The following is a 230,686-nucleotide window of genomic DNA, read 5'->3' as shown; positions in this document are numbered from 1 at the left end:
GCGCTTCTAGCCTACGGCCGCAATAGCGGCCGTTTTCTTGTCGGCGGGTCTACGCAAAGCACGACGGTCAACGCGCCCAGATACCGACCCTGCCTGCGAATCCTTCGCACGGTAGCCCTAACGAATTCGCAACGAGATCTGCACGCATCTCGTTGAGATGCTTGCTTGCCGCTCAATCAAACAAACGCCGTTCAGCGGCGTTCGACCAATTCTTGGAGTGAAAACCAGATGAAACGATACTGTGCCGAGTTCCTTGGTACCTTTTGGCTCGTACTGGGCGGCTGCGGCAGTGCAGTCCTTGCCGCAGCCTTTCCGAACGTCGGCATTGGCCTACTCGGCGTCTCGCTTGCCTTTGGCTTGACGGTGCTCACCATGGCATTTGCCATTGGTCACATCTCGGGCTGTCATCTAAATCCAGCAGTCTCGATCGGTCTGTGGGCCGGTGGTCGTTTTCCAACCAAGGAACTGGCTCCGTATGTCGCCGCGCAGGTGCTCGGTGGTATCGCAGCGGGTGGTGTGCTGTACTTCATCGCCAGCGGCTCACCGGGATTTGGTGTCGCAAGCGGCTTTGCGTCCAATGGATACGGGCAGCATTCACCTGGTGGCTATTCCTTGGGCGCAGCGTTCCTGACAGAAGTCGTGATGACCGCGTTCTTCTTGCTGGTCATTCTTGGAGCGACGAGCAAGCAAGCGCCATCTGGGTTCGCGCCGATTGCCATCGGGCTCGCGCTCACCCTGATTCACCTCATCAGCATCCCGGTGACCAATACGTCGGTGAACCCGGCTCGCAGCACCGCGGTTGCGATCTTTGTGGGCGACTGGGCAATTGCCCAACTCTGGGTCTTCTGGGCAGCCCCTATCACTGGTGCCTTGATAGGCGCGATGCTCTATCGCCTTATCGGCGCGAACGAATACTGATCCACAAGTATCGCTTGCCTGCGGAACTCTCTGCGGCAGGCGGGCTGAACTTAGGCAACCGGGACCACAAGTCGCTTGCAATAGCGACACCCGCACCCCTACGTTGCGTCCACAAAATACTTAGAGCGGTCTCAACTCAACACGCATATTCATGTCGGATGTCACCACGTTACCCGTCAAGCTCTCACTCGCTCAACTCAAGGCCTTCTCAGCTACGCTGACCCCGGGTTCGCTGTTGCAAAACGCGACAATGCAGGTCATTGCGGAATGTGAACAGCAAACGCAGGTGCACGCCCGTTGCGTCGAGCAACGGCACCTAGCCCGCTCCCGCCAATGGGACTAAGAAGAACAATGATCTGGATAGCAAGGTCTACGTAGATACCCCATCGATACACATGCTCCACCTTGCCTCACGCTACGAGGCTCGACTACCAAATAGTTGAATTGGTCAGATGGCCACAGTGGCGCATAGTCGGCAATGCACTCACACCAAATTCATTAACAAGATTTATCCGCTGGCCTAATCGACTAGGCGATACATTTTGCTCGTTGCCGTGTGGGGGTCACGGCAACGCTAGTCTGTGTGAGGATCGCCCGCGCCGAGGCCGGAAATATCGGCGCATCCTCCGGTTCAGGGGGATGTCGAAGCGAACAGCACGAGAGCTAATACAAGGAATGGGCACGCTCCACTTCATGGTCACTAAGCCCCCTAACCCGCAACAAGGGTTCGACTTCCTCTTCCACGCCAATTCCACCCGATACCAGGTTAAACATGGACCGCCCCGCAACCGCCAACGAACTGCGCATTATCGACACGCTCTATGACAGGTTCACAGGTAACGAACGCGTAGAAAAGTTGCGCAAGTACCTTGCCGCACTGAGTCAACGTAGCAGGTGGGGCGACATCGACTCACATGCAGTCCTGACGCACGCTTCACAGCGTCTCGCCAGGGCACGGATGGAGCAGAAAGACTGACGTACGCTCAGGTCACAAAGGAACTGATGGCCCGGAATCGCAAGCCTCGTAAAGCCTATCGCGCAAACCTCGCCTCGCGACCTCTGTTTGTGAGATCGCAACCGTGGCGCTTGGACGCGGCATTCTCTCCTCTCGAAGCCATCCTGCTTCAAGTAGAGCGCGATGGGACATTGGAAGTCTCCGACTCTGGAACGCTTGCGTATTTCATGGCAGCCCACGGAAAGACCTATGAGGTGGTGTCCCTGCTGGACGGCTACGCAGCCATCTTCGACGTTGCCCGGTCACACGATGCGAAGTGCCCTGATTCCGAGCCGTTGGCACGGGCTGCAGCCCAACTTGCAGCCCACGAGATTGGCCAACGGGACATTGCAGATGCCCGCCGCTGCTTGGCGGAATTGCGCGCCTACGTGGCTACTCTCTCGACCCAGGCGATAAGTGCACTCGTAACCACGGCGGAAATCAAGTTCCGACTGGAGGCGCTTGATAAGGCCGCCCAGCCCGCGCCTTGACCAATTGAGTTACCTGCAAGTACGGACGACCGCATGCAACTGGCCCCGTGACCTGCACCACAGAACTTCTACTCGAGGCGATCTGCTATGCCTGCGCCGGCTGACTCGACATGGATTTTTGTGGTGTGTCTGCATTATTTGCAACCAAAACTCCTAGCTTGGCTTTGGCGGCCCAGCGATATCCGCGGCCCCGCACTGTCTGGATAGAGTCTTCGCATGAAGTGCCAACCAAGGCCAGACGTAGGCTGCGCACACAGACATCCACAGTCCGCTCGCCCAAGAACATCGCTCCCCATACGCGATTAAGCAGCTGGAGGCGCGAGTACGCTCGCTCCGGGTGAGCAACCAGAAAAAGCAGCAGGCGGAACTCGAGTGGCTTCAGCAAGATTGCACGACGGCCTTCCTTGAGCTCGGCCGTCAGACTCTGCGTAAACGGATCGAGCCTCAAGCCATTGACATGCAATGCCTCGAAATTTCGATGGTGCACTTGGCGCCGCAGCAAAGCACGAATACGAGCTTGCAGCTCATCCGCGTCGCACGGCTGAACGACATAGTCATCGGCGCCGGCATCAAGCGCCTCTGCCACGGTAGATGTACCGCCGGCGCCCGCTAAAACGATAATCGGTAAGTCACACGTGTGCGCATCGGTGCGCAAGGCCTGCAACATGTGGCATGCCACCTGCTCGTTCCGCGGCCACTCCATCAGGAGTAAGTCGGGCGAAAACCCCAGCAAAATCTCAGACAATTCCACCAAGCTGCTGGCGCGCTGGACATGATATCCACATGCCCGTAGGGATGACGACAGGTTCTCGCTTTCTCGCGAATCCCGCTCGGTCAGAAGAATTAGAGTCTTCACTTGTAGAACCTGCTGCGCTCGGATCACGGGAAAGCGGTCTCAGGTGAAGTCTGGCAGCGGGACGACTTGGGAACCGCCTCACTTCCCTAACGACTCTGGTCCCCCGATGCTTGCCCATTGCGACACACCGCCCCGCGGGGATTGGAAGGCAGCAGCCCTCTACTTTCCGCGTTTGAGAAAGGCGGAGACAGCGAGCGTCTGCACGCTCGCCTATGCCTCGTTAGAACTGATGGGTGGCGCTCACTGAGCCGCCATAACCGCCGCGTGTATCGGCCGTTGCCGCGCCCTTGAGGATCCAGCGGCTGTCTTGCGTGACATACGAACCGCCGGCTGCGATGGCGCTTTGACCGCGATACGTGCCCAAGCCGGCTGAAATTGCTGCATGCCCCGGAAGGAATGCCTGGCCCAGGCCGGCCACCGCCAGCGCAGCGGCAGAACCGCCAGCAGCGTCCCTGCGCGCGTGGGAAACAGCTTGGTCGGTGTAGTCGCGAGCCTGTTGAACGCTTGCCTGCGACGCAGCGTTCAATTGCGACACGTTGACGGCATCCGTACCTGCCGTACCAGCAGCAACGTTCGTGATTTGACGCTCAGCACCGGCGATGCCTACCGACACGGAATTGTCTCGGCTTGCCACCGAGCCCGGACCGACAGCGACGGCGTTGCTACCTGAGGCCGTCGGTGAGGAAGCACCTGCAGTATTGTTGATCGCAATCCTGTTGTCGGTATAGGAATTCGCGCCGGAAAGCGTCTGCGCAGCCGTTCCCTTCAACTGACCCACATTGACTGCATCCGTATTTGCTGTACCAGCAGCAACGTTCGCAATTTGGCGTTCCGCACCGACGGCGCCAACGGAAACGGAATTGTCTCGGTTTGCCAGCGATCCCGGACCGATTGCGACGGAGTTATTGCCCGAGGCCGTCGGCGCGGGTGCTCCCGAGGTATTGTTGACCACAATCCGGTTGTCGGTATAGGACGTCGCGCTGGACAGCGTCTGTGCAGCCATACCGGTCAACTGGCCTACGTTCACTGCGTCAGTAGTCGAACTGCCTGCGGCAACATTGGTGACCTTCCGATCGTTTCCCGCGGAACCAACAGAAACCTCTCCGACCGAGCTCTGCGCGGCAGTCAAGCCAGGCGCAACGTAGTTGGTCTGGGCCCCTACGGACGTTGTGGAATCCGCGCCGATCGCAACACTATTGGCAGCAGACGCGGAGGCTCGCGCACCAATGGCCGTACTGTTGGTCTGCGAAGCTGTTGACCCAATCCCGAGCGCGGCCGCGCCCGCACCGGACGCCGTGCTACCAAAGCCATTTGCTACGGCCCCCGTTCCGGATGCAACACTCGATGTACCAATACCAATACTGCCTGCACCAGACGCCGTGCTGAACTGGCCCACCGCGGTGGCAAAGCCATTGCTTGCGGTACTGGCCTGACCAAGGGCACTGGAGCCAAATCCTGTTGCAGCAGCGTTCATGCCGACCGCTGTAGCGGCGGTGTTGGTAGCACCACTACCCGCGCCGACAGCCGTCGAATTCAACGCGGATGCCGTGCTCGATGTGCCGAGTGCTGTGGAGTTGGTATCGGTTGCCCATGCGGACGTACCTGCGGCAAACGACTGGGAACCACTCGCGTTTGTCCCGTAACCTACAGCTAGGGAGTCTGCGCCGGTTGCACTTGGCGCAGCAAAGGCGGACGTATTGTTCGCGGCTACTTGCTGAGCATATGCCGCATTGCCCCAGATGGCGGAAACCAAAGTGGCGATGGAAACCGCCAGGCCCTTTTTCCTCAGGACACAAAGGCGCGAATCGGAAGATAAATTCATTACTCAAAGAGAAGGAATAGCGGACAGATTTAACTGAGCCGCACGACTAGAGATATTTCGCACAAAGTCTTTCGTTAGAAAGACCAATAAACTCTATGCTCAATACAATGGTCACCGATCCGTCTTTAAATTCACAATTCAAATTGTGCAAATTCGATTCAGCAAAACCAGCACCAGGCCCTTCTTCACCCTGGCGCGATCACCAATCTTTCCTTCTCTTGATCTTGCGACTTACCGCACGGGTCGCCGCAGCAGGTCTTCCACCAGCGCGGTATAGGTACGCACAAGTTGCCCGTTATCCGGCAGATGGCGAGCGATCAAGCTGCGTTGACGCTCTCGATAGTGGGAGGCATGAGCGTCGTGCGTATCGAGCACCTCAATAACGCGACGCGCGCCCTCCTCCACGTCATTCCCGTGATAGAAGTACCCGAGGTCCGGACATAGCGTCGCGTTGTGGACCAGCGGGTAGCCCTGCCAACATACTTCGAGATAGAAGTAGTTGAGCGGGTTTTCCCACTGATGGGAAATCACAATGTCTGTCTGCTCGGCGAGGAAAACCGGTGTTTCGTGCCGACCAAGGAATACCGCCTTATGGTCGCGCACGATGTCGAGTTGGTTCATCAGCGCGATGAATTCCTTGCTATTGCGTGCGATCTGTTCCGCGTTCGTCACCTGCAGCAGCGCAATGGCGTCGGGGCGCTTCCGGTACGCCAACTCTGCGATCATTGCCGGATAGAGACAAAACTTGACGACATTGATATTGGGCTCCATCACGCTGAGCAACCGCGGCCGTGAACGAAGCCGATACTCCCCACCATTGGGCAGTGTCTTTGTCCGCTCTTCAAGGAACACTGGGCTCCAGACAAAGGGGATGACGCGGCCGCGCTGACGCCGTAGCACCTCAAAATAGGGCTGACTGATGTTCGCCACCTGCGGGATAAGCCAGATGTCGTCGTAGCGCTGATTGACGAACAAGTTTTCTCCCCACGCGGGCTTGCCGAACAGCACAGATTCCATCGCGTGCACATACTCGAAACCGCAGCAGTACGAGACAAGGCGAGTGCCGCGCTCTTTCAGATAGGCAGTTTGTACTTGACTGATCTGCCCACCCAGTTCGATCAACACGTCGAGCTGGTCCTTGGCCTGTTCAAAGCCGACCGTCGGCCAGCGCTCCAGATCCCAGGGCAGCGCGTCAGTGATGGGGATTGCCGTTGTGTTGACCAAGACCGCGCTCTGCACATTCGGACAGTTCCGCAGTGCCTCCGCCAGATAAACCGCGTTCTGCTTGATACCGTTGTTCCAGAGCGTTTCGGCAGGATGATGAAGGCCGATGGTGATGCCGATTCGTACGCCGCTCATGCCAAGCCCTCCTGCTCCTGAGTGACGTTCGTCCCGAGCCGTGACCGGCTCATGCGAACGCTCTGCTGACTTTGATCACGCTTCATCTCATTTCCCCGTGGTCTGTGATTTTGTGGAGAACTTCACATATCGACGAATGACCATGCAACCCGGGGGCGCATCGATGAGCGACACGGAGGAACCCGGATCCTTGGCCTCGGTGTACACCGTCATATGGGCAAGCAATTGGGTCGCGTGGTAGCCAGCAAGCTCCTGCCGGGCTACCGTCGCACATGCGAAAGGCGCCACGGAGATCCGCTCGGCGAGAACGGAGCACGATCCGTCCGATTCTGGTACGGCGCTCACCGACATGGCCGCACCCGAATCCTGGTAATCAAGGCCAATCAACGAAAACGCCGAGCTTGCTCCCCCTGCACGCTTGCGGTCCCAGTCGAGCAGAACATCATTGTTGTTCGTGCCTTGAATTCCCAACGCTGAAAGAGAACTCATTGCGTTCAGGCATTGCTTGATACCGGCACTTGCAGCCGCAAGCGCCAGCGTATTTGCCTGCCCGCGGGTGGGTGGTGCCAACACGCCTTGAGCAAGCGCTTGCTGCGCCGCCAGCATCCATACCAGGGCCATCAGCTGCGTCAGGATTGATACACGCTTCATGGGTGCGACCTTATTGCTGCGAATACAGTGCGCGGAGCGCATCGGTATAGATGCGGACGTTGATTTCGCTTTCCGGATCGAGGGTGTGCAGGAATGCCTTGGCCGTGTCGCGATATGCCACCAGGTTGGCATCGTGCTCAGCAAAGGCCCGCAGCAAAGCCTGCCCGCCCTCCTCGCAGTCGAAGTCGTGGTAGCGATAACCGCAGTCGCCAATGAGGTGGGAGTTGTGGATCAGCGGATAGCCGCCGTACAGCGCCTCGTAGTAGACGTAGTTCTGGCCGTTCTCCCAGTGATGGCACATGACGGCATCGACATCGGCAGAAACAACCTGGTAGAACGGAAAGCGTCCCTCAAACGAAGACAGCCCATGCTTGACAATATCCAGGCTGCGCGCGAAGTTGTTGAAGGTGACGTGCTCCTTCAAGTGGAACGTGTTGTAGGCCCACACACGCTCGAGCAGATCCGGATTGGCTCGGTGTGCTGCCTCACAGCAAAGGAGCGGAATGAAGCTCGTCTTCACCATGCAAATGTTCGGCTCGAAAATGCCCACACGCCAACGCCGGCGACCAGGCTCATAGCCGAAGCGCCGCCCTTCCGGCAACCTGGCAGCCTCTTTTTCCAGGACGATCGGGCTCCACAGGTGTGGCATCAGCCGCACCGGGCTGCGAAATGCGCTGCCGTAATACGGCATGCATGTCGTCTCGTACTCGGGAAGCGTCCACACTTCGTGGTACGGCGCGCCCGAAACCAGCAACCCGTTCGGCTTACCGAAGATCATCCGCTCAATGTCGATGACATAGTCGTTACCGACTCGCATCGAGACAACCTTTCCACCGCGCTCACGAAATGCGATGACCCAGTCGCGGTTTAGCTGTGCGCTCATCTCGATCATGACGTCGAGGGTGGACGCTGCCGTCTCCATGTCGATCAGGGGTACAGGCGAATCCGCGAGGAAGGCTCCTGCATCTTCGGGCTTACCGTCGCCGCCCCCAGCGACCAAGTAGGTCTCGCTGACAATCGGCGAGCGCATAAGCAGCATGACCAAAAAAATGCAGTTCTGGTAGATGCCGTTTTCCCATAGCGACTGCTGACCTTTACGAACGTAAATCGAAACGCCAACGCGCAGTTTTTCGGGAGTGTTACGGGTGGAGGTTTGCATGTTCATCAGCGTCCGGACGTTCCAGCAAAGTCGGTATGTGCGCAAAGCTGTTGCAGGCGCTCCGCGTACGCCGCCATATTGACGGGCTTGAAAGGGTTCACGGCATCAAACACCGCCCGCGACTTGGCGCGATAGTCACTGAGCCCAAGATGGTGTGTGGATGCGGCATGCAGCAATTGCGCTGCACCTTCCTTCGCCTCGAAGCCCGGGTAGTAGTACCCAGCACCGAATGATTGCAGCCACGGCGAGTTGTGGATCAGAGGATAGTCGCCGTAGAGCGTATCCATGTAGCTGTAGTTCTGGTCATTTCCCCACTGATGCGAAATGACCGCATCTGCGTGCTGCGCCATGAACCCCACGATGTCGTGCCGGCCATGGAATGTCGCCTTGTGCTGGCGCACCAGATCCAATGAGTTAGCCAGATACAGCATGGTGGGATGGTCTTTTAGATGAAGCGTGTTCAACACATGCATTGCCCGAATGGCTTGCTGGTTGGAACGGTAGGCCTCATCGCAGACCAGCATCGGAATGCTCGACGTCTTGACCACCGAAATGTTGGGCTCAAACATGGCTACGCGCAGGCCATCGCCATTGCCCGAATAGCCGTAGCGCAGTCCGTGAGCCTCGACTTCACGCATGCGCTGCCCCAAGAACCGCGGGTGCCAGATGTACGGCACCTCATGTACCGCACAACGATGCAGCGTGCGCATCATGGGCGCCAGGCCCGCATCCTTGGGCAGCAGCCAAACCTCGTCACAGCGGTCGTAGCGTGACGCGAAACTCGGCTTGTTGAAAATTGCCGGCTCAGCCAAACCGACATATGGCTGACCGCAGCAGTGATAGACCACCTTCTTCCCGCGCGCGCGCATCAGATCGAGCCACTCCCCATCGAGCGCTCCGGCCATCTCGATGATGACGTCAACCTCGTCGCTAGCCTCGCGTGCAGTCATCAACCGCAAATTCTTTGCCGTCAGGGTGACCTGCGGCGGCATCGCGCGCTGGTTCCCGACATCGATGAGGACAACGCCGCTAACGAAAGGTAGCTGCTGGAAGAGTTCAGCCAGAAAGATCACGTTCTGACCGAGACCGTTTTGCCAGATGTTCTGGCCCTCATGGGTGATGACGGAGATTCCTATACGCATTTGTTGTTCACCGTGCAAAAAAAGGATCCTGCGCGTGAGCGCAGGACCCAACCAATGGTGCTTACCGGGGGGATAGCACCTAACGATTCAATTACCAGGAATAGCCCACACCAGCGTTGACCAATACCCGGTTACCGGTGGTGGCACTGGCACCAATCTTCACGATGGTGTTCGTGTTCACCCGTGCGCTTCCGCCGATTGCCAGAGCCGTGTAGCCACCATAGGTGCCGACACCCGCCCCCAGCTGGAACGTCTTGCCAGGTTCAACTTGCGGCAAACCTGCAAGCGCCCCCGCCATGGCGACACCGGAGTAAGCAGCCCGCGCAACGTTGTTGACGTTCTGCTGCACCGACTGCAGCTGCGAAACGTTGACAGCGTCGGTCGGGTTCACACCAGCCGCCACGTTCGTGATGCGGCGCTCATTGCCCACAGAACCCACCGAGACGGTGTTGTCCTGATTCGCAATGGACCCGGCACCCAACGCCACCGCGTTGTTTCCGGTTGCCGTAGCACCCGCACCCAACGCAACGGAGTTGTTACCTGCAGCCAACGAGTTGTAGCCAACAGCCACCGTCGGATCGCCGGTTGCCTGCGCGTTGTAGCCGATGGCAACTGCACCCATCTGCGAGGCAACAGCGCGGAAGCCGACTGCCGTGGTGTTCTCTGCCGTGGCCCTTGAGTTGGAGCCGTAGGCCGTTGCACCGTTTTGCGTGGCAGCCGAGCACAAGCCCGTACCGGTGGAGTCAACACCACCAATCGAGCTGCAAGTCGACGGATTGACGGTGCTGACGTTCGTGCCGGAAGGCCCTTGTGTCTGCGCGTTGCCAGTCGCCGGATCCACACCACCGATCAGGGTCACGCCAACACCACCACCGCCGGACTGCGCTGCCTGGGACGCGGACGTCCACGAGTTCATCGCCGACGAGATGACGGAAACGGTGCTGTTGGTCGTGCTCAGACCCGTGGACAGCGAACTGATGCCAGTCGAAGTCGATGTCGACAGACTCGTCAGGTTGCTGTTGGTCGTCGACAGACCCGTCGACAGCGAGCTGATGCCAGTCGACGTCGATGTCGACAGACTCGTCAGGTTGCTATTGGTGGTCGACAGACCCGTGGACAGCGAGCGGATGCCAGTCGAGGTCGAAGTCGACAGACTTGTCAGATTGCTGTTCGTGGTCGACAGACCCGTGGACAGCGAGCTGATGCCAGTCGACAGCGAACCGACTGCGGTCGACGTCGAGGTCGAGAGCGAGCTCAGTTGGCTGTAGTTCACGGCGTCCGTCGGGGTCGCGCCGGCAGCCACGTTGGTCAGCGTGACCGGCGTGGTAGCGCCCGCCCCACCCAGCGTCACCGACGTGTGACCCGGATTGTCGTACTGCACGGCGTTCGCCACACCGGTCGACAGCGAGTTGATCGCGGTTGACGTGGAGGTCGACAGGCTCGTCAGGTTGCTGTTGGTGGTCGACAGCCCCGTGGACAGCGAGCTGATGCCCGTCGACGCGGACGTCGACAACGAGACCAGATTGCTGTTCACGGTCGACAGCCCCGTGGACAGCGAGCTGATGCCCGTCGAAGCCGACGTCGACAGACTCGTCAGGTTGCTGTTTGTCGTCGACAGACCAGTCGAGAGTGATGCAACAGCCGTCGACGTGGAAGTCGACAAGCTCACCACATTGCTGTTGGTGGTCGACAGACCCGTGGACAGCGAGTTGACGCCGCTTTGTGCCGTGCTGATGCCGGTCGACGTGGAAGTCGACAAGCTCGTCACCGTGCTGTTTGTCGTACTCAACCCAGTCGACAGCGAGCTAATCCCGGTCGATGCCGAGGTCGACAGCGACGCCACGTTGCTATTGGTGGTCGACAGACCCGTGGACAGCGACGTCACGTTGCTGTTGGTCGTGCTCAGACCCGTCGAGAGCGAGCTGATACCCGTCGAGGCCGAGGTGGACAACGAGGCCACATTGCTATTCGTCGTCGACACCGCGGTCGACAGCGAACCAATGCCGGTCGATGCACTCGTCGAGAGGCTGGCCACATTGCTATCCGTGGTCGACAGTGCCGTCGACAGCGAGGTCACACCGGTCGACGTGGTGGTCGACAGCGAGCTGAGCTGGCTGTAGTTCACAGCATCGGTCGGGTTTACGCCCGCCGCCACGTTGGTCAGCGTGACCGGCGTGGTAGCGCCCACCCCACCCAGCGTCACCGACGTGTGAGCGGCGTTGTCGTACTGGACGGAATTGGCCACGCCGGTCGACAGCGAGTTGATCGCGGTCGACGTCGCCGTGGACAGACTCGTCAGGTTGCTGTTGGTGGTCGAAAGCCCCGTGGACAGCGACCCGATGCCGGTCGATGCGGATGTCGAGAGGCTAGCCACATTGCTGTCGGTCGTCGACAGTGCCGTCGACAGCGAGCTCACGCCCGTCGAAGCCGAGGTCGAGAGCGACGCCACATTGCTATCCGTGGTCGACAGGGCTGTGGAAAGCGACGCCGTGCTGTTGCCCGAGTTCGCAACCGCAGTCGACAACGAGCTGAAGCCAGTCGAAGTCGCCGTGGACAGGCTCGTCAGGTTGCTGTTCGTGGTCGAAAGCCCCGTTGACAGCGACGTCACACCACTCTGCGCGGTGCTGATCCCAGTCGACGCGGACGTCGACAGGCTCGTCAAGCTGCTGTTGGTGGTCGATACGGCGGTCAACAACGAATTGACACCGCTTTGCGCCGTGCTGAGACCGGTCGACGTGGAGGTCGAGAGGCTCGTCACGTTGCTGTCGGTGGTCGACAGCGCTGTGGAAAGCGAGCTGATACCAGTCGACGTAGTGGTCGACAGCGAGCTGAGCTGGCTGTAGTTCACTGCGTCAGTGGGATTGGCACCCGCTGCCACGTTGGTCAACGTAACCGGGGTCGTTGCACCCACACCGCCCAGCGTTACTGACGTGTGACCCGCATTGTCGTACTGCACCGCGTTCGCCACGCCCGTCGACAGCGAATTGATCGCGGTCGAGGTCGAGGTCGACAGACTGGTCACGGTGCTGTTCGTGGTCGAAAGACCCGTGGACAGCGAGCTGATGCCCGTCGACGCGGACGTCGACAACGACACCAGATTGCTATCCGTCGTCGACAGAGCCGTGGACAGCGAGTTCACGCCGCTTTGCGCCGTGCTGAGACCCGTCGACGTGGAGGTCGAAAGGCTCGTCACATTGCTGTCGGTGGTCGACAGTGCGGTGGACAGCGAGTTGATACCGGTCGACGTGGAGGTCGACAGGTTTGCCAAGTTGCTATCGGTCGTGGACAGTGCCGTGGAAAGCGACGTCGCGCTGTTGCCCGAATTCGCAACGGCAGTCGACAACGAGCTGAAGCCAGTCGACGTCGCCGTGGACAGACTCGTCAGGTTGCTGTTCGTGGTCAACAGACCCGTGGACAGCGACCCGATGCCGGTCGATGCGGAAGTCGAGAGGCTAGCCACATTGCTGTCGGTGGTGGACAGCGCAGTGGACAGCGACGTCACGCTGCTGTTGGTCGTGCTCAGGCCAGTCGAGAGCGAGCTGATGCCCGTGGACGCCGACGTCGACAAGCTCACCAGGCCACTGTTCGTGGTCGACAGGCCCGTCGACAAGGAATCCACACCACTCTGTGCGGTGCTGATACCGGTCGAGGCCGACGTCGAGAGGCTCGTCACGTTGCTGTCGGTGGTCGACAGCGCCGTCGACAGCGAGCTGATGCCGGTCGACGTGGTGGTCGACAGCGAGCTGAGCTGGCTGTAGTTCACCGCATCGGTCGGATTCGCACCTGCTGCCACGTTGGTCAGCGTCACCGGCGTCGTCGCGCCCACGCCACCCAGTGTCACCGAGGTGTGGCCCGGGTTGTCGTACTGCACCGAGTTAGCGACGCCAGTCGACAGCGAATTGACTGCAGTCGACGTGGAAGTCGACAGGTTTGCCACATTGCTATCCGTGGTCGACAGTGCCGTGGACAGCGACGTCGTGCTGTTGCCCGAATTCGCAACCGCGGTCGACAACGAGTTGAGGCTGCTCGAAGTCGTGGTGGACAGGCTTGTCAGGTTGCTGTTGGTGCTGCTCAACCCGGTGGACAGCGAACCGATGCCGGACGACGCGGAGGTCGACAAGCTCGTGAGATTGCTATTCGTGGTCGAAAGACCCGTGGACAGCGAATCAACCGACATCGAAGTCGAAGTCGACAGACTCGTTAGTGCACTGTTGGTCGTCGACAAACCGGTCGACAGTGAGTCGACGCCGCTCTGCGCCGTGCTGATCCCCGTCGACGCCGAGGTCGAAAGGCTCGTCAGGCTACTGTTGGTCGTCGATACGGCAGTCGACAGCGAATTGACACCACTTTGTGCGGTACTGATGCCAGTCGATGCCGAGGTGGACAGACTCGTCACATTGCTGTTCGTCGTCGACAGACCAGTGGACAGCGAATCGGCCGACGTCGAAGCCGAAGTCGACAGACTCGTGAGCGCACTGTTGGTCGTCGACAGGCCGGTCGACAGCGAATTGACGCCACTTTGTGCCGTGCTGATACCCGTGGAGGCCGACGTCGAAAGACTCGTCACGTTGCTGTCGGTGGTCGACAGCGCCGTCGACAGCGAGCTGATACCAGTCGACGTAGCGGTCGACAGCGAGCTCAGCTGGCTATAGTTCACCGCATCGGTCGGGTTCACACCTGCGGCCACGTTGGTCAGCGTCACCGGCGTCGTCGCGCCAACGCCGCCCAGCGTCACCGAGGTGTGACCCGGGTTGTCGTACTGCACCGAGTTGGCCACACCCGTCGACAGCGAATTGACTGCAGTCGACGTGGAGGTCGACAGGTTCGTCACATTGCTGTTCGTGGTCGACAGTGCCGTCGAAAGTGACGTCGTGCTGCTACCCGAATTCGCAACCGCAGTCGACAACGAGTTGAGGCTGCTCGAAGTCGCGGTCGACAGACTTGACACACTGCTGTTGGTGCTGCTCAACCCCGTGGACAACGAAGCAACCCCGGTCGACGCCGAGGTCGACAAGCTCACCAGGCCACTGTTCGTGGTCGACAACCCCGTCGACAGCGAGTCGACACCGCTTTGTACCGTGCTGATACCGGTCGATGCCGAGGTCGACAGGCTCGTCAGATTGCTGTTGGTGGTCGACAGACCGGTCGACAGCGAGTCGACGCCACTTTGTGCAGTGCTGATGCCAGTCGACGCCGAGGTGGACAGGCTCGTCAGATTGCTGTTTGTCGTCGACAGACCGGTCGACAGCGAGTCGACGCCACTTTGTGCCGTGCTGATACCCGTGGAGGCCGACGTCGAAAGACTCGTCACGTTGCTGTCGGTGGTCGACAGCGCCGTCGACAGCGAGCTGATACCAGTCGACGTAGCGGTCGACAGCGAGCTCAGCTGGCTATAGTTCACCGCATCGGTCGGGTTCACACCTGCGGCCACGTTGGTCAGCGTCACCGGCGTCGTCGCGCCAACGCCGCCCAGCGTCACCGAGGTGTGACCCGGGTTGTCGTACTGCACCGAGTTGGCCACACCCGTCGACAGCGAATTGACTGCAGTCGACGTGGAGGTCGACAGGTTCGTCACATTGCTGTTCGTGGTCGACAGTGCCGTCGAAAGTGACGTCGTGCTGCTACCCGAATTCGCAACCGCAGTCGACAACGAGTTGAGGCTGCTCGAAGTCGTGGTGGACAGGCTTGTCAGGTTGCTGTTGGTGGTCGACAGCCCCGTAGACAGCGACCCGATGCCGGTCGATGCGGAAGTCGAGAGGCTCGCCACATTGCTGTTCGTCGTCGACAGACCCGTGGACAGCGAATCGGCCGACGTCGAAGCCGAAGTCGACAGACTCGTGAGCGCACTGTTGGTCGTCGACAACCCCGTCGACAGCGAATTGACACCACTTTGTGCAGTACTGATGCCAGTCGACGCGGAGGTCGACAGGCTCGTCAGACTGCTGTTCGTGGTCGACAACCCCGTCGACAGCGAGTCGACGCCACTTTGTGCCGTGCTGATCCCCGTGGATGCGGACGTCGACAGGCTCGTCAGGCTGCTGTTCGTCGTCGACAGACCGGTCGATAGCGAGTCGACGCCGCTTTGCGCCGTGCTGATCCCAGTCGAGGCGGACGTGGACAGACTCGTCAGGCTGCTATTGGTGGTCGACAAGCCGGTCGATAGCGAGTCGACGCCGCTTTGTGCAGTGCTGATACCGGTCGATGCCGAGGTGGACAGCGAGCTCACGCCCGTGGACAGCGAAGCTTCGACAGTCGAAGTGGACGTCGACAGGCTGGTCAGGCTGCTGCTGGCAGTCGACAGCCCTGTGGACGTCGACGTGGACAACGAGTTGAGGCTGCTGGTTGTCGACGCGAGAGACGTCGACAGCGAGTTCACGCCACTCTGCGCCGTACTGATCCCGCTCGACGTGGAGGTGGAGAGGCTCGTCAGGCTGCTGTTGGCCGAACTCAGCCCGGTCGACAGGGAGCTGATGCCAGTCGACGCCGAAGTCGACAGGCTGCTGACGTTGCTATCCGTGGTTGAAAGCGCGGTGGACAGCGAACTAACCCCGGTCGACGTGGAGGTCGACAGAGAGCTCAGCTGGCTGTAGTTCACCGCATCCGTGGGGTTCGAGCCGGCGGCCACGTTGGTCAGCGTGACCGGGGTCGTTGCACCTACCCCACCCAACGTCACAGACGTATGGCTCGGGTCATCGTACTGAACGGAATTCGCCACGCCTGTCGACAGCGAAGTGATCGCGGTCGACGCCGATGTGGAGAGGTTCGTCAGGTTGCTGTTCGTGCTGCTCAACCCCGTGGACAACGAACTGATGCCTGTCGAAGTCGACGTCGACAAGCTCGTCACTCGGCTGTTGGTCGTCGAGAGTCCAGTAGACAGCGAATTCACGCCGCTTTGTGCGGTGCTGATACCGGTCGATGCGGACGTCGACAGGCTGGTCAGGCTGCTGTTGGTGGTCGACAACCCCGTCGACAGCGAACTCACACCCGTGGACAACGAACTCACGCCAGTCGACAGCGAGCTCACACCTGTGGACAGCGAGCCTACCGCTGTCGAAGTGGAAGTCGACAGGCTGGTCAGACTGCTGGTGGCAGTGGACAGCCCCGTGGACGTAGACGTGGACAGTGACGTGAGACTGCTATTTGCCGATGACAGAGACGTCGACAGCGAGTTCACACCACTTTGAGCGGTACTGATCCCGCTCGACGTCGACGTGGAGAGACTCGTCAGGCTGCTATTGGTGGTCGACAGCGCCGTCGACAGGGAACTGACGCCGGTCGAAGCCGAGGTCGACAGCGTAAAGAGTTGGCCACCGTTAACCGCTTGGGTGCCCCCCGACACAACCGATCCTGGAGCAACGCCCGACAGCAACACGCCAGTGCCGACGACGTTGCTCATTGTCAGCACCTGTCCTGCCGTCCCCCCAACGCGGAATTGAACCTGCCCCGTGTCACCGTTGACTTCCATCTGGGTTCCGCCGACGCCGAGCATGGCGAAGTTGTTCGACCCAGAAGTCCCAGAAATTGGCGTGGCACCGTTCGTAACCGCAGCGGCACAGTCCGTGCTCCCCGATGCGCTGCCCGCAGATCCGTAAATCCACGTTCCCCCGGTGCTATTTGAGACACAAAGTCCCTCCCAAACCGCCAACGCGTCACCTGAATGGAACGTTGCCATCAGGCTCATAGTGGCGAGAGAAATCAGCCGCCATGCTGGGAAGGCACCCGTTGACGCGGTACGGCCTGACACAACGGTCGTCGCGCTAGCGTTGGCGCCCTTTCCAACACTTGTCGTGATCTCACTCACCACCACCCAGCAATTTTTTATCTTGCTGAAGATAACTCTATATGCCTTGTTCATCTTGTATCCCTCTACCGACTAGAACATCAAACAACGTACGAATGCCATCCCTGTCGGATGAGGCACTCTCGCTGGAATGATGGTCTGTACAGAACAAGGCATGAATGCAAATATTGTTAATTAAGAAGATTTAACAAGCCAACCAATTACACCAACAACTTAATATCGACTTCTATTTTTTAATATTTAACAAGCCAATTAATCCAGATCGACGTAAACTGAGCTCTACCCCTCGGAGAGAAACGCTCCCATGTGGCTCTCCTTAAAAGCCAAGTGTCTGTCCCGTTGACACTTGGCTTTCTTTTTTCCATGGAGTGAGCGGGGATCATTTGAGGCGAACCGAGGCTAGCGCAGTCACCGTGCACGCCATAGGCGCATGCCCGGCGCCAGGCCGCGCCACGTGCATCACCTCACAGCAACATGCCCGCGCTCGCAGTTCAGAGCCCAGGTCAGCGCCGCCGATGCCGATAACGGCGGAGCAAACAGATATCCTTGCGCCAAATCGGAACCGACTTCGCGCGCTATCTCGCGGTCCTCTTCCGTCTCAACACCCTCTACGACGGACCTGACACCGAGGCGCCGCGCCAAAGCGGTACACGACTCAAGCAGCGCGCGCGTTTGCAGGCGTTGTTCGCTACCGAGCAAAAAGCGCCGATCCACCTTGAGCTCTGTCAATGGCAGCATGTCCACCCGCTCGAGGGAGGCATAGCCCGTTCCGAAATCGTCGATCGACAGGCCAAAGCCATGGAGCCGCAGCCGATGGCCGGCTGCCGCCAGCAAACACAGGCTTTCTTCAGCAACCGATTCGCTTTCCGTCACTTCGATGACGAACTGCTCGGGCTTCATGTCCAGAGCGGCGATGGCCCGCTGCAAGAACGGCACAAAGTCCAACTCAATCAGCGTGCGCGCAGAGACGTTCAACGACATCGAAAACGGTTGACGAAGTCGCTGCGTCAACCAGGCAGCATCCTCCAACAGCCGTACGATCAGTTGCCGTTCCGCCCCCACGCGGACGAGTGCGTCAAAGAAGTACGCCGGGCCACGAATGACACCGGGCGCGGAATGCCATCTCGCCAAGAGTTCAAACCCGGCAAGCGTGTTTTTTGCCACATCGATTTGGGGCTGGAAGAAGGCGCAAAACTGCCCGCCCTCCAGCGCCATGTAGACCTGGCTATCGCGCAGCTTGTTGGCTGCATTGATCGGCTCGGAGGTGGCCCGTCGGTGTGGTTGCGTGGGTATCGCGGCAAGCCACGTGCGCAATGCAGCCGATGACCAAGGGCAAGCGATCGCCGGCAAGGTCGTCATACCCAGCGATTGCGCGAACTGATTGCCGGACTCCACCATGCCGTCGGTGGGTTCGCCAATGAAGCCCAACAACGGAGGTGAGCCGCTGGCAGAGAGCAGGCCGACAACATCAAAGGCATCGTGCCCTGAGATTCGCGGTGCGCACAGCACAACATCCGCACGCGCCCTCGCCAGGATGGCGAGCGCCGCCACAACGGAATCCGCCTGCACGATCTCACTCGTGCAAAGCGAATCAAGCATCGCCGCCAACGCCTCGCGTCGGCCGATGTTGTCGTCCACCAGGAGCATGGTGTGTTGCGGTTCCATACGCTCTGGTGGTGCTGCAATTTCCCGTACCGCGGCAATCTTAATCATTGTGCTATTTCCGCTCGATTGGTTTGGCATCGGCCCACTGAGTTGAGACTCAAAGGGGCAAGACTGCCAAGTCGAGCGTTTTTATAGTTGCACCGGAATTGGCCTGATTGATAAGCGCTCCTGCATTTTTTCTTGCAGCAGCCACCTCGTCATTCAGAACGTCTTTCCCGTGCTTTTATGGGGAATTGGATAGCTGATCTTCACAATGCCGACAGCCATCAAATTTTCATGCACTCGTGCCGAGTTCTATGCGTTGCTCGGCTGTATTCATGGTCACTGATAGAGGACCATCGTCGCAATTTAAGTTTTGCAAACTCCCTAGCCAACGGAGCCAAAAGCAACTACCTCGTCACCCTAACCGAGACTTAACAAGATTTAATCGCGTCCTCTCTCAAGGTCGCGCCGTTGGTTGCCGATCAAGCTCCGGTAGTGGCCCGCACATTGAGCAACACCACCCCAGGCCTTCGTGCCGCGCGATTTGCAAACGCCCGCTGCTATCGGAGCCAGACACAGCTTCAAGGACGCGGGAGAAACTCCTCCCAGTTGTGGGGTGCAACCACGTTGACGGCCACGGTGGAGTCGAAACCTTCGAATCCCTGCTCGTCGATCGCACGCAGTCCAACGGTATAGGCGCCTGATGCTAGGTCTCCGATCACCACTTGCGGCTGGTCGACCACCAAGCTGCGCCACTGCTGCGATCCGGCCCGCTCTGGCCGGATATCGATGCGATAGCGTGCTGCGCCGCCAACCGGATCAAATGCAACGGCGAATCCGCCGGGGAGCTGCGTCACTTTGATCGCAGCCGCGCTGGGTGCTGCGAGTAGCTTTTTCGGAGACAACAACGTTCCATCGGGTGTAGCGGCAACGCCAAGACCCGGCGATAGCGTTGCGGTGGCTGCAGGCGCCCCGAAGTCCACCGTCCCTTCCAAAACCTCCCCACGCATGCCCTTGCCATCGGTCTCCACTCGGTAACGCGTTCCGCGTACGCCCGTGGTGACGTAACGGGTCCGAATTTCGAACCGCCCCACTCCATTGCCGCGCGGGGCCACGGTCTGTTCCACCGCACCCTTGTCGATGTGGATCACCGAATCCGTCAGTCCCGTGTTCCGGAACCTACGCAGGTTTGCCAACTGCACTCGAGAGTTGGGCGACAGAGACAATCGCGAACCGTCACCCAGCTCCAGGATGGCCCATCCCGCTGGCCCAGTCTCCAGGACATCCCCTTCGCTGAATGCGCCATCAGTGACGGCCTTGCCCCCCTTTTGCAGCCCGCCCATCGAGACTTGCACCACGCGCGCACGATCCGGGTCTTCAGGAATCCAGCGCAAGGGGATACGTACGACACCACCAACCGGCAAGTGAAACGGATCCTTGATCTGGTTCTCAGCCTGAAGACTTCGCCATTGCTCCCAGCTTGTCAGATAGGTCTGCGCAATGCCGATGAGTGTGTCGCCGGGCTCGACGATGTAGATGAAATCTTTCCCGACTGCACCTGCCGGCTTGGCGTACGCCTTCCCGCCAAGAGACAACGCCAAGACCGAAAACACTAGCGCTACCGCGCGAAGCCGGACCGGAAAATAGCCTCCGGAAAAACCAACTTTCTCGGCCGCGCCAATTCGCACAAACGGAGTCTTCACCACTGTCTTGAACATCATTGATCCCCCACCTAGTTGCAGCGACACGCACTGCCCATCCAATCTTTTCCGGAACTCCCCTACCTCGCATCCCAATCATGGAACGCGATTTGGAGAGATCAAGAACACCCTGGGGGAGTTAAGAAGATTTAACGCCCATGCCAGGTATGACTCGTCGAATCCTCGCCTCAACGAACGGCGTCGTAGCAACCATCACGTAGACAGGCGCGCTGCCGCAATGGGCTCCGATGCATCAACTTGAGCCTCATCCAAACAAGGCAGAAGCACCGTGAAGGTGCTGCCGGCTCCTGGCTCACTGGAAACCGAAATCGTTCCGCCGTGGCGCTCAATCACAGTCTTCACGAACACCAGACCCAACCCGCACCCCGGCTCATCCGGAATGCCCGGCGTGCGTATGCGCTCGAAAGACCGGAAAAGTCGAGTCCGATTTTCAGGAGCAATTCCACAGCCCTCATCGCTGACAGACAGCTTCCACTTGTCTTCCGCTCGCTCCAAAACGAGTCGGACAGTCGTTCCTCGTGGACTGAACTTGACGGCGTTACTAAGCAAGTTGGCCACTGCGCGGCTGAGCATGGTTCGCTCCCCCTCCACGAAGGCGTGTTCGCTGTGGATGTCTCGCTTGACCTGGATATTCTTCGCGTTGGCGCTCGCCCAAATTTCATCGCAGGCGTCTGCGACGACCTCTGCGAAGCTCACGATCTCTGGCTCGTACACTGCGGATTCGGCCCGCGCCAGATGGATGAAGTCGTCCGCCAGCGTCAACGTCTTGCGTGCGTGTCCAGCAACCCTGTCAAGAAACTGGTCCTGCGGTATCGCTGTCGATGAATGCCGCTGTAGCTCTACCAACGCCAACGTGCTGGTCTGAGGCAGCCGCATATCGTGAGAGACGAATCTGAACGCCTCTTCGCGCCTACGTTCGGCCTGTCGCACAGCAGAGATATCGACGATGATGACGGCCCATGCCGCCACCCTGCCGGACGCGCTACGCAAATGCGCGACCTTGAGCAGCATGTCCCGCTCCAGGCGATCGACAATCTCCATGGAGAACGGCGTTGCAGCACTCGCCCCGCCTCTCTCATTCTCTTTTTTGGCAGCGGTATTCGCGGGCTCGAATATCGTCGAAAGACCGAGGAGTTCAGGCGGTGTGTCAAACGCGTGTGCCAGCAGCGCGGGCAGAGAAGCATCAACAAGCCTCATTGACTGCTCTCGGCTGTGCGTCGCCGCAAAGAGCCTCTGTGCCGGTTGATTGGCAAACAACACCTTGCCCTCGCGATCACACACCAGCGCGGCGTCCGGCAAGCTATCGAGCGCGTCCGTGAGGAATTGACGCAGGTTCTTGAGCCGCAAGATCGCGTGAGACAGCTCTACCATGTGGCGATCGAGGACGTCGGTCACCGTCTTCGCGTGTACCGAGTTCACCTCAATGCCGTCGGGGAAAACGTGGTCTTCGGTGTTGAGCCGAGACAGCTCTTTGGTCAGATAGCGCAGCGCCACTTCGAGACGCCACCAACCCCAAAGCGGGTAGGCCGCGACAAGCCCTGTCAACGCCGCCGCGGGCGCGACCCAGATCTGGAAGGCATGCACAAGCAGGAAGCTTCCGCCAAGGGTCATTCCCACCAGACCAACGAGCCAGAGGAGCACGACGCGCGGTGTCAGAAGAACGAGCCCGGCATAGAGCAAAGCGACTGGAATGATCGACAGCAACGCGGCCAGCAGCGGGCCAACGAAGCGGATTTCTGTGTCGTGCCGGATGTTGTTCAACACGTTGGCGATGAGCTCGACTCCGCTCATGCCTGCACTGCCGGAAGAGAACGGCGTCAGGTAGATGTCCCGCATTCCAGACGCCGTCGCACCAACGATGACGTACTTATCCCGGAACAGGCCTGGCGGCACGGCGCCACGTAGCACGTCAAAGTACGACACGGACGGAAATGTGCCCGCCGGCCCCGCGTAGCGGACCTGCATACGGTGATCGGCTTGGCGTGCAGAGCCATTGGGTACCGCGGAACCACGCCGCACCAGAGAGCGGCCTGGCAAACGCGCCGGCGCCTCGCCGCCAGCTCGCAACATTGCCAAAGCGAAATGGGGCCATCTGCTGTCGCCGCCCTTCTCCTCCAGCGCGACACTTCGAGCAACGCCATCCGTATCCAACTGAAGGTCGATATGCCCAAGCTCGGCCTGGAATGACTCCAGCGGACGGCGTACAACAACGCCGTCAAACGTGGCTTCTGGAACGACCGGCAAGACGACCCGCTTACTGCGCTCGATGGCTTCGGCAAGGCGCTTGTCGTCCGCTGGATTTCTTTCGTCTGCGTCGACGAGGATGACGTCCAGCCCGATAGCGCGCGCACCGGCATCAGTCAATTTATCGATGAGCGCGGCATGCACAGAACGTCGCCATGGCCAACGGCCGATGTGCTGGAGACTCTTGTCGTCGATCTCCACAATGATGACGTCGCTCGGCACGCTAGGCGTGTCTAGTGACAGCGCTGCATCGTAAAGCGCGTAATCGACCCTACCTAGGCCGTTGAAATGACCTAAGTACGCCACCAAAAGGACGAGCACAACCGGTAGGCTTTGCCAGCCCACAGTGGTGCGCCTGAATGCGCTGATCAGTTTCCCCAAAATATTCCCCGATCGTTCTGACGATCATCTTTCTTTTATTTTTTTACGCTCTGCTCCCCAGAGCGTTACATCACGACCAGACGGTGCAGGCCGCTACGTCTTACTACACTGCCTCTTCGTGCAGCTGTTCCAACCGATAACCGTGTGTGTATACGGGCCAGAGTCGCACTCCGTTCTCCGGCCCCAAAGCAAGCTTCGTACGTACGCGCGACAGATGCGTATCAAGCGTTCTGGAGTTCCCCGCAACAAAGCGACCCCAGATTGCTTCGATGATGTAGTCACGGGAGATAACCTGGCCCTCGCTAGAAAATAGCAACAGCGCCAAGTCCATTTCCTTGTGCGTTAGTTCGATCTCCACGCCATCGCGCAAGATGCGCCTCGCCTGCGGCATGACGACATACTTCCCGATCGTCAGCACCGGATCGGCAGCTGGGCTGGAACTAGCACGGCGAAGCAGTGCCCGCACGCGAGCCGACAGCTCGCCACGGCGAATCGGCTTGATCATGTAGTCGTCAGCTCCGGCCACCAGACCGCTGACGATGTCTTCTTCCAGCGATCGACTGGTTAGAAACAGGATCGGCACGTGTTTGTCCACACTGCGGCGCACCCACTTCACAACTTCGTAGCCGGAAATGTCCGGCAGTTGCCAATCCAGAACCAGCAGATCGAATTTCTCCTTGCGAAGCGCGCGCATCAGCGCAGCACCTTCCGAAAACGATTCACAGCTATGACCGTCGGCCTGCAGAACAAGCCGAATTAAATCCGCTTGCGCTGCATCATCTTCCAATGAGGCAATCTTCATATCTAATCCAGCTCTTCAATTTCTAGTTCTTGCTGAAGAAGATTGTGAGCAACAACCTAACAAATTAACACCCATTTAACAAAATTCAACGGCGTGCCCTATTGCCAAATCAATTAGACACGGTCGTTCCGCTTGGCAAAGCGAATGCAATCGCCCCAAGCAGATTCATACCCCTCGTTCGCGGGGATTCTTTTTTTATTCAGCGGCGACTTTTTCGATACGCCGATCTGGAACGAGCCACATGGCAGCGATTCCGAGATAGAGGGCCAGCGCTAACCATGTGCTGATGAACGCAGAGCCAATAGCGACAAGATATAGAGCCATCGAAACATGGCCCTTCATGTCTCTACCAAGTGCTTTCGCCAGAGGTGATTCCTTGCCATGCAGACGAACCAGCGTGCGCGCAAGCGCTACATAGGCAATGCTGCACATGAGGAGCACGACGCCGTATAAGGCAACCGGTAACCCTTGAAGGGAGTTCTCACCGAGCCATCCCGTAGCAAGCGGGACGAGCGATAGCCAAAACAGGAAGTGCAGGTTTGCCCACAGTGTTGCGCCGTTGACCCGCTGGGACACGTGCAACATGTGGTGATGGTTACTCCAGTAGATGCCGACAAACACATAGCTGAGCGCATAGCTCAAAAAGACCGGCATCAAGTGGAGGAGCGCCGCGACGCTGGTCTCGTGCGGCACCTTCATCTCCAACACCATGATCGTGATGATGATGGCAATGACGCCATCACTGAACGCTTCCAACCTCCCCTTTCCCATCGGCTTCTTTCCGTTGACGTGGCAAGCGCCAGCCTTATTTCTTGCTCAAGTCTTTGTATGCCGCGGGCACGTTGAGCCCGGAGTGAACCCACCCAAAGAGCGTATAGCCTGCAAATTCGGGCATGGTGACTTGCTGCACTGTCTGCTCAAGTGTCAGCCCGTGGTCGATGGCACCCTGCACGCGGCTACGCACCGCAGATAGGTAATCGATATGCCACTGCAGATCGTCCCGTGTCATCGCAACGCCGTGACCAGGAATGATGCGCGCGTCAGCAGGCAGAAACGCATGAACTCGCTTGAGCGTTTCCAGCGTCTCAACGAGCTTGCCATCCAGCAGCCAGGGCAGCGCCGGCTTGGGCGCAACGACCGCGTTGCCAGCCCACAAGGTCTTCGATTGCGGCTCCCAGACAAACAAGTCACCGCCGGTCTGTGCGAATCCGAAATCGATGATGTTGACCTTTTTTCCGCCCAGGTCGATCGAAATCTTGCCGCCAGGCGGAACCAAGATGTCAGCAGGCCGCACCTTGATCTGCTCGATGCCGCGCCCCTCACCGAAGTTCTTCACCATGAATGACTTGTCGTCCTCCAGGTGATGCTCGATGTATTCCTCGGTGTGTTCGTGCTGGATGATTTTGGTCGACGACGGCATGTACATGTTGCCGTACGAGTGATCACCGTGCGAACTCGTATTCACGGCAAAGGCAATCGGCCGATCAGTGACCCTTTTTGCAAGCGCCTGGACCTGCCCGTTCAAGCGCTTGTTGAGCATGGTCTCCACCATCAACGCGCTGCGGGTACCGACGATCAGCCCACCACTGGTCGCGGCCGCGCCGCCAGCCGCATTCAGTTGCCGTGCGTCCTTCGAGTAGAAAGCAAAGACACCGTCAGCGAGTCGCTCCTCGACCATTGCCACCTTGTTGCCGTCCCAAATCGGTTCGGCACTCCATCCACGGGCTGCCGACATCAGGAACAGAATGGCTATCGTGACCTTCGATCTGGTCTTCAAAATGGATCCCCCAAAAGCGTCCGTTGGACGGCGTCAAGTGAGGGACTAGCGTATCATTTGCCCAACCGCAAATACATTGCAAAACCATGCAAGAGCAGTTTGCAAATTCGCAAGCACTCGACGATCTCAACATACTGAGATTGATTGCGGCCATCCACGAAACGGGGTCGCTCTCGGGAGCCGCGAAACGCCTGGGCGTCAATCACGCCACCGCGTTTCGGCGAATCACGGCCATCGAGGCGCAGCTCGGCGTACGTCTGTTTGAACGCCAGCGAGGTTGCTACACAGCGACGCCCGCCGGCGAGGAGTTGGCAAAGGCCGGGGCAGCGATCGAGGATGTTGCCCTGGCAACTCTCAGGCGAGTCGCAGGCCAGGATCTCCGGCCCAGTGGTGTCGTCCGCATCGCGACGACGGAGAGCTTCACCAACACTCTTCTGCCGCCGATTCTGCGAATTTGCCGAGCGACCTATCCAGAGATCCGCTTGGAGGTTACGTGCTCCAACGTGATGCACGATCTGTCCAAAGGCGAGGCCGACATTGCCATCCGACCGGCGCAACGCGTTCCCGAAAACCTGATCGGGAAGATGATTGCGAGCCTGGCTTTCGCTGTTTATGCGGCGAGCTGCTATATGGAAGGGCGACGGGGTGCATGCTTGGACACCCTCGACTGGATCGCGCTCGAAACCGACCAAAGCCAGCATCGCGTGCTAACCCGATTGGGCACGATACAACCGCCCGAGCGAATCGCGTACGTTCTAAGTTCATTTATCGGCGTACGGGCTGCCTGTGTGAGCGGCCTCGGCCTGGGCGTATTGCCGTGTTTCCTCGGCGACAGTCACCCCGAACTCGAAAGGGTCGTGGCTTTGCCGGAGGATTACTATTCCCAGGTGTGGCTTCTCGTCCACCCGGACCTGTATAGGGTAGCGAGAGTCCGTGCGGTGTTCACCGTACTGCACGAGGCGCTGATGAAGGAAGCCGCGTTGCTCGCTGGCATGTGCCCGAGGTGCACGGCGCCTAAGTCCGCATCTCCTGAGAGCAGCGAGCGCTGCTGACACCAATAGTTGTTCGGTGGTCTGGCCCCAGATCGGCAAGATCTGAGCACGATGCGCTGCTTGCCATGTCAGTCAACTCTCAGCGCTACCGCCACCAACAGATAACCCACTCGTCAGCCGGTGCCCACCAAATAGGGTGCGTTGGTTAGAGCCTACAGCCGCCACCCCAGATCTTTGAGCTTGACTGGGTGTCGCCAGATCGCCAAACCTGCCCGGTCAATTGCCGTCTTTACCAGAGGAAAGGCGGCTTGGATTTCGGGCCTTCTGGCCCAATCCTCCAAGTCATCGATTCTGTAGGTGTAGAAGACCGTCAGCTCCTCATCACCACCGAACGCAATCGGCCCCTCCCACCGCACAATCTTGACCAGCGATTGACGCCCCCAGCACAAGTCGGCTTCCTTGGCCGTCTTAGAGGAAAACGGCCGCTGGTACTTCCTCTCGCGAACGAATGGTTTAGCTGCGTCCGTGAGCAAATAGCGCCTGACGCCACTCCAGTTGCGAGACTGCTGCGTGGAAGCAGGTTCCATGTTGATGCTTGTCACGAGACCGATCGCCTCCAGAGCAACCATCTGCTTCGCGCTTCGCGACATGCGCCCCACTCGAAGTTCTCTCTCCGGTACATCGAAGGGGTATTCACGATAGCTGCCGAGGCACAGACGCCCGTCGTGCTCAAGATATCGAGACAACTCTGCTCGTAAGTCCTGCTCCCGAACTTCACGCCTATTGCCGCATGCTACGAGTAGCGTTGTCGCCACCATGACGACAACAATGAAGCGGAGATATGACGCGCATACACCTGCAAGACATGACCTACAGCACAACTTCATGATGTTGCAGCGCGTACGGACCGAAGAACCCGACTAGGCCTCAAAACTTGCACGACCGATCCATACCTCACCGCCAAATGAGGGGCCGTCGTCGGCTGGCCTCTAGTTTGTCTGCCGCCTGTCGGGAGCACACTTTGTTGTCAAGCGCAGCCCCTTCTGAGTAGGCCTTGTCATCCGCATAGCAGAAGGCGACGGGATCCCTCTTCCGCTCCGACTGCAGGGCCTTTTGTTGGGCTTGCAACCGATGCAGCTGTGCGTTGACCTCTTCCAGCCGCACGCCTGCGTGTTGGCTCTGATTGGCATCCACCGGGACTTTACCTTGAGCATGCGCATCAGCGGCACCACAGACCGAAACCGCCAAGGAGAACACCGCGAGCGCGGTGGAAAGGAGCGTTTTTTTAAGATTGCTGAGCATAGATGACTTCTGTCCACAGAACTGCGTATGCGCCCGAGGGCTTCTCCAACTGGCGCATAACTGTGATTGGTCGAAGCGTACAGTGGCAACGCAATGCGTCGAAGTTAAATTGCCCTAATTAACAAGATTTATGGGCACCACTCGGGCCCTTCATGACCGCCTTGTTGTCCCCAGTCAATTGGCACTCCGATGTCCATCTTGGGGATAGCTCGCTAAGCGAGTTCCGGTCGCCACCACTGGACCAATTGCTCGAACTGCTGGCCATAGCCGAAGACATCTGGATAACACTGGCAGCGAACGGCCAGCGCAAATACGACCGCGACATCGTCAGCAATTTCGGCATCAAGCTCCCAAGCAGCGCTTGGTGCAAAGCTGCCGCACCGAGCCGGATTCCACCAGGCGAGTAGAAAGTCCGCCACCACATGGCCTTGCCGGGTTTTCGACTGTGCGTGCACCAGCAAGCGCTCCAACGCAGCGCGCTCGTCATTCGTTATCGACAAAGTCTGGTTGACCATCGTGCCCCCCCCCTTTTATGCGCACCCTTGAGTGCGACATCACTCGAGTGAGTGCCCCGCCGCACTTGATTCGGTTCTCCCAACGGCAAAGGCCCGCCCGAACCAGATTAGATGCCGGCGCGCCTCCCGTCTTATCACCCATGCAAGCAACGCGACCAGGCCCAACTCAATGAGCCACTTGAACGACGCGCAGCTATACCAGGTCTCGACGGAGCGAAGCGGCACCACACCGGTCTCAGGGTTGACTTGACGTATCGCAATGCTGGTCAGCACGCTCCACCAGCACGGCCACAACAGAGCGAGGGAGATACAACCGACGATGTTGGTTGGACAGCTTGAAATAAGCTGGAAGGCTATCGCCAAGAAGAAGACGAGCAAGCTCGCAAATACAGCGAAAACGATAGTCGTGAAGCTCGCACCGACTGAGGAGAAAAGCCAGCAAAGACAACCGAGACACAGCACGCCGCCGGAGAACAAGCGAAGCGTCGCAACAGCGCCGGATTGATGATGATTCTGCATGAGATACCGGGGCGCGATGCGCTCCTTAGCTGGCCGCAAGTCCACAGCTGTCTGATTATTTGCCGGGGCTGCGGTAGATCGTCCTACGCACTGTGCAAGCGCCTCACCTACCGCTCTTCAGCCCATGGAAACGGTGAGTCAGATTGCGCTTGTGGAAGCGCTTTCCAGCTCAAGTCGAGATTTCTTCCGGCAGGGCCGGCCAGCCTTAGCGCTCGTCCCACCACGCACACGATCCTTACCCGGCCCGTATGCGGCTCTTAACTTGCACCATTCAGGACGCACATCTGACACCTCGACAAAGTCGTCGAAGTATCGAAAACCGAGCACTGTCAGTGCCCGCTCAATGTCCAGCAGGGTCTCGTGGTCGATCGCGGCGCCACTCAAGATCAATTGATCATCGTCATCCAATGGTTCGGATCTGCCGGCGACGTCCAGAAAGTCCTCCATGGACATCCCGCGCTCGATGAGAGCATTCCGTCGAATTACCAAGCCATCTGCATTAGCGATTTCCATTATCTCTTCCTTTACATCAGCCGCCGACTCACACAGCAACATTTCGCAATGACGGCGCCAATCCACCAAAGATGTTCGGTCAACCAGCGGATGGATTCATCGATGCTTAAATGGACCATTAATAGGATCGTAAAGAAAAAAATGCGGGAGGGATGACACCATACCAACGATTTTGCAATCTCTCACACGGAACGCTGGGATCTCGACCGATATTTCGTGCGGAGGTGGAAATCAAGAGCGCGCTTTCTTAAGAATATTTAACCAGCACTCCACCCTGCTCTCCACCCAACCAAGGGGGTTCCCGTCAGCGCACTGACCGGTCGAGCTGCGTACGCCGCTATGCCGGATGTTGCCTCAGCAGCCATCCCAGCCGCCACGGCTAGGGGCGACGGAGTAGCCGCAAGAGGAACAACAGGACAACAGCACCGATTGTTGCCGTGACGATCGAGCCGAACCAACCATGGCTGAACGAAACACCAAGTACGCCAGACAGCCACCCGCCGATAAACGCGCCGACGATGCCAATAACGATGTCCATGAGCAGCCCGAAACCACCTCCTCGGACCAAAAACCCAGCAATCCATCCGGCAACCGCACCGATTACGATCCACGCGACCAATCCATGTTCCATGGTCGGTTCTCCACTAAGTTCTGTTTAAAAAGGCGGGCCGCATTGGACTGTGTGCCAACACAATGATCCGACTCAGCCCTTATTGCCAAAAAAATCCCGACCAACATGATGCTGGCCGGGTTCACTCGACACGCTAGATTGGCGCCCCCGGGGGGTGAGCGCCAACGGAAGGAATCGTAACGAATCTGGGGGAAAAACCGATAAAAAATGTTGCAAATTCAAATTATCGCAACCCAACGCCCCATACAACTGGTGCTTGAACAGGCTTTGGGACGTCCTTTCAGGAGCCAGGAATCGCCCTCATCGCACGTCTCTTGGCAACCCGATGTGGATCGAACCGTTCGTGTTGTGGTGCACGGCGTCGGCATGACCTTTCGATTCGAACCACGCGATGGCCCGCAACTCAGTTGGGTTGACTCCCTAGTAGGCGCCCGCCTGCTCAAAGCAATCGGCCGCCGCGTACATACATCACATCAGCGGGCCAGCGCTGCTACCTCTGCAGCACTCAACGCGCCCGCTTGCACGCGGAAGTCCTGAATGCGGCCGTTGAACGACGGATGCGACCAATTGCGGCCCAGGAAGGTGACCTGGTCGCCAACCTGGCGCGGCGAGAGCACGATGTCGTCGGACTTCGCTGCCTCGGTACCGTCGACATACAGGCGGCAGGTGTTGCCCTGCAGCGTGACCGCCACGTGGACCCAGCGGCGAATCGGCATGGCCCACGGCGCCTCCACAGCCTGCGCGTCGTTGCCTGTCGCGCCGAAGATGGCGAAACGCAGCCCGCCTGAGCCAGACTGCGGCGCGATGGCCATGGCTGCGTTTGCATCCAGCCCCGCGAAGAACATGCAACTGTCCCAGTGCAGTCCGTTGGCGTAAGCCCAAAAAGACACGCTGAAGTCGTCGAGATCGCTAAATATGCCCGACGGCAGCTGCAGGCCGGCCTTCACGCCGTCAAACACGATGGCCTTGTCATTGCGGCGCCCGTCACCCCAGGTGGCACCGTCCAGCAGCTTGCCTTCCACCAAGGTTGTGGTGCCAAGGGCGGTCAGCAGTGCGCCGACCGTGCCGGTGCCGTTCGGGTCGTTCAGCGGCAGCGACAAGCGCTGCTCGCCAGGCACAGCGATGCGGGCCACGTTGGAGCCCTCACTGGGCGCACCCCCGCCTTGGGCCGTGACCTGGTAGAACCAGACGCCGTTGGGCGGTATATCGCTGTAGGTGAGCACCTCGCTGGCCGAGACGGTGCCCAACAGGTTGAAGGGGCCGTTGGCCTGGCTTGCGCGCTTGACCGCATACGAGGTCGCGCCGACGCTGCCCCACCACGACAGCACGACACGGTTGCCGCGCAGGTGTGCTGTGAGGCCGGACGGCGGCTTCATCGGCCCGGCATAGTCCGGCAGGCGATGGATCAGCGTCGGCCACCAGACGTCGTCGCTGCTGCCGCCGTACTTCGGTTCGCGCAACTTCACGTTGCGCGCGACGTTGGGCGCCGCCAGACCCATGCGGTTGACGTAGTGGTTGTAGATGGGCTCCCAGCAGTTGCGGTCTTGGTTGCCGTAGGCCACTTCCGTCCACCGACTCGTGTGTGGCGCCGTTGGGTTCTGCTCGGGCGCATAGGGCAGCGGGTAATTCTTGCCGTTCTCGTCGAGCAGGTTCGAGCGCGCCACGTACTCTGCGGCTGCCAGGAAGCGGTTGTTGTACATCCCGTAGAGATCGTCGCCCTGGTTCCACGCGATCTCCAGCAGGTCGCCGCCCAGCGACATGCCCAGCGTGGAGTGGCCCTGGTCGCGGCCGCTCTCTTCCCACTGTCCGAAATGGCCCGGGTGCATGAAGTACACACCATGTCCGAGGGCGCCGTTGCCGAAGTTGCGGAGCTTGCCGCGGTTGTTGCCCGCGAAGCAATCGTAGGCCAGGCGGTACAGATCGGGCTTGTCGCAGAACACGCCGATGGCCATGGCGCCCACCATCGAGGCCATGTCCCAGTTGGCATGCGAGCCGATGCGCCCGTCGCTGAGGAACCACGACGAGACCGGGGCGAAAACGTTTAGCAGCATGTCCTGGAAACGCTTCAGGTTCTCCGGCGCCCACCCGGAGTAGGTGCGCAGGACTTCGCCGATCTGGGCCAACTGGTGGCCCTGTATGCCGGCCAGGATGATGAAGGTGTGATCGTCATGAGCGGTCGAGCCGGGCGGCACCGTTCCGACCGCTTTCAGGGTGTTCGCCCACGCGTCCAGGAACTCCACGGCCTTGTCGGCATAGCGGTTGTCCTGCGGGTCAGACAGCTTCCACCGCAGGACCAGGGTCCAGGCGTGCCAGATGTCGCCGTACAACGCGTACTTGGTACTGTCGGCCCGGTAGACGGCGGGCTGCGGATTGGGCTTGGCGTTCAAGGAGGCGTTGGGCTCGGCGCACAGCTTGTTCCACCAGCCCGTCCATGGCTGCTGGCCGGACTTGATGAGCGCGCGAATGCGGGTGAAGTCGTCTTCGGTGGCCAGCAGCCCTGGGTGGCGGAAGACGCCACTCACGTAAGCCGTTTCGGGCGCCGGCGCCGGAATGGGTGCAGGGATCGGCGCCGTCGGTGCCAGTGCGACCGGCGGTTCGGAGGCCGCTTGGCCTCCACCGGCTCCAGCCTTCCCCTGGCCTTGCCCCCGCGCGGAGCCGTCATCCACACCCACGCCGCACCCGGGCAGCAGCGGCAACATGGGGAACAGCCCTAGGCCCAACGACAATGCTCGACGTACAGGATTCGGCAACTCCTGGGATTTGGCGTGCTCTACGGACTTTTTCGACATCTTATTGACCCGACTGTCTCATTTGAATGGCGCAACCATAGGTCGCTACGAGTGCTGACCTGGTGTCCCTGGTCCACGCACATGGCCGGGCTACAAAAAATGCGCTACCCCGCCCGACGGCGGACTCCCGCCGCCCTGCGCCCGCAATGTAAGGCTCGGCCTGCAATCGGTTGAATTTAAATCTTGTTAATTCGCCAATTTGGCATCCCCATCACTCGCGATAGTGATGGCGTTACGTACGCTGGGGCGTGTAGCAGCTTCCCATCGGAGCGGTGAAGAGCGCATGTGCAGTCCGGACAGGTGCATTGGGTAGTAGCCATGGGTATCGGCGCGGAATTTCACCCTTTCCTCCCCGGTGACATCGACAATCGTCGTCGAGCCCTACTCTGCTCAATTGAGCTCACGCCATGCGGCGAGCAGCTTGTATAGCAAATAGCCAAGCGTCTATGCCTCCACACGCCGCCACAAACAGCCAACTGCGGCGAGAACCCTGTTAGGCCTCCTTGAGATGTGATGATCCTTAGACATACAACTCAACGCACGGCCCCGAACACCTTGCTTATGATTGCGCTACCGCTGCCCACCGGGTCTGCCCGCAGGGCTTTTTCCTGCTCGCCAATCGCTTGGTACAACCGATTGACCGCCTCCTGCGCAACGTAACGATCGAGACTCGCCTCGTCATTGCGTAGCAAGCCGAACTGGGCCGCCTGCCCAGCGTAGTTGTTGTAAGTTTGTGCCAACCCGACCTTGGCGGTAGCCTTGCTCACGATGGGTGCGAATTGCTGAACCAGTTGGGCAGAGGTCTTGCGCCGGAAATACTCCGTGGCTGCTTCATCGCCTCCCGTCAGAATGCCCTTGGCGTCGGCAATGCTCATATCCTTGACTGCCGACACCAGCAATGTCTTCGCTTGCGGAACGGCGGTTTCGGCCGCGCGATTCATCGCCAACTCCAGCGCATCAGCCTGGTCACCTCTGCCGACCATACGCATCACGTTGGCCACCTTATCTAGCGTCGGCGGCAACGGGATGCGCCATTGCTTGTTGCCATAAAGACCGTCGGTACGGCCAAGAGCGGCAACCGCAGTGTCAACGCCGCGAGAAAGCGCCGCTTTGAGGCCCTGGCCAACTTCACCGGCACTGAGCGCATCAACAGCCGCACCGCCAGAGTTTGTTTTTGGCTGTTGCAGTACCGCGCCCACTTGGTTTTGCAGGTTGCCAAGGTCGAAGGCGTGTGCCGGAACGACGATGAGAGTGAGCAATGGCAGGAAAATGGCAGCGCAGCGTTTATGAGTAGGAAACATGGTCTCTCGTAAATTCGTGAGGCCGACATAGCGGCCGTTTGATCGTGTCCGGGTTGATCTCAGATACCCTCGTGGTTTCAAGGTGGCGGGTGTTTTCGTTCGGTATCGCTTGTTGCAGCTAACGGCGGCTCAGCCATTTCAGGCTGTCGACCAATCGCCGTCATCCACAATCACGAAAACGCACTCATTCTCATTGATCACCCTCATCCAGCAACTCGCGGACTGGCATCCCCGCACTCCAAACAGGCACAAACGGCCGAATCACTGCGCTCTGCGCGACCTCCACCACAACGCGAAACTGCGCTGCATTACCCAAGGCCACGCGGCCGTCATCAATGTGGACGTTGCCGCATGCGCACGCTGACATCCGCGAGCCCACAGACGCCAGAGTGCCGCCGCATTGCAAGCAGGCATAGCGAATTGTCTCCCCGCAGGGAAACCACAGCGGCTCGCTCTCGGCCCGCGACCGTACCTTTGGCGTCGTCATTGCCTTATTGCACCACCTTCGCAGTTTTAAGCAGGCCACCCGCCACCTGCGCCGTCGCACGTTCCCGCTCTGCCGATTCCAACCCCTGCTTGATGGCCAGTTTCACGGTGTCATAGGTCGGCACCTGCGTCGGACGCACTGCGTCCATCTTGACGATGAAACGCTGATTGCCCGCTTCCACTGGAGCAGCGCTCACTGCGCCGGGCGACAGCGCGGCGATTTCGCGCGCCACGGGCAGCGGGATGTTCTGCGTCTTGCCCTCCTCCACCGGCACCTTGAAACTCACCCAATTCACTTCACCACCACGTGCCTTATTCGGTGCTGTGCTGTACTGCTGGGCGAGCATGGCAAAATCGGCGCCCTGCTTCAGTTGCGTGATGACTTGCGTAGCGGCCGCGTCGTCATCGACTTGAATCACACGTGGCTTGTATTCCTTGTCGCCGAGGCTGGCCACAATCGCGTCATAGCGCGCCTTGACCTCAGCGTCGGTCACGGGCGCGGGCTTGACGTTGTCCTTGAGCCAGGCCTGCGTGATAGCGACGTCGTGCGCTTCCTTGACAGCCTGCTTCACTGCCGGCAGCTTCTCGTATGCGAGGTTCTTCGCTGCCTGCTGGCGGAACAGCTCACGCGCGACCAGTTGCTGCTTGAGCGCCAGAACCTCATTCGGATTAAGGGCTAACCCACTTTGCGCAACGGCACGATCCAGTTGCGCCTGCGTGATCTGTGTTCCGTTGACGGTAGCGATAACGCCCGGTGGCAGTCCATCAGCCCACACAACAGGCGCGGTCAAGATAGTCAAGGAGACAGCAATGGTTTTGGCGGCTCGGTTCATCATGAGTCAATTCCTGCGATAGGCGCGCACCATGCACTAGGCGGGCGCCAAGTTTGAAATATGGGTGGGCGGGTCTTGGCTGGTGTAGCGCCCTTGGCGAGGGCTACTTCATTAGATTTTTCACGAACCCTGTTCGATGATGGATCCTATCTCTCCCCTCGATCTGCGCGGCCAGAGCGGTGGCGCATCACCAGCGATACCTGACACTCGCAAGCCCGGACCATCCCGAACTGGACCCCGACAGGTGCTGCCTGCCGGCTTCCATCGTCAACGCCAGTCCCGTGACGTTGCCGAACCCCACCGAGCCACCAAGCACGACTTGGTAGCCGCTGCGGCGGGCGGGGGCGGCATCGGCGGTGATGCTGCCGCCATCTTTGCTGGCGGTGATGGACAGATCGCTGCCGAAGGTTTCCAGGCGTGCGACGCGGCCATAGATTTCGTGCGAGCCCAGGCTGTTGGTGCCCGTGTGCTTGAGCGTGACGCCGGCATTCACTATGCCGAAGGTCTTGCGGTTCAGGTCGGTGGTGACGCTGGCAGACGTCACGCGCTGGTCGCCGAACATGACCCCCGCCACGGCGGCGGTGGACGGCTCCAGGCTTACGCCATGGCCGAGGTCGAACGGCCAGCCGGCGGCGAGTGTGCTGCCGAGCGTTTTGACGTTGAACTTGCCGCTGGTGTTGGTGCCTTCCAGGTCGGTGGCGTTGTAGGTGTTGCGCAGCGTCGCGCCGCTGATGCCGCCGGTCACATACGGGCCGCTGTTGGCCTGCAGCGTGGCGTTGACACCGACCGACGTCATGTTGATCGTACCCGAGCCGCGCGTGTAGCCGACGTTGGCATTGGCCTGCGTGATGCTGGCGCCCACGCGTACGGTGCTCCTGTCGTCTTGATAGACGCGGCGGTCCGCCCCGAGGCTCAACGACGTGACGCTCTCGCTGGTCTGGCGTCCATAGCTGACGTCGGCCGTGTCGCGGCTGGCCATGGGGGTGAGCCAGACGCTGCCTTCGCCATTGCCGGCTTGCTGGGGCGTGTTGATGCCGGTGGTGCCGCTGGTGCCGCCGGTGCCAGTCGTGCCAGCGAGGGCGGACGTGCGCAGCAGCAGGTTGCGCATGGCCACCACCGACTCAGACGCGGTCAACACGGCTTCGGCCGGGCGAATGCCGGAAGACGTTGCCAACCCGGTAGAAAGCGTGGGCACCGTCGGCGTGCCTGGGCTCGTCTGGTTGTTCGGATTCGTCGGGCTCGTCGCGCCCGGGCTACCGCCGGTGCCCGTCGATGAGCCATCACTGCCAGCAATCTGGATGCCGGTCAGCAGCACCTTGTTGCCGTCGCTCGATACCGCCACCTGCGGCGTGTAGGTGAACGACACCAACGCGTTCTCATACGTACTCGTCCACGCGCCGGGCGTGCCGCTCACAGCGGCGAGCTTGGCGGCACCACCGGCGGCGGCGCTGGCATCAACAAGGGTGATGGGCGCTGCGGCGTTGAACGTCTTGCCGGTCTTGACCGTGTTGGCGTTCACCCAAGAGGTGTCTTGCAGCACCGGGTCGTAGGCGATCTTGATGTTCTGCGTGCCCGCTGCCGAGAAGTTGCTGATGCCCGAGCCGAACACCACCTTGTCTGCGGCGCCGTTGCGCACATCGCTCAGCAGCGTGAAGGTGGCGCCGTCCTTGAGGTTGACGCTGGCGCCGCCAGCCGCGCTGCTGTCGATGGTGACGGTGCGCAGGTTGTACGCGGGGATGCTGCCCGGCGCGAACGTGCCCCAACTGCGCGACAGATCGATGCCGCCACCGGAGGCCAGCGTCAAGCCACCGGCACCGAAATCGTTGCTGGTGTTGCCGGTGCCGGTGCCGGTGGGGACCCACGTGGCGCCGTTGGAGAAGTTCAGCGTTGTGGCGCCGGCCACGTAGTTGGTGGTGTCGGTGGTCAGGCCGGTATTGCTGTACGGGACGATGTTGCCTTTGAAGTACGAGTCCGCCGTGTTCAAGACGACGTTCGTGCTGCCCGTGTTGCTGCTGGCCACGTAGTTGGCGGTGGTGATATCGCCGTCCAACGTCACCTTGCCGGCGCCCGCTGCGTTGATGTCCAACGTGGCATTCACGCCGTTGGCGGCGGCGTTGGCAATGGCAAAGGCGGCGCCCGTGCCGGTGGCGGATGCCTTGACCTGCGCGCCGCCCGCCATGGTGATGCTGCCCCCGTTCTGGTTGATGCCGAACACGTTGCACGTGGTGCAGGTGGACGCCACGTTCAGGGCCACCGTGTCACTGGCGGACGAGAAATTCATCACGCCCGTGTTGTCGATGCCAAAGGCCGTGGTGGCGGCGTTCACCGTGGCATTGACGCCCTTGCGGAACGTCATGCTGGAGCCTGTGCCGTAATGGGCTTGAATGGCGGTCGGCAGGCCGAACGGGGTGTAGCCGCCCGTGTTGACCACGTGGATATCGAGGTTGCCGCCCACCGTGAACCGGGCCGTGCGGTGCGTGTTGGCCACGCCCATTGCCGAGCGCGGGCCTGTTGCCGTGACGGACATGTCCCCGCTGACGTTGAGCACACCCTGGTTGCGGATGCCGAACACGGTCAACCCGTTCGAGGTGGCCGACAGGTCGAGGTTGCCGTTGATGGTGAGCCGCGTGTTGATGTTGTCGTTGTAGATGCCGTGGACGTTGTCGCTCGGATGCTCGCCAAGGGAATCGATCTTGACGTTGCCGTTGAAGGTGACGTTGCCGGCGCCACCGCCGGAGTTGTAGATGCCGTCGTTGTCCGTGCCGTGGCCCCGCACGGTGATCGTGGTGTCGCCGTTGAAGGTGACGTTGCCTCGGTTGATCCACAGCCCGCGCGAATAGCCCGGCGTGCTGGTCGAGATGGTGGTGTTGCCGTTGAATGTGGCGGTACTGTTGGTGATGTAGACGCCTTCGATCTCGCTATTGGCGTTGTCCGTGCGGGCGTTGACGTTGGTGTTGCCGTTGATGGTCAGGTGGCTGCCATTCTCGACATCGATGCCGTGCACGATGCCAAAGTCCGTCACCCCGGTGCGAGTGGCCGAGACCCCCAGCGTGCCGGTGCCGTTGCTGCCCACCTGCAATACCACCGGCGTGGTCACGCCAACCAGGTTCACGGCCTGGAGGTTGGCGAGCTGGTTGGTCGATGCCGAAATGGTGTCGCCACTCTGCAGCCCATACACCAAGCTGCCGGCGGCATTGGTGGAGGTGGAATAGGCCGTATCGGCGGTGCTGCTTCCGGTGATGGGCGTGGTGTAGTCCGTCGCCAGGGCAAAGCGCGCCGGGGCCGCGGTGGCGATGGCCGCGCACACCGACATGGAAATCGCCGAACGTCGCAGCCCTTGGCGCTTGGCAGACAGCCGGCGAACATCTGCGGGACGCATGACGAGCGGGCGGTTGCGCTGTTGCGTGCTGACCGGCCGGTACTGGAGCAACTGGCCGCCAAAGTGGGTGCGCAGTTTCTCGGGGTTCCGGTCAAAGAACATCATCTGGCCGTGGCGCTGTTCGTACGGCCCGGTCGGTGCGCAGCCGGGGCGGACCATCAACCGAAAGCGGTCCGCCGGCATCGGCAGCGACGCGTAGATTTCGCGCCCTTGCTTTGTCACCCCCACCACGTTGAGCAGCCCCCGGCCGGCGCGCCGCAGTAGCCAGCGCACCGGTGCATCGGCTGCGGGGGCGTTCAGGCGATAAGGGCGCAACCGGATGGCCGACGGTGCCTGGTCGAGCGCCGCCATCAACGAAAGGCAATCGCTCAGCGAGTACCGCAGCAAGATCCAACCGGCAGTCGCCTGCTTGGCATGCGCGTCGCGAGCGCGCAGCCCGATCACCAGATGTTGGATGGGCTCGCCTGCCGCTTGCCGCACGGGCTGGGATGACCCGCCGGGCAGTATGCCTCGCACGGCATTGAAGACGGTTCGATAACACTTGGCGTTCATGAGGTTGTTCTTGCTTGAAATGCAGACGACAACGGCCTACCGCACGGACGGATCGGGGCCGGAACGCAGGCAAAGAAGGGAGCGACGAATGCACCGGCGGTGCACTTAAAGCGGCGGGCTATCCGTTCTGGATGGTGCGGCGGTGAAGATCAGCGCGGGACGCCAACATGGGACGCGCGGAACGACAGGTCCAGCGAAGTGGAGATGCGCGAAGGCGCGCCGGATATTGACTCATTGGAAAGCACTCCTGCCCCGATTGAATAAACGAGCCCCCGGCCGGCGTTGCCCCGTCTGTTGCAGGGCAATTCGCCATTTTGTGTGATTTATGTGGCTGGATGATACTGCGAGGCCGCACGATTTCAGCTCAATCAAATCCTCAAATATCGTTAAATCTCGGCAAATCATCTTGTTAAATTTCCATAAATCTGGCGACGGCATTTGGCCGCCCCAAACATGTTCTTACAGCTGTCCAACCTCCTGACGGCCGGAAACGAGGATCGGAACGATGCCCTGGCCCGCCCACCAGTAGAAGCAGCCAGAGATTCGGTTGCCCCTCCGCCTCATCACCTGCGCGCTTCCTCCAATCAAAAAATTTTCGGCCACATATCACGAAACTGAGTACGGCAGACGACTGTCGCTCCGCTAGCACAATGGTGTGCCGGCGTCATGCAAGGAGTCCGGTGATGCTTCCTATCTCTCCCCTCGAATACCTCGCCGCGTTCGCGATTGCTTTCGTCGGCGGCGCGCTGTTGGCGGTCTGTGCCTTCATCGGCAAGTTCCTACGGGAGACCACTGCATATGCATGACGGTCGCTCGTTCGAATCATTCGATGAAGACCAGACACGGCAATCGCATACATACCGACCAGACGCTGAGGCGTTCTTTCACTCGCGTATCGGCACCACGGGCGCTATCCATCCGTGCCCGCGATGCCAATCCCTGCGGACGGAACCGCGCCATGTCGCAAGGCGGATTGGCGGCGCCCTCGGCGCGGCGGCAGGCGTGACCAGCGGGATGGCAGTAGCCTTGTCCGGTGCGGAAGCCGGTGCGATAGTCGGCCTAATAGCCGGCCCCATTGGTTCAGCATGCGGTTGCATCGCCGGCGCCATTCTCGCGGGGTTCGTTGCCGGAGCCGCCGGCTGTGCTACAGGTGCGGCCTGTGGCACAGCCATCGACCATGCGGTGCTAAACAATTGGCACTGCTTCGACTGCGGCTTGGCTTTCAGCGTCCCGTTGGGCTGATCGCCCCCCGTCTTTCCTTCCCTGTTTCCTCTCGACAATCAGCTCGGCCTCGCGCCGGGCTTTATGCGTTCCTCTTTTGAAAAAGGAGTTCTCGTGCATCTCGTTTCCTCAATGGCCTACACCGGCGAGCGGCCGTGGCACGGCCTCGGTAACCAGCTCACGTCAAATCAGCCCATCGAAGTGTGGAGTGAGCGGGCGGGCATGAATTGGCAAATCGAATCGTCCGAAGTCCGCTTCGTGTCGGGCACGGCCGGTTCCACACTTGGCTCGATCCACGCCTTCCCCGAACAGAAAGTGCTCTACCGTTCTGACACTAAAGCCCCCTTGGCCGTCGTTTCGGCGCGATTCAACGTAGTGCAGCCCCGAGATGTACTCGAGTTTTATCGCGACTTGGTCGGCATTAACGGCTACGAGCTCGAAACCGCAGGGGTCTTGAAAAATGGGAAGAAACTTTGGGCACTCGCTAAAACCGGGCAATCGACCACGCTAAAGGGGCGCGACGAAGTGAACGGCTATCTGCTGCTCGCCACCGCCTGCGACGGCACACTCGCGACAACTGCGGTTCACACGTCCATTCGTGTGGTTTGCGCGAATACGCTGCAAATCGCCCTCGCCGACAGCGCCGGCGCCGTAAAAATCAGCCACCGCTCGCAATTCGACGCAGCCGCCGTCAAGCGTCAACTCGGCGTTGCCGTGTCCAGCTGGGATTCGTTCATGGTCCGCATGAAAGCCTTGTCGGAGTGCAAGGTCACCGACGCCATGGCGGAGAAGTTCCTGCGTCGCGTGCTTACCAATTCTCCGTCGGCGACCCCGGACCGCTGCGCGATTACCGGCAATGAGCGCGCTATCAAGGCAGTGGGCGAGTTGTACACCGGGCGTGGCATGGGAGCGCAATTGCCCTCCGCATCTGGCACAGCGTTTGGCTTGCTTAACGCCGTGACCGAATACGTTGACCACAGACGATCCGCACGCAGCGGTGACAACCGCAGGGACTCGGCCTGGTTCGGCCAAGGGGCGGCCATCAAGCAGAAGGCTTGGGATGAAGCACTACGGCTCGTGGTGTAGCTGCTCCGCACCACTCCTCTCTTATCTCAAATCTCCGGCCCGGTCGAGTTTGCTCACCGGGCCGCTTTTTCTTTTGGAGATTGCATGAGTGCCATCGAACCCATTCGGCCTAAACCTCGGCGCGCTCCATTGAAGCTGATCAAGACAACCGAGCTGTCCCGCACCGATTGGTTGGAAGTCCGCAAGACTGGCATCGGCGGATCGGACGCCGCTGCTGCGGTCGGCCTCAATCCGTACAAAAGCCAACTCGAACTGTGGCTAGAGAAGACCGGCCGTGATGCCGACCTGCCCAAGCCTGACACCAACGATACGGCGGAACCCGTCTACTGGGGCACCTTGTTGGAACCCATTGTGGCGGCGGCTTACACCCAGCAGACTGGGCGCCGCGTGCGCAAGGTCAACGCGGTGCTGCGGCACCCGACGATTCCGTTCATGCTCGCCAACCTGGATCGCGAAGTTGTCGGTGTGCCCGACGTGCACATCCTGGAGTGCAAGACAGCAGGCGAGTTTGGTTCGCGTCATTGGCAGGACGGCGTGCCCGACTATGTGGTGCTTCAAGTGCAGCACCAACTGGCCGTCACCGGCAAGCAGGCTGCGGACGTCGCTGTGCTGCTGTGTGGCCAGCAGTTGGCAGTTCACCGCATCGAACGCGACGACGAACTCATCTCCCGACTGATCTCGCTTGAAGCGCAGTTCTGGCACTACGTCAAAACCGACACACCACCACCGGGAGACGGCTCCAAATCCGCCGATCGGGCACTCCGCTGCCTGTACCCGAAGGACAGCGGCGGCACGGTGGATTTCTCAGGAGACCGTCAGTTGTCCGGAGCATTTGCCGATCTGGTTGCCGTCCGTGAACAGATCGAATCGCTGGAAGTGGAGGCAGCGAAGTTCAAGCAGACGATCCAGTACGCCATGGGCGACGCCTCGCGGGCGCTGTTCGATACCGGGGAAGTGACCTTCCGGCGCGGCAAGGACGGCACGACTACCGACCTAGAACAGCTGCTGGCTGACCACCCGCATCTTGCTCAGCAGTACGCCATCCCCAAAGCTGGCTCGCGCCGCTTTCTCATCTACCCCTGATTTCAGGAGCCATTCCCATGCTCAAAGGACTCGCCATTACGCCGCCCATCATCGGTCGTGTGAGCATCGGCCGTGTCGTAGAACGAAACGGCAAGCGCCGACCGGAGAAGGACGATCAATTTACGCTCACTACCCAGGTGCAGAACCGTGGCGAATGGGTGCTTCACCCATTGAACGAATCACTACGCAAAGCAGGTGGCGCCGGCAAGCTGCGATCGATCCCGGTGCGGATGCTCTTCAACGATCCCAACCTGAATCTGCGTGCCGAATACACATTGTTCGACCGGGAGACCGGACGACCCGTCTGCGTCGGCAACGGCGAGCGGTGTAAGCGCGTGGACGGAGGCGAGATTGCGATCTTGCCCTGCCCGTCGCCAGAAGGTTGCCAGTTCGGCGGTCCTAGCGGCTGTAAGCCATTTGGTCGGCTCAACGTCATCGTGGGCGACGAGGACGAGATGGGCTCGTTCATCTTGCGGACGACGTCGTGGAACTCGATTCGGACGTTGGCGGCACGATTGCACTACTTCGGCGCCGTATCCGGCAACCTGCTCGCCTGCCTGCCCCTGGAATTGAAACTCAGAGGCAAAAGTACCGCGCGGAGCTTTCGCTCGGCGATCTACTACGTGGACGTGAGTGTTCGGGCGGGCAAGTCGCTGGAGGACGCAATCACGGAAGCGCGAGAGCTGGACGCACGACGCAAGTCTGTCGGGTTCGACCAGGCGGCCCTGGACGCGACTGCCAAGATTGGCTTTGCCAACGGCACTTTCGAGGACAGTTCTGAAGAAGCTGCAGCAGTTGTGGAAGAGTTCTATCCTGAGGCGGACAACCCCGCCCCCGGCACTCCAGACGAGGCGGACGCCGCCAATGCTCCCACGCTGCGCGACAAGCTGGACCGCAAGGCAACGTTGCCGAGCAGTACGTCGGCTTGATCAGGGTGTCCTGCTGGGCACAACGGTATGCCCGTTATGAACCGTCATGCACCCACGCTTGTGTCCGAAAGTCGGGAGGCAGAAACAGAGAGCCGACCGCCAGTCGGCGAAGCGGTCACGCCGTTGCCGGCAGCGCGATTGCACGATGCCGACATGACGAGGCTCGTGCAGGCAATCGGTGCAGGACAGATTCGCCCCACCGTCGCCGATATCCGCCTCCTGTAAGCAGGCGCGTGGGTGGCATTGCGCAGGCAGTTCATCGTGCTCGACTCAACCGAGGACATACAAGCCGGGCAACGGCCCCGGCTCTCTTCCTTCCTTTTGCCCGACACAAGCACATGTCCATGCCAGAACTTATAACCAACATCGAACTCGTTTGCGAGTTGACGGATTTCTCACGCTACGGAGCACTGGCGCAGACGTTCGTCATTGACGCGCTGTCCAAGCGGTCCGACAAGATCGCAGAAATACCCCTGACGCGCTGCACAAAGTGTTCGATGGCAATCCGTTGACGTTGCCGATGCTTGGCAGGGTATCGCGCGTGAGATCAAGGAGAAGCTCAATGCCTACTTCACACAAGAGTGACAGACCCTCACCCGCCACAACAAGCGGCAAAACACAGTCATAAGCCGGGCTTCACGCCCGGCTTTCTTCTTTCCTTAACCACCATCCAACCAGTCGGCTGGAGGCTCATGGACACATCCACTGACCTTGTCAAAAGCCTCTCCATCACCAATCTCGCCAACCAGCGCGCCGCCACCGTCGAGCGCATCCGCATGGCACTCGACCTTCTCGCCGAAGCCGAACAGCTGGCGCGGGCCGCTCACCTCGGTTTTCCCCGGCTGGTGCTCGACGACAGCTATGCGCATCGAAGCTCGGTCACGGTGACAGGCGAATACGCGAAACGTGCCGAGGCGGAACAAGCGATCCTGCACACCATCGATGCCCAAGGGTGGAACTACTTGCTGAGTGAGTCCGGTCTGCGCACCTTCATGGATGCCCGCGCCCGCGCGCAATGGCACCAGCAGATTGCCGACGGCGAGGTTCCAGAACTCACGGCTGCCAACATCGAAGCGACGTTCATCGCTCTTCACGGTGCCCGTGGCGATATGTTTGAACGCGGCGTACTTGAGTGCTTCCGCCGGCTGTCGTGGGACTACAAGAGCAACCGGCCTTTCAAGTTCGGTAAGCGGATCATCCTGAAGTCGCTCTTCAGTTACGGGTCCCTCAATCACCACGGCACAAATGAGCTGGACGATCTGATGCGCGTGTTTCACGTGCTCGACGGCAAACCGGAAGCGGATCACCGTGCAGGCATTTACTACCTGATCAGCCAAGCACGGCAACAACGACAAACCGAGGCCGAGAACGACTATCTGTACCTGCGCTGGTTCAAGAACGGCAACGGTCACTTGACGTTCAAGCGCCCGGATCTGGTGGAAAAGATCAACCTCATCCTCGCCAAGCACTACCCGAACGCGCTCGCCTCGCAAGCGCGGTAGTCCGCTGGCGCATTCGGCGTCCAGCGTCTTTCCCTTCTATTTCAGCGATATCGCATCAGGCTCCGCCGGAGATCTGCGCTCGCCCATTTTCAAGAGAACTTCATTGACGGAACCGCCCGTACCTACGAATGCCCCTCGCCTGCGGCTTGGCCAGCTTCTGGCAACACCGGCCGCGACCGCCACTTTGGCTGCGGCTGGCGTGTCGGTCTTCACGCTGCTTAACCGGCACGCCCGAGGCGATTGGGGAGACATCTCCGAGGAAGACCATGAGCAAAACAACCTGGCGGCCATTGCCGGTCAGCGCGTGCTGTCCAGCTACTTGCTACCCACCGGGCAGAAGATCCGGATCTTGACGGAATGGGACAGGTCTGTGACGACAGTGCTACTGCCTGATGATTGCTGATCGTCAGCGCGGCAGCGCCGACATTGGTGTGTCCAGAAGCATGTCGATGAAGGCATGCGGGTCGGCTTCCAGCACGCGCAGGAAGTCAAGCAGTTCGACCACATCCAGGCGGCGGGCGCCGCTCTCGACCTTGGACACAAAGGCCTGCGGTCGGCCGATTCGATCGGCAACGTCCTGCTGCAGCCAACCGCGCTGCTTGCGCAGTTCGGTGAGCAGCGTCGAAATCCGCTGATAGCGAGGGTCGTGGATCGGATGAGACATGCCCTGCATTCTAGATACACATACGAGATATCCTGTATCCGTATACGGTATATTTAAGGAATGTCTTATGCCTCAGCTGATTTGGGTATCCAGCATGGTCGCGACAGCGTTCGGCATCGCGCTCGACATGCGCAGGTTGCGAGTCCATTGCGTCGGTTTGCCGGCTTCGGGATGGGCCTTCGTATCCGCGTGCATTGGACCGGTTGCGGGTGCGGCGTATCTGCTCCAACGCCGAGGGGCGCGGCGGGCGCTGATCAGTGCCGCCTGGGAACTTGTCGGGGATGCGAAGCAACCAGTGCACGTGCGCCGCGAACGCCTGATTGCGCTTAAGCACAGCGGCGTGCTGGGCGTACCGATCTTCCGGGCGTGCCTGGCTGTGCTGGACGCAGAAACGACAGGTTCTCTGGATGGGATAGCCGAGGAGGACACCAGCCGCTCGATGTAGGGGAACCGCGCCACGACCGACAGCCACCACACATCCACAGAAATGCCCGTCCGGCTCCCTTTCCGCGACGGGCAGGCATTCCACGCAACAAGGGGTCACCAAATTGAACATCTCTCAAACGGATACGCTCATGCGCACTCTTATCGTCGCCATTGCTCTCGCCCTCTCGGCTTCCAGCGCTTTCGCTGTCTCGACTTGCGACACCATGCCCACCAAAAACCAACGCAGCGATTGTTGGTCAAGTTTGATCGGTAGCGAAATGCAGGGCGCTGATGAATACGTCTTGGCAGTACAGGAATCACGCAAGGTTCCTGCATCGGTGAAACGCATGGTGGAAGCAAAACGCCAAACCATCGCATCGGAGGCGAATCGTCAGTGCAAGAAGGACGAACTCGGCTATCCGGAGAACGCGTGTTACCTGGAGCACATCCAGAAATTCAAGGATTTCACTTACAAGGAAACGTCGAAGTACGGTGTTCGCGACCAGCGGCTGGATTGAAGCGCGCTATCTGTCCTCATTCAATGAAACAACATCATGCGCAAATTTCTCTCCGCTGCCGCCATTCTTACCCTCTCGACGTTCGCCATCCAAGCCCACGCCCAATTCCGCGCGAGCGATTACTGCAACATGAAGCGCAGTCCGTACGAGCGCGAACAATGCATCGAATACGGTGCACGCGGCAGTATGCTGCGTGTGAAAGGCAACACCCAGCGTCTGCTGGACTCCAGCCGTGTTCCCGAGTCGGAAAAGCAGAGCATCTTGAAGTCCCACAAGAAGTGGGCCAGTCAGCTTGAGAGCAAGTGTTCGGATAACGCGTGCTACTGGAACATGGCGAGCGAACGCAACAGCGAGATCGAACGGTTGATGGCGAAGTACGGACTCAATCCGATCTAAGTCTCTGGAGTCAGCCGGTCGGAAAAGGTCTTTGCGGTCGGCCTTGGATCATCGACAGTCGGCTTCAGCAGCGAGCCGTCATAGAGGGAGTGGTGCCGGCCGGCACCACTCCCTCTTTCACCGGATTTCATTTTTTTTGCCGACGGATGCCAGTCGGTCCGTTGGGCGATCCCGCACGTATGCACAGCAGTGCCCATTTCCAAGGTTTGCTGGTTGCAGCGTGTCTGATCGGCTGCGCTGTCTTTGCTATCGCGCTCTGTATCAGGGTGCTGCCAAAGCCTGCCGGAGAGCCTTCTGGCGTCGGAACAGACCGATCTCAAACGAAGCAACAACCCGGTGCTGGGCTGGGTCGTATTGGCCTGCATCATTATCGTCGTGGGACATTTGATCGCTTACTACATGCTCGGTCCACGACCCGTCTGCTAGGTGCAGTTGCCTCAGGCGGCACGTGCGAAAAGTACAATGCCCGCTCGAAGTTCTTCACGAGGCAGATGTGCAAAAGCAGTACCCACGGCTGTTCGTCACGCTTTGCGTGGCGGTATTAACCTCCCATTCGGCATACGCGCGAACCAGCAAGGGCGGCGTCGAGCATGCCGACGGCGCATATGCCGCTGTAGCGCCCACCGAGCGCGCACGGCCCAATCCCAGGTTCACCCCCGGCGCTGTTGATCCGCGCGTTACGCAGGCCAACATCCGCGAGACGATTTGCGTGCGCGGCTACACCAAGACCGTGCGTCCACCACAGCAACTTACGCGTGAACTCAAGGTGCGGCAGATCCGGCTGTACGGCTATGACGACAAGCGGCTGCGGGACTATGAGGAAGACCATCTCGTAGCGCTGGAGATCGGTGGCTCACCGGAGAGTGCAAAGAACCTCTGGCCACAGCCGCGGCACGTGGTCGGCAACTGGGGCAGTCTGGCCAAGGATAAGCTGGAGAACCGGCTGCACTCGCTGGTGTGTCGCCGTAAGATTCCCCTGGTACTTGCCCAGCGGGAGATGGCGCACGACTGGATCGCGGCCTATAAACGCTACGTCGGCCCCAAGCCACCGGCTTACCGCTAGACGTTACTGTTGATACATGGGCTGTCTTGGAGCAAGTGCCACGTGCGCCTTGCAGGCGTTCACCAGTGGAGCAGGAAAAGGAATGGCAACAGCGCGTGCTGGTACGAGAGGAGAAGCGCTGCGATTGCTCGCCGCAGGGGCGGTTGCGGTGATTGAACTGGACTACGAAACCGGCTGGCAGGATGCTGTCGAGTTGGGCCGGATGGGTCAGAAGGTCGGAATCCGCGTGGAGTTTCGTAGCCAGGAGAACATCGCTGTCCAATCACTGATCGCTTTAATGGTTGGACTCTCACGCCCGAAGCAGACGTTTCGCCAGCGCAATCTGTACTGCCAGTTCGATCTGGACGCCTTGCCTGCAGGTGAACTCGCGAAACTGGAAGCCAAGGCTGCTGCGTTGGGTGACTACATCCTTGCAGGCCATCTGCTTTGCGACGTGCACGGCCGCTGGACTGGATAGCGCTCAACCAACGTAGGCGGTGCCTCGAGTCCAGTGACAGCAACACGTTGGGGATATTCATTCACCCAGAGGGGCTGCTTTACCCGAGCAGATCACCCTGTGTGGGTGTCACGGTTGTTGCCGCCTTGGTGGGCCTGCATGATGGCTTGAGGCGGCCGACGCGTCTGAACGCGCGGGAAACGGTGTTCAGCTCCTGCCTGATCGCACGCGCCTCGATTGGCGTCAGCAGTTCGGCGGCGGCGGCGATAGCTACGTGCAACTCAGTAAGACGAAGCAATGCCTCGTCCCGTGGCGAAGCAGTGGCGCCCTGTTTGAGCATCGCCCCCCCAAAAAAGGTTCATCGCGAAATTCCGGGGAACGCTCGGGACAAACGTCGGCGGTTGACCAGCAACGGTCAGCCCTTTGAAGGCCGTGGATTGCCGACTAAAAAGCCCTCAGTTAGCGCTCCAGGAAGCTAGACGCGGAGGCATGTCACGGGCTGTCTCAATGGCCTCGCAAATAGCTTGGCGATGCTGAATGAAGTTCCGAAGCGTTGTATTCAACAGACTGAGGAGCGCATCGCTCGAGACCGTATCTAGCCCCGCAGCCCTCTGTCTTTCTACTCGGCCTTGCTGAACCGCAATGAGGTAGACGGCGTTGCGCAGATGGTCGTTGGCGCTACGAAGGTGTGCTTCTTCGTCGGCGAGCGTTAGCATGGGAACTCCCGAAGCGGCCTCGGCCGGAGCAGCTCTGCAGCGATGCGTAGGGCCATTATGCGCCTACGGTGCTGGCGCGGGTTCATCACGATGCGACGGAGCGGCGGCGCGTCATTAGACGGTTGCGCGTCCCACCCAGGCTGAGCCAGGGGCACAGCAGCGGCGCCCCAGCGTCGTTTCATGGACGCCCCTTTTTCGACGGTAAGCAGCGTCCACGGAAATCCACGAAGAACCAAAAAAAGGGCTTCACTCGCATTCTCCATCAAGGCAAGCAACACAACCGCAACGGTTGTGATTCGGTATCACCTAACGCAGACGGACTACCTCGCGCAGCGTGTCAACTGTAAACGGATGTTGCATTTACCACGCTCCTGATCTTGTCGAAAAGTTATCGATCGATTACTTTGATCACAAAAAAGACGTTCGCATAGTGTTGACACCAAGTTGGTGCAGGACCCCACTTTGCGCCGCACTTTTTCGTCCATTGGGCACTTCTACTGACGGGGCGGTAGACATGAATACGACGGCTACGGCAGCCAGATCAAACGTTTGGCGCGGAACGCGACCTTGTATCGATCGACTTTCGTTTCGCCCGGCTGCCGCGGCGCAGAACGCGCGGTCGTCGCGGTGGGTGAACGGCTACGGCCGCTTCGCAACATTCGACCCACTGCCTCACGCGCTGAAGGCGCCTTACCAAAACGGTCACGCCCCACTGCCGGCAACGGGACCACAGTGTCATCGCATTCCCGACCGCACTGAGCAGAAGGCGGGCAAGCCAGCTCAACCGAGCCGTTGATCCGCCCCAACCTCTCAATTTTTCTCATACGCGCTCCGAAAGTCGTACCGACCTTCAAGCTCGTCTCAATTCGCCTGTATTCCCGTCGGCATGCAGGATGGTTTTTCGAATCGGTCTCTAAAGGTGAGTCCAAATGAATCACGTGTTCCGCATTATCTGGTCCAAGGCGCTGGGTACCTGGGTCGTTGCTTCGGAGGTGACCGCTGGGCGCGGCAAAAGCAGCGGGGAGAAGCGCCGATCGCGTGCGCTGCTGGCTGGCGTCAGCGTGGGCGCGATGGTCATGTGCGGCTGGTCAGCGTCGGCCAGCGCGCAGGTTTGGAAGGGCACGACCAGCACCGACTGGACGGTCGGCACCAACTGGTCAACGGGCACAGCGCCGAGCGGCACCGGCACGGTGACGATCAACACAAACTCGCCGAATCCGGCTGTGCTAGGTGTGTCCGGCGCGGCCAGTTCGACGATCGGCAACCTGCAGATGGGGATGGCTGCAGGTACGAGCGCGCTCACGATTCAGAACGGCAGCACGCTGTCATCCAGTGTTGCGACGGGCTCCAACTTCGTTGGCGGTGCCAATGGCGCCAATGCCACCATGACGGTCACCGGCACGGGAACGTCCTGGTCCACGGCGGCAGGCATCATCGTCGGCGGGGCCACGACCAGTACGGGCGTGTTGAACATTGCCAACGGGGCCACCGTCAGCACGGGAGGGACTCTGAGTCTTGGTCAAGGGGGTGTCGGCGGTACGGGCGTATTGAACCTTACGGGTGGCAGTACGCTCACCTCTGCGATCGGAACGCTGTTTGCCGTTGGCGGCTCAAATACCACGGCCAACATTTCGGGCGCCGGATCCAGGTGGAATGTGAATGGAGTCCTCACGGTGGGCAGAGGTCAGGGCGGCAGCGGTGGCGGCAGTGGCACGCTGAACGTGACAAGCGGTGCCGTGGTAGCAACAACCGGTGCGGTCTCGATTGGGGGAAACAACCTCAGCGGCGCCGGAACCGGTGTCGCCACCGTCACTGGAGCAGGCTCGCAACTGAACACCAGCGCGGCGCTCAACATCGGCGCGTGGGGCAGCGGCACGCTGACGGTTTCCAACGGTGCGACGGCGTCCGCCAATACGGTGGCAATGACCGCTGGTGCGGCCTCAACGGCCACGCTCAACGTATCTAGCGGCAGCACCCTTTCCACGGGGGCGCTGACAGCCGGTCCAGGCACGTCGCAGGCGAACTTCGACAACGCCACACTGCGTGCCACCGCCAGCAACACGGCGTTTATCAGCGGCTTTACAGGCACCGGCCTCAACATCGCTGCAGGCGGGCTCACACTGGACACCGGCGCCTTCAGTGTCACCGCCGCATCGCCGTTCAGCGGCGCCGGCACGCTCACCAAGATCGGCACCGGCACGGCGGTATTCACCGGCAACAATGTCTACACGGGTGGCACGACGATTTCGGCCGGCACGCTGCAACTCGGCAACGGTGGTACGTCAGGCAGCATCGCCGGCAACGTGACGAACAACGGCACGCTGGCCTTCGATCGCTCCGACACCCTCAGCTATGCCGGGCAGATTTCGGGCAGCGGGGCGGTCAACCAGATCGGCGCCGGCACGACGGTCTTGAGCGGCACCAACAGCTACACGGGTGGCACGTCTATCACCGCCGGTACGCTGCAGGTCTCGGCCGACGCCAACCTTGGCAACGCCAGCGGCGGGCTTACAGTCAACGGCGGCACGCTCAGCAACACCGCCGCCTTCACGTCGGCACGCGCCGTCACGCTGGGCACGAACGGCGGCACGTTCGACACGCAAGCGAACCTGACGCTGTCCGGCACGGTCGGCGGCGTCGGTGCATTGACCAAGACGGACACCGGCACGCTCACGCTGACTGGCACCAACGCCTATGCCGGCGGTACGTTCCTCAACGGCGGCACCGTTGCCGTATCGAACGACGCCAACCTCGGCAACACCAGCGGCGCGCTGACCTTCAACGGCGGCATGCTGCAGAACACCGCAAACGTTGCCTCCGCCCGGGCCGTCACGCTCAATGCAGGCGGCGGGACATTCCAGACCACCGGCAACCTGACGCTGTCGGGTGCGATCGGCGGTGCGGGCGCGCTCACCAAAACCGATGCCGGCACCTTGCTGTTGACCGGCAACAACGGCTACACGGGCGGCACGACGATCGCCGCCGGCACGCTGCAGCTCGGCAACGGCGGCACGAGCGGTTCCATCACAGGTGACGTCACAAACAACGGCGCACTCGTGTTCAACCGGTCTGACAGCGTGACGTTTGGAGGCACGATTTCGGGCAGCGGCAGCCTTACGCAGGCGGGCTCCGGCACCACGGTGCTGAGCGGCACCAACGCGTACACCGGCGCCACCACGGTACAGGCTGGCACGCTGCTGGTGGATGGCAATCAATCCGGCGCAACGGGGCTGACCTCGGTGCAGAGCGGCGCCACGCTGGGCGGCACCGGCACGCTGGGCGGCAACGTGACCATCGCGAGCGGCGGCACGTTGAGCCCTGGCAATGCCGGCGCAGTCGGCGCGCTGACCGTCAACGGCAACCTGACGTTGAACAACGGCGCGGCGCTGAACTATCAATTCGGACAAGCCAACACGCCGGGCGGTGCGCTCAACGATCTGACCACCGTCAACGGCAACCTTACGCTGGCGGGCACGCTCAACGTCAGCACGTCCCCGGGCGGCACGTTTGGCCCGGGTGTGTACCGCATCTTCAGCTACGGCGGTACGCTGACCAACAACGGCCTTGCCATCGGCACGGCGCCGGCCGGCACGTACTACGTGCAGACTTCGGTGGCCAACCAGGTGAACCTCGTCAACAGCACCGGCCTCACGCTCAGCTTCTGGGATGGCGCAGCGGGCGCGAAGGACAACGGCGCCGTCAACGGCGGCAATGGCACCTGGCAGAACACGGCCGGCAATGACAACTGGGCCGACAGCACCGGCACGATCAATGCCCCGTACACCAACGGCACGTTCGCCGTGTTCCAGGGGACGCCGGGCACGGTCACAGTCGACAACAGCCTCGGCAATGTCACCACGTCGGGCATGCAGTTCGCCTCGGATGGGTACACGGTCACGGGCAATGCGCTGACGCTGACGGGCGCATCGAACATCATCCGCGTCGGCGACGGAACGTCTGCAGGCGCGGGCATGACGGCTACGATCAATGCGCCGCTGGCTGGTACCGGCGGGGTGCAGAAGACCGACCTCGGCACGCTGGTGCTGGGCGGCAACAACACCTACACCGGTGGCACGACCGTTTCGGCCGGCACGTTGCGCGTCTCCAGCGATGCGAACCTCGGTGCCACATCCGGCGGCCTGACCATCGGCGACGGCACGCTGCAAACCACGGCCAGCATGACGAGCGCCCGCAGCGTGGCCCTGACTGGTGCTGCGGCGGTGCAGACCGACCCGGGTACGACGCTGACGTTGGCGGGCACGGTCACTGGCGCCGGCAGCCTCACCAAGGCAGGCACGGGCACGTTGCTGCTACAGGGTGCCGACACGCATACCGGCGACACGCACGTTAGCGCCGGTATCTTGAAGGCTGGAGCAGCGCAGGCATTCAGTGCTGCGTCGGCTTATACCGTGGACAACGGCGCCACGCTCGATCTGAACGGCTTCCAGCAGACGCTCAAGACGCTGACCAACGCAGGCACCGTTAGCGTGAACGGCACCGGCACGGCATTGACCGTGGCCGGCAACTACATCGGCAATGGTGGCACCGTGCAACTGCGCTCGGCCCTGGGCGGAGATAGTTCAGTCACCGACCGCCTGGTCGTGCAAGGCGATACCGCCGGCAGCACCACGCTCAAGGTATCGAGTGTGGGTGGCGCAGGTGCGCAGACGGTCAACGGCATCAAAGTGGTCGACGTCGCCGGGCAGTCGAACGGCACCTTCACGCTGCAAGGCGACTACACCTTCAAGGGCCAGCAAGCCGTGATCGGTGGTGCTTACGCGTACACGCTGCAGAAGAACGGCATCTCGACGCCCACCGATGGCGACTGGTACTTGCGCTCCAGCCTGGTGAATCCGGCATCTGGCCCTGTGTCGTCGCCGGCCCCGACCGGACCGCTCTATCAACCGGGCGTGCCGCTCTACGAAGCCTATTCCCAAGTCTTGCTGGCCATGAACGACCTGCCGACATTGCAGCAGCGCGTCGGCAGCCGTTACTGGAGCGAGCCGGCCAAGGCCGGTGATGCCGATGCCGGCGGCGACGAGGCGGCCGTACGGCCGGGTGCAGGCTGGGCGCATATCGAAGGGCGGCATCTAGCGGTCAACTCGACGCATTCGAGCACGGGCACGCAATGGGACCTCGACCAAGTCAAGACGCAGGCTGGGCTCGATACGCTGCTGACCGAGAATCCCTCGGGGCGCCTCTTTGCCGGCATCGGCACGCAGTACAGTCACGGCCGGGCGGGCATCAACTCGTTCTTCGGTAACGGCACGATCAGCGTGGATGGCTACAGCTTGAGCGGATCGGCCACGTGGTCCGGCAACAATGGGTTCTATGTCGACGGGCAAGCGCAGGCGACCTGGTACGACAGCAACCTGACTTCGGACACGATCGGCCGACGCATGGCGAGCGACAACGAGGGCTTTGGCCGCGCGTTCAGCATTGAGTCGGGCCAGCGGTTGGCGTTGAACGAAGCGTGGTCGATTACTCCCCAGGCGCAGCTCGTGTATTCGTCGGTGAGCTTTGACGACTTCACCGACCCGTTCGGTGCCCATGTCGTACGAGACAAGTCGGACAGCCTGACGAGCCGCCTGGGTGTCGCGTTGGACTACAACACCACGTGGCGCGATGCGGCCGGACATGCCACGCGCGCGAACGTCTATGGGCTCACGAACCTGTACTACGACTTCCGTGGCGGCACGACGGTCAACGTGAGCGACACGCTGTTCTCGGCCCGAACAGATCGCCTATGGGCTGGCGTCGGGATAGGTGGTGCTGTGACATGGAACGACGACCGCGTTGGTGTGTATGGGCAGTTGCTGGTCCGCAGTAGCCTGCAAGGCTCCGGCAGCGGCCACGACTATCGAGCGAGCGTGGGTGCTCGTGTGCGGTGGTGACCATCAAGCTTGACTGGCGCCCGGGGCTACAAACCTAAGCTCTCCAGGAGGAAAACAGGCATTTCTGATCCCATTCGAGCACGGGGATAGCCGCTCTCCGCGGCACCCCGATGCGGAACGATGGTTCGGCTTGAGTGGCGTAGCAATGAAAAAGGTGCCGCGTAAGTACTCAGAGTGGAGCGGCCGAGCGCCATCTCGGCCCCATTGCGGAGTCCATGCAGGCGCACGTTCCGTTGCGTGGCAACGATGCCTCGCTCGATAATCGGCATAAAAAAAGGGAGCCACGGCTCCCTTTGGTTTCTCATGCTTTACCCCCATTCAGGGCGGCGTCCTTGACCTTCTTCAAGGCCCGCACCTTGACGCGCACCGTCGCCGGCTTGGCTTCAAACCACTGCTCCTGCCCAGTGAAGGGATTCTTTCCAAAGCGTCGCTTGGTCGCCGGAACCTTCACGGACATCACCTTGAAGAGGCCGGGCAGTGTGAATTCACCGGCGCCCTTCTTGTGCAGCGCTCCCACGATGGTGTTCTCCAGATGGAGCAGCACCGCCTTCACCGCCTTGGCCTCAACTTGGGCTTGTTCCGCCAGATGGCTCACGAGGCTGGACTTGGTGAAGGTGTCCTTCAACGGCTTGACGGACACTGCAGCGGCAGTTGCCTTCTTTGCCGGTGCGGCTTTCTTCGGGGCAGCCTTCTTTGCTGCGGTCTTAGCTTTGGTTGCCATAGAAAAATTGGTGTTGGATGAACAGGCTATTCAGGTTCAGCGTACTGCAGCGTGCAATACGCTGCGCAAGCATAGCAAATCCGAGATGACTAGCCGATCAGAAACTTGTCGCGGTTTTTGCCAATCCATGCGGGCGCGCGGCCGCGCCCCGTCCATGTGGCACCAGTCTTCGGATCACGGTACTTCGGCGCAACAGTCTTCTTCTTGCCTGCGCCGCTGCGCTTGGTTGAGAAGCCAATGTCTTCTGCGGTCAGACCATACTCTTCTACGATCTGGCGGGCCTGCTGAATCACCGTTTCAAGCTCTTTGACGCGGGCGCTTTCAAGTTGCTCTTCGAGCTTTGCCTTTTGTGCCAGCAGTTCCTTGTATGTCGCCATGTCAGATCCCTCGATAGTGTTTTGGAGATCGAATCATAGCGGAATACGGTTAATTCTCATTAATCTGTTCGCGCTGCAAATGAACGGCCCCACAAGGTGCGGGGCCGCTCATTGACAACTGCGTTTGCCGGAGCGCTACAACGCAGCCCTCTATCCCGGTGGCGCTCGCGCTCAGCCCATCTTCACAAAGGAGAGATAGCCCTGCAAGCGCAGAGGGACTTGATTGGACGAGCCCAGAATCTTTGAGAAGCCAAGCCATACTGGATCGACACCCCATCGCGCCACGCCGCTAAACGAGATGTAGCCAAGCACACCCGCCGTGTTGGTGCTTGAGAGGGGCAAGTCTGGGAGACGCTGCACGGCGTACTGATAAACGCCCGGGTAATCGCAAGCCTGACCGGTTGCGACCGTCATCTGGGCCGGCAACTGATACGTGTCAGCACTGTCGGCGATGATTTTCGCGCCACAGCACACCAGGTAGGTGCCGGCGGCCAGGTTGGCGCTTCCATCATCGTTGACCGAAAGCTGAAAGCCACTCAAAGCGTTGGTGCCGATACCGAGATTGACCTGATACCAACTGCCTCTATCGACCCCACGGCCGTCGCTCGCTTGCATGCTGTGGCCGAGTTCGACGATGAGCGCCGGCAATGTCGAGTGTGCGACGACGCTGGTCAATTGGCTGCCATCCACCGCTGGAAGCCTGGCTTGCGCGTCCAATGCGACGACGTCGCCTGGCGCCGTTCCGATCATGGATTTCGGCATCGCCGCATCGGCAGTCGCTTGCGCGTTTGCGGCCATCTGGGCGATATCTGGCAACTGACTGACCGCGGCATCAAGCGCAGCTTTGGACACCAGCACTGTGTCCGTCAAGTTCGGAAATGGAGAGGTCATGGAGTTCCTCTGATGTGAAAAGCGAAACGTTCATTTGATGGTGCTCAGCCGACAATGAGATATGGCAAGAACAGCACCGGATCACGCGGGCTCGGTCTGAATTCCGCGCCGCGACAACGCTGGCTTCCTTCAGTAGCCGCCGATCCCCAGGGAGGCAGCCATGGCAACTCGAGGAAGTGCAGCCCGTCGAATTTCGTTACACCGCGCATGACCACGGTACCTCGACCGTTGAAGTCAGGAACATCTAACCAACTGAAGTCCTGCCAAAAGCTAGCCCTGCACCGAAGTTAGTACCGTCCAAAAATGGAGATTCCCGGCATGCATACAACTACTTCAATGAGATGCTCGATGTATCAGACGGTGTCGCCGATGTTTGGAAAGGCGCGAAGGATCATCCTCCGCAACCGCGACATAAGTTTGGAATCCGAAAACGAGATCTACCCTGAGTAGCCGGGTCATTTTTCGAAAAATTCCACAACTATCCGGAATCCAATTCTTGCCGGCAATTTAAATCTTGAAAATTTTTTGGTTCATCGTAGCCTCGGCCGTCATCAGGCAAAATATTCTTGCCGCCAATATGGCTCCGCGCCGGGTGTCGTCGGCCGTGCCAAACATCCAGGCGCGTTACCACACGGCACACCCTTGGATTGTTCAAATGGCGCCTTCTCGAATAGCCTGGGCGACGCAGAGACAAGACCTAACTGCGTGGTCTTCGTCAGCCCTGAGCGGGCCTTTGTAGAGAAGACTAGTGGTGTGCCTTGCCGGCAATGTCCAGTCCCTAGCGACAGAAACTTGGCGCTACACGTGATGCCGGTCTAAGACACCAGCCACACAATCCTGAATCACCGACACATCAACGCTTGACTCGATCACGACGGCAAGTGTCGACATTCCTTAATGCACGTAGTCGATATCCCAACCCGTGGCCGCCAACGCCTCGAGCGTTTTAGGATCCACCCGAGACTCGTTGGCCGCTATACACAGGAACTGCGTTGGTCTCGACATCGCCACATAAAGGTTCCGCATCTGCGCTTTCTGTGTGGCGGTGAGTTTGTCGAACTTCTTGCCGATGCCTGCGATGAATGGGAGCGCGAGCTGCATGTCGAAGCGGCGGCTTGTACCGCCGTATGACTCCAGTACTAGCGAAGCGATGTGTGTTTCCCCTTTCATGCTGGCGACGGTTCCCAAGCGGTACTCCAGTTCACGACCAAAATACTCTATGGCGCAAACCGTCGGCGACTCACCGTCTGCTGGCTCTTCTATCGGGGGTTTGCTGAAGAGATCGAGATTAGCGAACGCGTCCGACGTCATGTTCTGCGGAAGAAGAGGCGCCAAATATGCATACATCTTTGTTGCAAGCTCAGCTTTCGCCTCGGGGGAGATGAATGATGGAGGGCTCAACGTCAACTCGCGAATGAGTTCCTGCAGGCGCACCGTATCGCCATGCTGCTCCCTCACCTCACGGAGTAGAGTGCGCCCGTCGCGCAGCCCATCCGCCACTGAGGCTTTTGTGGCTCGCAGAGCGAGCAGTATTCCTCGACGAACATCGTTGGCGCGTTCAGCCAACGTGGGCTGCTGGCGCGCACCGGGCTGGCCCTGGAGAAGAACCTGCAGCTCGTCCTTAGACGACGACTGGTGCGCTCGGTCGAAAGCAGGCCAGTAGTCGCCCATGTGGCGGCCGGGCTCCACCTTTCCTTCTCCACTTCTACGAGCGCACATCGCTCGGACAAGGCAATTCGCCAACGCGCTCTGATCGAAGCGCTCGACAACGAGTTCGCCGAATCGGTAAGCCACGCGATTGATGTTGGTCGTCTTGTAGAGCAACAGAACCGGGCTACACGGGTCGTCTGCCTCCCCTACAACAGGTAGCTGGCTAACGCGAACGCTAGCTACAGCCGCTGCGATACGTTCACCGAAGCGTTTGCTAGTACTGATGGTGCCATGGTCTGGCCGAGGAAATGTTGCTCTCGACGCGTCCGGGTCTCCAGAAATGATTTTCTGATCGATGTCACCGAAGCGTTGAACGACTGCCCGATTATCGAAGAGCCTATTCAGGATATCTTCCTGCTCCCAGGATGTATCTTGCATCTCATCAATGAAGACCATGGGGAAACGTCGGTGAACAACGTCGAAGAGATGCGGATGCCTGGCTAGGGAAAGTTCCGCGTACGCGAACATGTCTCGGTGTCGAAAGACCCCTTCATTTGCTAGCAGGCTCTTCAATGCGACCATCTGGCTATAACTGCGGGTGTCTGCGCCGGGCAGCATGCCGCCTTCGGATACAACGTCCAGCGTCGCGCTCTTGAAGAACAGTGTAGTGATTAGATCCTCCGCGTTTGGCTGGTTCCCTAGCCAAGCGCGTAGCACAGGGTATCGACTGCTCATTGCCAGTGACCACGCTCGCTTAGCAAAGGCACTGTCGTCAATCACATCGACCTTGAGTCCCTGATGGCGCAGTGCAGCCAATGCCAAAAACTGATTGACAAACCCATGAATAGTCCCGATGAAGTGCGGGTAGACTAAAAGCCTGGAGCCATCCGCCGACTCGGCGAGCCGACGCGTGATTTCTTCGCGCGCAACATTCGTATGGCTCAAGATGCAAATGCCTTTGTAGGTATGAGGCCACTTTTTGGCAAGCAACAGAAGCTTGGCAGCAAGCAGAGAAGTCTTTCCGCTGCCCGGGACCGCATTAAAATCCTTGGAACCGTTCTCAAGCAGAGCGGCTTGTCGCTCTGCGTCGTCGAAACATAGGTCGGGAACAAGCTGTGCCAGATGCCGCAGGTCATTTGATTCGAGGAAAACTGATGTCATGCAGTTGCTCCTGCGTCTGCCTCAGTTCCCACAGGACCTCCGGGGGTGGTCGGTGCGCCAGGGGCGCCCGAGAGCGGCACATGAGTAGCTGCGACTGGCGCGGGTGGCGGCGTAGTCAGATGATCAAGCGCGTCCTGCAGGTACTGAGGCAGCTTCTTAAAGAGAGTATCGCCCTTGCCATAGTCGCCAGACGCGAGCAACTCGGCTACGTACTGCGCGGCGATGGCCTTCGACGCCTTCTTTTCGTACAGAGGCTGATAGATGATGGAAGCTAGTTTCTCAGTCGTGTGCTTTGCTGATTGAAGAGTCTTCCACGATGCTTGTGCTGCAGTCTTGGCAAGCTTCTCATCTTCATCGCTCAGCTTTTCGCCCTTGCTCTCTGCCATTTCTGCAAGGGAGATGGCGATGTACATCACCTCAGCACAACCGCTGAGCGCGAGATCGTATTCCAGCGTCCAGCGGTCCGAAACGCAGACGATGGTCTTGCCTCCCTGAGCGCGATTCTTCTTGCGTTGAACGAGGTCGGCAATGCCTTGCGCATCGTAATCGGCCTCAAATCGCTTTCCCTTCTTTGGCTTTTCAACGTAGGTGTTCGCGATGTCCGGAACGATGTCGCGGTCTGTAAGGCAGACGACCGGGACCGGGTACTCGGGATTCGGATTCTGACGTTGCAAGATGCGCGCGTAGTGGTAGAGGCCGGTATGCCCGACATTGACGATGGAGACGCCGTGTTTTGAAAATGACCGGCCGCAAGCGTCCGCGAGCGTCGGCAGCAGGATAGCTTCGGCCGGCCCCTCGACCATCATCACGCCTCGAGCGAAGAACAAGTTGGCTTTGGTAGCATCGATGAAACGTCGCAAGAAGGAATAATCGGTCTTCTGCAGCTTGGTGTATCCAGACGACAGAGGATACGTCTGCCCCCTGTGCACCATTGTCATCGTCTCGATATCGGCGCTCGAAACCAGTGATGGGCTGTGTGTTGTCATCACAACCTGAACGCGCCGCTCTCCGTCTGCTAGTTCCCTGGAATGCTGCTTGAGGAGGTCCATGACCCTGTCCTGAAGCTGCGGATGCAAATGCGCCTCTGGTTCTTCAACCAATAACAGCGCGAGTTCGTCGCCATCCCGAAGCAGGACCAGCTCGGTGGCCATAAAAAGCGCGTTGTTGTAGCCCAGGCCTCGAACGCAGCGTTCGTCGGGATCGATCGAGCCACTTGGCAAAAGCGACAACTCAAACTTTTCAAGGATGGGCGTCAGAGACAAATCCGGCGCGATTCGAATCCTCGATTCCAACTGGTCGCCCGTGAACGAGAATTCACCAAGGTAATTCTTATTGATATCGTCCTGCACACCCTTGATGACCTTGTGCTCGCCAAGATGGTGCTGAGCGAAGGCCATCAGCCCGACCAAGTTCTCGGGTACCGTTGTGGGAGCAATTTTTGAGAAATCGTTGACTTCCTGCCCGGCAATGTCGTTATGAGCAGCGAGGATTTGCGAGAGGCGAGACTGACGCCCTGGCCTCAACTCAGCTTCAGCATCGCGAAGTGGGCGCAGGTAGGTTGCCCGGATAAGCTCTCGGACCGCATAGCCAATCTCGGGGCCGGATCCGTCCTTTCCCGAACGCACGATGATGTTGACACGGGCACGCTTCGTGGCCTGTGCGGGAAAAAATTTGGCGTGGAGGTGGACGATGAGCGAGCAGGTATCACCCTCCTCAAGAGTGAGCCATTCGAGAACGGCGCCTTCCTGCTCCTTGGACAGGCCACTCAGCGTAGCCTCAATGAACAGGCTCTGGGCCCTGATCGAACCGTGAATATTGAAGTCTTGCTCATAGAGCCGAACACTCTCGTAGCTCGTAGTGAGCAAAACTTGGCGGATTGCGTTGACGATTCCGGTCTTCCCAGCATCATTCTCGCCCACCAAGATGTTCAGGCCCGGGTTCAGCTCCCAGTCTAGCTCGGGCGCAGTAGTACCGTCGCCAAATGCACGGAAGTTACGCGCTCGGATACGTTTTAGATACATGCTCACTCCCCCATTAAATACGTCGGTCGGTGCTAGCCTTGATCCCAGAGGCCGCTCAATGCGACTAAGGAGTCAGTGTTCCTAGATTGAGTAGCCCGACCGTCTCAAATACCCGGCCATCTATTTCGCGAAATCTTGACGACATTGCTTTAACTACAACCGTAGACCTTTTGCGACCCTAGTGCACCTATGGAAAAATCAGCCTGCGCCCATCACTCGACAGTCCGCGGCACCCGGGCGATCTGTGCCTTCAAAGAAAGCGTGAGATTCAACTTATGCGTCGTGAAGTCGGAAAAGCGGTACTTCCCGGCTTCGCGTGCTGGCGCGCGTTTGCCAGACTTCACCTTCCACACACCCAGGACAACGATTTCGGCTTCCTCTTCAATCTCGTCGAACCACTCGGCCTGATCCGCCCAGATGCTGGCCTCGACGCTGAGTCCATGAGTCTCATCGGCTGCATCGGCACTGTATTTCGGAACGTGGAGGTTGAGGACGTTCGTCAGCCGGCCGTCAATGACAGGACTTCGCTTTGATTTGACGACACCGTGCAGAGCAATGGGATGCTTGACCGTCTGTAACGACACCGCCCGAAAGGCCTCCATGTATCGCTCCGTTTCGAAATAGAACGACGACCACGGCACCACGGTATTGCCTTCGAACACCAACTCCAGATACTGAGAGATGCTGCCGTCATCATCACAGGCAGCGCGCAACAGCAGGACCTTCTTCGCCGAATTGATGTACGCCGGCAAACTGCCTGACTTGCGTTGATAAACCGTTCCGCTCGGATTCTTGCCACTACCGTTTTGTACTGGCGTTGGCATCTGAGGCAACTTGAGCGCATCCGCCACCATCATCAGCCGCAATCGGTATTTCCCATTGCGCAGGCTCTCGATCAATCCGTCAGACTGCGTAACCAGCTTCTTCACATTTTGCTCGACCGCATGCGGACAGTTGTCTGCATGCTCACCGTTTTGCAGCAGCCGGAAATACGCTGGCACCTTGATCGACTTGTTGTGGCGCTCGCAGCTGTAAGCGCTTTGGTACGTGACACTCGTCGCGCAGTGCTTGCATCGCAACGGCTCACGTCCCTTACCTTTCACATAATCGTCGGCCTGCCATTCGTTACCGTCGGCGTCCCACGCCACTGCCATCTTGATACCCATCGATTCTCCTGCCGTCACTGAGATCAAAAACCATTCTACTCGGACGGAGGGCGTCTCCGCTCGCACAGACCATTAACGCGTACGAGCGGCAGAATGATATTGATTATCAAATCATCCACCTCCATCAAGCGAGCGCACCGGCTTCGTGCCCCCCCCATCGACAGCAGCACCGCCGCGGGACTGATAACTCCTTGCGAACACCAGCTGTCTATGCGTTATGGGATAGCGAATAATAAATCGCATGCGGACGCTATAGATTTCAACACCATTTATATTTTACTTTCCCGTATATGTTATGCAGAGTAGTAATTCCGGAAAGTGGTAGAAATGCATCGATGAGCAAGGAGCACGACGGAGGATATAGGGACGCGCACTTAACCTTTCTCTATTATTTGCATCAAAACCACTCTGAATACCCTACCCGCAAGCGGCTAGAGAGGTCCTCTGGCTCTTTTATTCATATTCAAGAAAGGGTAGTAACACCATGGCGAGCTTCCATCATTGCATCAAGAGCGGTAAGAAAGGTACAGCCGCGAATCACGCTGCCTACATCACCCGACAAGGCAAACACAGCCAGCGTAAGGATCTAGTTTGCACAGGGCACGGCAACATGCCGACATGGGCAGAAGACAACCCAGCTCTGTTCTGGAAAGCCGGTGACAAGCACGAACGTGCCAACGGCGCCGTCTATCGGGAACACGAAATTGCGCTCCCGTCTGAACTAACGCTCGAGCAACAAATGGAACTGATTCGCGAGTTGATCCCAGCGATGGTCGGGGACAAGCCGCACCAGTTTGCAGTGCACGCACCCCGCTCAGCACTCGAAGGGAAAATCAACGCGCACCTTCACGTAATGTTCTCCGATCGCATGCGAGATGGCATCGAGCGATCGCCGGAGCAGACGTTCAGCCGGTACAACGCTAAGCAACCGGAACGGGGTGGATGCAAGAAGGACAGTGGAGGCAAGAACAGGATAGTGCTCAGGGATGAAGTCATCAAAACGCGTAAGACTTGTGCGGAACTGCAGAACGCGGCACTCGCAAAAGCCGGGCACGCCACCAGGGTTGATCACCGCTCACTGAGGGAGCAAGGCATTGATCGTGTAGCAGAGCGTCATCTCGGCCCAACGCGTATCCAAACGATGTCAAACGAAGATAAGACAATGTACGTAGCAAACCGAGAGCGGATGGACACACGTCAACAGTCAATCACCGCGCATCAGCACTCATTGCACTCAACGCCGTTGGGCGACATCTCGACTAAACAGGGGAAAAACAGGCGTCAGCCAGTGGCATCAGACTCACGGCACAGTGGTGTCTGACCGGTAAATCTGGAGGGGGTGATGGATGTTTTGCTCCTCGCCCGCCTATGGGACTTCAGAGCCATTGCAAGACCATAGCCAGAGAGGCGCAGCAGATATGCGCAGACGGCAAGGGAACGCTGAGACCCGATGATGCACCCTGCCCGGCCATCTCCGAACTTGCTTCCCACTCCCGTCTCGCGACGGGAAATCAACCTCAGCCATTTCGGTATGCCGGCCCGTGACAAAAAGCTGCTCTCCGGCAAGCAAGCCGCAACCGTGGCTGCTTTCAGCTTTGAGGGGATGCCCTAGCGGAGGTTGGGCACTGCTATTCCGCTATTGATAGCAAAATAGCACCCAGTTTGAGGTACCAATAACCCTACCGGCCGCCGCGACGGCGTAACCGCCAGCCTCCGCCGCACACTCCTGCGTCCGCTACCGAGGTTCCAATCCCCGAGGCTTCCTCGACTGCCAGACTTACCTAGGGCGCCCCACTGCAGCAAAAAAGTGAAGTTGCCCGGTTCGCGCTGCTCAGAACCGTCCCGACGGACTGACAGTGTTCCTTGGGGTGACATGACCGCTCAAACGCCCATAATTAGGAGGCAACGTGCTGAATAGCAGTGCACGGCTTTGACACCGTGCAGTGACGCCAAGACGCGCTTGGCAGCCGCCTTCAGCACAATTGAGCGACCCGGAACTCAGATCTGCCCAAGCGACGCAAAGTAGTTCGGATTAAGCGTGATGTACTTCGTGCGCCCGATACCTTCACTGATTTCGATACGCCTCATCGAAACTAAGATCTCGATGGCTGCATCCAGACGCCTCTTCTGCCGCAGCGGTCCATATTGCAACATTACGTTCTTGCGCACCGAGAAAAAGCCTTTGCACCACACATCGCGGTGCAGTCTGCGCTCAAGCTCCTGCGCATCGGCCTGTACCTGATCAATGAGTGACTGCGGTGCGAAGATCCGTTTGAATTCATGCATATGCCACTCCACGAGTGACATCGCTGCCCTCATCGTCTCGATCGAGATTTCGCCCACGTCACCAGCCACCACTTGTTCGACGTCCAGCCCATAGCAGTGCAACAGTGCCGCGACACGTGCAACGATCTCCATCATCTTGGACGAGAAATCCCGGATATCCGAAAGGTAGGCTGTCTCGCCCAGTTGCCCCTCGACCCAGTTTGCTCCATCACGCCAGAAACCTTTCGCGTCCGGACTGCAGTGCAGCGTCGTGCGCTGCGTGTTCCCCATCTCGACACGGCGTTTTTGCTCATCAAGCAACCTGCGCCCCCGCTCGTGAAACTTGGGCAGCTCCCGCCAGACTTGATCGGTGCTGTAGAGAAACCGATGGCCTTGTGTGGATTCGGGCTGTGCCACGAGATATCGCGCCCAGTGGCCCGAGCCGCGCGTGATGCGGCCGTGCCGCGCTTCGTATGCTTGCAGCACGGCCTCTTGCACCATGAAAGAGATGGTCACGCGCGGATTACGCACGACCAGATGTTCGCCATTAGCACGATCGACAGACAATGATTGCACCCCACTCCAGCAATCGTTGAGCATCTCGACCTGCGAGAGCGCTCCGCCCTTCGTGAGAATGCCCCCCTCGGCCGCCATGAATGCAATGGACTCGCCGCCGCCATCAAGGGCTTCCATCATCGACTTGGACGTGATGTTGCCGCGCAGAATCCTGCGCCGGCGCGGCTTTACGGGTTTGGTCAGTGCATGCGCCTCAAGTTGAGCCTGAACGACGTCGACCTCCTCTCCCTGCGCGATAAGTTTGCGGATCCTGTGGTGGTATCCGGTTTCAATCGCTGTCCAAGTCCGCGCCTTGATCTTGTAGTCGGCAAGCGCAGCGGTATATGCCTGCTCCCCAATCAAGTCAAATTCGTGGATGGCTGCCGAAAGGAGATTGTCCACCGCGGACTTTCTCTCCCCCGACTCAGCGATCACGAGTGCATTGATGGAGACCGGACACACCTTGCCGATTGGCAGACAGACATCAAGGATACCTTGTAGAGAAGCCGACATGACCCCGAGCGCGGACAAGGCAACCATGGCTACTGGCGCTTGCGTGTGGTGTATTACTTCGTTGATGGTCCCGAGCACCGAGCCAGGAAAGCTGAGTGTGGGATACAGCGTGAGGATCGGCATCAGAGCCGCCTCCTGTGGACGCATGCGCAGCGGCACTATGTGATGTTGTTTCATTTGCATTGGATCGAAAGAATGAACTGAGGAGGTGGCCAGCGACGCAAACCTAGCCAAACGACCAGGCTCCTCACGCCGAGTCATCCCATGGTGTGCAATCGCTGGCGACAACGCGCTAATTACGCGATCGGCTCGCCGCCCGGGTCTTCTTGCTGGGAAGGTGCGTCGGTCCCGCCCGACTGACCGGACCCGATACGCTCATCTGCATGGTCGCCCTGCACAGCAGTGACAGTCTGTGGCCCACCGCAAATCGATCCACACTCCTTGCATCGGAAGCCGCTACCTTCTGCCCCACGATTCTTGCGCTCCTGCTCAAGCATCTTGTTGAACGTATTGACCGACAACTGCAGCCCGATGCTGCACAGATGTGCGATCAGTCTTTTTGCTGGCGTACCGCGCCCGAGTGCCCGCTCGATGACGACATACAGTTGTTTGAAATGTTCGCGCTTTTGCTGTTGTGCACTCGTACCCAGCGCATCAATGCTCGCAATCTGCTCGTCCAGAGACATGCTGCCGTCGATAACGATACTCATTTCGTATCTCCCGAAGCGACATCGTGGGGGAAGCGGACTGCCGTGAAGTGACGCCATGGGCCCGGCAGCATTTGAGGGATGATTTCCATGTGGATTGCTAGTGGTGTTCATGGCGATCCGCCGAAGCCGGAATGACATCGACTTGCCACGCCGAGACAGTGCCCGGACGAAGCCTTCTGATACAGGGGACTTTTTTTAAGGACGGCTTAGCGAGCCGATATGGCTGATGTCGCCGAGCCTTTTGAGGCTCGTAATGTGTGGCGAGTTTGACCGCACATCGTTGTGATATCCGTGTGGATCGCGTTGAAACCCGTTTCAATCCGCCCGAGAATATCGTCCTACGATCCGGCCAACGTGAATCGATCCCTCCTTGCCAGCCACTTCGGACACGCTAGATAAAAAAATGGCAGCGCCGAAGCGCTGCCACTGATGCTGCCGTCGTGACATGGCCGAGATCCGACGAGGTTAGCCCCCTACTCCTGCCTGTACCGCGCGCAAGCAACTTGCCTTTGCCAAGCCCAGAAAGCGTGCGAGTTCCTGCGCGATTACGGCGGTATCTTGCAAGGCCGCTAGGCTGCCGACTTTCGCCAACAGAACACAGCGAAGCGCCATCCTTTGCTCGAATAGGCTCAGATAGTTACTCATCGCCGCCTGAAACCACTCCAGTCGAACGCTCCAGATCTGAGTGTGCTCTTCAAGGAGCTCTGCATCCTTGTGTGGCTTCAATAGCGACGCTAGAAGGCTTCCACCCTGGTTCTTCTGACCAAACCAGTACGGCTTGTGATTCGTCCGCTGGGGCTGGACGTGCATCTCGACATAGACAGCGCAAAAGGCCGCGACCCACTGCCGGAACGTCAAGGTGAGATGCGCCTCGCTAGGCACCTGTCCGTGCTCGAACATATTCACGCGCGCCAGCAGTCGGTCGGCATACTTTGCGGTTTCGTCGAAGTCCTTTGGCTTGATCTCAGAATCGATGGCGCGGCCGATGATTTCTCGGAGCTCGGTGGCATATCGATTCGCAAGGGGGTTGGCAAGCCGAAGCGGAATGCGGCCTTCCACGAATTCAACAGCACTGTCACCTTCCATCGTCGAGAGTAAATGTCGCATTTCGGCATCCACCGGTACCACGTTAAGCTCGCTTCCACCCAGGCCCAAGATGAGAGGATAGATCTCGGCGAAATGCCTGAATTCGAGACTACTGATGTGGATGTAGAGCGCTTCGTCAAGCCGACATGCGCGCGACTCCGGCCGACGATGTTGGAACGATGCAAGATCGTCGACCATCGTGGCATATAAGGACAATGCACGCTGGTGAACATTGCCCAAAGAAAGGGCGATTACACGCTTGACGTTGTCCTCCACTGATTGAACAGCCTTCAGCAAGGAGTCAGCGGTGATATCGATCTCCGCCCTCCGGCTCGCACTCAATTCGACTCCAAGGTATGCCCTTAGATCGGCGACAAGCCATGTGGACGCTTCATTTTTGCTGTTCGGATATGCCTCGCGGTATTCCATCCCAACCTTTCGAGACCCCTCTGGCGCAGCCAACAATCCAAAAATTGACTGCTTTTCTCTGTCGCGCATGAGCCGATAGAGCAGCTTGATGACCTTGAGCGTCACCAGCTTATCCACCTTGGCGAAGACCTCAGTTTTCTGACCGGTCATCTTCAGAATGCCAGCCTTGATCGTCTTAAAAGCATCAATGCCGTCTTGCTGGTAATCCTTCGCAGATTGATCTTCGGACTCTATCTCGCCAAGCAGTTCATCATAGGTTTGCGCCTCCCCTGGCACGGCGAGTGAACTTCCGAGATCGAACTTGCCGGCAAATAGTTGAGACCGATGCTCATCCTCCATCAGCTCATACAGCAGTACCGACAGCACCGTCCGGCGGGATCCACGTCTCAAGATCGAGTCATTGCGCGCCCTCGAAAATGCCGGGGAAAAAATGAACTCGTAAGACAGTGGTTCTACCCCGTGCTTCGCACGTAAGAATTCCACAATCGCTGTGCTCATCATGGCCGGCTAGGTAGTTACGAGCAACGCATCTATTTGGTGCCTGGTTAGGCACCGCCGCCGCTCAAGAGTTTTTTGACGTCTGCCACCGGCCACAGCAGTCGGCGATTTGGGAGCTTTGTCGGTCTGATACCGAGATAGGCGCCATCCAGAGAGTGACGCTTGCGGATCGATTGCGGATCAATCGCTAGGATGGCGGCCAACTCTTCCGTAGATACGTGGTCCCTATTTGTAGGGACCGGCATCGGAACACGTGGCGCAGCGTGTCCCACCGGCTTCGGTGTCGGAGGACTTACCGCTGAACCGCTGGACACGTGCCCTGCGATAGCGTGGATTGTGTTGAGCGCATCCGCCACGTGAGCCGCATATTCGACAACCGCGAGTGGAATCAGATCCGGCTGATCTGTTTGCGCTTCGCCGCCGCTAATGACATCAAACATCAAACGCATCCATTCCGTGTCGATATCAGAATCCACGCACCACTGAATGAAATCACAAGGTTCAAGCCGGGTCGGCGCGGTGCTACCCTTCTCCACACAGCCTTCGCAGTGCCACTCCCATGTCCTCATGATGTCACCAGCCTTGATCATTCGATCAACGACATCCCCCTCATACGGCCGATCATCGAGGCCACGCGCCGTACGAGGAAGCTCCTTGCAACCCGACGGCGGGCGCAGGCCAGACACAATCAGGGCGCCCTCTGCCGGCGTCCAGGTTGGACGGTCAAGGCATTCTTTCAATACAGCATAAAGCTGCCTTGCGGCAGCGATGCGCTCTGGAAGCGCTCTTGCTTCTGACATGACTCCGTTCCCCTGCGACGCGACGCCGATCTTGTTAGCGGATTCTATCGCGTGCCCGTTGATGGTCAGGCGGCAGACGAAGTCTCAAATGAGATACCACCCTGCTCCAGCAACCATGCCTCTATCCGATCGTGCCACAAGCGGAGCAGATCCAGAGGACGGCGGCGGTAATGTTTCTCCGCGATCGCCGATGGCTTGTGCCCTTGGACTTGAGCGACGACGCCGACCGGCACCTCCACCCATTCGGCCAACGTGCCAAACGAACGGCGAAGGCCATGCAACGTAATGTGCGGCAATTCAGCTTCCGCAAGCGCCTTGTTGTGTGCGATCCGCGGTTCCGCAAGCCTGCCATCGGCGGACGTCTTGCTCGCGAAGACCCACGGTGACGGCGCCCATTCCTCACCCTTCCCCGCAAGACGAACGGCTTGGCGCTTGTTGGGGGGCGTCTCGTTCAGTTGCTTCAGGCCCATCAATAGCGTTGCCAAATATGGCGTCAGCGGTATGGTTCGCCCGCCGGTTCCCTCGACCTTGTCGTTCATCGTCAGGCTACGCCAGCGAAAGTCCACATCTTCCCAGCGTAGAGCTGCCAATTCCTCGCGGCGAGCTCCCGTAATCAATAGCCCTTGCAGGTAAGTCGCGATCACCGGATTGACGATGCTGCGAACGGCGGCAAACCATGACGGCAACTGTTCACGCTGGAGGCAGTCGCTCTTGGGTTTCGTACGCGGCACAGCTTCTCGAACGGACTTGGAGCCATAAGCACTCGTCGGAACAACGCCCGAGTACTCAGCGCGATCATCACACCAGCGAATAAACGCACGTAGCTTCCGATACGCCTGTTCAGTGTTAGTGGGACGTTCCTTTGCCTCCGATGCGAGCCAATCTGCAACCTTTGCCGCAGTGAGCTCGGATAGCTTAAGTGCCATCAGCGGTGCAAGGGGCCCCGCTTTCGTTTTACCCGCTCCACGTCGCTTTGCTTCCCCACCCAGCTGAGACAAGTTCAGGTGATCCCGATAGTGGCGCTCCCCCCATTTACCCCGACTCGCTGCCAAATACTCCAGCCAAGCCTCCGCCAGTGAAGCGTCTTGCTTGCGCTGCGCCAATTGCCTAGCCTCATGAGCAACGCGCTGCTCAACCCTAACTTCGCGCGGATCTTTTCCGTCGTCGACCAACGTTTTCAAGCGACTGGCTTCGGTACGTGCACGCCCAAGGTCCCATGCCCGAGCATCTCCGATCGTCAGCCTGATCGTCTTGCCGTACAAGCGTGACTCAAACACATAAGCACGCGCGCCTGCGGCGGTTACGCGAAGGCCGAACCCCGGTGTCTTGGCATCCCAAAAAATGGTCTGCGACTTTCCTGGTTCGCATTCGAAACTCCCGACCCTGGCCGCTGTGAAGTTCTGCTTTTCCACCGATTCCCCGTGTAGGCACCATGTAGGCAAATCCTAGGGGAATCCATCCATCTCGGTCAATAAAAAATCTTCGCAAGAAACACGCAAATCCACTGTTTATAAGGGTTTACAGTACCCTCGCGGATGTTGATCCATGTCAGTCAATCTTCAGTCTTTCGGCCTTCTAAGCCGACGGTCGGGGGTTCGAATCCCTCTGGGCAGGCCAACTTCCAGAATGTTTTTCAGGTAAGCGCACGCAAACTTCCCGATGCCTACTACGGGCCATGTACGGGCCATGTACGGGCCATGTACGGATCGAGCACCCACCCCGGGGAATGCGTATCAACGCGACGAATTCACCGGTGAGGTCGAATACCTAGCTCCCGCCCCCTCCCTTTGGCAGGATGTGAGCGGCATCGAATGAGTTTGACGTTCACAGGCCCAAAGCCCCCCCCGCAACCCAGATGAAGACCAACGATCCTCACTGGGGTCAGGGAACGACGCGGACACACGAGAACACGGAAGCAGGCACATAGAGCCGACGTGGTATCCAATCCATACCGGCCATACATTCTTAGTGGTATACCCTCTTTCTCTTATTTTGACACCATCTCAAATATGACCTAGATTATTGACACCCTGACATTTAATTCCAAGGAGACACCGTGGCAGACGCAGATAAAGCAGCGGTCACCGCCGGGATGCGTGGCGCGTCCTGGGATGGCCGACTCATGGCACGCCCCTATCAAATGGTGCCGTATGCGCTTGGCACGGCAGACGGTCAGCGCACACTCGGTTTTCTGTTCACCGTAACTGGGCAGGAAAAGACCGTCGTGTCGATCATGCACCCACGTGAGATGGCTATCACGCACTACCTCGTCCCGTCTGTGCTGGATGCTGGCTGCGCGTGCTGGGTGCAGGGGCCACGGTCCATTGGCAACGACCTGCGCCTTGAGCATGAAATCGCGCTGCTCGATGTGGCGGCAGGCATGTCGCACCTGCGGGATCTTGGCTACGAGCGCATCGTGCTGCTCGGCAACTCTGGCGGCGCCGGCCTCTACACGCTCTACAACCAGCAAGCACTGACGCCGCGCGAAATGCGGATTGCCAGAACCCCGGCAGGACGCCCCACCAACCTGGGTGAAGTTCACATGCCAATCGTCAACGGGTTGATCATGGTTTCACCGCACCCTGGTCAAGGCAAGTTGTTGATGAGTGGTATTGACCCCTCGGTCATGGACGAAAGCGATCCGATGCAGAGCGACGCTTCGCTCGACCCGTTCTCAAGCGCGAACGGCTTCGATGCCGAACGCGGCTGCGGACGTTACGCTCCAGAATTCGTCACGCGCTACCGAGCTGCCCAGGAGCATCGAGTCTCCCGTATCGACGCCCATGCACGCTCCCTACTGCAGCGCAAACACGAAGCGCGGCAGCGCGTGAAGGCCGGCACGGCCACCGAACTGGACCGCAGGGTGGCCGCACACGCCCCCATCTTCAACGTGTGGCGCACAGATGCAGACCTGCGTTCCTGGGACACCAGTCTCGACCCGTCCGACCGCAAGACGGGATCGCTGTGGGGCAAGGACCCGTTTGTTTCGAACTGGGGTAGCGTCGGCTTCGGCCGGGTGGTGACCCCCGAATCGTGGCTGTCCACATGGTCAGGGCTGTCATCCAACGCGTCGCTGGACAAAACGCTGTCCAGCATCTGCCAACCGACGCTGTTGATTGAATACACCGGCGACCAGTGCACGTTCCCCACGGACATCCGCACGATCTACGACCAGATTGCAAGCGCTGACAAGCGTCACATCCGCGTGCGCGGCAACCACCACGGCATGGCATTGAGCCGTGACGAGGAGCCCGGCCAGCGTGTTGCAGGGCGCCATATCGTCGAGTGGCTGCGCGAGACGATGTGCTGACTCCAGCGACGGCGGGCGCCGCTCCTCGCAAGTCAGCCCCCGCGCCACACCATCACGACAGGTAGACACATGCAGCAAACAGATTCTGTGCGCCCTTCCCGACTGCTTGAGGGAGTGCGCTATCCCGATGAAGACCGTCTGCGGCGCTATGTTGCCGAGGGTGTCTTGACCGATGAAACGCTTGCCGGCGCGTTTCGCGCGGCGTTCCGCACCCACGCTGACCGAACCGCGCTGGTTGGCCCCGAAGGCAGTTATACGTACGCTGCTCTGGACGAAGCCACCGACCGGCTCGGCGCCGCGCTGCTGGCGCTCGGCATGCGTCCGCTGGACAGTGCGATCTTCCAATGCGGCAACAGCAACGAGCTGCTGCTGACGTTCTTCGCCTGCCTGAAGGCCGGCATCATTCCCCTGTGCTCGCTCCAAGCGTTCCGCAAACTGGAGATCGGCTATCTCGGCAACTTGTGTGGCGCACGCCTGCATGTCGTACAGGGTGACGATCCCAAGTTCGACGATGTCGAGTTCGCCGAGTCGATGCAAGCCGAGGTCAGCAGTCTCGAATTTGTCCTGCAGGCGCGCGGCGAACGCCGAGGTCGCGCCGTGCTGCTGGCCGATTTGATCCGTGACATGCCGCTCGACGCGGCACGCAAGCATCTGGATGCGGTTCGGCACGAGCCCTTCCAGGTTGCGGTCTTCCAGCTCTCGGGCGGCACCACGGGCGTGCCAAAGATCATCCCGCGCTTTCAGAACGAGTACCTCTACAACATGCGTGCCGTGGCCGCATGGAACAGGTACACGGTGGACGACGTGCTGTTCTTCCCCACTCCGTACATGCACAACCTGAACATGGGTTGTTTCTTTGGCCCGCTTCTGCTGACCGGCGCAACGGTGACGGTGTCGCCTGACCTGAGCGAGGCCAACCTGCAAGGTCTAGTACGCGACTACGCGCCGACCTGGTTTGGTGTGGCTGGGCCAATCCTGATGCGGATCGCACCGGAACTGGCCAAGGCTGATGCGAACGCCAAGGCGCGCCGCAACTTCATTGCACCGAAGAATGGCGCGAACCTTGAGCGCCTGACGGGCTCGCCCGCACTGCACATCTTCGGCATGACTGAGGGCACCATCATGTTCACGCAGCCCGAGGACCCTCAAGAAATCCGTGAGAGTTCGATAGGGAGACCAGTGTCCGCGTACGACGAAGTCAAGATCGTGCACCCGGGTACAGAAGACCTGGTCGCCGACGGTGAGATCGGCGAGGCCCTGTTTCGCGGGCCGTACACCATCCGGGGTTATTACAAGTCAGAGAAAGAAGACGCTCAACGTTTTACGCCGGACGGCTTCTACCGCTCCGGCGACCTGATGCGTTCGCGCATTGTGCAAGGCAAGCGCTACTACTTCTTCTGCGGCCGCATCAAGGATGTGGTGGATCGCGGCGGAGAAAAGATCAATGCCGAGGAGCTGGAGAACGTCATCAATCAACACCCCCAGGTGCTCGCCTGTGCGGTGGTCGGCATGCCTGACAAGGTGTACGGCGAGCGGGTCTGCGCTTTCGTGATTCCGAAAGCTGGCGGCACTCAACTGACGCTGCCGACGCTGACCGCGTTTCTGGCAGAAGCCGGTCTGGCCAAGTTCAAGTGGCCGGAGCGCCTGGAAGTGATCGCCGAATTCCCCCTGACAGCCTCCGGCAAGCTCAGCAAGGTGTTGCTGCGCGACCGGATTACCCAGACGCTGGCCGCCGAAGTCGCCGCCCCTGTCGCTGCCCAAGCACCTGAAGGAAACTGACATGACCGAAACCTCCCTCTCCGTCGCAGCCTCAACACTCGAGCTGCACGGCGTGCACCACACCGCGCGACCGACCTGGAAACTCGCCGAAACCGTGCACTTCTACCGCGACCAGCTTGGCCTGCCGTTGGTACACGCCATTTCCGCCAAGGGCTGGGGGCCGGATGGGCATGCCGACTTCCTGCACTTCTTCTTCGACAGCGGCCTAGGCAGCACGATCGCGTTCTTCTATTACATCGGCACCGAGCGGCCCGACTGGTTGACCGTGCGCGAGCACTACCAGGATCGCGCCACCCACACGGCGTGGCAGGTACGGGACGAGACTGAACTGCTCGCCTGGCGCCAGCGCGTGGAAGCCGCTGGTATTCCGGTGCGGTACCAGATCCGCCACGAGGTCATCGAGTCGATCTATTTCAACGACCCGAATGGCTACCCGATTGAGATCACCTGGCAGATACGCCCGTTCAGCGACGCAGACAAAGCGGACGCAACGCACACCATCGAATCTGCCATTGAACTCGAACGGGCACGGGATCAAGGTGCCGCCTTCACGTCCATCGAGCCCGTATGGCAACGCAAGGCAACTCGCCTTGAAGCGCAGCCGATGGCACCGGGCAAAGCGTCGGTCTACGTGCTCGACGTGCCGGAGTTCGCAGCACTGGCTGATGCGGCCAACAAGAACGATGGCTGTACCGTCACCCGGCTTGGCAACGGCTATTTGCGCATCGACGGCAACCCCGATCTGCGCTTTGGGCGCAAGGCGCTGGGGTTCAAGCCAGCGGTCTGGTATGGCGCGCTGACCGGCGGCTTTTGCGGGACGATCCAGCAGTTCGATATGGACGCCCTGGTGATCACGGCGGGAGATGTTGCATGAGAGTCGCCATCATCGGAGGCGGGCCGTCGGGCCTGTTCCTCTCCATCCTCCTGAAGGAGCGCATGGCCAATGTCAACATCGACATCTTCGAACAGAACGCCGAAGATGCGACATTCGGCTTTGGCGTGGTGTTGGCAGACACCGGTCTGTCGAACCTGCGCGCGGTCTCACCGACCGTGGTTGACCAGCTGGCGCACGCCATGCGCTTCAACCACCAGCACTCGGTTGTCTGTCACGAACACCCCATCACGATGAAGCGGCCTGGGGCCGGTGGAGGCGCCATCCCGCGCATCCGCTTGCTATCGATTCTGCAGGCCAGGGCACGCGAGCTGGGTGTGCGCATCACGTTCAACAAGCGCATCGACGATTTTTCGGCCATTGATGCTGATCTGATTGTCGGCGCCGACGGCGTCAACTCCCGCCTGCGCAACGCCCAAGAGACCGAGTTCGGCACCACACGGCGTTCGCTGACGAATCACTTCGCGTGGTATGGCGTCGAGAAGCCCTTCGAAGCGCCAGCGCTGGTGTTCCGCAAGCGCAAGGGGGGGTACTTCGTCGCGCACTACTACCCCTACTCAGACACGATGAGCACGTTCGTGGCCGAGTGCGACCACCAGACATGGCTGGACTTTGGCATGGAGACCATGCCTGACGACGAGCGCAAGGCCCTATTCGAAACCGTGTTTGCACCCGAACTTGGTGGCTACAGCCTCATCTCGAACAACTCGGTGTGGCGCCAGTTTCCGGTCATCATCAACAAGAACTGGCACGTCGGCAACAAGGTGTTGATTGGCGACGCGCTGACCAGCGCGCATTTTTCGATCGGCTCAGGCACCCGCATTGCCATGGAGGACGCCATGGCGCTGGCCGATGCCATCGTCGCGCATCCGGACGACGTGCCGGCAGCATTGCAGCAGTACGACGCCGAGCGCCGCCCACAGAAGGCCAAGCTGATCAGCGCCTCCGAAGCGTCCTACATGTGGTACGAGCGCATTCGAGAGTGGATGGAGCTGCCAACGCCACATGAGTTCGTCTTCCGCTTCATGACGCGTACGGGTCGCGTGAATCTGGAGCGCCTGAAGAAGCAGTTTCCGGAGCTGATCGCGGAGCTGTCCGCGGGCGGCGTGCCAGAGCTGGCCGAGGAAAAGCCGTGATGAAAGCGACCGAATACGTGCTCAGCGAACGCCCCTTCGTCGTCCGACGCACCGTTCGCTGGGGCGACTGCGACCCGGCAGGTGTGGTCTATACCGGGCGCTTCACGGATTACCTGCTCGGCGCGGTCGGACTCTTCACCGCCCACATTGCTGGAGGGCGCCACCTGGGCAAAGCCTATGGCGTCGGTCTTCCATGCAAGGCGATGCGATTCGAATTCATCGGCACGCTCTGGCCCGACGACGTGATCGACATCACTTGTGCGATTGAAGCCATCCGCACGCGCTCGTTCGACATCCGCTGCCTCGCGCGGCGTCCCGACGGTGGGCCGATATTCGACGCGATGTTCTCGCCGATTTGCGTGCGTCTGGACGAGCGCATCGGCACACCGATTCCGGAGCCGCTGCGGGCAGCGCTCACCTCGCATATGGCAAGCGCGGCAGCGCATTGAACCCCTGTATTGAACCCCATTCCCTCCCCAATCATGCGTTACAGAATTGGACAGATTGTTCCGAGCTCCAACATCACGATGGAAACCGAAGTCCCCGCGATCTTCGCGGGGCGCATGCGTGAGCATCCTGAGCGTTTTTCCTTTCATTCCAGCCGGGTGCGGATGCATCGTGTCGTCGCCGAAGAACTGGAGCGGATGAACCGCGACATGGGGCGCTGCGCGCTGGAACTTGCGGACGCGCGCGTCAACGTCATGAGCACCGCGTGCCTGGTGGCCACCATGTGCATGGGGAAGGGCTACCACCGCAAGGCGATCAACGAGCTGAACGCGGCGCTAGAAGGTGCGCCCTACCAACCCGAAATCATGACCTCTGCCGGTGCGCTGGTTGAGGAACTGAAAGACTTCGGCGCGCGCAAGATCTCGCTGCTCGCCCCGTACAGCGATGATCTGACACGCACCGTGGTGGCCTATATCGAAGACGAAGGCATCGAGGTCAAGGACGTCATCAACTTTTCCATCCTCGACAACCTGGCCGTCGGTGAGCGAGACCCGATGCAGTTGCTCGAAGACGTCAAGCGGCTGGACGTGGGTGGCGTCAACACCGTCGTCCTATCCGCCTGTGTGCAGATGCCATCGTTCCCGGCCGTTGAGCACGCACAGATGGCACTGGGCATTCCGGTGACGTCAACGGCTGTCTGCACGGCACGCCAGATGATGCGTCGGCTAGGCATTGCAGCAGTGGCGCCGGGTGCCGGCGCTTACCTGGGCAGCCAGGCTGGACTCAACTGACGCACGATTCGCTTCCGATACGAGCCGCTCGAAGAAGTGGCTTCGATAACCAAGGAGACAACCCATGCAGCGCCCCAATGATGTCTTGCCGCCCGCCGGCAAGTGGATTTATATCGCCGTCGTTTTCGGTGCCGCGCTAGGTATGCTGGTCGGCTACGCGCCCTTGTTCAACGCCACTGCGGGCGTATTTGCTCGACCGCTTGCGGCTGAGTTCGGGTGGGGACGGTCGGAGGCCTCGCTTTCCTATGCGGCCTCCATGTTTGGCCTGGCGGTCGTCAGCCCGCTAATCGGCTCGCTTATGGACCGCTTCGGAATCCGGCGCGTCATTGCCATCTCCGCCGTGATGTTCGGTCTGGCCACGGCAGCCACGGCACTGCAGGATGGCAGTAAGACGCTGTGGGTTGCCCTCTCGATTGTCATTGGCGTATCCGGCGCTGCCACCTCGGTGTTGGGCTATCTCTCGGTGCTGCCTCAATGGTTTGACCGTCGCTTGGGCCTGGCCTTGGGGATCGCCATGTGCGGACTCGGTGCCGGCACGGTGCTGATGCCCATGACGGCCCAGTATCTTGTCACCACATACGGATGGCGCACTGCCTACGCGGTGCTGGGTGGCGGAACAATTGTCTTCTCGCTCGCAGCGTGCGGACTGCTGCACGAGCGTCAACGCCCAGCGCATCGCACGGCGGCCAAAGCGGCACAGAGCACGGAAGGCGTTGCACTCAGCTCAGCAGTACGCAGTTACAAGCTTTGGGCAATCTGGCTGGTGTTCGTGCTCGCATCCGCTTCGACACTCTCGTTGGGACCGCACCTGCCGGCCATGTTCGCTGATCGCGGCTTCAGTACAGCGGAGGCAGCCCGCAGTGCGTCGACCGTCGGTATTGGGCTGTTGATTGGACGACTTGCGACAGGCATTCTGGTTGACCGTATTCATGCGCCATTTGTCGCTTGTACGTTCTTCTTCGGTGGCGCGATTGGCATCTTTTTGCTGCGCGGCACGGCCGACTACAACACGCTGCTGATAGCGACGGCTCTTGTTGGCCTGACAATCGGTGCCGAGGGCGATCTGATCTCGTATCTCGTTCGCTCGTACTTTGGCTTGCGCTCTTTCGGCACCTTGTTCGGTATCGCGTTCTCCGGCTACGGATTTGGCGCGGTCGTCGGCCCGATTGGTCTCGGTGCCTGGTTTGATCGATACGGCAACTACGATGTGCCGCTGATGGTAATGCCATGCATGTTGCTTGTAGCGGGCCTGCTGACGCTGTCACTGGGAAGGTACCGCCGGCCCGGTATTCAAGAAAGTACGGGCGCTGCCGTGGCAGCTTCAGCGTAAATGCACCGGTCGCACGAGCAGGTAGAATTGTGACGGTCGCAATTTAGCGAGCAATCCCGCCGGCCACTATCGCCTTCGCCTATGCCAACCGTTCGCAAGTCCGTTGCCGTTGCCGAGAAACCCAAACGTGCTCCTCGCGGGCGGGGACGTCCGCCCAAGAGCGACTCGCCCATTGGAGCCGAGCCGATGCTCAGCCGGGTTGCCATTCTGCAGCATGCGATCGAGCTGACGAAGACGATGCCACTGGACCAGATTTCGATGGTCCAGTTGTCCAAGGACTTTGGCGTAGCGCCTGGATTGATTCACTACTACCTGGGTGGTCGGGACAAACTGGTTTCTGGGGTTCTGAACGCGTACTACCGGATGCGCATGACGCGCACCACCGGTCTGACAGGTGACTGGCGAAGCGACGTCGAACGCATTGCGCGGAATAGCTTTGAGGTTGCAGTGGAGAACCCCGGCATCAGCCTCTATGTCGCATCTCACAATCGCTATCGCCTGTTCCAGGATGTCGAGCCCGGCGAGACCGATTACGGGATGGAGTTCTTCAACCTGATGACCTCCGCCATCATGCAAGGTGGCTTCACTGCGGACCAGGTCGCGCTCGCCTACCACTTGATCGCGCAGTATCTGGTGTCGACAAGCATGGCGGAAGCCGGTCGCCAGTTGCCTGCGTACCACCAAGCCTTCATAGAGGAAAAGCTTGGGGGAGCTTCAGCCAAGCAATACCCGGGGGCGCACTTCGTCAGCAAGGCGTTCTCGCGGCTGTCGTCGGAAACCTCGTTCGAGGAAGGCCTGCGCATCACGCTCGATGGTGTCGAGGCGTGGCGACAGGAGCCGCGCCAAATCAAGAAGAGCAAGGCAAAGACAGTCTAGGTGCATTCAATGGCCACGCGCTGCATGCGCGTGGCGCACAGCCCATTGCTCTAATGGTAAGCACTTATTTGACACCATGGCAATTTAACTAAAATCAATAATTGAGTGCATATCAAAAAACACACGGAGGAGACAAGGAATGAGATTCAAACGAGTTGCCGCGGCTGCAATGCTCACGTGTTCGGGGGCCGCTTGGTCTCAGTCGAGCGTGACCCTGTACGGCGTCGTGGATGCCAGTATCGAGTTCGCGAATCATGTGGGCGCGGTCCCGACAGCTGCCAATGCTTTCAACCCCGGCGCAGGAAACCAGGTTGTCCGGTTGAATTCAGGCGGTTTGTCTGGGTCGCGCTGGGGCATTCGTGGGGTTGAGGATCTCGGCTCAGGCCTGCAAGGGCTATTCGTTCTCGAAAACGGATTCAACGAAGACACCGGCACGATGCAACAAAGCGGGCGCCTCTTCGGCCGGCAGGCGTTCGTTGGGGTCAAGAGCTCTCAATATGGACAATTGACGCTAGGCCGGCAGTACACGTCGCTGTTCGACAGCATCGCCAACTTTGTTCCGGCGTACTTCGCAACGCAGTACGAGCCGATCGTGGTACTGAGCGGCGCCAATTTCCGAGAGGACAACACCGTCAAGTACACAGGAAATTTTGGTCCGGTGACAACGATCGCGCATTGGTCATTCGGCACTGGTCTGGCGTTACCACAGGTCGCCCCTAACGGGACGGCGATTGGCGGCAACGGCGAGGTGCCCGGCCAGTTCCGCCGCGATAGTGCCTATGGCGCCTCTGTCAGTTACATGAGCGGGCCGCTCGCAGCCGCTGTGGCTTACGACCAGTTCAATCCGACTATTGGAACCGGCAGCGGAACCTTCAAGAAAGCCGTCGTGGCCGTTAGCTACGACTTTGGCCCGGCTCGCATCATGGGTGGCTACCGCTGGGGACAAAACAAGAACCCGACCGGCGCTGAGGTTGGCCGTGATGACTACTACTGGGTTGGCGGCATCTATCAGGTCACGCCGGCGTTCAGCACCACACTGGAGTTTGCGTACGACAACCTCAAGAATGCCTATGGCAGCACGAGCGTGCCGAATCCGTGGCAGATCAACCTGATTGCAGACTACAACCTCTCCAAGCGGACGGACGTTTATATCTCGACGGCGTACGCGAAGCACTCTGGATTGATGCTCGATACAGCGTCGATTGGGTTCGCCAACAGCTTGGCACTGGGCAACAGTTACTCGTTGGGCAACGGGCAGACTTCCATGGTGGGCGTCTCCGTCGGAGTCCGCCATAAGTTCTGACCCATTGTCCGTCCGTCACGGGCGTTGGCTCCGCTCCATGAAGCGATTGCCGTCTCCCGAAAAGACTTCATCGTAGTAAGCGGTCTCTTGTTGTGTCTCCACCCTTGGGATTTGTGGCCACGCCACAACCCAAGGGTTTTTTTCCAGGTGGGATTGCGCAGCAGCGCCTTCTGCTCTGACGACCATCGAATCTGGCCCATCAAGAACTAGACTGTCATCCAGCCGCGTGCTCCAAACCGCCAAGGCGTGCTGCGCGGGTTCTGATGCGCGTCTACGCGGGCTCCGCTTGCGCGAATGCCCGCGCGGTCGCTCTCGCTACGAGCGAATCCTCCGCAACAGCAAGCGGTTGTATCGGAGCAAAAGCGATTCGGCTGACGTCCTTCTCAGGCACTCCAAGTGCATTCAGTAGCGTTGCGACAACCCTCTCAGGGTGATCCTCCGCTGCCTCGTTCGCCATCAAGCGTGCGATGGTGGCCAGCGCCAGACCACTGATGAGATCGAGCGCAATCTCGATCGGAATCCGGCGAAACCGCCCCGTGGCGAAGCCTTCTTCAAGGTGCTGCGGCAAGTATTCGTAGATCAGGTTGTTCGGCGTCGCGAGATGGATGCCGGTCTGAACGATAAAGCGTGCAAACAGCGGAAATGCCCTGGCCTTGTACAGATACAGGCGCACGCCCGTGGCAATTCGCTCTGCGGGGTCCGCATACTTTTTCACCTCGGCTTCGATCAGGCTGATGAGCTCGTTGCTCAGCTCCTCAGCCACAGCTACGAGCAACTCTTCATTGGTGCGGAAGTAGTTGTAGAACGTGCCCTGTGACACGCCCGCAGCGGCGATGACGTCTTGGATCACGCTCGCTCCCACGCCCTTTTCCGCAAAGACGGCTAACGCACTTTCCACCAGGCGAGCATGCATACGCTCACGGCGCTCGGCGGCTACACGGCTGCGATGGTCTGGCTTGGCGGCGGCTGTCATGGGGCGATTTCCGATGGTCGTTTGCGAAATTCTAAGCCCAACCTAGGGAAAACGAGAATCTTGTCATAATGACACATATCTCAGTATGATGATTCGCAACTCGATCAAGGAGTCCATCGATGAATCTTGCTGACCTCCCAGTTCCTCTGACGACCCATACCGTGCGCGCGGGCGGCAAGGACATCTTCTATGCGGAGGCCGGCACGGGCGCACCGCTGTTCATGCTGCATGGCGGCGGGCCGGGCGCATCCGGTGTGCCGAACTACGAGCGCAATATCGCGGAGCTTGCACGTCACTTCCGGGTGATCGTGCCGGACATGCCCGGGTATGGGCGTTCCACTAAGGGGCTGAGCCGTACCGATCCGTTTGGCGACTGTGCCCGCGCCATGCTGGCGTTGATGGACGTATTGAAGATTCGACGCGCCTGCGTAGTGGGCAACTCGCTGGGCGGCGCATGTGCATTGCGCATGGCTCTGGACCAGCCCACGCGCGTGGCGGGCTTGGTGCTGATGGGCCCGGGGGGGATCGACACCACACGCGGCCTGCCGACTGCCGGCCTGAAATGCCTGCTGGACTACTACAGCGGGAAAGGCCCGACCAAAGACAAGCTCAGCACCTTCATTCGGCAATACCTCGTCTACGAGGGGGGCCGCATTCCCGAATCGGTGATTGACCAGCGCTACCAGGCCAGCCTCGACCCTGAAGTGGTGGCGCAGCCCCCATTGGTCCGGCCAAAAGGGATTCCCAAATTCCGGCTCATCGACTTCACGCGCGACCCGCGTCTGCTGAAGTTGCAGACACCCACGCTCGTGCTTTGGGGTACGGAAGACCTCGTCAACCGCCCGAGTGGTGCGCAATCGCTGCAGCGCCGGATGCCGAACTGCGACGTATATCTGTTCAGCCGCACCGGCCACTGGGTGCAGTGGGAGCGCGCGGAAGAATTCAACGCTGTTGTGACGGCTTTCACCCGCAAGCAGATGGAGCCCCAGCATGGCTGACATGACGTCCATCATTGTTGTCGGTGCCGGCCCGGTAGGCATGTGCGCTGCGCTTGAGGCAGCGAGCCGAGGAATCGACGTCACCGTCATCGAGGCCAAGTCGGCCGACAAACCGGCCGATGCCAAGTGCAACACCGTGGCATCCCGAACGCTGGAGATTCTGCGTCGTTTTGGCATTGCAGACGAAGTGCGCGCGGCGGGGCTGCCTGACGACTACGCAACGGATGTCATCTATTCCACGAGCCTCACGGGGCCGGAGCTCACGCGCATCCCACTGCCGTCACGCAGCGAGCGTGCGTTGGAGCCGTTTCCCAAGGGCTTTCCCGACGCGCATTGGCGCACGCCGGAACCCTTTGTGCGCGTCAGCCAGTTGTACTCGAACCCGGTCATCGCCCGTCGGATGCATGCCACGCCGGGCATCACCGTACGTTACGACACCGAGGTGCTCGGCTACACGCAGGATGCCGATGGCGTAGACGTCAAGGCCCGAACCCAGGACGGGGCCGAGATCAGCTTGCGCGCAAAGTACGTCATTGCGGCCGATGGGGGACGCAGCGCCATCCGCCAGACTATGGGCGTGCGACTGCAAGGCGATGCGGAACTGGCGCACATGCGTTCGACGCTGATTCGCGCGCCGGGCTTGCGCAAGCTGTTCGATGGCCGCCGCACCGCATGGATGAGCTGGATCGTGAATGACAAGGTGCGCGGCGTGGTCGTGGCAATCGACGGCACCGACACCTGGCTGCTGCATCGCTCGTTACCGGAAGGGCAGCGCAACTTTGAAACGCTGGATCTGCACCAGTCCATTCGCGACTTGCTCGGTGTCGATGCCACGTTCCCTTACGACGTCATACATCACGAAGACTGGGTGGGCCGCCGTCTTGTGGCATCGCAGTTTCGTGACCGGCGTGTCTTTCTCGCGGGAGACGCTGCACATCTCTGGGTGCCATTCGCGGGCTATGGCATGAATGCCGGCATTGCCGACGGCGTCAACATCGCCTGGCTACTGGCCAATGTGCTGCAGGGCTGGGCCGACGCGGCCATGCTGGACGCGTACGAGGCAGAACGGCAGCCCATCACAGAACAGGTATCTCGGCATGCCATGGAGAGCATGCTCAAGACCATTGAAACCCTGGGTAAAGGCACCGCACCCAAGGCGCTTTCTTCCCGCTACAACCCTGCCGGCATCGCCATGCGCAAGGTCATGGGGGCCAAACTCTACAAGCTCAATGTGCCCCAGTTCGCCCCTGAAGGGCTGAACTTTGGCTACTACTACGAGCGCTCTCCGATCGTTGCGTACGACGGCGAGAAGGCGCCTGAGTACACCATGGGCAGCATCACGCCATCGACGGTGCCGGGTTGCCGCATGCCGCATTTCTGGATTGCGCCCGATGTCTCGGTCTACGACAAGCTCGGTCAGGCGTACACCCTGCTGCGCTTTGATCCGTCGGTGAACGTGGAGGCGCTTTTTGCGGCGGCCTCGGACAGCCACATGCCGCTCGAAATGGTGGACGTGCACTATCCCGCCAATGACCCGGCGTTCCGACACGCGCTACTCATCGTTCGGCAAGATCAACACGTCGCGTGGCGTGGCAATACAGTTCCAGCCAACCCCGCCGCGCTGATCGACCTGCTTTGCGGCAGGCGTGCCGATCGGGCGACGACGCGGCAGCGCAGCGAGCAGGAGGATCTGTTCGCATGAACACGACATTGTTTGGCCGCATTCGGCTGGGATACGTCCTCATCGAGTCCGCCCGGACCGACGCCTGGAAGCAGTTCGCCGCCGACGGACTCGGGCTGCACGTGGACCACACCGGCCCCGGCGAATTGGCCATGCGCCTGGACGATCGGGCGCGTCGCCTGATCGTGCGGTACGGCGACGCCGAAGACGTGGTCGCCCTCGGCTGGGAAGTTGACGACGACGAAACGCTCGGCCGGGCCCTGGTGAGGCTGCGCGAGCATGGCCTGGCGCCCAGGCTGCATCGCGGCAGCGAAGCGGCACTGCGCGGCGTGGCGGAATACTGGTCTTGCGTGGGACCGAAGCGTCAATCCATCGAGCTCTTCACGGCGCCCACCACGACGGAGCAGCCGCTGACGATGAAAGCGAGCGGGTTTCTGACGGGGGACGCCGGCATGGGCCACGTCGCCATCACAACCCGCGCCCCCGAGGCCATGCAGCAATTCTGGGAACGCATCTTCGACGCGCGTGTGTCCGACCGCATTGAAGACCGGCTGGGCGGCGTCAACATGGATTTCACGTTCTTGCGATTGAACGAACGCCATCACTCGGTGGCAATCGCGGCGACACGCGGCGTGCGGATGGACCCGCTGCGCACGAGCATCCATCACCTGAATCTGCAGACAGCAAGCCTGGATGACGTGGTCGAAGGCTATCGCCGTTGCCGCGCGCTCGGCTATCCGATTGCCAATGCGATCGGACAGCACCCGAACGACCGCGAGCTTTCCTTCTACGTCGAGACCCCTTCCGGCTTCGAAATCGAACTCGGCTGGAACCCGATCGTCATCACCGAAGACGCCGAGCGCAGCTGGACGCAGGCGACCTATCGCGGCATCAGCCTGTGGGGGCATTTTCCGGAAAACCTGACGCTGGGGATGTCCCTGCGCCGCGCTGGCCGTGGGCTGTTATCGCTCGCTCGCCATGAGTTCACCGTGGAGAGCGCCTCATGAGCCGCATTGCAGACGTCGATGTTGTCATCGCCGGGCTGGGACCGACCGGCCTCGTGCTCGCCCACACCCTCGGCATGCGCGGCGTGAACGTGCTCGTACTGGAGCGAGAGCCGGCGTTCTACGGCAACGCCCGCGCGGTCTATACCGACGGCGAATGCATGCGCATCTTCCAGTCCATCGGCATGGCGGATCGTCTATTGAGCGACATGCTTGAAGATGTGCCCGTGCAGATGATGCTGGCGGATGGCACGTGCCTAGCCGCCATGTTCAATCCCGACCGGCGGCACGGTTGGGCACTGAGCCAATTCTTCTATCAGCCGTTCCTCGAGACCACGCTGGCCGAAGGCTTGTCGAACTACTCAAATGTCCAGATTCTGCGTGGACGAGAGGTCGTCGGATTCGAACAGGATGCGGAAGGCGTAAACGTGCGCCACGTAGCCTGCGCAGGCACCGGCTACGGCAACGGTGCACCGTCAGCGAACCCAGGCAACGCGCCGATTGGCGAAGCCATCGTCCGTGGACGCTACCTTGTGGGTGCAGACGGCGGCCGCAGCGTCGTGCGTTCGCTGCTCGGCATCAAGATGTCTGGCCGCTCGTTTCCCGAGCCATGGCTGGTGGTCGACATCAAAGCCAAGGACGGACTGGAAGGCCTGCGGCACGTGCCCTACTTCGCATTCGTGGCCGACCCGACGTGCCCGACCGTGAACTGCGTACAGCCGCAAGGGCACCACCGGTTCGAATTCATGCTGGCGCCCGGGCAAACCAAGGAATACATGGAGGACCCGGCCACCGTCCGGCACTACCTGTCCAAATATGTCGATGTCGATCGCTTCGACATCCTGCGCAGGCTGGTCTATACGTTCAACGCACTGGTGGCCGATCGGTGGCGCGACCGGCGGGTGTTCCTGGCAGGGGACGCCGCCCACATGACCCCGCAGTTCATCGGACAGGGCATGAATGCCGGCGTGCGCGATGCCCACAACCTGGGCTGGAAGCTCCATGCGGTACTCAATGGCACGGCCTCCGATCGTCTGCTGGACACCTACGAGACCGAGCGGCGTCCGCATGTCACCGCAATGATTCGCGAGGCTGTGCGACTAAAGGATTTCGTTTCGGTCTCCAACCCGTGGATCGCGGCGTTACGCAACGGGCTCGCCCGCGTGGTCTTGCGGCTCCCGGTGATCGGGGCGTTCATCCTGCGCGCGGACTTCATCCCCAAGCCGGTCTATCGACGCGGTGCTTATCTCGGTTTGCGGCGTCGCCGCCGTTCTGGCCCAGAAGGCGCCCTGATGCCGCAGCCTGTGGTCCGCACATCGGATGGCTACCGATGTCGGCTGGACGATGTACTCACTGGCGACTTCGTCCTATTGGGTGCGGACACCGACCCGCGTGCTTCTCTCGACGCCGACCGCCGAGCGTGGTGCGACCGCAGCGGCGTGCAGTTTGCCGTCATGTACCCCTGGGGCGGTCGCCCCTATGGCGATGTTGCTCAGTGCTGGCCGAAGGATTTGGTCGAGCTTGAAGACGTTTCCGGCGCGTGGTTTGACTGGCTCAAGTCAGGCGGTGCGCGCAAACGCAGCGTCGTCGTTCTGAGGCCAGACCGCTTCGTCTTTGCCGTGGTACCGGCCGCAAAACTCGCCGCCGCCATTGACCAGCTTCAGCTCGCATTGGGCACGGTAGAAGCAGCAACGCAAACGGCCCGCACATCTGAGACCCGCCCGCTCGATTCATCTCGCTGCATTCCAACCAAGGAGGCCGCTTGAACGCGACCGAAGATATCCAGCGCGCAGCCGTAAGCCTGCGCGAAGCACGCACCACCCGTATCCCCATTCCGCCGGTTTCCGCATCGCACCCCGTATCGGGGCTTGCAGCGGCGTATGCCGTGGCAGAACTGAACACGCAGGCTCGGTTGGATGCCGGCCACCGTATTGTCGGCAAGAAGATCGGGCTCACATCGAAAGCGGTCCAACAGCAACTCGGCGTCGACCAGCCCGACTTTGGCGTGCTCTTCGACGACATGGAATTCCTGGATGGCGCCGAGATTCCGACTGCGCGCCTGATTCAACCCAAGGTAGAGGCGGAAGTTGCGTTCGTGGTCGGGCGCGATCTGTCCACGGCAGCGCCCACCTACGGCGAATTCCTGAACTGCCTGGCCTATGCACTGCCCGCGCTGGAGATCGTGGACAGCGCCATCGCCGATTGGAAAATCACCCTCTTTGACACCGTGGCTGACAACGCCTCCTCAGGCGCGTATGTGCTGGGCGATCAACCGGTGGCGATTGGCACGCTCGCGCTGGCAGACCTGGGCATGGTCATGACCCGCGACGGCGACACGGTATCGGTCGGCACGGGCTCTGCATGTCTGGGGCACCCGCTTCGCGCCGCCTATTGGCTGGCCCGCACGATGGCTGAGCGCGGCCAAGGTCTGCACGCTGGCGAGGTGATCCTGTCGGGCGCCCTTGGGCCCATGGTGGCCGTGAAGCCGGGCGACCTCATTCAGGCGCGCATTGCGGCATTGGGCACCGTCAGTTGCCGCATGGCCTGAGCGAGAGCGACATGACATCACGCAAATGGAAGGCTGCGATCATCGGCAGCGGCAATATCGGCACGGATCTCATGATCAAGATCCTACACCACGGCAACCATCTTGAAATGGCCGCCATGGTCGGCATCGACGCCGCCTCCGACGGTCTGGCGCGCGCGGCGCGGCTCGGGATTGCTACGACGCACGAAGGCGTCGAGGGCCTGACAAGGTTGTCTCACTTTGACAATATCGACGTCGTTTTTGACGCCACGTCGGCAGCAGCGCACGCACACAACGCCGCGTTTCTGGGCAGCCTGCGCCCGCAGATCCGCATGATCGACCTCACCCCGGCTGCCATCGGCCCGTACTGCATTCCGGTGGTCAATGGCGATGCTCACCTGGCCGCCACAAACGTCAACATGGTCACGTGCGGCGGACAGGCCACCATTCCCATGGTGGCGGCGGTCTCGCGTGTGGCTAAGGTGCACTACGCAGAAATCGTCGCCAGCATCGCTAGCAAGAGTGCAGGCCCCGGCACCCGGGCCAACATCGATGAATTTACCGAGACGACATCGAGGGCCATCGAGCAAGTCGGCGGTGCTGCAAAGGGTAAGGCCATCATTGTTTTGAATCCGGCTGAACCGCCGCTCATCATGCGCGACACCGTCTACACATTGAGCGCAATGGCCGATGAAGATGCCATCGAGACGTCGATTGAACAGACCGTGCAGGCCGTTCAGGAATATGTGCCCGGCTATCGGCTCAAGCAACGCGTTCAGTTTGATCGCATCTCGCCAGAACAGCCGCTGCGCATTCCAGGCGTGGGCGCCCACATGAGCGGCCTGAAGACGAGCATCTTCCTGGAAGTCGAGGGCGCAGCACACTACCTGCCCGCCTATGCTGGGAACCTGGACATCATGACCAGCGCCGCGCTGCGTACCGCGGAGAAGATGGCCCGGCACACCCTTGCGGTAGCAGCGGCATGAAGGACGAGTTCATGAACAAGAAGCTCTACATCTCTGATGTCACGCTGCGCGATGGCAGCCATGCGATCCGACATCAATACAGCGTTGAACAAGCTAAGACGATTGCCGCGGCGCTGGATGCCGCCGGTGTTGATTCCATCGAAGTCGCCCACGGCGACGGACTGCAAGGCGGCAGCTTCAACTATGGCTTCGGAGCGCATACCGACATTGAATGGATCGAGGCCGTAGCCAGTGTCACACGTCGCGCAAAGATTGCCACACTGCTGCTGCCCGGCATTGGCACTGTGCACGACCTGAAGGCGGCGTACGAGGCCGGCGCGCGCATCGTGCGCGTGGCAACGCATTGCACAGAGGCCGATATTTCGCGCCAGCACATCGAGTACGCACGGCACCTGGGCATGGAAGCCGTCGGCTTTCTGATGATGAGCCATCTGACGACGCCCGTTGAACTGGCGCAGCAGGCCAAGAAGATGGAAAGCTACGGTGCGACGTGCTGCTATGTGGTCGATTCTGGCGGCGCCTTGACCATGAATGCCGTGCGAGAGCGCTTCAGAGCATTCAAGGACACCCTCAAGCCGGAAACCGAAACCGGCATGCACGCGCATCACAACCTGAGTCTGGGTGTCGCCAACAGCATCGTCGCGGTGGAAGAAGGCTGCGACCGTATCGACGCCAGCCTTGCCGGCATGGGCGCTGGCGCAGGCAACGCGCCGCTCGAAGTCTTTATTGCCGCTGCTGAACGCATGGGTTGGCAACACGGATGCGACCTGTACCAGCTCATGGACGCCGCCGACGACATTGTCCGTCCCTTGCAGGATCGCCCCGTGCGGGTGGATCGGGAGACACTGGCGCTGGGTTACGCCGGTGTGTACAGCAGCTTCTTGCGCCACTCCGAAGCGGCTGCGGCGAAGTACGGCCTGAAAACGGTCGATATCCTGGTGGAGTTGGGGCGACGCCGGATGGTCGGCGGGCAGGAAGACATGATCGTCGACGTCGCGCTCGACTTGCTGCGACAGGCGTCTCACTGAGTCTTGGTTGGAGGTCCCATGGGAACGTCATCACCGCCCGGCGCCGGCCGAAACAACGCTGCTGCAGCCGTTTCCGCGCCGCAGCCGAGAAGCGAAACACCACCACAGGGGTGGATCGACGTCCACCACCACCTGTTCCCGCCCGCGTACAAGGCCGAGAACGCACGCCGCGGGATCACCGAAGAAGCAGGCGCACGCATTCCGGATTGGACACCCCAACACTCCATCGACGTGATGGACGCAAATGGTATCCAGACGAGCCTCCTGTCGCTGTCAGCGCCCGGTGTGTACTTTGACGACAAGCGCGCGGCCATCGACCTCGCGCGATCCTGCAACGACTATGGCGCCGAGCTGACGCAACAACACCCGGGGCGCTTTGGGCACTTTGCCGCGCTGCCGATGCCGTTCACGCAGGAGGCATGCCGCGAAGCCGTGTATGCACTGGACACGCTTGGCGCCGATGGCATTGTGCTGCTGGGCAGCGTGGACGGCCGCTTCCTGGGCGACCCCGCCTATGACGAGCTGATGGCTGAGCTAGACCGTCGGCAAGCCATCGTCTTCGTGCATCCCAATCTGCATCCCTCCAGCAAGACACTGGATGTTGTGGCGCCCGGATTCGTGCTGGAGTTTCTATGCGACACAAGCCGCGCGGCGCTCAACCTGATCTTGCGCGGTGTGACGGAACGGTATCCGCACATTCGCTGGATACTGGCGCACGCCGGCGGCTTCCTGCCTTATGTTGCGTGGCGTGCGTCGCTGCTGAATGCCATACCTAGCTTTCAGGACGCGATCCCGCAAGGGCTGCTCACCTATCTGCGCCGCTTTTATTTCGACACGGCGCTCTCCCCTTCCCCGATGGCCCTGGCGGCGCTGGGCGAACTGGTGGAACCGGACCACATCCTCTTCGGCAGCGATTTTCCATACGCGCCGGCGGCGGTGACCTCGCTTCAGGTGCAGACGCTCCAGCGCAACGTCGTGGATAAAGCCGTGCTCAGCGGTATTGAGAGAGGCCATGCACTCCGCCTGTTTCCGAAGTACGCGCAGCCGGATGAAGCGGTCGCCCCTGCGGCCATTCACGATGGCACGCCACTCGCGGCGAAAGCCCGCAAGCTCATGGTTAAGCCCGTCGGAATGTTCGCGGAATGGTTGCGCGATCGCTGAACAAACACAGAGCAAGCTGACCGCTTTCAGCTCCGCCATCCGCGGCTAGCCAGCCGCATCTTTCCTTGATTTGCCTTGAATTGCGCCATTGGCAGCGCAGGGCATCGCTTTGCCTTTTTTTGCCGTACCCATGACAACACAAAACAGGAGACATCGATGTTCAGCCGCACCCAAGCCATTCTTACCGCCGCCGCAATCGGCACGTTATCAGCCAGCGCACACGCCGCCGAGGGGTTTCAATTGCGCTACAACATTGCAGGCAGCATAGGCGGCGAAATGTTCAGCCCGCCCGACAGGACCGGCTTCGCAATGGGGCTCGCCGCCACCTACATCGACGTCAACAAGGTCACCGGTGATGACGGCAACGTGCTGACCAAAGCCATCCCCGGTGGGACGGTACTGCTGCCGGCTCCGGTTCCGTCGGCCCTATATCCGCGCTACGCCGCCAACACGGCGCAGGTTGACGGCACGGGCACGTTCAAGCTCTGGAATCTCGCGCTCGGCTATGTGACCACGGACAGCTATGGCGACGGCCGGTTCGCCTTCGGTGCCGTCGTTCCCTATGGCACCAAGACGCAGACATTCCACGCAAACGCGACAACGCCAGCACTGCAATGGAGCCCGCTGGTACCGCCCAGCATCCAGAGTGCTGCCAACGCGCAGTTTGGCGCTGCATACCAGGCGGGCCTGGCATCGCAGGCGGCGAGCGAAACCGGCGAAGTTTCAGGCTTCGGCGACGTCGAGCTCCAGGCCGGCTGGCTTTACACCTCCGAGCGCCTGCGCGTCCTGGCCGGCGCATCACTGGTGCTACCAACCGGAAAATACGACGCGAACCCCGGCCCCGACATCGGCTACGGCAACTTCTACACCTTCCGTCCGGCGGTGCAAGCGAGCTATCTGCCGACCGACAACACCGCGGTGGCCGTCAAGCTGACCTGGGGCATCAACACGAGAAACCGCGACAACGACGTGCGCAGCGGCAACTGGATCGGCGTGGAAAACGCACTGGCCTACAAGAGCGCGATTGGCGTGTTCGGGCTGCACACCGTCTTCGTGCAGCAATACCAGAGCGATTCGAACAACCCGTGGGGCACCAGCCGTTATCGCACGGTCAATGCCGGCGGTTTCTTCACGACGAAGGTGCCTGGTATCGACGCGGCGGTCACGCTCCAATACATGCGGACAGTCGCGTCACACAACGCCAAGGCCGGGAACTTCACGCAGATTCGGATCATCAAGGTGTTCTGACGCCGACGCCAAGCATCGCGCCCCGAGACTGCCAAGCCATACGTCATCGACGGGCGCGGTGCCCCGGCGTGAGAACGCTCACCCGAATCACCACGCCCCTACCATCCGCTCAATAGTTGTAGTCCATGCCCCGGCCCGACATGATCACCCGGCCGTAGACGGTGGTGTCAGCCACGATCCTCGACACGCCGCCGTACCGGTGCGCATCGTCATCGATGCGGGTCCAGTTCGCCCCCTTGTCGTCGGAGCGATACACGGCGTCCTTGCCGTTGATCGTTCCCACCAGGTAGACGGCCGCTGTGTAAGCAGCGCCCGTCGCAGGCACACCCAAGGCTACCTTGATGGCGCCATGTACGTTGGTGGGTTCCGAGCCCACCGTTGCCATACCGGTCAACTTCGTCCACGTGATTCCAGAATCGACGGAATGCCAGAGATTGTTCGCGTCGGCCAGCCAGATATCTCCCTCGGCAAACGGGTTGACCGCCAAGTCCGTGACATTGAAGCCGTTGGGCGCCCAGGTTTGTGAACTGGCGCTGAAGGTGTGCCCGCCGTCGATTGAGTAGTGGAACTTGCCGGAGTTGGAGGGGTACCACCAATTGCCGCCATGCTCATACGCGTAGACCTTGAGCGGATTCTTCCGGTCAGCCGCCATGTGATAGGCCACCGCGGGAGCCGGCAGGTTGGTGGCAGTCCACGTGGAGCCACTATCGGTGGTGTAGTACGGCACCGCACCGGCAATTGCCCAGATCACGTTCGAGCCGTCCGCCGTCACCGCCACGCTGGATTGGTCTCCCGAGTGGGTCGCTGCCACCGTCGGCACGCTCGCAAAGGTTGTCCAGCTAACGCCGGAGTCGGTCGAATATGCTCCCTTGGATGTACCGAACGTTCCAACTGCAGCGATGTAGGCTGGATGATTCCAGGCCATGTCAATGCCCGTTCCGTTGCCGTCCCGCCCCAGGGGTGCCGATGCGCCGAGGTTCGGAGATCGCGTCGCCGCCGCTGTCAACGACGTGTGGACGTACAGGCCGGTGTCACCCTGCCCGCTGGCGAGTACATAGGACGCACCCGGCGGCGGTGCCACCATCGCGAGGTTGATCATCTCCTCGATCCCGTTCACGTCGAAAGTCCAGTGCGGTGTCGATGTGGAAAACGCATCGCTCGTCGACCATACGCCGCCGCCGGTCACGTAAGACACGTGATTGGGATTGAAGGGATCGATCTGCAGGTCATCCGTCCAGCCCCAATACTGTGGCGAGGAAGCCCCCGTCGTACCGGATGCGTCGTGAAAGTTGTGGGTTCCGTTCAGGTCGCCTGACCTGCCGAACTCCGTCCAGGTCTGCCCGCCATCGGCCGAGCGCATGGCAACCTGCACCCATGCTGCGTCGCCCCATGTGCCGGATACGCCAAACGCAATCTTCGTCGTCGCACCGCTGCCCTGCACCGAAACGCCACCAATGCCGCCGTAGTACTGGCCCTCGCCTGAGGCGATCAGCTTGGTCCACGTCGAGCCGCCGTCAAACTTGTAAAGGAGCGATGGCGTACCGCTACCTGGGCCCGAGCCGGTCGTGAACGGCACGTAAAGCACGCCGTCAGCCGCGCGGGCCAGATGCGGAATATGTAGCTGGTTGCTCGCGATGGCGCTAGTCACCGCAGCCGGAAGCGAGACGCCAGACCACGTCGCGCCGCCATCGGTCGATTTGTAGAGGTAGGAGCCAAGCCCCGCGAGGCTCTTGTAGTCAGGCGCCACACCTACGTAGATCGTTGAGGTGGCGTTGCCGGTGGGCGTAAAGCCTGTGGTCGGAACGGTGGCGTCCAGCACGACAAACTCGACCCCGATGGGGCTCCCCTGGTTGGCGTTGGAGATATCGGTTGAGGTCATCACGTAAGACGACAGCGAGCTCATCTGGCTCCAATGGATGCCGGAGTCCGTGCTTTTCCAAAGCCCTGCAGTGCGGGAGGCGTAGAACATCGTCGAAGGGCGATTAGGGTCAACCACCAGCCGTTCGCCGATCGCCCTGCCCTGGTTGTTCGACCCGACGGGAAAAGGCAGCGTCACGTAGTTCCACGTGTTGCCCTGATTGGACGAGTAATAGAAACGCCCGTTTCCGGACGAAACGTACATGCCCGTCGTCATGTAGACCGCATTGGCATTCGACGGATCCACGGCCAAGCTCTCGGCGCCCTCGTATCCGCCGTCGAGGCGACTGAAACCGTCGGTCATGGCAGCCCAGTTGGAGGTGCTGTTGTCCCAGCGATAGGCACCTGCAACGTCCGTTCTCGCATAACGCAGGTTGACCACGGTCGGGTGGTAGATCACCCCCGGCACGTACCCGCCGCCGCCCATCTTGACATTGGTCCAGCCCGTGGAAGGCGCCACAGACGCCGTGGAACCGGGCGTACCAGGACCAGGACTGGTAGCCCCCGGCGTACCGGGAGTGCTGCCCGTCCCACCCGACGAAGGCGCGCCGGTGTCAGTAGACCCGGCTGGCACCGTTCCCGTGGATGAGGTGCTACCCGACTCGCCACCTCCACCGCAAGAGATGAGCAGCAACGACGCCACTACAACGCAGAATTTCCTTTGAATCACAATTTCCCCCCGACTGAATTTGAAGACTTATAGAAGCCAAACGTTTTCTCAAATCACTCCGTATGACGTCAGTTCCTGGTCATCGCCAACAATGCAACGCATGCCGCCAACTCGCCCTCCGCGTACTTCTTGTGGGCCTCGGTAATCGCATTGCAATGACCTGTCAGCTCCTTCGCTATCTAGTAGGCCTGGCTTCGCTCGCGGACATGTGCAGTTGCCTGCCCGTTTGCAGAATGCGAGGATTAGCATAGTTGAAAACGAGTATATTGTCATGATGACATATATGTCATTTTGTGATTGTGGCAAACAGGACAGCAAGCCTTCTAACCGAACCGCCCCAAGAGCAAGGAGACAAGCATGTCCACTGGACATTCGTCACTCGCACCGCCCGCAGCCTGTTTCCGGATGTTGACAAAGCCACCGACGAACCGACCGCCGCCCTGCTGCCCCAGCTCATGCAGACGCACGAAAAGACCGCGTGGATGCTGCGCTCGTTGCTGGTGTAGTGCACCCGGCCGGAGCGACAAAATGGCGCCCCGCCTCTAATGGTTTCGTTGTGCCCCGCCGGCGCGCAAATTCCACCTCTCTCCCAGCCATATGCAGTTGCAAAAAATGGAGGCGGCCCTCCCAGAGACTCGTTGCACTTCGCATTTCGAGATCACTCCGGGCGCTCTCCCTTATTGCGTGAATGTCGCTCCGCAGGAGGGCGCAACCACCGATCCAGGAACGCTCGGAGCCGCTGCGCTACATCTGCCAGCCCTGCCTCGGCGGGCCTCAAAAGTCCAAGGTCGTTTCGGATATGCGCCCGGCAGCCAATGCCAGCCTTCGGCCAGGGCCTGCTTGTTGGTAGATGTGCGCCCTGCTCTATCGCGGCCTCAAAGCTCCGCGCCCATCTTTCAGCAGCGGCTTTCGTGGTGAAGATCTTGCTCAGGAGCGGATGCCCCTTTTTGCGGACTTGTGCCCGCTATGCGCCATCGCGCTTTGTGAACGTCGCCATGCTCGGTCTCGGTAGACCGATGCTGTGTTCTCACTGCGCCAAAATTGCACCAAAACGCCGCTCAGTTGGATAGAAGCCGCGCCAGCAAAGGCGCGGCGACCAGATGCTGAGGCCCTTCTAAGCCGACGGTCGGGGGTTCGAATCCCTCTGGGCAGGCCAACAATCCTTATGGATCAATGGCTTAGAGAATCACCACATCGGAGTGGTTTCTGAAAACTGCGCTCGCAGTGTGCCATAGGTGCACCAAGGAAAGTACCCGCAAGCCCCGCCCCAGGCCACTCTACAGCCCTCCCCGCTCCGCCCACTGCACCAAAGGCAGCGGCGGCCATTGGCGGGAGGAACATCGGTGACATAAGCTGCCCAAACGCCCGCAATGGGCGCAGACAATTCGCACTGAGGAACGGAGCAGTACAGCACCCAGTACCTGTGCATCCACATAGAGGATGACGGGTATGGGCACGATCATCGAGAGGTACACAAAGCACGGCGAAGTCCGGTTCCAGGCAAAGATTCGCCGCACCGGCGTCCCGATTGTCTCCAGGGTGTTCCCTTCCCGAGAAGAAGCAGAGGCTTGGCTACAGGCCACCGAGCCAGAGCTACAGGCTCGCTCCCGGCAAGCTGCTCGCACACAAGCCCAGGCGAAATTGATAGCCAAGTTCAAGGAGCAGCCGCGCATCGTTGCCGACCTACTCCACCGGCACATTCAAGAGGAAACCGTCCGCAAGAAGGGGCGGTGGCTGAGGTCAGCTCTAGCGTACCCCCCATCCAGCGCAGCCAGAAACTGCACCAATGTCGACCGCTCGCACAGCCAGCGCGAACAGTCCGTCCGACGAAAATGGCCCACCGCAAATGCGATATGGGCGTGTGACCTGCACTTCCAACTCAATCGAACGGCGGCCACACAGTAGTGCATGCCACCAACGCTCCTTAAAACGTCGTGTATGAATGAGTTTGTCTGCTGCGTTCATAAGCGGATCAGGCTGATGGTGCCGACTTCGCCTTGAATAGGGTGTAGCCCATCAGCGCCAGCATAGGAAGGAAGCCGATAATCGTGAGCGCCGCCCCCACGAAAACATAGGGCGATGTCCGCCCGACGACTCCGGCTCGTCTCATGTTGAGGTTGCATAGGAACGCCAACACCACAGCGGTGTAGAACACGCCAGCGGAAGCGATGTGCTCCTGTTGCTCAAACGCGCGAAGCTGGAATACAAGAAGCAGCATCAACATTGCGGCCCATAGGTATCTCTTAGCCATACGCAATTGGCGCTCGACCTCGCTTGCTGTCCCAGGATCAGTTACCGAGGCTCGCTCATTACCGGCCGCTCCTGCGTTAACAGCACGAACTCCCTCTTGAGGAACCTGCGAGGTTGTTCCGTGTTCGTCCCTGTTCCCATCCAAGCCTGTTTTATCCAATTCGCCCCCCCTGACCATGTTCTGCTAGCGCAAGGCCGCCAGCACAAAAACAGCATTGTTGGTCGCATGCAGCAGAATTGGTGCAGCAAGACCATTGGTTCTCCGCGCCATCCAGCCGGCTAAGAGGGCAAGTACGAAGAAGAAGGTCATGTGATCGGCATCCCAATGCATAGCCGAAAACAGTGCCGACTGCCAGAAATTTGCCCAACCGAAGCTGATATGCCGGGAAAGTCCGCCCAGCAAGCAACCACGGAACACCACCTCTTCGCACACAGGAACCAGTACAGCGACCAAAAGCAACGCTAGCGGCAAGCCGCCCATTGCATTCGCACCCATGACGATGGCATTCACCCACGTGGCTCGCAGGCCCGTTGGGGCAGCAAACGGGCCTGCGAGCCGACTACGCACGAACAGAAACAGAATGAGTCCTAGCACGCAGACGCCAATCAAAATCCAGGCCTCTACCCGGTCCCCCCGGCTACCCAACCACTCACGCCACGAGAAGCGTGCCGCAACCCACAGCAAGCCAACTGCCGATAAGCACAGCGTCCAGATTTCGGCCTTTACGATCTGATGCTTCTGCTCAGCCGAGAGGACACCTGCGCCAATGAAGGCGTCTGAGCTCACACCGAAGCGAAACATCGGCACCAGTAGTAACGCCCCAATAAAGACGGCGAACCCAAACCAGGCATGGCGCAAACCGATGCGCTCAAACAGGGGCACGGATGGCTTGCCCAACCGGGTTCGTACCGTGCCACGATAGTGCGTCGGAAAACACAAGATTCCTGGCACGAGCGCTAAAAGCAATGCATAGCTCAGCGGGAACGTCAGCAATGTCAGTAGATCAGCCCGGAAAATCATCTTGGGGTCCAGGACAAGCATGTGCGCATATGCGTATCCAAGCTTCTGCATTGGTTCCGACTTAGCCAGCCCCGTAAGCAGGACGTCCGCCAACGCGCCTGAGTCACGGGCGCCTATCGCAACATCCAACCGCAACTGCCGCATCTCCGACGTTTCGTTTGCACGAGGCAGTGTTCTGTCGTTTAGTGCCCTCTGCGCACCGGCAAGATCGCCCGCCGACCGCAACACTTTTGCGGTCGTATACGCGTCGATCTTCAACCCTGCCATTTGAGCCCGACGAAGTTCGTCACGCGCTGCCGCTGCCGGCAGAACTTCCAGCGCCGTTTTGATGCGCACGGTTTCCTGCCAGACGTTCTGCGGCAGAGGCGCGACTCCAAGTAGCCTGGTCGCGTATTCGACTTCCCCGTTCTTCGCCAAGTGGCGTATGGCAGTCCCCAGTCGATCGCTTCGGGGATCGAGTTGCACGGCGAGAACGGCCTGCTGACCGGATTGCTGTTCATCCTGCGTGATGCCGTAGGCCTTAGACAATGCCGCGTGCAATCGCGCCCGCTGGGCGGGCGTCCACGCACTCGCGCGCGCCAACAGAAGTTGTCCATAGGAGACGGCGGCCTTGCCGTATCTGTGTTCCAGTGAGAACAGGGACGCCTCCGGGTCGGCAGCGTACTGCGCTTCAAGCCCGGTCTGGCAGGCGTCGAAGTCCTTTGAAGCGGCATCGCTCCAGGAGGAGTCCTCCGCCCATGCAAACCGCTGGATGAATGTACATTGCGCGATCGCGAGCGAGGCGTCGCGCGGAGATTCCCGCAGTGCCTGACGATACGCGGACAACATCTCCTCATAACCCTGACGCTCAAGGTTTTGTACCTGTGCAACGGCCAAGTCGGGAGAACGAAGTATCTCAACCTTTGTGAGCGCGCTTGCCGAGCTAACCGCGCTGAAAGCAACGAAGATGGTCCCGAAAATTCTAAGCAGCATGCGCAGGCGTCGTTCTGGGTGGACCATTGCTTACTGAACCACCTTCGCCTGCTTGAGCAGTCCGCCGACTAGTTTCACGGTCGAACGCTCCAGTTCGGCGGTCTCCAGCGCCTGCTTGATGGCCGGCTTCACCGAATCGTAGGCCGGCACTTGCGTCGGCCGCACCGCGTCTTGCTTGACGATGTAGCGTTGATTGCCAACCTCAACCGGGGTGGCACTCATTGCGCCAGGCTGTAGCGCCGCGATCTCGCGCGCGACGGGCAACGGCAGATTCTGCGTCTTGCCGTCTTCCACCGGCACCTTAAAGCTCACCCAGTCCATCTCGCCGCCACGCATCTTGTTGGGCGCCGTGCTGTATTGCTGAGCAAGCTTGGCAAAATCGCCACCCTGCTTGAGTTGCGTGACAACTTGCGTGGCGGTTACGTCATCACCCACTTGAATCACGCGCGGCTTGTATTCCTTATCGCCCAGACTGCCCACAATCGCGTCGTAGCGGGCCTTGATCTGCTCTTCAGTCACAGGGGCAGGCTTGATGTTGTCCTTCAGCCAGAGCTGCGTGATCGCGGCATCGTGTGCGTCCTGCACAGCCTGCTTGACGACGGGGGACTTTTCGTAAGCTGGGTTCTTGGCGGCCTGTTGACGAAACAGCTCGCGGGCAATCAATTGCTGCTTGAGTGCCTGCGTGACGTTCGGATTGGCTGGCACGCCGCTTTGAGCGACAGCGCGGTCGAGTTGGGTCTGCGTAATCTGGGTGCCGTTGACGATGGCCACGACGCCCGCCGGAAGCCCGTCGGCCCACGCACAGGGAGCCGCTGCAAGAGCGGCCACCATCAAGACTGCCGACTGAAGCGATCGATTCTTCATGCTGGAATTCCTTTGAATTTTTTGAGTTCACTAAGGCTGCCGAACGAAGCGCTGCGGCTGCGTATGCAGGAAAACGACCCGCAGCAGCCCGCTTCCGGCCACCTAGGAAAGTAGTACGGTACCTAGAACCATCAATCCGATCCCTGCGTACCAAGCAGCAACCAGCTTCCGACCGACTGTGTGCCTTCTTGCGTAAGCCCAGATGTACATGGGTACGAGAAAGCAACAGAGCCCTTGAAGCGGACTACCGGTAAACGCATGCAGTCCGATCAGCAGTTGCGACAACGCAGCCAGCAGCATGCCGCCGATAAGGACAACCGTCCCAATTGATGCAATCACAATGTCTCCGTTTGGTTGCGGCGCAGCGCCTTTCGCGAACGTCTACGCGATGGCGTCGGCGAGCAGCTTCCGCTCAATATGTCCAGTTCAATGTCGCGAGCAAGACGGTCGGCTTGCTACCGAGTTCGGCAGGCTGGACAAGTGCTCGGCCGAGCAGCAATTCGCTGGTCAACGCGCTCTTTCCATAGGCGGCCGACAGACGCACCCCGAGGCCCGAACCGGCCAAGTACTGCCAATGCTGCGTAGCCACCAACTGCGTCTGCCCGCCATCCAGGAAGGCGTACGGCTCGATGCGCACGCCTGCGATTGCGGGCGCATTGGCCCACACCACTTCATTGCGTAGGGTCAGGCCTCGGTCACCACTGATGATGCCCTCGCGAAAGCCGCGTACCGAGCTCATGCCGCCGGCAAAAATCTGCTCCGAACCAAACAGCGCCACGTTGGACCACTGCGCCTGGACCTGTCCTCTATAGGCAAACGTGGCTTTGGCCACAGTCGCCAGTGGCAATTGCGTGCTGGCATTGCCGTCAAGCTTCCAGAACTGGCTGTGCGCCTCGTCACGGGTGATGTCTGGTGCGTCCCGACTGGCATCGAGCGTGCGCATGCCGCGGGAGACACCCGCCTCCCAGGTCGCATAGCCACCCTGATCGCCCAAAGCAAACTTGCGCAAGCCATTGATGGCGACGCGCAGTACCGACAGGCTCTGCGGATCAAGCATCAGGTTGTTGACCTCACGATCGCTACGCCGATGAGTAAGCGTCACGTCGAAGGCGGTACGTCCGGTCTGGTCGCGCTCGATCACGCGGTTCCAACCGAAGGTATGCGCGAGCGTGCGGCCGTAGACGAGCGCGGTATCGCCGATCAGGCTGTTGTACTCGGAGATCGAGCCGGTATAGCTGAAGGTGTTGTAGCCGAACGGTGCCGCGGCGGAAACGATGGCCGCGTTGGTGTCACGCGTGCCGATGTAGGACAGCGACATCGCCTCCTGGAAACCTAGGGCGTTGTCAGCATCGATACCGGCGCGCAAGCGTGTGGTGCCCGTGGCGCGGCTGCCGTAGTTGTCGGTACCCACGTTGAAGCGAAAGCGATCACCCGGCTGGTTCGTCAACGCGACGACTGAGCCGCCCGGGCTTTGACCCGGCAGGATCTGCACCTCAGCCTGGTTGCGGCGCAGGCGGTTGATCTGGTCGACACCTTGCTCCAGGTCGGTCAGCTTCAGCGTCTCACCCACGGTCGGCATCGACCAGACCGTACCGGCATCGGTCACCCAGCCGCCAGCTTGTGGGCTGCCGGCGGTCGGTTGATCCGGGACCGACGTTTTGACCGTCTTGCCATTGATCTGCAGACTCTCGACCTTGCCCGGCACCACAGCGATGGTCAGCACGCCGTCCTTGAGGTTCTGCGGCGGCAGGTAGGCGCGCGTGGTGACGTAGCCGTGCTCCACGAACGCCTCGGTCAATCGGCGCAGCAGCAAGTTGATACGGTTGGTACCGAGGGCGTGGTTCAGGAATGGCTGTGAGATCTGTTCAACGGCCCCCGCGTCCAACACGGTGTTGCCACTGAGCTCAATGCGGTGAATATCGAAGGTCGTACCGGACTCGGCCACCGATTCGACGGTGGCAGTGTCCGGTACGGCAGCGGGCACCGCAATTTGCGGCGCAGGCTGCGTTGCCTCGCGGCGGCGCTCGGCGTCTTGGCGCTCGCGCAAAGCGCGTTGTGCCGGGTCTTCAAGCGGCGGCGTCTGGGCGTGGGCGTTGGCGACCAGCGCGATCACCCCGGCAGCCAGCATCCCTTCAAACGTCTTGTTCAACATCACTTCCTTCCCAACACAATGCGGGTGTCCCGCTTTTTCTTTGTCGCGACCCGTCGAAAACTCGGTCGCCTTACTGCCACAACCACGACGTCAAGCCCACGTGCGAATCGATCGACACCGGCTGACGCGATTTGGCACGCACGGTCACGATGCCGTTGCTGGCGGTAACGGTCTGTCCGTCAAAACTGCCGCCTTCGATCTGGCCTTGGCCATTGATCGTGAGCGCGCCGCCCAGCGCAAGCCAACTGCCGCCCACGTCCGCGGCGTACAGACGTGCCCAGGTATCCCCGAAGAACGCCTTGAAGCCACGATCCCGTGCGAGTGCTGTGTAGCCCGTAATGCCGACGGCACGTACCTTGGGCGCCGTGACAGTCAAGCTACCGATGGACAACACCTGTCCGCCGATATTTTCGGCAAGCGTTCCGGCATTGACGGTCAGGTTGCCGCCTGCCGAGACCGTACCGCCCGTCGTGGTGACCGTGCTCGACGCACTCTCGCGGCAGAAGATCATGCAGCTGCGATAGAAGTGGGCGCTGCCAGTGGCAAAGGCTTCGTTATGGAACGTGTTAACGGCGGTAATGGCGATGTCTGCACTGCCATTGGCCAGAATCTGACCGCCGACATTGCTAACGCTGCGCCCACGGATGGTGGTGCCAGTTTGTGAGACGAGGTACGGCACCTGCCCCAGCGCTGGGATGCTGCCGTAGTCCACATCGAAGCCCGAACTGTGATTGCGCAGGAACAGCCAGCGCGTGCCGCTGCTGCTCCACGTGGACGGTTGCTCGCCGTTGGCGCCGGCCGTCTTGTCCAGCAAGTTCTGCACGTCACCCTGCGCTGCCAGCGTGAGCTTGGCGTTGGACAGGATGCGGCTCTGGTGGTTGACGATGTCACCACCTGCGCGCAGCACCACATCATCGCTTTGCCCAAAGACAATGCCTTGGGTACTGGCCGTTGCGTCGTTGCGGATCGTGCCGCCTGCAAGCAACGTGACAGCGCCTTCCGAAGTGGCTTGGGTGGTGTTGCGTGTCTTGCCCTGGATCAGGCCGCCCGTATTGGTGAGGTCGGCGTCGCCCTGAATCAGCACACCACCATTCACAGCCGCAACCGTAGCGGGCATCGCAGCGGATGCGATGGTGACGCTGCTGCTATGAATCGTGGCGTTGCCTGCGGCGATCACGCTGGAATCGGATTGGCTGTAGCTGCCTGTGGCGTTGAGCGTGACGTCTGCCCCGGAAGACTGCACGGTGCTGGCGTTGCCCTTGGCAGACGCAAGCGCGATCGAGCCCGCCTGAATCGATGTGCCGCCCACGCCATCCATCTTGCTGCCGGCAAGTTGGACGGCGCCGGGTGCGGTAATCGCGATGGTGCCTTGCTGCGAAGTCCACTGAGACTGCGCCGTGCCATCGGCGTTGAGCGACAAGGACGCCACCTGAGCGACGATGTTCTGGGTGGCGGTCATCTGCGACGCCGTCATCGAAACGCCGGGGCCAGCGTCACTCAGGCCAATGCCGCCCGTGGCGGTCAACGTGCTGTGGTCAATCGTGACGGGTTCGGTGTGAGCCTGTCCTGCGCTGCCAATCACGATGCTGCCGGTTTGCGTGGTCGTGCCGGCGGACAGCGTGCTGCTGTCGAGGTGGACCTTGTTCGAAGCGATCTGGATGTTGCGGCTGGCGGTCAATCCGCCATTGCCCGTCAGGCCGGCCGAACCGATCAATACATCGTTTGCAGCTTGCACCGTCCCACTCGCAAGCTGAAGATCGCCGGTGCTGCTGACCACGAAATCCCCTGCGGTGGCAAACGCGGTGCCAGCATGGCGGACGCCCGCGCCTTGATCGGTTGCGATCAGCTCGATGCGGCCACCAGAGAGTGATCCGCCCGACGCAATGTCAATCGCGTAGCCCAGCGGCGTGCCGGTGCCCGTGCTGCTGTAGCTGACCCAAGACGAAAGGTTGTCGGTTGGAGAAACGCTGGTATCGATTTCCGCCCGGCTGTCGCCCGCGACGATGCGGACCTTGCTATTCGGGTCGGTGAAGTTGTTCTGGACTGCACCGGCTACGCGCACCTGCTTGGCGATCAGTTCGAGGTTCAGCATCGTGCCGGCTAGGCCACCCGGGCCGATGTTGATGGCACCGGCATTGGTGTTGAGCACCACGTTGCGCTGTAGCTGGCCTGCCCCATTGGTGAAGTCGTTGAACGACACCTGTCCAGTCGTCAGAGCTACGTTGCCGGTGTTGGTGAACGAACCGCCATCTACCGTAATGCCGTTTGGATTGGCGATGATGACGTTAGCACGCGGTCCCAGCACGGCGATGTTGCCTTGGATCAGCGACGGATTGGTGCTCGTGACCTGATTGACGATGGTGCGGGCGGCGACCGTGGTGTTGTTCAGGTCTGCGCCCGCACTGCCGACGTTGAACGACGAATAGGTGTTGTGCGAGACGCCTGCGACGCCGGGAGCGATGTTGACTGTCTGGCGGCCGTTTGCGCCAGTGCTGACCGTCGTAGCAGTTCCGCCGTCCGCGACGATACCGGCGGCCATCGACACCGGCGGCACGAAGACGGCGCATAGGCCGATGAGCGCGGCCAACTTGGCCGGGCGATGTACTGACTGCACAGAAACTCCCCCCAATACATGTCTTGCTTTCCAGCGCCTGCTCGTAGCAATTCAAGCGCTCGGAAACTAAAGGCTCTACCGTTCGACCACGACGCTATCGATCGTGTTGTTTGTCGTGCCAAAGTCCTTGGATTCACTGTGCGTGACCAGGAAATAGTGCAGTTCTTCGACGTAGTAGCCTTTGCTTGAACCGCCTTTAAGGTCCTTGCAATCCAGAGGCCACGCTCGGCCTGCAAACGAAGCATGGAAAGATTTGGCTTCGACAGGATCGCCGATCGTGCACGTCTTCCCATCGAGAAGCGGCGTCCCCTTTGCATACGCTTCTGACCGATAGGAAAAGCTCGCGCCCGGCGCCCATGCCGGCACCTCAACATCCAGTTTTTGGGTCACTGCTCCGCCGCTAAGCGCAGCTGTTCTGGCGTTCATCTGTGACCTGAGCTGCACCACACCAGCAATCTCACGATCCACGTTGAAGTCGGGGCCATAGACTTCGTGAACCCGTGTATTTCCGTCGGCAGTCGGTTTAATCTCCAGAACCATTGGTCCGAGGGTCGGAAACCGGTCATTCCTCATGGTTTGCGTTATCTTCGCCAGCTTCACTGGCGCGCTGCCAGGAAAAGTAGATCGCAGCCTTGAGGCGGCGGTCAGAACAGCCGCGGAATCGACGGCCCGACCTGTCCCTACCTTTGCTTCGACCCCGAAGCGCACCAAACGCTGCCGTTCCGCGGTGGTCAGCTTCGCAGGATCAACCCAGCGGGCGAATTCCTCGAGATCGGCTTTAGCTCTCACGTCATCGCGCAAATTTGCGTACGCTAGAGACCGGTACCAGTATGCATAGGCGAAGTCCGGCTGAGCGGGAATGCCAGCCGATAGCGCTTCGATTGCCTCCTCGTTGCGATTCAGCGCGACGAGGTTTCGACCAAGGTGGTAGTAGAGCGGCATCCCAAAGCCAGAGCCTCGACCGGTCATGCCGATCTCCTGGCGCATGCCTCCCTGAATAAGGGCCACCGCATCACCGTAGCGACCGGCATCACAGTAAATCGACGCAAGCTCGATGATTTCCCAACCAGTCTTCGGTGGAACCAAGCGGAAAGCTTCCTCCAGATCCGAAATGGCGGCCGCGTTGTTACTTTGCTCGCCATACGCGCCGGCGCGCGCCCTGAGTAATAGCGAACGTACAGCGATGCCCTGATCGCGAACGGCGAGACAGCGCGTCGTCACATCGATCACCTTGGCCACCTCGGTGGACTTAGTCTCCAAGAGAGCCGCTCCACAGTCGGCCTGAGTCTCGATCACTTTCGGACGACCGGTCGGTTGCTCGTCTGCCCACGCCAGACCATGCAGCGCTGCAAGAGCGAAGCCGAGTACTGCGGCGGTAACGGACTTTTTAAATGGACCGCGCAGCTTCATGGCATCTCCTTTTCATCAAGGTCTGGACGCAGACGCATGAGGAGCGCAGAAGTCAATGTGCCCTGCAAGGTGCATTCAATTTCAACGCGATCCTTGCCCAGAAGCTCTGGGTTGTCGTCAATGAGCAAAGCTCGCTCGACCGAACCCGCTCGTGGTGGACTGTTGGACGGAATAGTCTCTTTGGTCCACTGATCGACTGGGTCTCCGATATACCGACGCTCGGTACGGCTCCACCCACCGACCTCGTCTTTGGTCAGCCGTTCACCATCAACGATGTAGGGACGAATCTTCTTCACCGTCGAATCGACGTCGCCCTTCGCGATAAAGCCCCAGTACGTAAACTTGCCAACACCGACGGTCTCGGATGATTCGTCGTAGTAGCCAACCAACTCTACAGTGCCAACATGGATTGGCTTGTCGAACATCTGGATGCGCTGGCCTTCGCGCAGTCGGTTCTGGACCTTCGGATACGCCACGTCGCCGAGCGTTCCAAGATGCATATAGCGTGACCAGGTTGCTTGTTCCTTACGCAATTCGTCAAAGAACGCGCGGTCGCATGAAGAAAAAGCACGAAACAGCCTTTCAGGAGTTGGTTCCTCGGCGCGCGCTAAACATACGGCGGAAATCCCGACCACGAACAGGATCGCTCGAAACAAAGAAATCATAGCTCTATCAACAGTCATCTCTAACGACGTAACACTGGGAGAATTGGGTCCTACTCACGAGGATCGGCTACGCCAGCATCAACTGCTGGTGTCTTTCGCTGCCTCAGGCTTCGGACGTTTCAAGCGTGGGCCGAGAACGGTCAAAATCCGCGTCGTCTCGAAGACGTGGTACGCCTTGTCCTTGTCGGTAGGCTTTTCCTTCAACAATCGGATAAGCAGTGCCGACCTGTACCACTCTGGACGAGGGCCAGGAACAAGGACCGGTACGTAGTAGATGGTCTTATGAATGGACCAACCATCGCTGAAATCTGCTTCAGAGACATACACCGTGTGGCTGGCATCCAGATCGGGGAGAAGTCTATGTTCGGTGCCTGCCAATGCCTTGGTGGCCTGATCCTGCGGTTCGACGCGCGAAAAATTCGGCCCATCGTCTTCGGGCTTACGGTCCTGGAAGCCTTCAACCACTTCGAAGTACGGTGCATCGTGATCGCGTGCAATTTCCGCCGCACGATAGATTGAATAGGCGTAGGCGGTCGGCAGAGGCGTCGTCTGATTACCCTCAAAGACCACGCGATAGACCTCGTCCGCGATTTGCTTGTCGCTATAGCCACCGACAGGCTGGACGTACGATTGATATGGCGTCGGCACGCTCATTGGGGTGCATCCCATCAACGTCATGCCGAGGATAACGGCGACCCACACTTTGGTCGAACTACGTCCATTTCTCAAAAAATTCAACTTCTACCTCTTTCTTGTGTCGACACGCCGGATTTCGCGTTGTTGTGATGCTTTGCCTGTGTCTGCGTTCCGGATAGATTCCCGATCCTGTTAACTATCTGCACATAGACATCAAGACCCGACCGCTAGTAATTGTCGAACGCGACGTCTTTGCTCAAAAATTTGCACTGGATTCCGAAACCACCTATGAGAGATTGATTGCGCTGATTCACTCTGACTAACAGTCCTCAACGACAATTGGTTCGTCGGGGCCTCGCCAAGCAATCCTTCGATAAGGCCCAGACAATAACCCTTGCTCGCGCAAGTATTCGAAGACATCCGCCGGACACCAGTCTGGACCGGCAGAAAAGCAAACCCCTTCGTCCCGCAGGCTGGCGAGTAGGTTCGCTTTCACTATCGGGGTTACTGCAGAAGCCGAAACGACTTCCGGGCAAGCAATCGACACAGGGCTAAAACCGAGAGAAGAAACTCGCGGCAGGAACGTACGGTCAACGACCTCCACGACAATTCGCGATGTCGCCGCCTCCGTAACGAAAGCTTTGACGGTAGAAATCTGCATCACGATCACCTTACCTTGACGGTTGTGAGGGTTCTCACATTTGCTGAATCCGTCGTCGAAATTGAATCGATAACCATTTCTGGCCCCCCACCCGGGAGGTGTTGACCCGGCCCCAGAAAGTACTGATTCCCCTCCATTGGACTCCTTGGCGACATGCCGGAGATCCCGTCCACTTGGCGAACCTTGAAGCCATCCGCCAGCGAGCCCGGCTGTAATCCCATTGATTGCTCAAGTTGAATAGCTTGCGCTTTGCTGATGACGGTTTCCCCTCCCAAATTCAAAGCACCGGTTATGTTTAGGATAGCTCGTTGGTCAGTAACATAGGTTCCATTCCTACCAATGGTCGGGTAGCTGTCCCAGCCAATCGGACTCACATTAAATCCAGTGTTGGAGTCGAGCATCCCCACCTGACGTTGCCGCGCCGCTTGCACCGAGCCATCTGTAGCTGTCGGCCACTGAATATTCGCCCCCGAACTACCTGCCGCATCCGGCCCTGGCGATGGGGACGCGCTCGCCCCATTCCCATACGGCTGTGTACGAGCGGCGTTAGCAGCGCCGTTCAGATCACCGCTTCCGTTATATAGAGGACCACCACCGCTAGAGTTTCCGCTTCCCGTGGCGTACGGATTGGTGCTATTGGCCAGCACCAATTGGTTTGATCCAGTGTCAATAATTCCCGGACGTCCTGCGCCCGGCAAAGAGCCCGCGCCAGACGACAACGGCGTCCGCAGCCCCAGCGCAGGTGAGAACAACCCATCCAGCACCATGCCGTACTGGGCCCCGTAATAGCCTGCTGCGGGGTCAGGATTGCTGCCGTAGTAAGGCAAGCTACCAAATATCCCTGCTGCGGGGAACATCGTCATCGTCCCCAACGTCACCGCAGCCGGACTCGGGTCCAGCGAACGGATGCCCGGGTCGTTGGGGCCATAGGCGAATACCGTGCCCTTTGCGTACCCGAAGACATTGCCTCCCGCCCTAGCCTGATCCATGGCGTTACGGCATGCGTTCGAACTCCGATCGAAGCAAGCGCTTCGGAGCTCGTCGTCACGTAGCTTGGATTTTGCGGCTAGATCATCGCGGACCTGGCACTGCGAAGACGCTGGGTCTTTCGCACAAGCCGCCGCGGCATTGTCATAACGCTCCTGCTCCGAATAGACAATCGTGCTGGGGCGACGATGGTTTAGCCAGTTGTTCTGGGCTGCGTTCTCACCGGTCGTCAGACCCGCCGTCTCGTTGCCGCCGATGGCGTGAGCCAGAGCACCCCCAGCTAGACCCGTCAGCTGCACGGTCAGCATATCGAGCGCTGGATTGCTGCTACCGTCCGTTCCCGCGTACAGGGCCGACCCAATCAGCGGAGCAGCGATTGCTCCAGAAAGTCCTCCCGCCGCACCGCCAGCGCAACCCGTTCCTTGCATTGCCGAGATTGCACACCCGAGGGCTACGTGACCGAGAATGTTGCCAGCAATGGTTCCCGGTGTTGCATTGACTTCATTGATGCCGGGGCTAGCCGAGCCGAGAGCATTGGCTGCCGCCGCTCCAGCATTGGACGCCAAACTATTGAGGAAGGCCCGCCCAAAACTGCCACCACTGACGACAGTATTGACGGCAGCCGTCGCCCCACTCAGCACCAGAATAGCCTCCGCCTGCTGCAAGTAGTTGCCGGCATTGCTCACACCGGCTTGCGCCAGGTTCGTGCCCGCAATGTTCTGCGCACCTGCGACATTGGCCAGCGTATTGCCCTGTCCAAAGTGTTCAGCAATCCCCAGTGAGCCATCCGCGTTCACAGAGATGCCGTTGGCTATGCCTGCCGTCACTGCGGCGGTGGCACCTGCGGTGAACAGTTTCCCGAAGTTGATGCTGTCGTTTGCTGCAAGCTGGCTGCCTGCTGAACTGACCATCGCCCCGGCTGCCGCACCGGCCACCGTCGCGCTCACCATACCGCCAGACAGCCCTGCCAACACTGGCCCCAGCGCGCCACCACTCATCACAGCAAGCATCACCATCACGACGCCCGCGAAGATCTGCCCCGCCCAATCTGTGGGGCGCACATAGGTGTCGGTATGCGTCTCGGTGACGGCCTGCCTGCCCGCCTGAATCGCCGCCGCCACACGCGCAGACTCCTCCGCGCTCATCGAGCCGTCAGCATTCAACTGCGCCAGCACGCCATTGATGTTCTGCACCTGCCCAGCAATGTCCGCCGCATTGGCCGCAAACATGAACCCACTATTGGGTTGCCCTTGCTGACCGGTAGTACGTGCCCATCCGTCCTCAATCGGCTGCCACGCGGCCGTCATCTCGGCCGAGCGCTGCTCGTTGACGATGGTGGTGTTGGTCGTGAGTGTGCCGTACGAGCCCAGCGTGCCGGTGTTCTGAATCGGGTTGTTGGCGATCAGGTCCAAGCTCTTGCTTGCCACGATCGAGCCGCCCGGCTCAATGCCCGAGTAGCCTGGCGGCAAATACACCTGCGGCACCAGCGCGCTCACCATCGGGCACGCGCCGCTCATGCAGTTCGGGTCCGGCACCTGCTGGGTGACGTACCACAGCATCGGTTTGTCCAGCGCCGCAAGCTGGTCCGGCGTGAGCGCCTGCCCCAGTTGGATGTTGTGCGCCTTCGCGTAGTCCACCGCGTTCTGATACAGGATCAGCTTTTCCTGATCGTCGACGCTCAGGTGGTTCTGGTTGTCGTAGGTCAGGCCATTAATGAACGTGGTGCGGCCCGTGGTGACAAGCGCCTGCTGGTCCAGCCGTGCGTTCTCGGCCTGCGGGTCGTAGTAGAACGGCGTGCTGCCGGGGCGCAGGTCCGCCGGCAGCGCATTGATGAGCGTTGCCGGACCGACACCACCCAGCACCGCCGTGGCCGGGCTGCTGGTCAGGAATTGCGCCGTCGAACCCGTCGTTGGCGATGTGAGCGGACTGCCGCTCAGGGGTGCGTTGAAGTGCCAATTAGGCACGCCACCGGTCTGGTTTGTCACCACCACCGGGTTGAACTGGAACTGGCCGTTCGAAGTGCCGGGGTTGGTCGGGTTCGGCACGCCCTTCTGCAGGACCGTAGTCGGGCCGCTGAAGGTGTCCGGCGTGCCCGTTACCGGCAGTTGCGCATTGGGCGTACCGATCGGACCCAGGCTGACGACCTGCTGGCCACTGGTTGACGGCGGCGTCTGGATCGACGGATTCGTAATGCCGTTGGTAATCGTGGCGCCGGACAGCGAAATGGCCGTGCCTTCGATGTTGCCGCTGTTGACCAGTGCCCCACCCGAGCGGATGGCCAGGTTGCCGCCGCTCACATAGGAGCTCAGTTGGCCAATCGTCGGCGCGTTTTCTGCGTTGGCGTTCGTGCCATTCGTCAGGTTGCTGCCAAACACACGCTGGCAACCCGAGATGTCGCCGGCCGAATCGCAACCCCAGCGGTCACTTGCGTTGCTGTTCTGATCGTAGAACGACCAGTGGTAGTACTGACGCAGGAAGACCGAGCTGTTGTCGAAGCTGCCGGTAGTGATGGTGTTATTGCCGCCGGCAACGATGGCGCCGCCGTTGTTGCGCACCGATCCGGCGTTGATGGTCAAGTCACCAGCTGCCAGGATCATGCCGGCGTCGCCGGTTGCCGACTGCGTGGCGGTGGCGCAAGTGCCGCTACCCGCTTTCCCGCAAGGAGCGACGTCGGAGCCGTGGCTTGCGTAGACGGTCGTCGTCGGCGCAGCTTGGTTCACAAGGCCATTGGCCGCGTTGATCGATACCGATCCAGCGGTCGATTGAATCGTGGCGCCCGTGTTCGTCACCGTCGGCGCGGTGATCTGCACGTTCCCAGCCGCTGCGATGGTGCCGGTCTGGTTGGTCAGTTGCGAGAGGTTGGCCGTCAACGTGCCGCCAGCAACAATGCTGGCCGCCTGTTGCTTCGGGTCGATGACTTCGTGGTATGCACTGCCGCCACCCGAGACGCCCGGATCACTACAGGTCGTCGGGTTTCCGACGCAGCCCGGCAGCGTGGTGCGGTTGACGTTGAGCTGGCCAACGTTGTTGACCGAACCGGCCAGGGTGATATTGCCGGCCGCTGCGATCTGGCCACCATTGTTCAAGGTGCCGACCTGGGTCAAGTCAATGTTGCCGCCTGCCGCGATAACGCCCTGCTTACCGGCAACTTGCTGCACGGTGACTTGGGGTGCCGGTGCGGTGGCAGTAAAGCCACTCAAACTGCCAGGACCCACCGGGCCATTCATACCGAATGCAGCCGGGCCGAGCCAGAACCAATGCGGGCCGGCCTGCCCCTGCTGGGGAATGCACTCGGTCGAAATGCACGCTTCGTTGACAACACCCAGCGGAGTCTCTCCGGTAAAGGAGTTCCATCCCAGTTGCGCCGCCAGTTGTTGCATGAAGGCGTTGACCGTGCCCGGATCGATCGATTCCGTGATGGTCTTGGTCAACCCGGCCGACGTGCCGTTGTTGAGCGTACTCACGGCCATCTGGATGTTGCGGGCAGCGCTCATCTGCCCACCGTTGTTAGACAACGCGGAGGCGGTTACTACTAGATCGCGGCCGGCCTGGATGATGCCGGACACGCCGTCCTGGGTCGTCGTTTCGGTCCGGGTGACCGTCGGCAGCGTAATAAAGGGCGATGAGCTACCGGTGACTGGCTGATAGTTATTGGTGGGGTTGGTGATGAGACTTGGCGAACCAAAGTGCCACAAATTCAGCGCCTGGGCCGTGGGACCGTTGTCGCCACCACCACCGCTAGGCATCCAGTTCTCGATTGCTTGGTAACCCGAAATTACGCCATTGGCATCCGGTTTCAAATCACCAATGGTGAGCGGAAAGTAGTACGGGCCGTATGCTGGACCATCTTGCGTGCTACTGGAACCCGGGACAATCAACTGCACCTGCTTCTGCCCAATCACGATCTGAGACAGGTACGTCGGATTGACCTCCTGCCCCGTGACAACCGTGGTACCGGCACCGGTAGGAGCAGTCGCATCATTGACAACCTGGCTCGCCGTGATATTCACGTCACGACGCGCACCAATCGTGCCGCCTTGGTTCAGCACGTTGCCCGATACATTGACGTTCACATCACGGTTGGCTTGCGTCAATGCACCAGCGTTGTCATAGCCAGCACCCGCGATGTTGACGTCGTTCAGCGCTTCAACCGTCCCTCTGTTGGTAGTGCTGCCAGTCACCGACACATCGTTGTCGGCATGCAGGGTCGCGCCTGCCGCGTTGCTGATCGTGCCACCGGCAACCGTCAGGTTGTTGCCAGCGATGATCTGGCCGCTGTTGCTGACTGCACCCGGCGTACTCAGCGTCAGGTCACCCGCATGCTGGATCGACCCCGTGTTGCTGATGCCATTGGCGGCGTTGACCGTGGCGCTCTTGCCGCCGACCGTCCATGCGCCCGTATTGGCCAGCGCGCCCACGTTGTACGTCAGTTGGTTGCCAGCGTTGATGGTGCCCAGTGTTGCGCCATCGACTGTCTGGTTCTGCAGGTTCAACGTGGCGTTGTTGGCCGCCAGGATTTGGCCGCCTGCGTTGTTGAAGCTTCCGTTGCCGCCCTTTACCGTGGTGGTTAGGTCACCGCCCGCGGCGGTACCCGATGGGCTGCCTGCAAACATCACGCCGTTCTGGTTGCTAGTCAGCGCGTTGGCGGTAATGTTCAGCGCTTGCGTGCCCAGCAGCGTGCCGTCCTGGTTGTTCAGCGCGTTGTCAGCCGTCACGTTGACGGTCTGGCCGCCGATCAGGCCGGCGTTCTTCACATCCGTGCCGTGCACCGTAGTCGCGGCGCCGCCAAGCGTCCCGGTGTTGGTGATCGTGGTGCCCGCTGCCGTCAGAGCATTGGATGCCGTGACCGTGCCCGCATTCGTTACGGTGCCGCCCGTGAGGTTGGCAGAAGCCGTATTGATCGCGCCCGCTGTGGCAACACTCTGCGTGCCTGTCACCGCCAGTGTGCCGTTGACTTGGCTGGTCTTGCCAGCGCTACCCAGCGACACATTGGCACCGCTAACAGTCGCGTTGCCACCTACCACGGGCAACTCTGCAATGGCGACATTGTTGGCAGCCGTGGCCGTCAAATTGCCAGCGGCTTGGCTGCTACCTGTGAGCGCGATATTGCGGCCGGCGGACAGGTTCGTGTCCCCAACGCTTGCCGTGCTGCCCTGCCCCACGATGTCCTGCGACGCCGTGGCCGTCAGCTTGCCCAGAGCGACCACCTGCCCGTCGACGGAGGCATTGCCTTGTGTCGCGTTCAGCGTCGTATCGGTGGCCGACTGGGTGGAACCGGAAACGGCAACGTTCGTACCTGTCAGTGCAACGTTGCCGCTGTGTGCGATCACCGTGCCGGTCGCACTGGTCGTGCCGGCTCCCGATTGCGCGGAGACGCCCTGCGCCGCATACACCGTGCCGCCCAGCGTTGTACCGGTTTGGCCGTTGGCCGTGACGTTGCCGTTGGAGAGTACGGCTCCAGACGTTGAAAGCGTTCCGCTGGTGGCTGTCAACGCGGTATCGCCGCCCGAAGCGGTGCCGCCTGACACGTTGACATTGCGGCCCGCAGTGGCGGACAGCGTTGTGCCCGACGTCACCGAGCCCACGCTACCGACGGACACATCGCGCGTGCCGGAAAGCGTTGTCGCGCCCGTGCTTTGCGCCGTGCCAGTGACGGAAGCATCTTGACCAGCCGTCACCTGCAGATTGCCGCCAGTTGCAAGCTGACCACCGACCGTCGCGTTGCGTGCGGCGGTCAGGGTTACGGCGCCGGGGGACGACACAGTACCGCTCAGCGAGATGTCGCCGGTAGTGCCACCCGCAATGGCGGTGATCGTGCCATTGGAGGCCAGCGTGCCGGTGGCGGCAATGGCCCCGTTGGCCGTCGCCAGTTGGAGGTTGCCTTGGGAGGCGACCGTGCCGTTGACGTTCAGATTCTGGCCTGCTGTTGCAGTGGTGGTCGTACCCGCCACCACGGAGCCAGTGCCGCTGACGCCTATGTTGCGCGCGGCATTGAGCACCGTAGCGCCCGAGCTTTGCGCGGCGCCCGCGATGCTGATGTCGCGTCCCGCCGTCGCCTGCAAATCGCCATTCGTGGTGACAGGCCCAGCAGTGGAAAGATCACGTGCCGCGTTGAGCGTGATCGTGTTGGGCGACGAGACGTTGCCACCCAGCGCAATATCGCCCGTGCCGTCCTTACCTTGCGCGGAGACAGAGAGGTTGGTGGCGTTGAGACTACCGGTGAGATTGACGCTATTGCCGGCCGTAGCGGAAAGGGCTTGGCCAGCACCCAAGTTGCCCGCGCCAGTGAGGCTGCCACCCGCGTTCAACGTCAGGTTTTTGCCAGCCTGGGTAGCCCCGCCAACATTGACATCACCATCTGCCGAAACGGAAACGTCCTGCTGTGCCTTGACAGTCCCGGACGTGGACACCGCGCCCGCCGACGTAACGCCAACACTCTGCTGCCCATACACGTTGCCAACATTGACGTTGCCGTTGGCGTCGATATTGACGTTGGACGTATTGGCAGCCAGATCACCGGCCGCACGCACGCCCAGGCCCTGTGCCGTGCTGATGAGCTTGATCTGCCCGGCCGTCATGGCACCAAAGGCCGTGGCGTCAATGGCCAGGCCGTTCTGTGCTGTCGGGCTGTTGGCAGCGTTGTTCTGGCCAGTGCTGGTGACTTGCCAATCGGAGCCGGCGCGCCCGGTGCCCGCCGCAACCGGCGCAACTTGCTGATTGCCAGCGATCACGTTGATCTGATCGCCGGCGTAAAGCGGTGCGTTCACGCCAACCGTTTGCCCGATCAGATTGACAGCGCCGACCGTGCCTTCAATGCCGGCACCATTTGTCGTTCCCGCCACGGGGTCAATCTGAATGCGCCCGCTGCTGACCAGAAAGCCGATAGCCGTTGCTTGGTCGAAGCCGACATTGGCACCGCTGCCGTTCAGGAACTGCGGCGCACCGGTTGACAGCGTCACGCGAGGCGTGTTGGTAAAACCAGCGCCTTGCGTGTAGATGCCAGCGGGTGCGGCAAAGATGACCGACGCCGGCGCACCAAACACTTCCACCGTGCCGTTGACGCGGATCGGGTCGGTACCCGTCACCTGTGTGAGGATGGTCGACGCCGGGCCAGAGGTCGCCAGGTTGGCATTGCCGCCGACGTTACCGCCCAGGAACGTTCCGCCGCCCGTGAGCGAGTTGTTGAGTACGAGACCGATCGGATCGACCGTCAACGACCGCAGTACGTTGTTGGACAAGCCCGCCGCGTTGGGCGTGGTGATGTTGATGACCGGCACGCCACCGCCCGCGCCGGTCGTCTGCGTGAGCGTGGGAGTAAAGCGGATGGGCGCGGTGGGGTCGGTGATGGCACCGGCCTGTGCCTGCTGCATGCCCCAATGCAACAGCAGGCGGCCCGTGGTCAGCCACGAAGCATGCTGTTCAGCAAGAACGTCGAGCGAGGATGTGCCGTGCGTGGCGATGGTAGCGGCGCTTTGGCGCGCCGCCTGCCAGGAGATCTGCACCGGCCCGCACCAGGTGATGACGGCAACTACGGCAGCGAGGGCTCGCGCAAAAATGGAGCGACGAGCGCTGTCGTAACGACTGGCGGTGACGTCGGCACTTGCCGGAACGCCTTGTTCTTCTTGTTGTGCAACGGCACGCGGCAGCGCAAGCGCAGCCCGTGCGCTGGCCGAAACCGGCTGGCGCATCGCAGAAACTCCCCAAATGTTGTTGCGTGGGGTCGCTTCACGACGGCGGAAAGCTTACCGTCAGGCGCCCCTATTGACTTGGGGCGCATGATAATTCAACACACTGTGTACGAGTCGTCAGAAAAGTCAGGGAACGTAAAAACCAAGATGAAATTTTTTTACATCTGAGTTGCAACCCCCAAATCCGCCGGAATAGCAGCGAAACCCTCACAAAATCGTCAAATCCAGCAAACAGGAAACCCCTCCTTTAGAGGGGATTCGCAACACCAAATCTCGCCCGCCATTGAAGTACGCGAGAATGCCTCGCGCATCCAGTCAAACGCCCCGCCGACCAATCGCATACATACCTCGTGCCAGTTGAGCCCGGAGTGCCACTATGTCGATCAACGGCGTGCCCGCACGCCTACTTAGAATCTCTAACAAAATGAGTAGCCGGGGCGGCTAACCCAAGCTGAGTCCTGTTACGCCCGCCACTTCTCCAAGCCTGCGGCGGGATGCTCCGACTGGTCCAGGAAACTCCCTTCAGCGAAATCGATGGCCTGACAACCAAGGTGCTCACAGAGGCTTAGGATTGCGCCGATGATCGCTTCGTTGGCACGCACATGGAGCATCACGTCCTCTACCGGATCATCGTCTCCGACATTGAACTCGATCGAGCCAAACTCGCCGTCATAGATACCCCAGATGGGGTCACTCCAGTCCGTGCCAGGAAAAACCTCCGATACAGCCGTCTGCAGCTCGGAGAGCAGCCCCAACGGAACAGGTTGCTCATCGTCCGGAATCTCATCGACTCTGCTGTAACGCCGGGGGAACTTGAACAGCGAAACATCCCAGCTCATCTGTGGACTCCTATGACAATGGGTTGCGGGAAGCCGGGCAAATTGTCCATGGATGTCATGCTGAGAAGCGCTTCGGCATCACTCATTGGCGAAAAAATCAAACGAAATATTCGCGGCTTGCCCTACACCACCGGCAACTCCGTCGTCGACAACACCTCCTTGAGCACCATGAACGTCCGGATCTGCCGCACGCCGGGTAGGTACAGCAGCTGTTCCGCATGCAGCCGGTTGTAGCTCTCGCTGTCCTTGGTGCGAACGAGCATGAAGTAATCAAACTCGCCCGTCACGACATGGCACTCCAGGCAGCCTGAGACCTTCTGCACCGCCTTCTCGAATGCCGCGAAAGACTCTGGCGTGGAGCGATCCAGCACAACGCCGATCATCACGAGCGAGCCCAGGTCCATCGCGCGGGGGTTTAGCAAGGCCACGATCCCTTTGATCAAGCCCAGTTCCTTGAGCCGCTCCACGCGTCGCAAGCATGCTGGCGGGCTGAGGTTCACCTTGGCCGCAAGCGCGACGTTTGAAATCGAAGCATCACGCTGGAGCGCCTTCAGGATGGCCCGATCGGTGCGATCCAAGGCGTGGCGTGCGGAAGCCGCCGCACTGTCAGATGCCGTCTGCAATTTCGTTTCGTTCTTTCTCATTTTCAAGAAATAACCGCATCCCTATTCTATAGTTTGATTTTCCATATTGCGTATACCCGGCTATCTTTGCAACCGCATTTTGCGGCGTTCTGCGTACCATTGGTTTCCGACATCCCGCCATTTGCGGCATTGAAGGAGCCCTCTCATGAACCTGCAGAAATTCCCCCGCTATCCCCTCACGTTCGGGCCGTCGCCGATCCAGCCATTGAAACGGCTGAGCGCGCACCTGGGCGGCAAAGTCGAGCTGTATGCCAAGCGGGAAGATTGCAACAGCGGCCTGGCCTTCGGCGGCAACAAGACGCGCAAGCTGGAATACCTGATTCCGGAAGCGCTCGAAGGCGGGTACGACACGCTGGTGTCGATTGGCGGCATTCAGTCGAACCAGACGCGCCAGGTGGCGGCCGTTGCGGCACACCTGGGGCTCAAGTGTGTGCTGGTGCAGGAGAACTGGGTGAACTACTCCGATGCCGTGTACGACCGCGTCGGCAACATCGAGATGTCGCGCATCCTGGGCGCTGATGTACGGCTCGACGCGGCGGGCTTTGACATCGGCATCCGCCCGAGCTGGGAACAGGCCATGGAGGATGTGCGCAAGCGCGGCGGCAAGCCATTCCCGATTCCGGCCGGTTGCTCGGAACACCCGCTGGGCGGGCTGGGCTTTGTAGGCTTTGCCGAAGAGGTGCGTCAGCAGGAAGCGGAACTCGGCTTCAAGTTCGACTACATCGTGGTGTGCTCGGTCACGGGCAGCACGCAGGCCGGCATGGTCGTGGGCTTTGCGGCGGATGGCCGGGCCGACAAGGTGATCGGCATTGATGCCTCAGCTAAGCCCGAGCAGACACGCGCGCAGATCCTGCGCATTGCGCGACACACCGCCGAGGTGGTCGACCTCGGTCGCAACATCACGGAACAGGATGTGGTGCTCGACGCGCGCTACGGTGGCCCCGAATACGGCCTGCCCAACGAGGGCACGCTGGAAGCCATCCGCCTATGCGCCCGTCAGGAAGGCATGCTGACCGACCCCGTGTATGAGGGGAAATCCATGCACGGCATGATCGACATGGTGCGCAACGGCGAATTTCCTGAAGGCTCGCGCGTGCTGTACGCGCACTTGGGCGGCGTGCCGGCGTTGAACGCGTACAGCTTCATCTTCCGCAATGGGTGAAGCGTCAAGCCGATCTGCGATGCGCGCTGCCGTCTCTGAACGCGCCCGCTGAGCCCGTTAGCGTGCCTTGCTCCGCCCGCTTTTGCGGGCACTGGCGCCACGCGTCGCCTCTCGGCTTGCCGGCGCGCTGTCCGCATGCATCTGCTCGAGCCACGACAGCGCATCGACATACGACAGGAACTGCCGCAGATACGCCGGCGACAACTCACGCATCGACAACAACGCGCGGTGCACAAGGCTGCTCGAATTGAGCGGCCCGGCATTCGACGGCACCTCGAGCTCCAGCGACTGACGCAACTGCGTTTCGGCGCTGAGCTTTGCCCAGATGTTCCGGAAGTCGTCGAGCATGCCCACTTCCGGATACGTGCTGGCCGTACGGGTCTGCTTGATGTCGCTCAGCAACACAGCCAACGGGCTGCGCGCGGGCTGGCATGAAGGCGCGGCGCTCTCACCCGGGCTGGCAGCGGAAGTACGGCTGGCGTAGTCGGCGAGTAGTTGGTTCACCCGCGCATACAGGGTGTCCTGCGCAGTGCCGGTCTGAGCGGCCGCCCGCCGGTGCAGCGCCTCGATCAAGCGAAAGCGGATCGGGTCTGCGCGATCGGCACCGCTGGCGCGCAGGGCGTCAATCGCGGTGGCGAGTGTCGCCTCAGTGGGCTTCACGGCGCCCACCGTTGGAAGCCGACGAGCGCGGCACGGGCGCGATTTCCACGCGCCGGTTCTTGGCGCGGCCCGCGTCGTCTGCGTTGGAACTCACCGGCTGCTCGGAGCCGAACGCCGCGGCAAATACGCTGGATGCAGGGATGCCCTCGTCGATGAGCGCGCGCGTCACCGTCAGGGCACGCTTGGCCGACAGCTCCCAGTTATCCGCAAACTGGCGGTTGCCGGATTGCACTTGCTGGTCATCGGTAAAGCCGCTCACCATCAGAATCTCATCGCGCGACTTCAGGTATGCAGACAGCGGGCCGGCCAGGCTCCTGAGCAACGTGCGCCCTTCCGGCTGCAACTGGTCGGAGTTGAGCGCAAACAGCACGCTGCCGTTGATGCCGATGCGCCCGTTCACGAGCGTCACCCGCCCGGCCGCCAGCGGGCCCGCCAGCGCCTGCTCCAACGTCTTGCGGCGCTGCGCTTCCGCCTCGCGCTGCTTGACCTCGCTCTCCAGCTTGGACGACAGCTCCAACTGCACGCCAATCACGCCCACCAGAATCAGCACAAAGGCGCCGAGCAGCACCGACATCAGATCGCCAAAGGCCGCCCAGACAGGCGCCGTGGCTTCGACGCCGGCGTCAATGTCGTCGTTCATGCCGCCTCGGCTCCGGCAAAGCGCTGCGTATTCTGCGTGCCGCCAAGGCGCTGCAGATCTTCGATGATCTGCTTTTGCGACAGCATGCTCAGGTCGATCACCTCGCGCGCCTGCGCCACGTAGTAGGCAAGCTGCTCGTCACTGCGGGTGAGGGACTTGTCCAGCGCGGACTCGATACGCTCCAGCTGCGCCATCAGCTTGTCGTTCGATTCGCCAAACAGTTGCACGGCCGCGCCGAACGCTTCACTCAGGCTCGCGACTTCAGCAGCGCTGCCCGTCACCTGGGCAGCCACAGCGCCGAGCTTGCCGGTTTCGGCTTCGACATGGTCCGTGAATCGCGTGCCGACGCGCTCCAGCAAACCTGCTGAGGTGGCCACCAGCCCATCCACTGCGGTGCGCTGCTCGGTGGACGCATGGTTGACGGCGTCGAGCAGCGTTTCCAGCGTGCCCAGCAGGCGCGTGCGCTCTTCCAGCATGGCCGTGTCGCGCACCATGCTGTCCGACAGCTTCTGGCGCAGTTCGGCCACCACTTCGGCGGCCGCTTTGGGGGCCTCCGATGCGGCCTGCACGAGCTGCGAAATCTCGGCGATCGTGCCCTTGGCGTGCGCCTCCGTTTGCGCGGAGATGTCGCGCGCGGTCTGCGCCAGCGCGTCGCAGATGTCCTGCTGCCGGTTGGCGGTGACGGCGCCAGCCTGCTCCCATGCTTGGCTCAGGCGCGTACCCATCGCGCCGAGCGTGTCCGCCCAGGCGGCCAGTCGCTGCTGATCACGGGCTTCCAGCGCGGTCTGCAGTTCGACGTGCGATTGGTTCAACGCTTGCAGCAGCGCGGCACCGTGCTGCTCGAACGTGGCAGCTGCGCTTTCCAACGCGCGTTGATGCTGGCTGGCGGCCTCGGTCTGCGCATGCGCTTGTCGCGCCAGTGCCGCATCCCAAGCACCGGACAAGCGGCCTGCCGTGGTGTCGAGACGTTCGGACACGCCATCGAGCAAGCGGGTCGAACGTTGCTCGAACGTGTCGGCAAAGCGGTCCAGCGACGTGCTCACCTGGCCGACCAGCGCCTCGCTCGAACGTTGGTGTGCGGTCAACGCGTTGTTCCAGATGCCGGCCACCGTCTCGGCCGTGGTCTCGAAGCGCGTCGATAGCCCCTCCAACTGGCGCTGTACAGCGTGCGTAACCGTGTCGTGCAGCGTGGCGGATTCGCGGGCGAGCCCGGCCATGGTCGTTTCCACCACGGGCTGGATGGCGGCGCTAGCGGCACGCGCGCTATCAGCGGCACTCTCCTTCAGCGACTGCCCGACCGAGACGGCGAGGTTGCTGTATGCCACCTCCGCCTTGTCCAGAAACGCTTGCTGGCTGGCAAGCTGGCGCTCGCTGCTGGTGGCGCTCTGTTGCTCCAGCGCGGTCATCATGGCCTGCAAGCGGTCCACCAGCGCGGGCATCACATCGGACTGCCGCTGCAGAAGCTGGAACGTGGCTTCGCGCTGATGCGCATGCGAGTGGATGCGCAGCGTGGTAGCAATGTGGGCATCCAGCGCCTGCACGGCCTGCAGACGTTCACGCCGGCACAGCGCGGAGAGCAGCCCCAGCATGGCGGACGTCGCGACACCGGCAATCGAGGTGCCGAACGAAAACCCCAGCCCCTTGATCGGCGCGGCCAGCGATGCACGGATCGCTTGCAGGTCTGTCGCGCTTTCCAGCGCGGCACCGGTGCCCTTGAGCGTGACCACCATGCCAAGCAACGTGCCCAGCATGCCCAGCAGCACGAGCAGTCCGACCAGATACGGCGTCAACGCCGGCCCGGGCAGCGCGGCGCGCTCGCCCTCCACGCGCAGGCGCACGGCGTTACGCAGGCTCGGGTGCAGGGGTTCAAGCCACGTAGCCAACTGCGCAGGCGGCTCGGACAGCCCCGCCACGGCGCGTGCAAGCGTGCCGGTCGCCTGCTGGTAGCGGCGCAACTCCAGCGCACCCGTCAAGTAGATGGCACCGATGAGTACCGTCACGGCAAGCGCCAGCGCATTCCAGCCGACCAGATAGCCGCCGGCGATCCAGCCCACAGCCGCCACGCCGGCAAAGAAAACGATGAGATTCAGGTGATGTCTGGACATGGTGTCCCGATTAGCGGGTGCGAAGGGCGGCAAGCAACCCTTCGACCGGTTGAAAACGAACATCCAATTCCGCCAGCAGCACGCTCCGCATGTCGTTGCGGAATGTGTTCAGCCACGCATTGGAGGGGGCGGCGAGGGATTCAGTCGCGTGATCGGCCTGCCGTTGTTGTTCTGCCGCGCGCAGGCGCTCGAAATACTGCCCGAGCAAGGTTGGAATGCCGCCCAGCAGCGTGCGTTCGCGCACGGCGAGGGCTTGCTCCATGCTGGCATCCAGCACAGCAAGCTTGGCCAGCGCCGGTGAGTTTGCCGCCAGCGCACGACGCAGACTGCTGCGCAGGTTGCCGACGTCCATCTCCATGGCTTGCTGCATGGAGAGATAGCGCTGCCGGAAATCCGCGTAGTCGACGTCAGCTGCAGCGGGCGCACTCTGCACCGGCGCGCGCAAAGCGCTGGTCGATCTCGTGTCTGGCGAGCCGCTTGCGTTGATGGCTTTGGTCAATGCCGTGCGAACGCGGCTGCACATAGCCTCCGCAGTGGCCGCCTGCGCTCCAACCGCCCGCGCGCTGGGCGCCACGGCCGGCGGACTGGCCGCCAGCGCGCTCGACAGCGTGATGGCGTCAGTCCAGCTCAGCCATTGGCTCAGCCGGTCGGCCAGCGATTGCGCCGGTTGAGGCACATCGGCGTCGGCCAAGCGAGCAAGTAAACGGATGAGCGCGGGGCCGCTCAGGGCTCCGCGCGGCTGGGCGTGCGCCATGCTGCGAATGCAAAAAAGGCAGAATTTTACACACGCCCGCCAATGCGCCCGCCCGTGCCGGGCGAGGACGCGCCGTCAGCCCTGCCGACGGGCGCGCACCGCGCCGGCCAGCGCATCGAGCAAGGGCTCGGTCTGGGCCCAGCCCAAGCACGCATCGGTAATCGACACGCCGCGCTGCAGCGGCACGCCGGGTTTCAGATCCTGGCGCCCTTCTTCCAGATGGCTTTCGATCATGACGCCGACAATGCGGCGCTCGCCGGCGGCCAGCTGCTGCGCCACGTCCTGCCCCACGTCGATCTGGCGCAGGTGCGATTTGCCGGAGTTCGCGTGCGAGCAATCGACCATCACCTGCTCGCGCAAGCCGGCCTTTCGCAGGATCGCGCAGCTGTCTTCAATGGCCGCCGCGTCGTAGTTGGGCCCCTTCTTGCCGCCGCGCAGGATGACGTGCGCATCGCTGTTGCCGCGCGTCTCGAAAATCGCGGCCATGCCCATCTTCGTCATGCCCATGAACGAGTGCGAGGAGCGCGCCGCCAGAATCGCGTCGGCGGCAATCTGCACCCCACCATCGGTGCCGTTCTTGAAGCCGATCGGGCAACTCAGGCCCGAGGCCAGTTGCCGGTGGCTCTGGCTCTCGGTCGTGCGCGCCCCAATGGCGCCCCAGGCAACGAGGTCGGCAATGTACTGCGGGCTCAGCAGATCCAGAAACTCGGTGGCCACCGGCAGGCCGAGCGCCGTCACCTCCAGCAACAGCTCGCGGGCGCGGCGCAGGCCTTCGTTGATGCGGAAGCTGCCATCGAGCCGCGGGTCATTGATGTAGCCCTTCCAGCCGACGGTGGTGCGGGGCTTCTCAAAGTACACGCGCATCACGATCAGCAGGTCGTCACGCAGGCGCGCCGCTGCAGCCTTGAGGTGATGGGCGTACTCCATCGCCTGGTCATGGTCGTGGATGGAGCACGGGCCCACCACCGCAATCAGCCGATCGTCCCGGCCCTGCAGCACGTTGGTGATGGCTGCGCGGCTGGTTTCCACCTGGGCCTGCACTTCGGGCGATACGGGCAGTTCGTCCAGCAGTAGCGCCGGGGAAATCAGCGGGCGGACGGCGCCGATGCGCACGTCGTCAATGCGGGTCGTGTCTTGCGTGGCGTCGGCCACGCCGACTTCCTTGTCGTGCTTGGGATCGTCAATACGGGTCATGGCAAGCGGTGTTCTGTGGCTCTGGCGAAAAAACAGCGCTCATTAGGCCTGTGCGGGGCCGGCTGCGCAAGCGCAACGGTGCGCCAGCCGCACGGAATCTGTTCTCCGACAAGAAACCGGCTGGCGATGGCCATCTCAGGGGGTGACTGCACGTCGACCTAATCTTTCTCTCCGAGCCGCCTCATACGAATGCGCTATTCAGAAAAGGGACGAATCGGCCGCTCTAAGGAGGTGGCAGTGCACAATGTCCATCACGCCGTTACGTTGAGAAAAAAGAGGATCCCATGCCGCTGGCCCGCCAGCTTCCGTTGTCCAGCTTGCAGGTTCGCGCCGCACCTGCCGTCTATGCGCAGGCCCCTGCCCGAACTTAGCCACCCGCCCTTGCCGACCGTGTCGGGCGTCCGCTCGCCGCCCGACCGTTCCGAACCCTGGAGCGATCCATGACCGTCAGAACGTTTGCGAGCACCGTGGCGGGCTTCATGGGTGTGTCGTCAGACAACCCGGAGCTGCTCAAGGCGCAGTACCGCGCCTTTTCGCGCCAGCTGCCGATGATGTATTTCATCCTCATCAGCAGCACCTGGGCGGTCGCCCTCGCCTTCCGCGGCCAAGCACCCAATTGGCTCGCCATCGGGGTGCCACTGCTGCTCACGGCGGCCTGCGTCGTGCGCGTGCTGCACTGGTGGCGGTCGCGGCGGATTGACCCCACGCCCGAACTCGCCCTGCGTGCGCTCAAACGCACCAATCGGCTGGCGAGCATCATCGCCGCGGCCTTCACGGCGTGGTCGCTGGCGCTGTTTCCCTATGGGGACCCGTACACGCGCTCGTACCTGGCCTTCTACATGGCCATCACCGTGATCGCCTGCATCTTCTGCCTGATGCACCTGCGCTCGGCAGCCACCATCGTCACGGTCATCGTCAGCGGTGTGTTCATCGCGTTTTTTTCCGCGACGGGGCAGCCAACCTTTGTGGCCATCGCCATCAACATGGCGCTGGTGTCGTTGGGCCTGCTCGTCATCCTGATGATCAACTACCGCGATTTCACCCTCATGGTGAACGCGCAAACCGAGGCCCGCCGCCGTGAAGCCGAACAAGGCCGGCTGCTGCAGATGATCGATGACATGCCCATCGCGGTCATGACGGTCAAGCCGGACTCGTTGGTCATCAACTACGCCAACAACACCTCCAAGCGCCTGGTCGACCGGATCGCGCACCTGCTCCCAGTCAAGAGCGACAGCTTGCTCGGTACCTCCATCGACATCTTCCATGCGCAACCGGAGATGCAACGCCGCCTGCTGGCCGACCCGTCCACCCTGCCGTACAACACCCGCGTACAACTGGGCCCGGAAGTGCTGGACCTGAAAATTTCTGCCGTGCGTGCCAACGACGGCAGCTACATCGGCCCCATGCTGACCTGGGCGCTGGTGACCAAAGAGGTGGAAGCCGAAAACCGTATCCGCCAGTTGGCCCACTACGACATGCTCACGGGGCTGGCCAATCGCACCAACTTTCGCGAACAGCTGGATGCACGGCTTGCGGTGCCGGGCGCCCGCCTCGGGCTCCTGTATATCGATCTGGACGGCTTCAAGGTCATCAACGACACCAAGGGCCACCGCGCGGGCGATGCCCTGCTTGAACAAGTGGCGGCACGGCTAAGTTCGGTGTGCAGCTCCGCCGGCACCATCGCGCGGCTGGGCGGGGACGAATTCGCCGTGCTGGTGCCGCACGACGATGCCAACCAGGCAACGGCGCTGGCTTGCGCCATCATCGCGGCGCTCAGCACGCCGTATCCCCTGGGCACGGACCAGAGCGTGCGGATCGGGGCATCGGTCGGCATGGCGCTGGCGCCAGCGCATGGCCATGATGCCGAGAGCCTGCTCGCGCGTGCGGACATCGCGCTCTATGCCGCCAAGGCGGCCGGCAAAGGCATGGCGCGCCTGTTCAGCGCAGACATGGAAACCCGCATTCAAGAGCGTGCCCGTCTGGAAGCGCAGCTGCGCGTGGCGCTGGAGCGTGAAGAGCGCCTGTTCGTCTTCTACCAGCCAATCATCGAGGTGGCGACCGGCAAGGTCACCGCCCGCGAAGCGCTGGTGCGCTGGCACCATGCCGAGCGCGGCTGGGTGCCACCGGCGGAATTCGTGCCCATTGCCGAGCAAAGCGGCCTGATCGACCAGCTCGGCCGCTTCGTGCTGCAACAGGCTTGCCGAGAAGCCGCCCGCTGGGAAGACGGTGCGCGCGTAGCGGTGAACGTATCGCCCATGCAGCTGGGCAAGGCCACGCTGGCGCAGACGGTGCGGGCGGCCCTGCTCGATGCGGGCCTCGCGGCTGACCGGCTGGAGATCGAAGTCACGGAAACCGCGCTCGTCCAGAACGAGGCCGAGAGCATTGAAGACCTGCGCGAGCTCTATCAGATGGGCGTGCGCGTTGCGCTCGACGACTTCGGCACGGGGTACTCGTCGCTGGCGCATCTGCGCGCGTTTCCGTTCGACAAGATCAAGATCGACCGCTCGTTCGTCTGCGACTTGCAGCAGCGGCCCGATAGCGCTGTGCTCGTCAAAGCGATTGCCGATCTGGGCCGGCAGCTTGGCGTGATTACTGTGGCGGAAGGCGTGGAAACACCGGCGCATGCGCGGATGATCCGCGAGGCGGGTTGCACAGAGGCGCAAGGGTATTTCTACGGCCGCCCTGCGCCATCCGAAGCGGACCGGGACGCCGTGGAAGCCTGCTCTGCGGTGGAGCCGGCAGCCGCCGGGCTCAGCACCTGCGCCGGCTGACTCAGCGCCACCGCTCGGTGCATCCGCGCGTAGGCAAACGCATAGTCCAACTCCCCCGACGCCTGCGCGTGCAATGTGAAGAGCGGCTGCCCAACCTGCACCTGATCATGCAGCCGCACGTGCATTTCCACGCCGGCCACTTGGCGCATCGGCGCACCGGCCAGCTTGGCGATCCGCGCGAGATGGCGGTTGTCGATACTGCTGATGATGCCGTCCTGCCCGGCCACCACATCGCGGCGGAAGATGGCCTCACCGGGCACGCGCAGGCCGCCCTGCGCTTCGCAGATCTCTTCGAACTTGCGCCAGGCGGCGCCGCTGTCGAGCACGCCTTCGGCATCCGCACTGCCTGAGCCGGGTGCCGCCGCCCCGCAGAACTCCAACAACGCGCCAGCCAGCAGCAACGAGCGCTCGCGCAGGTCGAACGGCGCCGTCGGCAAGCGCTGCAGCACGGCCAGCACGTCACGCGCTTCCAGCGCAGGCCCGATCCCCCGCCCTACGGGCTGCAAGCCATCGGTTGGCACGATCAGCACATGCACGCCAAACGCCCGCGCCACACGTTCGAGCAACATGCGCAGGCGCTCCAGGTCGGGCTGGCTACGCACCTTGGCGGTAGGCCCGACCGGCACATCGATCACGACATGGGTCGAGCCCGCTGCGATCTTCTTGGACAGAATCGACGCCACCAGTTGCGCATCGCTGTCCACATCCAGCGCCCGCTCGACGCGGATCAACACATCATCAGCCGGGCTCAGGCTCAACGCCCCACCCCACGCCAGCGACGCGCCCACGCGGTCAACCACGCGACGCAACTCCGTCGCGCTTAAATTCACCCGCGTGAGCGTTGCCATCGTGTCGGCCGTGCCGGCCGGCGAGGTGATGGCGCGTGACGATGTCTTGGGCAATAGCAGCCCAGCCGCAGCGGCAATGGCCACGACGATCGGGCTGGTGCGGTTACCCGGCAGCCCGCCCACGCAATGCTTGTCGGCAACCACGGGGCGATCCCACGTGAGTCGCTCGCCGGAGTCGACCATCGCCTGCGTCAGGTCGATGGTCTCTTTCACGCTCATGCGCTCGCCCGCGCATGCGCTCAGGAACGCAGCGATGTGCACATCGGCGTAGCGCTCGTTGGCGATGTCTCGGATGACGCTGCCGAGCTGGTGCGCATCCAGGTGTGCGCCGTAGATCTTGGCGCGCACCGCCCGCAGTGATTCCAACGCCGGCGCGTGGCTCACGCTCACCGCATCGCCGGGCCGTGCCATCAGCGACTCGGCGGCGCTGACAGACAGGCTGACCTCGCACTTCTCCAGCAACGTGGACGAGACGAGGTTGAGCGTGGCGATCAGCGCGCGCTCGCCAATGCGCACCTCCACCCGGGCTTGCGCGGCAAAGCCTTCCGCGCGGCAGATCGCGCAATCGGGGGGCATGTAGATGACATGCTCCTGCCAGGTGTCGATGCCGAGCGGCTTGAACGTCAGCCGATCGGGCAGCGCCGTCACCTCGGGGGGCTCGCGCATGGCAATGGCTCCGGTGGCCGCCGAGGTTCCTCGCGGACCATTACACGGGAAAGCGAAAGTGCCCGCTGTGCAAAGTGATCTGCTTGGACCCCGTCAGTTCGAACATGGCCCGGGCAACCGCTTCGATGTCACCGCGATGGCCGGCAAACGCCTGCACCAAGTCTTCGGAGCGGCATGACCGCGCGCCGAAGTGGTCTTCCAGTGCCTCGGCCGTGATGGCGTAGGTGGCGTTATTGCCGTCCACCGAGGCGCGGCATTGCAGCACCGGGCCGGCCGCGCAGTAAGTGGGCTCGCCGGTGGAAAACTCGATCTGTTTCATGATGCATTCCCCAGGGTTGGGATGTTGCTATCGCCAGCGTAGGAGCGCCGCCCTTAGCGGACAAGCCGACTTGTGACCTCGGGCAGAGGTAGATCAAACAGTGGCGCGATTGCCTCCACCAGCGGTGTCGTCAATGCAATGCGATTGGACGGATGCGCGATGGTGTCGCAGGTGACGACATCCGCCGCCACGTCGCACAAGGCGCTGTACGCCCGCTCGGCAAAGACAGCGTGAACTGCCACGCAGTATGGTCGCGGCAACCCTGCACGCTGCAGCTGCTCGGCGGCGGCAACCAGCGTGCGTCCGGTGGAGATGATGTCGTCCACCAGCACTGGCACACATTATCCCGCGGGCATGTCGGGCATGGTGGACCCTATGGCCGACACTTCCACGTGCCACGCGCTATGGCGCGTCTTGTTGAGCACCGTCCACGGCGCATCGCACAGCTTGGCGACGTGTTCGACCCACTGGCGGCTTTCCTCATCGGGGCCGATCAGCACCGGGTTTTGTACCTGCGCGCGCACCCACGCCGCCAATGCAGGCGCCGCCTGCACGGCGACAGTGGGAATCCCATAGACCTCCGACAGCGTGGAGATGCGATGCAGATGCGGGTCGACCGTGACGAGCCAATCGAAGTACTGTGTGAGCAACGCGGCAAAGTGCTGCGCGGTGCAGATCTCGCCGAACTGGAAGATGGCGTCTTGCCGCATGTAGGCTAGGTACGGCGCCACCAGCCCCACGCGGCGCGCGCCGCCTTCGCGGGCAGCAAGGGCCAGCCACAGCAGGGGCAGCAGCTTGTCGTCGGGCCGGTCGAGCGTGCAGATGATGGCGACATCGGCGCCGCGCACTGGCGTTCGCAGCCGCACGTAGGAGTCGCCATCGGGAAAGCGCTTGATGTCCGCGTGGCCGATTTCCGCGCCCAGCGGCAGCGCCAATCGAGCAGCTGCGGCTTGATTGCCGGGCATGGCCAGCACGATGCGCCTGCCCGCCATGCGTGCAGATGACTGAACCGGTGCCCGGGGTTCCATGATCAGATCAGCGGATAGGTCTGCCGATACTCCGGCATGCGCACCGGCCATTGCAGTTCGTGCTCGATGCGCTGGCGCAGGGCGTCGCTGGCAGCCGGTTCGCCGTGAACGACGAAGGTCTGGCGTGGCGCGCGCGTGAAGCCGCGCAGCCACGTCATTAGCTCGTTGGCATCGGCATGGGCGGAGAGATTGGCAATCTGCTCGACCGTCGCGCGGATCGGGACCTCTCGCCCGTGCACACGCAACGCACGCTGTCCGGCCAACAGGGCCGCACCGCGCGTACCTGCCGCCTGGAACCCCGACATCAGGATGGCGTTGCGCTTGCCGCCGCCGAAGCTTTTGAGGTGATGCAGCACCCGGCCACCTGTGGCCATGCCGCTGGCGGCCAGAATGATCTTGGGCGTACGGTCGCTGCTCAAGTGCATCGACTGCTGCGGACTCTGGATCGGCACGGCCAGCGCACACGCCGCCTGGCAATCCGCTGCTTCGATACGCAGATCGTCAACGTGATGCGCAAACACCTCGGTGGCGCGCTCTGCCATCGGGCTATCGAGGTAGATCGGCACATGCGGAATGCGGTGCGTACGGATCAATTGATACAGGCAGAACAGCAGCGCCTGCGTGCGGCCGACCGCAAACGCAGGAATCAGCAGCGTACCGCCCTGGCCGATGGTCCGCCGCACGATCTGCTCGAGCACATCAAGTGGATCGCCAGCCGGGTGCACGCGGTCGCCATAGGTGGATTCCACCAGCAGCGTATCGGCCTCGGCCACGGGCTCGGGTGGCCGCATGACGGGATCGACTTGCCGGCCCAGATCGCCGGAAAAGACGATGCGCTGGCCGCCAGCAAACAGCGTCAACGTGGCCGCACCGATGATATGGCCGGCACGATGGAACTCGGCCTCCACGCCATCCACCACGGGAAAGCGCTCGCCGTATGCCACCGGGTGAAGTTTGCGCAGCGCCTTGGCGGCGTCCTTCTCGTCATAGAGCGGCAAGGCCGGATGGTGGCGGGAGAAACCCTCCGCGTTGGCGTACTGCGCATCTTCCACCGCGAGCCGGGCGCTGTCGGGCAGCATGATGTTGCAGAGCTCGGCCGTGCCCTTCGTGCAATACACGGGGCCGCGAAACCCGTTGCGCACCAGCAGCGGCAGGTAACCGCTGTGGTCGATATGCGCGTGGGTCAGCACCACGGCATCCACGTGATGGGGGTTGATGGCGAGTGGGTCCCAGTTGCGCAGCCGCAAGGATTTGTAGCCCTGGAACAGCCCGCAATCGACCATCACGCGGTGTGCGCCGGTGTCCAGCACGTACTTGGAGCCGGTCACCGTATCGGTGGCGCCGAGAAACTGCAGCCGCATGTCTCTCCCCCCTCTTCTTTGCCTGCTTGCTGCGCTGCTCAGCGGATGGGGACGCGCTGCTGCGGCGAAGCCTCCTTCTTGGGCAGCGTCACGCGCAAGAGCCCATCTGCATATGTCGCGTCGACCTTGCCCTCGTCAATGGCGGCATCCAGCGTGAACATGCGCTGCATCGCGCCGCTGTACCGCTCGCTGCGGATGACGCGTTCGCCTTCCTTCTTCTCGGTCTGCCGCTCCACCTTGGCCGAGATCATGACCGTACCCCGATCGACCGTGACGTCGATGTCTTCCTTCTTTGCACCCGGGATTTCCGCCACCACGTTGTACGCGGCATCGGATTCCGTCACGTCTACCTTGAACGGCAGTACCCCGTCCATGTTGCCCCGGAACGAACGCAACAGCCCCTGGAAGATATCGCCCACCGGTTCAATGGCGAACGGGTCGTAGCGCCTGAGTTGGCTCATGGCTACCTCCTGATACATGGCTTGAATGGACGGGAATGCCGGTACTCACCGACACATTCATCGTGGCACGGCGTGCCTTGCGGCAGATCAATGTCCGGATACCGCAATCAAAGACCGATTGAGAGGTATCGCCTGGCGCACGCGTGGCCCCGTTGCCGGCACCACGGAAGCCCCACGCGTTGACGCGCATCAACCCATCCACGCGAGAGAAGAGAAGAATACAAAGGCTGGCATGCACTCAAGCGTGCACCAGACCGACGCAGCACTCGCTGCGCATCTTGCTCAAATGGAGTGACACCGTGACGATTCCCGTCGAACTTTCGTTTCAAGGCCTGCCCTACTCCAACGCGATTGAAGAAGCCGTCGCCCATCAGCTCAGCCGCCTGGAACGGCTGCGCAGCCACATCACCCGCTGCCGGGTCTGCCTGAGCCAGGAAGCCAAACATCAGCAGCAGGGCCGACCGTTCAGCGTACGCGTCGACCTGATGACGCCACTGAGCGACCGCATCTTCAGCGACACCTCTGAACAAGACCCCTACCTTGCCCTGCGCGAGGCCTTTGCACGCGTGGAGCGCATGCTGATCGACGCCACACAGAAGCAACGCAACCACAGTGGGCAACCGGCCGATCCAGCCGAAGAAGCCTGACCCGCTCCGGGTTGTCGAGAGCGGGCCACAGGAGGTACACACATGACCGCTCCATCCAATCCGATGCTCGCCGCCCACGTTGCACCGCTGGCGCCGGATGCCAATGCATTGGTCGCCAGCCTGCTGACAGCCGCCGCCTATCCGCACCCCGCTGGCCGCCCACGGCTAATCGAAACGCATCTGTCATGGGTGTTTCTGGCCGGTGAATTCGCCTACAAAATTCGCAAGCCGGTGGTGCTGGACTTTGTCGATTTCTCATCGCTGGCGGCACGGCGCGCGGATTGCGAAGAGGAATGGCGGCTCAACCACCCGCTCGCGCCTGGCTTGTACCTGGGCGTGGTGCCTCTCACGCGCGATGCCGGCACGGGCGCCATTCGCGTTGGCGGGTACGGTGACACGGTCGACTATGCCGTGCGCATGCGGCGCTTTCACCAGCACGACGTGTTGCGCGCCATGGCACTTGAACGCCGCCTAGGGCCGCAGCAGATCGACTCGCTGGCCGACCTGATCGCCGATTTTCACAGCGCCGCGCCCATCGCCGACGCGAGCACCGAATACGGTACCGCCGCACGCATTCGCCGGACACTTGAAGACTGCGCAGACGCCGTGCTCGCGCTGTGCACCGACCTGCAACGGGCGAAGGCTGCAGTATCGCTGCTGCGCCAGCATGCCGAGCGGCTTGGCCCCGCGCTCCAGTCTCGCACGCGCACCAGGCACATCCGCGAATGCCATGGCGATCTTCATCTGGGCAATATCGTGCTGATCGGCACCCGGCCGACACCGTTTGATTGCCTGGAGTTCTCGGCCGCGTTGCGCTGGATCGACACCATGTATGACACGGCGTTCCTCTTCATGGATCTGCTGGCGCTGGACCTGCCGGACCTCGCCTACCGCCTCATCAATCGCTACCTGGAACGCAGTGCAGACTATGGCGGCCTGGCTGTGCTGCCCTTCTACGCCGCCATGCGCGCGCTGGTACGTGCCCGCGTGCTGCTGGAGCGCGCGCACCAACTGGAAGACGCCGACGAGGAGGCCACTACGCAGCGCGACGAGGCACACCGGCTGCTCGATCTTTCGGTGTCATTGCTCACGTGCAATGACGGCTGCCTCATCCTCATGCATGGCCTGTCCGGCAGCGGCAAATCCACCCGCGCCGCGCAGTATGCGGAAGCCGAACAGATGATCCGCGTGCGTTCAGACGTCGAACGCCAACGCAGGCATCACGCCAACGCAGCCGAGCGCTACACACCGCACGCCGTCGACCGCACGTATCGGCGCATGGCAGCCATCTGCCGCATTGGCGTGCGCGCGGGTTTCCCGATGATTGCGGATGCCACCTTTTTGGCACACCACCATCGGGACCCGTTCTTCGCATTGGCGAAACGCCTTGGCGTGCCGGTGGCGATTGCCGACTGCGCTGCAACCCTCAACGTCTTGCAAGCGCGCATTACCGCGCGTGCCAGGCGCGGTACGGATGCGTCCGAAGCGGATCTCGCCGTATTGGATGGGCAGATCTCATCACAGCAGCCGCTGTCTGATGACGAGCTTCGCCACGTGATTCCCGCTGCGGTGTCCGCGGTGTTGCCGTGGGTACTCCGCACGCTTGCGCACCGATGAGCGCAAGCGCGGGTCGGCTACAGCGTGTCTTCGTCCGAAAACAGCTGGTGGCGAATGGCGTAGCGCACGAGGGCCGCTTCGCTGGAAAGCTGCAGCTTGTCCATCAGCCGCATCTTGTACGTGCTGATGGTTTTGGCGCTGACGCACAGGCTGGTGGCAATGTCGGTCAACGGCTCGCCCTGCACCAGCCGGCGGTAGACCTCCATTTCACGGTCGGACAAGCGCGTGTGGGGCGCTTCTTCACTGGCCTCGCCCAGGCTGTGGGCCAGTTTTTCTGCAATGGCCGGGCTGACGTAGGTACCTCCGCTGGCGACCTTCTGCAGCGCCGTCACCAGTTCGGTCGCAGCACTTTCCTTGGTCAGATACGCCGCCGCGCCGGCGCGGAATGCCCGCGCAACGTACTGCTCTTCCGCGTGCATGGTCAGCACCAGCGCCCGCACACCGGGGTGATCGGCACGCAGTTGCTGTAGCAACTCCAGCCCGTTGCGGCCTGGCATGGACAAATCCAGCACGATCACCCGGGGCTGATGCTCGCGCACGAGTTGCAGAACCTGCGTGCCGTCGGACGCTTCGCACACCACTTCGAAATCTCCGGCGCGCTCCAGGATGTGGCGCACGCCGTCGCGCATCACGGCGTGATCGTCGGCGATCATCACGCGGATCATGAACGGCTCTCCTCAGTCAAAACTTGGTTGGCAGGAAAACACACGGTCAGCCGGAACCCAGCGTCGAGCGCATGCGATGTCGTGGCCTGGCCACCCAGTTGGCGCGCCCGCTCGCGAATCCCGAGCAGGCCGAGCGGCCGGCGCGCACCTTCCGCGGGCGGTGCGCCGCTCCAGCCGCGGCCGTTGTCTTGAATGGTCAGTTCCAGCATGTCGCCCTGGCGCCCGAAGTGGATGTCCACGCGGGTGGCATCGGCATGGCGCACCACATTGTTCAGCGCCTCCTGCACGATACGGAACACTGAAATGGCCGAGTGTTCGTCCATCGACACCTCTTCGGCCCGCACCTGAATGATCAGGCCGAAGCGCTGGCGCACGTTCTTGGCGATCCACTCAATGGCCGGCACGAGGCCCAACTCATCCAGCAACGGCGGGCGCAAGTCGGCGGAAATCTGGCGCACGGCGGCAATGGTCTCGTCGATCACGCGCTGCATGGCCGTCGTCTGCGCGGTCAGCGTGCCCGGCGTGCCGGCCGCCTGAAGATCGGCCGCCAGCAGCGAGATATCCATCTTCAGCGCGCTCAGGCGCTGGCCCAGATCGTCGTGCAATTCCCGGGCGATACGGCGACGCTCCTCCTCGCGCGCAGCGAGGATGCTGTCGGACAAGTGCTGCAACTCTTCCTGCGAGCGCCGCAGTGCGGCGTCGGCGCGCATGCGCTCGGTGGTGTCGCGCAGCATCACCGTATACAGCTTGGCGCCGCTGTCCTCGATCTGCGAGATGGACGCCTCGATGGGGAATTCGCGGCCGTCCGCGTGCAGAGCAAACAAGGCACGCTGGCGGCCCATCTGGCGCTCCGACACGCCTGTCACGCCAAACCTGCGCACATGGGCCTCGTGTGCATGGCGAAATCGCTCAGGGATGAAATCGGCCAGCGGGCGGCCAATGGCGTGGCTGGCGGGACACCCAAACAGCGTTTCGGCCATCGGGTTGAACAGGACGATGCGCTGCGCGTCGTCCACCGAAATGATCGCCTCCATGGACGAGCGGATGATGCCCGCCAGCCGGGCCTCGCTCTTTTCCAGGTAGGCGAGATAGTCGGTGACGGTGGCGCGCAGCATGCGCAGCCGGAACCAGTAGAACGTGAGCGCCAGCACGGCAGCCAGACAAGCGATGGCCAGCAGCAGGATGGCCGCCCCGCGCACGCGTGGAATGGCGACCGAAGCCAGCCACGCCGCCGAGACAAACAGCAGCACAACCGCCAGCCCCCCGGCCAGCAGTTCGGCCGGCGTGGAATGCAACTGCAGCAGGCGTCTGCGCCCTGCGGCTGCCGAATGCCCGGAATGCCCGGTTTGTCCCTCTTGGTTCATGGATGAATGCCGGCCCCACCAGACAAAGATGCCGTCACATTAATCCATCTGATCCTCAATGGGAATTGACAATGTGATGGATGCGTCGCCAAACGGCAGCCGGCTGTCAGGGTTCCCTGACAAGCACACGGCGCGCGCCGACACGACTCTCAGCGCACCCTGATTTCGCCGGATGCCGCACTTTCAGATACTTCCCATATACGGACACCGGGACAGCCAGATAAGCGGCGATCGGAAACCGCAACCTGTTCGCCCCCTCAGGAGAGGCCGTCATGATGCCCAACGCAGTCGAAGCCCGCCCCCAAGCAAAAGTGGGCCGCCCTGCCCCCGTCGCCCAGCTCAAGCTGGTGCGTGACATTCACGCCCCGGCCCCGATGGACCCGGCGCTGCAAAGCCAATGCGCCAATTGCGTGATGCACTGGGCCTGCCTGACCAACGCCGTACCGACGGCACAGCGCATGCAACTGGAGCGCATGGTCCACACGTGGCGCAAGGTCGGCAAAGGCGAGACGCTGTTCCGCGCCGGTGACACCTTCCACGCCATTTACGCCGTGCGCTCCGGCTCGTTCAAGACGGTGGTATCGCACCCCAACGGTTCGAGTCATGTCACGGGTTTTCAGTTGTCGGGCGAAACCCTCGGCCTAGATGGCATTGCCGCTGACAAGCACACCTGCGACGCCATTGCCCTGGAAGACAGCACCGTCTGCTCCATGCCGTTTCATTGCGTGGAAGACCTGTGCCAAGACATCCGCCCGCTGCAACACCGCCTGCATCAACTGATGGCGGAAGAGATCGTGCGGGAATCCGGCCTGATGCTGTTGCTGGCCGGCCTGACCGCTGAGGCACGCGTGGCGACCTTCCTGCTGAACCTGTCGTCGCGCATGCAAGCGCGCGGCTATTCGCCGTCGAGCTTCACGCTGCGCATGACGCGCGATGAAATCGGCAGCTATCTCGGCATGCAGCTGGAAACCGTCAGCCGCGCGCTGTCACGCTTCCAGCGCGAAGGCTGGATCACGGTGGAAGGCAAGCGGATCGCCCTGCTGGATGCCGCTGCGCTCAGCGCGCTGTAACCGCGTCATCGGCCGATTGCGCCTGCGCAACCCGCTTTCAACCGCCAAGCTGCAGATGGTCGATGACCTCCGTCACGCCGGGCGCGGACCATGCCGCGCCCATGGCGGCGCGCCGCTCCGAAGCAGAGTCCACGCGCCCGCTCAGCGTGACGGTACCGCCTTGCACCGATACCTGGATGTGGCTGGCTTCGCGCTCGGCATGCCGCCGTAGCGCAGCGCCGATCTGCTGCGACACATCGGTCGGCACCAGCCGCGCCTTGATCTTCAGCCGGTTGATGAGCCCGCCCACACCTCGCAGCGTGCCGACCGCACGCGCGGCCAGTTCGCTCTGATAAGGCCAGTCGACCTCGCCTGACAGCGTTACCCAGCCGTTTTCCACCAGCACCTCGATGCGGTCGGACGGCACACTTGCATGCCATTCCAGTGCGGAACGTGCAGCCTGCGCGATGTCTTCATCGGCATGCGTGCCGGACAACCGTACTTCGATCTTCTGCACCACGCCGCGCACGCCGGCCACGCGTTCTGCGGCGTGCGCAGCAGCCAGCTTTTCGGTGTAGCTGTGCACATGGCCCGTCAGGGTGACGACCCCGTAATCGACCTCCACGCCAATGGAGGCTGCGTCCACAGCTGGCTCCCAGACCAGTTCGTCGCTGACATCCCGCTTGATGCCCAGGTCGCTTTTCATGGCGGTCTCCTTGCCTTGTTGGTTTGCTTGCCTGGCGTTCACGCGCCTCAGGTCCAGTGACGCTCACGTGCCGATTGGCAAGCGAGGCAGCGCAACGCGGTGGGCTGCACTTGCAGCCGGGCAAACGGGATGAGCTCGCCGCAGTCCGCACACACGCCGTATTCGTGCCGGCGCATCCGCTCGCGCGCGGCGTCGATTTCGACCAGCTCGTGCCGGTAGTGCGTCTGCATGATGTCGCCCGCCAGTTCGCTGCTTTCGCGCTCGGCCAAGTCAACGTTCTGAAATGGCTCTTGCGCCATCGGCGGCGGTGCACTGGACATGGCGCTGGCCAGCTGGCGCCGCGCGCGTGCTTCGTGTTCATCGAGCAACGCGTTGAGCCGTTGCCATTGCGCGTCGGTCAAGTGGGTCATGCCCCTCTCCTTGTCATGCGGGTCTGCCGTCATGTGCCGCGTCATGCCTCGGAGGGCGAGAGCCACGCCGGGCGCCGCCGCACCTGCCCCCACTGGCCTGCCACCCTCACCTGCTCGACAAAGCCGGCCACCTCTTCGTGCGACAGGCCGGTCAGCACATCGCGCTGACACAGTGCCAACACTGGCGAGGGAATCATCGAGGTGATCTGCGCGATCTCCTCCACGGCCCGAAACGCACCGCGCGCCGCCATCACGCACACCACCGACAGGTGCCCCGGCAGCGGTGTCTGGTCTTTGAGGAAATCGCGCATGGGCGCGGCAAGATGGCCCATCCAGATCGGCGCCAGGACCACGACTTGCTCGAACGAGCCGAGGTCGGGCCCTTCATAGCGATACGGCGCGCGCTTGCCCAACACGGTTTCGATCACGCATCGCACGTCGCCAAGAAAACCGGCACGCGGGCGAGCGTCCGTCACCTCCGTCAGTTGCCAGCCGCTCTGCGCGGCCATCAGTTCGGCCACCAGGCGAGCGGTGCCGGTGCGCGAGTAATAGATGATCAATGTTCTGCTCATGACGAACTCCCAGGCAAGCAACTCGGGCGCGAAATTCGGGGCACGCGATCGACGCGGTCAGGACTTCACCCACAGATGGTCGATGACGGCCCGCACGCCGGGCGCATCCCACGCAGCCTCGCGCGCGGCACGGCACTCGTTGAGATTGCGCAGCGCCCCGGTGAGCGTGACCGTACCGTCCGCCACCGACACATGCACCCGCGCCGCCTCCAATACAGCCTGACGCTCCAGCGCCTTCGTGATGCGGGCAGTCAGATCCGTGGGGCCCACGGCGCCACGCAAAGTGAGCGCGTTGGCGACGGCCCGAACGCCGCGCACCCGGCGCACGGTGTCCAGGGCGGCACGACGCTGAAAATCCTGGTCAACCTCACCGCGCAAGGTCACCGCGCCGTCGTCGACCGTCACCGCCACGGCGCCCTCGGGCACGGAGGTGTTCCAGTGCAGCGCGGCGCAGATGGCCTGGGCAATCTCTTCGTCGGGGCGGCGCATGTCTGGCGGCACGCGTACATCCACGTGCACGACCAACGCCGTCACGCCCGCCACACGCCGGGCGGCGTCCTCAGCAGCGGCCTTGTCGGCAAACGTGTTGACGCTGCCAGTCAGCGTGACCACACCGTCCTTGACGCGCACGGCAAAGCGGTCGTCCTGTACGGCCGGATCCCATTCCAGTTCTTCCTCCACATCGTGCTTGAGTACGATGTCGCCTTTCATGGTGCGCTCCTTCGATTCACGCGCGCGCTCAGTGGGACAGCAGCACCGGCACCGTCATCGTGGCCAGCAAGGTGCGGGTGACCCCGCCCAGCACCAGCTCGCGCAGCCGGCTGTGGCCGTAGGCGCCCATCACGATCAGATCGGCGTTGCTGTCGGCGGCGCGCGAGAGCAGCATCTCGCCGATCGCCACATCCGACTCTACGCAGCGCACCTCTTCGACGGTCGCATCAATGCCGTGCACCTTGAGCGCGCGGGCGACCTGGCCGACCGTGGTGTCTTCGGCCCAGTGTGGCGGGCGTTCGCCCAGCATCTGCAACACGCGTACGCTGGCACCCGGCATCAACGGCAGCGCATCGTGCAGCGCGCGCGCAGACTCCCGCCCGCCGCTCCATGCCACCAGCAGCCGTTGCGCCACCTCCGTAAACCGCCCGGCGTAGGGCACCACCAGCACGGGCCGCCCAGATTCGAGAATCAGCGTTTCGACAAAATCGGCTGCAACAAAGCCAGTCTGGTCATCCGGGTTGCGCTGGCCGACGATCAGCAGATCGGCCTCACGCGCCTCGCGCAGCACGAGTGCAAGCGGATCGCCCTCTACAGCACGCCATTCCGCTTGCTCACCCAACGCTGCCGTGGCGTCACGAAAGTTCGCGTGCACGACATCCCGCACGCGGTCGCGGCGGTGGCGGTCTTCCTCCAGGTATCGCGCTGCGCCTTCCATCATGTAGAACCAACTGGGGCTCGGCATAAAGCTGGCATACACGCCGATCAACCGGGCGTGGTGTGCGCGGGCGTACTGCATGGCTAGGTGCAGGCGGTGCACGGCGCCTTCGCTGGCATCCAGATGCACCATCACGCTGGCATAAGTCATGTCCACTCCTTAGCGTTTAGGCAATCACGACGTTGGAGAGCGGCTGCGTTGCCTCGTGCTCGGTTTGCGCCTCAACGGCACGCACCAGCAGCACCGGCAACCGGCTCTGCCGCACCACGGCCTCGGCCACGCTGCCCAGCAGCATTCGCCGGAACCCGCGCCGGCCGTGGGTACCGAGCACGATGGCCTTGGCATCCACATCGTGGGCCGCCTGTTCAATGGCGTAGCCCATGTCGAACGTGCCGATGGGGTCGTCCACCACCATCGTCTTGACGCGCACCCCAGCCTTTTCGGCTTTGGCGCGGCCGGCGACCACAATCTGCTTGCCTTGGTCGATGAGCGCTTCGGTAAAACCGCGCACGTCGATATAGCCGACGTCGTACTTGAGGTAGCTGTTGTCAATGACGTGAGCGATGACCAGTTCTGCATCGAGCTTGCGCGCAAGCTCGATGGCCTGGTCGAGGGCGCGATCGGCGGTTTCGCTGCCATCCAACGCCACCAGGATCCTGTCGTACATGGTGAGCCTCCATATCAACCGGGCCGCGCGCGGGGGTCAGCTTGCGGGCCTCAGTTTGTCTGCTTCCATGTTGGATCAACTGCGCGGTGGCCCCTTGATTTACATCAGCGTTTGCCCCGGCGCCGGGGTGTGGTGCTCGCTTGATCTGCCTCAATGGGCAAGATGCGACGCCCGCTAGACTCATCCGCCTATTTGCCGCGACGCCCGCTCCAGGAAAAGCCGCGTCGCAGGGGCCTCACACCTTGTGCGGGATCAACACCCGATAGTGCCCCGTCCTTATAGTGAAAACGAATGTGCAACGGAGTCCAGCATGAGGGTTGACGAGATTTGCTCGCGCCGCATCGTCCACGTTTCGGCGTCGACGACGCTGCAGACAGCCGCCCGGATGATGCGGGACCAGGGTCTGCGTGCGCTGTTCGTGACCGAGCAAACGGCCACCGGCACGCGCGTAGCGGGCATCGTCACCGACCGCGACATGGTGGTCCACGGTATCGCCGACCACGACGATTGCTCCCGCGCCACGGTGGCGCAGGCCATGACGCGCGGCGTGCTGACCATCCAGGGCCATGCCGTGATCAGCGAGGCGCTGCGCACGATGATGGGCCATGGCTTGCACCGGCTGGCGGTGATCGACGCGCAGCAACGGCTGATCGGCATGCTCACGCTGGATGACACCATCCGCGCGATGGGCGGCGAATGGACGCTGCTCGCCGGCATCCTGGGCCGCGACCGCTGTGCCGAACCGGCTTCAAGCACACCGTCGCAGCTGACGGTCTAGCGCGTCTTCTTTTTCACGACGAGGAGCACATCATGCTGCCCAATGTTGGAACCCCCGATCGCGTGGTCCGCATCCTGATCGGCATCGCCATGATTCTGCTGGCGGCGTTCGGCAAGGTGCCGGCGTGGGTTGGCTGGCTTGGACTGGTGCCGCTGGTGACGGGCGCGATTCGCATCTGCCCGCTCTATTGGGTGCTGGGCATCGGCCGGGATTGATCACCCCGAAACCAGAAAGCCGGCCCAACCCAGGGCCACCATGGTCAGCAGGCCGATGGCAACACGGGTTGCATAGCCCTTGCCGCCGCTGAGTGCCACCACCAGCTTGGCCAGCGTATTGACCGTCAGGGCCAGCATGATCAGCAGGCTGGCCGTCGGGGGCGCAAGGGTGCCATTGGTCGTCTGCGCGGCAATGGAGGCCGTGGCGGCATGCACATCTGCCAGGGCACCCAACAGGGTCACGGCAGCCACAGCCGCCGATCCAAACCACATCTTTGCCAAGGCCGTCACCAGCAAGAGTGCAGCGGTCCACCCTCCAAAGCCGATGGCGATGCGCCAGTCAATCGACGAGGTCGCGCTGTCTTCCTCTGCCTGAGGCGCGCTGCGATCACGCAGCACCCAGAAGGCGACCCACGCGCCAACGCCCACTCCGGCGACGATCAATGGCACCGCCAGCAGCTTGAGCAACGCAACATTGACCGCGGCGACAAGCAAGGCCATCTGGACCAGCGTGGCAACGTTGGACATCAGCGCAGCCGCAACCGCACCTTCCACAGACGCCTGCTGCGCCCGCGCCCGCCCGCCCATGGTGGCGATGGTCGCCACGCTGGAGGCAAATCCGCTGAACAGCCCGGCCAGCGGCAACCCGATGTGGCTGCCCAGCCACCGCACCGCCAGGTGTCCCGCATTGCCTGTCACCATGACGAGCAGCACCACCAGCCACAGCGTGTGCGGGTTCCACACCTGCAGCGGCCCCATGGGGCGATCGGGAATGGCGGGCCACACCAGTAGCGCGGCCACGGCCAGCGTCAGCAGGTCAGCCAGTTCACGCTGAGTGATGACGGTGCGGGCAAACCGATGCAAGGCGGCCTTGGCATATAACAGCACCAGCAATACGGTGCCCAGGCCCGCGGCCATGTCAGGGGCAACCACCGCGTAGGCCCCCAGCAAGGTGGTGGCCACCAGCGCCACTTCGGTGGTCACACCTGGGTCTTGCTGCGCGGAGTGGTGATAGCTCAGCGCAGCCAACACCGTCACCGCCAGCAGCGCCATCGGCAAGGCAAGCGGAATCGGCAGGCTGGCGGCAATCGCGCCCGCCAGACCAGCAATGGCAAACGTCCGCATGCCGGCGGTCAGTTCCGCCGTGCCGGGGTGACTGCGCTCGCGCTCCAGGCCAATCGCCAACCCCAGCCCCAGCGCAACCGAGAACGACAGTAACGAAGACATCACCTGCGTGGCCGCGTCCATTCGATGATTCAGTATGCGCGCCGGATGCCCCTGCCGTTTGACGCAGCGCAGTTGCCTACGCCACCTCAAGCGACGGCCGGACACCACTCGACCATACTCAACACATGAGCCGCTACCGGAGACATCCATGCCTGAATCCATGCAAGCCATGGTCCTCCAGAACGCGGGGGCGCCGTTGGCACTGCGCACCGTCCCCAAGCCGGTGCCGGGGCCGGGTGAAGTGCGGATTGCCGTATCGGTTTGCGGTGTCTGCCGGACAGACCTGCACATCGTCGATGGCGAACTTGCGCACCCTAAATCGGCGCTGATCCCCGGCCATGAAATCGTTGGCACCGTGGAGTCGTGTGGCCCCGGCGTGACCGCTCCCGCACCGGGAGAACGCGTTGGCGTGCCCTGGCTCGGCCGGACCTGCGGCGCCTGCCCCTTCTGCCTGCGTGGGCAGGAAAACCTGTGCGACCGCCCCGCCTTTACCGGCTACACGCGCGATGGTGGCTATGCCGAATACGTGGTCTGCGATGCACGCTACTGCCTGCCGATCCCCGAGCGCTACGACGACGCACACGCGGCCCCGCTGCTGTGCGCAGGGCTGATCGGGTTCCGCACCTTGCGCATGGCCGGTGATGCTGGCCGGATCGGCATCTATGGTTTTGGCGCAGCCGCGCACTTGATCACGCAGATCGCCGTTGCCGAGCAACGCCAAGTCTTCGCCTTCACACGAGCCAACGACACCGCGGCCCAGCGGCTCGCCCTAGAGACCGGCGCGTGCTGGGCCGGCGCCAGCGACGAGGCCCCGCCCGAGCCCCTGGATGCCGCGTTGATCTTTGCGCCGGTCGGCGCGCTGGTTCCGCAGGCGCTACAGGCCGTGACCAAGGGCGGCGTGGTGGTTTGCGGCGGCATCCACATGAGCGACATCCCGGCGTTCCCATACCGGTTGCTGTGGGAGGAACGCAAGCTCATGTCCGTCGCCAACCTGACCCGCGCGGATGGTCTCGCGCTGATGCGCGTGGCGGCCGAGGTGCCGTTGCAGGTGCACGTCACACCGTATCCGCTGCGCGACGCCAACGTCGCGCTCGATGACTTGCGCGCGGGCCGCGTAGCCGGCGCCGCCGTACTGCGCGTGGCGCGCCAAGACGATTGATGTGCATCAATGGGCGCGCCACCGCCGCGCCTACGCTGAAAACATGCGGCATGGGTCCGCACACACTTGGGAGGCCGCCATGTACCAACGTATCCTGCTCGCCATTGACGGCAGCCATGCTTCGCGACTGGCGCTGCATCAAGCGATTGTCGTGGGCAAGGCCACCGGCGCGGAAGTCGAGGCGCTGTTCGTAGCCGACACCACGGACGCGGCCATCGATATGGTCGGCTTCGACGCCATTACCTACGCAGAACGCGTCACCGCCTATGGTCGCGACACGCTGTCCGACGCCGCCACGAAACTCGAGGCCGCCGGTATCAAGCACTTCACCAAGCTGCTCGAACACGCCGTTGCCGCAGGACAGATTTCCGCCACCATCGTGAGCGAGGCCAACGAAACGGGCGCCGACCTCATCGTGCTCGGCACGCATGGCCGACGTGGGCTCAAACACCTCTTGATGGGGAGCGTGGCCGAAGGCGTTGTCCGCAAGACCAACAAGCCGGTGCTGATGGTGCGCAGCGAGGTGGAGGAGTAAGAACCGCGTGTCAGCGAGACATGCTATGCATGGTGCGCGACGTGTATCGCGCGATCTCGTCCGTTACCGCTTGCTGCAAGTCTTGCAGAGAGATCGGCGCGCGCATCAGCACGCTATTGTTGTTGTCCGACGATACGCACAGCCGGATATGGCGCACGCAATCATCGTCGCCGTATTGGACATGCAGAATGCGCGTCGTGGTAGACGGATGCCACACCACGCGCCCGAGAAAATAGGTGCGGGCCTGGCCTCGCTCAACCGGGTCGACGACGAGGTCGAAATGCGTCACCAGGAACTGGTGCAGTGTGTCTTTCGCGATGTCCTGCATGGAATGGCCAGATGCGCCAGCGGCGGAAGGGGCGAAATATAGCGCAGGCTCGCGCGCTCACAAACCCGCGAGTGCATGACGCAACAGCAGCGCTGCCAACACCAACATCGTCACGCCAATCAACCCGTCCAGCACCTGCCACGCTCGTGGCCGCGCAAACCAGGGCGCAAGCCAACGCGCACCAAAGCCCAGCGAAGCAAACCAGAACAGGCTGGCCGAACTCGCCCCCGCCACAAACCACCCGCGCAGTGCTGCCGCCTGCTGGGCGCCGATGCTGCCCACCAGCAGCACGGTATCCAGATAGACGTGCGGGTTGAATAGCGTGAAGGCCGCCGCCTGCGTCAGCGCAGCCACTCGGCTTAGGCCATCGCCGCCTTGGGAGGCCCGCAACTGGCTGGATTGCCGCGCACGCTGCAGCGCCCGCCAGCCATACATCAACAGGAATGCCGCGCCAGCCAACGCCAACGCACGCGCGAGCCCAGGCCGGTCGCCCAGCGCCTGTGCCATCCCGAGGACGCCTGCGCTGATCAGCAGCGCATCGGCCAAGGCGCAAAACAACACCACGCTACCAACGTGCTCACGGCGCAAACCCTGGCGCAGCACGAATGCATTCTGCGCACCAATGGCCACGATCAGCCCGAGGCTCAGTGTCAGGCCTTGAAGAAAGACAGGAAACATGTGTGGAAGGGAGTGGATGGCAGTTGTCATGCGTACAGCTTGCCCGCCGCACCATATGAAGACAAACTATCTATTCTTCACCTGATTAAGAAAAACTTACGCCATGCTGGACTACGCCGCCCTTTCTGCACTGGCCGCAGTCGTGCGCGAAGGCAGCTTTGAGCGTGCAGCGCGCGCTCTGCATGTCACGCCATCGGCCATTTCGCAGCGCATTCGCCTGTTGGAAGAGCGCATCGGCTGTGCCTTGGTGGTGCGCGACCAGCCCTGCCGCGCCACCGAGACCGGGCGCCGCCTGTGCCAGCACGTCGACCACGTACGGCTGCTCGAACAGGAATTGCAGACGACCCTGCCGACGCTCGCGCCGGAAGGTGTGGCGCGCGTCGCGCTGCCGATTGCCGTCAACGCCGACAGCCTGGCCACGTGGCTCGCGCCGGCCATCGCGCGTTTCGCCGCGGAACAACCGGTGCTGATGGAGGTGGCGGTGGATGACCAGGACCACACCACGGAGTGGCTACGCAGCGGCGCAGTGCTGGCTGCCGTGACGGCCACCGCGCGGCCCGCCGCAGGTTGCAACAGCCGTCCACTGGGGGCCATGCGCTATGTGGCAGCGGCCAGCCCAGCCTTCATGGCAGGCCATTTCGCCGATGGTGTGGGTGCCGGCACGCTGGCGCAGGCGCCCAGCCTGCTGTTCAACACCAAGGACGAACTGCAGGCCCGCTGGGCGCGGCGCTTGTGTCATCGGCATGTGGAACTGCCGCACCACACGCTGCCCTCATCGCAGGGTTTTGTGACAGCCGCACTGGCCGGCATGGGTTGGGGCCTGCATCCGCAAGCGTTGATCGCGCCTCATCTTGAAGACGGCTCGCTCGTCGAGCTGGTGCCCGACACACCGCTGGATGTGCCGCTGCACTGGCAGCACGCACGTGCGGCGTCCGCGCTGTTGGATGGCCTGAGCCGCGAGGTCATGGCAGCCGCGCGCGTTGCCCTGCGTGCGCCTTGATGGCGTGGCGCGGGTTTAGAGCGCGTTCAGCGGAATCTTCAGGTACTGCACGCCGTTGGGCTCCGCCGGCGGCAGCGCACCCGCGCGGATGTTCACCTGAATGGACGGCAGCATCAGCGTGGGCATGCCGAGGGTGGCATCGCGCCGAGTGCGCATCTGCACGAACTCTGCCTCGGTCACGCCATCGCGCACGTGGATGTTGGCCCGGCGCTGTTCCGCCACGGTGGTGTGGCTCATGGCCTCGCGGCCATTGGGCGGATAGTCGTGGCACATGTAGAGCCGCGTGTCAGGCGGCAAGTCCAGCAAGCGGCGAATGGACTGGTACAGCGTGCTGGCATCGCCGCCGGGGAAATCGCACCGCGCGGTGCCGACATCCGGCATGAACAGCGTATCGCCCACGAACACGACATCACCCACGCGGTACGCCATATCGGCCGGCGTATGGCCCGGCACCGCCAGCGCCTGCGCCTCGATCTCGCCAATGCGGAACACCTCATCCGGCGCGAACAGGTGGTCGAACTGCGAGCCATCGAGCTGGAACGAGGGCTCCAGGTTGAAGATCGGCTTGAACACCCCCTGCACCACGCGAATGCGCTCGCCAATGGCGATGCGCCCGCCAAAGCGCCCACGCAGGTACGGCGCGGCCGACAGGTGATCGGCGTGCGCGTGCGTTTCCAGCAGCCACTCGACTTTCAAGCCTTGCGCCTCAATGAACGCCGCCACGCGATCCGCCGATTCGGTGCGCGTGCGGCCCGACTTCGGGTCGTAATCGAGCACCGAATCGATGACGGCGCAAGGCGTACCGGGCCCGGCGTGGACCACGTACGTCATCGTGCAGGTATCGGGGTCGAAAAAGGGTTCGATCTGAGCGTGCATGGAGGGCTTCCGCAAACAATCTATATTTTTATAGAATATCGCCAGATATTGCGTTCTGCCAAGCGTCCAAATTGCGCCTCCCGCCCGATGACTGATCCGACCCCTGCCCCCACCGAAGTGACCCCGCTGCCCGAAGCGGCCATCTCCATGCTGCGCGCTTCTGCCTCTCAGGCGTGCGCCGTGCTCAAGGCGATGGCCCACGAAGACCGCCTGCTGCTGCTCTGCCAGCTCACCCAGGGCGAGCGCAACGTGGGCGAGCTGGAAGCCCTGGTCGGCCTGCACCAGCCGAGCCTGTCGCAACAGCTTGGTGTGCTGCGTGACGAGGGCCTCGTCGCCACCCGCCGCGAAGGCAAGTACATCTACTACCGCCTGGCCAGTTTCGAGGTCATCCAGATCATGCAAACGCTCTCGGACCTGTACTGCGGCAAGGTCATGAAGCGCGTCCAGTAACCGGAGCGCGGAACGTGTCTCCACTGGAAGCAGGCTGGCTCATCAGCGCGGTGCTGGGCTCGGTGGTGGGGCTCATCCTGGCGCTGACGGGTGCAGGCGGTGCCATCGTGGCGGTGCCGCTGCTGATTTTTGGGTTGCATCTGACGGTGTCGCAAGCCGCGCCGATTGCGCTGCTGGCGGTAGGCCTCTCGGCCGGGCTGGGCGCCGTGCTCGGCCTGCGCGAGGGCCGCGTCCGCTACAAGGCGGCAGGACTGATGGCACTGTGCGGCGTCGCGGTTTCACCGCTCGGCATCTGGGTGGCGCATCGCGTGCCCAACACGCCGTTGACGGTGCTGTTTGCCGTGGTGCTCGGCTACGTGGCGGTGCGAATGTTCCGTCAGGCGCGCGGCGTGTCTGCCGATGCGGAATCGTCGCAACGCGCATCGGCGCCCTGCCATCTCGACACCACCACCGCCAAACTCATCTGGACGCTGCCGTGCGCGCGCGCCTTGGCCGCATCCGGCGTGGGCGCGGGTTTTCTGTCGGGGCTGTTAGGCGTGGGCGGCGGCTTTGTGATCGTGCCGGCATTGCGTCGCGCAACCGACCTACCGATGCAAACCATCGTCGCCACGTCGCTGGCGGTGATTGCGCTGGTGTTGACCGGTGGCGTGGTCGCCTCGGCCCTCGGTGGACATGTCGACTGGCAGATCGCCCTGCCATTCGCGGTGGGCGCGCTCGCGGGCATGCTGCTCGGCCGCAGCTTTGCGCAGCATCTGGCGGGCCCGGCGCTTCAGCAAGGCTTCGCCGCATTTGCTGGCGTGGTGGCACTCGGATTGATCGCCAGAACGTTTATTTGACTGGCGTGTTGCGGAAGCGGTACAATCGCCGGCTTCGGAGCGTAGCGCAGCCTGGTAGCGCAACTGGTTTGGGACCAGTGGGTCGGGAGTTCGAATCTCTCCGCTCCGACCAGCATTCAGCAGCAAACAAAACGGCTTACGTGATAAACGTAGGCCGTTTTGCTTTGTGCGGCCCTGGGCGGAACCTGCGCGACCGGTAGTGTCATCTGTCGGTGCTATAACGACAGCATTGACGCACCGCTCGACCAGTCCTCCATGAACCTCATCCTCTGGCGCCACGCCGAAGCCGAAGACATTGCCGCGCCGCTGCGCATTCAGCGCAACACCGACCTCCAGCGAGAACTGACCAAGCGCGGCGAGAAGCAAGCCGAAAAAATGGCCGCGTGGCTCCGTCCTCGCCTGCCCGAGGGCACACGTGTGATCGCCAGCCCGGCCGTACGCACACAACAAACCGCACGCGCCCTCACCGAGCATTTCCACACGCTGCCGGAAATCGCCCCGGGCGCGGATGTCAGCGAGATCCTTGCCGCCATCGATTGGCCATCGAACACGAACCTGCTGCTTGTCGGGCACCAGCCGTGGATCGGCCGCCTGGCCAGCCTGTTGATCGCGGGCACCGAAATGGACTGGAGCGTGAAGAAAGCCGGTGTCTGGTGGTTGTGCCGCCGCGTGCGCGAAGGCGAAGCCCAGACCGTGCTGCGCGCGGTGGTCAATCCGGACCTTGTGTGACATATTGGCCTTGTCACGCTAACGACACGCAAAATTCATGTAACGGTCACGTTTGACACGCTTTTGTCGCTGATCTGTCATGTGGCGTCTCTAGAATCGCCCCCGAAAGCCAACCCTGGCCACCCTTGGGGGATACACGAATGCGAGACCTGCCGACGCCCACCCAGCCGTTGATCGACGCACTGCCGAGCCTGAATTTGGGCAACGCTCGGAGGGGCCTTCCTCGCTCACCCGACGCTGTTCCGACGCGTGACAAACCTGTTCTGGCCGTTTCGTGGGCGCGCCATCAGGATGAAGTGACCGAAGCGCAGCGCCTGCGCTACAAAGTCTTTGCCGAGGAAATGGGCGCCCGCCTGCCCTCGGCCCACGCCGAGCTGGACGTCGACATGTTCGACGCCGTGTGCGATCACCTGATCGTGCGCGACCAGAAGACGCTGCGTGTGGTCGGCACCTACCGCGTGCTGCGCCCGGATGCCGCCAAGCAGATCGGCTGCCTGTACTCCGAATCCGAATTCGACCTCGTGCGTCTGACGCACCTGCGCCCGAAGATGGTTGAACTGGGCCGCTCGTGCGTGCACCGCGACTACCGCTCGGGCAGCGTCATCATGGCGCTGTGGGCCGGCCTGGGCGAATACATGCAGCGCTACGGCTTTGAATCGATGCTGGGCTGCGCGAGCGTGTCGATGGGCGACGGTGGGCACTTTGCCGCGAGCCTGTATCGCAGCTTTGTCGACGACGGCTCGCTGGCGCCGATTGAGTACCACGCCTTCCCGCGTGTGCCGCTGCCGGTAGATGAGCTGAACCAGAATCTCGAAGTCGAGCCGCCCGCGCTGGTCAAAGGCTACCTGCGTCTGGGCGCACAGATCTGCGGCGCACCGGCCTGGGACCCCGACTTCAACGTCGCCGACTTCCTCACGCTGCTGCGCCTATCGGACATCAACCCGCGCTACGCCCGCCACTTCCTGCGCGGCTGAAAACACCCGCACCAAAGCAAACGGCCCGAATCACACCGGGCCGTTTTGTTTTGGAGCGTCGTAACGACGATCCGCTTACACGTAGACCACCTTGTAGCGGCGACCAATGCGCTGCCACTCGTCGGCTTCTTTCGTGAGGCTGTATTCCACCAGCGGGTTCTGCTCGATCCAGCTCTTGGGCAGCTCCACTTCGAAGCCGCCTTCGTTGAGCTCGCCCTCGCTATGGCGCACGCGCAGCTCGGGTAGCTGGATCGCACCACGCCGACGGCACAGCACAAACGCCAGGCGCAGGCTGAACAGCATCCGCCAATCGAGGAACTTGCCCCCGCCCGAAAGCTTGCCCAGCTTACCGGCGTGCCCCAGGAGCAGCGTGGCCAGGCGCGCCTGATCCGTCTTGGAAAAGCCTGGCATATCCGCATGGCTGGCGATATAAGCCGAGTGCTTGTGGTAACCGCCGTGCGAGATGCTCATGCCGATCTCATGCAGATTCGCAGCCCAGCCCAGCAACGCGAGGTTGTCCTCACGGCGCTCATCGGGCGGATCAGGAAACTGCGACAGCAGCGACGTCGCCGCATCGCGCACGCGGTGCGCCTGCGCGCGATCCACGTTGTAGCGGCGCATGAACTGCTCGATCGTCACCGTGCGCATGTCTTCGTGGTGCGTACGGCCGAGCAGGTCATACAGCACGCCCAGGCGCAGCGCGCCGTCGGTCACGTCCATGCGGTCGATGTCGAGTTCGGCAAACACGCCCAGCATGATCGAGAGCCCGCCCGGCAGTACAGGAATGCGATCCGCCTTCAGGCCCGCCAGCTTCAGCCGATTGGTGTTCTCCACCTTGACGAGTGCGCGCTTGAGCCGCTCCAGCCCTTCGCGCGTGATGATGCCGTGGTCGGTGCCCTTGTCGTTGAAGCCGTTGAGCTCGATCAGCTCCGCCAGCGCGCGCGCCGTGCCCGACGAGCCCACCGCCTGGTTCCAGCCCGCGGTACGGTACTGCTGCACCAGCACCTGGATCTCGCGACGCGCGGCAAGCTCCGCCTGCTTCATCGCGTACTCGTCCACATTGCCATTCGGGAAGAAATGGCGGCTGTGCGACACGCAACCGATATACAGCGATTCCATCAGCTTGGGCTTGTACCCGTTGCCGATGATGAACTCGGTCGAGCCGCCACCGATGTCGACGACCAGGCGGTTGCCCTGGCATGCTGGCGCATCGTGCGAGGCGCCGAGGTAGATCAGACGCGCTTCTTCACGACCGGCAATCACTTCAATGGGAAAACCGAGCGCGGCTTCCGCCTCGATCAGGAATTCCTGCGCGTTCTTGGCCACGCGCAGCGTGTTGGTCGCGACCGCGCGCACGTGTTCGGGAGCGAAGTCGCGCAGGCGATCGCCAAAGCGGCGCAGCGCGTCCACGCCGCGGCGGCGCGCGGGCTGGTCCAGGTATTTGTCTTGCGTCAGGCCTGCGGCAAGACGCACGGGTTCGCGCAGCGCATCAACCTGGAAGATCTGGCTGCTGCTGGCGCCACTGGCGGTGACGGTTTCGTCGACGCGGCCGATCATCAGCCGGAAGCTGTTGGAACCCATGTCGACAGCGGCCAGCAGACGGGGGGTGGGACTCATGAATGGAAACGGGAACAGGTAAAAAGCGGAATCGGGGGCGCGACTATTGTCGTTCGAAACAATGCGCAACAAAATATGTCTCTATTGTGTCCCGAACATGACAATTTCAATGTGTCACAAATTTGACACCCAACTATGAAAAAGTGGCCGGATCGTCATCCGTCTGAACGCAACATGTCCACCCTGCCCGCCGGCGACCTGCTCAACCGCGAACTGGGCATCCTGGAATTCAACGCCCGCGTGCTGTCCCAGGCGGCCGACCCGGGGGTACCGCTGATGGAGCGGCTGAAGTTCATCTGCATCGTGTCGAGCAATCTGGATGAGTTCTTTGAAATCCGCATCGCCGGGTTGAAGGAACAGATGCGCGACAACCCTTCGTCGATGACGCCGGATGGGCTATCGGTACAGCAGGCGTTTGGGGTGGTAACGGAGCAGGTGCGGCGGCTTGTGGCGCAACAGTATGCCATGCTGCAGGACGAGATCCTGCCCCTGCTGGAGAAGGAAGGCGTCTTCTTCCACATGACCACCAACTGGAACGAAGCGCAGCGTGCGTGGTGCCGCAACTTCTTCCAGCATGAGCTGGTGCCGATTCTCACGCCGATGGCGCTGGACCCGGCGCACCCATTCCCGCGCGTGCTCAACAAGAGCCTGAACTTCATCATCGAACTGTCGGGCAAGGACGCCTTTGGGCGCGAAGCCGAACTCGCCATCGTGCAGGCACCGCGTGCCCTGCCCCGCCTGGTGCAGATGCCGCCGGAACTGTCGGGGTATCCGCATGGGTTCGTGCTGCTGTCGTCGTTCATGCAGGGCTTTGTTCACGAGCTGTTCCCGCAGATCGACGTGCATGGCTGCTATCAATTCCGCGTCACGCGCAATTCCGATCTGTTCGTATCGGAAGACGAAATCACCGATTTGCGCGAGGCGCTCCAGGGTGAATTGTTGACCCGCCACTTCGGCGATGCAGTGCGCCTGGAACTCGCGCACGACACCTCGCCCGCGCTGGTGCGCCGACTGCTACAGGAGTTTGGCCTGAGCGAGGCCGACTGCTACCGTGTGAAAGGTCCGGTGAATCTGGTGCGCCTGCTGCAGGTGCCCGACTTGGTGGACAAGCCGATCCTGAAGTATCCGCCGCACGTACCGGCGACGGTCAAGCAGGTGGCGAACAGCTCGAGCGTATTCGACGCCATTCGCCAGGGCGACATCCTCCTGCACCATCCCTACGAGAGCTTTACCCCCGTGCTGGAACTGCTGCAGCAGGCCGCGCGCGACCCAGACGTGGTGGCAATCAAACAGACGGTGTACCGCACTGGCAATGAATCGCCGGTGATGGAAGCGCTCATCAAGGCGGCACTCAACGGCAAGGAAGTCACGGTGGTGGTCGAACTGCTGGCGCGCTTTGACGAAGAGACCAACATCAACTGGGCGGACCAGTTGGAATCCGCAGGCGCGCACGTCGTGTATGGCGTGGTCGGTCACAAGTGCCACGCAAAGATGCTGCTGGTAGTGCGCCGTGAAGTCTCGGGCAAGGGCAAAGCCGTCAAGCTACGCCGCTATGCGCATCTTGGCACCGGCAACTACCACCCCAAGACCGCCCGCCTCTATACCGACTTCGGCCTGATGACGGCCAACGAGCAGATCTGCGAAGACGTGCACAACGTGTTCCAGCTGCTCACGGGCACGGGCGCGCAGGTCAAGCTGCATCATCTGTGGCACTCGCCGTTCACGATGCACGAGAACCTCGTCGAGCATATCCGCGCAGAAGCCCGCGCCGCGCGCTCAGGCAAACGTGCGCGCATCATCGGCAAGATGAACGCGCTGCTCGAGCCGACCATCATCGATGAGCTGTACAAGGCGTCGCGCGCGGGCGTGAAGATCGACCTGATTGTGCGCGGCGTGTGCGCGCTCAAGCCGGGCGTACCAGGGTTGTCGGAGAACATCAGCGTACGCTCGATCGTGGGGCGTTTTCTGGAACACCACCGCGTCTATGCGTTCCATGCCGGCGGCGAGGAAGTGGTCTACCTTTCCAGCGCCGACTGGATGGACCGCAACCTGTTCCGCCGCGTTGAAGTGGCCTTTCCGGTGCTCGATCGTAAGCTCAAGGCACGCGTCATCAAGGAAAGCCTGCAGGTGCATCTGCGCGACAACGCCTCGGCGTGGGTCATGCAATCGGACGGTACCTACGTGCAGCGTCAAACGCGCGGCAAGCACGTGCGCATCAGCCAGTTGGAGTTGCTGAACCACTTCTCACCGCAGGCGGCAGCAGCGGCGGAAACGGCAGCTGCCGTGGCGGCCGCTACCGCCGCGGAACCGACCGTGCGCGCGCCGGTGGAAATCTCGGCCGGCTAGCGCAGTCCCGGTTTGGTAAACAAAAAACGCACGCTCAACGGCGTGCGTTTTTGTTTAGGTGAACGACGTTCAGGCCGCGCGTTCGTCGCTCACGCTGGCGCTGCGCACCACCGTCCGCTCGGGCGGAAACACCGCGCGGAACGTACTGCCCTTGCCGTGCTCGCTGGTCACCTGCAATTCACCGCCGTGGCGCGAGAGCACATGCTTGACGATCGCCAAGCCCAGGCCCGTGCCGCCCGTATCGCGTGAACGGCTGCGGTCCACGCGGTAGAAGCGCTCCGTCAAGCGCGGGATGTGTTCGGCTGCAATGCCGATGCCCGTATCCGTGACGGAGTAGACGGCGTGGCCATCCCTCACACCCCAATCAAGATGGATCTTGCCGCCCTCCGGCGTGTAGCGCACGGCGTTGGACGCCAGGTTGCTGAAGGCCGACAGCAATTCCAACTCCGCTCCACACACGCTGACTGTCGGATCGCACGACATGCTGACGGTGTGCCGTCCGGCAGAAAGCGCTTCGATGTCGTGCTGAAGCTGCAGCATCATGCGCTGCATCGGCACCGGCGCAAGCGAAGGCGGCTCCGAATTACCTTCCAGCGTGGCCAGGGCCAGCAGGTCTTCCACCAGGTGCTGCATGCGCATGGCTTGCGTATGCATCATGTCGAGGTAGCGCTTCTTGTCTTCTTCGGGCAGTGGAATATCCCGCACGGTTTCCAGAAAACCCGAGAGCACGGTCAGCGGCGTCTTCAGTTCATGCGAGACGTTAGCGACGAAATCACGCCGCATCGCCTCGGTGTTCTCCAGCTTGGTGATGTCTTGCGACACCAGCAGCTTGCGATCCTCGCCATACGGGAGGATCTGGGCAGAGACGATGCTTTGTTTGTGCGGGCCCACGTCATGCATGGTGAGCGGCTCCTCGAACTCGCCGCGCGCCAGATAGCGCACGAACTCGGGTCGGCGGATCAGGTGGGTAATGCGTTGGCGCAGATCACGCTTGGCAGACAGGCCGAAGTGCTCCTCGGCCACGGCGTTGCACCATTCGATCTGGTCTTCGGCATCCAGCATCAGCACGCCGTTTGGTGACGCCTGGATGGCCTGGATGAAGCGGCTGTGCTGCTGCTCCACCTGCAGCACCTGCATGCGCCAGCCCTTCACCAGCCGGTGCAGGCGATAGTAGACCTCGCCCCATAGGCCGATCGCGCTGGGGATCTCGCCATAGGCCGGCGAATCCAGCACGCGCCACAGGCGCTGAATCTGATAGACGTAATAGAGCAGCATCGCCAACAACATCGCACTGAGCACAGCCAGCGCGATGACCTGATTGGCGAACACATACAGGCATGCCGTGATGATGCCCATCAGGGCGCCAAAGACGGCAAAGCGGGTCCAGAAGACGTTCATGAAGGCATTCTAAGCGCTGGACCACGAAGATCGTATGACCACGCGATTGGCGACGGCGCAACAAGACAACAGCACAACCGCGCGGCAGATCAGCGAAGGGTTACTGCCCCGGATTGCGCGCCAAGCGATAGCCGCTGCCGCGCACGGTTTCGATCATGTTGCTGTAGCCGCCCGGGGCAAGTGCCGCGCGCAGGCGCTTGATATGCACGTCCACCGTGCGCTCTTCCACAAACACGTGGTCGCCCCAGACCTGATCGAGCAGCTGCGAGCGGCTGTGCACGCGCTCCGGGTGCGTCATCAGGAAATGCAGCAGGCGGAACTCGGTCGGGCCCAGATCGAGCTTGATCGGGTTTTCTGCTTCGGTGTTCGTGGCCGTCACGCGGTGCGTAGCCGGGTCCAGCTTGAGGCCGTTGATGGCGACCACATCGTCGGTCAGTTGCGGCGCACGGCGGCGCAGCACGGCCTTGATGCGGGCCAGCAGTTCCTTGGGCGAGAACGGCTTGGTGACGTAGTCATCGGCACCGCTGTCCAGGCCCATGATCTTGTCCTGCTCTTCGCTGCGGGCGGTCAGCATGATGATCGGGATCTGGCGCGTGCGCTCGTTGGCGCGTAGCTCCTTGGCGAACATCACGCCGGACTTGCCCGGCAACATCCAGTCCAGCAGGACGAGGTCGGGCAGCACGTCGCTCATCAGCGAGAGTGCCTGTTCTGCGTTGTAGGCGCGGATCGGGTAGTGCCCTGCGTGCTGCAGGTTGACGGCGATCAGTTCGGCGATCGCCGGTTCGTCTTCCACGACCAGAATACTGCTCGGCATGCTCACGTCTCCAATCCCTCTCTTATTCGCCCTCACCCAGGATTTCACGCTCCAGCGCTTCGCGTCCGGCATGCCGAACGTCGGTTCCCTTGACGATGTAGATGATAAATTCTGCGATGTTCTTGGCATGGTCGCCAATGCGCTCGATAGCCTTGGCAATGAACAGCAGATCCAGCGCCACCGAAATCGTGCGCGGATTCTCCATCATGTACGTGATGAGTTCGCGCATGAAGCCGCGGAATTCCTCATCGATGGCCTTGTCTTCCTGCAGGATCGACACGGCCGCCGCGGTATCCAGGCGCGCGAAGGCGTCGAGCGCGTGGCGCAGGATGGTCGCGGCCATCTCGCCCGAGCGTTCCACACCGGCGTAGTTCAGCGCATGCGCCTGCTGGTCTTGCATGAGGCGCTTGGCGCGCTTGGCGATCTTGGCGGCCTCATCGCCGGCGCGCTCGAGGTTGGTGATGGTCTTCGAAATAGCCATCACCAGGCGCAAGTCACGCGCGGTCGGCTGGCGGCGCGCGATGATGTTGTTGCAGTCGCCGTCGATCTCGATTTCGAGTGCGTTGATCTCCTGCTCCACCGCGAGCACCTGGTCGCACATGGCGGTGTCGAAGTTGGCCAGGGCGCGCATCGCACGGGCGATCTGCGCTTCCACCAGGCCACCCATCTGCAGCACCTTGGTGCTGATGGAAGTCAGGTCGCTATCAAATTGCGATGACAGATGTTTCTCGGACATCGTTTTTCTCCTTGTCGTTTCAGCGTGGCAGATCAACCAAAACGGCCGGTGATGTAGTCTTCCGTTTCTTTGCGCTGCGGCTTGATAAAGATCTTTTCGGTATCGCCGAATTCGATCAGCTCACCCAGATACATATACGCCGTGTAATCGGAGCAGCGCGCCGCCTGTTGCATGTTATGCGTGACGATGACGACGGTGTAGTCATCCTTCAGTTCGGCGATCAGTTCTTCAATCTTGCCGGTGGAAATCGGGTCCAGCGCGGAGCACGGCTCATCCAGCAGCAGCACTTCGGGGCGGATGGCGATGCCGCGTGCGATACACAGACGCTGCTGCTGGCCGCCCGACAAGCCGTAGCCCGACTGGTTGAGCTTGTCCTTCACTTCGTTCCACAGCGCGGCCTTGGTCAGCGCCCATTCCACGCGGTCATCCATTTCCGAGCGCGACAGACGCTCGAACAGCTTCACGCCAAAGGCGATGTTGTCGTAGATCGACATCGGGAACGGCGTCGGCTTCTGGAACACCATGCCCACCTTGGCACGCAACAGTGCGATGTCCATCTTGGACGTGAGCAGGTTCTCGCCGTCCATGTTGATCTGCCCTTCCGCACGTTGCTCGGGGTACAGCGCGTACATCTTGTTGAAGGTACGCAGCAGCGTGGATTTGCCGCAGCCCGACGGGCCAATGAAGGCCGTCACCTGCTTCTCCGGAATCTGCAGCGAGATATTCTTCAGCGCATGGAACTTGCCGTAGTAGAAGTTCAGGTCGCGAACATCGATCTTGGGTTGTTGCGTGCGCACTTCGAGGGACGTAGCAGTCATGATCATTTCTTCGTGAACAAGGCACGCGCAAGGACATTCAGCCCCAGCACACCCAGCGTAATCAGGAACACCCCGGCCCAGGCCAACTGCTGCCACTCGGGGAACGGGCTCATCGCAAAGCGGAAGATCACCACCGGCATCGTCGCCACGGGCTGGTTCAGGTCCAGGCTCCAGAACTGGTTGTTCAGCGCGGTGAAGAGCAACGGCGCGGTCTCGCCGGCAATGCGGGCGATGGCCAGCAGCACACCGGTAATCACGCCGGCATACGACGCCTTGAGCGTGATCGACAGAATCATCTTCCACTTGGGCGTGCCGAGTGCCATGGCCGCTTCGCGCATGGCGTTGGGCACGAGGTTCAGCATGTTTTCGGTGGTACGCACCACAATCGGAATCTGCAGCAGCGCCAGCGCAAGCACACCGGCCAAGCCCGAGAAGTGCTGCACGCGCGCCACCACCAAGGCATACACGAACAGGCCGATGACGATGGACGGCGCCGACAACAGAATGTCATTGATGAAGCGCGTGGCACTGGCCAAGGGCGACGTCTTGCCGTATTCGGCCAGGTAGATGCCCGCCAGGATGCCCAGCGGCGTGCCGATCAGCGTAGCCATACCCACCAGCAGGAACGAGCCCGCGATAGCGTTGGCAAGGCCGCCTCCCGGCGTGTTCGGCGGCGGCGTCATCTCCGTGAAGAGCGACAGCGACAAACCACCCACGCCCAGCGACAGCGTGGTCCACAGAATCCACGCCAGCCAGATCAGGCCAAAGCCCATGGCAGCCAGCGACAACGTAAGCGCCACACGATTGACGTTGCGGCGGCGGGCCTGCAAGCGCGACTTGATCTTCTCCGAGTCGGCGCGAACAGCAGGAATGGAAGGCGTACGCATGGTATTGGGTCTCATGGCACCGGTCGGCACGTGCGGTAGATCGCGTTGGTTCACTTCTTGCCCTCGCCCTTCTGCAGGCGCAGCAGCAACAGCTTGGACGCCGCCAGCACGATGAACGTGATCACGAACAGGATCAGACCCAGCTCCATCAGCGCTGCGGTGTGCAGCCCTTGGCCGGCTTCCGCAAACTCGTTGGCCAGCGCCGAGGTAATGCTGTTACCCGGCGAGAACAACGACACATCCGACAGCAGGTTGGTATTGCCGATCACGAACGTCACGGCCATGGTCTCGCCCAGCGCACGGCCCAGGCCCAGCATCACGCCGCCGATCACGCCGGCCTTGGTGTACGGCAGCACCACGTTCCACATGACTTCCCACGTCGTACAGCCCACGCCGTAGGCGGATTCCTTGAGCAGCGTCGGCGTGATTTCGAACACGTCGCGCATCACCGCCGAGATGTACGGGATGATCATGATCGCCAGGATCACCCCGGCGCACAGCAGGCCGATGCCGATTGGCGCGCCCTGGAACAGCGCACCGATGAACGGAATCTTGCCGATGGTATTGGCCAGCGGCGTTTGAAAGTATTCGCCAAAGATGGGCGCAAACACGAGCAGGCCCCACATACCGTACACGATGGACGGCACGGCGGCGAGCAGCTCGATGGCGGTACCCAGCGGTTGACGCAGCCAGGCCGGCGACAGCTCGGTCAGAAACAGGGCAATGCCGAAGCTCACGGGCACGGCAATGATGAGCGCGATCAGCGAGGTGACCAGCGTGCCGTAGATCGGCACCAGCGCGCCATACACATCGGCGGGCGGATCCCACTCCGCGTTCCACAGGAACGACAGGCCGAATTTCTGGATCGACGGCCAGGCGCTGATGATGAGCGAGACAATGATGCCGCCCAGCAGCAGGAGCGTGATGATGGCGGCAAGGCGGGTCAGACCACCGAACAGCAGATCGCCAGTGCGGCTCGGCGCGCGCATGCTGGAGGCGCCGGAGGAATCAGAAAGCGTGGCCATGAGGGACACCAGTCAGCCGTGAGAGCCGTGAAAGAAGCGTTGAAATGGCGCGGGCGGCCGAATGACACCGCCCGCGCCGTGTGCTGCATTGAATGACGAGCACGGATGCAGCGGCAACGATCAGTTGTAGATCGCCTTGCCCGAAGCGTCCTTCACGCTCGACTTCCACGTCGCGCGGATCTGGTTCTTCACCACGTCCGGCAGCGGCACGTAATCCAGGTCCTTGGCTGCGCCGTCGCCGCCCTTGTAGGCCCAGTCGAAGAACTTCATCACTTCAGCGCCCTGTGCCGGCTTGTCCTGCGTCTTGTGCAGCAGGATGAACGTTGCACCGGCGATCGGCCATGCGTCCTTGCCCGGGCCGTCCGTCAGGATCTGGTAGAACGACTTGTTCCAGTCTGCACCGGCAGCCGCGGCCTTGAAGGCGTCGGCGGTCGGCTGCACCACGTTGCCAGCCTTGTTCTGCAGGTTCACGTGGGTCATCTTGTTCTGCTTGGCGTAGGCGTACTCAACGTAGCCGATCGCGCCCTTCAGACGCTGCACGAACGCAGCCACGCCCTCGTTACCCTTGCCACCCGTACCGATCGGCCAGTTCACGGTCGTGCCTTCGCCGACCTTGCTCTTCCACTCGGCATTCACCTTCGACAGATAGTTCGTGAAGATGAACGACGTGCCCGAGCCGTCGGCGCGGCGCACCACCAGGATGTCCTGGTCCGGCAACTTGGCCTTCGGGTTCAGCTTGGCGATGGCCGGATCATTCCACTTCTTGATCTCGCCCAGGTAGATCTTGCCCAGCACGTCACCATTGAGCATCAGTTCACCCGCCTTCACGCCCGGCAGGTTGATCACCGGCACCACGCCGCCGATCACGGTCGGGAATTGCAGCAGGTTGTCCTTGTTCAGGTCGGCGTCTTTCAGCGGCATGTCCGATGCGCCAAAGTCGACCGTCTTGGCCGTGATCTGCTTGATGCCACCACCCGAGCCGATGGCTTGGTAGTTCACCTTGGTGCCAGTCGCCTTTTGATAGGCGTCAGCCCACTTGCTGTAGACAGGAGCCGGAAAGGTAGCGCCAGCGCCGGTAATGTCGGCAGCAAACGCAGCACCAGCGATTGCCAGCGAGACGACGCCCGCGATCGCGGTCTTAACCAGTTTCATGTGTGTTCTCCGAGGAGCGGTTGAGCGATGACAAATTTTTGACACCCGAACTTTAGGCCGCCTAAATGACAGTTCCGTGACAACACAGAAACTTCTTATAACTGCTCTGTAAGACACGAAAGTCGCCTCGCGCGCATAAAAAAAGCGACCCGTAGGTCGCTTTATAGGCATTCGATTGACGTGGCAGTGTCACTGAAATGTCGCTGCCAGACGCTCCGCATGTTGGTTTGCCAAGTCCGCATCTTGGGCCTCCACCATCACACGCACGACCGGTTCCGTGCCAGAGGGGCGGATCAGCACACGGCCCTTGCCTTCCAGCTCAGCTTCGCTGGTTTTGAGGGCGGCTTGCAGGCCCGTGTGCGATTTCCAGTCGAAGCCCTTTTCGACGCGCACATTGATGAGCTTTTGCGGGAACAGACGCACGCCGTCGAGCATTTGCTCCAGCGTCTGACCACTGCGACGCAATGCCGCGAGCACCTGCAGTGCCGAGATGATGCCGTCGCCCGTGCTGTGCTTGTCCAGGCAAAGCAAGTGGCCCGAGCCCTCGCCGCCGAGCAGCCAGCCGTTCTTCTTCAGTTCTTCCAGCACATAGCGGTCGCCCACCTTGGCACGCACAAATTCAACACCCTGCGCCTTGAGGGCCAGCTCCACGGCAAGGTTCGTCATCAGCGTGCCCACAGCGCCCTGCACCGGCAAACCGGCGGCGCGGCGGGCCTGCACCATCACGTAGAGCAGTTCGTCCCCGTTGTAGAGGCGGCCGTTGCGGTCGACTACCTGCAGGCGATCGGCATCGCCGTCGAACGCCAGACCGATGTCGGCATCGTGTTCACGCGTGGCCTCGACCAGCTTGGCCGGTGCGGTCGCGCCATAGCCGTCATTGATGTTGCGGCCATTCGGCTGGTTGCCGATGGAGACCACGTCCGCCCCCAGTTCATGGAAGACGTGCGGTGCAATGTGATAGGCCGCGCCATGCGCGCTGTCCAGCACAACCTTCATGCCGAACAGGTTCAGGTCGCTCGGGAACGTGCTCTTGCAGAACTCGATGTAGCGGCCAGCGGCATCGTCGATACGGCGGGCCCGACCCAGCGCGTCGGAAGCCGCATATTCCATCGGCTTTTCCAGCTGGGCTTCGATCTGCAATTCGGTCTCATCAGGCAGCTTGTCGCCCGTGGCCGAGAAGAACTTGATGCCGTTGTCGTAATACGGGTTGTGCGACGCCGAGATCACCACACCCGCCGACAGCCGCAGCGCGCGCGTCAGGTATGCTACACCAGGCGTGGGCAGGGGACCACTCATCAGCACATCGACGCCGGCGGCCGTAAAGCCCGCTTCCAGCGCGGCTTCCAGCATGTAGCCCGACAGGCGCGTGTCCTTGCCGATCAGCACCGTGGGACGGCCATGGCCGTGCGCTTCGTTGCCATGCGCCAGCACCCGACCGGCGGCATAACCGAGACGCAGCACAAAATCCGGCGTGATCGGGCTTTCGCCAACGCGCCCGCGAATGCCATCGGTGCCGAAATACTTCCTGGACATGGGGAATCTCTCCTGAAGATGTTGCTTGCTTTGTTTGTAAGGCGCTGCCCCCAGCCGGGCAATCGTCTGTTCGCTCGACCCCCGGCCGTGCGAGGCCGGGGCGGCTGTCATTCCAGTGGCGGATCGATGCGTTCGTGGCGCATGGCCCACCAGACCTGAAGGGCTTCCACGGTGGGTCGCACATCGTGCACACGTACGATGAAAGCGCCTCGCTCCGCAGCCAGCAGCGCTGCGGCCACGCTGGCCGTCACCCGTTCCGCCGGCGGCTTGCCGCCCAGCACTGCGCCCAGCGTCGATTTGCGTGACAAGCCGGCGAGTAATGGCAAGCCAATCTCTTCGAACTCCGCCAAGCGGTTGAGCATCGTGAGATTGTGATTCGGCGTCTTGCCAAAGCCAAATCCCGGGTCGAGCGAGATGCGCTCCGCCGCCACGCCGGCCGCCATGAGCGCGTCGACTTGTGTGCGCAGGAACGCCGCTACCTCGCCCATCAAATCCGCATAGTTTGGCGATTCCTGCATGGTTTCCGGATCGCGCTGCATGTGCATGACGCACAGCCCAGCATTGCTCTTCGCCACCGCCTCTATCGCACCCGGCCGCCGGAAGCCCCAAATGTCATTGATGAGGTCGGCGCCAGCATTCAACGTGGCCCGCATCACCTCGGGCTTGTAGGTATCGATCGACAGCGGCTTGCCGCAATCGCGCAGCGCCTCAACGATCGGCATGACGCGGTCGAGTTCTTCTTGCAAGCCAAGCGGCGCGGCACCCGGGCGGCTCGACTCACCACCGATGTCGATCATGTCGACGCCTTCGGCAATCAGTTGCTCGGCATGGTGTAACGCGGCATCGCGCGCCGCGTGCTGCCCTCCGTCGGAAAATGAATCCGGCGTGACATTGAGAATGCCCATGACCAGCGGGCGCCGATGACGCGGGTAACGAAAACGCCCGCACTGGAAATGCGTTGGGGTCGGAATGGAGGCAGACAAGATAGACGAGGCAGAATGCAGCGCAGGACCGGAATGCTACGCGAGGCACGCTAAAAAAGGCAGCCACAAAAAAGCCGGTGCGCGGGCACCGGCTCTTCTGCGTTACCGCATGGGCAACAAACTACGTGGTCATCATGCCGTGGCAGGCACATTGCCCGGATTCACGGCCGGGGTGCCACCACCCGGCGGCGTGCTGCCACCACCGGTGGAACCGTAGCGCGGCGGGCGCGGCGGCTTGCCGTCCATGATGTCGTTGACCTGGTCTGCGTCGATGGTTTCCCACTCGAGCAGCGCGGCGGTCATCGCCTCCACCTTGTCGCGGTTCGATTCCAGCAGGCCCTTGGCCAGGGTGTACTGCTCGTCCACGATACGACGGATTTCCGAGTCCACCTTCTGCTGCGTCGCTTCGGACACCGTCTTCGAAGCCATGCGACCGAAGAAGCCGTCCTGCTCCGTATCAACGTAGACCATGGTGCCAAGCGTGTCGCTCATGCCGTAGCGCGTCACCATGTCGCGGGCCATCTTGGTGGCGCGCTCGAAGTCGTTCGAGGCACCGGTGCTCATCGCGCCCAGGAATACCTCTTCCGCTGCGCGACCACCGAACAGGATGGCGATCTCTTCGAGCATCGTGTCCTTGTAGGCATAGTGCTTGTCGTGCTCAGGCAGTTGCCAGGTCAGACCGCCCGCCCAACCGCGCGGCATGATCGTGACCTTGTGCACCGGATCGGCCTTCGGCAGCAGCTTGGCCACCACTGCGTGACCCGACTCGTGGTACGCCGTGGCCTTGCGCTCTTCTTCACGGATCACAGCGGACTTGCGCTCCGGACCCATGTAGATCTTGTCCTTCGCGTCTTCAAAGTCCTGCATGTCGACCACGCGCTTGTTGCGGCGTGCAGCAAACAGCGCAGCTTCGTTGACTAGGTTGGCCAGATCTGCACCCGAGAAGCCCGGCGTACCGCGTGCCAGCACCGATGCATCCACATCGTTGCCGATGGGCACCTTACGCATGTGCACCTTGAGGATCTGCTCGCGGCCGCGGATGTCGGGCAGGCCGACGTAGACCTGACGGTCAAAGCGACCCGGACGCAGCAGCGCCTTATCGAGCACGTCAGCACGGTTGGTCGCAGCAATCACGATCACGCCCGAGTTGGCCTCGAAGCCGTCCATCTCAACCAGCATCTGGTTCAGGGTCTGCTCGCGCTCGTCGTTGCCGCCGCCCATGCCGGCGCCACGATGGCGGCCGACCGCATCGATTTCATCGATGAAGACGATGCAGGGCGCTTGCTTCTTGGCGTTTTCGAACATGTCGCGCACGCGGGCCGCGCCCACGCCAACGAACATTTCAACGAAATCCGAACCGGAGATGCTGAAGAACGGCACCTTAGCTTCGCCGGCGATGGCGCGCGCCAGCAGCGTCTTGCCGGTACCCGGAGGGCCCACCAGCAGCACGCCGCGCGGAATACGGCCGCCCAGCTTCTGGAATTTCTGAGGATCCTTGAGGAAGTCGACCAGCTCGACGACCTCTTCCTTCGACTCGTCGCAACCGGCCACGTCGGCAAACGTGACGCTGTTGTTGTTCTCGTCGATCAGCCGAGCGCGCGACTTGCCGAACGAGAAGGCGCCGCCTTTCCCGCCGCCCTGCATCTGTCGCATCATGTAGAACCAGAACACGATGATCAGCAGCGTCGGGCCCAGGTAGGTAAGTATCGAATAGAGCATATTGGGCTCGTCTTCGGCCTTACCCGTCACCTGCACGCCGTACTTCATCAGGTCGCCGACCATCCAAATGTCGCCCGGCGAGATGATCGAATACTTGTTGCCCTCGTTGGGCGTGACCAGCAGCGTACGCCCCTGCACTTCCACGCGTTTGACCTTGCCGGCCTTCGCGTCATCCATGAATTGCGAGTACGTCACCCCTTCTTGGGCGCGTGGCTTGTCGAACTGCTTGAAGACGGTGAACAGCACCAAGGCAATCACCAACCAGATGGCCGCCTTCTGAAACCAGTTGTTATTCAAGGCGAGACTCCTTTAGAAATGCCTTGACGGGATGCTTGGCATTGTAATGCACGGATACCGCCGTAGGTTGATTGCCCGCAAGACCATCGGCAACGCAACCTCATACCGAGCGCCTTTCCTGACTAACGTCCGTCAGCCCGGATGCTTGAGTTGTCGGCCCAGCAGGAACGTCTCGGACGATTTGTCGCGGGAGGCCTTTGGCTTGCGCGGCGCCACGATCTTGAAATGGCGCTTGAACATCTCGACGATCTGACTATAGCCGCTGCCGTGAAAACATTTGATCAGCAGTGCACCTTCAGGTTTCAGGTGCGCCATGGCAAATTCCACGGCCAGTTCGGCGATGTGCTCCATGCGCGCGGCGTCCGCCGACGCCACTCCGGACAGATTGGGGGCCATATCTGACAAAACAAGGTCGACTTTGCCTCCGCCCGTGGCTTCCAGCACGATTTCTTCCAGTTGCCGGAAGACCTCGTCCTCACGGAAGTCGCCCTGGATGAACTCAACGTCGGCAATCGCTTCCATCGGCAGGATGTCGATGGCGACGATGGCGCCGTCAATGCGGCCATCCTTGGCGCGCGGCGAGGCGGCCAGCTTGTTGCGCACGTACTGGCTCCAGCTGCCCGGCGCGGCACCGAGGTCAACGATGACCTGGCCCGGCTTGATCAGCTTGTCCTGCTCGTCGATCTCTTTGAGCTTGTAGGCGGCGCGCGCGCGATAGCCCTCGCGCTGCGCCAGCTTCACGTACGGATCGTTGATATGGTCGTGCAGCCACGACTGGTTGAATTTGTTTTTTGCCATCGAATGGATTGCCAAACTGCCTAAACATGGCGGCTTGGACTGATTTTGGCGGATAATACGCGCCGTTTGTCTTTTTCCGCGATCCCGCCCTTATTTATGCCCGCCCTCACCCTCACCCCTGCCCAGCGATCGGAACTGCGCTCGGAAGCGCATGCATTGAATCCGGTCGTCATCATCGGTGCGGAGGGCCTGACCAAGGCCGTTCTAGCCGAAATCGACCGCTCGCTGGCGGCTCACGCGCTGATCAAAGTTCGCGTGGCCGGCGACGACCGCGAAGCCCGCATTGAAATCTACGACACCATCTGCGCCCGCCTGCAGGCAGCCCCGGTGCAGCACATCGGCAAGCTGCTGGTGATCTGGCGCGAAGGCCCCGCTTACCTGAAGGAAAACCAGCCGAAGGACCTCAAGCCGCCTCGCAAGACCACGGTGGGTGCCGGCCCGCGTTCGATCACGGTCCGCAAGCCCAATCCGAACAGCGCCCGCCGCCCGAAACCGGTCCGCCTGAGCGTGCTCGGCAACGAGCGTGTCACGGCGGGCGGCAACGTCAAGCGCGCCAAACCGCGTCAAGCCAGCCAGAAGAAGAAGGCGTTGTCCTGATTCAAGGCTGCACACAAAACGACCGGCGTTTCAGCCGGTCTTTTTTTTGCGCCTTAGGAAGCCTGCCGGATGCCAGCCGTCTTCCAGATCAACGCAAGACCGAGCAGGCTTTGCACGAGGTAGAACGCGCTGGACACGCCATGCAGCATGCCAAATTGAGCACGGTATGCCGATTGCCCTACCGCCAAGCCCTGCGCCGCAGCTTGTTCGCGCAGTGAAGCCATGAACGGCTGTAGGCCAAAATAGCCGACCAGCACGCATACCAGCATCCCTAGCACCAGCCAGCGCAACGGCTTGTAACCACCCTGCCCGCGCCGGACCAACGCCGTCGCCGCCAATAACAGGAGGCAACCGCTCGCGAGGCCGATCCACGCCTCCGCGTGGAACAACCGCCCGGCGATCGCACCCGCCAACTGGCGATCTTCCAGCATGGCAAACAGCGTGGGCGCGGCGACGTAGCCGATGGTCCAGAGCGAACCGCACCACACCGTGGCGAGCAACTGGAAGAAGCGCTGCGGCATGGTGGCTGGCTCCAAATGCGGATTAGAGGTACTTGACCGCGACGACTTCGTATTCGCGCTCGCCACCCGGGGCGACCACGGTGGCGACATCGCCTTCAAACTTGCCGATCAGTGCGCGTGCGATCGGGGAGCTGATCGAGATCTTGCCGGTTTCCAGATCGGCTTCGTCATCACCGACGATCTGGTACGTGACGGGCTTGCCCGAGTCCAGATCTTCCAGATCAATGGTGGCACCGAACACCACGCGGCCTTCTGCGTCCAGCGCGGCCGGATCGATAATCTGCGCGGCCGCCAGCTTCGATTCGATTTCCATGATGCGGCCTTCGATGAAGCCCTGACGCTCCTTGGCGGCATCGTAGTCGGCGTTTTCGGACAGATCTCCCTGGGCACGCGCCTCAGCGATGGCGTTGACGACGGCCGGACGCTCCTTGGTCTTCAAGCGCTGCAGCTCTTCCTTGAGCATCTCGGCACCGCGCTTGGTAATGGGAATGGTGCTCATAGCGAGTAATTCGAAATCACAAAAAAATCAGCCGCTGCGAAGCGGGAGGGCGCGTAGCGCACACCCGCCTGACGGCGGCTGTCGTTGTTTTGACACGGACGCTGTAGTGTAGGCGAACCGTCCGGAGGGGGCAACTGCCTCACTCCGGGCGATTTGCCGCGACGCTATGCCACGCCGCGGGGTCGGACGAGGGCCTTACAGGGTGGCGTGCAGACCTTGGAGGTCGTACACATCCAGGTTCTGCATGTGCTTCAGGCCCTCCACCGCGGCGCGGGCGCCAGCGATGGTGGTGTAGTACGTCACGCGTTGCGCCAGAGCCGCCTGGCGGATCGAACGCGAATCGGCAATCGCGGTACGCGTCTCGTTCGACGGTCGTGAACACGAGAGCGATCTCAGCGTTCTTGATCATGTCGACGATGTGCGGGCGACCATCCTTCACCTTGTTGACCACGCGCACCGGAATGCCCGCGGCTTCGATGGCCGAAGCCGTACCGCGCGTCGCGACGATCGGGTAGCCCAGCGTATGCAGCGCGCGGGCAACTTCCACCGCGGCCGGCTTGTCGCTGTCCTTCACTGTCATCAGCACGGTGCCCTTCTCGGGCAAGCGCGAACCGGCGGCGAGCTGGCTCTTGAAGAGCGCCTCGCCGAAGGTCTTGCCGACGCCCATGACCTCGCCGGTGGAGCGCATTTCCGGTCCAAGCACCGGATCAACGCCCGGGAACTTGTTGAACGGGAACACGGCTTCCTTGACGCTGTAATACGCCGGCACGACTTCCGCTTCGACACCTTGCGAATCCAGCGACTGGCCGGCCATGCAACGCGCGGCCACCTTAGCCAGCGAGATACCGGTCGCCTTCGACACGTACGGCACCGTACGCGATGCACGCGGGTTCACTTCCAGCACGTACACGATGTCTTGGCCATCGCGTTGCTGGATGGCGAACTGCACGTTCATCAGGCCGACCACGTTCAGCGCCTTGGCCATCGCGGCGGTCTGGCGCTTGAGTTCGTCAACGGTCGCCTGCGACAGCGAGTACGGCGGCAGCGAGCAAGCCGAGTCGCCCGAGTGCACGCCAGCCTGCTCGATGTGCTCCATCACACCGCCGATGAAGACATTTTTGCCGTCGGAAATACAATCCACGTCGCACTCGATGGCGTCGTTCAGGAAGCGGTCGAGCAGCACGGGGCTGTCGTTCGACACCTTCACGGCTTCGCGCATGTAGCGCTCGAGGTCGCGCGGCTCGTGCACGATTTCCATCGCGCGGCCACCCAGCACGTACGACGGACGCACCACCAGCGGATAGCCGATTTCTTCGGCCAGCTTCAGCGCTTCGTCTTCAGCACGTGCGGTACGGTTGGGCGGCTGACGCAGGCCCAGCTCGTGCAGCAGCTTCTGGAAGCGCTCACGGTCTTCAGCCGCATCGATCATGTCCGGCGACGTACCGATGATGGGCACGCCGTTGGCTTCCAGGTCGAGCGCGAGCTTCAGCGGGGTCTGGCCGCCGTATTGCACGATCACGCCGACCGGCTTTTCCTTGTTGACGATCTCGAGCACGTCTTCCAGCGTGACCGGCTCGAAGTACAGGCGGTCAGACGTGTCGTAGTCGGTCGAGACGGTTTCCGGGTTGCAGTTGACCATGATGGTCTCGTACCCGTCTTCACGCAGCGCCAGCGCGGCGTGCACGCAGCAGTAGTCGAACTCGATGCCCTGGCCGATCCGGTTCGGGCCGCCGCCCAGCACCATGATCTTCTTGTTGTTGGTCGGCTCGGCTTCGCACTCGCCGTGTTCTGCCTCGTAGGTCGAGTACAGGTACGCGGTGTTGGTGGCGAACTCGGCGGCGCAGGTGTCCACACGCTTGTAGACCGGGCGGACCTTCTCGGCGATACGCTTCTCGCGCACGGCCTTGGCGGTCGTCTTGGTCAGCTTGGCCAGGCGACGGTCGGAGAAGCCCTTCTGCTTGAGCAGACGCAGTTCCGCGGCCGACAGGCTATCTAGCGTGCGAGCCTTGACCAGCGCTTCGGTCTTGACGATGTCTTCGATCTGCGCGAGGAACCAGGGGTCCACTGCCGTCTCGGCATAGATCTCGTCGATCGACAGACCCAGGCGGAAAGCATCGCCCAGATACCAGATGCGGTCCGGGCCGGCTTCGCCGATCTCTTCGATGATCTCGTCGCGGTCGGTCAACTTTTCGTCCAGGCCGTCCACGCCAACTTCCAGGCCGCGCAGTGCCTTCTGGAACGACTCCTGGAAGGTGCGGCCCATGGCCATCACCTCGCCCACCGACTTCATCTGCGTGGTCAGGTGGCTGTCGGCCTGCGGGAATTTTTCGAACGCGAAACGCGGCACCTTGGTGACCACGTAGTCGATCGACGGCTCGAACGACGCCGGGGTCGCGCCACCGGTGATCTCGTTCTTCAGCTCATCCAGCGTGTAGCCCACGGCCAGCTTGGCCGCGACCTTGGCGATCGGGAAGCCGGTGGCCTTCGAAGCCAGTGCCGACGAGCGCGACACACGCGGGTTCATCTCGATCACGATCATCCGACCGTCCTTCGGGTTGATCGAGAACTGGACGTTCGAACCGCCCGTGTCGACGCCGATCTCGCGCAGCACCGCCAGCGAGGCGTTACGCAGGATCTGGTATTCCTTGTCGGTCAGCGTCTGTGCCGGGGCCACGGTGATGGAGTCACCGGTGTGGATGCCCATCGGGTCCAGGTTTTCGATCGAGCAGACGATGATGCAGTTGTCGGCCTTGTCGCGCACGACTTCCATCTCGTATTCCTTCCAGCCGAGCAGCGATTCTTCGATCAGCAGCTCGTTGGTCGGCGAGAGGTCGAGACCGCGCTTGCAGATCTCTTCGAATTCTTCGCGGTTGTAGGCGATACCGCCGCCCGTGCCGCCCAGCGTGAACGACGGGCGGATCACGATCGGGTAGCCGCTGGTGCCGGTTTCCTTGGCGATGTGCGATTGCACGGCCACGGCTTCGTCCATCGAATGTGCGATGCCCGACTTGGCCGAACCCAGGCCGATCTTGGTCATCGCGTCCTTGAACTTCTGGCGGTCTTCAGCCTTGTCGATGGCTTCCGGCGACGCGCCGATCAGCTCGACGTTGTACTTCTCGAGCACGCCGTGGCGATGCAGGTCCAGCGCACAGTTCAGCGCGGTCTGGCCGCCCATGGTCGGCAGGATCGCGTCCGGGCGCTCCTTGGCGATGATGCGTTCGACCACTTCCCAGGTGATCGGCTCGATGTAGGTCACATCGGCCGTGCTGGGGTCGGTCATGATCGTGGCCGGGTTGCTGTTGACCAGGACCACCTTGAAGCCTTCTTCACGCAGCGCCTTGCAAGCCTGCGCGCCGGAGTAATCGAACTCGCACGCCTGGCCGATGATGATCGGACCCGCGCCGATGATCAGGATGGTTTTAATGTCTGTACGTTTTGGCATAACCCGCTCGATTCGATTAATTCAGTGTGGCCGTCGCCAGCTTGGCGGAAAAGCCGATAAACATGGCGCCGACGCCGCTGCTCATACTGGCAGACAGGCGTCGTCGCGCGCGGAACGCCGCGGCCAGCCGCGCGCCCACGAAGATGATGGTGGTCAGGTACAGGAAGCTGCAGACTTGGCAAACCAGCCCCAGCACGACGAACGACACCACCGGCAACGCGTAGTGCGGATCGACGAACTGGATGAAGAACGAGATGAAGAACAGGATCGCCTTCGGGTTCAGCAGGCTGATGATCAGCGCCTTCTTGAACGGATTGGCTTCGTTGCTTTCGGCTGCCCCAAGGCTCTGGTCAACAGCATTGCCCTGTTGGCGTGCACGCCAGTTGCGCACGGCGCCGCGCAGCATCTGCAGACCGATCCACGCTAGGTACGCCGCACCGATGTACTTCACGACGTAGAACAGCGCCGGACTCGCCTTCAGCAGCGAAGCCACACCCGCCGCCGACAGCACCATCAGGATGGCATCGCCCAGAAACACGCCGCATGCGCCCTGGTAGCCCGCGCGCACACCGCGACGGGCCGCCACCGACAGCACGTACATCGAGTTCGGACCCGGCAGCAGCACGATGAAGATCGTGCCGAGCAGGAAAGTCCAGAACTCGGTGATGCCGAAGTGGGCGAGCATGAAAGCGTTCATGGCGATCTCGTTTGCCTTACTGCTTGGCTGCGTCCATCGCCGCGGTGAAGCGGTCGAACAGATACGCGATGTCGTGCGGGCCAGGCGAGGCTTCCGGGTGACCTTGGAAGCAGAATGCCGGGCGGTCCGTCAGCTCGAAGCCTTGCAGCGTGCCGTCGAACAGCGAGACGTGCGTCACGCGTGCGTTGGCCGGCAGCGATTCCGGATCGACCGCAAAGCCGTGGTTCTGCGAGGTGATGACCACGCGGCCGTCCTGCAGATCCTTCACCGGGTGGTTGGCGCCGTGGTGACCGGTCTTCATCTTGAGCGTCTTGCCACCGACGGCCAGGCCCATGATCTGGTGACCCAGGCAGATTCCGAACGTCGGGAGGCGACGGTCCAGGAATTCCTTGGCAGCCGCGATGGCGTAGTCGCACGGCTCCGGATCGCCAGGGCCGTTGGAGAGGAACACGCCGTCCGGGTTGTGCGCCAGCACGTCAGCGGCGCTGGTTTGCGCCGGCACCACCGTCACGCGGCAGCCGCGCTCGGCCAGCATGCGCAGGATGTTGAACTTGACGCCGAAGTCATACGCGACCACGTGGTACTTCGGCGCTTCCTGCTTGCCGTAGCCGCGGCCCAGTTCCCATTCGGTCTGGGTCCATTCGTACGGCTCGGTGACGGACACCACCTTCGCCAGATCCATGCCCGACAGGCCCGGGAACGAGCGTGCCAGGTCGATGGCCTTCTGCACGTTGTCTTCGCCGGCGAGGATGCAGCCGTTCTGGGCGCCCTTCTCGCGCAGGATGCGGGTCAGCTTGCGGGTGTCGATACCGGCAATGGCGACGACCTTCTCGCCCTTCAGGTAATGCGAGAGCGAGTGTTCCTTGCGGAAGTTCGACGCGAGGATCGGCAGATCCTTGATGATGAGGCCGGCGGCATGGACTTTCGTGGCTTCGACGTCCTCACGGTTCACGCCGACGTTACCGATGTGCGGGTACGTAAGCGTGACGATCTGGCGCGAGTAGCTCGGATCGGTAAGGATTTCCTGATAGCCGGTGATGGCGGTGTTGAACACCACTTCGCCGATCGTATGACCGGCCGCACCGATGGAATAGCCACGAAAGACCGTGCCGTCTGCAAGCGCAAGAATGGCGGGCGGGAAAGACGGCAACACGGGTAGCTCCTGCTGGATTCACCCTGTGCCGACCTGATCGCCTTGGCGCCAAAGCGGAATTCCGGCTGCGCGGAATCCGGGCCGTTTGCGCGTCGAAACTGGGGCAACATTCACCAGGAAACGAGGCAAGACGGGGCGGTAGGCGGGAGGTAGGAAGCGGTTGGCGCTAGGGTGATGGGTTTCTGAACTCAAACCTGAAAATTATACCGTCACGCCACAAAAAACTCAATAAAAGGAAGGACTTATCGGCGGGTCACCCGCCAACTGTGACGGCCCGCCTGTGTTGCCGGCCCGCCTCCAGACTGGCGGGCACGTCACTTTCTTTGCGTTGCTACCCCTGCATTGCCGCTTGCACCTGCGCCAGCGCGGTCGGGTCTTCAATGGTCGTCAAATCGCCCGGATCACGGCCTTCGGCCACGGCCTGCATCGCGCGGCGCAGCAGCTTGCCCGAGCGCGTCTTGGGCAGCGCATTGACGAAAAACACGCGTGACGGCCGCGCCACCGCTCCCAATTGCGCCTCCACCGTGCGCATCAGTTCGCCTTCCAGCGTCAGCCGATCTGCAGGCTCAGCGACTCGCGACGCGTCCCGCACGATGGCAAACCCCATCGCCACCTGCCCCTTGAGTTGGTCGGCCACGCCCACCACCGCCACTTCCGCGATGGCCGGATGCGACGAGAGGCTCTCTTCGATCTCGCGCGTGCCCAGGCGATGGCCGGCGACGTTGATGACGTCGTCCGTGCGGCCGAGGATGGTGACGTAGCCCTCCTCATCACGCACGCCCCAGTCGAAGCTCGAATAGATGTGCCGACCAGGAAATGCAGACCAATACGTTTTCAGGAAGCGAGCATCGTCGCCCCAAACCGTTGTCATGCAGCCTGGCGGCAACGGCGCGGCGACGGCCAGCAGACCCTTTTCGCCGGGGGCACAGGATTCGCCTGTCGCCTCATCCAGGATGTCCAGCTTGTAGCCGTACACCGGAAAACCCGGCGAGCCGAGCTTTTGCGTGGAGGGCTCGACACCCTGCGGGATGGCCAGCATCGGCCAGCCGGTTTCCGTCTGCCAGTAGTTGTCGACGATGGGCTTGTGCAGCGCCTCGCCGATCCAGCTTGCAGTCGGCTCGTCCAGCGGCTCGCCAGCCAGGAACAGGCGGCGCAGACTGGACAGATCATGCCGCTGCAGCAGCGCCGGGTCCTGCTTCTTGAGCACACGGATGGCGGTCGGCGCGGTGAACATCACATTCACGCGGTATTGCTCGACGATGCGCCACCAGACTGCGCCATCCGGACGGATCGGCGTACCTTCGTACATGACGGTCGTGAGGCCGGCGAGCAGCGGCGCATAGACGATGTAGCTGTGTCCCACCACCCAGCCGACATCCGATGCCGTGAACATCGTGTCGCCGGCCTGCGCGCCAAAGATGAGCGGTATCGACGCGGCCAACGCCACCGCATAACCGCCGGTATCGCGCTGCACGCCCTTCGGTTTGCCGGTCGTCCCCGAGGTGTAGAGGATGTACGACGGCTCGCTCGATCCCATCCATTCGCAAGGCACGTCTGCGTCGGCATGCTGGGCAGCGAGCGTGGCGTAATCGACATCGCGCGGGTGGTGCTGCATTAGCGCGAGCTTGCGGTTAACCAGCAATACACGCTCGGGCTTGTGCGCGGCCAGGTCGATGGCGGCATCGAGCAACGGCTTGTACTCCACCACCTTGCCCGCGCGCGAGCCGGCGTCGGCGCTGACGATCACGCGCGGCGTGGCGTCGTCGATGCGCGTGGCGAGGCTATTGGACGCGAAACCGCCGAACACGACCGAGTGAATCGCCCCGATGCGTGCGCACGCCAGCATGGCAAAGGCTGCCTCGGGAATCATCGGCAGGTAGATCAGCACACGGTCGCCGCGCTTGACGCCCAGCGCCTGCAGGCTGGCCGCCATGCGATTGACCTCGCGATAGAGCTGTCGATACGTGTAAGTGGTCTCGATGCCGGTTTCGGTGGACACATACACCAGCGCCGATTGCTCGCCGCGGGTGGCGAGGTGCCTGTCGACGGCGTTGTGGCACAGGTTGGTGCGCCCGCCCACAAACCAGCGCGCGAACGGCAGGCGCGAATCGTCGAGCACGGCGGAATATGGCGTCTGCCAGTCGATGCGCTGGGCTTGTTCACCCCAGAAGCCGGCAGGGTCGTCAATGGAACGCTGATACAGCGCGCGATACGCGGCGGACATGGGCATGACGTTGTCTCCTGGCCATCGTGTGCGATGGCTCGATCTTGATGTGTCGAATGCGCCAACTTTGAGGCCGTGAACTTACGCAGGTCTTACCCGCCGCCCAGAAGCAAAACGGCGCCCCGCAGGACGCCGTTTTATTGTGCCAATCTCAGTGCTTCTTGCGCTTGGCCGATGTGCTCGCCACTGGCTTTGCCTTGACCACGGGCTTGCCGGCCACCTTGGCCGCCGGCACACGCGTGGTGGCAACTGGGGCACGGGCCCCGGCGGTCGACACACGCACCACCCGCGCCTGGCCGCCCCGGGCGCCGCCGCGCGCCTGCGGCAGCATCAGCACGACGTTGTGCCCGCGGGGGATGGCATCACCAGGCAACTGGTTCCACGCACGAATCTGCGCGACCGACACGCCATAGCGGCGTGACAGCCCCGCGACGGTATCGCGCTTGCCCGCACGCACCACCACCTTCCGCAGATCGGGCATGTCGGGCTCGACCGCCATGGTGGCGTTCTCGGCCAGTTCGGGGCTGATGTCGGGTGTGTCCTCCTTCGCGCCATCGGTACGCGGCACCACCACGGTGGAGCCCGCCTTCAACCGCATGCCCTTCGGAATGCGGTTGATCTCGCGGATGGTGTCCGGGTTGACCTTCAACCGCGCCGCCAAGGCCTCCACACGTTCGCGATTACCGACCGTCACGGCCGTCCAGCTCGACAGGCCGCCGCGATACGTGTTCAGGTTGTATTGGAACGTTTCCGCGTTGTCGTAAGGCAGCAGGATCTGCGGGTTCGACGCGCCCAGAATCACTGGCCGGTTGAACGACGGGTTCAGCGCCTTGAACTCGTCCATCGGCAGATTGGCCAGCTTGGCCGCCAGCGTGACATCAATATCACGCGAGGTCGTCACGGTGACGAAGTACGGGTGGTTCGGGATGTCGGGCAACGAGACGCTGTAGCGCTCCGGATTGGCGATGATGTTCTTCACCGCCTGGAGCTTGGGCACGTACATGCGCGTCTCGGCAGGCATGTTCAAGTTGACGTAATCCGTCGACAGCCCAGCCGCCTGGTTACGGGCGATCGCCCGCGCGACCGAACCTTCGCCCCAGTTATAGGCGGCCAGCGCGAGTTGCCAGTCGCCAAACTGGTCGTGCAGCTTGGAGAGGTAGTCCAGCGCAGCATCAGTCGAAGCCAGCACGTCGCGGCGCTCGTCCTGGAAGACGTTCTGCTTGAGGTTGTAGGTCCGGCCGGTGCTCGGGATGAACTGCCACATCCCGGCCGCCTTGGCGCTCGACACTGCCTGGGGATTGAACGCGCTTTCCACGAACGGCAGCAGGGCCAGTTCGGTGGGCATGTTGCGCCGCTCCAGTTCTTCAACAATGTGATACAGGTACCGGTTCGAGCGGTCCACCATGCGGCGGAACGCCTCCGGGCGCTGCGCATACCAGTCGGTACGGTCATCCACGGCCGAGCTTTGCAGGTTGGGCATGGAGAAACCCTGGCGAATGCGCGCCCAGAGATCCTTGGCTGGCCCTTTCAGGGACGCCACAGACTGCTGATCAACATTGACGACCGGCGCGTTTTGGCTGGTCGCGGAGGCAGAGGCGCTTGTGCTGGCGGTGTCGGCGTTCGGGGCGGGAGCCGTAGCACAGGCCGCGAGAAGCAGACTGAGCACAGATGCCGCAAGAAGTCGCACGGATCGCATCAAGTTCTGAGGGGTTGGGGCTAAAAATTGCCCCGATAGTATGGAAGGCATCCGGTCACGTCAACCCGCGTTCACCCGGCGCTTGCCGGGGCAAAGGCGTCTCGGCGCGCCGCTCGACACCCCGTGCGCCCAGCGGGCTCAACGAAAACCGTTCTTCCACTCACGCAAAGCGGCGAATACCGCGACCGGGTCCGCCGCGTCAATGCCGGCGTGATCAGCCACCGCCTGAATCACTTCCGGCTCGTCCGATCGCATGAATGGGTTGGTCGCACGCTCGTGGCCCACGGTGGTGGGCACGGTCGAATGCCCCTCGGCCCGCAGCGTCGCCACTTCATCCTCCCACGCGGCGAGCGCGGCGTTGCCGGGTTCAACAGCGCGGGCAAAGCGGACATTCGATGCAGTGTATTCATGCGCACAGTAAACACGCGTATCGGGCGCCAAGGCGGCCAACTTTGCCAGCGATGTGCGCATCTGTGCGGGCGTGCCCTCGAAGAGGCGGCCGCAGCCGGTGGCAAAGAGGGTGTCGCCGCAGAATAGGCTTTCGGGAGCGCCGTCTCCTTGCAGGCGGCCGACATAGGCGACGTGCCCACTGGTATGGCCAGGGACGTCGATGACGTGGAACGTGGCCGCTGGCTGTGCGAGCGTCACAACATCCCCTTCGCGCACGGCCTCGGTCCGGCACGGGATCGATTCGCCGGCGGGGCCGATCACCGGCAGGGGGGCACCCTCGGGATTTTCCGGATACGCCGCAACGAGTTCCGCCACCCCGCCAACGTGATCCGCATGATGATGTGTGATTACAATGGCACCGAGCGCAAGCCCGCGCGCCTTCAGGAAGCGCAGGACCGGTTCCGCATCACCTGGGTCGACGACCGCAGCCACACGGCCATCGTGAAGTGCCCAAATATAATTGTCGGAAAACGCAGCGATCGCTTCGACTTCAAGCGCCACACCATGCGGCACACCACTCTGGACCATGTCCGACCCCTCTAACGATCGTCGCATTATAGATTGGCACCACTGGCTCGCTTCGCCGCCCGGGCAATACGTCCTGCGGTGGGAGCAGGCGCAGTTCGACCGCACCGTGGCCGACATGTTTGGCTTTCACGCCTTGCAGCTCGGCCACCCAGGTTTTGGCGCACTGCGTGAAAACCGCATTCCGCTGATCGCCCGTGTGGTGGACGATATCGACCCCACCGCCCCGACCGAAACACTGGATTCGATGGACGGCAATCCGGCCGAGCCCGCCGATGCTGCCGAAGGGGAATCCGACCCCAATACCCCGCTGCGCCAGGCCAAGCCTCGCGTCATCTGCCGTTACGACGAGTTGCCCTTTGCCTCCCAAAGCATCGACCTCGTCGCTCTGCCCCATGTGCTCGAATTTACCGACGACCCGCACGAAGTACTGCGCGAGGTCGCGCGCGTACTGATGCCCGAGGGGCGACTCGTCATCACTGGTTTCAACCCGCTGAGCCTGTGGGGCGTGCGGCAAGGCATGCGCCGCCTGGGTACCGAATCGTTCCTGCCCGCGCAGAGCCAGATGATCGCGTTCACGCGCCTGAAAGACTGGCTCAAGCTGCTCGGATTTGATATTGTGCGCGGCCGTTTCGGCTGCTACTGCCCGCCCAACCGCACCGACAAATGGTTGCAGCGCACGGCCTTCATGGAGAAAGCCGGCGACCGCTGGTGGCCGATCTTCGGCGCGGTGTACATGCTGCAGGCAGTCAAGCGCGTGCCTGGCATGCGACTGGTCGGGCCGGCATGGAAGACACGCAAGGCGTCAGCGCTGGTACCGGCCGGTACGCCGGTTGCCACGCCCTCCGGCTCGCATTCGACCAAGACGCCGCCGGCAGCCGCGCGCGATGGCCAATCGGGCGCTTGAGCGCAGCGACCTCACGCCCCCTCACTGACCCTTTACCAATCGTTTTCATGCAGGAAGTCACCGTCTATTCCGATGGCGCATGCAAGGGCAACCCTGGCCTTGGCGGCTGGGGCACCGTGCTCGTCTCTGGCAGCCACGAGAAAGAACTCTTCGGCGGTGAAGCCGTCACCACCAACAACCGCATGGAGCTGATGGCCGTCATCGAGGCCTTCCGTGCACTCAAGCGGCCGTGCCGGGTGAAGGTCTATACCGATTCGCAGTACGTGCAGAAAGGCATCAGCGAATGGCTAGCCGGCTGGAAGGCCCGCGGGTGGAAAACCGCCGACAAGAAGCCCGTGAAGAACGATGACCTGTGGCGCATCCTCGATGAACTCGTTGTCGGCCACGACGTCAGCTGGCACTGGGTGAAGGGCCACGCAGGCCACCCCGGCAATGAGCGCGCCGATGCGCTGGCCAACAAGGGCGTCGAAATGGCGCGTAAGGCCACGCAAGCCGGCGCCTGACGCCCTCCCTTCCTTTTTCCGATCTACGACGGATCCGTGCAACGCTGTGTCGGCACCCTCGGCGCGCCCGGCGCGGTCGTTGTCAGGAACTGCGGCATGCCATCGCGGGCATAGATCAACCGCAGCGGGCCGCGCTTGCCCAACCCATCATCGACATCCGCCTGTAGCCACCCGGTCTGCCCCCATGGCCCCCCGCCCACACTGCGCTTGATGAGCAAAGCCGGGCGGTTGGCACCATCGGGCCAGTCGACCTTGCCTTCAGGGTCGTAGCGATTGGGCAGGCGGCCGTACAGGTACAACGTGTTCAGCGTCTCGGCCAGGTAGGCCACCCCTTGCGGTGTAAGACGCGGCAAGGCCTGCTTGGCGAGCTCAGCATTCAACCGCTCGGCTTCCGCTGCGCACGTGGGCGGTGCATCCGCTGCACGTGCATACGAAATACCAATGGCAACGGCGGTGGCGATGGCCCAGATCAACAGCCCACGCAAACGACGCGACGGTACGGTGGGGATGGCGGGCAGCGGTTCGGTACGCATGGCAAATCTCCTTGGTGGTGTGACGGTCAGGACAGGAACAACTTGCGTTCGGCCTGGCGGCGCTTGGTCAGGCCCTTGAGCGGCTTGCCGCCGGCCTTGTCCCACAGCAGGAACTGGTCGGCCGCGCCGGCGTAGTCACCCGCGTTGAGCTTGCGCAGCAGCGTCGATGAGCGCAGCCGCCCCGCCCCCAGGTTGAAGACAAACGACGCCAGCGCATCGAACTGCCCCTGCGTGATCGATACGCGCACCGCCTTGGCGATGCCCTGCTCGGTGTCGGCGAGGTCCTTGCGCAGTAGTGCTTCCGCCTGCTGCTGTGAGATCGGGCCCTTGAAGGTTTCGCCCGGGCGGATCAGGTGGCCGTAGCCGATGGTCGGTTTGCCAACCGCATCCAGATACGTCGACAAGCGCAGGCCTTCCGATTCCTTGATCAGCGCGAGACCTTGCTCGCCAGTGGTGCGCGGGTTGTGCTCAGTGCTCATTGCTCTGCTCCTGGAGATTGCGGGGCGGTATTGGGGTCGGCGTCGGGCGTGGCGCCGGAAGCGGGCTTGACGGGTCGCGGCAGCAGCCGGTTCGTGTATTCGTCAATCAGCCGCATCACTGCCTCGGGTGGCTGCAGCGCGGTGAACTTCATCTCGATGTCGATGTGCTCGCTGTCGCGGCCGCGCATGTCACCCGCCCCTCGGCTCGAATGCGGCGCAAGCGAGACGTAGAACCGGCCGACACCACCCGCGCCCTGACCTTGTGCGGGGAGGGTCTCGGCGATGTCACTGCGCACGGTCATGTTCACGGTCATCTCGTCGAGCGCGAGGCCACGCGGCATCGCAAATGACACCAGCGGCAGCGCCAGTCGATGCTGGCTGTCGAGGGCGAGTTCCACTTCGCGGGCGACCAGCGTGCCGTTTTCATCGGCATCGAAAAACTGGTCGAGCAGCGCGGTGTACTGCTGCGCCAGCATCTGGTTGGCCGACGACGCTGCGTGCTGCATGCCGCGCGTGATGTCATCAAGCGTCAGGCCGTTGAGGCCTGGATGACCGTGGTTGCCGCTGCCCCCGCCCCCGCCGGCACCACCACCGCCACCGGGCGGCGGGGAAATAGGCGGCAACGGGGGCGATGCCTCGGCAGCGGGCGCGTCGGGCGGCGTGCTGTGGAATGGCGTGGGCGCAAACGGCGGCGCAGGCGGTGTGTCTGCGGGCGCTGACGACGCACGATCGTCATCACGCCGGCGGCGGCTGAAGAGTTTGAACATGGTGTCGGGTCGGTCGAGTCGATCGGATTGATCGGGTCAATCGGTGGCGCGCGGCAGGCGTGCGCCTGTCAGGACACCAGCCGTGGGGAGGCCGGCCGGCGTCTGTTGCCGTCGCGGCTTAGCCTCCAGCGGCCGGCGCAGGGGCCGGGGCATTGCCGCCTGCGGGCACCTTCTCGCCGACCATCGTGCCGTCGGTCGGCGTGGCCGGCAGTGGCTTGACGTCGTTCTCCTTGCCCTTCACAACCACCGGCTTGGTCGCGGCGTCGGTCAGGAATTCCATCACCCGCATCAGCGCTTCGGGCGGGTTCTGACGCTTGACCTGGGTGTGGAAGGAGTACTTGGCACGTGTGTCGGTGCTGCGCGTCTGCTCCGACTTGTGCGAGGCGCGGCCCGACACCGACACGCTGAACGGACCCCATCCCAGCTTGGCCTGGAACGAACCTTCCGCCTCCGTGCTGGATGACGATTTCTCCGATTGCGAAATCTCCAGCTCGAAGTCGATCGTGCCTTCCTCGATGGCGATCACCGGATGCACCACCGCGCACAGCAGCGGGATGCGCATCGTCTTCTGGATCGTGCCCTGCGATACCCCCTTCTCATCGACGATGGTTTCGTCGTAGTCAAATTGCACCGCAACGGCCTTGCCGTTCTGAATACACACCTGCAGCAGAAAATCCGCATAAGATTTTGCCGCCGAGGTTTGCGCTGCAATCATTGCCTGCAGCGGCGCAGAGATCATCTTGTCGATCGGCAGCGCATTGATAACCGACCCGATAAGTCCGTTGTCCATTTAAAACTCCTCACTTTGAATTAATTGGACGCACAGGGCTGTGCGCCGGAATTCAAGGTAAGCGCTTTGAGCGCCGGATTCGACGCCCCAGAAGTCCCGGCCGAGGCACCAGAACGGTGGCCCTAGCGCCAGGCAACGCCTGCCCCATGACTTTCGGCACGGCACTTCCGTTTCAATGCACCCGGATCATCTACGCCCTACAAAATAATCGGTTTCGCTTGAAAACAATTAACCGAAGCACGAGGGGTCGATGAATATTCTGGTAATCGATAGCTTGCCGCTTTTTGCGGCAGGTGTGTCTAATGTGTTGAATGCTCTTGATGCGCATGGCGTATTTATCGATACGCACTATTGCGTGCCCTTTGGGCCGGCCTGCAGGGAGGCTGAGCCCAGCGCCGTCGTCATGGAATGGAGCGCGCAGGATGACGGCGCACGGCAACGTTTGTCGGAGCTGAAAGCGATGCTGCCGGAAGTGCCGATCCTACTGACGGTGCCGGCCATTGGCCGCCACGTGGTGGGTGACGCGCTGCGGTTTGGCGCGGCCGGCGTGGTCGACCGCCAAGCCACCGCTGACGTGTTGCTCGAAGCCTTGCAGCGCATCACCTCCGGTGCCGTCTACCTGCCCCCGATCAGCAATCTCGCGCTCGACGACGCAGGGCAGCGCATCGGGGAAAGCCCGGCAGAGGTATGGCAGCGCCTCACACCGCGCCAGCATGAAGTGCTGCAACTGCTTGCAGAAGGCAAATCCAACAAGCAGATCTGCCGCGTGCTCAATGTGGCCGAGGGCACCATCAAGAACCACCTGTATGCGCTGTTCCGGCAGATCGGGGTGAGCAACCGCACAGAAGCGGCGCTCTGGCTATCGCGTTGCAAGGCGGGCATGGCGCGCCTGCAACTTTGCACGATGTAACTCCGCCCCCGGCGGTGCCCCCTTTGGGGGCATCCACGACAGCGTTGCTCGCCACAGGATGCCCCTTTGGAGTCGCAACGATCAACGTTCCGTTGCCATGACACTGGAATGATTGATCAACTCGTTTTGGAAGGTCTGATTGAACTGCTGTGCGTCGGGGCGGCTCACATTGATATTCAGCACCGCGTGCTTCGCCGCCCCCGCAGTCACCCAGCCTTTCGCCTCCACGGGTGACGCAGTCAGTTTCAGCTTCTTCGAATACGACGCGTCGCACTTCACACGCAGCACGACGAAAGTCTCTCCCAACGTGGTCGAGCGCGCCGCATTCATCGCCTGGTACTCCTCCTCCGTCAGGTTAAGGAACACGGACAGCCCGGACGGCGACTGCAGGTAGTCACTATCGCGCGCCTGCCAGCCCGTGCCACTCTTGCGCCAGTCAGAAAAACCGAAGTGATACAGATAGCCATCGGTCGGGCAGCCTTCGATCGTGGCCGCAGATGCGGGCAGCACCGAAAGCATCGTCATCGACGCAGCGACCACACCCAAGGCGCGTCGCATGGTTTGAGGCAACTGCGTGTTCTTCATCTTCATGATGGGCTCCATCGATCAGGGTTGAGTGCGCAGCAATGCGCGCTCTGATCGTGTTCGCGCGGCGCGGCGCGAACAATGGAGCAATGGACAGGGATCGATGGCCCAGGCGATGTGTTTGACGGGCCACCCTGGACAGAGATGACATTGCACGTGGTCAACCCTGCAGCGCGGCACCTGATTTAACGCATTGCATTCGCGTGGCCGCGCCATACACTGAGTGCGAGGCGGCACGCAGTGCATCGCCGTTTTTTCATGGAGGTCGGCCATGAAAACCATCGAGTTTCACACGGGTGCGCCACGCTACTGCGCGGCGGATCTCACGCTCACGTGCACGGCCAGCGTGGATGGCACCTTCGCCTGCTACGCCGTGACCGCGGAGGCGCTGGAAGAACATTTCGGCGCGCGCTCCTGGCGGCAGGAAGATCTGCTACAGGCCATGGAGTCGCATCGCGGCACCATCGAAGACATGGCCCGCTCGCTGTTCAAGCTGACCGACTCACACAACATCGTCCTGCGCAGCGGACATTTCCGCTTCGGCATGTAAACCTGCATCTGTAGATCAGTAGATCAGGCGTTGCCTGCGAGCGGCGCCGGCCGGCACGTTCGCGCGCACCACAGCAGCGGGCGGCCAGGGGACGGGGGGACACCGGGGCACCATGCGGGACGACATCGGCAGGGCCTCGCCACCACATCCTTTGGAGGCTCACCGTGGAAGCACGCATCGATCTCTCTCTCGAAGTCTTTCGCACGCAGTTGCAGACTGCCCTGCACATTCTGACCACGCTGGAAGAAACCCAGGAGCGCCTGCTCAAGATCACGCTCAAGAGCCTGGAAGACGCCGAGCGGCGCGCCTTGCAGGCTTGCGCATCCGTTGCCGAGGCCAATTCATGGGAAGACTTGGCCACCCTACCCGCCACGCTGCTGCAAACCCGCGTGGAGCAAAACGGCCGCCTGTTCCAGACCATGCTCAACCTGCTTAACGAACAGCATCAGGCCCTGCTGCAAGAGGGCACGACCTCAGCCGACGCTTGGCGCACACTGGCAACGCACTGGGGCGACGAACCCATGATCGCGCCGGTGCGCGCGCTGTTTGGCGGTTTCGGCACGGTAGAAACACCGACCATGCCGGAAACGCGACCCTCAGCGCCCACGGCATCGGACAAAAAGAAAGCCAGCGTGAAAGCTGGCCTTCCGGTTTCCGCTACCACAAGCACTGGGGTTGAACCTGCAGCGCCTGCGGTTTGATTGCGTGATGCTGAGGTGAGCTAGTCCGGCTTGCATTCGTATTTCATTTCGCGCCGCCCATCTTCGTAGACCACCTCCAGCCGGCAGGTAAAGCCCCACAGCCGGACCACGTGCCGCAGCATTTCTTCGTAATTGGCGCCCAGCGGGCGGCGGGCGCTCTGCTGGTGGCGCAGCGTCAAGGAGCGATCGCCGCCAATGTTGACGTTGGTCACCTGGATGTTCGGCTCGACGTTGGAAAGGTCGTACTGGGCGGCGAGCAGTTCGCGGATCATGCGATAGCCGTCATCGTCGTGGATGGCCGTGACGCGCAGCTTGGCATCTCGGTCGTCGTCCAGCACGGAGAACAGCTTCAACTCGCGAATCACCCGCGGCGACAGAAACTGCAGCAGGAAGCTTTCGTCCTTGAAGTTGCGCATGGCGAAGTCCAGCGTCTGCTGCCAATCACTTCCGGCGATCTCCGGCGCCCAGCGGTAATCCTCATCGGTGGGGGATTCGCAGATACGGCGGATGTCCTGGAACATCAGGAAGCCCAGCGTGTAGGGATTCAACCCGCTGTAATACGGGCTGTGATACGGCGGCTGGTAGATGACGTTGGTGTGCGCCTGCAGCAGCTCCAGCATGAAGGCATCGTTGACGAGTTGCTCGTCGTACAGCTTGTGCAGGATGGTGTAGTGCCAGAACGTGGCCCAGCCCTCGTTCATCACCTTGGTCTGGCGCTGCGGATAGAAGTACTGCGCGATCTTGCGCACGATACGCACGATCTCTCGCTGCCAAGGCTGCAACTTGGGCGCGTTCTTCTCGAAGAAATACAGCAGGTTCTCTTCGGGCTCGGGCGGAAAGGTCGGTTCGGGCTCCGGCACATCGTCCACGGTGGTCACCGCGCGCGCGCGATGCGTTGGCAACGTGCGCCACAAGTCGTTGACCTGCGCCTCGAGGTACCGCTCGCGCTCCGCCTGGCGCGCCTGCTCTTCATTGATCGACAGCTTTTTGGGCCGCCGATAGCGGTCCACGCCGTAGTTCTGCAGCGCGTGGCAAGAGTCGAGCAGCAGTTCCACCTCCTGCTCGCCATAGCGCCGCTCGCATTCCGCGACGTAGCTCTTGGCAAAGAGCAGGTAATCGACGATGGCATCCGCGTTCGTCCAGGTGCGGAACAGGTAGTTGCCCTTGAAGAAGGAGTTGTGGCCGTAGCAGGCATGCGCAATGGTCAGCGCCTGCATCGGCATCGTGTTCTCCTCCATCAGATAGGCGATGCAGGGATTGGAGTTGATGACGATTTCGTAAGCCAGCCCCATCAGCCCACGCTGGTAGCCACGCTCCGATGCAAGAAAGTGCTTGCCGTAAGACCAATGGTTGTAACCCAGCGGCAGACCCGATGACGCATAGGCATCGAGCATCTGCTCGGCGGTGATGATCTCGATCTGATTCGGATAGGTGTCCAGGCCGAATTCAGCGGCAATGCGGGCGATGCTTTGGTCGTAGCGCCTGATCAGCTCGAAGGTCCACTCCGAGCCCGTAGATAGGTAGGCCATGCTCGTTCCCGTTCGTCCATCTCACACGTGGCGTGTTCGCCATGGCGTGCACTACCGCCGTGCGGCGACGGTGCACTGGTTGGGGGACGACTCACGTCCGCTGATGTGCAATCAAGCGGCGCGCTTCTGAAACAGATCGTGCAGCACCGGGTAAATCTCGTCCGCTTTGAGGATGCGCTGCATCGCGAAGTTGTCGTGCCCAGCCTTCAACGTAAGATACTCTTCCCACAGGTTCTGTGGCTCTGTCGACACCACCTCCACATAGGCGTAGTACTGCGTGACCGGCAGGATCGATTCGCGCAGGATCTTGGCGCAGAGCTCTGAATCGCCCGCCCAGTTGTCGCCGTCCGATGCCTGCGCGCAGTAGATGTTCCACTGGCTGGGTGAATAGCGCTCCTGAATCACCTCGGCCATGAGCTTGAGAGCACTCGACACGACGGTCCCGCCGGATTCGCGTGAGTGGAAAAAATCGTCTTCGTCCACCTCTTTCGCCACGGTGTGATGGCGGATGAACACCACGTCGATGCGCTCGTAGTTCCGCTTCAGGAACAGGTACAGCAGCATGAAGAAGCGCTTGGCCAGGTCCTTGCGCGTCTCGTCCATCGAGCCGGACACGTCCATCACGCAGAACATCACCGCCTGCGCCTGCGGGCGTTTGCGCTGCACGCGGTTGTTGTAGCGCAGGTCGAGCTTTTCGATAAAAGGCACGCGGTCCAGGCATGAGCGCAGATGACGCATTTCCTTCATCAGCTCCTGCGCGCGCGCGCAGTACGGGCCGTCGTTTTCGAGTACCTCGTTGTATTCTTCCTCCAGCTCGTGCAGGCGCCGCTGGTAAGGACTGGACAGTGCGATACGGCGGCCGAGCGAGCTGCGCATCGTGCGCAAGATCGACAGGTTCGACGGCGTGCCATCGAGCGAGAAACCCGCACGCACCTTGCGCACTTCCGCGAGCTTGGCCAGGCTGCGCTTGGCCAAGTCGGGCAATGCCATGTCTTCAAAGAAGAAGTTCAGGAAGTCCTCGCGCGAGAGCGTAAAGATGAAATCGTCTTCGCCCTCGCCCGAGTCGCTCGCCTGCGAGCCCGTTCCGCCGCTGCCCTGCTGCGGCCTGTCAAAGCTGTCACCGCGCACAAACTGGCGGTTGCCGGGGTGGATGCCTTCACGGCGCCCACCCTGGCCGTGGTGGAACATGGGCTCGGAGATGTCCTTGACCGGAATGGACACCTGGCCGCTCTGCTCGATGTCCATGATCTTCCGGCCCGACACCGCCTTGGCCACCGCACGGCGGATCTGGTCCCGATAGCGCTTGATGAAGCGCTGCTTGTTGACGGTGCTCTTGCCGCCACCGTTCTCCCGCCGATCGATGATCGTGCCCATGTGACTGCCCTCGGTTGGAAGTTGTACGCGCTCGGCACTCCCTCCTTAGGACGACTTCCTGACACGCAGATACCACTCCACCAGCAAGCGCACCTGCTTCGGCGTGTAGCCCTTTTCCACCATACGGTTGACGAAGTTCTCGTGCTTCTCCCGATCGTCATGCGACGACTTGGCGTTGAACGAGATCACAGGCAACAGATCCTCCGTGGTCGAGAACATCCGCTTTTCGATCACCATGCGCAGCTTCTCGTAGCTGGTCCAGAGCGGGTTCTTGCCCCCGTTCTTGGCTCGCGCACGCAGCACGAAGTTGACGATCTCATTGCGGAAATCCTTCGGGTTCGAGATACCCGCCGGCTTTTCCACCTTCTCCAGTTCGTCGTTCAGTGCACTGCGGTCGAGAATCTCGCCGGTGTTCGGATCACGGTACTCCTGATCCTGGATCCACAGATCGGCAAACACCACGTAGCGGTCGAAAATGTTCTGCCCGTATTCCGAATACGACTCCAGATAGGCCGTCTGGATCTCCTTGCCGATGAACTCCACATAAGGCGCTGTCAGATACTCCTTGATATAGGACATCAGCTTGGATTCCGTCTCGGGCGGAAACTGCTCGCGCTCGATCTGTTGCTCAAGCACATACAGCAAGTGCACCGGGTTGGCCGCGACCTCAGTGCCATCAAAATTGAATACCTTCGACAGCACCTTGAACGCAAAGCGCGTCGACAAACCCGTCATGCCTTCGTCGATGCCGGCAAAGTCGCGGTACTCCTGATACGACTTCGCTTTCGGGTCGACATCCTTGAGGCTCTCGCCGTCGTACACGCGCATCTTCGAGAAGATGTTCGAGTTCTCGGGCTCTTTAATGCGGGTGAGCACCGCAAACTGCGCCATCATCTTGAGCGTGCTCGGCGCGCACGGCGCCGCGGCCAGCGAGCTGTTACGCAGCAGCTTGTCGTAGATCTTCACCTCGTCCGACACGCGCAGGCAGTACGGCACCTTGACGATATAGATACGGTCGAGGAAAGCCTCGTTGTTGCGGTCTGACTTGAAGCTCTGCCACTCCGCCTCGTTCGAGTGCGCGAGAATCACCCCATCGAACGGGATCGCGCCAAAGCCCTCGGTGCCCTTGTAGTTGCCCTCCTGTGTGGCCGTCAGCAACGGGTGCAAGACCTTGATCGGTGCCTTGAACATCTCGACGAATTCAAGCAGCCCGCGGTTGGCCAGGCACAGTCCGCCGGAATACGAATACGCGTCCGGATCGTCCTGCGGATAGTCCTCCAGCTTGCGAATGTCAACCTTGCCGACCAGCGACGAAATGTCCTGATTGTTTTCGTCGCCCGGCTCCGTCTTGGATATCGCAATCTGCGACAGCACCGAAGGGTGCAGCTTCACCACGCGGAAGCGCGTGATGTCGCCATTGAACTCATGCAACCGTTTCACCGCCCACGGTGACGCAATTGTGTTCAGATAGCGCTTCGGAATGCCGTAGTCTTCTTCGAGAATCTTGCCGTCTTCCTCGGGCGAGAACAGCCCGAGCGGGGACTCGTGAATGGGCGAGCCCTTGAGCGCGTAGATGGGTACCTGCTCCATCAGCGCCTTCAACTTCTCGGCAAGCGAAGATTTGCCACCACCCGGGGGGCCAAGCAGATAGAGGATCTGTTTGCGTTCCTCAAGACCCTGCGCGGCATGTTTGAAGAAGGAGACGATCTGCTCGATCGTATCTTCCATGCCGTAGAACTCCCGGAAGGCCGGGTAGATCTTGATGACCTTGTTGAAGAACAGCCGGGACAGGCGTGGATCGTGATGCGTATCCACCAGTTCGGGCTGACCGATCGCAGCAAGCATGCGCTCCGCGGCGGTCGCATAGGCGGTCGAGTCCTTCTTGCAGATATCCAGATACTCTTGGATGCTGTACTCGTCCTCTTTGCGAGCTTCAAAACGCGTTGCGTAGTGGCGGAAAATATCCATATCTCCCCCGTAGACGCTTCCTCATCCCAACATGGCTGCCGCAGACGAGGCTAGTTGTGACGTGCGTAAGTGCGGTAGTGATTCCACTGTAGACCAACCAGCCGCCAGCACAAGGGCCAAGAAAAAAACATCGCCCCTCGAAAACCCACGTCCGGCGTGCATTAGCGCTCGATACCCCTCAGTGCTAATGATGCCGACGCGGCCACGCTGACGCTTGCCACGCTTGTCGCTCCCACACGGCTTTCAATAAACAACGAATCTGCGCTGCAACACAACACCCGCGCAACGCTATCGTGCCGATTGCAACACAGCAGAAACCATACCCATGCCGATGCGCTATGCATGCCAGTGTGCGTGCCAGTTGGTGTGTAACCAATCGGTGCGAGTTCCCACCTGCGTTGAGACACGCAGAACGAATGGCTGATACCGAAGATAGACGAGGAGACAGCGATAGCCGCCACTTGCAGCGGCAACGTTCATTGCTTCACACAACGGCAAATTGCGCCATTCGCGCGCACTACGCCTCAGCGCGGTGCATATCGATTTGCGGGATTCGTCTGTGAGAGGAGGCGACTGAGCAACGCCCAGCTGGCGCTGCTATGAAAAGCACCCGGCAGTCGGGTAACCGGGAGAGAGAACGCGCAGCAAACGCAAGACAAACAAAAAGGCCCTCGGCGATTGCCAGAGGGCCCTTTTTGTGCGATTGCTCGCGAATTTGGTGGGTGGTACAGGGATTGAACCTGTGACCCCTGCCGTGTGAAGGCAGTGCTCTACCGCTGAGCTAACCACCCGAAAACTGCTGCCGGGATGCGGCGAAAACGAGATTATGACGAAAAGCGATTGCCGTGTAAAGACCCCGACCGCACTTTTTTTCTTCAGGCGGCCGGCGGCGCAGCTTCGGAGGCCTCGCGCGTCCAGACGGTCTTGCCGCCGCTGGCCTTGTCGATCTCTTTGAGCACGCCGGCGTGAGCGGAGGCTTCGGCTTCCGTGGCCAGCAACACAGGCAGTTCCAGCGCACTCAGATCGATGGCAACCGCTTCGGCCGACGCACCATCACCAGTTTCGAGCATGTCGATCACCAGCGTGTTCTGGCCGCGTGTCATGGCCAGGTAGACCTCGGCCAGCAACTCCGCATCCAGCAATGCGCCGTGCAGCGTGCGGTGCGCGTTACTTACGCCCAGCCGGTCGCACAGTGCATCCAGCGAGTTGCGCTTGCCGGGGAACATCCGGCGCGCTTCGAGCAGCGTGTCGATATGGCCCGACAGATGCTCGCGGAAGGTGGGCAGCCCCAGGCGCTGGAATTCCATATCCAGAAAGCCCAAGTCGAACGCCGCGTTGTGGATGATCGCCTCGGCGCCCTGCACGTAGTCGCGGATCTCGTTGACGACTTCCGCAAACTTCGGCTTGTCGGCGACGAACTCGTTGGTGATGCCGTGCACCGCCATCGCACCCGGGTCGATCTCGCGTTCAGGGTTGATGTAGAAGTGCAGGTTCCGGCCGGTCAGGCGCCGGTTGACCATCTCCACGCAACCGATTTCGATCACGCGGTCACCGGTGGCGGCGTTCAGGCCGGTGGTTTCGGTATCGAGGATGATCTGTCGTGTCATGCGTCCCCCTTCCCCTTATTTGAAGACGACGGTCTTGTGGCCGTTGAGCAGGATGCGGTGTTCGGCATGCCATTTCACGGCGCGGGCCAGCGCCACGCATTCCACGTCGCGGCCGACAGCGGTGAGTTGCTCCGGGTCCATGCTGTGGTCCACCCGCTCGATTTCCTGCTCGATGATCGGGCCTTCGTCCAGGTCGGCTGTCACGTAATGGGCCGTCGCGCCGATCAGCTTCACGCCGCGCTCGTGCGCCTGGTAGTACGGCTTGGCGCCCTTGAAGCTCGGCAGGAACGAATGGTGGATGTTGATGGCGCGACCTTCCAGCTTGCGGCACAGATCGTTCGACAGAATCTGCATGTAGCGCGCAAGCACGACCAGGTCGATCTGCTGCTCCTGGGCGATTTCCCAGATGCGGGTTTCCTGCTGCGCCTTCTGCTCCTCCGTGCCTTTGAGCAGCGGCAGGTGCGTAAACGGCACGTTGTACGACGCCGCCAGTTGATAGAAATCGCTGTGGTTCGACACGATGGCGGCGATCTCGATCGGCAGCTGACCGGCGCGGGCACGGAACAACAGGTCGTTCAGGCAGTGGCCGATCTTCGAGACGAGGATCATCACGCGCGGCTTGGCGGCGGCGTCGAACATGCCCCATTGCATGGAGAAACGCTCGCCGATCGCCGTGAAGCGCTCGCGCAGCGTGGCCAGATCAAGCGGCTGCCCCTGCGGTACAAAATGCACGCGCATGAAGAAGCGGCCAGTGAATTCGTCGCCGTATTGATCGGAGTCGAGAATGTTGCAGCCCTGCTCGAACAACAGGCCCGACACGGCGTGGACGATGCCGGGCTGGTCCGGGCACGACAGGGTGAGGATGAAACCGGAGTGACTCATGAAGCGTTTTACGTATTGTTGTCGGGCGCGAACCGTTGCGGCGCATGGAGCGAACTCAGGCGCACCAGGGCATCGAGGGTGACGAGCGTGGCGTTGACCGTCATCGCGCAGTCCGCCATGATATCAAGGGCGGCGTCCGGGCTGGCGCGGAGATGGCCGGCCACTTCGCCGTCCTGGTTGGCGGGAGTAAAGTCGGCCGGCAGCGTCAGATCGAAGGCGAAGAGCGTTTCGCATTGAATGCCTTCCGGCACGTCGCGCAGGACGTCCAGGGTGCCTCGCCGCACCAGCTGGGCCGCCAGATCAGCGCCGATGCCCGCTTCTTCCCAGCATTCCTTTTCCAGCGCACCGCGCGCGTCGAACCCGTGGCCGATGCCACCCGCGACGAGGTTGTCCCACATGCCGGGGTCAATGGGCTTGGTCTCCGCACGTTGGGCCAGCCAAAGCATCGGGCCGGCTTCGTCCACCCCGTCGATCAAGCCATTCATATGCGCCGCATAGGTGCGGATGCCGAAAAAGCGCGCCGCAGCCCTTTCAATGAGCGCCAACGTGGGCGTGCCCCAGCCGGTGTTGACGGCGAAGCGCTCATCGCGCCAGCCGCGCACGTGGCCGTCTTCCGCCAAGCGCTCGATTACCTCGGCCAGCGCGACGGTGCGGTCGGCCTCGGTAGCCAGCATGCCGCACAACTCGACGCGGTCCGCCGACACCTCGAACCACTGGGGCCAGCGCCCGAGCAATGCAGCTCGATCGCGGCCAAGCCAGCCGACACGCTGCCCAGCGACGATCCACGGGACTACGGTTGCTGCATCGAACGTCTGGCGCACAGCCAAACCCTCCCGGACACGCTGGATGCGCAGGTCCGTCATGCCAACCGCCTACAGGGCCGGGCGTGCATTGTGCTTTCCGTGCAGCACGGGTCGCGCGATAATGCGCCGTTCATACAAGCCGTCATCAGACTGGAGAAACAAGGATGGATGAAATCGACGAGCTGTCGGATCTGCCGACCCCGCGCTTTATCTGGGGGTTCGCTATTGCCGTCACACCGTCCGGCGAAGTGTCGCACGATGAGTTCGAATACCTGACCCACACCCGCTCGCCGCGCTTTACCTGCCGCGTGGTCGAACTGGAAGATGCGCCCGCCGAGCCGGAAGACGAAGGCGATATCGATGGCCGCATCGTCCACTTCGACAACCCCAAGCGGATGTTCTACATCACCGACCTGGGCCTGGCGCTGATGAACTTCACGCTGTTCGACAAGGTGGACAACAAGGCCAAGCTGAAGAACGCCTGCGACGAGGCCATCGCCGACTGGCTGACCCGCCGCGACTTCCTCGACTCCGAACCGGACGACGACGAGGAGTAAGCCGCTAACCCTGGCTGCCTGGGCTGCCGTCTTCCGCAAAGCGCAGGTCGGCCAGGCGCACATCGGCGTAGGAACGGCCCGCGTCCAGCAGCGCCGATACCTGCGCCTTCACCTGCTCCTTCTGCGCGCGCATGGCCCGCGGCGGCAGGGCCGGATCCTGTCCGGTGTGGTGCAGATACAGCATCTTGTAGGTGAGTTGGCTGACCATCCATTGCCGCAACACGCGCCGCCGGCCGGCGTGCTCGGCCTCCAGTGTGTCGATCTGGGCCAGCAGGGTGGAAAACGCGCGCGCCACGTCTGCGGCATTCCCCGGCTCACCGGCAATGCAGCGCTCCGCCAGGGCGCGCGCATCCGACGGCGACATGGCACCGGTTTCGACAAAGCGATCCGCCACCTGGACGGGCGCCGGTGCTTGCCGCGCCAGCCTTGCAGACACCCCCGAGAGCGCTTCCTGCGCACGGCGGATGGACGCATCCAACGACTCCGCACTGCCCTGCACCATGCCGGCAAAGGGCATTTCGCTGGGTTGTTCGGCGCGTTTCTTGGCGTCCATCGCTCCCTCCGGGTGGCTGCCCGCTGCGCTGTTGCGCTGCGAGCGAAAACGGAATTGTAGAACGCCGCGCACATTTATCGACAAATCCGCACAGTGGCTCCGCATGGCTTGCGGAACGCAAACGATAACGCCGCGTCACAGTGCGTGGCGGCTGTTGGCCGCAACCCACGCGGGGTGACCACGCCACGGTTAAAATACGCGTTTGTGCGGCACCGTCGCATCTCGCGCCTCATTTGCTGACCGCCTTTGCGCGGCAAGGAACACGCCTTGATCAAGTGGATTCTCGTGGCCCTCTATCTGGGCTCCATTCTGTATGTGCATTTTCGCGGCAAGGTGCGCCTGAAATTCTGGCGCCAGATGTTCGACCACTCCGCGGTGGTCGCGCCGGTCAACTGCTTCATGTATGCGTTCTCGGGCGTGCCGCAAACGCCGTACGTGCCGGTCGAGCGCTTTCCCGATCTGGAAAAGCTGCAGGCCGCGTGGCCGCAGATCCGCGACGAGGGCATGGCGCTCGTCAATCTGCGCAAGATCAAGGCCGCCGAAAAGAACGACGACGCCGGCTTCAACTCCTTCTTCAAGAATGGCTGGAAGCGCTTCTACCTGAAGTGGTACGAGGCGAGCCACCCATCGGCCGAGCAACTGTGCCCCAAGACGGTCGCCCTGCTGCGCAGCCTGCCCAGCGTGAAAGCGGCGATGTTTGCCGAACTGCCGCCGGGCGGCAAGCTCAACCCGCACCGCGATCCGTTTGCGGGCTCGCTGCGCTACCACCTGGGCCTGGCTACGCCCAACGACGACCGCTGCTTCATCGAGGTCGATGGCGAACGTCACAGCTGGCGCGACGGCCAGGGCGTGGTCTTTGACGAGACCTATCTGCACTGGGCCGAAAACGCTTCCGACAAAGACCGCCTGATCCTCTTCTGCGATATCGAACGCCCGATGAAATTCGGCTGGGCGCAGAGCATCAACAAGTGGCTCGGCCGCAAGGTCATGACGGCCGCCAGTTCGCCCAACGATGACGGCGACCAGACCGGCGGCATCAACAAGCTGTTCCGCTATGTGTGGCTGATGGGCCAATACCGCCGCCGCTTCAAGGCGTGGAACCGCAAGCTGTATTACGTGGTGAAGTTCGGCTTGATCATCGGCGGCGTCGCACTGATCGTGTGGATTTGAGCTACGTCTCGGCAGTCTCGCTTCGCAAAAGCCGGCCTCGCGCCGGTTTTTTGTTGCGTTTGCAAAACGTACCGACGCTGCACGCACCTTTTGCCGCGTCGCAAAGCAGGTGTGGAAAAGCGCTACATCCGGCACAGATCTCACCTAATGTCAGGAACTGAGCGCTTCGGTGCTCATCTGATATGGCGGGCACGCCGCTTGCTGCTCGGTGTTTGACACCCTTGCCGATGGCGGGGCGCAAGTCAAAGCCGGGATGCGGGTGGCTGTATCCCCTCCTTTCACACCAGAGACAGAGAGATCGCCATGAACAAGAACCTCTTCAGCCGTCGTACCGCTGCCACGCTTGCCGCCGTCACGCTGCTTGGCACCCAGATCGCAGCCTGCACGACCACCAGCCCGAATGCACAAGGCTCCGACGTGATGACGTCGACCAACAAGCATGCCACCACCAATTCGCAGGCCGATTCGGTGCTCTCGCGCCTGTACACCACGGCCAACGGATCGCGTGATTTGGTCTCGCGCGCCAAGGGCGTGCTGGTGTTCCCATCGGTGCTGAATGCCGGCTTTGTGGTGGGTGGCCAGTATGGTGAAGGCGTGCTGCGTACGGGCGGTGGCAAGCCGCTGGGGTACTACAACATTGCCTCGGCGTCGCTGGGCTTCCAGGCAGGCGCTCAGTCGCGCGCGCTCATCATCCTCTTCATGACGGATGAAGCGCTGCAGAAATTCCAGAACAGCCAAGGCTGGACTGCCGGTGTGGACGCTACCGTCGCGCTCGCCAAGATTGGCGCGAACGGCGCAATCGACACCAACACCGTGCAGCAACCGGTCATCGGCTTCAACCTGACCAACGCGGGCCTGATGGCAGGCGCCTCGATCGAAGGCACGAAGATCACCAAGCAGAACAACTGATCCGCGCAGGCCTAGCCACAGAAACCGCCGTCTTGTACGGCGGTTTTTTTTTCGCCTGTTGAAGGCGTTGCAGCAACGTCGCAGCCACGGGGAAACCCGGAGAGGGTGTATCAGCCTTCTCGGCTAGCATCGCGGCACACAAAACAGCCATCCGAGACGAGGGGAAGACATGACAAATCGCAATTTCGCCTGGCGTGGGATGCTGGCGGGTGTACTGCTGACGGGCGTACTGGCAGCGACCAGTGCGATGGCAGAGCCCGGCATTACAGACAGCAAAATCCTGATCGGCCAGACCGCCGGCTTTACAGGCCCGGCGGGCGAGCAGGTCAAGGAGATGACACAAGGCGCCAAGCTCTACATCGACGCGGTCAACCAGGCGGGGGGCATCTATGGGCGCAGGATCGAATTGATCTCCGAAGACGATGGGTTCGATGCCAACGCTTCGAAGAAGCATGCCCACACGCTGATCGCCGATAAGCAGGTCTTCGCTCTCTTCCTGCCGCGCGGCACGCCCAACACCGAGGCCATCATGACCGAAGCGCGCCCCTCGGGCGTGCCCGTGGTGGCACCGTCAACCGGCGCCGCCACGTTCTTCGATCAGCCGGACCCATTGCTTTTTGTGATGCGTGCGAAATACCAGACGGAGATTGCAGAACTGGTGCGGTACTTCGGCACGCTGGGGTTGCGCCGCCTTGCGCTCGTCAACGTGAACGACACCTTCGGCAAGGACACGGAGATCGGCTTCAACAACGCCACGCAAAACCTGCCGGCGGATGCACACCGCATCTTCACCGTCGACCGCCTGAAGCCGGACGTCGCCAAGGCCGCGACGGATGTGGGCAAGTTCGCGCCGCAAGCTGTAATCCTGGCCTGCCCGAGCACCACCGCGCGCGCCATGATCGAAACGCTGAACAAGCAAGGCACAGTCGCGCAGATTGCCGCGCTGTCCAACAACGCCGCACTCGCTTTTGCGCAATCGCTGGGGGCGCTGGGCCGTGGCGTGGTGGTGTCGCAGGTGATGCCGTCTCCGGTGCGATCCACGTCGCGGCTCGGCCGTGACCTGTCGGCCAGCGCAAAGGCGGCGGGCGTGGCACCGTCGTACGCCATGATGGAAGGCTATGCGGCTGCCCGGATGCTGGTAGAGGGGCTCAAACGAGCAGGCAAGACGCCCACGCGCGCCAGCTTTGTCGCCGGGCTGGAAGCGGCTGGCACGATCGACCTGGGCGGGCTCGACGTGCACTACGGCCCCAATCTGCGCAAGGGTTCGAACTATGTCGAACTGACGGTGATCGGCCCAAATGGGACGTTCGTCAAATAGGTGCGTGCCGCCGCGCAGGCTGCCTGGGCAACTGCTCCTACGCGAGGCATAGCGGTTGCCCGCGTAAAATGCATGACTACATAAGAAAATACAATTTGGAATTCACATACTGCCCATAACAGAATGCATGAACAACATGCATGACTGGGATCAAAGCGGCAGATGGAACTCCGACAACTTGAAGCATTTGCAGCGGTCATGTCGACCGGCAGCGTCACCGCGGCGGGCAAGCTGCTGGGCCGGTCTCAGCCCGCCATCAGCCGGCTGATCCAGGATCTTGAAGCGGAAATCGGCTATGCGCTGTTCACGCGCGCAGGCCCCCGTGTTTCGCCCACGGAACAGGGTTTCCTGCTGTACGAAGACGTTGAACACACGCTGATCAGCCTGCGGCAGATCCGCACCCGCGCTGAAGAAATCGCCCGCGGCGAAGCGCGTCCGCTGCGCCTGGCCGCCACGTCCGCACTGGCGGCCGGCCTGCTGCCATCCGCCCTGGCAGAAGAGCCCGAACTCGCTCAGCACGTTCAGATTCGCAGTGCCTCGCCCGAACAGGTCGTACACGCGGTGCTGACCGGCGCGGCGGACCTGGGCATCAGCAGCCTGCCGCTGGAGCATCGCGGCGTGACGGTGCATTGGATTGGCGAAGCGGCCTGCGTGGCCGCCGTGCAGGACAGCGATCCGCTGGCCGCCGGCCAACGCGTGGCGCTCGCCGACTGCGCGGGCCGGCGCATCATCACGATGCACAACCCGTATCGCCTGCGTCGCCGTCTGGATCAGGCGCTTGCGCAAACCGGCGTCGCGCCGGCCGAACTCATCGAGACCAACGCCTCGCTCAACGCGCTGACCGCCGTGCGTGCGGGCCTGGGCGTAGCGCTGCTGGAGCCCGTTACAGCCTATGGCGTGCCGATCGACGGTGTCGCCGTGCGGCCGATCGATGCCAGCATCCCCTTCTTCTTTGGCGTGATCACGCCCGAAGCCAAGCGGCCGTCGGCTGCGGTGACCTCGCTGATCGACGCGCTCTCCCGCGCTGCACAACGCCTGCTGCCCGATTGCAAGCTGCATGACCCTGCGCGCCACGCCAGCATGCTGCAGGTGCTGTACGGCGAGCCCGTCAACGAAACGGAAGACGCATCCGCATGACCACTGCACACCAAGACGATGCGCACCAGGCCACCAGCGCTGCTGGGCTTGCCGCGCTGGAAGCCCGTTTGCTGCAGGACCTGGCCTGGCTGGAATTGCCGGCCAAATCATGGACGCTGCCACACACGCTGGAAAACCAGCCCGGGCTGGACGTCGCCATCATCGGCGGCGGCATGGCGGGGCTGGCGGCAGCGGCATCGCTCAAGCATCTGGGCATTGGCGCCGTGGTGTTCGACCGCTCCCCAGTCGGCTTTGAAGGCCCGTGGGCAACGACGGCGCGTATGGAAACCCTGCGGTCGCCCAAGCAGTTGACCGGCCCCGCACTCGGCCTGCCTGCGCTAACGTTTCGCGCGTGGTTCGAGGCGCAGTTCGGTGCCGATGCCTGGGAAGCGCTCGACAAGATCCCACGCCTGCAATGGATGGACTACCTGCGCTGGTACCGCCGCGTGCTGCAGCTCGATGTCCGCAACGAACACCATGTGAAAGCGATCCACCCGCGTGTGGACGGCGCGGTCGAACTGGTGATCGACGCGCCGGGCCAACCGACTCAGCGCGTGTATGCGCGCCGCGTGGTGCTGGCGACCGGGCGCGATGGCCTTGGCGGCCCGTCGGTGCCGGACTTCGCACATCGGCTGCCGCGCCGCTGGTGGGCGCATTCGTCCGACGCCATGGACTACGGCACGCTGGCCGGCAAGCGCGTCGGCGTGATCGGCGCAGGCGCTTCTGCCATGGACTCCGCGGCCACGGCACTGGAAGCCGGCGCTGCCAGCGTCGACCTGCTGATCCGTCGGCCCGACCTGCCACGCGTGAACAAGGGCAAAGGCGCCGGCAGCCCTGGGCTCGTGCACGGCCATCTGCATCTGCCCGACGCATGGAAATGGCGCATCCGCCATTACATCAATGTCGAACAAGTGCCACCGCCGCGCGGCAGCACACTGCGCGTATCGCGGCACCCGAATGCGCGCTTCAACCTGGGCTGCGGCATCCTGGGCGTGGACGAGCACGATGGCGTGTTGCACGTCGCCACGACCAAAGGCGTGTTCCAGCTGGACTTCCTGATCTTCTCGACCGGCTTCCGCACCGACTGGGCTTCGCGCCCCGAGTTCAGCGCACTGGCACCGCACATCCGCCAATGGCGCGACCGCTATACCCCGCGCCCTGGGGAAGAAGACGCCGAGTTGAGCGACTCGCCCGATCTCGGCCACGCATTCGAATTCCGCGAGAAGACGCCCGGCACGATGCCCGGCTTGTCGCGCGTGCATTGCTTCTGCTATCCGGCATCGCTCACGCACGGCAGCGTGTCGGGCGATATCCCGGCCATCAGCGAAGGGGCACGTCGCCTAGCGCAGGGTATTGCCGGCCTGCTGTACCACGAAGACATCGAAGAGCACTACGCCGCCATCCAGGCGTATGCAGAACCGGAAATCTTCGGTGATGAATGGACACCCGCAGCACCGCCTGGCGTCGATGTCGATGCGAATGCCGCCTCCAGCCAGGAGGCCGCACGATGACGGGCTGGTTACTGCGCCGCATCGGCCAGGCGCTGCTGGTCGTGCTGGTGATGACGGTGATCGTGTTCGTCGGCCTGCACGCCATCGGCAACCCGGTCGACATCCTGATCGGCCAGGACGTCGACCAGATCGACCGCGCACGCATCATTGCCGAACTCGGGCTCGACAAGCCACTGTGGCAGCAGTACCTGAGCTTCCTGAACGGCGCGCTGCACGGCAACCTGGGCAAGAGCTTCGTCTACAACGAACCGGCCATCCAGCTCATCTTGCAGCGCCTGCCGGCCACGTTGGAACTGGCGTTTGCGGCGTTGATCATCGCAGTGGTGATCGGCGTGCCGCTGGGGCTGTTTGCGGGGCTGTATCCGAACCACCCCGTATCGCGCCTGTTGATGACGGGCAGCGTGGTGGGCTTCTCTCTGCCGACGTTCTGGGTGGGGCTGATGCTGATCATGGCCTTCAGCGTCAGCCTCGGTTGGCTGCCGGCCAGCGGACGCGGCGAAACCGCCCGCCTGTTCGGCATCGAATGGTCGTGGCTGACGGCCGATGGCCTGCGCCACCTGCTGCTGCCGGCGATCAACCTGTCACTGTTCAAGCTCTCCCTGGTGCTGCGGCTCACATCCGCCGGCGTGCGCGAGGTGTTGCCGAGGGACTTCGTGAAGTTTGCGCGTGCCAAGGGGCTTTCCCCGCTGCGTGTGGTGCTGGCGCACGTGCTGCGCAATACATTGATTCCGCTGGTGACGGTGCTGGGGCTGGAACTCGGCTCGACCATCGCCTTTGCCGTCGTCACGGAGAGCATCTTTGCGTGGCCCGGCGCAGGCAAGCTGATTCTGGACAGCATCAACTCGCTGGATCGCCCGGTCATCGTGTCGTACTTGATCGTGGTGGTGTGCTTGTTCGTGTCGCTCAACCTGATCGTCGATATCCTGTATCGCCTGCTGGACCCGCGCGTGCGCACGGCGGATAACGCGGAGCCCGCATGAACACGACTTCGCAAGCTACGACTGCGGCCGCAATGCCTGCACCGCGCAAACAATCGCCATGGCGACGTGTGGCGGCAGATTTTCTGGCGTCCAAATCGGCCATCTTCGGGATGGTCGTCGTGGTGGTGTTGATGCTGGCCGCGCTGGCCGCACCGTGGATCACACCGCAGAACCCGTACGACCTGATGGACCTTTACATACTGGACTCGCGCCTGCCGCCGGGCTCTCCCAACGGATTGGGCACGTTCACCTATTGGCTTGGCACCGATGGCCAAGGGCGGGATCTGTACTCGGGCATTCTCTACGGCTTGCGGATCAGCCTGGGGGTGGGGATTGGCTCGGCAGCGGTGGCCGCCGTGATCGGCACGCTGCTCGGGCTGATTGCGGCGTATGCGGGCGGTCGCGTCGACAGCATCATCATGCGCACGGTCGATCTGCTGCTGTCGTTCCCGTCGGTGTTGGTGGCGATGATGATCCTCGCGTATCTCGGCAAGAGCATTACGAACGTGGTGCTGACGCTGGTGCTGCTGGAGTGGGCGTACTACGCGCGCACGGTGCGCGGACAAGCGCTGGTCGAGCGCCGCCGCGAATACGTTGAGGCGGCCCGCTCGCTCGCCCTGCCCGGCTGGCGCATCGCGCTCAAGCACATCCTGCCGAACTGCCTGCCGCCGCTCATCGTCGTGGGCACGCTGCAGGTGGCGCGGGCGATCACGCTGGAGGCCACCCTCTCCTTCCTGGGTCTGGGGGTGCCGATTACCGAGCCGTCGCTGGGCCTCCTGATTGCCAACGGATACCAATACATGCTGTCTGGCCAGTACTGGATCAGTTTCTATCCGGGCATCGCGCTGCTGCTGGCGCTGGTGGCCATCAACCTGGTGGGCGATCGCCTGCGTGAAGTACTGAACCCGAGGACGCAGCGATGACGGCGTCCACCAACGCGACCACACTCGAAGTCCGCAACCTGCGCACGCATTTCTTCACACGTGAAGGCGTGCTACCGGCCGTGGACGACGTGTCGTTCTCCCTGGCGCGCGGACGCATCCTGGGGCTGGTGGGCGAATCGGGCTCGGGCAAATCGGTCACCGGTTTTTCGATCATGGGCCTGGTTGACTCGCCCGGCCGCGTCGTCAGCGGCGAGATCCTCTACCAGGGCCGCGACCTGACGAAACTGCCGGCACGCGAACTGCGCAAGCTGCAAGGCAACCGCATCGCCATGGTCTTCCAAGACCCGATGATGACGCTCAACCCCGTGCTGCGCATCGATGCCCAGATGATCGAGGCCGTGCGTGCGCACAGCAACATGAGCCACACGCAAGCGCGCGAACACGCCCGTGACACGCTCGGCCTGATGGGTATTCCGAGCCCGGAAGAGCGCCTGCGCGCGTACCCGCATCAACTGTCGGGCGGCATGCGGCAACGTGTGGCGATTGCCATTGCGATGCTGCATCGCCCCGACCTGATCATTGCCGACGAGCCGACCACGGCGCTGGATGTGACCATCCAGGCGCAGATTCTTTCCGAAGTGCAGAAGCTGGCGCGCCAGCACGGCACCGCGCTGATCTGGATCACGCATGATCTGTCGGTCGTCGCGGGTCTTGCTGACGAAGTGGCCGTGATGTACGCCGGCCGCATCGTCGAACACGGCCCGGTGGATGCCGTGCTCGATGCGCCGCTGCACCCGTACACCATGGGCCTGATCGACAGCCTGCCCAGCGAGAACCGCCGCGGCCAACGCCTGCGCCAGATTCCCGGCATGACGCCGAACCTGCTGTCGCTGCCGGCTGGCTGCGCGTTTGCGGCGCGCTGCCCGCGTGCAACAGAAGCCTGCGGCGTGCGCCCCGAGATAACGCAACCCAACCCGCATCGCCTCGTGCGTTGCTTCCACCCGGGCACGTTGGCGGCCGCCACGCGGGAGGTCGCATGAACACGCCGCTGGTAGAACTCAAGCAGATCAGCAAGCGCTTCAGCGATCGCAAGATCGGCCCGGTCGATAGCGTGCTGCAGCGTGTTGGGCTGGCGAAGCCGCCCGCCGTGGTGCGCGCCGTCGATGGCATCGATTTGGCCATTCAGCCCGGCGAAGTCGTCGGCCTGGTTGGTGAGTCGGGCTGCGGCAAATCCACGCTCGGCCGGATTGCGGCGGGCCTGATGCCGCCGTCCGACGGCGAGGTGCGCGTCGATGGCAAGTCGGTCAACACGCTCTCCGCCAACGAAGCACGCGATGCCCGCCTGAAGATCCAGATGATCTTTCAGGACCCGTACGCTAGCCTCAACCCGCGCCTGCGCGTGGAAGAGATCATCGGCGAGGCGGCGCGCGTACACGGCCTGACGGATCGCGCCAACTATGCCGATTACGTGGCCGCGCAGATGCAGCGTGCAGGGCTGGACCCCGCCCTGCGCGATCGCTATCCGCATCAGTTCAGCGGCGGGCAGCGGCAGCGCATCGGCATTGCACGCGCGCTGGCGGTGCAGCCGTCGATGCTCGTCTGCGACGAGGCGGTGGCGGCGCTGGACGTGTCCATTCAGGCGCAGATCCTGAACCTCTTCATGGACCTGCGCGAGCAGCTCAACCTGACCTATCTCTTCATCAGCCACGACCTGGGCGTGGTGGAGCACCTGTCGGATCGCGTGGTGATCATGTACCTCGGCCGCGTAGTGGAGTCCGCACCGGCAGAGGAAGTCTTCCGCCGCCCGAACCACCCGTACACGCAAACGCTGCTGGCGGAGATTCCACGCTTGTCGGCTCGGCACAAGACGTTCACGGCCATTCAGGGCGAAATGCCCAGCCCGCTGCATCCGCCCACCGGCTGCCATTTCCACCCGCGCTGCCCGCACGCCATGCCCCGCTGCAAGACCGAAACGCCGACATTGAAAGGCATTGCGGTCAACCATGTCAGTGCCTGCCATTTGAACAACGCGATTTGAACGAGCTTCAATAGCCAAACCAAACAACAACGAAGGGAACAACCGTGAAACGCCTCCTTGCCTCGTCGCTTGCTGTTGCGCTGTTCGCTACTGCTGGCACTGTCAGCGCGCAAACGCTGAACATCGCCTTTGCCGATCCGCTGTCGTCGCTGGACCCCCAACTGAACAACCACGCGGGCGACCGCTCGGTCGACGTGCATTTCTGGGATCTCCTGGTCGAGAACAAGTGGAACAAGCTGCAGCCCGGCCTGGCGCTGTCGTGGAAAACGCTCGACCCGAAGACGTGGGAATTCAAACTGCGCCCCGGCGTGAAATGGCACGACGGCCAGCCGTTCACGGCGGATGACGTCATCTTCTCGTACCAGCGCGCGCGCAGCGTGCCGGGCAGCGTGGCGACGTTTGCGGGCTATCTGCGCACGGTGGAATCCGTCACCGCCAAGGACCCGCTCACGCTCATCATCAAGACGAACATCCCGAACCCGGACCTGCCGCTGAACCTGGCCTCCGTGCATATCGTCAGCAAGCACGTGGGCGAAAAGTCCGCCACCGAGGACTACAACGCCGGCCGCGCCGTAGTAGGCACGGGCCCGTACAAGTTTGTCTCGTACGTGCCGGGTGACCGCGTGGTGATGGCGCGCAACGACAGCTACTGGGGTGGCAAGCAACTCTGGGAGAAGGTCAACTACCGCTACATCAACAACGCCGCAGCGCGCACGGCCAACCTGCTCTCGGGTGAAGTGGACGTGATCGACAAGGTATCAGTGGCTGACCTCGCGCGTCTGCGCCAGTCGCCCAGCGTGAAGGTGTTCGCCTACCCCGGCCTGCGCGTGATGCTGCTGCAACCGAGCTTCCGTAAGGGAGCCAACGAATTCATCACCGGCACCGATGGCAAGCCGCTCGCGAACAACCCGCTGCTGGACGTGCGCGTGCGCCAGGCGCTGTCGCTGGCGATTGATCGCAAGGCGATCGTCGATCGCATCCTCCAAGGCGCGGCCACCGTCGCCAACCAGTGGATGCCGTCGGACACTTACGGCTACAACCCCGACGTGAAGAACATCGCTTACGACCCAGCGCAAGCCAAGAAGCTGCTGGCCGACGCCGGCTTTCCGCAAGGCTTCAACCTGGTGATGCACGTGCCGAACGACCGCTACCCGCAAGGCCCGGAAACGGCACAGGCGGTGGCGCAGTTCTGGACGCGCATCGGCGTGAAGACCAAGGTGGAGGTGGTGCCCTGGTCGGTGTACTCGGGCCGCGCCAACAAGAACGACTACGCGATGAGCATGCTGGCGTGGGGCAACGGCACGGGTGAGGCAAGCTACGCGCTGGTCAACGTGCTGGCCACGGTGGATACCAAGAAGGGCCTGGGCGCCTCCAACTGGGGCCACTACAGCAACCCGGCCGTGGACAACGCACTGAACGCCTCCACCGAAGAGTTCAACACCGAGAAGCGCGCGGCCATCCTGCGCCACTCGGTCAAGCTGGTGTCGGACGACGTGGGCGTACTGCCGCTGTACCACTACCAAAACGTGTGGGCCGCCAAGAAGGGGCTGAAGGTGACGCCGATGACCAGCGACCGCACCGCGGCGCAGATGGTCACCAAGGACGGCAAGTAAGCGCCATGGGAACATTCGCGCTCAGCGTTGCACCGGTAGATGACCTGATCGACGTATCGCGGCAGATCGTCGTGACGGGGCTGGTGCCCGGCGTACAGGTCGGCATCGTCGCGCAGACGCGCCGTGGCAATGACGTGCTCTGGCACAGCCGCGCGGCGTTCGTCGCCGATGCGCAAGGCACTGTCGACCTGACCCGGGACGCGCCTGTCTCGGGTGACTACACCGGCATCAGTGCCATGGGCCTGATCTGGAGCCAGCGCCCCGACGACGGCAAGGCACGCGAGGTGTTTCCATCCCTTTCTACCGCAGGCTTCGAACCGCTGACGACCACGCTCACGGCCACAGCGAATGGCGAGTCGATCCACGCGAGCTTCGTGCAACGGCTGGCCGCGCCAGGTGTGACACGCCACGATGTGCGCGACGAAGGCCTGGTCGGCACGCTGTACCTGCCCGACCCGTATGCGCACCCGGGCCCACGCCCAGCCGTGCTAATCCTCAACGGCTCGGGCGGCGGTATCAACGAGCCGCGCGCGGCGTTGTATGCCTCGCACGGCTATGCGGCCTTTGCACTGGCGTATTTCAAGGCGCCGGGGTTGTCGGATTACATCTCCAACACACCGCTGGAGTATTTCGAGCGTGCGCTCGCATGGCTGCGCAAGCGTGTTGCGCCGCTGCATGACTTTGTCGCGGTGAGCGGCCAGTCGCGCGGTGGCGAACTGGCGTTGCTGCTGGGCGCGACATTCCCCGAAGCCGTATCTGCGGTGATCGGCTACGTGCCGGGCGCCGTCGTGCACAGCGCACAGAACGCCGCCGACCCAGCCATCGGCCGCGAAGGCCCGACGTGGTTGTATCGCGGCCAGCCGCTGCCGCATCTGTGGGAAGGCAACCGCACCGCCAGCTGGGCGCCGTTCGACGAAGGCCCCGCGCCGCATCGGCATGAGCGCGCTATCCGCACCGCGCTCCAGGATGCCGATGCCGTGGCACGCGCCCGCATCCGCATCGAACGTGCGCGTGGGCCGGTGCTGCTGCTATCCGCCACCGACGATGGCTCATGGCCGTCGAGTGATTATTCGCGCATGGTCACCACCAAGCTGGCCGAGGTGCGGCACCCCTACCCCGTTGAGCATTTCGACTACGAAGGCGCGGGCCACGCGATCGTCTTTCCGTACGTGCCGACCACGCAGCTCGTCTACGCGCACCCGGTGTCTGGCCGCATCAGCACCGGCGGCGGTGAGCCGCGTGCCAACGCTCGCGCCGATGCCCAATCGTGGGCGGCAGTGCGACGCTTCCTCGCTAGCGCAGTGGCTGCGCGCGGCGCCTCCGTACCCGATTCTCGGAGCCTTTCATCGATGGATTTCACGCCTACCCAAGATGTGGTCGACCAGGTTGCCGGCCTGGAAGACGGCAGCACCGCGTATGCGCTGCGCCACGCCCGCGAGAAAGTCGCCACTGCGACGCAAGGCAGCTATGACGCGTTGCTCGACCCCGCCCTGCCCGGCCTCACGCTGGGCGAACGCCTGCTCGTGGCGCTTTACGCCTGCCGCCTGACGCCCGCGCCCGAACTGGTCGAGCACTACCGCGCACGCCTGGCCAACACGCCCGTCGATGCCAACGCGCTGCAAGCCGTAAACGATGGCGATATCGACGCGCTGGCCGACACGCGCCTATGCGCCATCCTCACCTTCACACGCACACTCATCGAACGCCCCATCGATGGTGATCGCGATGCGCTGCTGCGCCTTCCCACCACGGGCCTCGCCACCGCAGACGTCGTCACGCTGGCGCAGCTCATCGCCTTTCTGTCGTATCAGACACGGCTGGTGGCCGGCCTGCGCGCGCTGAATGCACTCAACGGCGCCAGCACCGCCACCACCTCCACGGAGACCGCAGCATGACCGAGATCATCCGCGCGCACGGCTTCACCAACGAATCGCTGGAATGGAAGGCATGGCTGGATGTAGTTGACCTCGACCGCGCCACGCCCGAGCAGATCGCCGTGCTGGAAGAGAGCCACCCGAAGGCGAAGACGTCGGACTACTACCGCTTTCTCGTCCACCAGCCGGAGATCCTGCGGCAGCGTTCGGCGGCGTTCAACGCGATCATGTATGCGCCGGGCGGCCTGTCGCGCGCCGAGCGCGAACTCGCCAGTGCGGTGGTGTCGCGCGTGAATGGCTGTGTGTATTGCGCGTCGGTCCATGCGCAGCGCTTTGAGCAGCTTGCCAAGCGCAACGATGTGATCAAGCAGGTCTTCGAAGACCCACACACCGCGGGCACGAATGCGCGCGAGCGTGCCATCGTGCTGTTCTCCATCGACCTCACGCTACGCCCCGGCGACGTGCGCGCCGAAGACCTGCAACCGCTTAAAGCGGCCGGGCTGACGGATGCGGAGATTCTCGATCTGATCCACGCCGTGGCGATCTTTGCGTGGGCCAACCGGTTGATGCTGAATCTGGGTGAGCCAGTGTTTCCGGACGCAGCATAAGTACTGCACTGCTCAAAAGAACAAGCCGCAGGTTTGCGCCTGCGGCTTTTTTGTTGCCGAAAGGCTAGCGCACGCGGTCCGTCGTCGGCGCGTGCATGCCGTCGGTATAGGAGTCGAACTTGCCGGCCTTTGCGCCGTCTGCGTAGACGTCGAATCGTGTAGCGAGTCCGCCATCGGTGTAGGGGCCGCGTGCCGCCATGGCCGCGCTGCCATCCGTGTACACATCTCGGGTGGCGCTTGCATGCGCCACGGTCGCACCCAACGCAGCGGTGGCCGCTGCGGCGAGCATCAAGAGCTTCTTGTCCATTTCACATCTCCTTTGCTGCTGGATGGGTTTCCTGCAGCCAACGCTCATGCTGGCAAGTGGCCAAGACTGACACCCTCACGATGCCGGCCTCACGTTCTGGTTGACCCGGAACAGGTTGCCCGGATCGTATCGGGCCTTGATCGCGGCCAGCCTGGCGTAGTTGTCGCGGTAGGTGGCCTGCACGCGCTCCTGCCCTTCGTCCATCATGAAGTTCACGTAGGCACCGCCTGCCGAATACGGATGCAGAGCATCCCAGTAGCCCTTGCACCAGTTGGTGATGCGCTCGCGCTGGGCTGGGTCGGGGTCAACGCCAACGATGACGGCAGCCCACTTCGAATCGCGGTAGGCGAACGGCGTTTCCTTGCGGCCCATGCGATGCACAGCAGCATCGATCGGATACAGGTGCATCGTCGAATGCATGGTCGGCAGTTGCGAACCGTGTGCCACATGCAGGGCGATGGCCTCTTCCGGCAGGTCGTTGACGAAGTCGGCGCGCCAGTACCACTGCAGGCCGGGCGGGTACAGCGCATCGAAGGCGCTTTGCAGCATCGGATAAGGCATGGTGCCGACGCCGTACAGCGCAGGCTGCTGTGCGCGCACCGGCGCGAACGCCTCTTCCGCCGCAGCAGGGTCGCCTGTGTAGCACCAGACGACGCCGCACATCTTCTGCAGATGCAGTTCCGGTGGGAACGGCGGTGCCGGCGGCACGGTGAGGAACGCGAAGAAGCCATTGAGTTCGGGCGGTGCCTTCGGCAGGAAGTCGCGATACCAGCGCAACACTTCCGCGGCTTGCTCCAGCGGCCACAGCGTGGGGCCCGCGATCACGTTGCTCAGCGCGTGCAGGCGGAACTCAAATGAGGTGACGACACCGAAATTGCCGCCACCACCACGCACCGCCCAGAACAGATCGTCATTGGCGTGCGCGCTGGCTGTCACGAAGCTGCCATCGGCGAGCACGACATCGACCGACAGCAGATTGTCGATCGTCAACCCAAAGCGCCGCGCCAGATGGCCAATGCCACCGCCGAGCGTCAGCCCGCCGACGCCGGTGGTGCTGATGATGCCGGCCGGCGTCGCCAGGCCGAAGGCGTGCGTCGCATGATCGACATCGCCCCAGGTGCAGCCGCCTTCCGCACGCACCGTGTGGGCGACTGGATCGACACAAATGCCGCGCAGGCGGGCCAGGTCGATCACCAGGCCGTCATCGCACACGCCCAGGCCGCCGCCGTTGTGCGCGCCGCCGCGCACAGCCAGCAGCAGATCGTGATCGCGCGCGAAGTTGACCGACGCCATCACGTCGGCCACGTCGGCACACTGCACGATGAATCGTGGCCGCTTGTCGATCATCGCGTTGTAGACACGGCGTGCCGCGTCATAGCCCGGATCGCCAGGCTCGATCAGCGCGCCACGCAACTGGGCGCGGAATGTGTCCACCGAGGTCTGCACCGTGGTGTCTTCGTTCATGTTGGTCTCCTCGGCAGGCGTGGCCGAACTGGTTCTGGCGATGTCCGCAGGGCGGTTTGAATTGCCCGCATCACAACCGCTTCAGGCTGGGAAACGGTGATGGAAGTCTAGGAAGCCGTCGTCGTCCGTTCTATCCGCCGCCTTGATCATTTTTTTGCGGACTGCGTGCGCGCCGCTGATAGTCAATACTGACTATTTGTTTTGCGGGATCTTCGGCCTTCAATGAAACGCAATGGCGGCATGGCCCGTCAACGCGTCAGGAGGGAAGACAAATGCCGCTATTCGTCATCGAACGCCAGTTCGCCGAGGCGTTGGAACTCCAAGCCGCAGGCGTGGCAAACGTGCAGAGGATCAACGCCGATGTGGGTGTGAACTGGGTCTTCTCCTTCCTCTCGGCCGACCGCAAGAAGACCTATTGCCTGTACGAAGCGCCGAGCGCCGAAGCCATCCGGCAGGCGGCACGCTTGGCCAATCTGCCTGCCGATGCAGTGATCGAGGTCACGCAAGTGCGCCCGGAGAGCTTTGCGTAACGTGCTGTCAACATGCCCTGTTGACATGCGCTGTACACGCTGCAACCGCCTGTGCCGGCCCGATGCGAGATTCTGCGACGGCTGCGGTGCGTCGCTCTCGCCTGCGTTTTCAACGCCGGATGACCGTGTCGGCAGCACCCTGAGTGCTGCGGCCATGGCACGCTTTGTCGGCCGCGAGCACGAGCTCGAGGTACTGGAGCGGTTGATGATGCAAGCGCAGGACGGCGCCGGCGGCATTGCGGCACTGGCCGGCGAACCCGGCATCGGCAAAACACGCACCGCCGAAATCGTCGCCGAACGGGCCGAACGGCGCGGTATGCGTGCGCTCTGGGGGCGCTGCAATGAAGAACCCGGCGCGCCGCCCTACTGGCCCTGGCAGCAATTGGTGCGAAGCTGGATCGCCTCGCACGACGAGGCCAGCATCCGCCAAGCACTCGCGGGCGGGGTCGCGCCGCTCGCGGAGATCGTGCCGGACCTTGCCGACCGGCTGCCCGATCCCGCACTTGGCCCTGCACTTGATCCACTACGCGACCGCGCCGTTGCCGCGCCAAGCACGGAAGTCGCGCAGGCGCGCTTCCGGTTGTTCGATGCCGTGAACACCTTCTGGCAGCGCGCGGCGCAACAATGCCCGCTGCTGCTGGTGCTCGACAACGTGCATTGGGCGGATGCGTCCTCGCTGCGGCTGCTCGAATTTCTTGCGCCCGACCTGTGCGGCAGCCGCATTCTGCTGCTCGTGACGTACCGCGACGTCGAGCTGTCGAGGCAGCACCCGCTGTCTGCCACGCTGGGCGAGCTGGCACGCCAGCCGCGCTTCGAACGCCTGCGCCTCGGCGGGCTGACCCATGCCGAGACGGCGGACATGATGCAGTTGGCCGGCGGCGCAGCCTTTGCGCCGGCGCTGGTCGATGCAATCCATGCGCAAACGGAAGGCAATCCCTTGTTCGTCGGAGAAATGACACGCCTGCTGGCGCAGGAAAGTTCATCGGGCGGCGCAGGCTGTGCGCTGCGCATTCCCGAGGGCATCAAGGAAGTCATCGGGCGCCGTTTGAACCGCTTGTCTGCGCGTGCGAACAAGGTGCTCACCGCAGCAGCCGTCATTGGCCGCGCCTTCGAGTTCCGCCTGCTGACCGCACTCGCAGACGATGTCGACGAAGACATCTGCAGCGCAGCCATCGACGAGGCCCTGCAGGCCCGTGTGGTCGAAGCCCTGCGCGAGCCCGGCCACTACCACTTCGCCCACGCCCTCTTCCGCGAGACGCTTTACGACGAGATCCCCGTGCCCCGGCGCAGCCGGCTTCACCTCAAGCTGGCGCGCGCCATCGAGATGATCCACGGCGACGATCCCGAGCCCCATCTGCCCGCGCTGGCCTACCACCACTGGGCAGCACTGCCCGGCGGAGATGCCGCGCTGGCCGTAGATTACGCGCAGCGCGCAGCGCGGCGTGCCGACCGCCAACTGGCACACGAGGAATCGGCACGCTACTGCCAGATGGCACTGCAGGCCATGGACGCCGGCAGCGGCATGTCGCGTGACATGCGCGAAACACACAATACGCACGCTATGCGCTGCAGTCTGCTCAATGCGCTTGGCACCGCGCACAGCCGTGCCGGCGACTGGCTCCAGGCCATGCAGACGTTCAAGGAGGCCGCACGCCTGAGCGTCGAATACGGCAATACACGGGAACTGGCAAACGCCGCGCTCGGCTTCGAAACGGCAAGCTGGAGCCCCGGGCTGCCTGGCGGCCCTGCAGCCGAGCTCCTGCGCGAGGCCCTCGCGGCCCAGGGCAGCGGCGACCCTGTGATGAGCGCCCGCCTGCTGAGCGCTCTGGCGCGCGCCCTCATCTTCAGTGGCGAGGAGGAGCAGGCAACCCGCGTGCATGAGCAGGCCATCGCGGTGGCGCGCAGGGCCGGTGATCCCGCAACGCTGGCCGACACGCTGGTCGCCACGGTGTCGCTGCGCTGGCAGCACGAGCGCATCGCCGAACGCATCGCCGCGTCGGACGAAGCCTACGAACTGGCTAGGCAGGCTGGCGACCCCATCCTGATGTGCGCGACGCGCGCCTGGCACCTCTTCGATGATTTTGAGCTCGGCGACATGGCGGCCTGGCGCGCGAATCTTGAGGAATACGAGCGCGGTGGAGAGACACTGCGCCTGCCGTTCGTCCATTACACCGCCAGCATGTCGCGCGCCATGCACGCACTGTTCGAAGGGCGCTTTGCCGATGCGGAGCGCCTGATACCGAGCGCTTACGAGATCGCGCGACGCATGCCCGGCATGGATACCGCGGGCGTCTACGGCGTTCAGATGTTCATGCTACGCCGCGAGCAGGGCCGGCTGCACGAGGTAGCGCCGCTGGTGGAGCATTTCGTTCAGCACACCAGCGCGATGGATATCTGGCAGCCCGGCATTGCCTTGATGCACGTCGAGCTTGGCCAACTGGAGGCGGCGCGCAAGAAGTTCGACGCACTCGCCAAGGACAACTTCCGCGCGATCGCACGCGACGGCGTCTGGGTGGCCAATCTCACCTATCTGGCCCTTGTCTGTCATGCCCTCGGCGATGCGGCCCGGGCGCCCACGCTCTACCGACTGCTTGCCCCCTTCAGCGGGCGCAACCTGGTGTTTGGCACCGCCATCGCGTCGTTCGGCGCAGCCGACGCGATACTCGGCGCATTGAGCACAACGATGGGCGACTGGCCGCAAGCGCAGCAGCACTTCGAGGCCGCGCTGGCCATGAACGAGCGCCAAGGTGCACGACCGGCGCTCGTGCGCACTCGCCTGGCCTTCGCCCAGATGCTTCTGCGCCGCGGCATGCCGGCCGATCTCGCGCGTGCCGATGCTTTGCTGCACGCGGCCGAAGCGGAGGCGGCGTTGCTCGGGATGGCCAGCTTGCCGGCATGCATCGACGCCACAAGGGCGTTGGCCAAGGCCACGGCGGTCGAGCATTACCCCGCAGGACTGAGCCGCCGCGAAGTCCAGGTGCTGCGCCTGGTCGCCCTGGGGAAGGGCAATCGCCAGATTGCCCGGGAGCTCTTCGTCAGCCCCAACACGGTGGCCAATCACGTGAGCAGCATCCTCGGCAAAACGCACAGCGCCAACCGAGCGGAGGCAGCGGCGTTTGCCATCCGGCACGCGCTGCTGTGAGTTCGACGCGACGCCGCTGCGGAAACTGTCAGACGATCAGACCATCGGCAACTGCCGCACCGGCTTGCCCGTTAACTGCGCAACAGCGTGCGCCACAGCTGGCGCGATCGGCGGCACACCAATCTCGCCCACGCCGCTGGGCTCGGCCGTGCTCGGCACGATGTGCGTTTCGATGATGGGCGTCTCGGCCATCTTCAGCATCGGGTAGTCGGGGAAGTTCGACTGCACGATCTGCCCATTCTTGATATCGATCCGCCCGTACAGCGCCGCCGTCAGGCCGAAGATGACCGCGCTCTCGATCTGCTGCGTGACGATCTGCGGGTTGACCACCGTGCCGCAATCCACCGCGCACACCACGCGATGCACACGCGGCTTGCCGTCCTTCATCGATACCTCCACCACTTGCGCCACGACGGAGCCAAAGCTCGGATGCAGCGCAATCCCACGCGCACGCGGTGCCCCATCGACGGCCGGAGCCAACGACTGGCCCCAACCGGCTGCCTGCGCCGCTGTGTCGAGCACCTTCAGCTCACGCGGATGCGCCTTCAGCAAGTCACGCCGCATCGCCAGTGGGTCGAGCTTAGCCGCGGCAGCCACATCGTTGAGGAAGCCCTCCATGAAGAACCCGTTGTACGAGTGGCCGACGCTGCGCCAGAACCCCACGGGAATCGGCAGGTCGACCGCCACATGCGCGATGTGCTCGTGTTCAATCTCGTACGGCAGGTCGAACAGCCCCTCAGCGGTGTAGCGGTCGATACCGGCCGAGGGCGCGCCGAACAGCCGGTCGAGCTCGCCGGCAAGAATGGATTGCCCGGCACTGCGCGACGCAATCGCCGTGATCTTGCCGTTCTCGACCCGCGCCTTGAGCCGCGCGATGGCGTGCGGGCGATAGAAGTCGTGGCGGACGTCTTCTTCGCGCGACCAGATCACCTGCACTGGTTTGCCTTCGGTCTTGGTGGCGATGGTCACGGCCTGACTGATGAAATCCGATTCCAGCCTGCGCCCGAATCCGCCGCCGATGAGCGGGATGTCGATATGGACCTTGTCGCCGCTCACGCCCGCCGCACGCGCGGCCACCAGTTGTGCCAGCGTGGCGACCTGCGTAGGCGCCCAGAGGTGCACGCCGTCCTGCGTCACCTGCGCCGTGCAGTTGATCGGCTCCATGGTGGCGTGCGCGAGATACGGCGCGGTGTATTCGGCCTCCACGAGGGTCGCACCGTCGGCCTTGTCGAATGCCTTCAGGCCGTCCCCCATGGACCGATACGTGAAGCCGCCCTTGTCACTGTCGAGCGCGCTGACGAGTTGCTGCCGGATGCCTGCGGAATCGAGCGTGGCATGCGGGCCGTTGTCCCACACCGGCTCAACCGCTGCGAGCGCCTCGCGCGCCTGCCAGTAGTGGTCAGCCACGACGGCCACGCCGGGCGAACCTCCCGCAGCGCCATCAAACGGCACCACATAGCGCACACCCGGCATGCCGAGCGCCGCTTTCGATTGAAACGTCTTCAGCTTGCCGCCAAACACCGGGCACATGACCACAGCCGCATAGAGCATGTCGGGCAGACGCGTGTCGATGGAAAAGCGCGCGCTGCCATCGGTTTTCGAGACCACATCGTTGCGCGGTGCGGGCTTGCCGATCAGCTGGTATTGCGAAGCGGGCTTGAGCGTGACCTTAGAAGGCGCGGAGATTCCTCGCGCCGTCTTCGCCATACCGCCAAACGTGGCCTGCTTGCCACCGGGGCCGATCAGTTGGCCGTCTTTGATGCTTACCTGCGCTGCGGGCACATTCCATTCGCGCGCAGCCGCTTCCACCAGCGCAGCACGCGCCGTGGCGGCCGCTTCGCGTACCGGCTCCCAACCGTCGGCCACGCTGCTGCTGCCACCGGTGATGATGAGACCGATCTCACGTGCGCTCTTGGCCATGATCCAGTGCAGGGCGCGCGCCCAGGCCCTATCGGCGCTATCCGGATGCAGTGGCAGCGAGCTGTCGCCCATGGCGACGACGTTGCCGTAGATGCGCTCCACCGGCGAGCTTTCGATGCTCACACGCGCGAGCGGAATATCGAGTTCTTCCGCCGCCAGCATCGACAGCGCAGTGTGAATGCCCTGCCCCATCTCCACGCGCGGCATCGCCAGCACGACGTTGCCTTCGGGCGTGATCTTGATCCAGCCGTTCAGCGCGATCTCGCCGTTGTGTTCGGGAAAGACGGCCGTGTCGCCCACGCGACTGCGCGGCGGCATCACGCCCCAACCCACCACCAGCGCACCGCCAATGCCCAGGGCCCCCAACAAAAAGCGGCGACGCCCACGACTCCGGAGCTTGCTTGCCTTCGCGTTCATTTCTGCCCCTCCCGCAACGCCTTGGCGGCACGTTTGATGGCGACGCGCACGCGCGGGTAGGTGCCGCAGCGGCAGATGTTCGTCATGGCGGCATCGATATCGGCGTCACTCGGGTCTGGCACGCGGCTCAGCAGGTCAGCGGCGGCCATGAGCATGCCGGATTGGCAGTAGCCGCATTGCGGCACCTGCTCGTCAATCCAGGCCTGCTGCAGTGCGTGCCGTTTACCGTCGCCACCGGCCAGCCCTTCGATGGTGGTGATGTGCTTGCCAGCCACAGCCGCCACGGGTAGCACGCACGACCGTACGGCCGCCCCGTCTAGATGGACGGTGCACGCGCCGCACGCCGCCACGCCACAGCCGAACTTGGTACCGGTGAGGTTCAGGTGATCCCGCAGCACCCACAACAGCGGCGTGGCCGGGTCGCAGTCGACGCTGACCGAGCGGTGGTTGACGTCCAGATCCATGGGGCGGTGGTCTCCTAGCCAGTTGTGATTTTTTGCCGGCCAAGCGTACGTTCAAACGCCTGGGGGCGGCAATAGTGGTCCACCTCGACACGGCAACGGCCCAGAACGCAAAAAGGCCCGAGCACTTGCATGCTCGGGCCTTGGATTCCTGGCGGAGAGAGGGGGATTCGAACCCCCGATAGGCTATTAACCTATACACGCTTTCCAGGCGTGCGACTTAAACCACTCATCCATCTCTCCGGAAGCCCGCGATTGTAGCACATCGTACGGACTCGCCAAGTCTCCTTCTTTAGCAAAAGGCCCCGCCTTGCTGGCAGAGCCTTTTCTGTACCCCGGCCAACGCATCGGCGGGCATCTGTTTTCGTTCAATGCAGCGTCCCGCTGACCTCAGCCATCTGCATGGCAGCCTCTTCCATGCGCGATTGCAGGGTCTCCATGACCGTCGCGCGGATCGACTCGGCCTTCATCAGCAGGCGCAGCGCGATGTCGGCGCCACGGCTGGCGGCCACATGCTCGACGAAGGCGATACGTGCGCGTTCGTTGAGTGTGGCGACGTGCGCGGCTTCAGACCACACCTGCCATGCGGCAGGCTGACCCACAAACTGCTCGCGGCGGCGCAGCAGATCCGAATCGATGGCAGCAGCAATTTCGACGTCTTGAATGGTGCGGTTCATGGCAGTCCCCCTTCTGTCTGTGTGCGGCGCCCTGTGCCGGGCGGGTGCGATCGGATTAACGCAACCCCCATGCCAGTTTTCAAGTGCACGCATTCGGATTGTTTTGTCTGCACGTCGCCCTATCACAAGCTGTTTGAAACGTAGGGTGGGCGGGCATTTACGGGTGCCGCCCCCACATCGGTGGGGTGCGAATTCCTCATCTGAAAAATGCATGCAACGCGGTCGCCTGCGGTTCGTTACGCCGCGCGTTACGTAACGCGCGCTCGGTTGGTTGTGCTACGCGACAGTGGCAGCAGACGAAACTCGGTTGTCATTCTCTTTAGCCTCCCTTTGCGCGCAACTAAAATGCCGGCCACTTCAATACCTGCACAAGACTACGCACCGCATGCAGCTAGAGAAAATACTGAAATCTGATTTTCAATACCTTGAATTCGGTAGAAATACGTTTGCGAATCGCACCTTACATAACGCATCACACGATTCGGAACCACGGCGCCAAGCCTTGCCACAAAAAGTTTTACACGCGAAACAAACCCTCCCATCGCATTAAGTAAAAATGCGGATAAGGCGTGTTATTCAGGATTTTCTTTTCAATGCCGATAACCCCGTGGAGACCGAAAAATGCGACTTGGGAAAATCGGTCTTCCTGTTGTCGAATTCGCCTCTTCCGCAGTCCGCAGCACCTTGCGCATCACCACCGTGGTGACCCCCCGTCATTCTGGCGCCTCGGTACGTAGCCACTTCCATTCTTTCTGCAAACCGGAGGACGCTGTGAACCTATCCCAGATGACCATCAAGGCCAAGCTGACCATGGGCTTTGGCGTGCTGGCCGCCATCGTGATCGTGGTGTCAGGCGTGTCGCTGCGGGCCCTGTCCGAATCCACCGAGGGCTTCTCGAACTACGTGCATGGCATCAGCGCCCGCGCCGACGTCGCCAACGACGTGCGTACGGCGGTGGACCGCCGCGCCATTGCCGCACGCAACCTGGTGCTGGTGGTCACGCAACAAGACCTGGATCTGGAAAAAGCCGAGGTCCTTCGCGCGCACGACGACGTGCAGGCCAAGCTCAAGCAACTCAAAGAGCGGATTGCCGGTGCCAAGGACGTCAGCGAGCGCGCCCGCGCGCTGGTAAATGACATCGACAGCGTGGAAGCCAGATACGGCCCCGTGGCCACCAACATCGTCGGGCTGGCACTGGCCGGCAAGCGCGATGAGGCCATCCAGAAAATGGACAATGAGTGCCGCCCGCTGCTGGCCGCCCTGATCAAGGCCACCGATGCCTACGCCGCGTACACGCACGAGCGCCAGGAGCAGCTCGTGCAGGCGTACGAAGCCCAATACGTCATGCAGCGCAACCTGCTGACCGGCCTGTCGATCGGCGCGGTGTTGCTGGCGGTGATTGCGGGCGTGATCATCACCCGCTCGATCACGCAGCCGATCCGCACCGCGGTGGATGTCGCCAGGACAGTGGCGCGTGGCGATCTGAGCAGCCACATCCACGTGCAAGGCAAGGACGAAACGAGCCACCTGCTCTCTGCCCTGCGCGACATGAACGGCCGCCTGACCGAGATCGTCGGCAAGGTGCGCGACAGCAGCGGCAGCGTCGCCGGTGCAGCCCAGCAGATCGCCGCCGGCAACGCCGACCTGAGCCAGCGCACCGAAGCGCAGGCATCTTCACTGCAAGAGACGGCCGCCAGCATGGAAGAGCTGACCTCCACCGTGAAGCAGAACGCCGAGAACGCCCAGCACGCCACCTCACTGGCCTCCACCGCATCGGACGTCGCGCTCAAGGGCAGCACGGTGGTCAACCAGGTCGTGTCGACCATGCAGGACATCAGCGACCGCTCCAGCAAGATCGCCGACATCACCGGCATCATCGAGGGCATCGCGTTCCAGACCAACATCCTCGCGCTCAATGCCGCAGTGGAAGCCGCGCGCGCGGGTGAACAGGGCCGTGGTTTCGCGGTGGTCGCCAGCGAGGTGCGCAGCTTGGCGCAGCGTTCGTCCACGGCGGCCAAGGAGATCAAGGAGTTGATTGCCTCGTCGGTGGAGCGCATTCACGATGGCTCCACGCTGGCCGGCGAAGCGGGCGAGACGATGACCGAGGTCACGCAAGCCGTGGCCCGCGTCACGCACATCATGGAAGAGATCGCCGCTGCGTCGGTCGAGCAGAAGCGCGGCATCGAACAGGTCAACCAGGCGATCTCGCAAATGGACGAAGTCACCCAACGCAATGCGGCGCTGGTGGAGGAAGCGGCCGCCGCCTCGCAGTCATTGCAGGATCAGGGGCAGGAATTGAACGCAGCCGTGTCGTTCTTCCGCATCAGCCCGCAGGCCGCGCACGCCTGATCCGATTTTCCCAGCCGCCATCTCTAAGCCGTCATCTCCATGCCGTCTTTAAGCCCGCCGCCGAAAGGCCGCGGGCTTTTTCTGCTTTCTGTCCTGTGTCTTTCGTTAGGCCGTTGTCCGTGACTTCCGCTGCATTGGCGGACGTGCACGCGCGACGCACAGTGAACTTGCCCCGATCCCTACCCATGACGGAGCAAGCCCGGGCCGCGCACGGCCCGCTCTGCCGACGAAGGTCACCATGCGACCCAACACCCCACACCTGCGGCACCGGCCGCCTTGCGCCGTCATACCGCGCATGCCACATACCGGCGGGAGGCCAGCATGATCCCGCTCGCCCTCATGCAGTGGCTGCGCCCGCGTGCGGTATCGCACAAGGTGCCGGTCACCGCCCTGGCGGAACAGTTGCGCGAAGAATGCGAAGCCATGGCCCGCTACGCCCTGCACCATGGGCTGCCGGTGGCGCCGGAGCTGATCGCCCAACTCGGTAGCCTGATCGACCGGCAGATGCCGGGGCACGCCACACCGCATGCCACACCACACCACGCGCTGGCGGCCATCCACCGCAAGCTCGCGGCGGCCATCGCACCGGCCACACCGCAGGCCGTCACGCTGCTCGACGCGCAACATCGCAGCGACCACCCACTCGCGTGGCTCGGGCCCGTGCCGCTGATCCGGCTGCTGACCAGTGCCGCAATCGTCTTCCTGATCGCAGTCATTGCCACCGGCATGTCGCCCGATGTGTCGAGCGCGAATATCGACCGGGGCTTCCTGCAGTCCGACGGCACACGCCTGCTGTGGAACACCCTGTTCCTGCTGTTTTGCGCGGGGCTGGGGGCGTCGTTTGCGACGCTGTTCCAGGCGCACCGCTATGTGGCGGCCTCCACCTACGACCCCAAGTACGACGCCTCGTACGGCGCGCGGTTGATCCTCGGCCTGATTGCGGGGCTGATCCTGGTGGAGATGCTGCCCGCGCAGCTGTTCGACCGCGGCAGCATGCACAACTTCGGCAAACCGGCGCTGGCCATGCTGGGCGGTTTCTCCGCCACGGCCGTGCACCGATTGCTGCAACGGCTGGTGGACGCGCTCGAAACCCTCGTGCGCGGCGATCGCGCTGCCGATGCGGATGCCGCCATGCAGGCCTACCGCGCCCGTGCCGCCAGCGAACGCACGCAGTGGCAGAGCGAACTCGCCGCCAACCTGATCGACCTGCAGCAGTCGCTCGACAACACCGCCTCGCCCGAGGCCATGCGCCAGCGGCTTGCCGATTTCACGCGCGCCATGCTGGCCGCCAGCGACCCAAGCGCTTCCACTTCCCGAGACCAATGGCAACCCAAGGAGTGACCCCATGCTGTTCCTGTACAACATTCCGGCCTGGGCGATGGGCGCGGTGATCGTCTTCGTCACGCTTGCGGTCGCGCTGGGCGGCTATGCGCTGTTCCGCCGCTGCTTCCCGATCGTGCTCGACGCCGAGCAGCGCAGCATGACGGTGGCGATGATGGCGGCGGTCACGACCATCAACTCGCTGCTGGTGGCGTTCTCGGCCATCTCGGTCTGGGGCGCCTACCAGGCCGCCGCCGACATCGTGGCGGCCGAAGCTGCCTGCGCCACCGAACTCGCGCATGACCTCTCGGCGTTCTCGCACCCGAGCGCCTCAGCCGCACGGCGCGAACTGATCGTCTATCTCGAACGCGTTGCCCATGACGAGTGGCCCAGCATGCAACAGCGGGCACGTCCGGACGATGGCGCCGAAGCCGCATTCGACCGCATGTTTGCCACCGTCAACCGCGTTACACCGAGCGACGATCGCGAACGCGTCCTGCTGATCGAAGTGCTGGGCCGCGTCAACGAGATGGTGAAGTACCGCGAGAAACGTCTGCAGAACCTTGACGCCGCCATGCCCGGCACGCTCTGGGGCGTGATGCTCATTGCGAGTGGCCTGTCGCTACTGCTGCTCTATGCGTTACCCGCCACGCGCTTTCACGTTGCCCTGGTGACAGTGTGGGGCGTCACACTCGGCCTGGCGTTCTTCTTCGTGCTGGCGGTAGACCGGCCCTTTGCGGGGGAAGTCAGCGTGAGCGCGGCCCCCATCGAGCGGGCCATCCAGGTGCTCTCGGAAGACGAGGGGCTGATGGCACCCCGGCCCCAGTAGCGCCCCGCGCATGCGCCTGCGAACAGCATGGACGACGATCCGGAGGCCACGAATGCCCGAGAAACTTGCATGAATGAAGGTCTGAGGTCCATTGATGCTGCAAAAAGCGGCATCAACGGGGGAGCTGAGACCCGTGAACGCATAAAAAAGCAGCATGAACGGGTGGCCGAGACCCATTAATGCTCAAAAAAGCAGCATTAACGGAAGTCCAAGTCCCATGAATGCATAAAAAAGCAGCATGCATGGAGGTCTGAGGTCCGTGAACGCCGCAAAAAGCAGCATCTACGGGAGTTTGAGACCCGATGGCGGCTCTTTGGGAAGCAACGCCAACAACGCCACTGGGCCGCGACCTTCGCGGGGACAGACAAGACTCAGTCCACCGCTTGCCTGAACGGCACGCGCCCCCGCTTTGATTGCTCTGCACGTGCACGCCCATGCTGCCCACAGCGACGGTCCGCCCCAGCGTGCCGTCGCTGTTTTTTTGGGCGGTCACGTGATGCGTCATAGAACGCCGTCCCTGTCATCCCCCCTATTCAAGCGCGGTGCGCGCCTGCCTACGCTGCATCCACAGCAACACGTTCCCCAACGTTCCCCAACGTTCACCCACGTTCGACACACAACCGACCAGGAGCCCAGGATGCACCCCACGGTAGAACACGCAACCCGCAAGACTGACTCGCACCACGATCGCCGGCGCGCACGCGCGTGGTTGAACCGGACCGCCTGCATTGCCGCCGTCGCTGCATTGCTGACCAGCCTGTCGGATGCCGATGCCGCGTCCCCCGCCACACTTGGCGCATACGGCGCCGACCTGAAGCGCGTGTCGGTATCGGGCCTGTCTTCCGGCGGCTTCATGACCGCGCAGTTCGACGTGGCGTATTCGGGTGAGCTGATCGGCGCCGGCATCGTCGCTGGCGGGCCGTACCACTGCGCCGGGCTGTCGGACCTTGTCCCGCCCTTCACCGCTGCCACCACGCTCTGCATGCAGCCCGTGGGCGATGCTCCCTCTGCCGACGACGCCTGGCGCGATGCGCAAGCCTTCGCCAAGCTCGACCTGATCGACGACCCGGCCAACCTGCGCAAGCAGCGCATCTACGTGTTCAGCGGCGCCAAGGACAGCGTGGTGGCTACGAAGGTGGTCGACCAAACCGCCCGCTTCTATGAAGTGGCCGGCGTGCCTGATACGCAGGTCAGCTACCGCAAGCACCCGGATGCCGGCCACGCGTTCGTGACCGACCGGCCGCAAGACATCGCGTGCGCCGCCAACCGCAGCCCCAACATCAACAACTGCGGCTTCAAGCAATCGCACGACATCGTGCGCTGGATCTACGGCACGGCCGACGCACCGCTCAACCCGCCTGCCGAAGTGGCGCACGGCAAGGTACTCACCTTCGACCAGGCGCCGTTCGACAAGACGCACCGCGCATCGCTGCTCAAGAGCGGCTACGTGTACGTGCCTGCTGCATGCGAGGCCGGCGGCTGCGCCGTCCACGTGGTCTTCCACGGCTGCACGCAAAGCGCGCAGACCATCGGCGAGCGCGTGGTGCGCGACGTCGGCTACAACGAGATCGCCGACACCAATCGCCTCATCGTGCTGTATCCGCAGGTGGCCAAGTCTTCCGCCAACCCGCTCGGCTGCTGGGATTTCTGGGGCTACACAAGCGCCGACCCGGATCGCCCCGACTTCTACACGCGCCAGGCGCCGCAGATGGCTGCCGTGATGCAGATGATCCAGCGCCTGGGTCAAGCGCGCCCGTAAGTCCCTCGCCTCCACGAACCTCTTGCCAGAAGACGCCCATGCTCGCCAACCTGATCTCTCAGTTGCAGGCCGCCCAGCGCGACGCACTGCAACGCTGGACCCACGCCGTCGCCGATGCGGCCACCCGCTCCCCGCTGCCCGCAGCAGACCTTGATGCCTGGCGCGGCCTGACCCTGGCTGCCCTGCAGGCCGGCCAGCACTACTCGACTGCGTGGCACTCGACGCTTGATGCCGGCTGGCGCGAGCAGCGCGATCGCCTGGCGCTCGATGGCTCGGCCGATGCGCTGCGTGCGTTCGCCACCCTGCATGCCGATCTCGCCGCCCGCGCCGGTGAGGCCCGCGCCAAGCACACCAGTGCGATGGCCGCATCCGCTGCGCAGTACCTGCAGGACCTAAACCAGGCACGCGACGCCACCGACATCGCCCTGGCCCTCACGCGCCTGACCACAGACAGCCAGGCCCACAGCCGCGAACACGGCATGCAGCTCGCCATGCTCGCCAGTGGTCTGCAACCGGCACTCACGCAGTGGACCGAGCGCGCGCTGTCGCCCGCTCGCACGACCAGCACCCCGGAGGCCGCGTCATGAACATCCACCTGCGCTTCATCAACCGCTCCAACGATTGCGGCAACAGCGAGGTCGTGCTGTTCCAGCGCAACGTTGTGCCTGATCTGGAAGAACTGGCGATCGCCTGGAAAGTCATCCGCTTCTGCGGGCGCGATTGCCAGCATCCGTTCGTGTTCTCGACCGAGCTGGAGGTCTCACTGGGCGATGAGCACGGCAACTTCTCGCCGCGCGTGGCGGCACACCCCGGGGATCGGCTGCTGGTCACGCCGCACCCGACCGGACGTGGCCGGCTTGTTCACGGCGCGGTGGAGCACGGCACCAGCAGCGCTGACATCCAGGTCGTCAATCGCCTGGGCCGGGGTGCGGTCAACGTCAACGCATTCAGCGCCGGCAAGTTGCTGGCCGCCAAGGTGGCCGTGGCGCCGGGGCAAAAGGCGGAGTTCCGCTTCACGCCATCGCTCTGGATTGGCGTGGCCTCGGGCATTGAAGAAGGCCGATCGCTGAACGCGGCGGTGCTGTCGTCCACCAACACGCTGCTGCAACTGGCAGGCATTGCCGCCGCCGACATCGTGATGCGCGGCGGAGGCAGCGGCACCGGTGCACAGCCCTTCAGCTTCGCGCTGGAAAACATCCAGCACCTATAGCGCCACCCCAGCACCACCCCAGCACCACCCCGACCCATTGTTTGACGACCTGTCCATCGGAAAACCGGGCAGGCCGGAGGCAAGGTGCGCGGCAAACCGATTGCCGCTTGTTCGACTCTCTCGACTCAGGAGCCCGAAGTGGATATCCAACTGAACTTCATCAACCGTTCCAACGATGCCAACAATTCCAGCATCGTGATCTTCCAGAAAAACGTCGCCACCGACTTCGACGAACTGGCCATCGCCTGGAAAGTCATCCGCAACTGCGGCCAGGGCGACAACCACCCGTTTAAGTTCCCGATGACGATGTCCGTGAGTGCCAGCGACAGCTACGGCAACTACATGCCGCAGCAGCTCGCCACCAACGGTCAGGTCTTCCAGGTGGTGCGCTCCACCTCGGGCGACGTGCTGCAGCTTTCCACCGACGCGGGCAACAGCTCGGAAGTGCAGGTGCGCAATGATCTGCCGAGCGGTGCCGCCAACGCGACCATCTACAAGGACGGCAGCGCGCTGGCGATCAAGACGTCGATCGCTCCGGGCCAGAAGGCAGTGTTCCAGTTCAAGCCGACCATCTGGATTGGTGTGGCGTCGCAGATCGAGCAAGGTCAGCTGCTGAATTCGGCCGTCATCTCCGACATCAACACCGAGCTGTCGCTGCTGGGCATCGCCAGCGCCGACATCGTGCTCACCGGCGGCGGCCCGGGCCCGAAATCGCAGCCGTTCACGTTCCGACTGGAAAACGTGGTGATGGCGTAAGCGCCCCCGGCGCCCTCCCCACTGCCCCCGATGGCGGCGCCACGCGTGCCGCCCCGGGTCACCCTACTCACCTCACCCTCATCCCCCGAGCTGCCATGGACATCAAACTCAACTTCATCAACCTGTCGAACGACAGCAACAACAGCCAGGTCGTGCTGTTCCAGAAGAACGTCTCGACCGATTTCGACGAGCTCGCGATCGCCTGGAAAGTCATCACCAACTGCGGCCGTGGAGACAACCATCCGTTCGTCTTCCCGATGCAGACGGCCGTGAGCGCCAGCGACGCTGACGGCAACTTCATGCCGCGCAAGGTGGCCGAGAACGGCCAGATGTTCAGCGTCACGCGCGCAGCCTCGGGCAACGTACTGGCACTGTCCGGCCGTTCGCCCAGTTCGCGCGAGATCCAGTTGCGCAACGACTTGCGTACCGGCGCCATCACCGCTTCGGTGTTCAAGGACAACCGCCTGCTCGCCCACAAGACCGGCATCGTGCCCGGCCAGAAAGCCGTGTTCCAGTTCAAACCCACGCTGTGGATCGGCACTGCCTCGCAGATCGAGCAAGGTGCGGTGATGAACTCCGCCGTCCTGTCGGACATCAACACCGAACTGTCGCTGCTGGGCATCGCCAGCGCCGACATCGTGATGACGGGCGGTGGCAGCGGCACCTCGGCCACACCGTATGTGTTCCGACTGGCCAATGTTGTGATGGGCTGACGGGAGTGGTCAGCCCCAGGGCCGGAGCCCCACGTTTCGGCCCGCCCTTTGCCGGCTCGTCGGGAGCCGGTTTTTTTGGGTTCATCGCCCATCTTGTGGGGAATGCCCCAAAGCGCCGGCTTCCGGCGACTGCAACTGGCTGTAGTCGGCCCATACCCGACATCGGCAGTACGGGTTTAGGCGCCCAGAAGCTGACGCTCGTACAGTCGAGCAACGAGGGAGATGTCGCCGCAGGCCCGTGCTCCCGATGGAGGTTGGCTGCCCCTTAGAGGGCCGGGGACAGTCGCCCTGGTACCGCTGCGTTGCAGTCAACCGCTGTCTACCCCTGGGGCTAGGCTTCAGTTTCCCCCTCGGCCAAAAGCGCTGGAACCTTGCTCTCTGCGAACAACTCCCGCAACAACCGTCCGAAACGGCTCTCTTTCTCGGCTCTGACGATGCGCCGGCATGCTTCCAAGAAATTCATTCCAGCCTGACCGAAGTGTTTCTCGTACATTTCGTGCTGCTCGAGAATGTCCAAACTTTTGAGTACAAAAAGCTTGAAATCACGACCTTTCAACGTGCGCATCGCAGTCTCGAAATCGTCGATCGTAGCCGCTCTCATCGCCGCTTCTTCCCGATGGCCCCATCCGTCGCTCTCAAGAAGGTGCTTGATGGCATCGACGACGGTCGCACTGTGAATTCGAGCATCGCGCGCATCGTCGATTGCTGCCTTAAGTTTTGGGTGTAGCGGCTTACGGAAAGGTAATTCCCCGAATTCGGCCTTGTCGGCGATGGTCGCGAAGTGAGCCAGCCAACCATCAATCAAAGCCTCTTCAAGTTTGGCACCGTCCGGTAGATCGGCCATTCGTTTTCCGAGCGCCGTGACAGTGTAGGCGTCAAGGTCGCCGACTCTGGCGATAAGCTTGACCGCATCAGCTACGAGATCGTCGTCGCAGTCTGCGATGTACCAATCGAAGCGCTCAAAGAATGCGTACGCGAGATTTCTAGACTCAGTGCGATTCTCATTGTGTTGGTAGCCTTGGACGATGGCTTCGATCGCCTTTGCGTCGTGCCTTCCGTCGCGAACGAAGGCGACAACCAGTTCCTCAAATTCGTCCGAAGAATTGATCCCTAGCTTTGACAGCAGAATTTTCCATGCGGCCGGTGTCGAGTCTTCGGCTTTCTCCTTTGACGCATCGCCTTCCTGCCTGCGGTAGCGCCTCACAAGGTCGCTAGGACCTCGGTTGTAGCCTGCGACATACTCCAAAGTCGGCCCGTCCTTGATGGCTTTATTTGCAAGAGCAGAAATGAGCACAATCGAGGGAACAGTTCGTGCCTGTATGGCGAGAGACATGTCCCCCGTCGTACCGAGGAGCCGAACCACAAGACGGTAAGCCTGACGGATGACCCGGATATTGGTGATCCCGCACGCGTCCACCGCAGTCCTGGCCGTCGCGCGGTAAGGGCTATTCAAGTTCGGAACCGCGATGTCAAATGCCTCCCCAGGTGTCGGCGTGAAACGAAGCTCTTCTTCGACCACCTTCTCTCGGAACGCCGCCCAGAGCGCGCTGTCGGCGGGCGCGGAGAACTGGTCCGAATTGAGAATTAAGAGGAATCGCGTACCAAAATTCTGAGAGTATTCGTTGACGAAGCCTAGGACCTCGTCAACTGACAACGAGGCGTGCTTGCGCTCGATGTCGTCGATGACTACGAATCGGTTGCGCAAGGCAACAGGGACTGCTACCAGCGCAAGCTCGTCGAGCGCCGAAAACCCCTCGTGGACCTTCTTCAAGGCGTTGACGCTAGCCTTCCAAGTCTTCATCAGACCTTCTGTCAACGAGCTGCTCTCACCGCCTACTGGGAGCGCGCTTTGGACCACCTTGAGCTTGAGCTGATTGATATCTTTCAAGCCAAAGAGGGACACGTAGCGCGCGCCTTCGACAATCGGGTCCTGCGACTCTTTGCGAATCTTGTTCCAGAGGTGGGTTTTGCCGGTGCCCCATGCGCCTGTCAGCGCGATGACTTTTAGGTCAGCGTTGTCGATGAGCGAGATCAACTGCGTTTTAGATTGTTCGATCGTCATTTGCTTTATTCGGTGCTGAATCCGGCAGACGGTCCCGCCAGTACGACGTTTGGGTTGTATCACTGGCGCACTCGACCAGCCATCTGCTGTGAAGATTGTTCGAGATTCG

General features: G+C 62.1%; 185 protein-coding genes, 3 tRNA genes and 6 pseudogenes. 82 read left to right on the top strand and 112 right to left on the bottom strand.

Annotated elements, in window-relative coordinates:
• Positions 1 to 228 precede the first annotated feature (228 nt).
• The 3 genes from aqpZ (at position 229) to ACS7SF_RS17220 (ending at position 2,403) form a co-directional block, all read left to right on the top strand.
• Positions 229 to 918 (top strand): aquaporin Z, encoded by a 690-nt coding sequence (gene aqpZ / locus ACS7SF_RS17230; RefSeq protein ID WP_439892792.1) that lies wholly within the window; start codon positions 229 to 231, stop codon positions 916 to 918.
• A 772-nt stretch (positions 919 to 1,690) separates the two neighbouring features.
• Positions 1,691 to 1,894 carry a hypothetical protein gene (locus tag ACS7SF_RS17225; protein WP_439890877.1) on the top strand — a complete coding sequence of 68 codons (204 nt, stop codon included), beginning with the start codon at positions 1,691 to 1,693 and terminating at the stop codon, positions 1,892 to 1,894.
• Positions 1,895 to 2,004: 110 nt separating this feature from the next.
• Entirely contained in the window at positions 2,005 to 2,403 is a 399-nt protein-coding gene (locus ACS7SF_RS17220) for a hypothetical protein (protein ID WP_439890876.1), read from the top strand.
• An 85-nt stretch (positions 2,404 to 2,488) separates the two neighbouring features.
• Here the strand turns inward: ACS7SF_RS17220 and ACS7SF_RS17215 are convergent, their stop codons facing one another.
• The 14 genes and pseudogenes from ACS7SF_RS17215 to ACS7SF_RS17150 all read right to left on the bottom strand — a co-directional run bounded on the left by ACS7SF_RS17215 (position 2,489) and on the right by ACS7SF_RS17150 (position 25,666).
• Positions 2,489 to 3,259 (bottom strand): winged helix-turn-helix domain-containing protein, encoded by a 771-nt coding sequence (locus tag ACS7SF_RS17215; RefSeq protein WP_439890875.1) that lies wholly within the window; start codon positions 3,257 to 3,259, stop codon positions 2,489 to 2,491.
• A gap of 220 nt (positions 3,260 to 3,479) precedes the next feature.
• Entirely contained in the window at positions 3,480 to 5,081 is a 1,602-nt protein-coding gene (locus tag ACS7SF_RS17210; RefSeq protein WP_439890874.1) for a YadA family autotransporter adhesin, read from the bottom strand.
• 231 nt (positions 5,082 to 5,312) lie between these two features.
• On the bottom strand, positions 5,313 to 6,440 hold the full coding sequence (locus tag ACS7SF_RS17205; RefSeq protein WP_439890873.1) for a DUF2827 domain-containing protein: 1,128 nt from the start codon (positions 6,438 to 6,440) through the stop codon (positions 5,313 to 5,315).
• An 87-nt stretch (positions 6,441 to 6,527) separates the two neighbouring features.
• Positions 6,528 to 7,091 carry a hypothetical protein gene (locus ACS7SF_RS17200; protein ID WP_439890872.1) on the bottom strand — a complete coding sequence of 188 codons (564 nt, stop codon included), beginning with the start codon at positions 7,089 to 7,091 and terminating at the stop codon, positions 6,528 to 6,530.
• Positions 7,092 to 7,101: 10 nt separating this feature from the next.
• Positions 7,102 to 8,256, bottom strand: coding sequence for a DUF2827 domain-containing protein (locus ACS7SF_RS17195; RefSeq protein WP_439890871.1), 1,155 nt, complete (start codon positions 8,254 to 8,256; stop codon positions 7,102 to 7,104).
• Positions 8,256 to 9,392, bottom strand: coding sequence for a DUF2827 domain-containing protein (locus ACS7SF_RS17190; protein WP_439890870.1), 1,137 nt, complete (start codon positions 9,390 to 9,392; stop codon positions 8,256 to 8,258). The genes ACS7SF_RS17195 and ACS7SF_RS17190 overlap by 1 nt, the downstream gene beginning before the upstream one ends.
• Positions 9,393 to 9,483: 91 nt before the next feature.
• On the bottom strand, positions 9,484 to 16,788 hold the full coding sequence (locus ACS7SF_RS17185) for a YadA-like family protein (RefSeq protein WP_439892791.1): 7,305 nt from the start codon (positions 16,786 to 16,788) through the stop codon (positions 9,484 to 9,486).
• A 375-nt stretch (positions 16,789 to 17,163) separates the two neighbouring features.
• A pseudogene (locus ACS7SF_RS17180) lies at positions 17,164 to 17,247 on the bottom strand (ESPR domain-containing protein); the annotation flags it as partial.
• A gap of 405 nt (positions 17,248 to 17,652) precedes the next feature.
• A complete protein-coding gene (locus ACS7SF_RS17175; RefSeq protein ID WP_439890869.1) occupies positions 17,653 to 18,906 on the bottom strand; it encodes an EAL domain-containing protein in 1,254 nt (417 codons plus the stop codon).
• Between the two features lie 515 nt (positions 18,907 to 19,421).
• The gene (locus ACS7SF_RS17170) at positions 19,422 to 20,561 is read right to left on the bottom strand and encodes a FecR domain-containing protein (RefSeq protein WP_439890868.1); all 1,140 of its coding nucleotides are present in this window, start codon (positions 20,559 to 20,561) and stop codon (positions 19,422 to 19,424) included.
• Positions 20,562 to 20,753: 192 nt separating this feature from the next.
• Complete coding sequence (locus tag ACS7SF_RS17165) at positions 20,754 to 23,186, bottom strand: CHASE2 domain-containing protein (protein ID WP_439890867.1); 2,433 nt, start codon at positions 23,184 to 23,186, stop codon at positions 20,754 to 20,756.
• 103 nt (positions 23,187 to 23,289) lie between these two features.
• Positions 23,290 to 23,988 (bottom strand): response regulator transcription factor, encoded by a 699-nt coding sequence (locus ACS7SF_RS17160; protein WP_439890866.1) that lies wholly within the window; start codon positions 23,986 to 23,988, stop codon positions 23,290 to 23,292.
• A 195-nt stretch (positions 23,989 to 24,183) separates the two neighbouring features.
• Positions 24,184 to 24,759, bottom strand: a complete 576-nt coding sequence (locus ACS7SF_RS17155; protein ID WP_439890865.1) for a TMEM175 family protein — start codon at positions 24,757 to 24,759, stop codon at positions 24,184 to 24,186.
• Positions 24,760 to 24,793: 34 nt separating this feature from the next.
• A complete protein-coding gene (locus ACS7SF_RS17150; RefSeq protein WP_439892790.1) occupies positions 24,794 to 25,666 on the bottom strand; it encodes an MBL fold metallo-hydrolase in 873 nt (290 codons plus the stop codon).
• Between the two features lie 185 nt (positions 25,667 to 25,851).
• Here ACS7SF_RS17150 and ACS7SF_RS17145 point away from each other — a divergent pair, with 185 nt between their 5' ends.
• Complete coding sequence (locus ACS7SF_RS17145) at positions 25,852 to 26,817, top strand: LysR family transcriptional regulator (protein WP_439890864.1); 966 nt, start codon at positions 25,852 to 25,854, stop codon at positions 26,815 to 26,817.
• Positions 26,818 to 26,969: 152 nt separating this feature from the next.
• On the opposite strand, the gene ACS7SF_RS17140 is transcribed toward ACS7SF_RS17145, so the two are convergent.
• The 11 genes and pseudogenes from ACS7SF_RS17140 to ACS7SF_RS17090 form a co-directional block, all read right to left on the bottom strand.
• Entirely contained in the window at positions 26,970 to 27,503 is a 534-nt protein-coding gene (locus ACS7SF_RS17140; protein ID WP_439890863.1) for a hypothetical protein, read from the bottom strand.
• 208 nt (positions 27,504 to 27,711) lie between these two features.
• A complete protein-coding gene (locus tag ACS7SF_RS17135; protein ID WP_439890862.1) occupies positions 27,712 to 28,059 on the bottom strand; it encodes a hypothetical protein in 348 nt (115 codons plus the stop codon).
• A 212-nt stretch (positions 28,060 to 28,271) separates the two neighbouring features.
• Positions 28,272 to 28,574 (bottom strand): DUF7673 family protein, encoded by a 303-nt coding sequence (locus tag ACS7SF_RS17130; RefSeq protein WP_439890861.1) that lies wholly within the window; start codon positions 28,572 to 28,574, stop codon positions 28,272 to 28,274.
• A gap of 39 nt (positions 28,575 to 28,613) precedes the next feature.
• Complete coding sequence (locus tag ACS7SF_RS17125) at positions 28,614 to 29,093, bottom strand: hypothetical protein (RefSeq protein ID WP_439890860.1); 480 nt, start codon at positions 29,091 to 29,093, stop codon at positions 28,614 to 28,616.
• Positions 29,094 to 29,231: 138 nt separating this feature from the next.
• A complete protein-coding gene (locus ACS7SF_RS17120; RefSeq protein ID WP_439890859.1) occupies positions 29,232 to 29,606 on the bottom strand; it encodes a hypothetical protein in 375 nt (124 codons plus the stop codon).
• A gap of 379 nt (positions 29,607 to 29,985) precedes the next feature.
• Positions 29,986 to 30,237, bottom strand: coding sequence for a GlsB/YeaQ/YmgE family stress response membrane protein (locus ACS7SF_RS17115; protein WP_439890858.1), 252 nt, complete (start codon positions 30,235 to 30,237; stop codon positions 29,986 to 29,988).
• Between the two features lie 321 nt (positions 30,238 to 30,558).
• Positions 30,559 to 30,696, bottom strand: a pseudogene (locus ACS7SF_RS17110) (lytic transglycosylase domain-containing protein); the annotation flags it as partial.
• Positions 30,697 to 30,710: 14 nt separating this feature from the next.
• The gene (locus ACS7SF_RS17105; protein WP_439890857.1) at positions 30,711 to 32,936 is read right to left on the bottom strand and encodes a LamG-like jellyroll fold domain-containing protein; all 2,226 of its coding nucleotides are present in this window, start codon (positions 32,934 to 32,936) and stop codon (positions 30,711 to 30,713) included.
• A 623-nt stretch (positions 32,937 to 33,559) separates the two neighbouring features.
• Positions 33,560 to 34,327: a DUF4197 domain-containing protein gene (locus tag ACS7SF_RS17100; RefSeq protein WP_439890856.1), complete on the bottom strand. Its 768-nt coding sequence runs from the start codon at positions 34,325 to 34,327 to the stop codon at positions 33,560 to 33,562.
• Positions 34,328 to 34,818: 491 nt separating this feature from the next.
• Complete coding sequence (locus ACS7SF_RS17095) at positions 34,819 to 35,646, bottom strand: peptidylprolyl isomerase (RefSeq protein WP_439892789.1); 828 nt, start codon at positions 35,644 to 35,646, stop codon at positions 34,819 to 34,821.
• A gap of 187 nt (positions 35,647 to 35,833) precedes the next feature.
• The gene (locus tag ACS7SF_RS17090; RefSeq protein WP_439890855.1) at positions 35,834 to 39,577 is read right to left on the bottom strand and encodes a beta strand repeat-containing protein; all 3,744 of its coding nucleotides are present in this window, start codon (positions 39,575 to 39,577) and stop codon (positions 35,834 to 35,836) included.
• A 683-nt stretch (positions 39,578 to 40,260) separates the two neighbouring features.
• Here ACS7SF_RS17090 and ACS7SF_RS17085 point away from each other — a divergent pair.
• The 6 genes from ACS7SF_RS17085 (at position 40,261) to ACS7SF_RS17060 (ending at position 45,801) form a co-directional block, all read left to right on the top strand.
• Positions 40,261 to 40,383: a hypothetical protein gene (locus ACS7SF_RS17085; protein WP_439890854.1), complete on the top strand. Its 123-nt coding sequence runs from the start codon at positions 40,261 to 40,263 to the stop codon at positions 40,381 to 40,383.
• 529 nt (positions 40,384 to 40,912) lie between these two features.
• Entirely contained in the window at positions 40,913 to 41,884 is a 972-nt protein-coding gene (locus tag ACS7SF_RS17080) for a DUF932 domain-containing protein (RefSeq protein WP_439890853.1), read from the top strand.
• Positions 41,885 to 41,968: 84 nt separating this feature from the next.
• Positions 41,969 to 42,967, top strand: a complete 999-nt coding sequence (locus tag ACS7SF_RS17075; protein ID WP_439890852.1) for a YqaJ viral recombinase family protein — start codon at positions 41,969 to 41,971, stop codon at positions 42,965 to 42,967.
• A gap of 17 nt (positions 42,968 to 42,984) precedes the next feature.
• Complete coding sequence (locus ACS7SF_RS17070) at positions 42,985 to 43,896, top strand: recombination directionality factor (protein ID WP_439890851.1); 912 nt, start codon at positions 42,985 to 42,987, stop codon at positions 43,894 to 43,896.
• A 692-nt stretch (positions 43,897 to 44,588) separates the two neighbouring features.
• Positions 44,589 to 45,398 (top strand): DUF4942 domain-containing protein, encoded by an 810-nt coding sequence (locus tag ACS7SF_RS17065; RefSeq protein WP_439892788.1) that lies wholly within the window; start codon positions 44,589 to 44,591, stop codon positions 45,396 to 45,398.
• A gap of 103 nt (positions 45,399 to 45,501) precedes the next feature.
• The gene (locus tag ACS7SF_RS17060; RefSeq protein WP_439890850.1) at positions 45,502 to 45,801 is read left to right on the top strand and encodes a hypothetical protein; all 300 of its coding nucleotides are present in this window, start codon (positions 45,502 to 45,504) and stop codon (positions 45,799 to 45,801) included.
• 3 nt (positions 45,802 to 45,804) lie between these two features.
• On the opposite strand, the gene ACS7SF_RS17055 is transcribed toward ACS7SF_RS17060, so the two are convergent.
• Complete coding sequence (locus tag ACS7SF_RS17055) at positions 45,805 to 46,062, bottom strand: helix-turn-helix domain-containing protein (RefSeq protein ID WP_439890849.1); 258 nt, start codon at positions 46,060 to 46,062, stop codon at positions 45,805 to 45,807.
• A 67-nt stretch (positions 46,063 to 46,129) separates the two neighbouring features.
• On the opposite strand from ACS7SF_RS17055, the gene ACS7SF_RS17050 reads away from it, so the two are divergent.
• The 6 genes from ACS7SF_RS17050 (at position 46,130) to ACS7SF_RS17025 (ending at position 55,511) form a co-directional block, all read left to right on the top strand.
• Positions 46,130 to 46,507, top strand: coding sequence for a hypothetical protein (locus ACS7SF_RS17050; protein ID WP_439890848.1), 378 nt, complete (start codon positions 46,130 to 46,132; stop codon positions 46,505 to 46,507).
• Positions 46,508 to 46,637: 130 nt separating this feature from the next.
• A complete protein-coding gene (locus tag ACS7SF_RS17045) occupies positions 46,638 to 47,006 on the top strand; it encodes a hypothetical protein (RefSeq protein WP_439890847.1) in 369 nt (122 codons plus the stop codon).
• Positions 47,007 to 47,042: 36 nt separating this feature from the next.
• Positions 47,043 to 47,402, top strand: coding sequence for a hypothetical protein (locus tag ACS7SF_RS17040; protein WP_439890846.1), 360 nt, complete (start codon positions 47,043 to 47,045; stop codon positions 47,400 to 47,402).
• A 493-nt stretch (positions 47,403 to 47,895) separates the two neighbouring features.
• Positions 47,896 to 48,465: a hypothetical protein gene (locus ACS7SF_RS17035; protein ID WP_439890845.1), complete on the top strand. Its 570-nt coding sequence runs from the start codon at positions 47,896 to 47,898 to the stop codon at positions 48,463 to 48,465.
• An 82-nt stretch (positions 48,466 to 48,547) separates the two neighbouring features.
• Complete coding sequence (locus ACS7SF_RS17030) at positions 48,548 to 48,922, top strand: PHA-granule associated protein 4 (protein ID WP_439890844.1); 375 nt, start codon at positions 48,548 to 48,550, stop codon at positions 48,920 to 48,922.
• A gap of 1,624 nt (positions 48,923 to 50,546) precedes the next feature.
• Entirely contained in the window at positions 50,547 to 55,511 is a 4,965-nt protein-coding gene (locus ACS7SF_RS17025) for an autotransporter outer membrane beta-barrel domain-containing protein (protein WP_439890843.1), read from the top strand.
• Positions 55,512 to 55,812: 301 nt separating this feature from the next.
• On the opposite strand, the gene ACS7SF_RS17020 is transcribed toward ACS7SF_RS17025, so the two are convergent.
• From ACS7SF_RS17020 to ACS7SF_RS16995, 6 genes are all read right to left on the bottom strand, one after another.
• The gene (locus tag ACS7SF_RS17020) at positions 55,813 to 56,232 is read right to left on the bottom strand and encodes an HU family DNA-binding protein (RefSeq protein WP_439890842.1); all 420 of its coding nucleotides are present in this window, start codon (positions 56,230 to 56,232) and stop codon (positions 55,813 to 55,815) included.
• 89 nt (positions 56,233 to 56,321) lie between these two features.
• The gene (locus ACS7SF_RS17015; protein WP_439890841.1) at positions 56,322 to 56,609 is read right to left on the bottom strand and encodes an H-NS histone family protein; all 288 of its coding nucleotides are present in this window, start codon (positions 56,607 to 56,609) and stop codon (positions 56,322 to 56,324) included.
• 171 nt (positions 56,610 to 56,780) lie between these two features.
• The gene (locus ACS7SF_RS17010) at positions 56,781 to 57,500 is read right to left on the bottom strand and encodes a hypothetical protein (protein WP_439890840.1); all 720 of its coding nucleotides are present in this window, start codon (positions 57,498 to 57,500) and stop codon (positions 56,781 to 56,783) included.
• Positions 57,501 to 58,394: 894 nt separating this feature from the next.
• Positions 58,395 to 60,311 carry a UvrD-helicase domain-containing protein gene (locus ACS7SF_RS17005; RefSeq protein WP_439890839.1) on the bottom strand — a complete coding sequence of 639 codons (1,917 nt, stop codon included), beginning with the start codon at positions 60,309 to 60,311 and terminating at the stop codon, positions 58,395 to 58,397.
• Positions 60,308 to 62,332 carry an ATP-dependent nuclease gene (locus ACS7SF_RS17000; protein WP_439890838.1) on the bottom strand — a complete coding sequence of 675 codons (2,025 nt, stop codon included), beginning with the start codon at positions 62,330 to 62,332 and terminating at the stop codon, positions 60,308 to 60,310. Before ACS7SF_RS17000 ends, ACS7SF_RS17005 begins: the two co-directional genes overlap by 4 nt.
• Positions 62,333 to 62,544: 212 nt before the next feature.
• Positions 62,545 to 63,498: a hypothetical protein gene (locus tag ACS7SF_RS16995; RefSeq protein ID WP_439890837.1), complete on the bottom strand. Its 954-nt coding sequence runs from the start codon at positions 63,496 to 63,498 to the stop codon at positions 62,545 to 62,547.
• A 484-nt stretch (positions 63,499 to 63,982) separates the two neighbouring features.
• Between ACS7SF_RS16995 and ACS7SF_RS16990 the strand changes: the two genes are divergently transcribed.
• Positions 63,983 to 64,819, top strand: a complete 837-nt coding sequence (locus ACS7SF_RS16990) for a MobA/MobL family protein (protein WP_439890836.1) — start codon at positions 63,983 to 63,985, stop codon at positions 64,817 to 64,819.
• A 677-nt stretch (positions 64,820 to 65,496) separates the two neighbouring features.
• Here ACS7SF_RS16990 and ACS7SF_RS16985 read toward each other — a convergent pair.
• The 5 genes from ACS7SF_RS16985 to ACS7SF_RS16965 all read right to left on the bottom strand — a co-directional run bounded on the left by ACS7SF_RS16985 (position 65,497) and on the right by ACS7SF_RS16965 (position 71,766).
• Positions 65,497 to 66,954: a YfjI family protein gene (locus ACS7SF_RS16985; protein WP_439890835.1), complete on the bottom strand. Its 1,458-nt coding sequence runs from the start codon at positions 66,952 to 66,954 to the stop codon at positions 65,497 to 65,499.
• A gap of 173 nt (positions 66,955 to 67,127) precedes the next feature.
• Positions 67,128 to 67,541, bottom strand: coding sequence for a hypothetical protein (locus tag ACS7SF_RS16980; RefSeq protein WP_439890834.1), 414 nt, complete (start codon positions 67,539 to 67,541; stop codon positions 67,128 to 67,130).
• A gap of 465 nt (positions 67,542 to 68,006) precedes the next feature.
• Entirely contained in the window at positions 68,007 to 69,557 is a 1,551-nt protein-coding gene (locus ACS7SF_RS16975; protein ID WP_439890833.1) for a hypothetical protein, read from the bottom strand.
• Positions 69,558 to 69,601: 44 nt separating this feature from the next.
• Positions 69,602 to 70,354: a hypothetical protein gene (locus ACS7SF_RS16970; protein WP_439890832.1), complete on the bottom strand. Its 753-nt coding sequence runs from the start codon at positions 70,352 to 70,354 to the stop codon at positions 69,602 to 69,604.
• A 65-nt stretch (positions 70,355 to 70,419) separates the two neighbouring features.
• Positions 70,420 to 71,766: a tyrosine-type recombinase/integrase gene (locus tag ACS7SF_RS16965; RefSeq protein WP_439890831.1), complete on the bottom strand. Its 1,347-nt coding sequence runs from the start codon at positions 71,764 to 71,766 to the stop codon at positions 70,420 to 70,422.
• Between the two features lie 710 nt (positions 71,767 to 72,476).
• Between ACS7SF_RS16965 and ACS7SF_RS16960 the strand changes: the two genes are divergently transcribed.
• The 9 genes from ACS7SF_RS16960 to ACS7SF_RS16920 all read left to right on the top strand — a co-directional run bounded on the left by ACS7SF_RS16960 (position 72,477) and on the right by ACS7SF_RS16920 (position 82,218).
• The gene (locus ACS7SF_RS16960) at positions 72,477 to 73,664 is read left to right on the top strand and encodes an alpha/beta hydrolase (RefSeq protein WP_439892787.1); all 1,188 of its coding nucleotides are present in this window, start codon (positions 72,477 to 72,479) and stop codon (positions 73,662 to 73,664) included.
• 69 nt (positions 73,665 to 73,733) lie between these two features.
• Positions 73,734 to 75,443 carry an AMP-binding protein gene (locus ACS7SF_RS16955; protein ID WP_439890830.1) on the top strand — a complete coding sequence of 570 codons (1,710 nt, stop codon included), beginning with the start codon at positions 73,734 to 73,736 and terminating at the stop codon, positions 75,441 to 75,443.
• A 1-nt stretch (position 75,444) separates the two neighbouring features.
• Entirely contained in the window at positions 75,445 to 76,317 is an 873-nt protein-coding gene (locus ACS7SF_RS16950) for a VOC family protein (protein ID WP_439890829.1), read from the top strand.
• Positions 76,314 to 77,471 (top strand): FAD-dependent monooxygenase, encoded by a 1,158-nt coding sequence (locus tag ACS7SF_RS16945; protein WP_439890828.1) that lies wholly within the window; start codon positions 76,314 to 76,316, stop codon positions 77,469 to 77,471. Before ACS7SF_RS16950 ends, ACS7SF_RS16945 begins: the two co-directional genes overlap by 4 nt.
• A complete protein-coding gene (locus ACS7SF_RS16940; protein ID WP_439890827.1) occupies positions 77,471 to 77,920 on the top strand; it encodes an acyl-CoA thioesterase in 450 nt (149 codons plus the stop codon). Before ACS7SF_RS16945 ends, ACS7SF_RS16940 begins: the two co-directional genes overlap by 1 nt.
• A 33-nt stretch (positions 77,921 to 77,953) precedes the next feature.
• A complete protein-coding gene (locus tag ACS7SF_RS16935) occupies positions 77,954 to 78,709 on the top strand; it encodes a maleate cis-trans isomerase family protein (protein ID WP_439890826.1) in 756 nt (251 codons plus the stop codon).
• Between the two features lie 64 nt (positions 78,710 to 78,773).
• Positions 78,774 to 80,039: an MFS transporter gene (locus ACS7SF_RS16930; protein ID WP_439890825.1), complete on the top strand. Its 1,266-nt coding sequence runs from the start codon at positions 78,774 to 78,776 to the stop codon at positions 80,037 to 80,039.
• 186 nt (positions 80,040 to 80,225) lie between these two features.
• Positions 80,226 to 80,915 (top strand): TetR/AcrR family transcriptional regulator, encoded by a 690-nt coding sequence (locus ACS7SF_RS16925; protein ID WP_439890824.1) that lies wholly within the window; start codon positions 80,226 to 80,228, stop codon positions 80,913 to 80,915.
• A gap of 139 nt (positions 80,916 to 81,054) precedes the next feature.
• Positions 81,055 to 82,218: a porin gene (locus tag ACS7SF_RS16920; protein WP_439890823.1), complete on the top strand. Its 1,164-nt coding sequence runs from the start codon at positions 81,055 to 81,057 to the stop codon at positions 82,216 to 82,218.
• Between the two features lie 271 nt (positions 82,219 to 82,489).
• Here the strand turns inward: ACS7SF_RS16920 and ACS7SF_RS16915 are convergent, their stop codons facing one another.
• Positions 82,490 to 83,191, bottom strand: coding sequence for a TetR/AcrR family transcriptional regulator (locus ACS7SF_RS16915; protein ID WP_439890822.1), 702 nt, complete (start codon positions 83,189 to 83,191; stop codon positions 82,490 to 82,492).
• A gap of 119 nt (positions 83,192 to 83,310) precedes the next feature.
• Between ACS7SF_RS16915 and ACS7SF_RS16910 the strand changes: the two genes are divergently transcribed.
• From ACS7SF_RS16910 to ACS7SF_RS16870, 9 genes are all read left to right on the top strand, one after another.
• Positions 83,311 to 84,189: an alpha/beta fold hydrolase gene (locus ACS7SF_RS16910; RefSeq protein ID WP_439890821.1), complete on the top strand. Its 879-nt coding sequence runs from the start codon at positions 83,311 to 83,313 to the stop codon at positions 84,187 to 84,189.
• The gene (locus tag ACS7SF_RS16905) at positions 84,182 to 85,891 is read left to right on the top strand and encodes an FAD-dependent monooxygenase (protein ID WP_439890820.1); all 1,710 of its coding nucleotides are present in this window, start codon (positions 84,182 to 84,184) and stop codon (positions 85,889 to 85,891) included. Before ACS7SF_RS16910 ends, ACS7SF_RS16905 begins: the two co-directional genes overlap by 8 nt.
• Entirely contained in the window at positions 85,888 to 86,877 is a 990-nt protein-coding gene (locus ACS7SF_RS16900) for a VOC family protein (protein ID WP_439890819.1), read from the top strand. The genes ACS7SF_RS16905 and ACS7SF_RS16900 overlap by 4 nt, the downstream gene beginning before the upstream one ends.
• A complete protein-coding gene (mhpA, locus tag ACS7SF_RS16895) occupies positions 86,874 to 88,640 on the top strand; it encodes a bifunctional 3-(3-hydroxy-phenyl)propionate/3-hydroxycinnamic acid hydroxylase MhpA (RefSeq protein WP_439890818.1) in 1,767 nt (588 codons plus the stop codon). Before ACS7SF_RS16900 ends, mhpA begins: the two co-directional genes overlap by 4 nt.
• The gene (locus tag ACS7SF_RS16890; RefSeq protein ID WP_439890817.1) at positions 88,637 to 89,422 is read left to right on the top strand and encodes a 2-keto-4-pentenoate hydratase; all 786 of its coding nucleotides are present in this window, start codon (positions 88,637 to 88,639) and stop codon (positions 89,420 to 89,422) included. Before mhpA ends, ACS7SF_RS16890 begins: the two co-directional genes overlap by 4 nt.
• A gap of 11 nt (positions 89,423 to 89,433) precedes the next feature.
• Complete coding sequence (locus ACS7SF_RS16885; protein WP_439890816.1) at positions 89,434 to 90,387, top strand: acetaldehyde dehydrogenase (acetylating); 954 nt, start codon at positions 89,434 to 89,436, stop codon at positions 90,385 to 90,387.
• Between the two features lie 11 nt (positions 90,388 to 90,398).
• On the top strand, positions 90,399 to 91,415 hold the full coding sequence (dmpG, locus tag ACS7SF_RS16880; RefSeq protein ID WP_439890815.1) for a 4-hydroxy-2-oxovalerate aldolase: 1,017 nt from the start codon (positions 90,399 to 90,401) through the stop codon (positions 91,413 to 91,415).
• 18 nt (positions 91,416 to 91,433) lie between these two features.
• Positions 91,434 to 92,576, top strand: coding sequence for an amidohydrolase family protein (locus ACS7SF_RS16875; RefSeq protein WP_439890814.1), 1,143 nt, complete (start codon positions 91,434 to 91,436; stop codon positions 92,574 to 92,576).
• A 156-nt stretch (positions 92,577 to 92,732) separates the two neighbouring features.
• Positions 92,733 to 93,824 (top strand): transporter, encoded by a 1,092-nt coding sequence (locus tag ACS7SF_RS16870; protein WP_439890813.1) that lies wholly within the window; start codon positions 92,733 to 92,735, stop codon positions 93,822 to 93,824.
• A 109-nt stretch (positions 93,825 to 93,933) separates the two neighbouring features.
• Here the strand turns inward: ACS7SF_RS16870 and ACS7SF_RS16865 are convergent, their stop codons facing one another.
• Positions 93,934 to 96,201: a dockerin gene (locus ACS7SF_RS16865; RefSeq protein ID WP_439890812.1), complete on the bottom strand. Its 2,268-nt coding sequence runs from the start codon at positions 96,199 to 96,201 to the stop codon at positions 93,934 to 93,936.
• Between the two features lie 584 nt (positions 96,202 to 96,785).
• On the opposite strand from ACS7SF_RS16865, the pseudogene ACS7SF_RS16860 reads away from it, so the two are divergent.
• A pseudogene (locus ACS7SF_RS16860) lies at positions 96,786 to 96,917 on the top strand (DNA starvation/stationary phase protection protein); the annotation flags it as partial.
• A 1,466-nt stretch (positions 96,918 to 98,383) separates the two neighbouring features.
• On the opposite strand, the gene ACS7SF_RS16855 reads toward ACS7SF_RS16860, so the two are convergent.
• The 11 genes from ACS7SF_RS16855 to ACS7SF_RS16805 form a co-directional block, all read right to left on the bottom strand.
• A complete protein-coding gene (locus ACS7SF_RS16855) occupies positions 98,384 to 98,635 on the bottom strand; it encodes a hypothetical protein (RefSeq protein ID WP_439890811.1) in 252 nt (83 codons plus the stop codon).
• Positions 98,636 to 98,845: 210 nt separating this feature from the next.
• A complete protein-coding gene (locus ACS7SF_RS16850) occupies positions 98,846 to 100,681 on the bottom strand; it encodes a lysostaphin resistance A-like protein (protein ID WP_439890810.1) in 1,836 nt (611 codons plus the stop codon).
• A gap of 3 nt (positions 100,682 to 100,684) precedes the next feature.
• Positions 100,685 to 101,518 (bottom strand): peptidyl-prolyl cis-trans isomerase, encoded by an 834-nt coding sequence (locus ACS7SF_RS16845; protein WP_439890809.1) that lies wholly within the window; start codon positions 101,516 to 101,518, stop codon positions 100,685 to 100,687.
• A gap of 412 nt (positions 101,519 to 101,930) precedes the next feature.
• Positions 101,931 to 103,646, bottom strand: coding sequence for a ShlB/FhaC/HecB family hemolysin secretion/activation protein (locus ACS7SF_RS16840; protein WP_439892786.1), 1,716 nt, complete (start codon positions 103,644 to 103,646; stop codon positions 101,931 to 101,933).
• A gap of 94 nt (positions 103,647 to 103,740) precedes the next feature.
• Complete coding sequence (locus tag ACS7SF_RS16835; RefSeq protein ID WP_439890808.1) at positions 103,741 to 106,284, bottom strand: two-partner secretion domain-containing protein; 2,544 nt, start codon at positions 106,282 to 106,284, stop codon at positions 103,741 to 103,743.
• Between the two features lie 75 nt (positions 106,285 to 106,359).
• Positions 106,360 to 107,694 (bottom strand): tetratricopeptide repeat protein, encoded by a 1,335-nt coding sequence (locus tag ACS7SF_RS16830; RefSeq protein WP_439890807.1) that lies wholly within the window; start codon positions 107,692 to 107,694, stop codon positions 106,360 to 106,362.
• Positions 107,691 to 108,359: a hypothetical protein gene (locus ACS7SF_RS16825; protein WP_439890806.1), complete on the bottom strand. Its 669-nt coding sequence runs from the start codon at positions 108,357 to 108,359 to the stop codon at positions 107,691 to 107,693. Before ACS7SF_RS16825 ends, ACS7SF_RS16830 begins: the two co-directional genes overlap by 4 nt.
• A 78-nt stretch (positions 108,360 to 108,437) precedes the next feature.
• Positions 108,438 to 109,013 carry a CC0125/CC1285 family lipoprotein gene (locus ACS7SF_RS16820; protein ID WP_439890805.1) on the bottom strand — a complete coding sequence of 192 codons (576 nt, stop codon included), beginning with the start codon at positions 109,011 to 109,013 and terminating at the stop codon, positions 108,438 to 108,440.
• A gap of 648 nt (positions 109,014 to 109,661) precedes the next feature.
• A complete protein-coding gene (locus ACS7SF_RS16815) occupies positions 109,662 to 118,331 on the bottom strand; it encodes a two-partner secretion domain-containing protein (protein ID WP_439890804.1) in 8,670 nt (2,889 codons plus the stop codon).
• A gap of 461 nt (positions 118,332 to 118,792) precedes the next feature.
• Positions 118,793 to 119,170, bottom strand: coding sequence for a hypothetical protein (locus ACS7SF_RS16810; protein ID WP_439890803.1), 378 nt, complete (start codon positions 119,168 to 119,170; stop codon positions 118,793 to 118,795).
• A 122-nt stretch (positions 119,171 to 119,292) separates the two neighbouring features.
• On the bottom strand, positions 119,293 to 119,814 hold the full coding sequence (locus ACS7SF_RS16805; protein WP_439890802.1) for an Lrp/AsnC family transcriptional regulator: 522 nt from the start codon (positions 119,812 to 119,814) through the stop codon (positions 119,293 to 119,295).
• A gap of 145 nt (positions 119,815 to 119,959) precedes the next feature.
• On the opposite strand from ACS7SF_RS16805, the gene ACS7SF_RS16800 reads away from it, so the two are divergent.
• Positions 119,960 to 120,976, top strand: a complete 1,017-nt coding sequence (locus tag ACS7SF_RS16800; protein WP_439890801.1) for a 1-aminocyclopropane-1-carboxylate deaminase — start codon at positions 119,960 to 119,962, stop codon at positions 120,974 to 120,976.
• 57 nt (positions 120,977 to 121,033) lie between these two features.
• Here ACS7SF_RS16800 and ACS7SF_RS16795 read toward each other — a convergent pair whose 3' ends face one another.
• The 5 genes from ACS7SF_RS16795 to ACS7SF_RS16775 form a co-directional block, all read right to left on the bottom strand.
• Positions 121,034 to 121,636, bottom strand: a complete 603-nt coding sequence (locus tag ACS7SF_RS16795) for a DUF2894 domain-containing protein (RefSeq protein ID WP_439890800.1) — start codon at positions 121,634 to 121,636, stop codon at positions 121,034 to 121,036.
• Complete coding sequence (locus ACS7SF_RS16790; protein WP_439890799.1) at positions 121,623 to 122,276, bottom strand: OmpA family protein; 654 nt, start codon at positions 122,274 to 122,276, stop codon at positions 121,623 to 121,625. The genes ACS7SF_RS16795 and ACS7SF_RS16790 overlap by 14 nt, the downstream gene beginning before the upstream one ends.
• Positions 122,273 to 124,381: a DUF802 domain-containing protein gene (locus ACS7SF_RS16785; RefSeq protein ID WP_439890798.1), complete on the bottom strand. Its 2,109-nt coding sequence runs from the start codon at positions 124,379 to 124,381 to the stop codon at positions 122,273 to 122,275. Before ACS7SF_RS16785 ends, ACS7SF_RS16790 begins: the two co-directional genes overlap by 4 nt.
• 10 nt (positions 124,382 to 124,391) lie before the next feature.
• Entirely contained in the window at positions 124,392 to 125,135 is a 744-nt protein-coding gene (locus tag ACS7SF_RS16780; RefSeq protein ID WP_439890797.1) for a DUF3348 domain-containing protein, read from the bottom strand.
• A 75-nt stretch (positions 125,136 to 125,210) separates the two neighbouring features.
• Positions 125,211 to 126,329, bottom strand: coding sequence for a 3-deoxy-7-phosphoheptulonate synthase (locus ACS7SF_RS16775; protein WP_439890796.1), 1,119 nt, complete (start codon positions 126,327 to 126,329; stop codon positions 125,211 to 125,213).
• 440 nt (positions 126,330 to 126,769) lie between these two features.
• On the opposite strand from ACS7SF_RS16775, the gene ACS7SF_RS16770 reads away from it, so the two are divergent.
• A complete protein-coding gene (locus tag ACS7SF_RS16770) occupies positions 126,770 to 129,100 on the top strand; it encodes a putative bifunctional diguanylate cyclase/phosphodiesterase (RefSeq protein WP_439890795.1) in 2,331 nt (776 codons plus the stop codon).
• Here the strand turns inward: ACS7SF_RS16770 and ACS7SF_RS16765 are convergent.
• The 5 genes and pseudogenes from ACS7SF_RS16765 to ACS7SF_RS16745 all read right to left on the bottom strand — a co-directional run.
• A pseudogene (locus ACS7SF_RS16765) lies at positions 129,100 to 130,614 on the bottom strand (thymidine phosphorylase family protein); the annotation flags it as partial. The gene ACS7SF_RS16770 and the pseudogene ACS7SF_RS16765 sit on opposite strands and share 1 nt — an antisense overlap.
• A 40-nt stretch (positions 130,615 to 130,654) precedes the next feature.
• Positions 130,655 to 130,933, bottom strand: coding sequence for a DUF1488 domain-containing protein (locus tag ACS7SF_RS16760; protein WP_439890794.1), 279 nt, complete (start codon positions 130,931 to 130,933; stop codon positions 130,655 to 130,657).
• A 53-nt stretch (positions 130,934 to 130,986) separates the two neighbouring features.
• A pseudogene (locus tag ACS7SF_RS16755) lies at positions 130,987 to 131,961 on the bottom strand (ribose-phosphate diphosphokinase).
• Between the two features lie 2 nt (positions 131,962 to 131,963).
• Entirely contained in the window at positions 131,964 to 133,322 is a 1,359-nt protein-coding gene (locus tag ACS7SF_RS16750; RefSeq protein WP_439890793.1) for an MBL fold metallo-hydrolase RNA specificity domain-containing protein, read from the bottom strand.
• Positions 133,323 to 133,360: 38 nt separating this feature from the next.
• A complete protein-coding gene (locus tag ACS7SF_RS16745; RefSeq protein ID WP_439890792.1) occupies positions 133,361 to 133,783 on the bottom strand; it encodes an Hsp20/alpha crystallin family protein in 423 nt (140 codons plus the stop codon).
• Positions 133,784 to 134,082: 299 nt separating this feature from the next.
• Between ACS7SF_RS16745 and ACS7SF_RS16740 the strand changes: the two genes are divergently transcribed.
• Positions 134,083 to 134,430 carry an HPF/RaiA family ribosome-associated protein gene (locus ACS7SF_RS16740; protein WP_439890791.1) on the top strand — a complete coding sequence of 116 codons (348 nt, stop codon included), beginning with the start codon at positions 134,083 to 134,085 and terminating at the stop codon, positions 134,428 to 134,430.
• A 42-nt stretch (positions 134,431 to 134,472) separates the two neighbouring features.
• Complete coding sequence (locus tag ACS7SF_RS16735; protein WP_439890790.1) at positions 134,473 to 136,047, top strand: AAA family ATPase; 1,575 nt, start codon at positions 134,473 to 134,475, stop codon at positions 136,045 to 136,047.
• Between the two features lie 17 nt (positions 136,048 to 136,064).
• Here ACS7SF_RS16735 and ACS7SF_RS16730 read toward each other — a convergent pair whose 3' ends face one another.
• The gene (locus tag ACS7SF_RS16730) at positions 136,065 to 136,712 is read right to left on the bottom strand and encodes a response regulator (protein WP_439890789.1); all 648 of its coding nucleotides are present in this window, start codon (positions 136,710 to 136,712) and stop codon (positions 136,065 to 136,067) included.
• On the bottom strand, positions 136,709 to 138,076 hold the full coding sequence (locus tag ACS7SF_RS16725; RefSeq protein WP_439890788.1) for a PAS domain-containing sensor histidine kinase: 1,368 nt from the start codon (positions 138,074 to 138,076) through the stop codon (positions 136,709 to 136,711). Before ACS7SF_RS16725 ends, ACS7SF_RS16730 begins: the two co-directional genes overlap by 4 nt.
• Before the next feature lie 275 nt (positions 138,077 to 138,351).
• Between ACS7SF_RS16725 and ACS7SF_RS16720 the strand changes: the two genes are divergently transcribed.
• Positions 138,352 to 139,146, top strand: a complete 795-nt coding sequence (locus ACS7SF_RS16720; protein WP_439892785.1) for a helix-turn-helix domain-containing protein — start codon at positions 138,352 to 138,354, stop codon at positions 139,144 to 139,146.
• 37 nt (positions 139,147 to 139,183) lie between these two features.
• Here the strand turns inward: ACS7SF_RS16720 and ACS7SF_RS16715 are convergent, their stop codons facing one another.
• The 6 genes from ACS7SF_RS16715 to ACS7SF_RS16690 are packed head-to-tail and all read right to left on the bottom strand — an operon-like array spanning position 139,184 to position 142,909.
• A complete protein-coding gene (locus tag ACS7SF_RS16715) occupies positions 139,184 to 139,831 on the bottom strand; it encodes a BON domain-containing protein (protein WP_439890787.1) in 648 nt (215 codons plus the stop codon).
• A 47-nt stretch (positions 139,832 to 139,878) separates the two neighbouring features.
• Positions 139,879 to 140,241 carry a TraR/DksA family transcriptional regulator gene (locus ACS7SF_RS16710; RefSeq protein ID WP_439890786.1) on the bottom strand — a complete coding sequence of 121 codons (363 nt, stop codon included), beginning with the start codon at positions 140,239 to 140,241 and terminating at the stop codon, positions 139,879 to 139,881.
• 41 nt (positions 140,242 to 140,282) lie between these two features.
• Positions 140,283 to 140,813 carry a flavodoxin family protein gene (locus ACS7SF_RS16705; RefSeq protein ID WP_439890785.1) on the bottom strand — a complete coding sequence of 177 codons (531 nt, stop codon included), beginning with the start codon at positions 140,811 to 140,813 and terminating at the stop codon, positions 140,283 to 140,285.
• A gap of 57 nt (positions 140,814 to 140,870) precedes the next feature.
• Positions 140,871 to 141,524, bottom strand: coding sequence for a BON domain-containing protein (locus ACS7SF_RS16700; RefSeq protein WP_439890784.1), 654 nt, complete (start codon positions 141,522 to 141,524; stop codon positions 140,871 to 140,873).
• 28 nt (positions 141,525 to 141,552) lie between these two features.
• Positions 141,553 to 142,392 carry a universal stress protein gene (locus ACS7SF_RS16695; protein ID WP_439890783.1) on the bottom strand — a complete coding sequence of 280 codons (840 nt, stop codon included), beginning with the start codon at positions 142,390 to 142,392 and terminating at the stop codon, positions 141,553 to 141,555.
• A gap of 16 nt (positions 142,393 to 142,408) precedes the next feature.
• Positions 142,409 to 142,909: a universal stress protein gene (locus ACS7SF_RS16690; RefSeq protein WP_439890782.1), complete on the bottom strand. Its 501-nt coding sequence runs from the start codon at positions 142,907 to 142,909 to the stop codon at positions 142,409 to 142,411.
• Between the two features lie 310 nt (positions 142,910 to 143,219).
• On the opposite strand from ACS7SF_RS16690, the gene ACS7SF_RS16685 reads away from it, so the two are divergent.
• Both ACS7SF_RS16685 and ACS7SF_RS16680 read left to right on the top strand, forming a co-directional pair.
• Positions 143,220 to 143,687 (top strand): CBS domain-containing protein, encoded by a 468-nt coding sequence (locus ACS7SF_RS16685; protein ID WP_439890781.1) that lies wholly within the window; start codon positions 143,220 to 143,222, stop codon positions 143,685 to 143,687.
• Positions 143,688 to 143,719: 32 nt separating this feature from the next.
• Positions 143,720 to 143,902 carry a YgaP family membrane protein gene (locus ACS7SF_RS16680; RefSeq protein WP_439890780.1) on the top strand — a complete coding sequence of 61 codons (183 nt, stop codon included), beginning with the start codon at positions 143,720 to 143,722 and terminating at the stop codon, positions 143,900 to 143,902.
• Here the strand turns inward: ACS7SF_RS16680 and ACS7SF_RS16675 are convergent, their stop codons facing one another.
• Positions 143,903 to 145,150, bottom strand: coding sequence for an MgtC/SapB family protein (locus tag ACS7SF_RS16675; RefSeq protein WP_439890779.1), 1,248 nt, complete (start codon positions 145,148 to 145,150; stop codon positions 143,903 to 143,905). It abuts the gene before it with no gap.
• 127 nt (positions 145,151 to 145,277) lie between these two features.
• Between ACS7SF_RS16675 and ACS7SF_RS16670 the strand changes: the two genes are divergently transcribed.
• Both ACS7SF_RS16670 and ACS7SF_RS16665 read left to right on the top strand, forming a co-directional pair.
• The gene (locus ACS7SF_RS16670; RefSeq protein ID WP_439890778.1) at positions 145,278 to 146,288 is read left to right on the top strand and encodes a zinc-dependent alcohol dehydrogenase family protein; all 1,011 of its coding nucleotides are present in this window, start codon (positions 145,278 to 145,280) and stop codon (positions 146,286 to 146,288) included.
• Between the two features lie 79 nt (positions 146,289 to 146,367).
• The gene (locus tag ACS7SF_RS16665) at positions 146,368 to 146,823 is read left to right on the top strand and encodes a universal stress protein (protein ID WP_439890777.1); all 456 of its coding nucleotides are present in this window, start codon (positions 146,368 to 146,370) and stop codon (positions 146,821 to 146,823) included.
• Between the two features lie 10 nt (positions 146,824 to 146,833).
• Here the strand turns inward: ACS7SF_RS16665 and ACS7SF_RS16660 are convergent, their stop codons facing one another.
• Positions 146,834 to 147,151: a hypothetical protein gene (locus ACS7SF_RS16660; RefSeq protein ID WP_439890776.1), complete on the bottom strand. Its 318-nt coding sequence runs from the start codon at positions 147,149 to 147,151 to the stop codon at positions 146,834 to 146,836.
• Between the two features lie 57 nt (positions 147,152 to 147,208).
• Positions 147,209 to 147,859, bottom strand: coding sequence for a LysE/ArgO family amino acid transporter (locus tag ACS7SF_RS16655; RefSeq protein ID WP_439890775.1), 651 nt, complete (start codon positions 147,857 to 147,859; stop codon positions 147,209 to 147,211).
• A 73-nt stretch (positions 147,860 to 147,932) separates the two neighbouring features.
• On the opposite strand from ACS7SF_RS16655, the gene ACS7SF_RS16650 reads away from it, so the two are divergent.
• The gene (locus tag ACS7SF_RS16650) at positions 147,933 to 148,829 is read left to right on the top strand and encodes a LysR family transcriptional regulator ArgP (RefSeq protein WP_439890774.1); all 897 of its coding nucleotides are present in this window, start codon (positions 147,933 to 147,935) and stop codon (positions 148,827 to 148,829) included.
• Positions 148,830 to 148,844: 15 nt separating this feature from the next.
• Here the strand turns inward: ACS7SF_RS16650 and ACS7SF_RS16645 are convergent, their stop codons facing one another.
• Positions 148,845 to 149,705, bottom strand: coding sequence for an MBL fold metallo-hydrolase (locus ACS7SF_RS16645; protein ID WP_439890773.1), 861 nt, complete (start codon positions 149,703 to 149,705; stop codon positions 148,845 to 148,847).
• An 87-nt stretch (positions 149,706 to 149,792) separates the two neighbouring features.
• On the opposite strand from ACS7SF_RS16645, the gene ACS7SF_RS16640 reads away from it, so the two are divergent.
• The 5 genes from ACS7SF_RS16640 (at position 149,793) to ACS7SF_RS16620 (ending at position 152,694) form a co-directional block, all read left to right on the top strand.
• Entirely contained in the window at positions 149,793 to 150,155 is a 363-nt protein-coding gene (locus ACS7SF_RS16640) for a metalloregulator ArsR/SmtB family transcription factor (protein ID WP_439890772.1), read from the top strand.
• Between the two features lie 14 nt (positions 150,156 to 150,169).
• Positions 150,170 to 150,991 (top strand): sulfite exporter TauE/SafE family protein, encoded by an 822-nt coding sequence (locus ACS7SF_RS16635; RefSeq protein WP_439890771.1) that lies wholly within the window; start codon positions 150,170 to 150,172, stop codon positions 150,989 to 150,991.
• Between the two features lie 35 nt (positions 150,992 to 151,026).
• Positions 151,027 to 151,103 (top strand) — tRNA-Pro (locus ACS7SF_RS16630).
• 143 nt (positions 151,104 to 151,246) lie between these two features.
• A complete protein-coding gene (gene sixA, locus ACS7SF_RS16625) occupies positions 151,247 to 151,720 on the top strand; it encodes a phosphohistidine phosphatase SixA (RefSeq protein ID WP_366172489.1) in 474 nt (157 codons plus the stop codon).
• Positions 151,721 to 151,860: 140 nt separating this feature from the next.
• Entirely contained in the window at positions 151,861 to 152,694 is an 834-nt protein-coding gene (locus tag ACS7SF_RS16620) for a GNAT family N-acetyltransferase (RefSeq protein WP_439890770.1), read from the top strand.
• A gap of 75 nt (positions 152,695 to 152,769) precedes the next feature.
• Here ACS7SF_RS16620 and ppx read toward each other — a convergent pair whose 3' ends face one another.
• Positions 152,770 to 154,311, bottom strand: coding sequence for an exopolyphosphatase (gene ppx, locus ACS7SF_RS16615; RefSeq protein ID WP_439890769.1), 1,542 nt, complete (start codon positions 154,309 to 154,311; stop codon positions 152,770 to 152,772).
• Between the two features lie 174 nt (positions 154,312 to 154,485).
• Between ppx and ppk1 the strand changes: the two genes are divergently transcribed.
• Complete coding sequence (gene ppk1, locus ACS7SF_RS16610) at positions 154,486 to 156,657, top strand: polyphosphate kinase 1 (RefSeq protein WP_439890768.1); 2,172 nt, start codon at positions 154,486 to 154,488, stop codon at positions 156,655 to 156,657.
• 69 nt (positions 156,658 to 156,726) lie between these two features.
• On the opposite strand, the gene phoR is transcribed toward ppk1, so the two are convergent.
• From phoR to ACS7SF_RS16555, 11 genes are all read right to left on the bottom strand, one after another.
• Positions 156,727 to 158,055: a phosphate regulon sensor histidine kinase PhoR gene (gene phoR, locus ACS7SF_RS16605; protein ID WP_439890767.1), complete on the bottom strand. Its 1,329-nt coding sequence runs from the start codon at positions 158,053 to 158,055 to the stop codon at positions 156,727 to 156,729.
• Positions 158,056 to 158,155: 100 nt separating this feature from the next.
• Positions 158,156 to 158,869 carry a phosphate regulon transcriptional regulator PhoB gene (gene phoB, locus ACS7SF_RS16600; RefSeq protein ID WP_252684284.1) on the bottom strand — a complete coding sequence of 238 codons (714 nt, stop codon included), beginning with the start codon at positions 158,867 to 158,869 and terminating at the stop codon, positions 158,156 to 158,158.
• 22 nt (positions 158,870 to 158,891) lie between these two features.
• Positions 158,892 to 159,605 carry a phosphate signaling complex protein PhoU gene (gene phoU / locus ACS7SF_RS16595; protein ID WP_426398286.1) on the bottom strand — a complete coding sequence of 238 codons (714 nt, stop codon included), beginning with the start codon at positions 159,603 to 159,605 and terminating at the stop codon, positions 158,892 to 158,894.
• Positions 159,606 to 159,637: 32 nt separating this feature from the next.
• Positions 159,638 to 160,429: a phosphate ABC transporter ATP-binding protein PstB gene (gene pstB / locus ACS7SF_RS16590; RefSeq protein WP_439890766.1), complete on the bottom strand. Its 792-nt coding sequence runs from the start codon at positions 160,427 to 160,429 to the stop codon at positions 159,638 to 159,640.
• A complete protein-coding gene (gene pstA / locus ACS7SF_RS16585; protein WP_439890765.1) occupies positions 160,426 to 161,310 on the bottom strand; it encodes a phosphate ABC transporter permease PstA in 885 nt (294 codons plus the stop codon). Before pstA ends, pstB begins: the two co-directional genes overlap by 4 nt.
• Before the next feature lie 50 nt (positions 161,311 to 161,360).
• Positions 161,361 to 162,335 carry a phosphate ABC transporter permease PstC gene (gene pstC / locus ACS7SF_RS16580; protein ID WP_439890764.1) on the bottom strand — a complete coding sequence of 325 codons (975 nt, stop codon included), beginning with the start codon at positions 162,333 to 162,335 and terminating at the stop codon, positions 161,361 to 161,363.
• 120 nt (positions 162,336 to 162,455) lie between these two features.
• The gene (pstS, locus tag ACS7SF_RS16575) at positions 162,456 to 163,487 is read right to left on the bottom strand and encodes a phosphate ABC transporter substrate-binding protein PstS (RefSeq protein WP_439890763.1); all 1,032 of its coding nucleotides are present in this window, start codon (positions 163,485 to 163,487) and stop codon (positions 162,456 to 162,458) included.
• Between the two features lie 189 nt (positions 163,488 to 163,676).
• Complete coding sequence (glmM, locus tag ACS7SF_RS16570; protein ID WP_439890762.1) at positions 163,677 to 165,020, bottom strand: phosphoglucosamine mutase; 1,344 nt, start codon at positions 165,018 to 165,020, stop codon at positions 163,677 to 163,679.
• 107 nt (positions 165,021 to 165,127) lie between these two features.
• Positions 165,128 to 165,991, bottom strand: a complete 864-nt coding sequence (folP, locus tag ACS7SF_RS16565) for a dihydropteroate synthase (protein ID WP_439892784.1) — start codon at positions 165,989 to 165,991, stop codon at positions 165,128 to 165,130.
• Positions 165,992 to 166,135: 144 nt separating this feature from the next.
• Entirely contained in the window at positions 166,136 to 168,019 is a 1,884-nt protein-coding gene (ftsH, locus tag ACS7SF_RS16560; RefSeq protein WP_426398274.1) for an ATP-dependent zinc metalloprotease FtsH, read from the bottom strand.
• Positions 168,020 to 168,151: 132 nt separating this feature from the next.
• Positions 168,152 to 168,817, bottom strand: a complete 666-nt coding sequence (locus ACS7SF_RS16555; RefSeq protein WP_426398272.1) for an RlmE family RNA methyltransferase — start codon at positions 168,815 to 168,817, stop codon at positions 168,152 to 168,154.
• Positions 168,818 to 168,913: 96 nt separating this feature from the next.
• On the opposite strand from ACS7SF_RS16555, the gene ACS7SF_RS16550 reads away from it, so the two are divergent.
• Positions 168,914 to 169,414 carry a YhbY family RNA-binding protein gene (locus ACS7SF_RS16550; protein WP_439890761.1) on the top strand — a complete coding sequence of 167 codons (501 nt, stop codon included), beginning with the start codon at positions 168,914 to 168,916 and terminating at the stop codon, positions 169,412 to 169,414.
• 53 nt (positions 169,415 to 169,467) lie between these two features.
• Here the strand turns inward: ACS7SF_RS16550 and ACS7SF_RS16545 are convergent, their stop codons facing one another.
• The 8 genes and pseudogenes from ACS7SF_RS16545 to gloB form a co-directional block, all read right to left on the bottom strand.
• Positions 169,468 to 169,935 carry a DUF4149 domain-containing protein gene (locus tag ACS7SF_RS16545; protein ID WP_439890760.1) on the bottom strand — a complete coding sequence of 156 codons (468 nt, stop codon included), beginning with the start codon at positions 169,933 to 169,935 and terminating at the stop codon, positions 169,468 to 169,470.
• Between the two features lie 22 nt (positions 169,936 to 169,957).
• The gene (gene greA / locus ACS7SF_RS16540) at positions 169,958 to 170,434 is read right to left on the bottom strand and encodes a transcription elongation factor GreA (protein WP_366172456.1); all 477 of its coding nucleotides are present in this window, start codon (positions 170,432 to 170,434) and stop codon (positions 169,958 to 169,960) included.
• 195 nt (positions 170,435 to 170,629) lie between these two features.
• Positions 170,630 to 173,876 (bottom strand): annotated as a pseudogene (carB, locus tag ACS7SF_RS16535) (carbamoyl-phosphate synthase large subunit).
• 16 nt (positions 173,877 to 173,892) lie between these two features.
• Positions 173,893 to 174,573, bottom strand: a complete 681-nt coding sequence (gene leuE / locus ACS7SF_RS16530; RefSeq protein ID WP_439890759.1) for a leucine efflux protein LeuE — start codon at positions 174,571 to 174,573, stop codon at positions 173,893 to 173,895.
• A gap of 16 nt (positions 174,574 to 174,589) precedes the next feature.
• The gene (gene carA, locus ACS7SF_RS16525; RefSeq protein WP_439890758.1) at positions 174,590 to 175,726 is read right to left on the bottom strand and encodes a glutamine-hydrolyzing carbamoyl-phosphate synthase small subunit; all 1,137 of its coding nucleotides are present in this window, start codon (positions 175,724 to 175,726) and stop codon (positions 174,590 to 174,592) included.
• Positions 175,727 to 176,057: 331 nt separating this feature from the next.
• On the bottom strand, positions 176,058 to 177,956 hold the full coding sequence (prpE, locus tag ACS7SF_RS16520; RefSeq protein ID WP_439890757.1) for a propionate--CoA ligase: 1,899 nt from the start codon (positions 177,954 to 177,956) through the stop codon (positions 176,058 to 176,060).
• Between the two features lie 145 nt (positions 177,957 to 178,101).
• Positions 178,102 to 179,646: a transglycosylase SLT domain-containing protein gene (locus ACS7SF_RS16515; RefSeq protein ID WP_439890756.1), complete on the bottom strand. Its 1,545-nt coding sequence runs from the start codon at positions 179,644 to 179,646 to the stop codon at positions 178,102 to 178,104.
• Positions 179,647 to 179,784: 138 nt separating this feature from the next.
• Positions 179,785 to 180,624, bottom strand: coding sequence for a hydroxyacylglutathione hydrolase (gloB, locus tag ACS7SF_RS16510; RefSeq protein ID WP_439890755.1), 840 nt, complete (start codon positions 180,622 to 180,624; stop codon positions 179,785 to 179,787).
• Here gloB and ACS7SF_RS16505 point away from each other — a divergent pair.
• Positions 180,623 to 181,528, top strand: coding sequence for a class I SAM-dependent methyltransferase (locus ACS7SF_RS16505; RefSeq protein WP_439890754.1), 906 nt, complete (start codon positions 180,623 to 180,625; stop codon positions 181,526 to 181,528). The genes gloB and ACS7SF_RS16505 overlap by 2 nt on opposite strands.
• 47 nt (positions 181,529 to 181,575) lie before the next feature.
• Entirely contained in the window at positions 181,576 to 182,031 is a 456-nt protein-coding gene (gene rnhA / locus ACS7SF_RS16500; RefSeq protein WP_439890753.1) for a ribonuclease HI, read from the top strand.
• A gap of 23 nt (positions 182,032 to 182,054) precedes the next feature.
• Here rnhA and ACS7SF_RS16495 read toward each other — a convergent pair whose 3' ends face one another.
• The 4 genes from ACS7SF_RS16495 to ACS7SF_RS16480 all read right to left on the bottom strand — a co-directional run bounded on the left by ACS7SF_RS16495 (position 182,055) and on the right by ACS7SF_RS16480 (position 184,600).
• Positions 182,055 to 182,564 (bottom strand): hypothetical protein, encoded by a 510-nt coding sequence (locus tag ACS7SF_RS16495; RefSeq protein WP_439890752.1) that lies wholly within the window; start codon positions 182,562 to 182,564, stop codon positions 182,055 to 182,057.
• A gap of 26 nt (positions 182,565 to 182,590) precedes the next feature.
• Entirely contained in the window at positions 182,591 to 183,043 is a 453-nt protein-coding gene (locus ACS7SF_RS16490) for a lysozyme (protein WP_426398251.1), read from the bottom strand.
• Positions 183,040 to 183,810 (bottom strand): DUF2589 domain-containing protein, encoded by a 771-nt coding sequence (locus ACS7SF_RS16485; RefSeq protein WP_439890751.1) that lies wholly within the window; start codon positions 183,808 to 183,810, stop codon positions 183,040 to 183,042. Before ACS7SF_RS16485 ends, ACS7SF_RS16490 begins: the two co-directional genes overlap by 4 nt.
• A gap of 118 nt (positions 183,811 to 183,928) precedes the next feature.
• Positions 183,929 to 184,600 carry a DUF2589 domain-containing protein gene (locus ACS7SF_RS16480; protein ID WP_426398248.1) on the bottom strand — a complete coding sequence of 224 codons (672 nt, stop codon included), beginning with the start codon at positions 184,598 to 184,600 and terminating at the stop codon, positions 183,929 to 183,931.
• Positions 184,601 to 184,850: 250 nt separating this feature from the next.
• On the opposite strand from ACS7SF_RS16480, the gene ACS7SF_RS16475 reads away from it, so the two are divergent.
• Positions 184,851 to 185,510 carry a response regulator transcription factor gene (locus tag ACS7SF_RS16475; RefSeq protein WP_439890750.1) on the top strand — a complete coding sequence of 220 codons (660 nt, stop codon included), beginning with the start codon at positions 184,851 to 184,853 and terminating at the stop codon, positions 185,508 to 185,510.
• A gap of 81 nt (positions 185,511 to 185,591) precedes the next feature.
• On the opposite strand, the gene ACS7SF_RS16470 is transcribed toward ACS7SF_RS16475, so the two are convergent.
• Complete coding sequence (locus tag ACS7SF_RS16470; RefSeq protein ID WP_439890749.1) at positions 185,592 to 186,101, bottom strand: hypothetical protein; 510 nt, start codon at positions 186,099 to 186,101, stop codon at positions 185,592 to 185,594.
• 265 nt (positions 186,102 to 186,366) lie between these two features.
• On the opposite strand from ACS7SF_RS16470, the gene ACS7SF_RS16465 reads away from it, so the two are divergent.
• Positions 186,367 to 186,645 (top strand): DUF1488 domain-containing protein, encoded by a 279-nt coding sequence (locus ACS7SF_RS16465; RefSeq protein WP_439890748.1) that lies wholly within the window; start codon positions 186,367 to 186,369, stop codon positions 186,643 to 186,645.
• A 164-nt stretch (positions 186,646 to 186,809) separates the two neighbouring features.
• Positions 186,810 to 187,346: a hypothetical protein gene (locus ACS7SF_RS16460; protein ID WP_439890747.1), complete on the top strand. Its 537-nt coding sequence runs from the start codon at positions 186,810 to 186,812 to the stop codon at positions 187,344 to 187,346.
• Between the two features lie 20 nt (positions 187,347 to 187,366).
• Here ACS7SF_RS16460 and ACS7SF_RS16455 read toward each other — a convergent pair whose 3' ends face one another.
• The 7 genes from ACS7SF_RS16455 to ACS7SF_RS16425 all read right to left on the bottom strand — a co-directional run bounded on the left by ACS7SF_RS16455 (position 187,367) and on the right by ACS7SF_RS16425 (position 195,569).
• Positions 187,367 to 188,875 carry a SpoVR family protein gene (locus ACS7SF_RS16455; RefSeq protein WP_439890746.1) on the bottom strand — a complete coding sequence of 503 codons (1,509 nt, stop codon included), beginning with the start codon at positions 188,873 to 188,875 and terminating at the stop codon, positions 187,367 to 187,369.
• A gap of 111 nt (positions 188,876 to 188,986) precedes the next feature.
• Positions 188,987 to 190,249 carry a YeaH/YhbH family protein gene (locus tag ACS7SF_RS16450; RefSeq protein WP_439890745.1) on the bottom strand — a complete coding sequence of 421 codons (1,263 nt, stop codon included), beginning with the start codon at positions 190,247 to 190,249 and terminating at the stop codon, positions 188,987 to 188,989.
• 45 nt (positions 190,250 to 190,294) lie between these two features.
• Complete coding sequence (locus ACS7SF_RS16445) at positions 190,295 to 192,217, bottom strand: PrkA family serine protein kinase (RefSeq protein WP_426398239.1); 1,923 nt, start codon at positions 192,215 to 192,217, stop codon at positions 190,295 to 190,297.
• 716 nt (positions 192,218 to 192,933) lie between these two features.
• Positions 192,934 to 193,008 (bottom strand) — tRNA-Val (locus ACS7SF_RS16440).
• Between the two features lie 84 nt (positions 193,009 to 193,092).
• Complete coding sequence (gene dnaQ, locus ACS7SF_RS16435; RefSeq protein WP_439890744.1) at positions 193,093 to 193,824, bottom strand: DNA polymerase III subunit epsilon; 732 nt, start codon at positions 193,822 to 193,824, stop codon at positions 193,093 to 193,095.
• Between the two features lie 15 nt (positions 193,825 to 193,839).
• Positions 193,840 to 194,706: a formyltetrahydrofolate deformylase gene (purU, locus tag ACS7SF_RS16430; protein ID WP_439890743.1), complete on the bottom strand. Its 867-nt coding sequence runs from the start codon at positions 194,704 to 194,706 to the stop codon at positions 193,840 to 193,842.
• A gap of 8 nt (positions 194,707 to 194,714) precedes the next feature.
• Positions 194,715 to 195,569 (bottom strand): DUF4743 domain-containing protein, encoded by an 855-nt coding sequence (locus ACS7SF_RS16425; RefSeq protein ID WP_439890742.1) that lies wholly within the window; start codon positions 195,567 to 195,569, stop codon positions 194,715 to 194,717.
• A gap of 104 nt (positions 195,570 to 195,673) precedes the next feature.
• Here ACS7SF_RS16425 and ACS7SF_RS16420 point away from each other — a divergent pair, with 104 nt between their 5' ends.
• Positions 195,674 to 196,066, top strand: coding sequence for a hypothetical protein (locus ACS7SF_RS16420; protein WP_439890741.1), 393 nt, complete (start codon positions 195,674 to 195,676; stop codon positions 196,064 to 196,066).
• 4 nt (positions 196,067 to 196,070) lie between these two features.
• On the opposite strand, the gene ACS7SF_RS16415 is transcribed toward ACS7SF_RS16420, so the two are convergent.
• Positions 196,071 to 196,619 (bottom strand): hypothetical protein, encoded by a 549-nt coding sequence (locus ACS7SF_RS16415; RefSeq protein ID WP_439890740.1) that lies wholly within the window; start codon positions 196,617 to 196,619, stop codon positions 196,071 to 196,073.
• A 267-nt stretch (positions 196,620 to 196,886) separates the two neighbouring features.
• Between ACS7SF_RS16415 and lpxO the strand changes: the two genes are divergently transcribed.
• The 12 genes from lpxO to ACS7SF_RS16355 all read left to right on the top strand — a co-directional run bounded on the left by lpxO (position 196,887) and on the right by ACS7SF_RS16355 (position 210,661).
• Positions 196,887 to 197,789: a lipid A hydroxylase LpxO gene (gene lpxO, locus ACS7SF_RS16410; RefSeq protein WP_439890739.1), complete on the top strand. Its 903-nt coding sequence runs from the start codon at positions 196,887 to 196,889 to the stop codon at positions 197,787 to 197,789.
• A gap of 303 nt (positions 197,790 to 198,092) precedes the next feature.
• Entirely contained in the window at positions 198,093 to 198,698 is a 606-nt protein-coding gene (locus tag ACS7SF_RS16405; protein WP_439890738.1) for a BPSL1445 family SYLF domain-containing lipoprotein, read from the top strand.
• A gap of 199 nt (positions 198,699 to 198,897) precedes the next feature.
• Positions 198,898 to 200,016, top strand: coding sequence for an ABC transporter substrate-binding protein (locus tag ACS7SF_RS16400; RefSeq protein ID WP_439892783.1), 1,119 nt, complete (start codon positions 198,898 to 198,900; stop codon positions 200,014 to 200,016).
• A gap of 162 nt (positions 200,017 to 200,178) precedes the next feature.
• Positions 200,179 to 201,153: a LysR substrate-binding domain-containing protein gene (locus ACS7SF_RS16395; RefSeq protein WP_439890737.1), complete on the top strand. Its 975-nt coding sequence runs from the start codon at positions 200,179 to 200,181 to the stop codon at positions 201,151 to 201,153.
• On the top strand, positions 201,150 to 202,664 hold the full coding sequence (locus tag ACS7SF_RS16390; RefSeq protein WP_439890736.1) for an NAD(P)-binding domain-containing protein: 1,515 nt from the start codon (positions 201,150 to 201,152) through the stop codon (positions 202,662 to 202,664). The genes ACS7SF_RS16395 and ACS7SF_RS16390 overlap by 4 nt, the downstream gene beginning before the upstream one ends.
• Entirely contained in the window at positions 202,661 to 203,644 is a 984-nt protein-coding gene (locus ACS7SF_RS16385) for an ABC transporter permease (protein ID WP_439890735.1), read from the top strand. Before ACS7SF_RS16390 ends, ACS7SF_RS16385 begins: the two co-directional genes overlap by 4 nt.
• The gene (locus tag ACS7SF_RS16380) at positions 203,641 to 204,567 is read left to right on the top strand and encodes an ABC transporter permease (protein WP_439890734.1); all 927 of its coding nucleotides are present in this window, start codon (positions 203,641 to 203,643) and stop codon (positions 204,565 to 204,567) included. Before ACS7SF_RS16385 ends, ACS7SF_RS16380 begins: the two co-directional genes overlap by 4 nt.
• Entirely contained in the window at positions 204,564 to 205,568 is a 1,005-nt protein-coding gene (locus ACS7SF_RS16375; RefSeq protein ID WP_439890733.1) for an ABC transporter ATP-binding protein, read from the top strand. Before ACS7SF_RS16380 ends, ACS7SF_RS16375 begins: the two co-directional genes overlap by 4 nt.
• Positions 205,565 to 206,566 (top strand): ABC transporter ATP-binding protein, encoded by a 1,002-nt coding sequence (locus tag ACS7SF_RS16370; protein ID WP_439890732.1) that lies wholly within the window; start codon positions 205,565 to 205,567, stop codon positions 206,564 to 206,566. The genes ACS7SF_RS16375 and ACS7SF_RS16370 overlap by 4 nt, the downstream gene beginning before the upstream one ends.
• Positions 206,567 to 206,610: 44 nt before the next feature.
• A complete protein-coding gene (locus tag ACS7SF_RS16365; protein WP_439890731.1) occupies positions 206,611 to 208,179 on the top strand; it encodes an ABC transporter substrate-binding protein in 1,569 nt (522 codons plus the stop codon).
• A 5-nt stretch (positions 208,180 to 208,184) separates the two neighbouring features.
• Positions 208,185 to 210,074 carry an acyl-CoA thioester hydrolase/BAAT C-terminal domain-containing protein gene (locus ACS7SF_RS16360; RefSeq protein WP_439890730.1) on the top strand — a complete coding sequence of 630 codons (1,890 nt, stop codon included), beginning with the start codon at positions 208,185 to 208,187 and terminating at the stop codon, positions 210,072 to 210,074.
• On the top strand, positions 210,071 to 210,661 hold the full coding sequence (locus ACS7SF_RS16355) for a peroxidase-related enzyme (RefSeq protein ID WP_439890729.1): 591 nt from the start codon (positions 210,071 to 210,073) through the stop codon (positions 210,659 to 210,661). The genes ACS7SF_RS16360 and ACS7SF_RS16355 overlap by 4 nt, the downstream gene beginning before the upstream one ends.
• Positions 210,662 to 210,725: 64 nt before the next feature.
• On the opposite strand, the gene ACS7SF_RS16350 is transcribed toward ACS7SF_RS16355, so the two are convergent.
• Together ACS7SF_RS16350 and ACS7SF_RS16345 are read right to left on the bottom strand one after the other, a co-directional pair.
• Positions 210,726 to 210,968: a hypothetical protein gene (locus tag ACS7SF_RS16350; protein ID WP_439890728.1), complete on the bottom strand. Its 243-nt coding sequence runs from the start codon at positions 210,966 to 210,968 to the stop codon at positions 210,726 to 210,728.
• A 75-nt stretch (positions 210,969 to 211,043) separates the two neighbouring features.
• Entirely contained in the window at positions 211,044 to 212,432 is a 1,389-nt protein-coding gene (locus ACS7SF_RS16345) for an FAD-binding oxidoreductase (RefSeq protein WP_439890727.1), read from the bottom strand.
• 272 nt (positions 212,433 to 212,704) lie between these two features.
• Here ACS7SF_RS16345 and ACS7SF_RS16340 point away from each other — a divergent pair, with 272 nt between their 5' ends.
• A complete protein-coding gene (locus ACS7SF_RS16340) occupies positions 212,705 to 212,962 on the top strand; it encodes a DUF4242 domain-containing protein (RefSeq protein WP_426398132.1) in 258 nt (85 codons plus the stop codon).
• 154 nt (positions 212,963 to 213,116) lie between these two features.
• Positions 213,117 to 216,104, top strand: coding sequence for an ATP-binding protein (locus ACS7SF_RS16335; protein ID WP_439890726.1), 2,988 nt, complete (start codon positions 213,117 to 213,119; stop codon positions 216,102 to 216,104).
• A gap of 36 nt (positions 216,105 to 216,140) precedes the next feature.
• Here ACS7SF_RS16335 and ACS7SF_RS16330 read toward each other — a convergent pair whose 3' ends face one another.
• The 4 genes from ACS7SF_RS16330 to ACS7SF_RS16315 form a co-directional block, all read right to left on the bottom strand.
• The gene (locus ACS7SF_RS16330) at positions 216,141 to 218,441 is read right to left on the bottom strand and encodes a molybdopterin cofactor-binding domain-containing protein (RefSeq protein ID WP_439890725.1); all 2,301 of its coding nucleotides are present in this window, start codon (positions 218,439 to 218,441) and stop codon (positions 216,141 to 216,143) included.
• Positions 218,438 to 218,905: a (2Fe-2S)-binding protein gene (locus ACS7SF_RS16325; RefSeq protein ID WP_439890724.1), complete on the bottom strand. Its 468-nt coding sequence runs from the start codon at positions 218,903 to 218,905 to the stop codon at positions 218,438 to 218,440. Before ACS7SF_RS16325 ends, ACS7SF_RS16330 begins: the two co-directional genes overlap by 4 nt.
• 149 nt (positions 218,906 to 219,054) lie before the next feature.
• A tRNA-Ser gene (locus tag ACS7SF_RS16320) sits at positions 219,055 to 219,145 on the bottom strand.
• 125 nt (positions 219,146 to 219,270) lie between these two features.
• The gene (locus ACS7SF_RS16315; RefSeq protein WP_439890723.1) at positions 219,271 to 219,579 is read right to left on the bottom strand and encodes a DUF7696 family protein; all 309 of its coding nucleotides are present in this window, start codon (positions 219,577 to 219,579) and stop codon (positions 219,271 to 219,273) included.
• 786 nt (positions 219,580 to 220,365) lie between these two features.
• Here ACS7SF_RS16315 and ACS7SF_RS16310 point away from each other — a divergent pair.
• From ACS7SF_RS16310 to ACS7SF_RS16270, 9 genes are all read left to right on the top strand, one after another.
• On the top strand, positions 220,366 to 221,928 hold the full coding sequence (locus ACS7SF_RS16310) for a methyl-accepting chemotaxis protein (protein ID WP_439892782.1): 1,563 nt from the start codon (positions 220,366 to 220,368) through the stop codon (positions 221,926 to 221,928).
• 321 nt (positions 221,929 to 222,249) lie between these two features.
• A complete protein-coding gene (locus tag ACS7SF_RS16305) occupies positions 222,250 to 223,269 on the top strand; it encodes a hypothetical protein (protein WP_439890722.1) in 1,020 nt (339 codons plus the stop codon).
• Between the two features lie 4 nt (positions 223,270 to 223,273).
• Positions 223,274 to 224,077 (top strand): DUF4239 domain-containing protein, encoded by an 804-nt coding sequence (locus ACS7SF_RS16300; protein ID WP_439890721.1) that lies wholly within the window; start codon positions 223,274 to 223,276, stop codon positions 224,075 to 224,077.
• A 27-nt stretch (positions 224,078 to 224,104) separates the two neighbouring features.
• The gene (locus tag ACS7SF_RS16295) at positions 224,105 to 224,257 is read left to right on the top strand and encodes a hypothetical protein (protein WP_439890720.1); all 153 of its coding nucleotides are present in this window, start codon (positions 224,105 to 224,107) and stop codon (positions 224,255 to 224,257) included.
• A 457-nt stretch (positions 224,258 to 224,714) separates the two neighbouring features.
• On the top strand, positions 224,715 to 225,836 hold the full coding sequence (locus ACS7SF_RS16290) for an extracellular catalytic domain type 2 short-chain-length polyhydroxyalkanoate depolymerase (protein WP_439890719.1): 1,122 nt from the start codon (positions 224,715 to 224,717) through the stop codon (positions 225,834 to 225,836).
• A 38-nt stretch (positions 225,837 to 225,874) separates the two neighbouring features.
• The gene (locus tag ACS7SF_RS16285; protein ID WP_439890718.1) at positions 225,875 to 226,423 is read left to right on the top strand and encodes a hypothetical protein; all 549 of its coding nucleotides are present in this window, start codon (positions 225,875 to 225,877) and stop codon (positions 226,421 to 226,423) included.
• Positions 226,420 to 227,046: a hypothetical protein gene (locus tag ACS7SF_RS16280; protein ID WP_439890717.1), complete on the top strand. Its 627-nt coding sequence runs from the start codon at positions 226,420 to 226,422 to the stop codon at positions 227,044 to 227,046. The genes ACS7SF_RS16285 and ACS7SF_RS16280 overlap by 4 nt, the downstream gene beginning before the upstream one ends.
• Positions 227,047 to 227,184: 138 nt before the next feature.
• The gene (locus ACS7SF_RS16275; protein WP_439890716.1) at positions 227,185 to 227,802 is read left to right on the top strand and encodes a hypothetical protein; all 618 of its coding nucleotides are present in this window, start codon (positions 227,185 to 227,187) and stop codon (positions 227,800 to 227,802) included.
• Positions 227,803 to 227,897: 95 nt separating this feature from the next.
• Entirely contained in the window at positions 227,898 to 228,515 is a 618-nt protein-coding gene (locus ACS7SF_RS16270; protein WP_439890715.1) for a hypothetical protein, read from the top strand.
• A gap of 331 nt (positions 228,516 to 228,846) precedes the next feature.
• Here ACS7SF_RS16270 and ACS7SF_RS16265 read toward each other — a convergent pair whose 3' ends face one another.
• Complete coding sequence (locus tag ACS7SF_RS16265) at positions 228,847 to 230,577, bottom strand: P-loop NTPase fold protein (protein ID WP_439890714.1); 1,731 nt, start codon at positions 230,575 to 230,577, stop codon at positions 228,847 to 228,849.
• Positions 230,578 to 230,686 lie beyond the last annotated feature (109 nt).

The organism is Ralstonia sp. 25C (genome assembly GCF_051904805.1).
GTDB lineage: Bacteria > Pseudomonadota > Gammaproteobacteria > Burkholderiales > Burkholderiaceae > Ralstonia.
Note: the sequence above shows the minus strand (reverse complement) of the source record. Positions and strands in the feature narration are given on the sequence as shown.

Excerpts from the sequence above, each read along its gene's own strand:
- ACS7SF_RS16685 (WP_439890781.1), top strand. The coding sequence starts at position 143,220 with ATGAGGGTTGACGAGATTTGCTCGCGCCGCATCGTCCACGTTTCGGCG.
- ACS7SF_RS16620 (WP_439890770.1), top strand. The coding sequence starts at position 151,861 with ATGCGAGACCTGCCGACGCCCACCCAGCCGTTGATCGACGCACTGCCG.
- phoB (WP_252684284.1), bottom strand. The coding sequence starts at position 158,869 with ATGCCGAGCAGTATTCTGGTCGTGGAAGACGAACCGGCGATCGCCGAA.
- purU (WP_439890743.1), bottom strand. The coding sequence starts at position 194,706 with ATGAGTCACTCCGGTTTCATCCTCACCCTGTCGTGCCCGGACCAGCCC.
- sixA (WP_366172489.1), top strand. The coding sequence starts at position 151,247 with ATGAACCTCATCCTCTGGCGCCACGCCGAAGCCGAAGACATTGCCGCG.
- ACS7SF_RS16850 (WP_439890810.1), bottom strand. The coding sequence starts at position 100,681 with ATGGTCCACCCAGAACGACGCCTGCGCATGCTGCTTAGAATTTTCGGG.
- ACS7SF_RS16310 (WP_439892782.1), top strand. The coding sequence starts at position 220,366 with ATGACCATCAAGGCCAAGCTGACCATGGGCTTTGGCGTGCTGGCCGCC.
- ACS7SF_RS17155 (WP_439890865.1), bottom strand. The coding sequence starts at position 24,759 with ATGGGAAAGGGGAGGTTGGAAGCGTTCAGTGATGGCGTCATTGCCATC.
- ACS7SF_RS16705 (WP_439890785.1), bottom strand. The coding sequence starts at position 140,813 with ATGAGCAGAACATTGATCATCTATTACTCGCGCACCGGCACCGCTCGC.
- ACS7SF_RS16300 (WP_439890721.1), top strand. The coding sequence starts at position 223,274 with ATGCTGTTCCTGTACAACATTCCGGCCTGGGCGATGGGCGCGGTGATC.
- ACS7SF_RS16370 (WP_439890732.1), top strand. The coding sequence starts at position 205,565 with ATGAACACGCCGCTGGTAGAACTCAAGCAGATCAGCAAGCGCTTCAGC.
- gloB (WP_439890755.1), bottom strand. The coding sequence starts at position 180,624 with ATGGTCCAGAGTGGTGTGCCGCATGGTGTGGCGCTTGAAGTCGAAGCG.
- ACS7SF_RS16265 (WP_439890714.1), bottom strand. The coding sequence starts at position 230,577 with ATGACGATCGAACAATCTAAAACGCAGTTGATCTCGCTCATCGACAAC.
- ACS7SF_RS16285 (WP_439890718.1), top strand. The coding sequence starts at position 225,875 with ATGCTCGCCAACCTGATCTCTCAGTTGCAGGCCGCCCAGCGCGACGCA.
- ACS7SF_RS16875 (WP_439890814.1), top strand. The coding sequence starts at position 91,434 with ATGGGAACGTCATCACCGCCCGGCGCCGGCCGAAACAACGCTGCTGCA.
- ACS7SF_RS17205 (WP_439890873.1), bottom strand. The coding sequence starts at position 6,440 with ATGAGCGGCGTACGAATCGGCATCACCATCGGCCTTCATCATCCTGCC.
- ACS7SF_RS16825 (WP_439890806.1), bottom strand. The coding sequence starts at position 108,359 with ATGATTTCTTTGTTTCGAGCGATCCTGTTCGTGGTCGGGATTTCCGCC.
- ACS7SF_RS16550 (WP_439890761.1), top strand. The coding sequence starts at position 168,914 with ATGCCCGCCCTCACCCTCACCCCTGCCCAGCGATCGGAACTGCGCTCG.
- ACS7SF_RS16305 (WP_439890722.1), top strand. The coding sequence starts at position 222,250 with ATGATCCCGCTCGCCCTCATGCAGTGGCTGCGCCCGCGTGCGGTATCG.
- ACS7SF_RS16280 (WP_439890717.1), top strand. The coding sequence starts at position 226,420 with ATGAACATCCACCTGCGCTTCATCAACCGCTCCAACGATTGCGGCAAC.
- ACS7SF_RS17050 (WP_439890848.1), top strand. The coding sequence starts at position 46,130 with ATGCCTCAGCTGATTTGGGTATCCAGCATGGTCGCGACAGCGTTCGGC.
- ACS7SF_RS16485 (WP_439890751.1), bottom strand. The coding sequence starts at position 183,810 with ATGTTCAAACTCTTCAGCCGCCGCCGGCGTGATGACGATCGTGCGTCG.
- ACS7SF_RS17150 (WP_439892790.1), bottom strand. The coding sequence starts at position 25,666 with ATGGTCGAGGAGCGACTCGCTGACGGTGTCTTTGCTTTCTACTCGAAG.
- ACS7SF_RS16790 (WP_439890799.1), bottom strand. The coding sequence starts at position 122,276 with ATGAACGACGACATTGACGCCGGCGTCGAAGCCACGGCGCCTGTCTGG.
- ACS7SF_RS16905 (WP_439890820.1), top strand. The coding sequence starts at position 84,182 with ATGGCTGACATGACGTCCATCATTGTTGTCGGTGCCGGCCCGGTAGGC.
- ACS7SF_RS16545 (WP_439890760.1), bottom strand. The coding sequence starts at position 169,935 with ATGCCGCAGCGCTTCTTCCAGTTGCTCGCCACGGTGTGGTGCGGTTCG.
- ACS7SF_RS16845 (WP_439890809.1), bottom strand. The coding sequence starts at position 101,518 with ATGAAGAATCGATCGCTTCAGTCGGCAGTCTTGATGGTGGCCGCTCTT.
- ACS7SF_RS16470 (WP_439890749.1), bottom strand. The coding sequence starts at position 186,101 with ATGAAGATGAAGAACACGCAGTTGCCTCAAACCATGCGACGCGCCTTG.
- ACS7SF_RS16375 (WP_439890733.1), top strand. The coding sequence starts at position 204,564 with ATGACGGCGTCCACCAACGCGACCACACTCGAAGTCCGCAACCTGCGC.
- glmM (WP_439890762.1), bottom strand. The coding sequence starts at position 165,020 with ATGTCCAGGAAGTATTTCGGCACCGATGGCATTCGCGGGCGCGTTGGC.
- ACS7SF_RS16325 (WP_439890724.1), bottom strand. The coding sequence starts at position 218,905 with ATGGATCTGGACGTCAACCACCGCTCGGTCAGCGTCGACTGCGACCCG.
- ACS7SF_RS16555 (WP_426398272.1), bottom strand. The coding sequence starts at position 168,817 with ATGGCAAAAAACAAATTCAACCAGTCGTGGCTGCACGACCATATCAAC.
- ACS7SF_RS16945 (WP_439890828.1), top strand. The coding sequence starts at position 76,314 with ATGAGAGTCGCCATCATCGGAGGCGGGCCGTCGGGCCTGTTCCTCTCC.
- ACS7SF_RS16695 (WP_439890783.1), bottom strand. The coding sequence starts at position 142,392 with ATGACTTATGCCAGCGTGATGGTGCATCTGGATGCCAGCGAAGGCGCC.
- ACS7SF_RS17065 (WP_439892788.1), top strand. The coding sequence starts at position 44,589 with ATGGACACATCCACTGACCTTGTCAAAAGCCTCTCCATCACCAATCTC.
- ACS7SF_RS16920 (WP_439890823.1), top strand. The coding sequence starts at position 81,055 with ATGAGATTCAAACGAGTTGCCGCGGCTGCAATGCTCACGTGTTCGGGG.
- ACS7SF_RS17210 (WP_439890874.1), bottom strand. The coding sequence starts at position 5,081 with ATGAATTTATCTTCCGATTCGCGCCTTTGTGTCCTGAGGAAAAAGGGC.
- ACS7SF_RS17040 (WP_439890846.1), top strand. The coding sequence starts at position 47,043 with ATGCGCAAATTTCTCTCCGCTGCCGCCATTCTTACCCTCTCGACGTTC.
- ACS7SF_RS16735 (WP_439890790.1), top strand. The coding sequence starts at position 134,473 with ATGACCGCTCCATCCAATCCGATGCTCGCCGCCCACGTTGCACCGCTG.
- ACS7SF_RS16750 (WP_439890793.1), bottom strand. The coding sequence starts at position 133,322 with ATGCGGCTGCAGTTTCTCGGCGCCACCGATACGGTGACCGGCTCCAAG.
- ACS7SF_RS17185 (WP_439892791.1), bottom strand. The coding sequence starts at position 16,788 with ATGAGCAACGTCGTCGGCACTGGCGTGTTGCTGTCGGGCGTTGCTCCA.
- ACS7SF_RS16770 (WP_439890795.1), top strand. The coding sequence starts at position 126,770 with ATGACCGTCAGAACGTTTGCGAGCACCGTGGCGGGCTTCATGGGTGTG.
- ACS7SF_RS16390 (WP_439890736.1), top strand. The coding sequence starts at position 201,150 with ATGACCACTGCACACCAAGACGATGCGCACCAGGCCACCAGCGCTGCT.
- ACS7SF_RS16815 (WP_439890804.1), bottom strand. The coding sequence starts at position 118,331 with ATGCGCCAGCCGGTTTCGGCCAGCGCACGGGCTGCGCTTGCGCTGCCG.
- ACS7SF_RS16495 (WP_439890752.1), bottom strand. The coding sequence starts at position 182,564 with ATGCGTACCGAACCGCTGCCCGCCATCCCCACCGTACCGTCGCGTCGT.
- ACS7SF_RS16885 (WP_439890816.1), top strand. The coding sequence starts at position 89,434 with ATGACATCACGCAAATGGAAGGCTGCGATCATCGGCAGCGGCAATATC.
- ACS7SF_RS16395 (WP_439890737.1), top strand. The coding sequence starts at position 200,179 with ATGGAACTCCGACAACTTGAAGCATTTGCAGCGGTCATGTCGACCGGC.
- ACS7SF_RS16925 (WP_439890824.1), top strand. The coding sequence starts at position 80,226 with ATGCTCAGCCGGGTTGCCATTCTGCAGCATGCGATCGAGCTGACGAAG.
- ACS7SF_RS17045 (WP_439890847.1), top strand. The coding sequence starts at position 46,638 with ATGCGCACTCTTATCGTCGCCATTGCTCTCGCCCTCTCGGCTTCCAGC.
- ACS7SF_RS16745 (WP_439890792.1), bottom strand. The coding sequence starts at position 133,783 with ATGAGCCAACTCAGGCGCTACGACCCGTTCGCCATTGAACCGGTGGGC.
- ACS7SF_RS16400 (WP_439892783.1), top strand. The coding sequence starts at position 198,898 with ATGCTGGCGGGTGTACTGCTGACGGGCGTACTGGCAGCGACCAGTGCG.
- ACS7SF_RS16960 (WP_439892787.1), top strand. The coding sequence starts at position 72,477 with ATGGCACGCCCCTATCAAATGGTGCCGTATGCGCTTGGCACGGCAGAC.
- ACS7SF_RS17145 (WP_439890864.1), top strand. The coding sequence starts at position 25,852 with ATGCAAGAGCAGTTTGCAAATTCGCAAGCACTCGACGATCTCAACATA.
- ACS7SF_RS16415 (WP_439890740.1), bottom strand. The coding sequence starts at position 196,619 with ATGGACGCCAAGAAACGCGCCGAACAACCCAGCGAAATGCCCTTTGCC.
- ACS7SF_RS16785 (WP_439890798.1), bottom strand. The coding sequence starts at position 124,381 with ATGTCCAGACATCACCTGAATCTCATCGTTTTCTTTGCCGGCGTGGCG.
- ACS7SF_RS16955 (WP_439890830.1), top strand. The coding sequence starts at position 73,734 with ATGCAGCAAACAGATTCTGTGCGCCCTTCCCGACTGCTTGAGGGAGTG.
- ACS7SF_RS16975 (WP_439890833.1), bottom strand. The coding sequence starts at position 69,557 with ATGATGAGCACAGCGATTGTGGAATTCTTACGTGCGAAGCACGGGGTA.
- ACS7SF_RS16425 (WP_439890742.1), bottom strand. The coding sequence starts at position 195,569 with ATGACGGACCTGCGCATCCAGCGTGTCCGGGAGGGTTTGGCTGTGCGC.
- ACS7SF_RS16445 (WP_426398239.1), bottom strand. The coding sequence starts at position 192,217 with ATGGATATTTTCCGCCACTACGCAACGCGTTTTGAAGCTCGCAAAGAG.
- ACS7SF_RS17095 (WP_439892789.1), bottom strand. The coding sequence starts at position 35,646 with ATGAACCGAGCCGCCAAAACCATTGCTGTCTCCTTGACTATCTTGACC.
- ACS7SF_RS16465 (WP_439890748.1), top strand. The coding sequence starts at position 186,367 with ATGAAAACCATCGAGTTTCACACGGGTGCGCCACGCTACTGCGCGGCG.
- ACS7SF_RS16475 (WP_439890750.1), top strand. The coding sequence starts at position 184,851 with ATGAATATTCTGGTAATCGATAGCTTGCCGCTTTTTGCGGCAGGTGTG.
- ACS7SF_RS16655 (WP_439890775.1), bottom strand. The coding sequence starts at position 147,859 with ATGACAACTGCCATCCACTCCCTTCCACACATGTTTCCTGTCTTTCTT.
- ACS7SF_RS16810 (WP_439890803.1), bottom strand. The coding sequence starts at position 119,170 with ATGAGCTGGGATGTTTCGCTGTTCAAGTTCCCCCGGCGTTACAGCAGA.
- ACS7SF_RS16490 (WP_426398251.1), bottom strand. The coding sequence starts at position 183,043 with ATGAGCACTGAGCACAACCCGCGCACCACTGGCGAGCAAGGTCTCGCG.
- ACS7SF_RS16405 (WP_439890738.1), top strand. The coding sequence starts at position 198,093 with ATGAACAAGAACCTCTTCAGCCGTCGTACCGCTGCCACGCTTGCCGCC.
- pstA (WP_439890765.1), bottom strand. The coding sequence starts at position 161,310 with ATGCGTACGCCTTCCATTCCTGCTGTTCGCGCCGACTCGGAGAAGATC.
- ACS7SF_RS17135 (WP_439890862.1), bottom strand. The coding sequence starts at position 28,059 with ATGCTCAGCAATCTTAAAAAAACGCTCCTTTCCACCGCGCTCGCGGTG.
- ACS7SF_RS16330 (WP_439890725.1), bottom strand. The coding sequence starts at position 218,441 with ATGAACGCGAAGGCAAGCAAGCTCCGGAGTCGTGGGCGTCGCCGCTTT.
- ACS7SF_RS17190 (WP_439890870.1), bottom strand. The coding sequence starts at position 9,392 with ATGCGTATAGGAATCTCCGTCATCACCCATGAGGGCCAGAACATCTGG.
- ACS7SF_RS16760 (WP_439890794.1), bottom strand. The coding sequence starts at position 130,933 with ATGAAACAGATCGAGTTTTCCACCGGCGAGCCCACTTACTGCGCGGCC.
- ACS7SF_RS17225 (WP_439890877.1), top strand. The coding sequence starts at position 1,691 with ATGGACCGCCCCGCAACCGCCAACGAACTGCGCATTATCGACACGCTC.
- ACS7SF_RS16725 (WP_439890788.1), bottom strand. The coding sequence starts at position 138,076 with ATGAACCAAGAGGGACAAACCGGGCATTCCGGGCATTCGGCAGCCGCA.
- ACS7SF_RS16690 (WP_439890782.1), bottom strand. The coding sequence starts at position 142,909 with ATGTACGACAGGATCCTGGTGGCGTTGGATGGCAGCGAAACCGCCGAT.
- ACS7SF_RS17105 (WP_439890857.1), bottom strand. The coding sequence starts at position 32,936 with ATGTTGCCGCTGCTGCCCGGGTGCGGCGTGGGTGTGGATGACGGCTCC.
- ACS7SF_RS16450 (WP_439890745.1), bottom strand. The coding sequence starts at position 190,249 with ATGGGCACGATCATCGATCGGCGGGAGAACGGTGGCGGCAAGAGCACC.
- ACS7SF_RS16780 (WP_439890797.1), bottom strand. The coding sequence starts at position 125,135 with ATGGCGCACGCCCAGCCGCGCGGAGCCCTGAGCGGCCCCGCGCTCATC.
- dmpG (WP_439890815.1), top strand. The coding sequence starts at position 90,399 with ATGAACAAGAAGCTCTACATCTCTGATGTCACGCTGCGCGATGGCAGC.
- ACS7SF_RS16355 (WP_439890729.1), top strand. The coding sequence starts at position 210,071 with ATGACCGAGATCATCCGCGCGCACGGCTTCACCAACGAATCGCTGGAA.
- ACS7SF_RS16340 (WP_426398132.1), top strand. The coding sequence starts at position 212,705 with ATGCCGCTATTCGTCATCGAACGCCAGTTCGCCGAGGCGTTGGAACTC.
- ACS7SF_RS16290 (WP_439890719.1), top strand. The coding sequence starts at position 224,715 with ATGCACCCCACGGTAGAACACGCAACCCGCAAGACTGACTCGCACCAC.
- ACS7SF_RS17025 (WP_439890843.1), top strand. The coding sequence starts at position 50,547 with ATGAATCACGTGTTCCGCATTATCTGGTCCAAGGCGCTGGGTACCTGG.
- ACS7SF_RS17010 (WP_439890840.1), bottom strand. The coding sequence starts at position 57,500 with ATGACCTCTCCATTTCCGAACTTGACGGACACAGTGCTGGTGTCCAAA.
- ACS7SF_RS16940 (WP_439890827.1), top strand. The coding sequence starts at position 77,471 with ATGAAAGCGACCGAATACGTGCTCAGCGAACGCCCCTTCGTCGTCCGA.
- ACS7SF_RS16515 (WP_439890756.1), bottom strand. The coding sequence starts at position 179,646 with ATGCGATCCGTGCGACTTCTTGCGGCATCTGTGCTCAGTCTGCTTCTC.
- ACS7SF_RS16970 (WP_439890832.1), bottom strand. The coding sequence starts at position 70,354 with ATGTCAGAAGCAAGAGCGCTTCCAGAGCGCATCGCTGCCGCAAGGCAG.
- ACS7SF_RS17125 (WP_439890860.1), bottom strand. The coding sequence starts at position 29,093 with ATGCAGAATCATCATCAATCCGGCGCTGTTGCGACGCTTCGCTTGTTC.
- ACS7SF_RS16935 (WP_439890826.1), top strand. The coding sequence starts at position 77,954 with ATGCGTTACAGAATTGGACAGATTGTTCCGAGCTCCAACATCACGATG.
- ACS7SF_RS17015 (WP_439890841.1), bottom strand. The coding sequence starts at position 56,609 with ATGGCGACATACAAGGAACTGCTGGCACAAAAGGCAAAGCTCGAAGAG.
- ACS7SF_RS16995 (WP_439890837.1), bottom strand. The coding sequence starts at position 63,498 with ATGGGTATCAAGATGGCAGTGGCGTGGGACGCCGACGGTAACGAATGG.
- ACS7SF_RS17005 (WP_439890839.1), bottom strand. The coding sequence starts at position 60,311 with ATGACATCAGTTTTCCTCGAATCAAATGACCTGCGGCATCTGGCACAG.
- ACS7SF_RS17195 (WP_439890871.1), bottom strand. The coding sequence starts at position 8,256 with ATGAACATGCAAACCTCCACCCGTAACACTCCCGAAAAACTGCGCGTT.
- ACS7SF_RS17085 (WP_439890854.1), top strand. The coding sequence starts at position 40,261 with ATGCTTCCTATCTCTCCCCTCGAATACCTCGCCGCGTTCGCGATTGCT.
- ACS7SF_RS16645 (WP_439890773.1), bottom strand. The coding sequence starts at position 149,705 with ATGCACGCTCAGATCGAACCCTTTTTCGACCCCGATACCTGCACGATG.
- ACS7SF_RS16830 (WP_439890807.1), bottom strand. The coding sequence starts at position 107,694 with ATGAAGCTGCGCGGTCCATTTAAAAAGTCCGTTACCGCCGCAGTACTC.
- ACS7SF_RS16985 (WP_439890835.1), bottom strand. The coding sequence starts at position 66,954 with ATGCCGATCCTCACGCTGTATCCCACACTCAGCTTTCCTGGCTCGGTG.
- ACS7SF_RS17175 (WP_439890869.1), bottom strand. The coding sequence starts at position 18,906 with ATGATTAAGATTGCCGCGGTACGGGAAATTGCAGCACCACCAGAGCGT.
- ACS7SF_RS16870 (WP_439890813.1), top strand. The coding sequence starts at position 92,733 with ATGTTCAGCCGCACCCAAGCCATTCTTACCGCCGCCGCAATCGGCACG.
- ACS7SF_RS16640 (WP_439890772.1), top strand. The coding sequence starts at position 149,793 with ATGACTGATCCGACCCCTGCCCCCACCGAAGTGACCCCGCTGCCCGAA.
- prpE (WP_439890757.1), bottom strand. The coding sequence starts at position 177,956 with ATGCCCATGTCCGCCGCGTATCGCGCGCTGTATCAGCGTTCCATTGAC.
- ACS7SF_RS16710 (WP_439890786.1), bottom strand. The coding sequence starts at position 140,241 with ATGACCCACTTGACCGACGCGCAATGGCAACGGCTCAACGCGTTGCTC.
- ACS7SF_RS16700 (WP_439890784.1), bottom strand. The coding sequence starts at position 141,524 with ATGAAAGGCGACATCGTACTCAAGCACGATGTGGAGGAAGAACTGGAA.
- pstS (WP_439890763.1), bottom strand. The coding sequence starts at position 163,487 with ATGAAACTGGTTAAGACCGCGATCGCGGGCGTCGTCTCGCTGGCAATC.
- ACS7SF_RS16990 (WP_439890836.1), top strand. The coding sequence starts at position 63,983 with ATGGCGAGCTTCCATCATTGCATCAAGAGCGGTAAGAAAGGTACAGCC.
- ppx (WP_439890769.1), bottom strand. The coding sequence starts at position 154,311 with ATGAGTCCCACCCCCCGTCTGCTGGCCGCTGTCGACATGGGTTCCAAC.
- ACS7SF_RS16455 (WP_439890746.1), bottom strand. The coding sequence starts at position 188,875 with ATGGCCTACCTATCTACGGGCTCGGAGTGGACCTTCGAGCTGATCAGG.
- ACS7SF_RS16930 (WP_439890825.1), top strand. The coding sequence starts at position 78,774 with ATGCAGCGCCCCAATGATGTCTTGCCGCCCGCCGGCAAGTGGATTTAT.
- ACS7SF_RS16800 (WP_439890801.1), top strand. The coding sequence starts at position 119,960 with ATGAACCTGCAGAAATTCCCCCGCTATCCCCTCACGTTCGGGCCGTCG.
- ACS7SF_RS16680 (WP_439890780.1), top strand. The coding sequence starts at position 143,720 with ATGCTGCCCAATGTTGGAACCCCCGATCGCGTGGTCCGCATCCTGATC.
- ACS7SF_RS16480 (WP_426398248.1), bottom strand. The coding sequence starts at position 184,600 with ATGGACAACGGACTTATCGGGTCGGTTATCAATGCGCTGCCGATCGAC.
- rnhA (WP_439890753.1), top strand. The coding sequence starts at position 181,576 with ATGCAGGAAGTCACCGTCTATTCCGATGGCGCATGCAAGGGCAACCCT.
- ACS7SF_RS16840 (WP_439892786.1), bottom strand. The coding sequence starts at position 103,646 with ATGCTGGCTGCCGGGGTGATCGCGCTGGTCGCCAACGCCCACGCCCAG.
- ACS7SF_RS16270 (WP_439890715.1), top strand. The coding sequence starts at position 227,898 with ATGGACATCAAACTCAACTTCATCAACCTGTCGAACGACAGCAACAAC.
- ACS7SF_RS16660 (WP_439890776.1), bottom strand. The coding sequence starts at position 147,151 with ATGCAGGACATCGCGAAAGACACACTGCACCAGTTCCTGGTGACGCAT.
- aqpZ (WP_439892792.1), top strand. The coding sequence starts at position 229 with ATGAAACGATACTGTGCCGAGTTCCTTGGTACCTTTTGGCTCGTACTG.
- ACS7SF_RS16420 (WP_439890741.1), top strand. The coding sequence starts at position 195,674 with ATGGATGAAATCGACGAGCTGTCGGATCTGCCGACCCCGCGCTTTATC.
- ACS7SF_RS17055 (WP_439890849.1), bottom strand. The coding sequence starts at position 46,062 with ATGTCTCATCCGATCCACGACCCTCGCTATCAGCGGATTTCGACGCTG.
- ACS7SF_RS16855 (WP_439890811.1), bottom strand. The coding sequence starts at position 98,635 with ATGTTGATGCTGCTTCTTGTATTCCAGCTTCGCGCGTTTGAGCAACAG.
- ACS7SF_RS17115 (WP_439890858.1), bottom strand. The coding sequence starts at position 30,237 with ATGGAACATGGATTGGTCGCGTGGATCGTAATCGGTGCGGTTGCCGGA.
- ACS7SF_RS17000 (WP_439890838.1), bottom strand. The coding sequence starts at position 62,332 with ATGTATCTAAAACGTATCCGAGCGCGTAACTTCCGTGCATTTGGCGAC.
- ACS7SF_RS16715 (WP_439890787.1), bottom strand. The coding sequence starts at position 139,831 with ATGAAAAGCGACCTGGGCATCAAGCGGGATGTCAGCGACGAACTGGTC.
- ACS7SF_RS16675 (WP_439890779.1), bottom strand. The coding sequence starts at position 145,150 with ATGGACGCGGCCACGCAGGTGATGTCTTCGTTACTGTCGTTCTCGGTT.
- ACS7SF_RS16950 (WP_439890829.1), top strand. The coding sequence starts at position 75,445 with ATGACCGAAACCTCCCTCTCCGTCGCAGCCTCAACACTCGAGCTGCAC.
- ACS7SF_RS16385 (WP_439890735.1), top strand. The coding sequence starts at position 202,661 with ATGACGGGCTGGTTACTGCGCCGCATCGGCCAGGCGCTGCTGGTCGTG.
- ACS7SF_RS17160 (WP_439890866.1), bottom strand. The coding sequence starts at position 23,988 with ATGAAGATTGCCTCATTGGAAGATGATGCAGCGCAAGCGGATTTAATT.
- ACS7SF_RS17075 (WP_439890852.1), top strand. The coding sequence starts at position 41,969 with ATGAGTGCCATCGAACCCATTCGGCCTAAACCTCGGCGCGCTCCATTG.
- ACS7SF_RS16345 (WP_439890727.1), bottom strand. The coding sequence starts at position 212,432 with ATGAACGAAGACACCACGGTGCAGACCTCGGTGGACACATTCCGCGCC.
- ACS7SF_RS17030 (WP_439890844.1), top strand. The coding sequence starts at position 48,548 with ATGGCAACAGCGCGTGCTGGTACGAGAGGAGAAGCGCTGCGATTGCTC.
- ACS7SF_RS16820 (WP_439890805.1), bottom strand. The coding sequence starts at position 109,013 with ATGAGCGTGCCGACGCCATATCAATCGTACGTCCAGCCTGTCGGTGGC.
- ACS7SF_RS17120 (WP_439890859.1), bottom strand. The coding sequence starts at position 29,606 with ATGGAAATCGCTAATGCAGATGGCTTGGTAATTCGACGGAATGCTCTC.
- pstB (WP_439890766.1), bottom strand. The coding sequence starts at position 160,429 with ATGATCATGACTGCTACGTCCCTCGAAGTGCGCACGCAACAACCCAAG.
- ACS7SF_RS16720 (WP_439892785.1), top strand. The coding sequence starts at position 138,352 with ATGCCCAACGCAGTCGAAGCCCGCCCCCAAGCAAAAGTGGGCCGCCCT.
- ACS7SF_RS17090 (WP_439890855.1), bottom strand. The coding sequence starts at position 39,577 with ATGAACGCCAAGTGTTATCGAACCGTCTTCAATGCCGTGCGAGGCATA.
- ACS7SF_RS16670 (WP_439890778.1), top strand. The coding sequence starts at position 145,278 with ATGCCTGAATCCATGCAAGCCATGGTCCTCCAGAACGCGGGGGCGCCG.
- ACS7SF_RS17070 (WP_439890851.1), top strand. The coding sequence starts at position 42,985 with ATGCTCAAAGGACTCGCCATTACGCCGCCCATCATCGGTCGTGTGAGC.
- ACS7SF_RS16335 (WP_439890726.1), top strand. The coding sequence starts at position 213,117 with ATGGCACGCTTTGTCGGCCGCGAGCACGAGCTCGAGGTACTGGAGCGG.
- ACS7SF_RS16295 (WP_439890720.1), top strand. The coding sequence starts at position 224,105 with ATGGACGACGATCCGGAGGCCACGAATGCCCGAGAAACTTGCATGAAT.
- ACS7SF_RS16350 (WP_439890728.1), bottom strand. The coding sequence starts at position 210,968 with ATGGACAAGAAGCTCTTGATGCTCGCCGCAGCGGCCACCGCTGCGTTG.
- ACS7SF_RS16665 (WP_439890777.1), top strand. The coding sequence starts at position 146,368 with ATGTACCAACGTATCCTGCTCGCCATTGACGGCAGCCATGCTTCGCGA.
- ACS7SF_RS17130 (WP_439890861.1), bottom strand. The coding sequence starts at position 28,574 with ATGGTCAACCAGACTTTGTCGATAACGAATGACGAGCGCGCTGCGTTG.
- ACS7SF_RS16980 (WP_439890834.1), bottom strand. The coding sequence starts at position 67,541 with ATGAGTATCGTTATCGACGGCAGCATGTCTCTGGACGAGCAGATTGCG.
- ACS7SF_RS16315 (WP_439890723.1), bottom strand. The coding sequence starts at position 219,579 with ATGAACCGCACCATTCAAGACGTCGAAATTGCTGCTGCCATCGATTCG.
- phoR (WP_439890767.1), bottom strand. The coding sequence starts at position 158,055 with ATGAACGTCTTCTGGACCCGCTTTGCCGTCTTTGGCGCCCTGATGGGC.
- dnaQ (WP_439890744.1), bottom strand. The coding sequence starts at position 193,824 with ATGACACGACAGATCATCCTCGATACCGAAACCACCGGCCTGAACGCC.
- ACS7SF_RS16505 (WP_439890754.1), top strand. The coding sequence starts at position 180,623 with ATGTCCGACCCCTCTAACGATCGTCGCATTATAGATTGGCACCACTGG.
- ACS7SF_RS16900 (WP_439890819.1), top strand. The coding sequence starts at position 85,888 with ATGAACACGACATTGTTTGGCCGCATTCGGCTGGGATACGTCCTCATC.
- ACS7SF_RS17100 (WP_439890856.1), bottom strand. The coding sequence starts at position 34,327 with ATGTTTCCTACTCATAAACGCTGCGCTGCCATTTTCCTGCCATTGCTC.
- mhpA (WP_439890818.1), top strand. The coding sequence starts at position 86,874 with ATGAGCCGCATTGCAGACGTCGATGTTGTCATCGCCGGGCTGGGACCG.
- pstC (WP_439890764.1), bottom strand. The coding sequence starts at position 162,335 with ATGGCCACGCTTTCTGATTCCTCCGGCGCCTCCAGCATGCGCGCGCCG.
- greA (WP_366172456.1), bottom strand. The coding sequence starts at position 170,434 with ATGAGCACCATTCCCATTACCAAGCGCGGTGCCGAGATGCTCAAGGAA.
- phoU (WP_426398286.1), bottom strand. The coding sequence starts at position 159,605 with ATGTCCGAGAAACATCTGTCATCGCAATTTGATAGCGACCTGACTTCC.
- ppk1 (WP_439890768.1), top strand. The coding sequence starts at position 154,486 with ATGTCCACCCTGCCCGCCGGCGACCTGCTCAACCGCGAACTGGGCATC.
- ACS7SF_RS16360 (WP_439890730.1), top strand. The coding sequence starts at position 208,185 with ATGGGAACATTCGCGCTCAGCGTTGCACCGGTAGATGACCTGATCGAC.
- ACS7SF_RS17200 (WP_439890872.1), bottom strand. The coding sequence starts at position 7,091 with ATGAAGCGTGTATCAATCCTGACGCAGCTGATGGCCCTGGTATGGATG.
- ACS7SF_RS16805 (WP_439890802.1), bottom strand. The coding sequence starts at position 119,814 with ATGAGAAAGAACGAAACGAAATTGCAGACGGCATCTGACAGTGCGGCG.
- ACS7SF_RS16915 (WP_439890822.1), bottom strand. The coding sequence starts at position 83,191 with ATGACAGCCGCCGCCAAGCCAGACCATCGCAGCCGTGTAGCCGCCGAG.
- ACS7SF_RS16775 (WP_439890796.1), bottom strand. The coding sequence starts at position 126,329 with ATGACCCGTATTGACGATCCCAAGCACGACAAGGAAGTCGGCGTGGCC.
- ACS7SF_RS16650 (WP_439890774.1), top strand. The coding sequence starts at position 147,933 with ATGCTGGACTACGCCGCCCTTTCTGCACTGGCCGCAGTCGTGCGCGAA.
- ACS7SF_RS16380 (WP_439890734.1), top strand. The coding sequence starts at position 203,641 with ATGAACACGACTTCGCAAGCTACGACTGCGGCCGCAATGCCTGCACCG.
- ACS7SF_RS16730 (WP_439890789.1), bottom strand. The coding sequence starts at position 136,712 with ATGATCCGCGTGATGATCGCCGACGATCACGCCGTGATGCGCGACGGC.
- ACS7SF_RS17170 (WP_439890868.1), bottom strand. The coding sequence starts at position 20,561 with ATGATGTTCAAGACAGTGGTGAAGACTCCGTTTGTGCGAATTGGCGCG.
- leuE (WP_439890759.1), bottom strand. The coding sequence starts at position 174,573 with ATGAACGCTTTCATGCTCGCCCACTTCGGCATCACCGAGTTCTGGACT.
- ACS7SF_RS17020 (WP_439890842.1), bottom strand. The coding sequence starts at position 56,232 with ATGGCAACCAAAGCTAAGACCGCAGCAAAGAAGGCTGCCCCGAAGAAA.
- ACS7SF_RS16910 (WP_439890821.1), top strand. The coding sequence starts at position 83,311 with ATGAATCTTGCTGACCTCCCAGTTCCTCTGACGACCCATACCGTGCGC.